The organism is Pseudomonas sp. V88_4 (assembly GCF_029967985.1).
Taxonomy (GTDB): Bacteria; Pseudomonadota; Gammaproteobacteria; order Pseudomonadales; family Pseudomonadaceae; genus Aquipseudomonas; species Aquipseudomonas glycinae.
The window spans coordinates 222,621-417,654 of the sequence record NZ_JASCAF010000034.1 but is presented as its reverse complement, the minus strand read 5'-3'; the positions used below and the strand labels follow the sequence as shown (position 1 = coordinate 417,654).

Genomic DNA, 195,034 nt, shown 5'->3' with positions numbered 1-195,034 from the left:
ACGGGATTGTGACTCCCGTTGTCGTGGGTTCGATCCCCATCGTCCACCCCATATTTCGAAAGGCGCCAGATGTAACAGTCTGGCGCCTTTGCTTTAAAAAGCTTCATCTGCGGATGTGGTGGAATTGGTAGACACACTGGATTTAGGTTCCAGCGCCGCGAGGCGTAAGAGTTCGAGTCTCTTCATCCGCACCAATCAAAGCTTCATTCATGCCGTTGGCCGGGTGAAGTTCTACAAAGAAGTTGTTTGGCTTCTTTGGCACGCAATATGGTGGGCGTAGCTCAGTTGGTAGAGCACGGGATTGTGACTCCCGTTGTCGTGGGTTCGATCCCCATCGTCCACCCCATATTCCGAAAGGCGCCAGATTTAACAGTCTGGCGCCTTTTTTGTTTTACGGTTTCGGATTTTTGGCGGCTGCAGGTTTCGGGTCGCAGGGCAGGGTGCTTCGTCGTATCAATGTTGCTCGATGATGCTGCGTTGCCCGCCAACCTTGCTTGCGAGGTCGGCTGTCAGGGAGATGATTCAACCGCCTCTATATATAGAAGAGGTTGGCGCAGAGCCCTGGCTTGAATTGGCTGTATTTGCTAACAGGGCGAGGCGCAACCGTTTGTCCCCGCCTTCAAATGGCCTGCTGTTTTTTACCCGTTTTCAGTAGGGTGACTTCTTGAGTTTGACCTACTAGAATGCTTGCCCTTGATTCTTGGGTCGGAAACGGCCGGCTAACGTCTGTGCAACGAGGAATATCCATGCAAGTTTCTGTTGAAAATACTACTGCTCTTGAGCGCCGCATGAGCATCACCGTGCCGGCTGAGCGCATCGAGACTCAGGTCAACAAGCGTCTGCAGCAGACTGCCCAAAAGGCCAAGATTGCTGGCTTCCGTCCAGGCAAAGTGCCAATGAGCGAAATCAAGCGCCGTTTCGGTGCTGATGCGCGCCAGGAAGCGATCGGCGACGTGATCCAGTCCTCCTTCTACGAAGCTGTGGTTGAGCAGAAGCTGAATCCGGCCGGTTCGCCATCGATCGAGCCTAAGTCGCTCGAAGCTGGCAAGGACCTGGAATACGTAGCCGTATTCGAAGTGTTCCCTGAGTTCACCGTTGCCGGCTTCGAAGGCATCACCGTCGAGCGTCTGAGCGCTGAAGTGGCTGACGCCGATCTGGACAAGATGCTGGACATCCTGCGCAAGCAGAACACCCGTTTCGAAGTGGCCGATCGCGCTGCCCAGAACGAAGATCAGCTGAACATCGATTTCGTTGGCAAGGTTGACGGCGAAGTATTCGCTGGCGGTTCCGCCAAGGGCACTCAGCTGGTGCTGGGTTCCGGCCGCATGATCCCAGGCTTCGAAGAAGGCCTGGTCGGCGCTAAAGCCGGCGAAGAGCGCGTTCTGAACCTGACCTTCCCAGAGGACTATCAGAACCTGGACCTGGCTGGCAAAACCGCCGAGTTCACCGTGACTGTAAACACCGTTTCCGAGCCAAAACTGCCTGAGCTGAACGAAGAGTTCTTCGCTCAATTCGGCATCAAGGAAAGCGGCATCGACGGTTTCCGCACCGAAGTTCGCAAGAACATGGAGCGTGAACTGCGTCAGGCGATCAAATCCAAGGTCAAGAATCAGGTAATGGACGGTCTGCTGGCCACCAACCCGATCGAAGTGCCAAAGGCTCTGCTGTCCAACGAAGTTGACCGTCTGCGCGTGCAGGCTGTTCAGCAGTTCGGTGGCAACATCAAGCCTGACCAACTGCCGGCCGAGCTGTTCGAAGAACAAGCCAAGCGTCGCGTTGTCCTGGGTCTGATCGTGGCTGAAGTGGTCAAGCAGTTCGACCTGAAGCCAGACGAAGCCCGCGTTCGCGAAATGATTCAGGAAATGGCTTCGGCTTACCAAGAGCCTGAGCAGGTCGTGTCCTGGTACTACAAGAACGAGCAGCAACTGAACGAAGTTCGTTCGGTTGTGCTGGAAGAACAAGTTGTGGATACTGTTCTGCAGAAAGCTAGCGTGACCGACAAATCGGTCTCTTACGAAGAAGCGGTCAAGCCGGTAGAAGCTCCAAAAGCCGACTGATTGTTTTTGCGTTAGAAGCACACACCATAAGCCAGCCTTCGAGCTGGCTTATGCGTATTCAAGACATGACTATTTGGGAGTGACTGCAGAGCATGTTCCGTAATTCCTATATTCAGCAGAACTCTGATATCCAGGCCGCCGGCGGCCTGGTCCCGATGGTTGTCGAGCAATCTGCTCGTGGCGAGCGCGCCTATGACATTTACTCGCGTCTTCTCAAGGAGCGAGTAATCTTTCTGGTTGGGCCGGTAGAGGACTACATGGCCAACCTGATTTGTGCGCAATTGCTGTTCCTTGAAGCGGAAAACCCGGACAAGGACATCCATCTTTATATCAACTCCCCGGGCGGTTCGGTGACAGCGGGAATGTCGATCTACGACACCATGCAGTTCATCAAGCCAAACGTATCGACGACCTGTATCGGTCAGGCGTGCAGCATGGGCGCATTCCTGCTGACGGCCGGTGCACCTGGCAAGCGTTTCTGCCTGCCGAACTCGCGCGTGATGATTCACCAGCCGCTGGGCGGTTTCCAGGGGCAGGCGTCGGACATCGAAATCCATGCCAAGGAAATCCTCTTCATCCGCGAGCGTCTCAACACGCTGATGGCCAAGCACAGCGGTCGTACGCTTGAAGAAATCGAGCGCGACACCAACCGCGACAACTTCATGAGTGCAGAAGCTGCGAAGGAATACGGTCTGATCGACGAAGTGATCAACCAGCGCCCAGCTTAAAAATAAGCAACTCAAAATAGGCTTGGTCGGCGCGTCTGATCAGCGGCGGGCTTGAAAAAGCCCGCAATAGCCTTCATCTTGTGTTGCAAGCCTATCGGATTTGGATCGAACGAATGACTGACACCCGCAACGGCGAGGACAACGGCAAGCTGCTCTATTGCTCCTTCTGTGGCAAAAGCCAGCATGAAGTGCGCAAATTGATTGCCGGCCCCTCGGTCTTTATCTGCGACGAGTGCGTCGACCTGTGCAATGACATCATCCGCGAGGAGGTGCAGGAAGCACAGGCCGAAAGCAGCGCGCATAAATTGCCTTCGCCTAAAGAAATCAGCGGCATCCTTGATCAATATGTCATTGGTCAGGAACGTGCCAAGAAGGTTCTGGCGGTAGCGGTATACAACCACTACAAGCGTCTGAACCAGCGTGACAAAAAGGCTGACGACGTCGAACTCGGCAAGAGCAACATCCTGCTGATCGGCCCGACCGGCTCCGGTAAAACCCTGCTGGCCGAAACTCTGGCCCGCTTGCTGAACGTTCCGTTCACTATCGCCGACGCAACCACCCTCACCGAGGCGGGTTACGTGGGTGAAGACGTCGAGAACATTATTCAGAAGCTGTTGCAGAAGTGCGATTACGACGTAGAGAAAGCCCAGATGGGTATTGTCTACATCGACGAAATCGACAAGATTTCGCGCAAGTCCGACAACCCGTCGATCACCCGGGACGTTTCCGGTGAGGGCGTACAGCAGGCCTTGCTCAAACTGATCGAAGGCACGGTCGCTTCCGTTCCGCCGCAAGGTGGCCGCAAGCATCCGCAACAGGAATTCCTTCAGGTTGATACCCGTAACATCCTGTTCATCTGCGGTGGCGCATTCTCCGGTCTGGAGAAGGTCATTCAGAACCGTTCCACCAAGGGTGGCATCGGTTTCAACGCAGAAGTGCGCAGCAAGGAAGAAGGCAAGAAAGTTGGTGAATCCCTGCGTGAAGTCGAGCCTGACGATCTGGTCAAGTTCGGTCTGATCCCGGAATTCGTCGGTCGTCTGCCGGTTCTCGCGACGCTGGACGAGCTGGATGAGGCTGCTTTGATGCAGATTCTCACCGAGCCGAAAAACGCCCTGACCAAACAGTATGCCAAGCTGTTCGAGATGGAAGGCGTGGATCTGGAATTCCGTTCCGACGCGCTGAAATCGGTCGCCAAGCGTGCCCTGGAGCGTAAAACCGGTGCCCGTGGCCTGCGTTCGATTCTCGAAGGTGTGCTGCTTGACACGATGTATGAAATCCCCTCGCAGTCCGAGGTGAGCAAAGTCGTGATCGATGAAAGCGTGATCGAAGGCAAGTCCAAGCCACTGTATATCTACGAAAACAGTGAGCCGGCTGCCAAGGCTGCGCCGGACGCGTAAGCGCCCGGTCTGCCGGAACAAGGAAGGGGCCTTCGGGCCTCTTTTTTTTTATGTCGTTTTTTACATCCGCTTTGCGCTTGTTTTTTTTCAAGTCAGCCCCCATCTTGGTTTCAAGCTTAATTCCATCTGATTACGGCCGTATGGCCGCCGTAGAGGCGAAATCATGAAGACCACCATCGAATTGCCTCTCCTGCCATTGCGTGATGTCGTTGTGTATCCGCACATGGTTATCCCGCTGTTCGTGGGGCGCGAGAAATCCATCGAAGCCCTTGAGGCCGCGATGACGGGCGACAAGCAGATCCTGCTGCTGGCCCAGAGAAACCCGGCTGACGACGATCCCGGTGAAGAAGCTCTCTATCGCGTAGGTACCATCGCCACTGTTCTGCAGCTGCTGAAGCTGCCTGACGGCACCGTCAAGGTTCTGGTCGAGGGCGAGCAGCGTGGTGCTGTGGAGCGCTTCAGCGAAGTTGATGGCCACTGCCGTGCCGAAGTCTCGCTGATCGACGAAGTCGACGCTGCCGAGCGCGAATCCGAAGTGTTCGTGCGCAGCCTGCTGTCGCAGTTCGAACAATATGTGCAGTTGGGCAAGAAAGTCCCGGCTGAAGTCCTGTCGTCGCTCAACAGCATCGACGAGCCTGGCCGACTGGTAGATACCATGGCCGCGCACATGGCGTTGAAGATCGAGCAGAAGCAGGAAATCCTCGAAATCATCGATTTGTCGGCCCGGGTCGAGCACGTTCTCGCCTTGCTGGACGCCGAGATCGACCTGCTGCAAGTTGAAAAACGCATTCGTGGCCGCGTCAAAAAGCAAATGGAGCGCAGTCAGCGCGAGTACTACCTGAATGAGCAGATGAAGGCCATTCAGAAAGAGCTCGGCGACAGCGACGAAGGTCACAACGAAATCGAAGACCTGAAAAAGCGTATCGACGCTGCCGGTCTGCCAAAAGATGCCCTGGCCAAGGCCACTGCCGAGTTGAACAAGCTCAAGCAAATGTCGCCGATGTCCGCTGAAGCCACCGTGGTGCGCTCGTACATCGACTGGCTGGTTCAGGTGCCGTGGAAGGCTCAGAGCAAGGTGCGCCTGGACCTGGCCCGGGCCGAAGACATTCTCGATGCCGATCACTACGGCCTGGAAGAGGTCAAGGAACGCATCCTTGAATACCTCGCCGTGCAGAAACGCGTGAAGAAAATTCGTGGCCCGGTGTTGTGCCTGGTCGGTCCTCCGGGCGTGGGTAAAACCTCGCTGGCCGAGTCGATCGCCCATGCCACCAACCGCAAATTCGTGCGCATGGCCCTCGGTGGCGTGCGTGATGAAGCGGAAATCCGTGGTCACCGTCGGACTTACATCGGTTCGATGCCAGGAAGATTGATTCAAAAGATGACAAAAGTGGGTGTGCGCAACCCGCTGTTCCTGCTCGATGAAATCGACAAGATGGGCAGCGACATGCGTGGCGACCCGGCGTCGGCGTTGCTGGAAGTGCTCGATCCTGAGCAGAACCACAACTTCAACGATCACTATCTGGAAGTCGATTACGACCTCTCGGATGTGATGTTCCTGTGCACCTCGAACTCGATGAACATTCCGCCGGCGCTGCTGGACCGGATGGAAGTCATCCGTCTGCCGGGCTACACCGAAGACGAGAAGATCAACATCGCGGTCAAGTACCTGTCGCCCAAGCAGATTGCAGCCAACGGCCTGAAGAAGGGCGAGCTGGAATTCGACGAAGAAGCGATCCGCGACATTATCCGTTACTACACCCGCGAAGCCGGTGTGCGTGGCCTCGAGCGGCAGATTGCCAAGGTCTGCCGCAAGGCGGTCAAAGAGCACGCGCTGGAAAAACGCTTCTCGGTAAAAGTGACAGCTGATCTGTTGGAGCATTTCCTCGGCGTTCGCAAGTTCCGCTACGGTCTGGCCGAGCAGCAGGATCAGATCGGTCAGGTGACCGGCCTGGCCTGGACTCAGGTGGGCGGCGAACTGCTGACCATCGAAGCCGCTGTGGTGCCGGGTAAAGGTCAACTGATCAAGACCGGTTCGCTGGGTGACGTAATGGTCGAATCGATCACTGCGGCTCTGACGGTGGTGCGCAGCCGTGCCAAGAGTCTGGGCATTCCCCTGGACTTTCACGAGAAGCGCGACACCCACATTCACATGCCGGAAGGCGCGACGCCAAAAGACGGCCCGAGCGCTGGTGTAGGCATGTGTACTGCGCTGGTGTCGGCGTTGACCGGTATTCCTGTGCGTGCCGATGTCGCCATGACCGGCGAGATCACCCTGCGTGGTCAAGTTCTCGCCATTGGTGGTCTGAAGGAAAAACTGCTGGCCGCTCACCGTGGCGGAATCAAGATCGTGATTATTCCGGAAGAGAACGTGCGTGATCTGAAGGAGATTCCTGACAATATCAAGCAGGATCTGCAGATCAAACCGGTTAAATGGATTGACGAGGTCCTGCAAATTGCGCTGCAATACGCGCCGGAGCCCTTGCCGGATGTGGCTCCGGAGATAGTTGCCAAGGACGAAAAACGTGAGTCTGACTCTAAGGAAAGAATTAGCACGCATTAATACGCTTTTGCCTGGGGGGCTTCCTTGACAGCTTTTTAGAGCCCTTGTTATAAAGCGGCTCTTAAGTGTCTGTAGGCCATTCAGCACTCGTTTTTGCTTTCACCAAAAAACTTAGAATCATACTCAAATAGATATAAGGGGACTTAGAGTGAACAAGTCGGAACTGATTGATGCTATCGCTGCATCCGCTGATATCCCGAAAGCTGCTGCTGGCCGTGCGCTGGACGCTGTAATCGAATCCGTCACTGGCGCTCTCAAGGCCGGCGACTCCGTTGTTCTGGTTGGTTTCGGTACTTTCTCCGTGACTGATCGTCCAGCTCGCATCGGTCGTAACCCACAGACCGGCAAGACTCTGGAAATCGCGGCAGCCAAAAAGCCAGGTTTCAAAGCCGGTAAAGCCCTGAAAGAAGCCGTCAACTAAGTTTGATTCAGGTTTTTACCCATCCGGGTCGGGGTCATGCCTGACTTGGCAGCGGAGCGGTAGAGCAGGTAGTTGAAACAGTTGCCTGTCACACCGGGATCGAGGGTTCGAGCCCTGTCCGCTCCGCCAGTTACGAGAAGGCGCATCCTCGGATGCGCCTTTCTTCTATCCGGATTCTACCCACACTCCACGGTTGCCAAATTTTGAAGTTCAACCGTTTCTGGGGGACGCATGCTGCAGAATATCAGGGACAATTCACAAGGCTGGATTGCCAAGACCATTATCGGAGTCATCGTTGCACTGATGGCCCTGACCGGTTTCGACGCCATTTTCCAGGCCACGACTCACAAGAATGAGGCGGCCAAGGTCAACGGTGAAGAAATCAGCCAGAACGAGCTGAGCCAGGCGGTGGATATGCAACGCCGTCAGCTGATGCAACAACTGGGCAAGGATTTCGACGCTTCCTTGCTGGACGAAAAAATGCTGCGCGAATCGGCCCTCAAGGGTCTGATCGATCGCAAACTGCTGCTGCAAGGCGCAGAACAATTGAAATTCGCTTTCTCCGAAGCGGCCCTGGACCAAGTGATCCTGCAGACGCCTGAATTCCAGGTCGACGGCAAGTTCAGCTCCGACCGTTTCGATCAGGTGATCCGTCAACTGGGTTACAGCCGCATGCAGTTCCGCCAGATGCTGGCTCAGGAAATGCTGATCGGCCAACTGCGCGCCGGTGTGGCGGGCAGCGGTTTCGTAACCGACGCTCAGGTGCTGGCTTTCGCCCGTCTGGAAAAACAGACCCGCGACTTCGCCACGCTGAACATCAAGGCTGACCCTTCGGCCGTGAAGCTGACCGATGACGAGGTCAAGGCTTACTACGACGAGCACGCCAAGGAGTTCATGACCCCGGATCAAGTGGTCATCGATTACCTGGAATTGAAGAAGTCTTCGTTCTTCGATCAGGTCGCCGTCAAGGACGAAGACCTGCAGGCGGCGTATCAGAAAGAGATCGCCAACCTGTCGGAACAGCGTCGTGCCGCGCACATTCTGATTGAAGTCAACGACAAGACCACCGAGGCCCAGGCCAAGGCGAAGATCGAAGAAGTCCAGGCGCGTCTGGCCAAGGGCGAGAAATTCGAAGCGCTGGCCAAGGAGTTCTCGCAGGATCCGGGTTCGGCCAACAACGGCGGTGACCTCGGTTATGCCGGTCCTGGCGTTTACGATCCAGCCTTCGAGAAAGCCCTGTATTCGCTGAACAAGGATCAGGTTTCCGAGCCGGTTCGCACCGACTTCGGTTTCCATCTGATCAAGTTGCTGGGCGTCGAGGCGCCTGAAGTGCCGACCCTGGCCAGCCTGAAAGACAAACTGACCCGTGAGCTGAAAACCCAGCAGGTCGAGCAGCGTTTCGTCGAGGCGACCAAGCAACTGGAAGACTCTTCGTTCGAAGCCTCCGACCTGGCCCAGCCGGCGCAGGACCTGAAACTGACCGTGCACACCTCCAAGCCGTTCGGCCGTGAAGGTGGCGAAGGCGTTGCAGCCAACCGTGCCGTGGTGACGGCGGCGTTCAGCACCGAAGTGCTGGAAGAGGGTGCCAACAGCACCGCCATCGAGCTGGATCCGGAAACCGTGATCGTGCTGCGCGCCAAGGAGCATCTGAAGCCTGCTCAATTGCCGCTGGAAAGCGTGGCCACCGCCATTCGCGCCCAGTTGACCAAAGAGCACGCCAGCGCGGCTGCCAAGACCAAGGCGGAGCAACTGATCGCCAGTCTGCGTGATGGCAAGACCCCGCTGGACAAGGCGGTGGATGGTCAGAGCTGGAAAGTCACTGAAGCGGCGAACCGCGCTCAGGAAGGCGTTGACCCGGCGGTGCTGCAAGCACTGTTCCGCATGCCTAAGCCGGCTGCCAAGGACAAGCCGACCTTCACCAGCGTGACGCTGGCGGATGGCAGCCTGACCATCGTGCGCCTGAACGGCGTGAACGAAGCGGCGGCTCCGACCGATGAAGAGAAAGCGCAATACCGTCGCTTCCTCGCGTCGCGTGTGGGTCAGCAAGACTTCGCGGCGTACCGCAAGCAGCTGGAAGCCGAAGCCGACATCAAGCGTTTCTGATGCCTGGCTGAGCCGCAAGACCCGAGCCCCGGATGAAAATCCGGGGCTTTTTTGTGCGCGCTATCCGGCGTTCGGGAAGCCATGGCTCGGGCGTTGACCGTCGCATCCAGGGTCAGCAGCAACAGACCCGCGACAATCCCCGCGCGTGTTGGATGAGCATCTGCAGCACGTCGGACAGTTCCGGATCCTGTGAACGTCGAGCCGCCATGCAATCGCCAAATTGCGCGTGTTCATCGATCATTTATCGGCGAGACTTTTTCCTGCTGCTGAAGGTCGATAGAGTTGTAACTGTTTTAAGACACTAATCCATACGCCGCGGGGCAGCGATCTGTTGCACAATACGCCCCGGACCGTTTTCCCTCAGGATGTTTAATGTTGAATTCTATTCCCGTGCGTTTCATCGGGTTGGCGTTGTTGCTGACCGCCGCTGCCGGCTGCTCCAAGGACAAGCCTATCTACGAGCATGAGAATTTCGACGACTCCGGCACCTTTTCGCGCAATTACCCGGTGACCGACACCGCCAGTTGCGAAGCGGCCCGCCGAGCGTTGCTCAGCCAGGGCTATATCATTACCAGCAATGACCCGAAACTGGTCAGCGGCCACAAGAGCTTCCAGCAGACCGGCGAAACTCATTTGGAGATCAGCTTCAACGTGGTGTGCGCCGATGATGGCAGCGCCGGCCATCACGCCACCGTGTTCGCCAACGCCTTGCAGGACCGCTACGCGCTGAAGAAGACCAACAACTCGGCCAGCCTCGGTGTCGGCGTATTGGGCTCGGTGTCGATGCCGATCGGCTCGTCTGACGATTCGATGGTCAAGGTGGCCAGCGAAACCGTGTCTTCGCAGAAGTTCTACGAACGTTTCTTCACCCTGGTCGAGCTGTTCCTGCCAGCCGACGCGAAGAAAGCTGCGCATATCACCGAAAAACCGAAGACCGATCTGGGTGTGCCGGAAGCCAAGGCAACGCCGGCTCCGCTGGCTCCAGCTCCAGCGGCTGAACCCACCCCGGCGTCCGCTGCGGCGCCAACGCCAGCGCCTGCAGAGGCAAACCCGGTGAGCTCCGAACCGGTAGCCCCGCCGGCCGAAGCTGCACCGATCACTCCGGCACCGGTTGCCGAGCCTGCGCCCTCGACGGAAACCATCACCCCTCCGGCCAACCCGACGGACATTCCGCCGCCGTCCGAGCCGATTCCGGCCATGCCTGCGTCCGGGCAGTAAACTTCACGCCACGCCTCCGGCTCCTGTCGGACGCGTGGCGTTTTGTTGTCTCCCTTGAGCTTCTTCCTGCCAGCCCCGTCGAAAAATATCCCGCGATAAATCCCTGACCGCCTGCTACGTTTATTTCATGAAGGCCGTGTTTCATTTTTCCTTCACACGGGCACTTTATGCTCGAGGCGCTGGTCATTTGTTCCAGGCCATTTCAAGCAAGCGTCAGGGGGATTACGCAATGGATGACTATCAAGAAGAACTGCTGGAATTCCAGGCCTTTGAGCTGGATTCACCAGAGCCTGCGGAAGACGCTACCGAGCTGTGAGGCGTCAGCCTGTCTTGCGGTGACTGCGGCGAAATTCGCCCGGTGTCTGGCCGTTCCAGCGCTTGAAGGCGCGCTGGAAAGCTTCGGCCGAGGCAAAGCCCAGCAGGTAGGCGATTTCACCGAATGCCAGTTCGGTGTCGCGTATGTAGGTCATCGCCAGATCACGGCGGGTGTCATTGAGGATCGCGCGAAACTGCGTGCCTTCTTCGGCCAGCTTTCGGCGTAACGTCCAGGTCGGCAGCTTCAAACGTGCCGCCACTTCTTCCAGGTCCGGTTCCCGGCCACCATTGAGCAACGGCCCGAGCAATTGCGTGATGCGTTCACGCAGGCTGCGGGTGCGGGTCAGTTGTTCCAGTTCCCGTTCACACAAGCCGAGCAAATGTTTCCAGGTGCTGGGGCAATGCTCCGGGTTGCGTTGGGCCAGGTCGGTGAGGCTCAGACGCAGTTGATTGTGTTCGGCGCCAAACTGGATCGGGCATTCACCGAGCACCGCATAAGCGTCGCGATAATCCGGGGTGTCAAATTCGATCTCGATCCGTTCAGCGCGCAACGGTTCGGGGCTGATGCTGGACAGCTGATGCAGCCAGCCAGCGATGATCGAATCCACCACAAAGCGGTTGTAGGCGTTGTACGGGCTGATGGAATAGAACCGCAGCCACGCACCGCTGGCATCCTCGTGGAAACTCGACTGGCCGCGATAATTGGAGCCGTACAAGGGTTCGAAGCGCGTCAGGCAGCGGGCGGCTTCGCGCACGGTCGGGGCCTGCGCGGCAGTCACACCGGCCAGCCCCGCCTGACTCAAGCGACTGAGTTGGCCCATGCGCAAACCCAATGCCGGATCGCCAGTCAGCTGGATCGCGCCATGTCCCAGGCGCATGTAGCGCGGGATCGACAGGCGCGCCCCGGCTTCGGCCAGCCGGGCGGCATCCAGGCCGTACTGTTCGAGCAAGGGAAGGGGATCGATCTCATGGCTGCGCACGGCATCGGCCAGGCTGTGGACGAAGCCCACCGACAGATCCCCGAGACGCATCGGCAGCGGCTTCACGGGTTACAACCAGAGGTTCAACAGGCGCGCGCCGCGGGCTTCGCTGTCGGCGAATTGCTGGCCGTTGCTACTGAGGAAACTTTGCCCGGCGCTCGGCTTGTCCCAGAACTGCCCGCGCAGAAACACACTCATACCGGCCTGCGCCTTGCTGGCCGGCGGTTGCGCGGTCAGGGTCAGTTGGTGCCAGGCTTGGCCTACACTGACTGCTCCTGGTTTCAGGCTGACCGAGTCCGGCACGCTCGAGCCTTTGTAACCCTTCCAGGGTTGATCCCACACGCCATGACCGACGACAAACGCGGGCACCGCGATCAGCTGCGCGCCTTGCTCGTCGAGTTTGCGGTAGTTGTCCGGGTACCAGCTGTCGTTGCCGATCAACACGCCGAGGCGTCCGGCCGGGGTGTCGATCACATTGATCCGCGAAGCTTCGCGGGTGCCGGAGTCATCCTGATCGAAGACCGGACGCATCTGCCGCTGCGGCTGGCCGAGCGGGGCACCGTCGCGACCGAACACCACCGTGCTGTTGTACAGCGCGCCACTGCCGGCCTTGAGCCGGCCGTCGGTGATGTTCGGTTCGGGTAACACGATCGTGCCGGCCACCAGAGTGACGTGGAACTCCTTGGCCAAACCACCGAACAGCGCCTGATAGTCCTTGGCCATGTCCCGGGACTTCATGCGCAGGTGCGCGTCATCCAGACGGCTGTTGCCCTTGGCGGTGAGCCAGGCGCGAGCAAACTGCACCGGGTTGCTCGCTGCCAGCCAGTTCATCGCTTCGGCGAGGGTGGCGGCCTGGTACAGCTCGTCTTTTTCGCCGCTGATCATCAGCCAGGTGCCGACATGCTCCGGCAGGATGACCACGGTTTTTTCATTCAACAGCCCCTGATCCTGCGCCTGCTGCAAATAGGCGGCGAGCTTGCGGTGCAGGCGTTCGGGGCTTTGGTAGTCGGTGGGGAACAGCTCGGGCTGGATGCCCAGCAGGTTGCCACGGTCGGCGGGCGTGCCCTGATCGACCGCGAGTTTGATCCGCAGGTCCGACAGGTAATGACCGGCCGGACGGTCAGCCGCCCACATGGCGTAGAAGGTGAGTGCGGCGATGAGCGCCATGGAAAAAGTCAGGTACAGAAGTTTGCGCATGAAATCCAACAACAACCGGGTGCAGGGTGTGCGGACAGGGTAGGGCGCCAGCCCCGGCTTGCCAAGGGGTGCTGCGCATTTGGATCAATAACTTGTCAGTTACGGTCATTGAGTGACAGCGAGGCGACTCCTAATCTGTCGAGCATGACTGACGGGGGACGCAGAGCTCCCGCATTTTCCGTGATCGCTCGCTGTGGAGTTAACGATGACCGCCACTCAATACCCGCACCTGTTGGCCCCGCTGGACCTGGGATTCACCACGTTGCGCAACCGCACCCTCATGGGCTCGATGCACACTGGCCTTGAAGAGAAACCGGGCGGTTTCGAACGCATGGCGGCGTATTTCGCCGAGCGTGCCCGTGGCGGCGTTGGCCTGATGGTCACCGGCGGTATCGGTCCGAATGACGAGGGCGGTGTGTATTCCGGCGCGGCCAAGCTGACCACCGAGGAAGAAGCGCTCAAACACCGCATCGTCACGCGCGCCGTGCACGAGGCGGGCGGCAAGATCTGCATGCAGATCCTCCACGCCGGCCGTTATGCCTACAGTCCGAAACAGGTCGCGCCGAGCGCCATTCAGGCGCCGATCAACCCGTTCAAGCCCAAAGAGCTGGACGAGGAAGGCATCGAGAAGCAGATCCGCGATTTCGTCACCTGCTCGGTACTGGCCCAGACCGCCGAGTACGACGGCGTGGAAATCATGGGCTCGGAAGGTTATTTCATTAACCAGTTCCTCGCGGCTCACACCAACCACCGCACCGACCGTTGGGGTGGCAGCTACGAAAACCGCATGCGCCTGCCGGTGGAAATCGTTCGCCGGGTGCGTGAAGCGGTGGGCCCGAACTTCATCATCATCTTCCGTCTGTCGATGCTCGATCTGGTGGAAGGTGGCAGCACCTGGGAAGAAATCGTCACCCTGGCCAAAGCCATCGAGCAGGCCGGCGCGACCCTCATCAACACCGGCATCGGCTGGCACGAAGCTCGGATCCCGACCATCGCCACCAAAGTGCCGCGTGCCGCGTTCAGCAAGGTCACGGCCAAGCTGCGCGGTTCGGTGAAGATTCCGCTGATCACCACCAACCGCATCAACACCCCGGAAGTCGCCGAGCAGATTCTCGCCGAAGGCGATGCCGACATGGTCTCGATGGCGCGACCGTTCCTCGCCGACCCGGACTTCGTCAACAAGGCCGCCGAAGGCCGCGCCGACGAAATCAACACCTGCATCGGCTGCAACCAGGCCTGCCTCGATCACACCTTTGGCGGCAAGCTCACCAGCTGCCTGGTCAACCCGCGTGCCTGCCACGAAACCGAGCTCAATTACCTGCCGGTCAAGCAGATCAAGAAAATCGCCGTGGTCGGTGCCGGTCCTGCCGGCCTGTCCGCCGCCACCGTGGCCGCCGAGCGCGGGCATCAGGTGACCTTGTTCGATTCGGCGAGCGAGATCGGTGGCCAGTTCAACGTCGCCAAGCGAGTGCCGGGCAAAGAAGAGTTCTACGAAACCCTGCGTTACTTCAAACGCAAGTTGCAGACCACCAACGTTGAGGTGTGTCTGAACACCCGCGTTGACGTGGCGAAACTGGTCGAGGGCGGTTACGACGAAGTCATCCTCGCGACCGGCATTGCGCCGCGTCTGCCGGCGATTCCGGGTGTCGACAACGCCAAAGTGCTGAGCTATCTGGATGTGCTGCTTGAGCGCAAACCGGTCGGCAAGCGTGTGGCGGTGATCGGCGCCGGCGGTATCGGTTTCGACGTGTCGGAATTCCTTGTCCATGAAGGCGTGGCCACCAGTCAGGATCGCGCCGCGTTCTGGAAAGAGTGGGGCATCGACACAAACCTTGAAGCCCGTGGTGGCGTTGCCGGGATCAAGGCTGAACCGCACGCACCGGCGCGCGACGTGTTCCTGCTGCAACGCAAGAAATCCAAGGTCGGCGATGGCCTGGGCAAGACCACCGGCTGGATTCACCGCACCGGTCTGAAGAACAAGCAGGTGCAGATGCTCAACAGCGTCGAGTACCTGAAGATCGATGACGAAGGCCTGCACATCCGCATCGGTGAAACCGGCGAGCCGCAAGTGCTGCCGGTGGACAACATCGTCATCTGCGCCGGCCAGGATCCGCTGCGTGAGTTGCACGACGGTCTGGTGGCAGCCGGGCAGAACGTGCACCTGATCGGCGGCGCCGATGTGGCGGCCGAACTGGATGCCAAACGTGCGATCAATCAGGGTTCGCGTCTGGCCGCCGAGCTCTGATCCACCCTAGAATGCCGGCTCTTTGCACAGAGCCGGCCTTCATGTTTCTGCCTCCCACCGACTGGCTACCTCAAGCCCCCCTCGAACCGCTTCATCTGGACTGGCTCACCGCCGCCGGCATTGAAGTCGCGATCCTGCGCCTGGACTTGATTGATCCGCTGATCAGCGGCAACAAGTGGTTCAAACTCGTCGAACACCTGAAAGCCGCCGACCGCGCGGGTGCCGAAGGCATCATCAGCCTGGGCGGTGCGCATTCCAATCATCTGCATGCATTGGCGGCTGCGGGCAAACGCCTGGGATTCACGACGGTCGGGCTGTTGCGCGGGCATCCGCAGGACACGCCGACGGTCAGGGATCTGCACGACTTCGGCATGCAACTGCACTGGCTCGGTTACGGCGGTTATCGGGCGCGGCACGAGCCGGGGTTCTGGCAGCCTTGGCGAGAGCAATATCCGACGCTGCATCCGGTGCCCGAAGGGGGCGGTGGTCTGCCGGGTGCGCAGGGTTGCGCGGCGCTGAGGGATCAAGTCAGTGAACAACTCGGCAAGTTCGGCTGGGACGACTATCACGGTTGGTGGCTGGCCTGCGGCACTGGCACCACGCTTGCGGGATTGGTGTTGGCCGAGGCCGGACAACATGCGGTGTACGGCGCAATGGCCGTGCCCGACGATCACGGCGTCGCGGCCAATGTCGAGGCGATTGTCGGCGAAACCGGAGGGTATGAGTTGATCGACGCCAGCCGCGGCGGCTTCGCCAAGGTCGATCCGGCGCTGCTTGAATTCATTTTGCAAACCGAACAGGCCAGCGGCATTCCCCTCGAGCCGCTGTACACCGGCAAGGCCTTGCTGGCGCTCAAGCAACAGATCGAGGCGAGCCGCTTTGCCCGGGGTTCACGCTTGATCTTCGTCCATACCGGCGGCTTGCAGGGCCGGCGCGGATTCGACGGCTAACCCTGGCTGCGCTTGGGCATCATCCGCAGCAACGTGTTATCGCGCACCACGTAATGGTGATAGATCCCCGCCAGTGCATGCAGACCGATCAGCCAGTAGCCAATCGTGCTGATCAGTACGTGCCAATGTTCAACCTGTTTGGCAAAGGCCTTGTCTTCACTCACCAGCAACGGCAGGTCGAAACCGTAGAACATCACCTGATGGCCCTCGGCGCTGGTGATCAGCCAGCCGAGGATCGGCATGCTGATCATGAACAGGTACAAGGCCCAGTGCATCAAGCGTGCGAGGATGGTTTGCCACGGTGGCGAGGCCGGGAAGATTTTCGGCGCCGGGCCCAGGCTGCGGGCGAACAGGCGAAACCAGACCAGCACGAATACCGTCAGCCCAAGCATGTAATGCACTTCGCGGATCAGCGTGCGGCCGCCGCTGCCCTTGGGAAACAGACCACGCAATTCCATGCTGGCGTACACCAGCACCAACAGCACCAGCATCAGCCAGTGCAACAGGATCGACACGGTGCTGTAACGGGATTCGGAATTTGTCCACGGCATACGGCGTTCCTCACGGTTCAGGGCTCAAGCGTGCCGTTCTGTGACGGCATGCCTTAACTGTAATCGTATTAAGGTCATTCTTCCTCCACGATCCGGTTTTTTATTGATGCACATCATTGGCATTGCAGTGACATGATCCCTGCGCTGACGGGGTGGCTGTAACAAGGCATTGTTTATATTTTGTATTTGCGAAAGTTTGAGTGCGTGAAGCCATGTGGTTATTGTTGGGCGCAGTCGATAATTAAAGTTCGGCTCGATAAATAAACCAATAGCGTCGTTCAAGGATGCTGTACTGGAAAAAGGATTCAGCAATGGCTTTTAATGTTCTTCTTAATAATAAACATGGCTGTATTGTCAAAAAAGCAATGGCTAAGGCGCCTGTATCCAGACCAAAACCGCGGCCTGCGGTTACGCAACCTCCCAAGCCGGCGAGCAAGCCATCCGTTCCGCCCGTCAAGCCACCTGTGCAGCCGGTAAAGCCTCCAGTGAAACCTGCCGTACCGCCAGTCAAACCAGCTGTGCCTCCGGTCAAACCACCGGTAAAACCTGCTTCTTCCACCAGGCCTGTTTCGCCAGCTAACAAGCCTCCTGTGGCGCCGACCAAGCCAGTCGCCGTCGCCAGGCCGCCAATGCCGTGGCCTACGCTCAATATCAATGTGGATCCTGTGGCGTTGATCAATTTGCTGAATGCGATTGGAAACAGCCGTCATCCGGATGGCTCCACGTCGTTGGCCGACGGAAGTCTGGTAAATGCGCAACAGACGGCAGTGACGCGTCCGGACGGGATCATTCAGCATATAGACGGCAGGGTTGAACACCCCGACGGACGTATTGTGTGGCCAGACAATACAATCGAGTATCCCGATGGACGCATCGTCTGGGCTGACGGAACCGAACAACTGGCAGATGGTTCGGTGAAGTATCCGGACGGGCTCGGTTTTGATGCGCAGGGTAACTTGGTTTCTGAGTAATCCGGTTGTAATGACTGTGGGTTGAAAGTTGTCTCTTAAAAAGTCTGTAATTTATAAATAAAAGGCCGCCAGCTTTTATCGGCTGGTGGCCTTTTTTGTCAGGTTAGTTGTTTTGCGGCATTTCCCCTTTGGTCAGGCGCCGGTTGATGTCAGCGATCACTTCCGGCAGATCGCTGATGGTGTCGATCATGTAGTGCGGGCGCGAGCCTTCGAACAGCGCGTGAATGCGCTCGCGTTCGCTGGCCAGCGCGTCGCTGCCCAATGCGCGGTAGCCCTCGTAATCCAGACCCAGCGCGTTGCCGGAACAGATCAGCGCCACGGTCCACATCCCGGCACGACGGCCTTCAAGAATGCCCGGCACGGTGTCGTCGATCTTCACGCAGGCGGCGACATCGTCGATGCCCAGCGCAATCACGTTGGCCAGCGCCTGCGCCGGCCATGGACGACCGTTCGGCACTTCGTCGGTGGCCACGACGTGGTCGGCGACGTAGCCATTGGTGGCGGCCAGTGCCACGACCTTGTCCATCACTTGCTTCGGATAACCGGAGCAGGAACCGATCTTGATCCCTTGCTGACGCAGGTTGGCGATGGTCTCCAATGCACCGGGAATCAGCGCCGAGTGCTCGGCGATTTTCTCGATCTGCAGCGGCATGAAGCGGTTGTAGATCGCGGTCACGTCATCGTCAGTCGGAGTGCGGCCGAATGCCTTGCGATAGCGCTCGGCAACCTGCGGCTGATTGCACAGGGTGCGGATGTGATCCCACTTGCCCATGCCCATCGGGCCACGGGCTTCTTCGATGGAGACCTGGACATCGAACTCGGCGAAGGCTTCGACGAAGATCTGGGTCGGTGCAAAGGAACCGAAGTCGACCACGGTGCCGGCCCAGTCGAGGATGGCGGCTTGCAGCTGAGTTGGGTTGTTGTAGTTCATGGCAAAAATTCCTGTGATAACACGCAATTCGGAGTTCGCTGTCCCTGTGGGAGCGGGCTTGCCCGCGATGGCGGTCTGACATTCACCATGGATGTCGCCTGCCAGGGCCTCATCGCGGGCAAGCCCGCTCCCACAGGGGATTTGAGGTGTGGTTTAAATCTCTAACACTTCCATCTCGCGCAGCACTTCACCCACCGCTGCGACGGCTTCGCGCATCTGCGCCGGGGTGACGTGGCCGATGCAACCGACGCGGAAGGTTTCAACCTGGGTCAGCTTGCCGGGGTAGAGGATGTAACCCTTGGCCTTGACCCGTTCGTAGAAGTCCTTGAACTGGTAGCGCGGATCTTTCGGTGCGTGGAAGGTCGCGATGATCGGCGCCTGAATCGCAGCAGGCAGGAAGCTGCGCAAGCCGAGCTTGCCCATCTCTTCCATCAGCGCCTGGCAGTTGGCGGTGTAGCGCGCATGTCGCGCCGGCAGGCCGCCTTCTTCGTTGTATTGCAGCAGCGCTTCATGCAGCGCGGCGACCACGTGGGTCGGCGGGGTGAAGCGCCATTGACCGGTCTTCTTCATGTAGCTGTGCTGGTCGAACAGGTCCATCGCCAGCGAATGCGAATTGCCGGCGCCTGCGGCCAGAGATTCCTTGCGGGCGAACACGAAGCCCATGCCCGGTACACCTTCCAGGCATTTGCCGGAGGCGGCAATCAGCGCGTCGAACGGGACTTTTTGCGCATCCACCGGCAACGCGCCGAACGAGCTCATGGCATCAATGATCAAGCGTTTGCCGTGTCGCTCGACGACCTGGGCGATCTCCGGCAGCGGATTGAGAATGCCGGTGCTGGTTTCGCAGTGGATCAGCGCGACGTGGGAAATGTCGCTGTCGGCGCGCAGCAGCCGGTCAACGTCGGCGGCGGTGGTCGGTTCGTCTTCAGCGGTTTCGAAGGTGCTGAACGAGCGGCCGAGCACTTCGCAGATTTTTGCCAGACGCTTGCCGTAGGCGCCGTTAATCAGCACCAGCACCTTGCCGTCACGGGGGACGAGGGTACCGATCGCGGCTTCGACGGCAAAGGTGCCGCTGCCCTGCAACGGTACGCAGTGATGGCTGTCGGCGCCGTTGAGGATGGCCAGCAGTTGCTCGCACAGGCTGGCGGTCAGTTGGTTGAAGCGGTCATCCCATGACCCCCAGTCGACCATCATCGCCTGGCGGGTGCGGGTTGAGGTGGTCAACGGGCCGGGAGTGAGCAGGATGGGCGCGGCAGTACTCATTCGTGTGTCCTCGCGATAGCGCTGTGGGATGAAGCTACGGGGCCTACGTTGCAATTCGGCGGATCATCAATCAAATTGTTTGTTGTTATGCCAGCCATCAGTGAGGGTTATTCATGAACCTGTTCCAGCTCCGCGCCTTCGACGCCGTAGCCCGGGAAGGCAGCTTTACCCGTGCCGCCGCACGCCTGTTCATCAGCCAGCCGGCGGTCACCGGGCACATCAAGGCGCTGGAGGAGCATTACCAGATCACGCTGTTACGACGCACGGCGCGCCGGGTCGAGCTGACCGAGGAGGGCACCAGACTGGCAGCGATCACCCGGGCGATGTTCGGCATGGCGGAAGAGGCGCAGGCGCTGCTCGAGGCCAATCGGCAATTGCTGACCGGACGCCTTGAGGTGGCGGCGGACGGTCCGCACATGGTCATGCCGATGCTCGCCAGCCTGCGGGCGCGCTATCCGGGGATCACCGTGAATCTGCGGTTGGGCAATGCCCAGGAAACCTTGGCGGCGTTGTTGTCCGAGCATGCTGACGTGGCGGTGCTGACCGAAGTCGAACCGCGCAAAGGGCTGCATCTGCAAGCGTTGAATGAATCGCGAATCTGCGCGCTGGTGCCGGCGGGGCATCCGTGGGCGGCTCGCAGCGGTGAGGTCAGGCTCAAGGAGCTGGATCAGGTGATCATGGTGTTGCGCGAGCCGAATTCGATTACCCGGCGCACCTTTGATCAGGCCTGTGCGCAGGCGTCGGTCAGCCCACGGGTGTTGCTGGAACTGGATAGCCGCGAGGCGGTGACGGAGGCGGTGGCGGCTGAGTTGGGGGTTGGCGTGGTGTCATCGGTGGAGGTCAGCCACGATCCTCGCGTCGTCGCGATTCCCATTGCGGGAGAAGGGCTGGTGAACCGGCACATGATCGGGTGCGTGGAGCGGCGGCGGGAGTTGCGGTTGATTCAGGCGTTTTTCGGGTTGGCCCCGGTCTGATAAACCGCGGCGCCTCAATCGCTGGCAAGCCGAATCGTCGCACCGCAGCTCCCACAGGTTTTGCGGTATGCACAGATTTTGTTAACGCCTCTGACACTGTGGGAGCTGGCTTGCCAGCGATTGAGGCCGGAACTGACTACACAAGACCCTCGCGCACCATCTCGAGAAACGTCGCCACCACCCGCCGCGAACTCTGCTCGCGCAGGCACACCAGCGTTTCGGTCAAGCGCCGGGTGCAATCAGTGATCGGCAGCGCGCAGACCCGTGAGTCCGCACCAAACTCCGCCGCCGACACCACGCCCACACCAATCCCCACTCCGCCGCTGCAAGGCGATGTGCGCACCGACGTGTGCATCGTCGGCGGCGGTTACACCGGGTTGTGGACGGCGATCATGCTCAAGCAGCAGAACCCGGAACTCGATGTATTGCTGATCGAAGCCGACCTCTGCGGTGCCGGCGCCAGTGGGCGCAATGGCGGTTGTGCGCTGTCGTGGTCGGCGAAGTATTTCACCCTGGAAGGGCTGGTTCTCGCCGACCGCCGCCAGTGTGCAGCCGGGCAAATTGGTGCGTGGCTTGCGCCGGGTGGCGTTGCAGTTGGGCGTGCGCATTCACGAAAGCACGGCGATGACCGGGCTGGAGGAGGGCCGTCCGGCGCGCCTTCACACGGCGAGCGGCCGGGTGACCGCCGACCGCGTGGTGCTGGCGATGAATGCGTGGATGGCCCGCGCTTTCCCGCAGTTCGAACGCAGCGTGGCGATTGTCTCCAGCGACATGCTGATCACCGAACCGCGTCCGGATCTGTTGCAGGAAATCGGTCTGACCAGCGGTGTGACCGTGCTTGATTCGCGGATTTTCGTGCACTACTACCACAACACCCCGGACGGCCGGATCATGCTCGGCAAGGGCGGCAACACCTTCGCTTACGGCGGGCGGATGCTGCCGGTGTTCGACCAGCCCTCGCCCTATACCGGATTGCTCAAGCGCAGTCTCAACGATTTCTTCCCGGCATTCGCGGATGTGAAAGTCGATGCAACGTGGAACGGCCCTTCGGATCGCTCGGTCACCGGCCTGCCGTTTTTCGGCCAGATGAGTGCCAGCGGCAACGTGTTCTACGGTTTCGGTTATTCCGGCAGCGGCGTCGGACCCTGCCACATGGGCGGGCAGATTCTCGCCTCGCTGGTGCAGGGCCTCGACAACCCGTGGACGCGATCGCCGCTGGTCAACGGGCCACTGGGATACTTTCCGCCGGAGCCGATCCGCTACCTCGGCTCGCTGATGGTGCGCAACGCCATTCGCCGCAAGGAGCGCGCCGAGGATCACGGTCGGCGGCCCCGGCACCTTGACGTGCGTCTGGCTAAATTCGCGGCGGCAGCGGGCAAGGCCGACAAGGCTTGAGCGTCAGCTTGGCGGGGCGGAACGGTTGAGCAACCAGTCGAGCAGGAGGTCGTCGTCGGGTTCGGTTTCTGTCGGCGGTACCGGGCGGAGCCGACAAGCGTCGAGGCAGAGGATCGGTCGGTCGGGATCGCTGTCGAGAAAACTCACCCAGACCTCGCTGCCGGCGCAGGGAAGATTTTCCCGAGGCAAGCGGCCGCCGGCATGGGGCATGACCACCGGCAACCACAGCCCTTCGCTGGTGTCGGCTTGAGGCTGGTCGGGCCATAACCGGACGGCAATCCGCCCCTGATCGTCCACTTGCGCCGCTTGTCCCGGGATGCCGAGCACTTGCGCCGGGTGATAGCCTGGAATGCTAGGGCGCGGTTGTTCCAGTGGTGGGCGAAACGGGGTCGACCAGGGCAGCGCGGTGAAATCGTTGTGGTAGCGACGGACCGTCGGCAATGGATCGAGAATCGACGGTTGCTGGCCCTGATGACGCAAACTTGTGATCAGCCACTGTTCGTTGAAGGTGCTTACCGGGTGATCCATGACGTGCAACAGACGCCCGCTGAGCAGTCGCAGACAATCGCTGCGGCCCTGAATCGAACGTGCGCGGCAACGTTGGCGCTCCAGCAGACGACGACTGCGCTGAACGGCGTGACGTTGTGCCGTCGGCAGAAATCCAGTTGTGGCGGCATTTTTCAGTGTGTGATTGGCGGCCTCCTGGCCTTCGATCAATTGCCCTCGCTCACGCGCGCCTGCGGGCATCTGCGGCAGCACCGCCTCATGGCGTTGAAACAGACTGCTGAGGCCGGTGCAGGGTCCATCGTTCTGCGTGTTGAAAGGAAGGGTCGTCGGTTGTTGCGGCAGGCTCAGGCTGTCATCGGCGAACACCACCACATGGCCGTCCGGCTGATGTTCGAAGTGGTAGTGGATGCCTTCCTCTTCGCAAAGCCGCTGCAAGAAGTTCAGATCGGTCTCATCGTACTGAATACAGAACGGGCGCGGCGGATAGTGGCCGACGGTCATCTCGATCCGGTAGCTGTCGCCAGGCAGGTGATGTTCGCACAGCAGTTGCTCAAGGATGGCCGGTACGCTCAATTGCGTGAAGACCCGGCGTACGGGACGCTGCTCCAGCGCTTGCAGACGCGGCATCAGTACCAGTTGGTAGGCGATCCGGTGTGTGGCGCGGTGTTCGCAACTGGCACTTTGAATGACACCATGAATTCCGTGATCGTTATCCAGGTGCAGAAACGCTGCCTGGTGCAGCAGAGCGCCGGGTGACCAGGCGGGCGCCAGGCCCATGACCTCGATGTCAAACCGGTAGGGCTGATTCAGCGCTTCATGACCGCTGAAGCGCAGGACCGGCAGGCTTATCCCGCCATCGGCCAGGGTCAGCGAAAACGGACTTTCCTTGTCATTGAGCATTCGGGCGGGCTCTGTCAGGCAATACGGGCGACAGAGGTTACGAAAACGCGACGTTGATTGGACGTGGCAAACCGGTTTTTCAGAATCGCCCTACAAGGCGTGTAGAAGATGTCGATGCGCATCGGAATTTTTGGTCGATTGCCGACTTTAGGCCGTATAAACTTGGCGCCATGCGTCGGCCAATAGATGTCTCGGCGCCACAGATCAAGAGAGTGAGTAATGGGCGCACAGTGGAAGGTTAAACACAAAGAAGCGGCAGCCAACGCCAAGGGCAAGATCTTCGGCAAACTGGTGAAGGAAATCACCATTGCTGCGCGTAACGGCGCCGATACCGCGACCAACGCACACCTGCGTCTGGTGGTCGAACAGGCCAAGAAAGCCTCGATGCCCAAGGAAACCCTGGACCGCGCCATCAAGAAAGGCGCAGGCCTGCTGGGCGAAACCGTTCAGTACCATCGCGTGACTTACGAAGGTTTCGCACCGCATCAGGTGCCGCTGATCGTCGAGTGCGTGACCGACAACATCAACCGCACCGTGGCGGAAATCCGCGTGGCGTTCCGCAAGGGCCAGTTGGGTGCTTCCGGTTCGGTTGCCTGGGACTTCAACCATGTCGGCATGATCGAAGCGTCGCCGGATACCCCGGACGCCGATCCTGAAATGGCCGCGATCGAAGCCGGCGCCCAGGATTTCGAGGCTGGCGAAGAGGGAGCGACCCTGTTCCTGACCGATCCGACCGACCTTGATGCCGTGCAGAAAGCCCTGCCGGAACAAGGCTTCACCGTGCTGTCGGCCAAACTGGGCTACCAGCCGAAGAACCCGGTCAGCGGTCTGAGCGACGAGCAGATGGCTGAAGTCGAGGCGTTCCTCGAAGGCCTGGACAACCATGACGACGTGCAGGACATGTTCGTCGGTCTGGCCGGCTGACACACCAGAAAATCGCAGCCCTCGGGCTGCGATTTTTTTTCAGGCGTGTTGCAACGCCTGGCTGATCTCGCCAAACCCTGGTCGCGCCAGCACATCCGGCTGACAGCAGCGCTGTTCCAGAGCCTCCAGCACCTGACGCTGTCCATCACTCAACCCCGAGTCGATGCGCGCCAGCAGTTCCCCCAGCAGAATCCCGAATGCCCGCACTTCAAGACGCTGTAGTGCGCGGGTTTCAGGTGTATCCGCCGTGGCATGGAATGACGCCGCACCAAAATCCCCCAGCAGACAGTCGCCCTGATCGTTCAACAGAATGTTGTGCCCGTAGAGATCGCCATGGGTGATGCCGTGACCGTGCAGATGCCCGGCGATCGAGGCGATGCCGCGAGCGATACGCAGGGCAACCTCGGCACTGAACCGGCAATCGTCGGCATACACATCCCGTGAGCAGGACGCCAGACTCGGCAGCCCGGCCAGGTTGCGGTAGCTCGGATCGATCAACTGCATCACCAGACCTTGCTGGCCATCGGGATGCTGGTCGATGCGGCCTTCGACGCGGATCAGGTTCGGGTGCAGCCCGGCGGTGATGCACGCGTTCATTTCATGCAGCGGCGAGCCGTCGCTGGTCATTTCGCCCTTGTACAACTTGACTGCCACGGACGTGGCCGGCTGATTCGCGGGCTGCCACTGTGCCCGGTAAATGACCCCGGAAGCGCCTTCGCCCAGCCGTTGCTCCAGTTGCAGCGCCGACCAGTCGATCAGTGGCGCTTTGTCGAGGGCGGCCGCATCGGCTTCGGTTTCCAGCGGATTGCCGGCGTAGGCCAGCCAGGTCAGGCTCGGCAGGGTCAGCAGCCATTGTGGCAATTCAGTGAGCTGGTTGGCGGCAATGCGGATCAGTTCCAGCCGATGGCACTGGCTCAGTGATTGCGGCAGGGCGCGCAGCCGATTGCCGGCGAGCATGAGTTTTTGCAGCAACGGGCGCTCACCCAGTTCTGTGGGCAGGTTTTCGATGGCGTTGTCGGTCAGGATCAGCCAGCGCAACTGCGGCGGCAGCGCCGCGCCGGGCACCTGGGTGATCCGGTTGGCCTTGAAACCGATCATCGTCAGCGCCTGACACTGGCCCAGGCACGCCGGCAATTGGGTGAACTGATTGTCCGAGCAGAACAGCACGCGCAGGTGTGTCAGACGGTGCAAGTCGTCCGGCAGGCTGCTCAGGGCATTGCCGCTGAGGTTGAGCACTTCCAGCGAATCGGCCAGGTTGAAAATCTCCGGCGGAAATTCAGTCAGGCCTTCAGCCAGATCGAGCCGGGTGATGCCCGACAGTTCGCCGGCGCGCAGTTGAGCAAGGGTGTGCATGAAAAGGGTCGCTATCTGGAAGGCGCCCGAGCGCCGGAAATGGGCGGCATGATAACGGCAAATCAGCCCGGCTCGTGCACTTCGCGCAATTGCCCGAGCCGGCTGCGGGTGCGGGCCAGATCGATCGCCTGGCCGCCGAGGCTTTCACGCAACGGGAGTTGGCCGAGCAGGGTCAGGTGTTTGTCCTGGTCGTAGAGCACGTCGATCAGGTTGATGAACCGTTGCTGGGCGGCGATCGAACATTCGCCCAGCTCCGGCAGGCCATCGATGATCCAGTGGTCGAAACGCCGGCACAGTTCCAGATAATCCATCACGGCGGTGGGCTGTTCGCAGAGGTCGTTGAAAGTGAAACCGACACGCCGGTCTTCGCACAGGCGCGCCTGCAAATGCCGGCTGCCAACCGCTAAAGGCAACGGTGTGGCGTCGAGTGGCGGCAGGTTCAAGGCCTGGCGCTGCGCCGGGGTGGCCGGCCAGACGTAATGGCCCTGGGTGAACACCTGATGCGCGTGACGGCGCGCCTGGCTGCGGTAATCGTGCGGCCCGCCGACTTCCATGACCTGCATGCGCGCATTGATCAGGTCGATCACCGGTTTGAACCGCGCGTGGTAGAGCGGGTTGGGCAACAAGCCTTCGGGCGGATAGTTGGAGGTCACCAGCAACAGGATTCCGCGTTTGAACAAGGCCTTGAACAAGCGGGTGATGAGCATCGCATCGCCGATGTCATGCACGTGGAATTCATCGAAACACAGCACTCGACAGTCCATCAGCAGCGCGTCAAGTGTGACAGCGAGCGCGTCGTCGCGGTCGCGGTGCTCGAACATGCCCTGATGCAACCGGGCGAAGAATCCATGGAAGTGCAGACGGCGCTTTTGCTCGATCGGCAACGCCTGGAAGAATCCGTCCAGCAGCCAGCTCTTGCCGCGCCCGACTGCCCCGTACAGATAGAGGCTGCGTGGGGTTTGCGCAGGCGTGCCGAACAACAGACCGGCCTGCTTTGCCATGCAGTCGATGACCCGTTGCTGGCTGTGGCTGAGGGTGTAGCCTTGGCCGTGGGCCTTTTGCCGGAAGTAGTCGCGGATCGTTTGCGCGCTGGCGGCGCACTGGCCCGCAGCCCTGTTGGAGCGTTTGCCGAAGAAGTGGCGCAAGGCTGACCAGCGCTGAGTCAGACGCGAACGTTCGGGCGGTCGGGCAGGCACTGCGGTCACTCCGTCATCATCGGGCCGGCTCCTCGCGAGCGCGGCGGCGTAGTGTAACCAGACGGGTAGTTTTGCTTCCACTGCGCTTTATCGTTTTTCCGCACAGTAATCTGCGGCGTGTACAGGTTTTTTCAACAATATGAATCGACGTGTTGCCAACCTTTCGAAACAAATCCCGGCCGGTGACTGGATCCAATCGACTGGCGCATTCGGTGTCCGTTGCTAACCTGAAACACTGTAACGGCAGCGAGGCTGCCGCCATCAAGGAACGGGCAGTGAATGCAGGGATGGTCTGGGCATTGCTGGGCGGGCTCGCGGCGCCGGTCCACGCCGCCGACCTTCAGGTCGAGGTGCGGGTCGATGTGCAGCGCGGTTGCCAGTTGATCGGCCAGCAACGCGAGGCTGGTATCGAGCAACTGGGTGTGCTCGATTTCGGCACCACGGCGCGGCTCGGCGACCCGGAAGGGCCTCTCGGTGCGGCGCTGACGAATTCGCGCCTGCCACGCCTGGAATGCAACCCGGACACCCCGTACCAGTTGCGTGTCGATGGCGGCCTGCACGGTGGCGTTGGCGAGGTGCGCTATATGGCGGGGGAGGCCGGCAGCAAGCCGATTCCTTATCGCCTGTATCAGGACCCTGCGCGGCGGGTGCCGCTGGTGGTGGATGTGCCCGTCAGCGGCCGGGTACCGGACAGCGGCACGGTGGACTTGCCGTTATACGGGCGGATCGAGCGTATGGCGGAGGTGCCGCGCGTCAGCCGGTATTCGGATCTGGTGAAGGTGACGGTCACTTGGTGATCGCAGAGTTTTTCCGCCATTCGGTGGAACCGGGTGGCGCAGGGAAGGGCGTTCAATGACGAGCGCAATGGTCGAGTGATCCTGAAGGAGTCGGGGCTCAATGATGGGCAGACACGGGCGAGTAATCGCCACAGTCACGTTGCTGTTGTTCACCGAGATCGCGTCGGCGGCGGTCAGTGGGCAGATCCTTGCGCGACTGACGCTGATCGCCGGCTGCGAGGTCACCAACGCCTCCAGCCCCGCCAGCCCGGTGGATGGGCTGGGCTCTCTCGATTTTGGCCAGCAGGGCCCGACCTGGAACGCACCGATCAAGGCCAGCCTCAGCGAAGCGGGCAGCGGCCAACTGAATGTCGCCTGCAACCCTTCGGTCACCGGGTTCACCGTGACCATCGACGGCGGCACCCACGGCGACGGCACCACACGCCGCCTGAGCAACGGGCGCCAGACGCTCCCCTATCAGCTGTTTCTCGATGCCTCCGGCAGCCAGAGCTACAGCATCGGTCAACAACACAATTTCGCTGTCACCAGCGGCGCACAGATACCCATCCCGGTATTTGGCTCGGTGGTGGCGAACACCCGTGCGGTACCGGCCGGTGTCTATACCGACACCCTGACGGTGACGCTCGACTGGTAACCCCGTAGAGGACGGACACCATGCGTACGATTGCATCAAGGATAGGTTTGTCGTTGCTCGGCCTGACGCTCGTTTCCAGCGTCAATGCCGCCACCACGGTCACCGGCCAGATCACCTCCAGCCTGATCCTGATCAGCAGTTGCCAGGTCAACGGTTCCGGCGGTTCGACCGGGCTGAACTTCGGTGCGTTGAATTTCGGCACCGCCAACAGCCTGTTCACCACGGCCACCGGCCAGGTGCTGGGCGGCGGGGGCGGGGCGCTGTCGATCCTGTGCTCGGCCGGTACCACCCCAACGGTCAAGGTTCGGGCCGGCGCCCATGACGGGCTCTCGCCGGGAGGTACTCGCGCACTTTATGACGGGGTCGCCAACTACGTGCCGTATGACCTGTACACCGACGCCGGACACTCGCAGTTGCTGGCCATCGACGGGGTGATCAACCTCGCCGCCAGCACCGGTGTGGCGCAGACCGTGAACATCTACGGTCAGGCGGTGGGCAAGGCCGGGCTGCCGGCGGGCACGTATACCGACACGATTTCCGTCGAACTGACGTTCTAGCGCCATGGCTCGGCATGGCGGTGCGGTGCTCTTTCTGTTGTGTGCGGGCAGCTTGCCGCTGCCGTTGGCGGCGGTGACCAGCCAGAGCTTTCAGGTCAGTGCCACAGTTACACCGGGCTGTCTGGTGGTGGGGGGCGTATCGAACTATGGCGGGCTGAATTTCGGTTCGCGTTCGGCGCTGGCCACCGGCACGGTTCAGGTCGCATTGACCGGTGGTGTCACGCTGCAATGCACGCCGGGGGTGGCGCTGAACATGACGGTCGATGGCGGCCAGTACAACAGCGGCGGGCGACGCATGCAGATCAGCGGAGGCAGCGCGAAGGTGGCGTATGCGCTGTTTCGCGATGCGGCATACAGCCAGAGCCTGGGCATCGGTCAGAGTGTGGCGGTGGCCTACAGCGATGCGAACAACATCAGTCTGCCGATCTACGGACAGGTGCAATTGCCGGGCAATCAGCCCGGGGGGACATACAGCGATGTGTTGCAGGTGCAGCTGTCGTGGTGATGTGAAATGACAAGGAGCAGGTTTATGGGGTTTTTCACGTCACGCTATTGGTCCGTGTGTTGCGCCGTGCTGGCGCTGGTCATGTTCGGGACGCTCAAGGCCCAGGCCGCCAGTTCGGTGCTGATCTGGCCAATCGATCCGGTGTTGGAGGCCGATCAACAGGCGAGTGCGCTGTGGCTGGAAAATCGCGGCACGGAAACCGCCAACCTGCAGATCCGCGTGTTCGGCTGGAGCCAGAGCGGTTTCGAAGAGCAATACCGCAATCAACGCGAGGTGATCGGCAGTCCGCCGGTGGCGAAGATCGAGCCGGGTCAGAAGCAACTGGTGCGCCTGACCCGCACCAAAGACGTGCCGCCAGGTCAGGAGTTGGCGTACCGGATCATCATCGATGAAATCCCCTCGGCCCAGCCGCCCGTTGCCCAAGACGGCAAGACCGCTGCGGCGATCCGCTTCCAGATGCGCTACTCGGTGCCGCTGTTCGCCTATGGCGCGGGCCTGTGGAGCAAGGAAGACAGCGCCCGTCAGCGTGACCCCAAAGGTATCGGCCTGCCGCAACTGAGCTGGCGGACGGTGGCGGTGGAGGGCCGTCCTTATGTGGAAGTGCGTAATCAGGGCGCGGTTCATGCGCGATTGACCGATGTGGCCATCAAGCAGGGCAGCCAAAGCAAACCCTTGGCCGAAGGCCTGCTCGGTTACGTGCTGCCCGGCGCAGTGATGCGCTGGCCGGCACCGGGGCCGGTGACGGGAGAGCTGGCGGGACGGATCAATGGCGCGGCGCAGGTGCAGAGCATTCCACCGGCGCGATAGACGTCGCGAGTGATCTCGACGCTTCCAGGCTTCGACGCCAGCGGTTTCAGGAGGAATCAGTCCATTGACGGACGTAACACGCTAATGAGTCCGGGATGGGCTCGCCGTATTCAGCGTCCGTTGTGGCTCATGACCGGCGCGTGGTGCCTGATGTTCGTTCATCCATCCGGGGCCGGCGAACTGCCGCCGCCCCCCAGCGGCATGGAGGCCGTCAGCGATGCACAGTTGTTTCTGGAACTGGTGGTCAACCAGATGAATACCGGTCGGGTGGTGGCGGTGGAGCAACGCGGTGGGCGGCTTTTCCTGCCGGCCAGCGTATTGCGCGACACCGGCATGAAGCTACCGGAAGAGGCCAGTGCCGAAGTCGATCTCGACGGCCTGCCGGGCCTGCACAGCGACTACGACAGCGGCAGCCAGCGCCTGCTGCTCGACGTGCCGCCGGACTGGCTGCCGGAGCAGTTCATCGGCAACCGCGAGGTTTATCCACGCACCCCGGCGCTGAGCAGTTTCGGCGCGTTGTTCAACTATGACCTGTATCTCAATGACACCGACGACGCCGGCACCTATCTGGCGGCGTGGAACGAGGTGCGGGTGTTCGACAGTTGGGGCACTTTGTCGAACACCGGGCAATATCGCCGCACGTTGTCGGGGGATGCGGTCAGCACGCTGGACAACGGTTATCTGCGTTACGACACCACCTGGCGTTACTCCGATGACGAACGGATGCTGACCTACGAGGCCGGGGACGTGGTCAGCGGCGCCTTGCCCTGGAGCAGTTCGGTGCGGCTGGGCGGTGTGCAGTTCTCACGGGATTTTGCGGTACGCCCGGATCTGGTGACCTATCCGCTGCCGCAATTCGCCGGGGAAGCGGCGGTGCCATCCTCGGTGGATCTGTTCATCAACGGCTACAAGTCCAGCAGCACCGACCTGCAACCGGGGCCGTACACCCTGACCAACATTCCGTTCATCAACGGCGCGGGCGAGGCGGTGGTAGTGACCACAGATGCGCTGGGCCGGCAAGTGTCGACCACGGTGCCGTTCTACGTCACCAGCAGCCTGTTGCAAAAGGGCCTGAGCGATTTTTCGGTGGCCGCCGGTACATTGCGTCGGGATTACGGTTTGAAGGATTTCAGCTACGGTCCGGGCGTGACGTCCGGCAGTCTGCGCTACGGCGTCAGTGACATGTTTACTCTGGAAAGTCACGCCGAAGCGGCGGATTCCCTGACCCTCGCAGGGCTGGGGGGCAACTTGCGTCTGGGTAATTTCGGGGTACTCAACAGTGCGCTCAGCCAGAGTCGTTTCGACGGCTACGGTGGTCAGCAATTGAGCCTCGGTTATCAATACAGCGGCCAGCGCTACAGCTTTTCCTATCAGCGCCTGCAACGCCGCGATCGCTATGCCGACCTGACCGTGGTCGACAGCCCTTACACCACACTCAGCAAGCGCAGCGAGCAGGCGACCCTGAGCCTCAACCTCGAGCGCTGGGGCAGTCTCGGCGTCGGTTATTTCGATATTCGCGCGGCAGACGAAACTCGCACGCGGTTGCTCAATCTGAGCTGGAGCAAACCGCTGTGGCGCAACAGCAGTTTCTACCTGTCGGCCAACCGCGAAATCGGTAACAGCAACTGGGCAGTGCAGGCGCAACTGGTGATTCCGTTCGACCTGCGCGGCAGCCTGGCCATCAGCAGCGAACGCAGCAAGACCGGACAGACGCAGCAACGGGTCAATTACAGCCGCGCCGTACCGTCCGAGGGCGGGGTGGGCTTCAATCTCGGCTATGCCAATGGCGACGGCGCCGATTACCGCCAGGCTGACGTCACCTGGCGCCTGCAATCGGTGCAATTGCAGGCGGGCGTCTACGGGACGTCTGACGCCGAAACCCGTTGGGCCGATGCCAGCGGTTCGCTGGTGTGGATGGATGATCAAGTGTTCGCCGCCAACCGCATCGATGATGCGTTCGTGGTGGTCAGCACCGACGGCTACGCGGATATTCCGGTGCGCTACGAGAACCAGCAGGTCGGCCAGACCGACCGCAATGGCCACTTGCTGGTGCCGTGGAGCAGTGCCTATTACCGGGGCAAGTACGAAATCGATTCGTTGAACCTGCCGGCCAACGTGCGCAGTCCCAACGTCGAACAGCGTGTTGCCGTGCGCCGGGGCAGTGGCTATCTGCTGGAGTTTGCGCTGAGCCGGGTGATCGCTGCGAGCATCGTGCTGGTGGATTCGCAGCAAAAGGAATTGCTGCTGGGCAGTGGTGTGCTGCACGAACAGAGCGGCACGCGGACGGTGGTTGGCTGGGACGGACTGGTCTATCTGGAAAACCTTCAGGCGCAGAATTCGCTGCGGGTGACTCTCGCGGACGGCAAGACTTGCCAGGCGCACTTCAGCGTCGACCTGCAGCAGGACGAAGTGCCGCTGATCGGCCCGTTGGTGTGCCAATGACTCGGGCGCGGCTTGTTCTGTGGCTGTTGTTGCTGCTGCCGGGGCTGGCGCAGGCGCTGTGTTCGGTGGTCACCACCACACCCGCCGGGTTCGGGAACATCAGTTCGATCGCCGTGCGCACTACCTCTCAACCCAGTTCCACTCTGAATGGAGGCTTGAGTTGCACCGGTTCGCTGTTGTCGCTGTTGACCAACAATGACCATTTCTGGGCCACCGTCACTTCGACCCAGAGCGGTTTGCTCGGGCCCAGCGGTGACGTGATCGGTTACACGATCTACGCCAACAACAGCACCAGTTACCCGCTGACGCGAGGCACCGCCTATGACTTCGCCCGCAATGGCATCATCGATGCCCTTGGCTTGCTGGGCGGTACGGTGCCGAAGACCGTTCCGCTCTATTTCGGTACCACCATCGGCAGCAATGTGGCGGCGGGGGTGTATACCGAGACCTTGAGCATTTTCTGGAACTGGAATTATTGTTCGGGTATCGGTGCGGGCGGGCTGTGCCTGGGTCGTGACATCAACAGCGGCACGACGACGCTGACGGTCAACCTGACGGTGGCCAACGATTGCACCATCACTGCGCCGAACATCGCTTTCGGCAGCGCGCCGGTGGTCAGTGCATTCACCCCGGTGACCGGGCAGACCATCAACCTCGCCTGCACCAAGGGCAGTGCCTACACGGTGGGTTTGAACGACGGGCAAAATGCACTAAGTGTCGGCGGACGACGGCGGATGATTTCCGGCAGCAACTATCTGGCCTACGACATTTTCAAAAGTGCCGGCACCACCCGTTGGGGCAGTGTCGGCACGGCTCGCCGCGCCAGCAGCGATGCCGAGGTCAACCCCGGCAACGGGCTGGGCACCGGCAGTCAGATCTTCAATTACAACGCGAAAATCTACACCGACCAGACCACACCGCCAGCCGGAACCTATCTGGACAATGTGGTGCTGGATGTGGGGTTTTGAACCAGCTAGAAGCTCAAGGATTGCTTGAGCATTTTCGCCGCCGGGGTATCGGCCGGGCTGACCATCGCGTAGTTGTAACCCTTGCCGGACCAGTATTCGGCCAGCAGATCCCCGTCCTGACGGCTGCCCCGGGGCAGGAAGGTATTTTTCGGTCCCGGTGGGCGTACATAGAAACTGACCTTGTGCCCGCTCCGGTCTTCATACATCACCATCGCCGCCGGGCCTTCATCAGTGCTCAGCAAACGGCCGCTGACCGGTGAAAATCCGGCCCGGCTCAGGTCCGGCAGGCGATTGGCCTGAGTGAAATAACGGTCGAGCCAGCGCTGGATATCGCCGTCGCCATCGACCTTGTAGTCCGCCGGCAGAAGCCCTTGCTGGGCGATCAAACGGTACGCCTGCAAGGCATCCGTCATCGGTGCCGGGGGATGAAACACGGTCATGTCCCGGGCCTTCCAGCCTCCGACACCGCCAAGGCTGACGGCAATCAGCAGCACCGCCGCGCTGGCCCATTGGCGGCGCGACTGGCGCTTGAGCCGCTGACGGATCAGCGACGGATCAAGATCCGGATTGTCAGGTTGTTGCAGGGCACCGCCGAGGGCGGCGCGCAGGTGCTGGGCGTCCTGTTGCCAGGCGCGAACCTGCGCCGCCTCGTCGGGATGGCTGGCGAGCCAGGTGTCCAGCACATGCCGGTCGGCCTCGCTGAGCTGGTGATCGACGTAGGCGTGCAGGTCACGTTCGTTGGGGGGCAGACTGATCATTTGAGTATCCGCAAGGAAGGGCTGCTGATTTCCCCGTCGCTGAGCTGGCGCAGGGCCTGGCGAGCACGGGACAGGCGCGACATCACGGTGCCGGTGGGGACGTCGAGAATCTCGGCGACCTCCTTATAAGTCAGGCCTTCCACCGACACCATCAGCAGCAGGGCGCGCTGTTCGGTGGGCAGTCGGTCGAAGGCCTGCAAGGTCGATTGGGCAATGACCGTGCGCTCTGCCGAAGGCTCGGCGTCATCGCGGCCGGTGAAGAATTCGAGCATCCGCGCATATCGCCGCGAACGCCGATGCGCATCGAGGAATTGCCGGTACAGGATCGAAAACAGCCAGGCCCGCAGATCGCCGTCGGCGCGTTTGTCGCCCCAACCCGACAGCGCCCGCTCGAGGCTGGCTTGCACCAGGTCGTCGGCGCTGCTGCTGTTGCGTGTCAACGACAGCGCGAAGCGGCGCAATCTGGGGATCAGATCGCGTAATTGCTCGTCGAGTGTATTCATGACAGGGACATGCTCTGGGCCACAAGCGCGGTAGTGGTAGGAAAGACGCCTCTCGACACAGCTTATTCCATTCCAGAAGCTGAAAGATTTCATTACTGGCGATGTAGGAAAGTTCGCCGCGTTCTGTAGTGCGTGTAATGGATTCAAATCCCCCGGCTCAACCCGTCCGACAAGCGCAAGCAGCCACCGATGTCGCCAGCAGGCAATCGGTGGCCGAAGCCGCTGAAACGATGACTTGAGCAAAAAAGGGATGTTTAAAATGCACGCAATCGTAATGAATCCCCCCGCACCAAGTGCCGGCCCTGACGCCTGGCGGACATTCGGCTGCGGCCCGGTGGCCGAGCCTGAGTTCTCGTTGATCCACCGTGCGATCGAGGCGCAGGCAGCGACTCACCCGCAGCAGGTGGCCGCACGTTTTGAGGGACAGCGCCTGACCTACGGCGAGCTGAATCGCCAGGCCAACCGGTTGGCCAGATTGTTGTCGAGCCATGGCGTAGCACCGGGTGATCACGTGGCGCTGTTTGTCGAACGCTCGATCCCTATGCTGGTGGGCATGCTTGCGACCTTGAAGCTGGGGGCCGCTTATATTCCGCAGCATGTCGGCATTACCCCGACCACGCAGTTGAGCCACATCATGTCGGTTGCTTCGACGCAGGTGGTGTTGACGCTTTCAACGCTGGCCCATGGGATTCCCCTGACGGCCGGGCAGCATTGCATTCATCTGGATACGTTCATCGACTCGCCGGGCTCGGCTGTCGATGACGTCAATGTGGGAGAGGATATTTCGTCACCGGATGCCTTGTGTTTTGTGTTGTTTACGTCCGGTACGACCGGACAGCCCAACGGTGTCAGGGTGACCCAACGCAATGTCTGCAACATTCTGCTGACCGGCCCCGGCAATCTCGGCATGGGGCCGGGCATGAACGTCGGGCAAATCCTCAATATCGCCTTTGACATGGCCGCCTGGGAAATCCTCGGCTGCCTGGCCCATGGTGCGACGCTGCTGATCCGGGGCAAGGACATTGCCGAGACCGCCGAGCAGTGTGACGTGCTGATCGCGACGCCATCGATTCTCGCCACGCTGGATCCGGCGCGCTGCAGCCAGGTGAAAGTGGTGGCGCTGGCCGGCGAACCGTGTCCGCAGCCCCTGGCCGATCGCTGGGCGACCTTTTGCGATTTCTACAATGCTTGCGGCCCTACAGAAACCACCATCGTCAATACCATGCAGCATTACCGAGGCGTGGGCCCGTTGACGATCGGCAAGCCAACGCCCAACAACACCGTGTACGTGCTGGATGAAGCGGGCCAACTGTGCGGGCCGGGTGAACAGGGCGAAATGTGGGCCGGTGGCGATTGTGTAACCGCCGGGTATCTGGGCAATCCTGCGCTGACTGCCGAACGTTATCGACTCGACCCGTTTCTGGGGCAGGGTCGCATGATGTTTCGCACCCGTGATCTGGGCCGCTGGACCGCCGACGGCGAACTGGAGCACCTGGGCCGGGTGGACGATCAGGTGAAAGTCCGGGGCTTTCGCGTTGAACTGGACTCGGTATCGGCGGCGCTGGAGTCTGCACCGGGCTGCGAGCGCGCGGTGACCTTGAAGTTCGATAACCGTCATCTGGTGGCGTTCGTCTATCCCGCTTCTACGGATACCGACGAGGCCCGACGCCGTTGCGAAGAGCGTCTGGCCTATTACTGCGTGCCTTCGATGATTCTGCCGGTGGACGACATCCCGCTGACCTCAAGGGGCAAGGTCGATAAACGCTTGCTGCTGGAGCGGGCTCAGGCGTATCAGGCACAGCTCGTTGCCACCACTCGGGAGGCGGGGCAATGAGTCAGGTCGATGACGCTTTTGTCCTGCCACCTCGAAGGCCGCTTTGGCGGCGTCTGGGAACGATGCCCTTGTTTTCGCACTACAACCGCCTGGTAGCGCTGGTGCTGCTGGCTAACGTCGGGGCGCTGGTGTACGGAGTGACCGTCGGTCAGTGGTGGTCGGCCTCGGGGATCGCGTTGGAGACGTTGTCGCAGCTGGTGTTGGTGAACCTGTCGATGGCGATCCTGATTCGTCAGCAATATGTGATCAATCTGTTGTTCTGGCTGGCGACCCGCGCCCCGACGAGCTGGCCGTTGGCGATTCGTCGCTCGCTGGCCAAGGTCTATCATTTCGGTGGGCTGCACAGTGGCGGGGCGATGGCCGCGATTGCCTGGTTCGTGGCACTGCTCGGCTCGATGATCTGGCAAAGGACCCAAGGGGTGGGTGGGGTTTCGCTGACGTTGCTGACCATCAGCGCCGGGCTGCTGGGATTGTTGCTGCTGATGGCTATCATGGCGTTGCCGGGAATTCGTTCACGGTTTCACAACGCTTTCGAGCGCACACACCGGTTTGCCGGTTGGGCGGCGCTGTTGCTGTTCTGGGGCATGACGCTGGTGTTTGCGCGGGACAGGAATCCTTCGGCAGACCTGACGCAGGTCCTGTTGACGTCCTTTTCGTTCTGGATGCTGCCGATCCTGACGTTCAGCATTGCCTTGCCTTGGTTACGCCTGCGCAGGGTGCCAGTGACGCTGGTCAAACCGTCATCGCATGCAGTGATTGCCCGGTTCAATCACCTTACGCCGTTCGCCGGATCTTCCACCGCCATCAGTCGCCATCCGCTGTGGGAGTGGCACTCGTTTGCCAACATTCCTGCACCTGACGAACAGGGTTTTCGCCTGATCATTTCCCGGGCCGGCGACTGGACCGGTGAGCTGATCGAACAACCGCCGAGCCATGTCTGGGTCAAGGGCATCACCACGGCAGGCGTCGCCCATATCGAAACCCTGTTCAAGTCAGTGGTGTACGTCGCCACCGGCAGTGGCATTGGGCCGGTGTTGCCGCATCTGCTGGCGGGACAAGTGCCGATCCACCTGATCTGGTCCACCCGCAGCCCGCGCGAGACCTATGGTGACGCGCTGGTGGAGGAAATCCTGCAGGCACAACCCGATGCCCATATCTGGGACACCGACCGGTTGGGCAAACCGGATCTGGTGGCGCTGGCGTATGCCGTCGTTCGAACCCACGGTGCGGAGGCGGTGATCTGTATTTCCAATCAAAAGTTGACCGAGCGGGTCGTCGAGGAAATGGAATCCCGGGGTATTCCGGCCTACGGCGCGATCTGGGATTCCTGACGGTGCGTCGGTGTTTTTCCACTCACTTCATTTTTCAAAGAGATTGCGAATGAACCTATTGATTGAACGACAGGGGCCCGTGGTACTGATCCGCCTCAACCGCCCGCAGGCACGGAATGCGCTCGACACATCACTGATGCACGAATTGCTGGGGACCTTGCAACCGCTGGACAATGACCCGGGTGTCGGATGTTTCCTGATTACCGGTACACAGGATTATTTTGCTGCCGGCGCCGACATCAAGGAGATGTACGAAAAGTCCTGCCGGGAAATGATCGAGGAAGATCATTTCGCCGGATGGGATGCGTTTGCCGCTCTGCGCACGCCAAAAGTCGCCGCAGTGGTGGGATTCGCGCTCGGTGGAGGATGCGAACTGGCAATGATGTGCGATGTGATCGTGGCGGCCGAATCTGCGAAATTCGCACTGCCGGAAATCACTTTGGGGGTGATGCCTGGCATGGGTGGCACGCAGCGCCTGACCCGGTTGATTGGCCGTGCCAAAGCCATGGACATGATATTGACCGGTCGCACGATGTCAGCCCGGGAAGCGGAGCAGGCGGGATTGGTGTCGCGGGTGACAGACGCCGATCAAGTGCTGACACAGGCCATGGACATTGCACAGCGCATCGGCGGCTTTCCGCGTACGGCGACACGGGCCGCCCGGGAAGCTGTAGACCGGGCATCCGAGTCGGGACTGCGCGAAGGCATTCTGTTTGAACGACGCTCGTTTCACGGCCTGTTCGCGACACCCGGGCAGAAAGAGGGCATGCAGGCGTTTCTGGAGAAGCGTGTGCCGCGTTTCGATCGGATTTAGCCCGCTTCGAGTGGACTCCGACGCCACTGCATGAAAGAAACTACAGTTCAGAGGGAATAATCCTACGAGGCGTGCGTCTCATAGCACCTTTCCCTATGGCCGATGGCCCTGGAGTCTTTCATGGTTGATCGCAGCTCACCACCCGGCGGGCCTCAACACCCGCCACTGAGTGCCCCGAGCCTGGTATTGCGACTTGGCGGAATTGCCGTGGTGGTCGCCGCCCTGGCCGGGGCATTTGCCTACGTTCATGGTTCATTTGACCCACAACGTCTGACGCCGAAAGCGTTGGTCGATGTGCTGGAGAAGAATAACGGCGTGCATCCCGGCTTTCGTCGCAATCACGCCAAAGGTGTGTGCGTGATCGGACATTTCGAGAGCAGCGGCGAGGCTCGTCCGTATTCTGTCGCGCAAGTGTTCAATGAATCGCGCACGCCGGTGGTCGGGCGTTTTGCGTTGCCGGCCGGCAATCCATATGCGCCGGATAGCGCCGTACCGATCCGCAGTCTGGCGCTGCGTTTCACTCAGGCCAACGGTCAGCAGTGGCGCACCGGGATGAACAGCATGCCGGTGTTCCCGGTGGGCACGCCCGAGGCGTTCTATCAGTTGCAGCAGGCGCAATCGCCGGATCCGGCCACAGGAAAGCCTGACCCGGCGAAGGTGCCGGCATTTTTTGCCGCACACCCGGAAGCCGTGCCGTTTCTGACCTGGATAAAAACCGCCAAGCCCTCGGCCAGTTACGCGACCGAAACCTACAACAGCGTCAACGCCTTCTATCTGGTGGATGCCAGCGGCAAGAAGCAAGCGGTGCGCTGGAGCATGACGCCTCTGGCCCAGGACGCTGCCGGTGCGACTGCGCCTGAAGGCAGTGATTTTCTCGAAAAAGACCTGGTGCAACGCCTGGCCGAAGGGCCGCTGCGCTTTCAGTTGAACATCACGTTGGCCAACGCCGACGATCCGGTGAACGATGCGAGCAAGACCTGGCCCCCCGGCCGCAAGGTGTTGAACGCCGGCACCCTGGTACTGGAAAAGACTCAGCCCCAGCTCAGTGGCGAATGCCGTGACATCAACTACGATCCGCTGGTGCTACCGGCCGGCATTCAGGGTTCCGACGATCCGCTGCTCGCCGCGCGCTCGGCCGGTTACGCCGATTCCTACCTGCGTCGCACCAGCGAAGTCAGCCAACTGCCAACCGGCAAAAAGGAGGCTCGCCCATGAGCACGCAACCGACTCATTTCAACCCGCTCGCGCGGTTGCTGCACTGGTTGATGGCGTTGATGATCATCGCGATGTTGTTTATCGGCGCAGGCATGGTGACCTCGGTGTCGGCTCGGCATGAATGGCTGATCAATCTGCACAAACCGCTGGGCATCGCGATACTCGCTTTGGTGATCGTGCGCATTCTGGTGCGGCTGGGCACCCGCCAACCGCCGCTGCCGGCGGATCTGCCGGGTTGGCAAGTGATGGCGGCCAAGGCCTCTCATCTGTTGCTGTACGCGCTGATGCTGGTGTTGCCGCTGCTGGGCTGGGCGATGATCAGCGCGGCGGGGGATCCGGTGATGCTCGGCACGTCCCTGCAATTGCCGTCGATCGTGCCGGCGGATGCGCAGGTGTTTGCGTTGCTGCGCAAGGCTCACGGGTATCTGGCGTATCTGTTGTTCCTGACCGTGCTGCTGCACCTGGCGGCGGCGCTGTTCCATGGCTGGGTGCGCCGTGACGAGGTGCTCGACAGCATGCTGCGGGGACGCAATCGCGGTTGATAGTGCGTCAGTCTGACGTGGCGAGGGCGCAAGCAGCCTCGCCATGTTTCCGGGTGGCCAGCGTTCGCCACCAGTACAGCAGCGCGACCACGTTGATTGCGGCACCCAGCCAGCAGACGCCCGGCCATCCTGCCCAGGCGTACATGGCGGTCGAGGCGATTGAGCCCAAGGCGCTGCCCATTGAATAAAACAGCATATAGCCGGCGGTCAGTCGGCTCTGCGCCTGCGGGCGGACGCTGTAGATCATGCTCTGGCTGGTGACGTGCACGGCCTGCAAGCCCAGATCCAGGGTGATGACGCCAAGCAGTAGCGCCCATAGCGATAAATGGGTGAGTGCGATTGGCAACCACGAACCGAGCATCAGCAGCAGCGACAGACCGCTGACCCATTGCCCCCATCCTCGATCCGACAGGTGTCCGGCTCTGGCGGCGGCGAGTGCACCCGCCGCGCCGGCGAGTCCGAACAATCCGATTTCACTGTGGGAAAGCGACAGCGGCGGGGCGGCCAGCGGCAACACCATCGGCGTCCACAACACCATGGCGCTGGCGAAAGTCAGCAGCGCGAGGATCGCACGTTGGCGCAGCACCGGTTCTTCACGAAACAGGCTGAATACTGAGGCGATCAATGCCACGTAATGCGTGGTCGGTCGTGCTTCTTCATCCTTGGGCAATACCCGAAACAGCAACACAGCCATCACCAGCGTCAATCCCGCTGACAGCAGATAGATCGAGCGCCAGCCGGCCAGATCAGCCATGCCGCCGGCCACGGTGCGCGCCAGCAGAATGCCGATGACGATGCCGCTGGTGATCACGCCGACTACCTGCCCGCGTTGCGCCGGGATGGCCAGAGTCGCGGCGTAGGCGACCAGCACCTGAGTAACCACGGCAAGCAAGCCGGTCAGGGTGACGCCGATCAGTAGCCAGACGCTGTTCGAGGCCAAGGCGATCATCAGCAAGGCAGCGGCGGACAACAGCGTTTGCGTGACGATCAGCCGCCGGCGGTTGAGCAGATCGCCAAGGGGGACGAGCAACAACAGCCCGAGGCCGTAACCGACCTGAGTCAACGTCATGACGATGCCGATGCTGCCCGGCGACAGACCGAAGGCGTCGGCCATCGCATCCAGCAGCGGCTGGGCGTAATACACGTTGCCCACCGCGAGGCCGCAAGCGATGGCGAACAGCAGCACGACACCTTTATCGAATGTTGCAGTTTTCATGTCCCGGATCCTTTCAGGTTTCAATATGAAACTTTGAAGACGGTAAGTAATCCGGTTTTGATTTGCAACCTGATTGAGTAAAAGTCGGCGCAAAAAAAGATCGCAGACAGGCTGCGATCTTTCGTGAAGCGAAACTCAGGGGCGATCAGCGCAGGGTGTCGACCATGTCCGCGATGGTGGTCAGCACGTCCTTGCCCAGTTGTTTCGAGCGCTTGCCCGACCAGCCGGTGAGCGGGTTCGGCGCGTCATCGTGATCCTTGAACGGCATCTCCAGGGTCAGCGACAGGCAGTCGAACTTCTGGCCAACGCTGTTGCAGGCCAGGGTCATGTTGGCCTGACCCGGTTCGTCGCGGGTGTAGCCGTACTTGGTCTGGAAGTCTTTGGTGGTGTGTTTCAGGTGGCTGCGGAAGTGCTCTTCGAGCTTCTCGATTCGCGGGGTGTAACCCGGATTGCCTTCGCAGCCGGCGGTGAACACGTGTGGAATTTCTTCGTCGCCGTGTACGTCGAGGAACAGATCGACGCCGTACTTTTCCATCTGCTGCTGTACGAAAAGCACTTCCGGGCTGACTTCCTGACTGGCGTTCTGCCAGGCGCGGTTCAGATCCTGACCCATGGCGTTGGTGCGCAGGTGACCGTGGAAGGCACCGTCCGGGTTCATGTTCGGCACCAGGTACAGATCAGCGCTGCCCAGCAGTTTGTTCAATACCGGATCGTCATGATGCTCCAGGCGTTCGATCACGCCTTCCATGAACCATTCGGCCATGTGCTCGCCGGGATGTTGCTGGGCGATGATCCAGATCTTGCGGCGACCTTCGGCGCCAGTGCCTTTGCGCAGCAGCTGAATGTCGCGACCTTCGACACTTTTGCCAGTGGCCAATAGTTCGGTGCCGGCCTTGGTCAGCGCTTGCTCGATCAGCCAGTCATGACGGCCGCGGCTGTAAGGCTCGAAGTAGGCGAACCAGGCGTGGGTCTGCTCGGCTTCGAGGCAGAAGCGCAGGCTGTCGCCTTCGAATTGGGTTGGAATGCGGAACCAGTTGACGTGGTCGTAGGAAGCGACCGCCTGATAGCCGGTCCAGGCCTTGTTGTACGAGGACTGACTGGCGTTGACCAGACGAAACCAGTGTTCCTGATGAACGTGCAGGCCGCTGGCCTTGAAGTGGAACCACTGGAAATGGCCGCTGCGAGTATCTGGCCGAATTGCCAGAACCGGGTTGAGCGGGTTGCTGATGTCGATGACTTGGATGTTGCCGCTGTCGAAGTTGGCGCTGATGTCGAACGAAGATTTGGCCACGGTCATAATCGGTTCCTGAATATGATTTTTATGGCGGCTACTTTACACGCAAGACAGGGGTGAAACCGAGGGAAATTGCCGGTTGCGGCGGGGGGCGTCTTCCATGACGCGCTGGCAGCTTAGTGGCTGTGCGATTGATTCTCAAGTGCTGATTGGCATTACTTTGTCCCAATGTGGTCGGGGTCGGCTTGCCAAGCAATGTTCTTTTGATATCATCCGCGCCGACGAATTTGCAGCACCCAAAGACTTCATTAGCCTGAAGCCACAAGCCAGAAAACTGGCAAAAAAAAGACCCGGCAAAAAAGCCGGGTCAAAAACCGTGATTAGCCTGATGAGGAGATAGTCCAGAAGACCGACCTAAGGTCTCTGGTCTATCGACTGATCTCGCGACCAGTTGCTTGCAATAATAATCATTATCATTTGCAAGTCAAACGTTTTTATCTGCGCGATTGGAAAATTCTTTCCCGTCCGTTCGAGCTCCCGTCTTCAGCGCACTGCGCCATCAAGCGAGTGATCAACCATCGCCCGCGCCATGTCCACCATGTGCACGACCGAAAACGCCAGATCCCGATTGACGCCCTGCAAGCTGTCCGCAGCCTTGAACGCCGTCGCTGCTGCGCAACGCAGCAGGTCGGAGGCGTGGACCAGGGATTCTTCGCCACTCAGGTTGCTGTTCACGCCGAAAAAGCGCTCATCCACTTCCGGTTCTGACACAGCTGGTTTCAAGTAATAGTCCAACGCCCGTTGCGCAGCGGCGCACCCTTGCGGAGACGTAAAGGTGGTGTCCATTTGCAGGTCGGGCAAGTCTTTGCTGGGGATATTCATGGTGAAAGGTCACTCCTTGGTCGATTCAAATCCGTGACCCAAGAATAGTACCAATAGTATTTGTGACCAGAATTTAAATACTACAATATGTGTTTTGTCGGCCGAAGGCGTCCACGTATGGTGCCGCACATGGATAAATGGATTGAGTTGGTCAAGGCCAAAATGAGTGAACTCAACGTCACTCAAGTCGAGCTCGGCGAGCGTGTCGGCATGTCTCAGGGTGGCATCGGCCATTGGCTGAACAAGCGTCGCGAGCCCGGAATCACGCAGATGAACCGCGTGCTGAAAGCGTTGGGTATGGAGTATCTCGAAGTCGCGGTGGTGATTCGTGAACCGCAGATCGATGCGGACGACGAAATGCCTCTGGCACAGAAGTACAACCCTTACTTTCGCTACCCGGTCAGCGAGTGGAATGCGCCGATCGAGGCCCGTGAAAGCCAGCCAGCGTATTCGAGTGCCAAGGACAAGCGACGTTTCGAGCTGACGGATTATCACGCCCGTGGCCCGGCGTTCTGGCTCACGGTGACGGGTAATGCGATGACCGCGCCGACCGGGCAGAGCATCGGCGAGGGGATGATGATTCTGGTGGATCCGGCGCTGGAAGCCGAGCCCGGAAAATTGGTGATCGCCCAGTGGCCGGACAGCGACGAGGCCATTTTCCGCAAACTGATCGAAGAGGGCGGCCAGCGTTACCTGGCGCCGCTCAATCCGACTTGGCCGAAAGCCTTGTTGACCGACGAGTGCCGAATTATCGGTGTCGTGGTTCAGGCAACGGCCAAATACTAGTCAGATCGATCCTCGCCAGGCGTAGGATCGATCCACCTTTCACGCTTCTTCCAGTTCGACCAGTGCGCTGCCTTCGCTGACCATTTCGCCTTCCTGGCAATACAGCGCCTTGATCACGCCAGCATGGGGCGCGCGGATGCTGTGTTCCATCTTCATGGCTTCCAGCACCACCAATTGCGCGCCGGCTTCAACCGATTGCCCGGCCTCCACCAGCACCCGCACGATGCTGCCGTTCATCGGCGCCGTCAGACCGCCTTGATGGCTGTGACTGGCTTCGATAGCGCTGATCGGGTCGTACGTTTCAACGCGCCGCAATTCACCGTCCCATTGCAGAAACAGAACCTCTCCACGACGAATCGCACGCAGTTGTCGGCGCAGCCCATCGTGCTCGACCACCAGTTGCTCGCCGATCAGTTTTGCGTAGCCGCCAGCGCCGAGCGTCAACGCCCGATCCTGCCCCTCGCAACTCAAGTGAAGTGCGATTTCACGTGGCAACCCCGCGCGCAAACCACTGTGTAGCGCCCAAGGCGAAGCGGGATCATCCGCCCGAGCTGTCTCCGGCAGGCTCTGCGCAAAGGCCTGCGCCGCCGCATTCCAAAATTCATCGCTCAGCGCAGCAGGTGTTGGCAGCAACTGATCCTGATAACGCGGAATGAACCCGGTATCCAGTTCCGCCGCCGCAAACGCCGGATGCCCGATGATCCGCCGCAGGAAGTTGATGTTGGTCTTCAACCCGCCAATCGCAAACTCATCGAGCATGCTCAGCAGCCGTAAACGCGCCTGCTCACGATCTTCGCCCCAGGCAATCAGCTTGCCGAGCATGGGGTCATAGAACGGTGAAATCTCGTCGCCTTCCTCAACACCGCTGTCCACACGGCGCCCCGGTCCTGCGGCGGATTCTCGATACAGATCCAGACGCCCGGTCGCCGGCAGAAAATCATTCGACGGATCTTCCGCATACAACCGCACTTCAATTGCATGCCCGTTCAGCGGCACTTGATCCTGAGTGATCGGCAACGCTTCGCCACGGGCGACGCGAATCTGCCAGGCCACCAGATCGAGCCCGGTGATGGCTTCGGTGACTGGGTGTTCGACCTGTAGCCGCGTGTTCATTTCCATGAAGAAGAACTCGCCGCGCGCATCCAGTAGAAACTCCACCGTGCCGGCGCCGACGTAACCGATAGCCTGCGCCGAACGCACAGCCGCTTCACCCATCGCTCGACGCAGTTCCGGACTGAGGCCAGGTGCCGGCGCCTCTTCGACGACCTTCTGGTGCCGACGCTGAATCGAGCAGTCGCGCTCGTTCAGGTACAGGCAATTGCCATGCTGATCGGCGAACACCTGGATTTCCACGTGACGCGGCTTGAGCAGGTATTTTTCCACCAGCATCCGCGAATCGCCGAACGAGGACTGCGCTTCACGCTGAGCCGAGGCCAGCGCTTCAGCCAATTGGCTGACGTCCTCGACAACTTTCATACCTTTACCACCACCGCCGGCTGTGGCTTTGAGCAGCACCGGATAACCGATGCGTTCGCAAGCATCGCGGAAGGTATCAAGATCCTGAGCCTCACCGTGATAACCCGGCACCAGCGGCACGCCGGCAGTTTCCATCAGGGCCTTGGCGGCGGATTTGCTGCCCATCGCATCAATGGCCGAGGCGGGCGGGCCGAGGAAAATCAGGCCGGCGGCTTCGATGGCGCGGGCAAACCCGGCGTTCTCCGACAGAAAGCCATACCCCGGATGAATCGCCTGAGCGCCGCTGGCCTTGGCCGCCGCGATCAGTTTGTCGATTTGCAGATAGCTGTCGGCCGCTTTGCTGCCGCCCAGATCGACGCGGATATCCGCTTCACGGCTGTGCCGCGCTTCGCGGTCGGTGGCGCTGTGCACGGCAACGGTGGTCAGGCCCAGCGCCTTGGCGGTACGCATGACCCGGCAAGCGATTTCGCCACGGTTGGCCACCAGCAGGGTGGTGAGAACAGGTGCGCTCATCAACGCGGCTCCTTGGTGGTGATTGCGGCTTGCCAGCTCGGTGGGCGTTTCTGCAGAAAGGCCCGCAGACCTTCCTGGCCTTCCGGGCTGACGCGGATGCGGGCGATGGCGTTTTCGGTGTAGCGACGCAGGGCCGGCGTCAGCGCGCCGTTGCCGACTTCACGCAGCAGATCCTTGCTGGCGCGCATCGCGGCGGGGCTATTGAGCAGCAGGTTGTCGATCCATTGCTCGACTTTCTGTTCAAGCTCGGTCGCTGGATAGCTTTCCGACAACAAACCGATTTCCCGCGCCCGCTGCCCGCCAAAACGTTCGGCCGTCAGCGCATAACGCCGCGCCGCCCGTTCGCCGATGGCTTGCACCACGAACGGGCTGATCACCGCCGGCGCCAGGCCAATGCGCACTTCCGACAGACAGAACTGTGCATCATCGGCGCCGATCGCCATGTCGCAGCAACTGATCAGACCCAGCGCGCCGCCGAACGCCGCGCCTTGCACCACGGCCACGGTCGGGATTTTCAGTTTGGCGAGGTTGTACATCAGCTCCGCCAGTTCCCGGGCGTCGTCGAGGTTGGTGTGGTAATCGAGTTCGGCCGATTGCTGCATCCAGGCCAGATCGGCGCCGGCGCTGAAGTGTTTGCCGCGTCCGCGCACCAGCAGGAAACGCAGGCTGGCGTCGCTGGCGACCTTGTCCAAGGCCAGGATCAGCTCGCGGATCATCTCGGCGTTGAACGCGTTGTTCTTTTCTTCGCGGCTCAGCCACAGGGTCGCGAAACCCCGTGGGTCGCTGTGCAATTCGAGGGTGTTGAAATGGCTCATGAGGTTCTCCCGATCACATCCGGAACACGCCGAAGCGGCTCGGTTCGATAGGCGCGTTCAACGACGCGGACAAGGCCAGGGCCAGTACATCGCGGGTTTGCGCCGGGTCGATGACGCCGTCGTCCCACAGCCGTGCGCTGGAGTAGTAGGGGTGACCCTGCTCTTCGTACTGGTCGAGAATCGGTTGCTTGATCTCGGCTTCCTGCTCGGCGCTGAAGGCCTGGCCGCTGCGTTCGGCCTGCTCGCGCTTGACCTGAACCAGCACGCCGGCCGCCTGTTCGGCACCCATCACGCCGATCCGCGCGTTCGGCCACATCCACAGGAAACGCGGATCGTAGGCCCGCCCGCACATGCCGTAGTTGCCGGCGCCGAAGCTGCCGCCGATGATCACGGTGAATTTCGGCACCTTGGCGCAGGCCACGGCGGTCACCAGTTTCGCGCCGTGCTTGGCGATGCCGCCGGCCTCGTATTTCTGGCCGACCATGAAGCCGGTGATGTTCTGCAGGAACAGCAGCGGAATGCCGCGCTGGCAGGCCAGTTCGATGAAGTGCGCGCCTTTTTGCGCGGCTTCGGCGAACAGGATGCCATTGTTGGCGAGGATCGCGATCGGGTAGCCGTGCAGATGGGCGAAACCGCACACCAGCGTTGTCCCGAACAGCGCTTTGAATTCATCGAACACCGAACCGTCGACCAGTCGCGCAATCACTTCGCGCACATCGAATGGCTGCTTGGCGTCCGCCGACACCACGCCGTACAACTCGTCGCTGGCGTACAACGGCGCAATCGGCGCGCGCTGCTGCACTTCGCCGAGCTTGCGCCAGTTGAGGTTGGCGACGCTGCGGCGGGCGAGGGCGAGGGCGTGCTCGTCGCTTTCGGCGTAATGGTCGGCGACCCCGGAAGTCTTGCAGTGCACATCGGCCCCGCCAAGGTCTTCGGCGCTGACCACTTCACCGGTCGCGGCTTTCACCAAGGGCGGGCCGGCGAGGAAGATCGTCGCCTGATTACGCACCATGATCGCCTCGTCAGCCATCGCCGGCACATAAGCGCCGCCAGCGGTGCAGGAGCCCATGACCACGGCTATCTGCGGAATGCCCATGGCGCTCATGTTGGCCTGATTGAAGAAGATCCGCCCGAAGTGCTCGCGGTCCGGGAACACTTCGTCCTGGCGCGGCAGGTTGGCGCCACCCGAGTCCACCAGATAAATGCACGGCAGACGGTTTTGCTGGGCGATGGTCTGGGCGCGCAGGTGTTTCTTCACGGTCAGCGGGTAGTACGAGCCGCCTTTCACGGTCGCGTCGTTGGCGACGATCATGCACTCGACGCCTTCCACGCGGCCGATCCCGACAATCACGCCAGCGGCCGGCACGTCTTCGCCATACACGGCGTGGGCGGCCAACTGGCTGATTTCCAGAAACGGCGAGCCCGGATCGAGCAAGCGGTTGATCCGCTCACGGGGCAGCAGTTTGCCGCGTGAGGTGTGCCGTTCCTGAGCTTTTGCGCCGCCACCCTGGGCCACTTGGGCGAGGAGGGTGTGCAGGGCGTCGACCTGTTTGAGCATCGCCGCGCTGTTGGCGGCGAACTCCGCTGAACGAGGGTTGAGCTGGGTATGCAGGATAGCCATGGACAGCTCCGTTTAGCGGGTTTCGTTGAACAGTTCGCGACCGATCAGCATGCGACGGATCTCACTGGTGCCAGCGCCGATTTCGTACAGCTTGGCGTCACGCAGCAGACGGCCGGCCGGGAATTCGTTGATGTAACCGTTACCGCCGAGAATCTGGATTGCATCCAGGGCCATTTGCGTAGCGCGTTCGGCGGTGTAGAGGATTACGCCGGCCGCGTCCTTGCGCGTGGTCTCGTTGCGTTCGCAGGCCTGGGCCACAGCGTAGAGGTAGGCGCGGCTGGCGTTGAGCTGGGTGTACATGTCAGCGACTTTGCCCTGGATCAGCTGGAATTCGCCGATGCTCTGGCCGAACTGTTTGCGGTCGTGGATGTACGGCACGATCAAGTCCATGCACGACTGCATGATCCCGGTCGGGCCACCGGACAGCACGACGCGTTCGTAATCGAGGCCGCTCATCAGCACTTTCACGCCGCCGTTGAGCACGCCGAGGATGTTTTCTTCCGGCACTTCGACGTCATCGAAGAACAGCTCGCAAGTGTTGGAGCCGCGCATGCCGAGCTTGTCGAACTTGTTGCTGCGGCTGAAGCCTTTCCAGTCGCGCTCGACGATGAATGCGGTGATGCCGTGCGGGCCCTTTTCCAGGTCGGTCTTGGCGTAGATCACGTAGGTGTTGGCGTCGGGGCCGTTAGTGATCCAGGTCTTGCTGCCGTTGAGCACGAAACGGTCGCCGCGTTTATCGGCACGCAGTTTCATCGAAACCACGTCGGAACCGGCGTTCGGCTCGCTCATTGCCAGAGCGCCGACGTGTTCGCCGCTGATCAGTTTTGGCAGGTATTTGGCTTTCTGTTCGTGGTTGCCATTGCGGTTGATCTGGTTCACGCAGAGGTTGGAGTGGGCGCCGTAGGACAACGCCACCGAGGCCGAGCCACGGCTGATTTCTTCCATCGCCACCACGTGCGCCAGGTAACCCAAGCCAGCACCGCCGTACTCTTCCGGTACGGTGATGCCGAGCAGGCCCATGTCACCGAACTTGCGCCACAGATCAGCGGGGAACAGGTTGTCGCTGTCGATCTGCGCGGCACGCGGGGCGATCTCCTTGGCAACGAAGGACTGAACCTGATCGCGCAGCATGTCGATGGTTTCGCCGAGGGCAAAGTTCAGGGATGGGTAGCTCATGGGTCACCTTTTGGCTTTTTTGTAGGGTGGGGAGAAGGGCGTTCAGTTCTCACCTTTACGTTAACGTAAGCCTGTGACGAATGACTGTCAATCACCCTTTACGTTAACGTCAACTTGAGCGAGAGTAGGGCCAGTTCTGAACGGTCGGAGCTGACATCGCTCCGGTCCAACACCCACTAATAAAGACAATAGGGGTCGTCATGGATCAACCCAGTGCAAGCCCGCAGCGCAGCTACACCCGTGGTTCCCAGGACAAAGCCTTGCTGGCGATGACCATCGGGCAGAAGTTCGACCAGACCGTCGCGCAGTACCCGGACGGCGAGGCGCTGGTGGTGCGCCATCAGCAGCTGCGTTACACCTGGCGGCAACTGGCCGACGCAGTGGACGTGCATGCCAGAGCCCTGCTGGCGTTGGGTTTGCAGGCCGGTGACCGGCTCGGCATCTGGGCACCGAATTGCGCGCAATGGTGCATCACTCAATTCGCCACCGCGAAGATCGGCGTGATCCTGGTCAACATCAACCCGGCCTACCGCAGCTCCGAACTGGAATACGTGCTCAAGCAATCCGGTTGCCAATGGCTGGTCTGCGCCGGTGCCTTCAAATCTTCGAACTATCACGGCATGTTGCGAGGCTTGCTGCCGGAACTGGCCGAGCAATCCATCGGCAAACTGCGCAGCGAGCGCCTGCCGGAATTGCGCGGGTTGATCAGCCTTGATCCCCAGCCGCCTTCGGGTTTTCTGCCGTGGTCGCAACTGGCCGATCTGGCAGCCAGTGTCTTTCCAGAACAATTGCGTGAACGCAGCGACAGCCTGCACTTCGATCAACCGGTCAACATCCAGTACACCTCCGGCACCACCGGTTTCCCCAAGGGCGCGACCCTCAGTCACTACAACATCCTCAACAACGGTTACATGGTCGGCGAAAGCCTCGGCCTGACCGTCGCCGATCGCCTGGTGATCCCGGTGCCGCTGTATCACTGCTTCGGCATGGTCATGGGCAACCTCGGCTGCATCACCCACGGCAGCACGATGATTTATCCCAACGATGCCTTCGATCCGCTGCTGACCCTGAGCACCGTCGCCGAAGAAAAAGCCACCGCGCTGTACGGCGTGCCGACCATGTTCATCGCCATGCTCGATCAGCCGCAACGTGCGGAATTCGACCTGTCGACTCTGCGCACCGGAATCATGGCCGGCGCCACTTGCCCGATCGAGGTGATGCGCCGGGTCATCAGCGAAATGCATATGAACGAAGTGCAGATCGCCTACGGCATGACCGAAACCAGCCCGGTGTCGCTGCAGACCGGCCCATCCGACGAACTGGAATTGCGCGTGACCACCGTCGGCCGCACCCAGCCGCAACTCGAAAGCAAGATCATCGATGAGGCCGGCAACCCGGTGCCGCGCGGCACCATCGGCGAGCTGTGCACCCGTGGCTACAGCGTGATGCTCGGCTACTGGAACAACCCGAATGCCACCGCCGAAGCCATCGACGCGGCAGGCTGGATGCACACCGGCGACCTGGCGAGCATGAACGACGAGGGTTACGTGTGCATTGCCGGGCGTAACAAGGACATGATCATCCGTGGCGGCGAAAACATTTACCCGCGTGAACTGGAGGAGTTCTTCTTCACCCACCCAGCGGTGGCGGACGTGCAGGTGATCGGCATTCCCTGCTCGCGTTACGGTGAGGAAATCGTCGCCTGGATCAAATTCCATCCCGGCCACAGCGCCACCGAACAAGAACTGCAAGCGTGGTGCAAGGAGCGCATCGCCCACTTCAAGACGCCGCGGTACTTCAAGTTTGTGGAAGAGTTTCCGATGACGGTGACGGGCAAGATCCAGAAATTCCGCATGCGCGAGATCAGTATCGAGGAGTTGCGTAGCGACGAGGGCTGAGGAGCGGATCTGTGGGGGCTTGGCTCCCACAGTTTTCTGCAGGATTTCAGAACGCCAGACAGCACAAAGGGGAGCCGAAGCTCCCCTTTAATTTTGTCGTCGCGTGCTCTTTTTTATTATTGAGGGTCGGTCTGTTGTTGTTTTTGGCAACCGTGGCCCTTTACCGCTGTTTTTGGCGACCCCCATCCGGGGTCAAGAGCAAACGTATTTTTTTGAGCGCTGATCTGCTTTCTCGTCTAGCGATCCAACCGATTCGGGAGCTACCTGAAGGTAGTTTTATTGTTCTCTGCCCGGTTGCGGGTCATTCCGAGGAATACCCTGAAAAGCACACCTTCTCCAAAAAAATCTGTTAGCTGCGTCTCTGCCGTGTTGTTTTTGTTATGTCAGAGTCGGTACGTCTTATTTTTATTGGTTTGCTGCTTTTTATTCTTGTTATGCCATAGAGATAGCAGAAGCCGTGCCAACTTTTAAAAACCCTTGTAAATCAAGGGTTTGAGATTTTTGAAAGATTTTTCCTTCGGGCGAAACCAGACAATTTGTTTCCGTGTTACTCGCTTGTGCCCACGTCTCGCGCTCGGCGGTAACACCATCCCCTCACTGTGCGCTGCGAGCCTTGGCCACGCGCGAACCGGTTGGGCGGCCCAGCACGGCGCTGATCTGCTGGCCGGCGGCAATCAAGGCGTCGAGGTCGATACCGGTCTCGATGCCCAGGCCGTTGAGCAGGTACACCACGTCTTCGGTGGCGACGTTACCGCTGGCGCCCTTGGCGTAAGGGCAGCCGCCGAGGCCGGCGATCGAGCTGTCGAACACCGCGATGCCTTCCAGCAGGCTGGCGTAGATGTTGGCCATGGCCTGGCCGTAGGTGTCGTGGAAGTGGCCGGCGAGTTTCTCGCGTGGCACCTGCTTCGAGACTACTTCGAACAGCCGGCGGGTGGCGCCCGCGGTGCCGGTACCGATGGTGTCACCCAGCGACACTTCGTAGCAGCCCATCGCAAACAGCTCGCGGGCCACCATTGCCACTTGCTCCGGGGCGACCTCGCCTTCATAAGGGCAACCCAGCACGCAGGACACGTAACCGCGCACGGTAACGCCGTGCTGTTTCGCCGATTCCATGATCGGCGCGAACCGCGCCAGGCTTTCGCTGATCGAGCAATTGATGTTGCGCTGCGAAAACGCTTCTGACGCAGCGGCAAACACCGCGACTTCCTTCACTCCCGCCGCAAGTGCATCTTCAAAACCGCGCAGGTTCGGCGCCAGTGCACCATAGGTTACGCCGGGCTTGCGCTGGATCTGCGCGAATACATCAGCGGAACCGGCCATCTGCGGCACCCACTTGGGCGAGACGAAACTGCCGACTTCTATATAGCCGAGACCGGCGGCGCTCAGCGCGTCGACCAGTTGCACCTTGTCGGCAACGCTGATGGGCTGGGCTTCGTTCTGCAGGCCGTCACGCGGGCCGACTTCGATCAGGCGTACTTGGGAGGGGAGGGACATGGCGTTGACCTGCTCTTTGAATTCTTGCGGAACCCCTTGTGGGAGCGGGCTTGCTCGCGAAAGCGGAGTGTCAGTCGGAAAATATGTTTCTGATACACCGCTTTCGCGAGCAAGCCCGCTCCCACATTGGGATTTGTTTGGATTACTGAACTGATTGCTGATTCTTGAGCGTCTGCTCCAGCGCCTGCACGCAGCGTTCTTCGGCGGTGTCGAGTTCCAGCTTCATCTGTTCGATGTCCAGCAATTGCTGCTCGAGCTGTTCCCGGCGCTCGCTGATTTTCGCCAGCATGCTGTTGAGTTGTTTGGTGTTACCGCTGGAGGGGTCGTAGAGCTCGATCAGCTCGCGGCACTCGGCCAGGGAGAAACCGATGCGCTTGCCCCGCAGGATCAGCTTCAGGCTGACCTTGTCGCGCGGCGAATAGATGCGTTCCTGGCCTCGTCGCTCGGGGCTGAGCAGGCCTTGTTCTTCATAGAAGCGGATCGCCCGGGTGGTGATGTCCAGCTCGCGGGCGAGGTCGGAAATGCTGTAGGTCTGGCTGCTCATGAAAGCGCTCGAAGAAGGGTCTTGGCGCTAAGCTAATGGCAGGTTGACGTTTACGTCAAGTAGCGGGCGCCTGCAGCTTGTCGAGCTTCTTCTCATGGGCTGTCACTTGCTGGCACAACTCGATCATCTGCTCGCGCATCCAGCGGTTGGCCGGGTCCTGATCGGTGCTTTCGTGCCAGTACAAATGGGTTTCCACCGGCGGCACATCGTTGACCGGCAGATTGAACGCATGCAGGTCATGGCGCCGGGCGAACCGCTCCGGCACGGTCATCACCATGTCGGTCTGCTGCAACACCTGGGACGCCATCAGATAGTGCTGCGAGCGCAGGGCGATCTTGCGCTGGATGCCCATTTTGCCCAGAGCCAGATCGACGTGGCCCAGGCCACTGCGGCGGCTGGAAATATGAATGTGGGTCAGCGACAGGTAATCGTCGAGGGTGAATTTTTCCTTGGTTGCCAGCGGATGACCCTTGCGCATGGCACAGACGTAACGGTCTTCCATCAGCTTGACGTGGCGCACCTGCGGGTCGGTGTTGAGCGGCGCATCCACGGCAAAGTCGAGACGCCCGGCAGCCAGTTCCTTGGTGGTTTCCCGGCGTTTGGATAGGAAGCTTTCGATGATCACCGTCGGTGCCAGACGACGCAGGCGCTGGAACAGCGGCGGCAGAATCACCGCTTCGGTCAGGTCAGTCATGCTGATGCGGTAAGTCTTGACCGCTTGCGAGGGGTTGAAAATGCGGCTTTCCTGAACCGATACCCGCAGCAGCGACAGGGCATTGCGCACCGGGCCGATGATGTTCTGCGCCATGGGCGTCGGCACCATGCCTTGGGCGGTGCGTACGAAGAGCGGGTCGTTGAAGGTTTCGCGCAACCGCGCCAAGGCATTGGACACCGCAGGCTGGGTAATGCCGACAATCTGCCCGGCGCGGGTCAGGTTGGCTTCGGTGTAGATCGCGTCGAAGACGATGAAAAGGTTGAGGTCGACCTTGCTCAGATTCATTACGCGGCTCTCTTGTTATAGGTGCTTGTTATAGATGGATGGCGCGGGTCAGGGCGGCCAGGAAAATCAACCAATCATATATCGGTGATGAATGTTTATACACGCCGAGAATAGGCTAGGTAAATTATCAACGCTGTTCTAGCATCGATTGCATGATTTAAACAACCTGCCGAAAAAAGGTAATTGCTCATGGATTTCGCTTATTCGCCCAAGGTGCAAGAACTGCGTGAGCGCGTGACCGCGTTCATGGACACTTACGTTTACCCGGCCGAAGCCGTGTTCGAACGCCAGGTCGCAGAAGGCGATCGCTGGCAGCCGACGGCGATCATGGAAGAACTCAAGGCCAAGGCCAAGGCCGAAGGGCTGTGGAATTTGTTTCTGCCTGAGTCGGAGCTGGGTGCTGGCCTGACCAACCTCGAATACGCGCCATTGGCGGAAATCATGGGCCGTTCGCTGCTCGGCCCCGAGCCGTTCAACTGCTCGGCACCCGACACCGGCAACATGGAAGTGCTGGTGCGCTACGCCAACGAAGAGCAGAAACAACGCTGGCTCGAACCGCTGCTGCGTGGCGAGATCCGTTCCGCGTTCGCCATGACCGAGCCGGACGTTGCGTCCTCCGACGCCACCAACATGGCCGCCCGTGCCGTGCGCGATGGCGACGAGTGGGTGATCAACGGCAAGAAATGGTGGACCTCCGGCGCCTGCGATCCGCGCTGCAAGATCCTGATCTTCATGGGCCTGAGCAACCCCGACGCCCCGCGTCATGCCCAGCACTCGATGATCCTCGTGCCGGTCGACACCCCCGGCGTGAAGATCATCCGCCCGCTGCCGGTGTTCGGTTACGACGACGCACCGCACGGTCACGCCGAAGTGCTATTCGACAACGTGCGAGTGCCGTACGAAAACGTCCTGCTCGGTGAAGGACGCGGCTTCGAAATCGCACAAGGTCGCCTGGGCCCGGGCCGGATTCACCACTGCATGCGTTCGATCGGCATGGCCGAGCGCGCACTGGAACTGATGTGCAAACGTTCGGTAAGCCGCACCGCGTTCGGCAAACCGCTGGCGCGTCTGGGCGGTAACGTCGACAAGATTGCCGACTCGCGGATGGAAATCGACATGGCGCGCCTGCTGACGCTGAAAGCGGCGTACATGATGGACACCGTGGGCAACAAGGTCGCCAAGAGCGAGATTGCGCAGATCAAAGTCGTGGCACCGAACGTCGCATTGCGGGTGATTGACCGGGCGATCCAGATTCATGGCGGGGCAGGGGTGTCGAACGATTTCCCGCTGGCCTACATGTACGCCATGCAACGTACCCTGCGCCTGGCCGACGGCCCGGACGAAGTGCACCGCGCCGCGATCGGCAAGTTCGAGATCGGCAAGTATGTGCCGAAGGAAATGCTGCGTAGCGAGCGCTGATCCAAAGCCGCGTTATCGTTCATCGCTGGCAAGCCAGCTCCCACAAGTCTGCTGGTGCTCACACCAATTGTGTTCACCGAAGATCCCTGTGGGAGCGGGCTTGCCCGCGAAGGCGTCAGTGGCTGCAACGCATCACCATCAGATTCAGTAAACCCAAACCTCAACCCGCCGATTCTTGATCCGGCCCTCATCCCCGCTGTTGGTCGCCACCGGCATCAGTGCGCCAAACCCGCGCACTTCGCGCAACACCACGCCGTTTTTCACCAACTCTCGGCGTACCGCCATCGCCCGCAGCTTCGACAGTAAATCCGCCCGTGCCGGGTCGTCCTTGGCGTCGCCGAAGCCCACCAGTGTTACCGCGCGGTCGGTCTTGTCGTGGTGCTTTATATAGTCGAACACCCGGGCCAGATCCTGACGGGCCTTGTTGTCGAGGCTGGCGCTACCTTCTTCGAAGCGGAAGTTCACCGTCAGGCGCTGGGCGTGGCGGCTGAGGGATTGATAACCCTCGGGCATCAACGCATTCGGCGTGACGGCGATGGCCTGCACGGTCTGGGCGATAAAACCATTGGCCGCGACAATCGCCTGGCCCTGACGGCTTTGCGCAAAGTCCACCAGCGCACTGGCCCAGGGATTGTTGCTGTCGGGCGGCAGATAGAAGAACAGCCGCCGCGACAGCGGATAGTCTTCGGTGGCGATCAGGCTGGCGAGCGGCAGCATCGCCTGGGATTGTCCGTCAACAATCGCCACGGCCTTGGCTTGACGCACATAGGGCAGGCCGATGAAACCGATGGCCTGCGGATCGGCACTGACCGCGTCGGACAACTGCTCGCTGGACTCAAACCGTTTCGCGACACTGCTCAGGGATTTCCCACGACGACTGAGGACAAGTTCCTTGAAGGTGTCGTAGGTGCCGGACTGATCATCCCGCGCATACAGATGAATCGTCCCACCCTTGCCGCCGAGTTCTTCCCACGTCTTCGCCTCGCCGCTGAAGATCCGCGCCAGTTGTTCGGTGTTCAGTTGCACCAGCGGATTGTCGGGATGAAGGATGATCGCCAGGCCATCGATGGCGATGACCTGCTCGGCGCCAGGGCTTTTCAGATCACCCCGGGCTTGCAGGGTCAGCAGTTCGCTGTCCTTGATCGGGCGCGAGGAGGCAGCCAGATCGGCGCTGGCGTTCTTGAGTGCAGTGAAACCGGTGCTCGAACCGTGGGCGGCGATCTCCACGACGACTCTTTGGCCTTGGGCCGTCAGGCCGACGACCCGTTGTTCGTTGGCGGTGTCCGGGGTTTCGCTGTGGACTTTCAACAGTCCCTGATCCTGCAACAGGCCTTCCACCAACGCCGGGCCGAGCGCCGCGCCAATGGTGTTGGAACCCTGGATGCGCAATACCGGGCCGTTCTCGGGAATGGGCAATGCCGCGGCCGAAACCTGCAGCCAGGCACTCAGGAGAAAGACGAACAGAACACGCAGGGTCATGCCGGCACCGATTGCAGCCAAGGGGATTGCCGGGGAGATTAAGTCAGTGAGGTTGCTGAAAGATGACAGGGCAGAAGATCACAACCGCCGGCTGTGATCTTCTGCTTTCAAGCGAATCAGCTCAATTCCAGCCAGATCGGCGCATGGTCCGAAGGCTTTTCCATCCCGCGCAGTTCATAGTCGACGCCGGCGGCTTTCACCCGTGGCAGCAAACCGTGGGACGCCAGAATCACATCGATGCGCAGACCACGTTTCGGCTCGTCTTCAAAGCCACGGCTGCGATAGTCGAACCAGCTGAACGTGTCGGTCACGTCCGGGTTCAGGTGACGGAAACTGTCGGTCAGGCCCCAGTTTTTCAGGCGAGCCATCCACTCGCGCTCTTCCGGCAGGAAGCTGCATTTGCCGGTTTTCAGCCAGCGCTTCATGTTGTCCGGGCCGATGCCGATGTCGCTGTCTTCCGGAGAGATGTTGACGTCGCCCATCACCACCAGCGGCTGTTCGTTGTGGAACTGGCTTTCCAGCAGCGCTTGCAGATCGCTGTAGAAACGCTGTTTGGCCGGGAATTTGGTCGGATGGTCGCGGCTTTCACCCTGTGGGAAATAGCCGTTCATGATCGTCACCGGAACGCCGTTGGCGTCGGCGAACGTGCCCCAGATGAAGCGTCGCTGCGCGTCTTCTTCATCGGTGGCGAAGCCCTTGTGCACGGCAATGGGTTCCTGGCGCGAGAGCAGGGCGACGCCGTAGTGGCCTTTCTGTCCGTGGAAATACACGTGATAACCCAAGGCCCGCACTTCTTCCAGCGGGAACTGGTCGTCGTGAACCTTGGTTTCCTGCAGGCCGATCACGTCCGGCTGATGCTTTTCGATCAGCGCCGCCAGCTGATGCGGACGGGCCCGCAGTCCGTTGATGTTGAAGGAAACGATCTTCATGGTCGGCAGTCCTGGCAAAAGGGCGATGCTAGCTGACATGTAGGATCTGGGCCAGCGTGGGGTAAGCAGATTCATTCAGGTCTGTCAGATATGCGCGGCCCCTAATGGCCCCATCGCTGGCAAGCCAGCTCCCACAGGTATTTTTTGCGTACACGAATTTTGTGGACGAACCGGAAACTGTGGGAGCTGGCTTGCCAGCGATAAGGCCCGACCAGTCGATGAAGATCTCTGGTTGGTCTATACCTGTGGGGAACTGTGCCATCACCAAAAGGTTCGTACCAACAAGAGCGCCGCCATCCGAGCGCGCCCCGGGGAGAATCACCGTCATGCCTGAAACCCAAACCGCCATTGCCGACATTCATATGCTCGACCGCGGCTATTCCCGTGAAGCGCGATCCCTTCTTTATCAGGCCTATCGTCATGAGCCGACCTTCGCCTACCTGTTCGAAGCCGAGCGTCCGGGTTACGAACAACGGGTGCGCGCCACGGTGCGGGAGCTGGTCAAACAGCATTTTTTGCAGGATCTGCCGGCCATCGGTCTGTTGGTCAATGATCGCCTGATCGGCATCGCCCTGATCGCGCCGCCGCAACGGCGTCTGGGCGTTACCGAGAGTTGGGCCTGGCGTTTGCGCATGGTGCTGAGCACCGGTTTCCGCTGCACTCGGCGTTATCTGGAGTATCACGCCGCCGTTGAGGCCTGCGTGCCGACCGACTCGGTGCACATGCTGCCGCTGCTTGGTGTGCATCCACAATTTCAGGGCAAGCATTTCGGCGAACAACTGCTGCAAGCGATACACAACTGGTGCGCGGTGGACGAGACCTCCCAAGGCGTGATCCTCGACACCGGCAACCCGCGTTATCTGGAGTTCTACAAGCGTCAGGGTTACGAGGAAATCGGCGAAGTGGCCGTCGGCCCGGTGCGCGAGCACGTATTTTTCCACGCCAACCCGCAGGTGTTACAAACAGCAACGGGATGACCATCGAACTTTTGGGGGAATTTCCTGTTCTATCACGCTCCCAAGCCCGTGATAGCATCCGCGCCTATGAAGTTTCCAGGAAGATTTACCAGTGGCGTGCTCATGCTGTTAACCAGCTGCGCGGCGCTGGCGCAAAGTGAATTGGATGTGCGGATCAAACCGTCCAACGATGAACTGAAAGCCAATATAGAAGGCTATATCGGCAGCCTCGGCGATCGTGACGAAGAAGCCTTGCAGCGCTTCAGTCGCGGCGCCGAAGAGCAGGCGCGCAAGGCTGCCCAGGCCTTGGGTTATTACCAGCCGCAGATCGAAAGTGACGTCAAGGGCGGTGAAAAACCGCGTCTGGTGCTGAACATCGATCCCGGCGAGTCGATTCGCCTGCGCAACGTGACCGTGCGTGTTGACGGCCCGGCGGCCTCCCTCAAATCCTTTCGAGTCCCCAAGAGTGACGTGCTCAAGCCTGGCGCGGTGCTCAATCATGGGCGTTACGAAGACGCCAAGCGGCTGATCCAGAATCAGGCGTCGCGCTATGGCTTTTTCAGTGGCCGCTTCACCCGCCAGAAATTGATGGTCGATCCCCGCGCCGGGGTAGCCGATGTCGAACTGATCTACGAAAGCGGCCCGCGTTATGCGCTGGGCAAAGTCAGTTTTGAAGGCGACACACCGTTCGACGAAGACCTGCTGCAACGCATGGTGCCGTTCAAGGCCGGCGAGCCGTATGACTCCGAGCTGATCGCCGAACTCAACCGCGACCTGCAATCGAGCGGCTACTTCGAAGGCGTGCGGGTCGACGCCGCGCCGACCGCCGCGAAAAACGACGTGATCCCGGTGGACGTCAAACTCGACACCCGCAAACCGCGCACCATGGGCCTGGGTCTCGGTTATTCCACCGACGTCGGCCCGCGGATCAAGGCCAACTGGACCCGCCACTGGGTCAATCCGCAGGGCGACAGTTATGGCTGGGAGGCCGAACTGTCGGCGCCACGGCAAAACGTCGGCCTGTTCTACGACATCCCGCTGGACCCGCCGCTGACCGACAAGCTGCGCTGGGCCGGCGGTTATCAATACGAGGACATTGACGGCTCCGACACCCTGAGCAAGCTGCTGACTTTCGGCCCGGAATGGCACAGCAAATTGCCGAGCGGATGGCAGCGGGTGATCTCGCTGAAATGGCAGCGCGAGGAATACCAACTGGGCGACGACTCCGGCCTGAGCACCTTGCTGATGCCCGGCGTGAGTTATTCCTACCTCAAGAGCGACAACCGCATCGACCCGCACAATGGCTATCGCCTGACTTTCGAAAGCAAAGTGGCGAAAGAAGGCCTCGGCTCGGACAACAACCTGGTTTACGGCACGGCGCTGGTCAAAGGCCTGACCACCGTGTTCGACAAGCACCGTTTGCTCGGCCGGGTGCAGGTCGGCGGCAGCGCCACCAACGGTTACAAATCGGTGCCGCCGTCGCTGCGCTTCTTCGCAGGTGGCGATCAGAGCGTGCGCGGTTACGACTATCAGAGCCTGTCCCCGGAGAACTCCGAGGGCGACCGCATCGGCGGGCGCTACATGGTGGCCGGCAGCGTCGAATATCAATATTCGATCGCCGAGAAGTGGCGCGTGGCGACCTTCGTCGATCAGGGCAACTCCTTCAACAAACTCGAACTGCCGAACCTCAAGACCGGGGTCGGTATTGGTGTGCGCTGGGTTTCGCCAGTGGGGCCGATCCGCCTCGACCTGGCCCACGCGCTGGACGACGATGGCGGCATCCGGCTGCACTTTTCCATGGGGCCTGAGCTGTGAAGCGTGGTTTGAAAATATCGGCGCTGGCGCTGTTGTCGCTGGTGCTGCTGATTGTATTGAGCATCACCGCTGTGCTCGGAACGCAGGCCGGCAGCCGTTGGTTGCTGGGTCTGGTACCGGGCCTGAGCGTGGACAATTTCCAGGGCCGCCTCGGCGGACAGTGGAGCGCCGATCATCTGCTGTGGCAGCAGGACAGCAGCCGCGTCGAGCTGAGCAAACCGATCTTCGAATGGTCGCCGCTGTGCCTGACGCGCATGACGTTGTGCATCGAGCAGCTCAAGGCCGATCAGGTCAGCCTGCAATTTCCGCCCGGCGAAGAAACCACCGACAGCGGCCCGATCAAGTTGCCGGATCTGCAATTGCCCGTGGCCATCGAGTTGGGCGACGTTCAGGTCGGCAGCCTGCTGTTCAACGGCAGTGAAGAGTTGAAAGGACTGCAACTGGCGGCGCACTGGACCGCCAAGGGCATGCAGATCGACAGCGTGAAACTGCAACGTGACGAGTTGAGCCTGAACCTGTCCGGCCTGTTGCAACCGACCGGCAACTGGCCGCTGAACATCGCCGGTGATCTGACCTTGCCGTCGCCCGCTCCCGAGCCGTGGACGCTGGCGCTGAAAATCGACGGCGACCTGCTGAAAACCCTCAACCTGCACGCCGACAGCCGTGGCTACCTCGACGGCCAGTTGAGCGGCGAGCTGCAACCGCTGGCGGAAAACCTGCCGGCCAAAGTGCGGATCACCTCAGAGGCGTTCAAGCCGAGCGTGGATCTGCCGGACACCCTGCAATTCAATCAACTGCTATTGACCGGCGAAGGCGACCTGAAAAACGGTTACCAATTGCTCGGTAATGCAACGCTGCCTGCCGATAATGGCCCGGTGGCGCTGTTGCTCAAGGGCAAGGTCGACGCCAAAGGCGCGCAGATTGCCGGCCTCGATCTGACGGCCAACGACAAGCAAAGCCTCAAGCTCACCGGCAACGTCGACTGGAGCAAAGGCCTCAGTGCCCAGGCCAATATCAACTGGCTGGATTTTCCGTGGCACCGGCTCTATCCGGAGATCGACGAGCCACAGGTCACGTTGCGTACCTTCACGGGCGAAGTCTCCTACACCGACGGTCAGTACATCGGTAACTTCGCCGCCGCTGCGGATGGGCCGGCGGGTGCGTTCAGCCTGAGCAGTCCGTTCAGCGGCAATCTCAAGCAGATTTTCCTGCCACAACTGAAACTCGAAGCCGGGCAGGGCAAGGCCGAAGGCCATGTGAACGTGCAGTTCGCCGATGGCATCGCCTGGGACACCGCGCTGGAATTGTCGGCGCTCAACCCGGCGTATTGGGTTGCGGAGTTGCCGGGCACGCTGGCCGGCCCGTTGAAGAGCAAAGGCGAAATGAAAAACGAGCGCCTGAGCCTGAATGCCGACCTCGATCTGAAAGGCAAACTGCGCGGGCAATCGGCGATCCTGCAAGCCAAGGCCGACGGTGCCGGCGAGCAGTGGAATCTCAATGCCCTGCAAATCCGCCTCGGCGACAACAGCATCAACGGCAAGGGCAGCCTGCAACAGAAACTCACCGGACAGATCGATATCAAACTGGCGCGACTGGCCCAGCTCTGGCCGCAACTGCGCGGGCAGATCAACGGTCGGGTTGATGTCGCCGGCACGCTCAAGGCGCCGCAGGGCAAGCTCGGCCTGCAAGGTTCGCAACTGGCGTTCCAGGACAATCGCCTGCAAAGCCTCAACCTCGACGCGACCCTCGACAGCGCGCAACGGGCGAGAATCGACCTCAAGGGCAGCGGCATTCAGGCCGGCGATACGTCGCTGGGCACCCTGACCGCCAGCGCCCAGGGCGATATCAAAAGCCAGAAGCTCAACCTCGACCTGCTCGGGCCGAAGCTGAAACTGGCGTTGGGCCTGGACGGCAATCTGGACAAAGGCAACTGGCGCGGGCGTCTGGCCAGCGGCGACATTCAGGCTGGCGGTCAGGACTGGAAGCTGCAAAACCCGGCCAGGCTCGAGCGTCTGGCCGACGGCAAGATCAACTTCGGCGCCCATTGCTGGATGTCCGGCAATGCCAGCCTGTGCGGTGAAGATCAGCGCTTGATGCCGGAGCCGAAGCTGCGTTATCACCTCAAGCAATTCCCGATCGAAAGCCTGGCGCAATGGCTGCCCAAGGACTTTGCCTGGCAGGGCAAGCTCAACGCCGACCTGCAACTGGACCTGCCGGCCAGCGGCCCGAACGGCCAGATCAGCGTCGATGCCAGCGGCGGCACCTTGCGCATGAAGGAAAAGGATCAGTGGCTGGACTTCCCGTACCAGACGCTCAAGCTCACCAGCAAACTCACGCCCAAGCGCATCGACACCGACCTCAATTTCGTCGGCGGCAAGCTTGGCGAGCTGATGGTGCAGGCGCAGCTCAACCCGCTGCCGAAGAACAAACCGCTCAGCGGTACATTCCGCCTCAGCGGACTGGACTTGTCGGTGGCACGCCCGTTTGTGCCGATGGTCGAGAAACTCACCGGACGCCTGAACGGCAGCGGCACGATTTCCGGTGGCCTGCTCGCGCCGCTGGTCAACGGCACGGTGCAACTCAGCGACGGCGAAGTGTCCGGGCCGGAGTTGCCGATCGAACTGCAAGCGTTGCAACTGCAAGCGGTGATCGCCGGTGAAGCCGTGCAATTGAACGGCGGCTGGAAAAGCGGCAAGAGCGGGCAGGGGAGTCTGAACGGCAACATCGCCTGGGGTCAGGCGCTGGTGGTGGATCTGGCGCTCAAGGGCACGCAATTGCCGGTGACGGTCGAGCCGTACGCCAAACTGGAAGTGGCGCCGGACCTGAAGATTTCCATGGCCGGCGATGAACTGGCGATTGCCGGCAAGGTGCTGGTGCCTAGAGGCGAAATCACCGTGCGCGAACTCCCGCCATCGACGGTGAAAGTCTCCGATGACACGATCATCGTCGGCGCCCAGACCGAAGAGGGCAAACCGCCGCTGGCGATGAAAATGGACATCGACGTGGTGGTCGGCCAGGACAAGCTGAGCTTCGCCGGGTTCGGCCTGACCGCCAACCTGCAAGGTCACGTGCACATCGGCGACAACATGGACACCCGTGGCGAGTTGTGGCTCAACGACGGTCGATACCGCGCCTACGGCCAGCGCCTGACGGTGCGACGGGCGCGTCTGCTGTTTGCCGGGCCGATCGATCAGCCGTATCTGGACATCGAAGCGATTCGCCAGACCGACGATGTGATCGCCGGTATCCGCCTGAGCGGCAGCGCCGAGCAGCCGACCACGCAGATTTTCTCGGAGCCGGCGATGAGCCAGGAACAGGCCTTGTCCTATCTGGTGCTGGGACGTCCGCTGAGCACCACCGGCGAGGACAACAACATGCTCGCGCAAGCGGCGCTCGGTCTGGGCCTGATGGGCAGTTCCGGGGTCACCAGCGGTCTGGCCAAGGATCTGGGGATTCAGGATTTCCAGCTCGACACTCAGGGCAGCGGCAACACCACCAGCGTGGTGGCCAGCGGCAACATCTCCGAAAAACTCAGCCTGCGTTACGGCGTCGGCGTATTCGAACCGGCCAACACCATCGCCTTGCGCTACAAGCTGAGCAAAAAGGTCTACCTCGAAGCCGCCAGCGGCGTGGCCAGTTCGCTGGATATTTTCTACAAGCGGGATTTCTAAGGGACTTGCGGGGTGCACACCAGCGACACCCGCTCATAGTTCACTGCCTTGTTGCGTTCCGGTAACGCGTAAGGCGCCTCGCAGCGCTGGCCCTGCCAGTGGATGATCAGGGTACCGGCGTCGGCTTCAACCAGCGCCAGTGCCTTGCCGCCAGGGTCAGAGATTGCCAGTTGCTTGCCGGCGCTGTCTTCAAGCGACGCGCCAAACGGGATCGGTTTGTGCTGTGCGTCGAACAAGGCAAACTGCACACGCCGTCCGGTCTTGCTGGTGTAACGGGCCAGCACCACAGCGCCACGTCGCGGTACCACTTGCCGGGTCGCATTGTCGATCTCGATATCACCGCCCAGGTCGCGGGTGTCGAGGTTGATCCAGTTCACGCGATAAGGCTGCGCGTTGGGCACCACCGCGAAACCGTTACTACCGGTCCTGGCCCCTGAGAAACTGCCGATTTTCACACCTTCCACCCCGTCGACCTGCGCCAGCGCGAATGTCTCACCCACGGTTTGCCCCAGATTGATCCCGCCGGCATGGCCGACGATCGAACCTGCCAGGTTCAGGTTTTGCGAGTTGTACCCGCGTCCCTGGCTGTAGCCGGCGCTGATGTCCATCACCGAGGTGCGGGTGCTGAGGTTGACCGAGCCGCTATTGCCACCGGTGCTGCTGTTACCGCCTTGCACCGAGTAATAGGTGTCGCTGTTTTCCGACAGATAGCCGTTGATGCCCATTTGGGTGGTGTCGTTGCCTTTCTGCGAACTGGCCGAGACAAAGGCCCGTGGCGCCCGGGGTTTTGAGCCCAGAGGGAACGATACGGACAGGTTGATCAGAGTGTCATTGTTCGCCGGGCCGTAGTTACCGACATCCTTGGAGTACGTGGCCCCGAGGTTGTAGCTGACATCGCCCCAGTAGTTGCTGTAACCCGCCGACAGGCTTTGCGAGCCGCCGCGTCCCCAGTAACGCTGGTCGCTGGCGTTGATGTAGACGCTGCCATATTCCTGGTTGCGCCCCAGGCTCTGGTTGACCGTCAGGTCGGTGCGGGTTTTCGAGTTGCCGGTGCGTGGTTTTCCCTCGCTGCTCAGTTCCTCGACGTGCTCGGTGAGGGTGCGATAGCCCTCGGTCGAGTAGCGGTACGCGGCGAGGGTGAAGTTGGTGTCGGTGCCGGTAAACGTCTTGGCATACAGGGCGCGCAAGCTGTTGCCTGTGACCGTCTGAGCGAAGGTACGACTGGCGGAGTGGGTCACGTCCAGCGATACCGCACCAATGGCCGTGTTACGACCCGCACCCACGGACAACGCCTGGAAATTTTCCGTCGCCTGTAGCCCGACGATCGCCGACAGGTTGCTGCTGAGGCCATAGGCCAGGGTGCTGCTGACAAACTGCGGCGATTTCTGCTCATCGCTGTTGCTGTTGTACTGGCCGGCCGAAACGCTGTACTTCAGTTGGCCCTGGCGCACCATGATCGGCAGGCTGGAAAAGGCTTGCACGCTCACCCGGCGCCGGCCATCGGCCTCGATGATCGTCACTTCCAGGTCTCCGTTGGAGCCGCTGGGGTAGATGTCGCTGATCTCGAACGGTCCCGGCGGCACATTGGCTGTGTAGAGGATGTAGTTGTTCTGGCGAATCTCCACGGTGGCGCTGGACTGCGCGATGCCGCGAATCACGGGTGCATAGCCACGTTCGCTGTCGGCACGCATGCCGTCGTCGGACGCCAGTTTCAGGCCGCGATAGCGCACGCTGTCGAACAGGTCGGCATCCGAAAAAATATCCCCGGCGCTGAACTGCCCCTTCAAGGCCGTAACGTCATGTTGCAGGTAGCTGCGATTACTTTTGAAGGTGCCGGGGCGGCCGGTGCTGCTGTTGAAGTTCGACTCGTTACGCAAGCGCCAGCCGCCCAGATTGATTCCGTTGCGCAAGCCGACGTTGTTGGACAGGGAGTTTTGCGCCTGGGTGCTGTTGCGGTTACTGCTCAACTGATAGTTGATGAACGCGGCGGGCACGCCTTCATCCCACAAGGCCGGGTCCACATAACCACGCCGGCCGCGTTCCATCGCGCTTTGCGGGACACTGACCATCAGCCGAAGGCGTGGTACGTCGTAACGCACGGTGGCGTGATCGATCAACGCGGGCAGGTCCAGGCAGGCGTTCGGATCATCGCCAACGAGTTTGCCTGCGGCCTGCAGTTTGCCGATGTCGACCCCCAATTGCTGCACCATTTCCAGGGTCAGGCAGGCCTCGACCTTGCCCGTGCCCGGATGGCGACGGAAGTCGATATCGCGGCGGCCGACCAGTATTTCGTTGCCGTAGAGGTCTACCCGGTAAATGCCGGGCAGCACGCGACTGGTGGCGAGCAGTGATTGCAGGTCGACAGAGGACGGTGCACCTTGCAGAAACGAGGTATTGAACTGTTCATCGCCATCGGCCAGGCAGGCGGAACTGAAAACCAGGACAACCGAAAATGGCGCCCATCCGTCGCGCTTGAGTAAAAACATGCAGGAACCCTATATCACCTCCGATACGAACTAACGGAGCGAAGAGAAATACAGTGAAAGTGCAGCCGTGACAGCGGCACTCAAGTTATGGGGATTCTTTATCCAAACTGGCTCGGGTTTCGGCGCTGCTGGACAGTTGCGCGGCATAACGGTCTTGTGCGCCATAGTCATTGATGCTGCTGAATGACAGGCGTGCGTTATTGGTGTGCTTAAGTTGTTTGAGATTGAACTCTTTTTGTTCGCCGGGAGCGATCATCATTGAATCAAAGGGATGTTCGCTGAGTGCACCCGATTGCAGCGTTATATCGGCAATCGATACGTGGTACTGGCCGGGGTTGTTCACCAACAGCAGGTTTTCGCCGGCGCGCTCTGTCAAGCGCCAGGTCAGTTCGCTCGGTGCCAGGTAGGCGTTGTTTTTCAGCCCCGCCGGACGAAAGAACACCTTGATACGCTGGCGCACAGCGAGCTGCAAAGTGTTCTTGGTTTTCGTAGCCTGGGGAATTTCCTGCACGTTGAGCCACACCACCGATTCGCGGTCGGTCGGCATGCCCGTGCCTTCGTAGATCACCCGCAATATCTGCTGTTCGTCCCCGCTGACGCGCACCAGTGGCGGCGTGACGGCGAACGGTACAGCGGCGGTTTCGCTGGCATCGGTATCGATCCAGGACTGGATCAATACATCTTCACCGCTGTTGCGCACGGTGATCCCGGCTTCTTTGTGCTGGCCGTCGAAGACCAGGCGGGTGCTGCTCAATGAAATGCCGGCCTGGACCTGATCAACCATGAGCAGGCCCAGAAGGCCTGCGCAAAAGGACAATGAGTGACGATAAGACATGAGGGTTACCGCGCTATTGAATGAGAGTGCAGGGCCGCTTGGCCCCGCACCAGGCTTGGATGTTCGCGCGGGTTATTCGTATTGCAGCGTGAACGGCAGGGTGGCGTCGCCGCGACCGGCAACGGCGGTTGCCACATCGGCGGTGGTCACGTAGGCGGCCGAGAATTTCAGCGTGGTGTTGCTGTCTTGCAGGGTGTTTTCGATTTTTGCCGTAGTTGGCGAACTCAGGTCGATCAACGCACCGTTGGCATCGAGCAAGGCGATACCGATGTTCTTGGCGGCGCCCAGGCCGTCGATCAGCTTCAGCACTTTGGTACCGGCAACGATGCCCGAACCTGCACCCTTGGTCGGTTCGAAGATCATCGCGACCTTGGTGCCGGCGTTGCAGTTGATCTTCATGTCGAAGTTCTCGACGCTCAGGGTGCCATTGCCTTTCGGCGCAGTGGCTGTGCCCATGTCCTTGATCGACACTTCGCCCATGTCGACGGAAATGGTTTTGTTCTTCCCGGCGCCTTCAACGGAGCAGGCATCGTTGTTGATGGTGCCGGTGAAGTTGATGGTGCCGCTGCCTGCCTTGGTGGGGGTGACCTCGGCTGCCAGGGCAATACCGGCAGTAGCGAACAGCGAAAGAGCCAGAAGTGTGTGAGGCAGTTTTTTCATGTTGTTTACCTTGGTTGGGTGAAAACAACACGATAAGTTGCGGGCCCTTGGTGGAACATCAGACGATTCCTAGAAGTGGCCAGGTCGAATATTGGTTGTATGTAAAGTTAGTTGAACAAGTTGCGCTTCAGGCAGTAAGTCAATAAGTCCTGGTCGCTGGTGACTTCAAGTTTGCGCATCGCTGATATTTTCTGAGTGCTGATGGTTTTTGCACTTCTATTCAAACCTCGCGCAATTTCGTTGACGCCTTGTCCCGAGACAAACAGACGCAGGATTTCGTGTTCCTTGGGGGACAGGCGGGTAAATTTCTCGTCCAGGTCCGCACCGTCGTCCATCACGGATGTGGGTGGAGGCCCGAAGCTGGGAACCGGATTGCCCCGGGCAATGGCCTTGAGCGCCGTTTCGATTTCGTTATGCAGCCGGTTTTTCTGAATGATCGCCAGCACCCCCAGCTCTTGCAGGCGCGTCAGGATCAACGGATTAGAAATCATGGTGAGCACCAGAATCCGTACGGTGGGGAAATGCCGGGTCAGGTACTCCACCAGTTTCAGGCCGTCACCGTAGGGCGAGTCCCCGGGCATGTTGAAGTCCGTAATGAGCAGGTCAACCGGCCTGGACTCCAGGAGTTTGATCAGTTCGTCCGGGCAAACGGCTTCGCCTACGACACGGAAACGCTTGTCCCGTTCGATCAGTTCCCGCACCCCCAGCAGGACGATAGGGTGGTCATCAGCAATGACAACGTTGAGGGTATCCATGGGTAATCATCCAGAGTGAAATTATTCAAGGGTTTCCAGTAAATCAGTCAGCCGGGCCAGGTTCTGGCGGACCTCCAGGTCCAGGGTGCGGGTCACGGCCATGCCGTTCAAACGACACTCAAGCTCGACAAACGTTGTAGCCAGGGCTTCGACCTGCACGGCACCCAGCGCACCTGCCATGCTGTGCAGTTGCTGGGCTACGCGATTGGCGTCGGCGCTGTCCAGTGCTGCCAGGGTGGTGTGTATGTCCTGGCGCAGGGTCGTGACAAACAGTTCGCGCATTTTCGGCGACAGCTGTATCGGCGCGGCGCTGGCTGCCGGTAGGGCGATCTTGCAATGTTTCTCCAGGTGCGCGCGCAAGGTGGCGAGGTTCAGTGGCTTGACCATCCAGGCGTTCATGCCTACGGCGGCGCAGTGTTCGCCTTCTTCGCGCAAGGCGTTGGCGGTGACGCCAATAATCGGCAACGTCTGATCCTGTTGCCGCAATGCCGTGGCCAATTGATAGCCATTCATGACCGGCATGTTCACGTCGGTCAGGACCAGATCGAAGCGACCGGGCGACCACTGCGCCAGCGCCTGTTCGCCGTTGGCTGTGACGACGACAGAACAGCCCAGCACCTCCAGTTGCTCCTTGATGATCGCCGAGTTGATCACGTTGTCCTCGGCCACCAGCACTTGCAGATTCAGGCGCCGGGTCTTTTCGGGTGGCAAAGGCTGATTGTCAGTATCGGCGCCGTGCAGGGTCTGGTAGATCGCCCGGGCAATCGCGCGAACATCGTGTGCATCGACCTCCCGGTCGACACCGCGCAACTGTGACGGATTGGGGCCATCGGGGGTGGCGATGATTCTTGGACCGGGCCAGGGCAGGGTGTCGGCGAGTGGTGCAAGCTCTATCAGCAGCGCCGAAGACGCGGGTGTATTGGCTGTCAGCGGTCGGCTGTCGAGGCCGAAACGGTTGAGCCAGGCAATCAGGTGGTGTGCCAGCTCAGTGACCTGGGCACGTACATAAACGACGGGAATGCCGGGGCTGAAGGCAGGGCAATCGGTCAATTCGCCGGGTGCGTGTTCCAGTGCGATTTGCAGGTTAAAGCTGCTGCCGAGTCCCGGTTCACTGACCACGTTCAACTGGCCCTCCATCAACTCGCACAGCCATTTGCAAATGGCCAGACCAAGACCGGCGCCGGCCTGTTCGGTGGCGTCGTTGACCTGATAGAAAGGGTCGAACAATTGCTGTTGTTGCGCTCTGGAAATGCCCACCCCCGAATCGCTGACCTGCCACTGCACGTTGACGCGGCTGTCGACACTTTCCAGCACCCGTACCCGCAACACTACGCGGCCGTTATCGGTGAACTTGATCGCGTTGCTCAGCAGGTTGTTGAGGATCTGGCGAATCCGCAACGGATCGCCGCGCAAACGATCCGGCAGCGTCGCGTCGATGCACGCATAGAGTTGCAGGCCTTTGGAGCGGGCGAAGGCGCTGTAGGTGCGCACAGTGTCCTCGGTCAGTTCCAGCGGGCAGAAATTCTGAGGTTCGAGGGTCATCTGCCCGGCTTCGATCTTCGACACATCCAGCACATTGCTGATCAGTTGGAACAAGGTCGTGGAGGATCGCTGGATGGTATCCAGGTAATCCTGCTGGCGCGGGGCAAGCGACGTCAGGCCGAGCAATTCCAGGGTGCCCAGCACGCCATACAGCGGGGTGCGAATCTCATGGCTCATGGTGGCGAGGAACCGACTTTTGGCCTGATTCGCCGAGTCGGCGGCCCGGCGCGCATCGTCCAGCGCTGCCGCGTCTTCGACATGTCGAGTCACGTCATGCAACGCACACAGCCAGGCATCCTGGCCCTGATAGCGGGTGGGCACGAAGGCGACATGCAGGTGACGCCCATTGATTTCAAGATCCGCATGCCCCGCCTCGGTATGCGACGTGAGCAGACTCATCAAACGGCTGCTGTCGTGCCATTGCCGGGCGCGCTGGTTTTCCAGCAGCACGCGATGATCACCGCGACGGATCACGCACAGACCGGTCGGCGCCGTGTCGATCACGGCACGGCTGAACGCCTCGCTCTCGGCGATGCTGGCGTGCGCGCTTTGCGCGGGCAGAATGACCCGGGTCCGGTACCAGCGATTGACCGCCCGACTGCAACCGAGCACCGCCAGCACCAGCGCGAGCAGGCACAGCAGTGGCCACAGCGCGTAATCGAGGAAACTTTGCACACTGATGACGTAGATCCCCGTCCAGTGTTGTTCGCCGGGGCTGCTCAGTTTGAAGACCATACCGTCGCGAGTGAAATTCACCCCTTCAGCCAGCACCTGGCCGGGCTTCAGGGCGCCGGTCAGTACCACACCGCCCGGGGTGATCAAGGTGAAGTCGTCGTAGATCGACCACTGCATCAAGCGTTCAATGTTGTTGACCTGGGACAGGTTCAGCAGCGAGCCCAGCACGACCCAGGTGTCGGCACCCGTGACGTTCAGCGCGGTGCTGGCCAGGTTGATGTTCACGTAGGCCAGCAAGGTCGGGGCGCTCTTGTCGTCCTCGGTGGAGACATAGGGTTCCCAGTGCACTTGAATATCGGGCAGGGGCGAGCCTTGCCCGTGCATGCGGTTGTTCAAGCGGGTCATCACTTCGACCAGATGGCCCAGTTGCGTCTTATGCGCTCCGCGCAATCTCCCGGTGGCTGGCACGGCCACATCAAAGTTGTCGGGGCCGTTGATCAGAATGACCTGCGGTGACTGATAGTGCGACGCTGACCAGAAAGCGCTGTAGTAGGCGGCCAGATGGGTGCCCAGTGCGAAGACTTTGGAGTATTGATCGGGGGTAATCCTGTCCGGATTGATCTGCAGGCTGTAGGGCAGCGAAAACGGCAGGCCGCGACCCTCGTAGATGTTCGGACCTTCCTCCGGCAGGGGCTTCTGTATGTAGGGTGGTAACGAAGACGTGGGTAGCCGCTCGTCCCTGGCACTTTCCCGGGCTATATCCTGCAGAAATACTTCCTGTTCACGGACGTTTTCCATCAGCCGGGCAAAGTGAAACTGCAAGGTATCGCGCTGTTCTTCGATGATGCGCATCGCCCCCAGGTAGCTGATGCCCAGCAACAGCAGAACCAGAGCGCCGAGCACCAGTAGCGACTTGTTCAAACGTGACGAGCTGCTGGCCAGTTTCTCCAGGAAGGTGTTGGGACGTGGCATTACAACGCCTGGCCAGCAATGAAGGAAGAAACTTTGGACACAGTGACCTCGATGGCAAATAACGATCGTCAACCGCTTCTTGCAGGTCAATAAGCATTCGCTGGCCCGTCCTGGGTCAGCAAGTGCTGGAACTGATCCGCAGACACGGCGTGGGAGATCAGGAAACCCTGGACCTGAGTGCAGTCGATTTTACGCAGCAGAGCAAGTTCCTGCGCGGTTTCCACGCCTTCGGCCACCACCGTCAGACCCAGTTGTCGCCCCAGGCGGACAATGCTGGTAAGGGCCTGGGCCAGTTCCTCGTTGGCGTTACAGCCTTGTACCAGTGTGCGGTCGATCTTCAGTTCGGTGAAGGGGGCTGACACCAGGTTCATGTAGGAGCTGTAACCTTTGCCGAAATCATCCTGAGACAGGTCAAACCCTTTGATCCGCAAGCGACAGGCACCGGCGTAGAAGTTACTGATGTCATCGGGCACCGAGCATTCCATCAATTCGAAGCAGATCCGTGCAGGCAGGCCTTGATGGGCCAGCACGAACGCGAGGATGCGGTCTGGCAGGTCGTGGCTGTTGAGCAGGTGCGTGGGCAGGTTGATCGAGACCGGAATGTCGTAGCCCTGCTGGCACCAGACGACTTGTGCGGCAATCGCCTGTTTCAGCACCTGCCACAGTAGTGGCTCTTCAAGGCCGTAGGCGACCAGCGCCGGCAGGAAAGCGCCGGGCAACAGCGTGCCATGCTCGGGATGTACCCAGCGCACCAGTGCTTCGGCGGCAACGATCCGGCCATTGTTCAGGGCTTTCTTGGGCTGGAACCAGGCTTGCAGTTCGCCGTTTTCGAGGGCGTTCAAGAGACTCTGGCGGTCGATGCCGGGGTGCGTCTCGGCCGGCACGGTCTGGCGCCAGACCTGCAACTGGTCGATCAGGCAGCGCAGGGCCGCAGAGTTTACCGGTTTGGAAATCAGCCCGATGACTTTCACCTGCAGATTGCTTGCCACCAGGCTGGCGCCCATCAGCATGCGCCGAGAGGCGGCACTCATGATTGCCAGTGCGGGGCGCGAGCGTTGAGCGGCAAGCCCCTGGATAAATTGCACGCCGTCCATGCCGGGCATCAGCAGGTCGGTGAGCACCAGGTCGAAGTCGCGTTGTTTGAGTAGGTTCAGTGCTTCTTCACCATCTCGGGCGTACGCCAGATCGAATTGACCCAACTCGTTGAACAGGTTCTGCAAATACAGATGCTGGAAGGGATGGTCTTCGACAATCAGAATGCTACAAGGCTTCATGAGTGACTCGTTCGTAGGGAGCCAGGACAGCGAACAAGGCTCGTAGCGTAAAAGGTTTGACCAGGCAGTGATTCATGCCTGCGGCCAGGCACAGGGCATCTTCACCGCGCAGGGCGTTGGCGGTGGCGCCGATGATCGGGGTGGTGCAACCCAGGCGCCGCAGCGCTTTTGTCAGTTCGTAGCCGTTGAGCCCGGGCATGTTGACGTCGGTCAGGACGACATCGAACGTGTCGTCGTGCCAGTGTGACAACGCTTCCTCGCCATTGCTGGCCAGTGTCACCGTGCAGCCAAGCTCTTCGAGCTGATCGCGCAGGATCAGTTGATTGATGACGTTGTCCTCTGCCACCAGGATGTGCAGGTGCAGCGATCGAAATGCATTGGGTTCTCGTTGTTCCGGGTAATGCGCGGTCTGGCCGCCCTGAGCCTGGCGTACCGCCCGTTGGATCGCGGTCAGGTCGTTCAGATTGACCCTCCAGCCGTCACCGCTGAACTGAGGTTCGTGGGCGCCGTCGCTGCAGGCCAGGACCCGCGGACCTCGCCATGACAGGCTCGGGCGTTGCCCGCAGGGTGCGGGATACAACTCAAGTAGCACCGTCGTCGCGCCAGGCTCCAGGCAGTCAGGGGCTCCGATATGCGGGCGGGCACCCCAGCGGCGCAACCAGCCGCTGATACTGTCGGCCAGTTCGCGCACAGGCGAGACCACATACACGATGTTCGCAGCCAATGCTGGCATGACGACCGGGGATGCGTTGCACGAAGGTTGCTCCAAGGGCACGCTCAGGGAAAAACTGCTGCCCAGTCCGGGCTCGCTGACCATGCGCAGGGTGCCATTCATCAAGTGCGTCAGACGCAGGCAGATCGGCAGGCCCAGACCGGTGCCGGCCACCACGTTGGTATTGCCTTCGGTCTGGTAGAACGGATCGAAAATGAATGCCTGATCGTCATGCGAGATGCCTTTGCCGGTGTCCGAGACTTGCCATTGCATGCATACACGCTCGCCTTCACGGCTGATCAGTTTGACCCGAAGCACCACGCGCCCGGAGTCGGTGAACTTGACGGCATTGCTCAGCAGATTGTTGAGGATCTGCCTCAAGCGGCTGGCATCGCCCTTCAAGGTGTCCGGCAGTTGCGGGTCGAGGCAGGCGTAGAGTTGCAAGCCTTTGCTCTGCGCCGCTGCCGCATAACCGTGCACGACTTCCTGCACCAGATCCGTTGGGCAAAACTCGCTCAGCTCAAGAGCGAGTTGCCCGGCCTCGATCTTTGATACATCCAGCACATCGCAAATCAGCTGGAGCAAGGTGGCCGACGAACCTTCGATGGCGCGCAGGTAGCTTTTCTGCTGGGTATCCAGTTGTGTTCGTGCGAGCAACTCCAGGGTGCCCAGTACACCGTAGAGCGGGGTGCGGATTTCGTGGCTCATGGTGGCGAGAAACAAGGTCTTGGCTTCGTTGGCGGCATCGGCCGATTGGCGGGCCTGCTCCAGCGCCGCTTCGATTTGCCGACGTGCACTGATGTCGCTGAACGCGCACAGCAACACATCTTCGCCCCTGTAGCGGGTAGGCGCGCAGCTCAGATAAAGGTGACGGCCATCGGCGGTCTCGAAATAGTCCGTCAGGCTGGGGCCGGTCGTGTCGAAGGCGTCACGGATCCAGCCGGCACCCAGTTGCTCGCCACATTCGCCCAGCCATTGTCGGGCGAGGGTGTTTTCCAGCACCACTTCGCCATCGGTGCGCCGCAGCACGCAAAGCGCCACGGGAGCGGTCTGAATGACGTCACGGCTGAACAGTTCGCTTTCCACCAAAGCCTGGATGCGGTGGATCGCCGGCGTAATGAAACGATGTTCCAGACGTCGGACCAACAGGCACACCAGGCTGATACTCAACAGGCAGAACAGCAGCGCGCCGAGCATCTGCGGCCACAGCGTCGACAGCACTGCACGCAAGTCGATGGAGTAGGTGAGTTGCCAGTCCGAGGATTTCAATTGCTTGCGCAACACCAGTTGCCCCGACAGCCAGCCGTCGCCGACAAAGCCGAAGAAATCCTGTTGCCGCAGCAGCGGCAGATGCTGTCCGGGGGGCGGTTTGCTGCTGTTGCTGAAGAGTGGCATGCCCTGGGAATTGAACATGGTGAACTCGCCGGCGCTGTGATCGCTCAAGGCACTGGACACTTCGCGGTCGTCCATTTCCAGGCCGAGCCAGCCGGAGTGGATGTCGCGTTCGTCCAGGCGAATGAAGATATACAACTGCGAATGCCCGTCTGCTGCGTGGGTCAGCCAAAGCTCCTGAAGGGCACTGGTGTTGTGGTGCTTGAGGGATTCCAGCTGCTTGAGCATGGCCCGGGGGAAGTCGCGGATCTGCGGGGTCGCGTTGTACAGCCGTGAAGCCTGGGCGTCGATGCCGCTGCTGACGTAGATCAGATTGAGCTGTTTGGCCTTCAGGTAATCGCGCATGCGCTGGGTCAGCCAGATGCTCCATTGCTGGCCGGGCGTTTGTCCCAGCAGCAGACGGATCTCTTCATCGGACACCGGCACATTGATTTCGGTTTTGCGTGTGGCCGACAGGCTCAGGCTTTCCAGCAGTGCTTCGCGGGTGGTGAAAAAGGTATGGGCTTCGGCGATCGCGCTGCTCATGTAGCTGCGACGCTGGGAGATTTCGTTGTTGAAGGTAAACAGCAGAAAGCTGTAAACGCCGCCCAGTATGCCCACCAGCAGCACCAGGGCGAACATGCGCAACAGGCGCCGAGCGGCATCGGGCGAGGACAGGATCGGGCTGATCTGATGGAGGTAGTTCTTTAATCTCATCCCGGCACTGTAGGGGTGGCCAGATGTCGGGAAAATCAGACGATCCTTAGATGATTACAGGTAGTTCACGATGAAGGTGACCTCGGTGTTGGCACTGCCGGCCTTGAGCTCATCCGTTCCCAGGCGGTAATACGAGGCCGACAAAGGAATCTTGAAGTCGGTGCCGGTGGTGGTGAAAGCGTCGAACGGGTAGGTGGTGTCGAGAGCCATGGGCTGCCCGGCGTCATTCATCAATTGCAGGCCGATGCCCTTGGCGGTGGAGCTTTCATTGAGCGCGACAATACCTTTTGTCGCGTCGATGACCGGGGTGTTCGCCTTGAGCGAGTAAGTCACCTTCTTGATGCCGGTCTGACACTGGTTCAAGCCAATGTTGAAACGCACCGTGCGGGGTTTCGCGCCAGCCTCGCGAAAATCCAGGAGTTGATAGTCGTCACCCATGGCAACCGGCACGGACGGCGTCTGACAGGAGGCTGCATTCAATACGATCGGGTTGGTCAGGTTGAATCGTTTCAGGATCAGATCATCGTCTTGCAGGGTGCCCAGGGTGCCCGCATCGATTCTGACCTGCGAAGCCAGTTCGCCGGACTTGACGATTTCCAGCCGCACGTTGCCGGCACCGATGCCGTAGGCATTGTTCGGCGGGATCGATTGCAAAGACGATTCGTAGCGAGTCAGCACATCCATCCAGATGCGAAATGACAGCCCGGTCTTGCCCAGCGGGAAGGTCGATACCGACGAGCCGATGATGCTGCCAAACCTTGGTTCGAGGAATACGCCATATTGCGACGCCAGAGTGCACTTCCAGCTATGGCCGGTCCCTGACACGGTGTCTTGATAGACCACGGTGCCATTGGGCGTGTCAGCAGGGATCGTCAGGCTGCCATTGGCCAGACTGGCGCCGAAGTTGAGGGTCTGGGGCTTGGAGTCGATGGCTGTGCAACTGCCGGCCATGGCGTGCGATGTGCAGACCAGCAAGCTCGCCGCGATAAAAGGGAGCAGGGGGCGCTGAAGGGGTGAACGCTTCATGAGGAGGACTATACGTGTCGGCCAGTGAGCGCCGTAAGTTAGACACGCCGCATGCCGATGCACATCAGGCGATTCCTAGAACACGCGTTTCTCCCTTTTTCCGGGTTGTTTTTATCGCTGGCAAGCCACCTCCCACACGTATCTCCAGCCTGCATGTCAGCGATGACGCCCGCTTGACTGACGAAAAACCCAGTCCACTGGTCAACTAATTACAAAGCAACCTAACTATTACGTTGACATTCGCTGCCTAGGCAGTAACATCTCGACATACATTCACTGCCTAGGCAGTTATTAGGTGAGCACATGAAGCATTTCACCCCAGACGAATTCCAGCATTGCCATCTCGGCCTGTTGCTCGGCCGTGCCGCTTTACTCAAGGACAAGATCATCGACACCCACATGGAACCCCACGGCATTACTGCCGCGCAGTTCAAGGTGTTGATCATCATGGCCCAGTTCGGCGTCGACACCCCGGCCGAGCTGTGCCGGCATCTGTCGCTGGACAGCGGTTCGATGACCCGCATGCTCGATCGTCTGGAGCAGAAAGGTTTTCTGGTTCGCCAACGCAGCGAAGGCGATCGCCGTCAGGTGCAACTGAAACTCACCGAGCAGGGCCAGCAACTGGCCGATCGCCTGCCGCACATCGGTGCCGACGCCATGAACGAACTGGCCGGCGCCGTGACCCCGGACGAGTTGAAAACCCTGGAATACATCCTCAAGAAAATTTTGCTGGCAGCCGGTGACCCGATCACCATCCAGCGGTTAGGTGAACACAATGAGCGGTAAAACCTTGCGCAGCAGCCTGACACTGGTGCTGTCGGCGATGATTCTCGCCGGTTGCGCCAACTACAGTGGCCTCGATACCCATGGCGCCAGCCTCGATGCGAAAACCCTGCAGACCGGGCAATCGCTCAACGGCGTCACCCTGTCCCAGGCCGCCTGGCCGAAGAGCGACTGGTGGACCAGCCTCGGCGATCCGCAGCTCGACGGTCTGATCCGCGAAGCCCTGAAAGACAGCCCGGACATGCAGATCGCCGACGCCCGCGCCCACCAGGCCAGCGCCGCCGCGTACGCCGCCGATGCCGAGCGCTATCCGACCCTCGACGCCAGCGCCGGCATCAGCCGTTCGCGTCTGGCCCGGGATCAGGATCCGTTGGGGCAGGGTGGGGCTTACTCCACCGTGCGCAATATCAGCGCCGGTTTCAATTACAACTTCGACCTGTGGGGCGGTCAGCGTGATGCCTGGGAAGCCGCACTCGGCCAGGCCCGCGCCGCCGAAGTCGACCGTCAGGCCGCGCAACTGACCTTGGCTGCCGACGTGGCCCGGGCCTACAGCGATCTGGGTCAGGCGCACATTGTTTATGACCTGGCCAACGAAGACCTCAAACGCACCAAACAGATGCTCGACTTGAGCCAGCGTCGCCTCAGCTCCGGGATCGACAGCCAGTACCAGTTCCAGCAGACCCAAAGTCTGGAAGCCAGCTCCGAAGCCAGCCTGATCGACGCCGAAAAACGCCTGAACAGCGCGAAAATCGCCCTGGCCGTATTGCTCGGCAAAGGCCCGGATCGCGGCAACGAAATCGCTCGGCCGAAAGTCCTGCAAGCCAGCGCTGTCGCACTGCCCTCGGTGCTGCCGGCCGAACTGCTGGGCCGTCGCCCGGATCTGGTCGCCGCGCGCTGGCGTGTCGAGGCGGCGAGCAAGGACATCGACTCGGCCAAGACCCGCTTCTATCCCAACTTGAACCTGTCGGCTTCGGCCGGTGCCGAATCCTTGTTGGGGGACGCGATGTTCGGCTCCGCCAGTCGCTTCTTCAACATTGCCCCGACGATTTCGGTGCCGATCTTCGATGGCGGACGCTTGCGCGCCAACCTCGATGCCCGCGACGCCGATTACGACCTCGCCGTGGCGCAGTACAACAAAAGCCTGGTGAAAGCCCTGGGCGATGTCAGCGACACCATTAACCAGCTGCGTGACATCGGCCGGCAGATCGGCGCCCAGCAGCACGCGACCGAGATTGCCCGGGATTCTTACAACACCGTCGTCCAGCGTTACGGTTCCGGTATCGGCAACTACCTGGACGTGCTCAGCATCGAGCAGCAATTGCTGCAGGCCCAGCGTCAGTTGGCCAACCTGAATGCCGAGCAGATCGACCTGTCGATTCAACTGATGCAAGCGCTGGGCGGCGGCTTCCAGGGGCAAACCCTGACCGCAGCCAACGCCACCCCAGCCACGCCGCACAACTAATTCAAGGTACTTGTCATGGCCACTGCCGAAAACACACAAGCTCAAGACAACGCCCAGGACACTGGCAATCCGCGCAAACGCAAGGTGATGCTGCTGGTGCTGGCCGTTGTGGTTGCCCTCGCCGGTGCAGGCGTCTGGGCGTATCACGAATTCATCGGGCGCTGGAGCGAAAGCACCGACGACGCCTACGTCAACGGCAACGTGGTGGAAATCACGCCGCTGGTGACCGGCACCGTGGTCAGCATCGGTGCTGACGATGGCGATCTGGTGCATGAAGGCCAGGTGCTGATCAACTTTGACCCGAACGACGCCGAAGTCGGCCTGCAAAGTGCCAAGGCCAACCTGGCCCGCACCGTGCGTCAGGTGCGCGGCCTGTACAGCAACGTCGACGGCATGAAAGCCCAGGTCAATGCGCAACAGGCCGAAGTGCAAAAAGCCCAGGACAACTTCAACCGGCGGAAAAATCTCGCGGCCGGCGGGGCGATTTCCCAGGAAGAACTGTCCCACGCCCGCGATGACCTGACCTCGGCGCAAAATGCCCTGGCCAACGCCAAACAGCAGCTGAAAACCACCAGCGCGCTGGTCGATGACACCGTGGTCTCCTCGCACCCGGACGTGATGGCCGCCGCCGCGCAACTGCGTCAGGCCTACCTGACCAACGCTCGCAGCACCTTGATCGCACCGGTCACCGGTTACGTCGCCAAACGCACCGTGCAACTCGGCCAGCGTGTGCAGCCGGGCACCGCGCTGATGGCGGTGATCCCGCTGGATCAGTTGTGGATCGACGCCAACTTCAAGGAAACCCAGCTGCGTGACATGCGCATCGGCCAACCGGTGGAGATCGAGTCGGACATCTACGGCAGCGACGTCAAGTTCAACGGCACCGTCGACAGCCTTGGTGCCGGCACCGGCAGCGCGTTCGCCCTGTTGCCGGCGCAGAACGCCACCGGTAACTGGATCAAGATCGTGCAGCGTGTGCCGGTGCGGATTCACGTCAACGCCGAAGAGCTGGCCAAACACCCGCTGCGCGTCGGCCTGTCGACCAATGTCGAGGTCAATCTGCATGACCAGAGTGGCCCGGTACTGGCCCAGCAGCCGCCGCAAAAGGCCTCGTTCAGCACCAACGTCTACGACCGTCAACTGGCCGAAGCCGACGCGATGATCACCCAGTTGATCCACGACAACAGCGCCGCGGCCAGCAAGACCGCGCAACGCTGATCTCTTTCCCCCTGTGGGAGCGGGCTTGCTCCCACAAAGGGCGGCTGCGTCTGTAACAGACACGGCGCCAACCCGGCTTCATAGGATTCGCGATGAGCAATAACGCCTCTTTTTCGCCGCCCAGCCTGTTGCTCAGCACCATCGGTCTGTCGCTGGCGACTTTCATGCAGGTGCTCGACACCACCATCGCCAACGTGGCGCTGCCGACCATTTCCGGCAACCTCGGCGTGAGTTCGGAGCAGGGCACCTGGGTCATCACCTCGTTCGCCGTGAGCAACGCCATCGCGCTGCCACTCACTGGGTGGCTGAGCCGTCGCTTCGGCGAGGTAAAGCTGTTTCTGTGGGCGACCATTCTGTTTGTGCTGGCTTCGTTTCTCTGCGGTATTTCCACGTCGATGCCGGAACTGATCGGTTTTCGCGTGCTGCAAGGCCTGGTGGCGGGGCCTTTGTACCCGATGACCCAGACGCTGCTGATCGCGGTCTATCCACCAGCGAGGCGGGGCATGGCCCTGGCGTTGCTGGCGATGGTCACGGTGGTGGCGCCGATTGCCGGGCCGATCCTCGGCGGCTGGATCACTGACAGTTACAGCTGGCCGTGGATCTTCTTCATCAACGTGCCGATCGGGATCTTCGCCGTGATGGTGGTGCGCCAGCAGCTGGCCAAGCGCCCGGTGGTCACCAGCCGTCAGCCGATGGATTACGTCGGACTGATCACGCTGATCATCGGCGTGGGCGCGTTGCAGGTGATCCTCGACAAGGGCAATGACCTGGACTGGTTCGAGTCGAACTTCATCATCATCGGCGCGGCGATTTCGGTGATCGCGCTGGCGGTGTTCGTGATCTGGGAAATGACCGACCAGCATCCGGTGGTCAACCTGCGGCTGTTTGCCTATCGCAACTTCCGCATCGGCACGCTGGTGCTGGTATTGGGTTACGCCGGGTTCTTCGGCATCAACCTGATCCTGCCGCAGTGGTTGCAGACCCAGATGGGCTACACCGCGACCTGGGCCGGACTGGCGGTGGCGCCGATCGGTATTCTGCCGGTGCTGCTGTCACCGTTTGTCGGCAAGTACGCGCACAAGTTCGACCTGCGTCTGCTGGCGGGGCTGGCGTTTTTGGCGATCGGCCTGAGCTGCTTCATGCGCGCCGAATTCACCAACGAAGTGGACTTCCAGCACATCGCTCTGGTGCAGTTGTTCATGGGGATTGGGGTGGCGCTGTTCTTCATGCCGACCCTGAGCATTCTGATGTCGGACTTGCCGCCGAGCCAGATTGCCGATGGTGCGGGTCTGGCGACGTTCCTGCGGACATTGGGTGGCAGTTTTGCGGCGTCGTTGACTACGTGGATCTGGATTCGCCGGGCGGATCAGCATCATGCCTACATGAGCGAGAGCATCAGCACCTTCGAGCCAGCGACTCGCGAGACCTTGCATTCGCTGGGTGGCGCGAGCCAATCGGCCTATGCACAGATGGATCAGATCCTCACCAGCCAGGCTTACATGCTCTCCACCGTGGATTACTTCACGCTGCTGGGCTGGGGGTTTATGGGGTTGATTCTGATTGTGTGGCTGGCCAAGCCGCCGTTTGCTGCGAAGGCAGGCCCGGCCGCCAGCGGCCACTAAGTCAGGCAGATCGTTCCCATGCAGAGCGTGGGAGCGATCAACTAAGTCCGGGAACGATCAGACGGTGGCAGGGGCGGGTAGTGCAGGCGGTGGCGCAAAATCAAACGGCGCCAACGCAAACCCGTTCTCATCCACCTGCAACGCCCAACCCTGACGATCCCAATCCCCCAGCACGATCCGCTTCGCCGCTTGGTCGCCGATCTGCAATTTATGGATGGCCGGGCGATGGGTGTGACCGTGAACCAGGGTTTTCACCCCGTATTCCTGCATGATCCGCGGAATTTCCTCCGGCGTGACATCGACGATGTCATTGGCCTTCATCCGCGTCTGCGCCCGGCTTTCGCTGCGCAGCTTGCGCGCAAGCTTGTGGCGGGTGCGCAAGGGCAGGTTGCGCAGGATGAACAGGCTGAGCGGGTTGCGCAGGTAGCGGCGCAGCTTCATATAGGCTTCGTCGCGGGTGCACAGGCTGTCGCCGTGCATCAGCAATACCGGTTCGCCGTAAAACTGCACGACACTCGGATCATTCAACAGCGTGCAGCCGGCCTCTTTGCAGAAGGCCTTGCCGAGCATGAAGTCGCGATTGCCGTGCATCAGAAAAATGGCCGTGCCGCTGTCGCTCAAGTCGCGCAGGGCCTGGCAGATGGAACGCTGGAAGGGGGTCATGGCGTCGTCGCCAATCCATGCCTCGAAAAAGTCGCCCAGAATGTACAACGCACTCGCCGAACGGGCGCGTCCGGCGAGCAAATCCAGAAACGCCCGGGTAATGTCCGGGCGCTCCTCTTCCAGATGCAAGTCTGAAATCAGCAATATCACGCTTCGATGATCTCGGCTTTCTCGATGATCACGTCGTCTGCGGGTACGTCCTGGTGACCTGCCTTGGACGTGGTGGAAACGCCTTCGATCTTGTCGACAACGTCGGTGCCCGCAACCACTTTACCGAATACGGCATAACCCCAGCCCTGAGCGGTCTTGGCGGTGTGGTTCAGGAAGCTGTTGTCGGAGGCGTTGATGAAGAACTGCGCCGAAGCCGAATGCGGATCCATGGTACGGGCCATGGCGATGGTGTACTTGTCGTTCTTCAGACCGTTGTCGGCTTCGTTCTGGATGCTCGGGCTCTTGTCTTTCTTTTCTTTCATGCCTGGCTCGAAACCGCCGCCCTGGATCATGAAGCCTTTGATGACGCGGTGGAACACGACGTTCTCGTAGTGACCCTTTTTAACGTACTCGATGAAGTTGGCCACGGTGATCGGGGCTTTCTCGGCGTTCAGTTCGATGACGATGTCACCGTGGTTGGTGGTCAGTTTGACTTGAGTCATGATCGCTACTCTTTATAAGGAATTCGTGGTTTTGGAGCCTCAGGCCCCGCAACCGGTTCAGCCTGCTTCGGCCAAGGTGCGCAGTTTAGCGTGACAGGCGCGAATTTCGAGGCTGTTTTTCAAATCCCTGCGATTAAATACGCTCCTTTATAAGGCCTGCTCTGTCAGCCCCTTGACAGCATCGGCTATGATAGCGGCTTTGTTTTGTCTGGCCCCCTCTGCGGCCGCGCACATGTAAGTCAAGGATCCTATGAGCAAGCCCACTGTCGACCCTACCTCGAATGCCAAGTCCGGCCCTGCCGTGCCGGTCAATTTCCTGCGGCCGATCATCCAGGCAGACCTGGACTCGGGCAAGCACACGCAGATCGTCACCCGTTTCCCGCCTGAGCCCAACGGCTACCTGCACATCGGCCACGCCAAGTCGATCTGTGTGAACTTCGGCCTGGCCCAGGAGTTCGGCGGCGTCACTCACCTGCGTTTCGACGACACCAACCCGGCCAAGGAAGACCAGGAATACATCGACGCGATCGAAAGCGACGTCAAATGGCTGGGCTTCGAATGGTCCGGCGAAGTGCGCTACGCCTCGCAATACTTCGACCAGTTGCACGACTGGGCCGTTGAACTGATCAAGGCCGGCAAGGCCTACGTCGACGACCTGACGCCCGAGCAAGCCAAGGAATACCGCGGCAGCCTGACCGAGCCGGGCAAGAACAGCCCGTTCCGCGACCGTTCCGTGGAGGAGAACCTGGACTGGTTCGCCCGCATGCGCGCCGGCGAATTCCCGGACGGTGCCCGCGTGCTGCGCGCCAAGATCGACATGGCTTCGCCGAACATGAACCTGCGCGACCCGATCATGTACCGCATCCGCCACGCCCATCACCATCAGACCGGTGACAAGTGGTGCATCTACCCGAACTACGACTTCACCCACGGTCAGTCGGACGCCATCGAAGGCATCACCCACTCGATCTGCACCCTGGAGTTCGAAAGCCATCGTCCACTGTACGAGTGGTTCCTCGACGCACTGCCAGTGCCGGCGCGTCCGCGTCAGTACGAGTTCAGCCGCCTGAACCTCAACTACACCATCACCAGCAAGCGCAAGCTCAAGCAACTGGTTGACGAGAAACACGTCAACGGCTGGGACGATCCGCGCATGTCGACGCTGTCGGGCTTCCGCCGCCGTGGTTACACCCCGGCGTCGATCCGCAACTTCTGCGAGATGGTCGGCACCAACCGTTCCGACGGCGTGGTCGACTTCGGCATGCTCGAGTTCAGCATCCGTCAGGACCTGGACGCCAACGCCCCGCGCGCCATGTGCGTGCTGCGTCCGTTGAAAGTCGTGATCACCAACTACCCGGAAGATCAGGTCGAGAACCTCGAACTGCCGCGTCATCCGCAGAAAGAAGAACTCGGCGTGCGCCAGCTGCCGTTCGCCCGTGAAATCTACATCGACCGCGATGACTTCATGGAAGAGCCGCCAAAAGGCTACAAGCGCCTGGAGCCGAACGGCGAAGTGCGTCTGCGCGGCAGCTACGTGATCCGCGCCGACGAAGCGATCAAGGACGCCGACGGCAACATCGTCGAGCTGCGTTGCTCGTACGATCCGGACACCTTGGGCAAGAACCCTGAAGGCCGCAAGGTCAAGGGCGTGATCCACTGGGTCCCGGCCGCTGCCAGCGTCGAGTGCGAAGTGCGTCTGTACGATCGCCTGTTCCGTTCTCCGAACCCGGAGAAGGCCGAAGACAGCGCGAGTTTCCTGGACAACATCAACCCTGACTCACTGCAAGTGCTGACCGGTTGTCGTGCCGAGCCTTCGCTGGGCAATGCACAGCCGGAAGACCGTTTCCAGTTCGAGCGCGAAGGTTATTTCGTCGCGGATATCAAGGACTCGAAACCAGGTCAGCCGGTATTCAACCGTACCGTGACCCTGCGCGATTCGTGGGGCCAGTGATCAAGTCTTAAGGAAACACCGTGCTTACGATCTACAACACGCTCACCAAGAGCAAAGAAGTCTTCAAGCCGCTGGATGGCAACAAGGTGCGCATGTACGTCTGCGGGATGACCGTATACGACTACTGCCACCTGGGCCATGGCCGCAGCATGGTCGCGTTCGACCTGGTGACCCGCTGGTTGCGGTTCAGCGGTTATGACCTGACGTACGTGCGCAACATCACCGACATCGACGACAAGATCATCAACCGGGCCAACGAGAACGGCGAGTCGTTCGAAGCGTTGACCGAGCGCATGATCGCGGCGATGCACGAAGACGAAGCGCGCCTGAACATCCAGAAGCCGGACATGGAGCCGCGCGCCACGGATCACATCCCTGGCATGCACGCGATGATCCAGACCCTGATCGACAAGGGTTACGCCTACGCCCCGGGCAATGGCGACGTGTACTACCGCGTCGGCAAGTTCATGGGCTACGGCAAGCTGTCGCGCAAGAAGATCGAAGACCTGCGCATCGGTGCGCGGATCGAGGTCGACGAAGCCAAGGAAGATCCGCTGGACTTCGTGCTCTGGAAAGGCGTCAAGCCGGGCGAGCCGAGCTGGGAGTCGCCGTGGGGCGCCGGACGTCCGGGCTGGCACATCGAGTGCTCGGTGATGTCCACCTGCTGCCTGGGTGAGACGTTCGACATTCATGGCGGCGGCAGTGACCTTGAGTTCCCGCACCACGAAAACGAAATCGCCCAGAGCGAAGCGGCCACCGGCAAGACCTACGCCAACGCGTGGATGCATTGCGGCATGATCCGTATCAATGGCGAGAAGATGTCCAAGTCCTTGAACAACTTCTTCACCATTCGCGACGTGCTCGACAAGTACCACCCGGAAGTCGTGCGTTACCTGCTGGTGTCGAGCCACTACCGCAGCGCGATCAACTACTCGGAAGACAACCTCAAGGACGCCAAGGGCGCACTGGAGCGTTTCTACCACGCGTTGAAAGGCCTGCCGAATGTGGCGCCGGCCGGCGGCGAAGCCTTCGTCGAGCGTTTCACTACGGTGATGAACGACGACTTCGGCACGCCGGAAGCCTGCGCGGTGCTGTTCGAGATGGTCCGTGAGATCAACCGTCTGCGCGAGAGCGATCTCGATGCAGCGGCCGGTCTGGCGGCGCGTCTGAAAGAACTGGCCAGCGTGCTCGGTGTGTTGCAGCTCGAAGCCGATGATTTCCTGCAGGCCGGCGCCGAAGGGCGTGTCGATGCTACCGAAGTCGAGGCGCTGATCGCTGCGCGTCTGGCGGCACGTGCCGGCAAGGACTGGGCCGAATCCGACCGCATCCGCGACCAGCTCACCGCCATGGGCGTGGTGCTGGAAGACGGCAAGGGCGGCACGACCTGGCGTCTGGCTGACTGATTGCTGCGCCTGTTACAAACAAAACCCGCCTTGTGCGGGTTTTTGTTTGGCTGCGAGAAGAGCCCCTCACCCTAACCTTCTCCCAGAGGGAGAGGGGACTGAATGGGGGATATTCAAGAAATACGCCGACCTGAAAGGTTTTCTCCGAATCCATAATCGACGCAATCTCTCAGGTCGATGTAGAACGCCAGACACCTCGGTCGGCTCCCTCTCCTGGGGGAGAGGGCTGGGCGGGCGGCGTTCCGATGAGGGGAAGGGGTTTACTCAACCTTCAATCTGTCGCAAACGCTTGTATAGGGTATTGCGGCTCACCCCCAACCGCCGCGCCAGATGGGAAATATTGCCCCCGGCCAGTTGCAACTCCCGATTCAACGCCTCGGCATCGTTCAGATCGATGCCCAATGGCTCGGCCACCTCTACTGGCTCCATCTCCAGATCGACAAAAAAATCGTCCGGCAAATGCTCGGGCCGAATCGGTTGTTCCTCGGCCATCGCCAGCGCTACCTGCATCACGCTGCTGACCTGACGCAGATTGCCCGGCCACGGGTGCCGTTCAAACAGTTCCAGCACCTCGCGACTCAATCCCGCCCACTGCGACGGCTCGCGATGTTGTTCCCACAACCGTTTGAACAGCGCCTGCTTGTCGCTGCGCTCGCGAAGCGGTGGCAATTCCAGAGTCAAGCCGCCAATGCGGTAGTACAAGTCTTCGCGAAAACGCCCCAGTTGCACCTGTTCCCGGAGCGAACGGTTGGTGGCTGAGATGATCCGCAGATCCACCGGAAACAGCTCGCTGCTGCCCACCGGTTGCACGCAGCGCTCCTGCAACACTCGCAACAGGCGGGCCTGGGTCGGCAGTGGCATGTCGCCGATTTCATCGAGGAACAGCGTGCCTTTGTCGGCCTTGCGGATCAGGCCGATGCTGCCTTTCTGGTTGGCGCCGGTGAATGCGCCTTTCTCGTAGCCGAACAGCTCCGACTCCACCAGTTCGGCGGGGATCGCCGCGCAGTTGACGGCGATGAACGCCTGTTTGCTGCGGGAGCTGGCCTGGTGCAAGGCCTTGACGAAGACTTCCTTGCCGACCCCGGTTTCCCCGTGAATCAGCAGCGGGATGTCTTTTTCCAGCAGGCGTTCGGCCTGGCGCACGGCTTTTTCCACGCGGCTGTCGCCGAAGTGCAGAGTACTCAGGCTGATGGCCGTCGGTACGGTGACTTTCGGTTCAGCGGCTCTGGTTTCAGTGAACACTCGCGCCTGAACCGGCGCCTGTTTAGGTCTTTTCAACAAACACTGGAAACGATTGCGCCCGGAAGTCTGCAAGGCAAACGGCAACCCATCCGGCTGATTGATCAACTCCAGCAACGACACCTTGAACAGGCTCTCAACGCTGACCCGCGACAAGCGCAGACCCAGCAAATTGTCGGCCCGACGGTTGGCCGACAACACCTGACCGCTCTCATCAAAGATCAGCAGCCCGGCCCACTGGCTGTCGAGGTTGTTCAACCCGGTGTTGAAGGTCAGTTGAAAGTGCTGGCCATGGAACAGGTTGAGGATCAGCCGGTTTTCCACGGTCTGGCTCATCATCTTGACCATGCCGAGGGTGTGCGAGGGCGGCAGATAACTGTCGCTGGACACATCGAGTACGGCGATGACCTTGCGTTCGGCATCGAAAATCGGCGCGGCGGAACCGGTCATGAATCGGTTGGCCTTGAGAAAGTGTTCATCGTGCTCGATGTGTACCGCCTGCTCGCAGGCCAGCGCCGTGCCGATGGCGTTGGTGCCGCTGGCGCGCTCGACCCAACTGGCGCCGGCCTGAAAACCGCGCGCCAGATTCGGCTCGATAAAGCGCTGTGTACCCCAGGACGTCAGCACCTGGCCCTGATTGTCGGCCAGCATGATCAGGCAGTTGGAGTTGCTCAGGATGTTTTCGTAATACGGCAGCACTTCCTGGTGAGTGGTCTGCACCAGCGAATGATGGCGGTCGAGCAACTGCGCGATGCCGGCAGCGGGCAACTGATCGAAAGCCGGGGCGCTTTGATGATTGAGACCGAAGGCGCGGCAACGGGACCAGGAGTCCTGGACGATCGCATCGTGGGAAAGCGGCGGGGCAGGTGCGGCCATGATTGGCAGTCTCTGAAGGGTGCTTTGTTGTTTTTGTTATGGCTCGTTCGACGAGCAAAAAGCATCCATAGAGTGTTGTTCACGATTGTTCATTGTCAATCGCCCGACTGTTCAATTGTTCATTCGTAACTGTTCATTTGTGTTCAGCTACGAACCACGGTTTGCGTGGCTTGCAGCGAATTCGACGGTAAATCAAAGACTTGCCGTTTCTGGCACGAATGTCGCTCTACAGCACAGGTCGCTTGACTCCAATAATAAAAAGGCCGAGCCATGTCACTCACCCTGGAGCACGTCAGCCGTACCGTCGAGGGCCAGACCTGGATCGACGATGCGAGCCTGAAATTCGAACCTGGATCCTTCAACGTTCTGCTCGGGCGCACGCTGTCCGGCAAGACCAGTCTGATGCGCCTGATGGCCGGTCTGGACAAGCCCGACAGCGGTCGCATTCTGATGAACGGCGTCGACGTCACCCAGCGCCCGGTGCGTTTGCGCAACGTGTCGATGGTCTATCAGCAATTCATCAATTACCCGACCATGACGGTGTTTGAGAACATCGCCTCGCCGCTGCGTCAGGCTGGGATCTCCAACGAGCAGATCCAGAGCAAGGTGCAGGAAACCGCGAAGATGCTGCGCATCGAGAAATTCCTGAAGCGCTATCCGCTGGAACTGTCCGGTGGCCAGCAGCAGCGCACCGCGATGGCGCGGGCGCTGGTCAAGGATGCCGAGTTGATCCTGTTCGACGAGCCGCTGGTCAACCTCGACTACAAACTGCGTGAAGAGCTGCGCCAGGAAATGCGCGAGCTGTTCAAGGCGCGCCACACCATCGCCATCTACGCCACCACCGAGCCCAATGAAGCGCTGGCGCTGGGCGGCACCACCACCATTCTTCATGAAGGCCGAGTGATCCAGAGCGGCCCTTCGACCGAGGTCTATCACCAGCCGCAAACGGTGCTGGCCGCCGAATTGTTCTCCGAGCCACCGATCAACCTGATGCCGGGGCGCATCGCCGGCAACGAAGTGAGCTTCGCCAACTTCGTGCACTTCCCGTTGAACGTCGATCTGCGGCCGGTGGGCGAGGGCGAGTTCCGTTTCGGCGTGCGTCCGAGCCACATCTCGCTGGTGCCGAGCAACGACGACGACCTGGAACTGGCGGTGACCGTCGAGGTGGCGGAGATCAGCGGTTCGGAAACCTTCCTCCACGTGCGCAACGAGCATTTCCTGCTGGTGCTGCACTTGCCCGGCGTTCATGAATACGACGTCGATGCGCCGATCCGTATCTATATCCCGACCCATAAACTGTTTGTGTTCGATGCGCAGGGCCGTCTGGTGCAGGCACCGGGCCGGCGTGTCGCGAGGGTTGCCTGATGGCTGAAATCCGTTTGCAGCACCTCGCCCACAGCTACAGCAAAACCCCGAGCGGGCCCGAGGATTACGCGATCCGCGAGATGGACCACATCTGGGAGCAGGGCGGCGCTTATGCCTTGCTCGGCCCTTCGGGCTGCGGCAAGTCGACCTTGCTCAACATCATTTCCGGCCTGCTCAGCCCATCTCAGGGGCATGTGTTGTTCGACGGCAAAGCGGTCAACGACCTCACCCCGGAGAAGCGCAACATCGCCCAGGTGTTCCAGTTCCCGGTGGTGTACGACACCATGACCGTGTTCGACAACCTGGCCTTTCCCCTGCGAAATCAGGGCCTGGCCGAGGCGAAAGTGCACAGCAAGGTGCAGGAAATCGCCGAAGTGCTCGACCTGCAAAACCTGCTGAGCAAAAAGGCGCGCAACCTCACCGCCGACGAAAAACAGAAAGTCTCCATGGGCCGTGGTCTGGTGCGCGATGACGTCTCGGCGATTCTGTTCGACGAGCCGCTGACGGTGATCGACCCGCACCTGAAATGGAAACTGCGGCGCAAGCTCAAGCAGATCCACGAGCAGTTCAACATCACCATGGTCTACGTCACCCACGATCAGCTGGAGGCCTCGACCTTCGCCGACAAGATCGCGGTGATGTACGGCGGCCAGATCGTCCAGTTCGGCACGCCACGGGAATTGTTCGAGCGTCCGAGCCACACCTTTGTCGGCTACTTCATCGGCAGCCCGGGGATGAACCTGATCGAAGTGCAGCCGCAACCGGGCGGGGTCGGTTTCAACTCGACCCATCTGCCGCTGTCCGACGGCTTGCAGCGCCATATCGAACACGGCCAGTGGAAAAATCTGAAGGTCGGCATCCGTCCCGAGTTCATCCATGTGTGGGACGAGCCGTTCGATGACGCGATGCAGGCGCGGGTCGTACACGTCGAAGACCTCGGCACCTACAAGATCATGACCCTGGATCTGGACGGCGCACAGCTGAAAGTGCGTCTTGCCGAGGACAAACCGGTGCCGCAGGGCACGGCCTACATCAGTTTTCCGGCGCAATGGCTGATGGTCTATGCCGACGAATTTCTGCTGGATACCACCGACAGCGAGGTACAGCCATGAACAAGGTGCAGAACAACAAGGCCTGGTGGCTGGTGTTGCCGGTATTCCTGCTGGTGGCCTTCAGTGCGGTGATTCCGATGATGACCGTGGTCAACTATTCGGTGCAGGACATCTTCGACCAGTCCAGCCGCTACTTCGTCGGCGCCGACTGGTACAAACAAGTGCTGCTTGACCCGCGCCTGCACGATTCGCTGCTGCGCCAGTTCATCTACTCGGCGTGTGTGCTGCTGATCGAAATCCCCCTCGGCATCGCCATTGCGCTGACCATGCCGACCAAGGGTCGCTGGTCGTCGGTGGTACTGATCGTGCTGGCGATCCCGCTGCTGATTCCATGGAACGTGGTCGGCACCATCTGGCAGATTTTCGGCCGCGCCGACATCGGCCTGCTCGGGTCGAGCCTCAACGCCATGGGCATCAGCTACAACTACGCGGCCAACACCATGGATGCCTGGGTCACGGTGCTGGTGATGGACGTCTGGCACTGGACTTCGCTGGTGGCGCTGCTGTGTTTCTCCGGCCTGCGGGCGATTCCCGATGTGTATTACCAGGCCGCGCGCATCGACCGGGCCTCAGCCTGGGCCGTGTTCCGGCACATCCAGTTGCCCAAGTTGAAAAGCGTGCTGCTGATCGCGGTGATGCTGCGCTTCATGGACAGCTTCATGATCTACACCGAGCCATTCGTGCTCACCGGTGGCGGGCCGGGTAACTCGACGACCTTCCTCAGTCAGACCCTGACCCAGATGGCCGTAGGCCAATTCGACCTGGGGCCGGCGGCGGCATTCTCGCTGGTGTACTTCCTGATCATCCTGCTGGTGTCCTGGCTGTTCTACACCGCCATGACCCACAACGATGCCAACCGCTGAGGCCCGGCCATGAGCAAAAGAAAGCTGATCCCACTGCTGCTCTACATCCTGTTCCTGCTGGTGCCGATCTACTGGCTGCTGAACATGTCTTTCAAGAGCAACACCGAAATCCTCGGCGGGCTGACCCTTTTCCCACAGGATTTCACGCTGGCGAACTACAAGGTGATCTTCACCGACCCGAGCTGGTATACCGGCTATATCAACTCGCTGTACTACGTCAGTTTGAACACGGTGATTTCCCTGAGCGTGGCGCTGCCGGCGGCGTATGCCTTTTCGCGCTACCGCTTTCTCGGTGACAAGCACCTGTTCTTCTGGCTGCTGACCAACCGCATGGCGCCGCCGGCGGTGTTCCTGCTGCCGTTCTTCCAGCTGTATTCGTCGATCGGCCTGTTCGACACCCACATCGCCGTGGCGCTGGCGCACTGCCTGTTCAACGTGCCGCTGGCGGTGTGGATCCTCGAAGGTTTCATGTCCGGGGTGCCGAAGGAAATCGACGAAACCGCCTACATCGACGGCTACAGCTTTCCCAAGTTCTTCGTGAAGATCTTCATTCCGCTGATCGGCTCCGGCATCGGCGTGACGGCGTTTTTCTGCTTCATGTTTTCCTGGGTCGAACTGCTGCTGGCACGCACCCTGACTTCGGTGAACGCCAAACCGATCGCGGCGGTGATGACGCGCACGGTGTCGGCATCCGGGATTGACTGGGGCGTACTGGCGGCGGCGGGGGTGTTGACTATTCTCCCCGGCATGCTGGTGATCTGGTTCGTTCGCAACCACGTGGCCAAGGGCTTTGCCCTGGGCCGGGTCTGAGGAACTGATGATGGAATGGATGAGCTGGACCGTCCCGACGGCGGCGTTTTTCATCGTGATCGGGTTGATCCTGGTGGGCATGACCACCTGGGAATTGCGCTCGCCGAGCATCTTGCGGCGAGGGTTTCTGCCGATTGCCACCACCCGTGGCGATCGCTTGTTCATCGGTCTTCTCGGCAGCGCCTACCTGCATCTGCTGGTAATCGGCGTGACCGACTGGAGCATCTGGGTAGCGTCCGCGTTGTCCCTGGTGTGGCTGTTGGCTGTGATGCGTTGGGGCTAGTCGAATCGCTCGGCAATCGTGCTCCGAAAACCTAACAGGAGGTCTCTATGTTCGATAAGAAAAATAAGCTGCGACATAGCATTTCATTGGCAGCCATGCTGGCACTCAGCGGTTTGAGCGCGTCCGCCTGGGCCGACGCCTACGAAGATGCCGCAAAAAAATGGATCGGCAGCGAGTTCAAACCGTCGACCCTGACGGCAGATCAGCAGCTCGAAGAACTGAAGTGGTTCATCAAGGCGGCCGAGCCGTTTCGCGGGATGGACATCAAGGTGGTTTCGGAAACCCTGACCACCCACGAATATGAATCCAAGGTGCTGGCCAAGGCCTTCAGCGAAATCACCGGCATCAAGCTGACCCACGACCTGCTGCAGGAAGGCGACGTCGTGGAAAAAATGCAGACGGTGATGCAGTCGGACAAGAACATCTACGACGGTTGGGTCAACGACTCGGACCTGATCGGTACGCACTTTCGCTACGGCAAGACCGAATCGATCACCGACCTGATGGCCAACGAAGGCAAGAACTTCACCTCGCCGACCCTCGACATCAAGGATTTCATCGGCATCTCCTTCACCACCGCGCCGGACGGCAAGATCTATCAATTGCCCGACCAGCAGTTCGCCAACCTGTACTGGTTCCGCGCCGACTGGTTCGAACGCGCCGACCTGAAAGCCAAGTTCAAGGAAAAGTACGGCTATGAACTGGGCGTACCGGTGAACTGGTCGGCCTATGAAGACATCGCCAAGTTCTTCAGCGAAGACGTCAAGGAGATCGACGGCAAACGCATCTACGGGCACATGGACTACGGCAAGAAAGACCCGTCCCTGGGCTGGCGCTTCACCGATGCCTGGTTCTCCATGGCCGGTGGCGGCGACAAGGGCATTCCCAACGGTTTGCCGGTGGACGAGTGGGGGATTCGCGTCGAGGATTGCCACCCGGTCGGCTCCAGCGTGACCCGCGGCGGCGACACCAACGGTCCGGCGGCGGTGTTCGCCACCACCAAATATGTCGACTGGCTGAAGAAGTACGCGCCACCGGAAGCGGCGGGCATGACCTTCTCCGAGTCCGGCCCGGTGCCGTCCCAGGGCAACATCGCCCAGCAGATCTTCTGGTACACCGCATTCACCGCCGACATGACCAAACCGGGCCTGCCGGTGGTCAACGCCGACGGCACGCCGAAATGGCGCATGGCGCCGTCGCCGCGCGGACCGTACTGGGAAGAGGGGATGAAACTCGGTTATCAGGACGTGGGCTCGTGGACCTTCATGAAATCCACGCCTGAGAAACAGAAACTCGCGGCCTGGCTGTACGCGCAGTTCGTGACCTCGAAAACCGTTTCGTTGAAGAAAACCATCGTCGGCCTGACGCCGATTCGTGAATCGGACATCAACTCGCAAGCCATGACCGATCTGGCGCCGAAACTCGGTGGTCTGGTCGAGTTCTACCGCAGCCCGGCCCGTGTGCAGTGGACCCCGACCGGCACCAACGTGCCGGATTATCCACGCCTGGCACAGCTGTGGTGGAGCCACATCGCCGAGGCCGCCAGCGGCGAGAAGACCCCGCAACAGGCCCTCGACGGTCTGGCCAAGGATCAGGACGCGATCATGACTCGCCTGGAGCGCTCCAAGGCGCAGGCCGTGTGCGCTCCGAAAATGAACCCCGAGCGCGACGCGCAATACTGGTTCGACCAGCCAGGCGCACCAAAACCGAAACTGGCTAACGAGAAGCCGAAAGGCGAAACCGTGAGCTACAACGAACTGCTCAAGTCGTGGGAGGCGGCACGCAAATAAGGTTTTTTGCGGGACGGAACGGCACCTTCGGGTGCCGTTTTTTTTAGCCTTCGATTTCACGTTTCACCGCCCGGCGTACCGCTTTGAGGAGGGCGTTTTCAAAGGCGTTGTGCCCGGCGTGCAGCAGCCGGCAGTGGATGTTCATGCGTTGCCTGAGCCAGCGCACGCTGGCCATGCCATGGGTGTCGCGGATGCCCTGGATCAGCAGGGTGTTGTCGTCGAGGGTCAGGTATTCGTCCTTTGGTGTGAAGAAATAGTTTTGCAGGTGGTAATGCAGTTCGAGGCGGATCGCGAGCACCGCTTCATGATCGACGAAACGCTCCAGGGTGTCGGGGCAAATGGTCTGTCCTGTGCGACGTAGAACAGCGTTCAACCATTCGATGGCGGCGCGGTGCTGCTGCGATGGACAGCCTTCGCCGAGGATCCGGTAGATGTCCCTGGCGCGTTGGCCGGGCGACATTTGAGCTGATTGCGCCAACCCGTCATTGAGCGCCTGATCGTAGGCCCGGACATTGCCGGCAAACGGCACGAACACCGAAACCAATGTGCTTTTCAGTAGGTGCTGCGGGTAACGCTGTTGGTACTGGATCGCCAGCCAACTACCCCATGACACGCCCAGCACGCTGATTTTTTCGAAGCCGAAATGCTGGCGCAGGGCATCGATGTCTTCGACACACAGCCCGGTAGTGTTGTCCCGCAGTTCGCCGTAAGGCGTCGAGCGCCCGCAACCCCGTTGATCGAACAGGATGATGTCGAACCGGCCCTGGTCGAAGAACTGCAAATGGTGGCGGCTGAAACGTCCGCCGGGGCCGCCATGGAGGAAAAACACCGGTTCGAGTCCCGGAACACCATGGCGTTCCCAATAGAGTTGATGGCCGTCGCCGGTCGGGTAATAACCTCGGCTGTGCAGGGAAAAACTCATGGCGCCGAAACCGTCAGACGATAGAACTGGAACAGCTCGACCTGCCCCGGCCGCGCCGCGACGCTGGATTCAAGTTTCAGGTGGTGTATGGAGGCAAGCCAGGTGACCGGAATCAGCACCGGGGTGTGACCGAAGACGAGGATCGTGCCGCCGGGCTTGATGCAGCGGATCAGTGACTCAAATGCGGTTTGGGCCTCACGGCGGGTCAAGACTTCGGCGTTGAGGAAACGCAGGATCAAGACATCGCAGCGAATCCCGGTATCGAAGGCTTCACTCGCCTCCAGCAGGTCGAACTCGACGGATGTTCCGCTGTGCCAGCGCCTGGCGTATTCGATCATCGAGGCCGAACGATCACTGCCCAGGCACAGACAGTCGGGCAGGGCGCGGGCGAGGTGGGCGATGAACGCGCCGGTCGAACAGGCCGGGTCGTAAATCAGTGCGCCTTTTTCGGTGATGGCCTGGAGCAGCGCGGCGCAGTATTCGCGCAAGTGCTGCTCGTCAGTGTTCAGCTGTTCGGCCAGTGATGCGTTGCATTGCCAGAAGTCTGCCGGGCAGACCGCTTCCCTCCCTGTCTCATCCAGCAGTGGAAAGGGAAACAGGATCTCGCTGTCAGCCTGATGCAAGGCGTGCTCGAAGAACTGCGCTTTCTCTGTGGGGGAAGCGGTCCGATAGCCGATCGACAACCCGTCATCACCCCACAATGAATGCAGATGCGGGCCAAACAACATACCGGGTTTGAGCGCGCTGCCGGCCTGCCAGCGGAAATGCCGGTCACGTTGCAGAAGCTTGCGTCCAACCCAGAGCTCATCGTTCACCCGCAGGAAAAAAACGTGATGCAGTCCGCTGCCTCGCGGTTCGAGGTAGTGACCAACAGCGCCGTTCTCGTTGAGGTAAAGGCGCATGGATCGGGCCAGTGTCCGCTCCCGATTGCGATCGGGTCGGTTCATGGGGCGGGCCTCTCCAGCGTACGGCCCCGGGCTTGCGGGACGACGACGTTACCACTGGAGACCACGAAGAAGCGTTCCAGTCCGGGGATCACCACGTTGAGCAGGGTGGTGCCGAGCTCGGTTCGCTGCAGGAGCGCTGCACCCAGCGTACGGCCATGAATCCGCAGGTCTTGGGTCAGCAAGTGCAGTTGATTGTCCACCGACAGGTCTTTAGCGGAATCCGGCAGATTGACTTCGTGTTGAACGCAGCGATGCAGCAGCGTCTGCGGATCGAACTGCGCACAGCGCAGCAGGCGCGGGAAGGGTTGCAGGTTGCGCAGCGCATTGGCCAGTGTCTGGCGGTATTCAGGTTCGGCGGCACTCAGTTGCAACTGCACCAGTTCAGTGAGCGCCCGCCACGCAGCATGGCGCGGGTCGAGAGAGCTGCCGCTGCCGAATACCTGTGGGTTAGAGCCCGGCTTCGTGGTGAAGGCCAGAAAGGTCCGCACCTTGAACTCTGTACTGATATCCACCAGCACGATTTCGCCGTCGATTTCCTGTTCGGCATCGGTCCATAGACGACCGAGTTCGTCCTTTTCCGTGAGACGCGCCACCCGTCGCAGTGGCGGATGGTTCTGATAGTAAAAATGGTTGAGCAGAAACAACGACACGGCATCGCGTTCGATACACTCGTTGGCGGCGTGCAGCAGCGCTTCGTTGTAAGTGGCGCCAATCGCGGTGCCGCTGTTGCTGGCGTAGCGCCGCACGGCGCGGTAGTCCGCCATGCCCGGTGACGGGGGCAAACGTGAACCGTTCGGCGAAGTCAGCGCCACCGGATAGGAAAACCGCTCTTGCCACGGCGGACAGACATAGGTCCGGCAACTGATGCGCACGTTCTGCTGGCAGGTGAGCCTTTGCAGAAGCGAGTCATCGGCAAACATCGGCGTGTCTTTGAAATAGCGTTCCGTCTCTTCGTGAACATCGCAGGTGCAGAGCTTATCCGTCCAATAGTGCTCGAGCGCTTCATAAAGCGCGCCCAAGTGCGCCTGATCTGCATAGCCCTTGCCAAAGCCGCGGGCATGGCGGTTGTCGCTGCCCTGAAGACTCGCCTGGACGGCAACGACTTTGCTGCCGAAGGTGCGGGTGTGTGGCGTGAGGCGCTGGCGTGAAAGTTCGGTATGAATACGCCGTTCTGCCTGATCGGCCGTGAGCTCTCGCTCGACCAACGTTGTCTTGTCCATGATTCCCTTCCCGCAAAGCCCGCGAGGGCGCAAGGCCCCCGCGGGGTCTGTCACTCGGCGTTGAGTTCCGCCCGTTCTTCTTCGGTCAGTTGCAGGGCTTCGATCTGCTCTGCCGAGGGCGCTTCCTGCTCTTCAAGTTCATCGATCTGGTTGGCGTTCCAGCTGCCCATGTAGCCCATGATGTTGCTCCTTGGTTGTCGTTTGGGAGTGCTGTGGCAAGCACGAGCCGAATCTAAAAGGGCGGTGGCGGCGGGGTCAAAAATGTCCAGACGTTTCCAGTCGTGGCTTTCAGCGGTATCGAAATACGTACTGATAAAGCGTGAATTGACGCCGCGAGGACGTATTTCTGAGGGGCAGCACTGCGTTAAAACCGGCGAGCCACGCGAAAGGAATCAGCGGCTTGAGGCGTTCCGTCTTTTGCCGCTGTCAGAGATTTCAGCGCAGGGGCGACGCAAATTCGTGCTGAAGGATTTACGGGGATGGATGCAGCACTTGTGCGGCGATTTTTCCCATGAGGTTTGAGAAAACACCGCACAAATCGGCTTGAAGGTTCAGTGCCGTTCCGGGTGCGTCACGGGAAACACCAGACTGAATATCGTCATCGCTCCCGGTCGGCTTTGAACCTGCGCGGACCCCTGATGCAGGGTCATGATCGAGTGCACGATGGCCAGTCCCAGACCGGTACTGCCCTGTGACCGGGTGCGGCTGCTGTCGACCCGGTAAAAACGGTCGAACAGATACGGCAGGTGCTGCGCTTCGATGCCTGTGCCGGGATTGCTCACCCGCAGCGCCACCTCGTTCGGCGCCTGTTCGATGAACAGCGAAACGGTCTTGCCGCACGGGCAGTGGCGCAGGGCATTGGACAGCAGATTGGAAATCGCTCGCTGAATCATCAGCCGGTCCCCCGACACCTGCGCGCTGCCGATGATCTTCAGATCGATCTGTTTGTCCTGTGCCGTCAGGGAAAACAGATCCGCCACCCTGGACGCCTCTTCCTCCAGCGCAATCGGTTCGAACGAGGCGTGCGCCGCAGGCTGGCTGGCCTGGGCCAGGAACAGCATGTCCGAGACAATCCGCGCTACCCGCTCCAGCTCTTCGGTGCAGGACACCAGAACGTTGGTGTATTCCTCGACCGAGCGCTCCCGCGACAGCGTCACCTGGGCCTTGCCCATCAGGTTGTTGATCGGCGTGCGCAGCTCGTGGGCCAGATCATCGGAGAACTGCGACAACTGCTGCACGCCGCTGTCCAGTCGATCGAGCATGACGTTGATGCCCTGCGCCAGTTCGCTGAGTTCCTGGGGCATGTTCAGCACCGACAGGCGATGGTCGAGATCCTGCGTCGTCACTCGCGCCGCCACTTTGCGAAATTCCCGCAACGGTGCCAACCCTCGCTGCACGGCGCCCCAAGCGGTCAGGCCGATGAACACCAGCAGCAACGGCAAAGCCATCAACGTCGAGCGCAAATAAGCACTGAGCAAGGCCTGATCGTGGGCGTTATCCATCGACAGCAGCACCGGTACGCTGCTGCCGTCCTTGAGGCGAATCAGCTTGGAGACGGTGAGAAACTTCGCACCTTCGGCATCGGCGCTGTCGGTGTGGGTCAACTGATCGGTCGTCGCCCGTACCGCCTTTAACTCAACCCGTGGATCGGTCAGGCCCGAACCGGACTTGAGCAGCGGGGTGCGCAGGTTGTTCAGGTCATAAATACTCAGGGTCAGGTTGTCATGCCCCATGACCTGATCGAGCAGAATGTGCGGTTTGGCGCTGATCTCACCGGTGTCGGCGTACAGCGTCAGGCTGTGCTCGACCTGTTCCAGCTTCTTTTCCAGGCTGTCGCGCGATAGCGCGTTCAGCTCATGGGTCAGGGCGAAATAGGCGAGGATCGCCAGAAACACCACCAGCAGGGCGCCGAGAATGCTGACCGTCAGACCCAGCCGCAGCGACAGGCTCGCCGGTTTCATTCCCGCGCCTCCAGCACATAGCCGACGCCGCGCAGGGTGTGGATCAGTTTGCTGTCGAACGGGTCGTCGATCTTCGCCCGCAAGCGGCGGATCGAGACCTCGACCACGTTGGTGTCGCAGTCGAAATTCATGTCCCACACCAGCGAGATGATCTGGGTACGGGTCAGCACTTCGCCGGACTGGCGCATCAGCAAGTGCAGCAGGGCGAACTCCTTGGTGGTCAGGTCGATGCGCTGGTTGCCACGAAACGCCCGGTGACGGCCCGGATCGAGTTCCAGATCGGCGACCTTGAGCACCTGTGGCACCGGGATATTTTCACTGCGCCGCATCAACGTGCGCACGCGCGCCAGCAATTCCGGGAACTCGAACGGCTTGACCAGATAATCATCGGCGCCCAGATCCAGACCCCGGATCTTGTCCGCCAGCCGCCCGCGTGCGGTGAGCATCATCACCCGGGTGGAGTGAGTGCGACGCAGTTGTTCCAGCACGCTCCAGCCGTCGAGTTCCGGCAGGTTTACATCAAGGATGATCAGGTCATAAACCTGTTGTTGCGCCAGGTGCAAACCATCCGCGCCATTGATCGCGTGATCAACGATATAACCACTTTCGGTCAGGCCCTGATGCAAGTATTCGGCAGCTTTAAGCTCGTCCTCGACGACAAGGATTCGCATGATGTTTCACCACTTTTAATGAATGGGTATTTAACTAAGAGAGTCTGGAAGTTGCAGTTTTTACAGGGACTTCCTGACGGACTTTGGAACTGAGTGGCGTGCACGGTAAAGGCTGTAGTGGCTACAGAGTCAACGCCTGAGCGCTTTAAATCGGCCATCCGCGACAGCCTGCCGCAGGGGAATGGCACATTTTTCACAACTTCCATTTCGGCAAGTGCTGTCCGGCAGATAACTAACGTGCATTTGTTTCTATGTATTGCAGCAACGCCATTCGAACTTCGAATCCTAGAGCAAAACAACTTCGATAAACCGTGGATAACGGATTTGTAATGTTCACGTCACCTTGTCGATAAGTTCAAAACCCTACCGTGGCGCCATCAACGATTCTTGATTGAAGGAAGCCTTCCATTGCCCGGTTTAATTGAACTGACGGCGCGATCACGCCTGAAAAAAACCGCCAGCGGCCTCTTGTTGCTGGCCTGCACAGGCTTTGCCAGTGCATCGACTTTGACGCTGGATCAGGCGCTGCAAACCGCTTTCGCCGGCAACCCGGAGCTGGCCGCCGCGCAGTGGGAAATCGGCATTGCCGAAGGCGACCGCAAACAGGCCGGGCTGATCCCCAACCCCGAGGTGTCGTGGGAGGCCGAAGACACCCGGCGTGAATCACGCACCACCACGGTGATGCTCAGCCAGCCGATCGAGCTGGGCGGCAAGCGTGGCGCGCGGATTGATGTGGCGAGTCGTGCGCAGGACGCCGCCGGCATCGAGCTGGAGCGCAAGCGCAACGCATTGCGCGCCGACGTGCTTCAAGCGTTCAACGGTGCGCAGACCGCGCAGCAACGGTTGCAACTGGCCCGGCAGTCGCTGCAACTCGCCGAGCACGGTTTGCGTGTGGCTCAGGGGCGGATCGAGGCGGGCAAGTCGTCGCCAGTGGAAGGCACGCGGGCGCAAGTGCAGCTCTCGGAGGTGCGCCTGGAATTGAGCCGCGCCGAGCGCGATCAGGCCAATGCGTACCAGCAGTTGGCCCAGGTCATGGGCGCACCGTTGTCGACGTCGACCACGGTGCAAGCCGCTGCTCAAACCCTGTCCAGCGTACCGCCGCCCACCCGTTTGCTTGAACGTCTGAACGAAACAGCGGAGCTGCGGCTGGCCAGGTTGCAGATCGACCAGCGCGAGGCGTCGCTGGGGCTGGAAAAGTCCCAGCGGATTCCCGATCTCACCGTCAGCATCGGCAGCCAGTACAGCGAAACCGAGCGCGAGCGGGTCAACGTGGTCGGGCTGTCGATGCCGATTCCGTTGTTCAACCGCAACCAGGGCAACGTGCTGGCGGCGGCGCGGCGTACCGATCAGGCGCGGGACCTGCGCAACGCCACCGAACTGCGCTTGCGCACGGAAATCCAGACCACGCTGGCGCAATGGCAGACCGCCAACGGCGAAATCCAGGCGTTCGACCGGACCATTCTGCCCGCCGCACAAAGTGCGGTGGACAGCGCCACTCGCGGTTTCGAAATGGGCAAGTTCGGCTTCCTCGACGTGCTCGATGCCCAGCGCACATTGATCGCCGCTCGCAGCCAATACATCCAGGCGGTGAGCGAGGCGACCGACGCCCGGGTCCGCATCGAACGCATCTTCGGCGACCTCAGCGCCAACCCTTGAATTTCAACGTTCTGATTACTGCGCGATGGTTTGGCGCAGAGGAGTTTCCATGGACAAAAAACTGATCGTGGTCGCTGCGGCGACCTTGGCGCTGGGCATTGGCCTCGGCGCGATGTGGAGCGGCAATGCGTCTGTCGATGCGCATGCCGATGAAGCGGCGGAGCACGCCGACCATGCCGAAGAAGGCGCCGCCGCTGACGGCGGGCACGACGAAGAAGGGCACATCGAACTGACGGCCGAGCAGATCGCGGCGGCGGGGATTCAACTGGCCGCCGCCCAGGCGCAGAGCTTCAGCCTCGGTCTGTCGTTCCCCGGCGAAGTGCGCTTCGATGAAGACCGCACCGCGCATGTGGTGCCGCGTGTGCCGGGCGTGGTCGAGTCAGTTTCGGTCAACCTCGGACAGTCGGTGAAGAAAGGCCAGTTGCTGGCCGTGATCGCCAGTCAGCAGATCTCCGATCAGCGCAGCGAGCAGGCAGCCGCGCAACGCCGTCTCGCCCTGGCCCGCACGACGTTCGAGCGCGAGAGGAAACTGTGGCAGGACAGGATCTCCGCCGAGCAGGATTTTCTCCAGGCGCGCCAGGCTCTGGAAGAAGCCGAGATTGCGGTGAGCAACGCCCGGCAAAAGATCAGCGTGCTCAGTGGCAGCGTGGTTGCCACTGGCGGTAATCGTTATGAACTGCGGGCACCGTTCGATGGCGTGGTGGTGGAAAAACACCTGACGCCTGGCGAAGTGGTCGACGAAACCACGGCAGCGTTCACGCTCTCGGATTTGTCGCGGGTGTGGGTCACGTTCGGTGTGTCACCGAAAGACTTGAACAAGGTGCAAGTGGGCAAACCCGTCACCGTCAGTGCGGCGGAGTTGAACGCCGAAGTCAGCGGCACCGTGGCTTACGTCGGCAGCCTGCTCGGCGAACAGACCCGCACCGCGACCGTGCGCGTCACCCTGGAAAACCCGCAAGGCTCATGGCGCCCGGGCCTGTTTGTCACCGCGCTGGTCGCCACCGACAGCCGCCAGGCCAAAGTCGCCGTACCGGAAACCGCAGTCCAGACCGTCGAGAACAAGCCCACGGTGTTTGTGCGCACCGACGACGGCTTCAAGGCGCAAGTCGTGGAGCTGGGCAGTCGCGCGGCAGGCCAGGTGGAAGTCATCGCCGGACTGGAACCGGGCGCGCAAGTCGCCAGTGCCGGCAGCTTCGTCCTCAAATCGGAGCTGGGCAAAGCCTCGGCCGAGCACAGTCATTAATCGCGGAAGACTCCCATGTTCGAACGCTTGATCCAGTTTGCCATCGAGCAGCGCATCATCGTGCTGCTCGCCGTTCTGCTCATGGCCGGCCTCGGCATCGCCAGTTATCAGAAACTGCCGATCGACGCCGTGCCCGATATCACCAACGTCCAGGTGCAGATCAACACCGGCGCGGCCGGGTTCTCGCCGCTGGAAACCGAGCAGCGCATTACGTTCCCGATTGAAACCGCGATGGCCGGCCTGCCCGCGCTGGAGCAAACCCGCTCGCTCTCGCGCTCGGGCTTGTCCCAGGTCACGGTAATCTTCAAGGACGGCACCGATCTGTTCTTTGCCCGGCAATTGGTCAACGAACGATTGCAGTCCGCCAAGGAGCAGTTGCCCGAAGGTGTGGAGGCGGTGATGGGGCCGATCTCCACCGGGCTCGGCGAGATCTTTTTGTGGACGGTCGAGACCAGGGAGGGCGCGCTGAAGGACGACGGTACGCCCTACACGCCGACCGACTTGCGGGTGATTCAGGACTGGATCATCAAGCCGCAACTGCGCAACGTTCCCGGCGTGGCCGAGATCAACACCATCGGCGGTTTTGCCAAGGAATATCAGATCGCGCCCGATCCGAAAAAACTCGCGGCCTACAAACTGACCCTCACCGATCTGGTGACGGCGCTGGAGCGCAACAACGCCAACGTCGGCGCAGGGTACATCGAGCGCAGCGGCGAGCAATTGTTGATTCGCGCACCGGGCCAGGTAGCGAGCACAGAGGACATCGCCAACATCGTCATGGCCAATGTCGACGGCACGCCGATCCGGATCAAGAATGTCGCCACCGTGGACATCGGCCGCGAACTGCGCAGCGGCGCCGCCACGGAAAACGGCCGTGAAGTGGTGCTGGGTACGGTATTCATGCTGATCGGTGAAAACAGTCGCACGGTTTCCCAGGCCGTCGCCGCCAAGCTCGAACAGATCAACAAGTCCTTGCCCAATGGCGTGATCGCGGTGCCGGTATACGACCGCACGCATCTGGTCGACAAAGCCATCGCCACGGTAAAGAAGAACCTCGTCGAAGGCGCGATTCTGGTGATCGCAATCCTGTTTCTGTTCCTCGGGAATATCCGCGCGGCGTTGATTACGGCGATGGTGATTCCGCTGTCGATGCTGTTCACCTTCACCGGGATGTTCAGCAACAAGGTCAGCGCCAACCTGATGAGCCTCGGCGCGCTGGACTTCGGCATCATCGTCGACGGCGCGGTGGTGATCGTCGAAAACACCCTGCGACGACTGGCCCATGCGCAGCAGCGTCACGGACGGCTGTTGACGCGATCCGAGCGTTTCCATGAAGTGTTTGCGGCGGCAAAAGAGGCGCGGCGACCGCTGATTTTCGGTCAGTTGATCATCATGGTCGTGTACCTGCCGATCTTCGCCCTGAGCGGCGTCGAGGGGAAAATGTTCCACCCGATGGCGTTCACCGTAGTCATCGCGTTGCTCGGCGCCATGCTGTTGTCCGTGACTTTTGTGCCGGCGGCGATTGCGCTGTTCGTGACCGGCAAGGTCAAGGAAGAAGAGGGCGCGGTGATGCGCGGCGCGCGTCGCGTTTATGCGCCGGCGCTGGACTGGGTGCTGTCCCATCGGACGATGGCGGTCGGCGCGGCGTTGGGGGTGATTGTGCTCAGTGGCGTGGTCACCAGTCGCATGGGCAGCGAGTTTGTGCCGAGTCTCAGCGAAGGCGATTTTGCCTTGCAGGCACTGCGCGTACCGGGCACCAGCCTGACGCAGTCGGTGGATATGCAGCAGCGGCTGGAAACGTTGATCCTGAATAAAGTGCCGGAAGTCGAGCGCGTGTTCGCCCGCACCGGTACTGCGGAAATCGCCTCTGACCCGATGCCGCCGAACATCTCCGACAGCTACGTGATGCTCAAACCCAAAGACCAGTGGCCGGACCCGGGCAAGTCCCGCGAAACCCTGATGGCAGAGCTACAACAAGCCGCCGCAACGCTGCCGGGCAGCAACTATGAACTGTCGCAGCCGATCCAGTTGCGCTTCAACGAGCTGATCTCCGGCGTGCGCAGCGACGTGGCGGTCAAGGTGTTCGGTGATGACATGGACGTGCTCAACGCCACGGCGGCGAAGATTGCCGTCGCGATGCAGAAGGTCAACGGCGCGTCCGAGGTCAAGGTCGAGCAAACCACCGGTCTGCCGGTGCTGACCATCAATATCGATCGCGACAAGGCCGCGCGTTACGGGCTCAACGTCGGCGATGTGCAGGACACCATTGCGGTGGCCGTCGGCGGACAGAAGGCCGGGACGCTGTACGAAGGTGATCGTCGATTCGACATGGTGGTGCGCTTGTCCGACGCCATGCGCAAGGACATCGACGGGTTGTCGGCACTGTTGATTCCGGTGCCGGCGGCGGGTGGTGATTCAGCCAGTCAGATCGGTTTCATTGCGCTGAAGGACGTCGCCAGCCTCGATCTGGTGCTGGGGCCGAATCAGGTCAGCCGCGAAAACGGCAAACGCCTGGTGATCGTCAGCGCCAACGTGCGCGGGCGCGACATCGGTTCTTTTGTAGCCGAGGCGGGCGCAGCGATCGAACGTGAGGTGCAGGTGCCGGCGGGTTACTGGACCACCTGGGGCGGGCAGTTCGAGCAGTTGCAATCGGCGGCCAGGCGCTTGCAGATCGTGGTGCCGGTGGCGTTGCTGCTGGTGTTCGGGTTGCTGTTCATGATGTTCAACAACCTCAAGGACGGCTTGCTGGTGTTCACCGGGATTCCGTTTGCGCTGACCGGCGGGGTCATGGCGTTGTGGCTGCGGGATATTCCGCTGTCGATCTCGGCGGGTGTCGGGTTTATCGCGTTGTCCGGTGTGGCGGTGCTCAACGGGTTGGTGATGATCGCGTTCATTCGCAACTTGCGGGAGGAGGGGCGTTCGCTTGCCGAGGCGATTCACGAAGGTGCGCTGACGCGATTGCGCCCGGTGCTGATGACGGCGTTGGTGGCGTCCCTGGGCTTCATTCCGATGGCCCTGGCGACCGGCACCGGTGCCGAGGTGCAGCGCCCGCTGGCGACGGTGGTGATTGGCGGGATCCTGTCCTCGACCATTCTTACGTTGCTGATTCTGCCGGCGTTGTATCAGCTGGCGCATCGTCGGGATGAGGAATTGCCCACGGCTGCCTAGTCATTTTTTGGTTTAACAAAAGGCCCGCCAATGCGGGCCTTTCTACATAACGGATATGTAATTTCGGCGCCACCGTCACGAAAGGTTCGGATTGTTACCTTGATCCCGTCAGTGACTTGAATGAGGAATCAACGATGAAACTTGCACAGATTGGCGCGTTTGCCGTGGCTCTGATGATGTCTTCCCTGGTGTTGGCCGAAGGTGGTGGTGACCGTACTTTCGACCGAATGATGACCGCCAGCGACCGCTCCATGGAGCTGTTTGTGGCCAAGGAGAAGGCCCGCGATCCTGTCGTCGTGAATGATAAAAAGGATGAGAAGACCCAAGACCTGTAAGCGTGCTGCCAGTGAATGAGCCCGTCATCGCGCATCGATGGTGGGCTTTTTTATGAGTTTGTTTTGAAGGAGATGGATATGAAGCTTCTCAAGTGGATGGCGTTCACCGGTGTCATGGCAATGTCCTTGAATGCGCTGGCCGAAGGCGGTGGCGACAGAACGTTCGATCGGGCGCTCAGCGCCAATGCAAAAGCCATGGAGCAATACGCGGCCAGGCAGGGCAAAGCGGCGCCGGTGGTCAAGGAATACGAGTACGGAATGAAGCTGGATGTGAAGAAGGTGGTCAGCGTTGTCCGGCCAAAGAGTGAGTGCGCTGTGGTGCCGGCTGCGATGACTTATGAGGACTCCAAAGGGCAGCTCAATACGGTCACTTACAACGTGATGGGGAATTGCCGTCAGCAGGGTGGCTGACGCTAATCCCGGCTGAAGCGCCCGGTTCATGTGCAGTGAGTCGGGCTTTTTTTCGGGCGTAAAAAAGGCGCCCCGAAGGACGCCAAAGGATTCACCTCTTACCAAAGGAGCAAGGAGCTTCTAAAGGTGAATGTGTATTGCTCGTTAAACTCAGAGAATCGCCAGCGGGTATTCGACGATCACCCGCACTTCATCCAGATCCGATTCGAACGCGGTGGCGCGGGTAGTGGCCTGGCGCAGACGTAGCGACAGGTCTTTCATCGAACCGCTTTGCACCACGTATTTGACTTCGATGTCACGCTCCCAGCGCTTCTGGTCGGTCAGCGGATTGCCTTCGGCATCGCGGCGCATGTACACGGCGTTGGCGTTGGAGTAATCGGCGTCGGTGCCACGTGCGTAACGGGTCATGAACGACAGGCCCGGCATGCCGTAAGTGGTCATGTCGAGGTCGTAGCGCACCATCCACGAACGCTCTTTCGGCGAGTTGAAGTCGCTGTACTGGATGGAGTTGTCGAGGAAGATCGAGTCGGACTGGCGCAGATAATCGAAGTCGTCGTTGCCGTTGTTGCGCTGGTGGGAGAGGGCGACGGAGTGGGCGCCGAGCTTCACGCCGACCCGGCCACTCCAGATGTTGTTGTCGAACTGGCCGAGCAATTGTTTGCCTTCGTCGACGGCCTTGTAATAGTTCAGGCCACCGAACAGTGACAGGTCATCCGACAGCGGATACGTCCAGGCAGTGCCGGCGTAGTACTGGTTCCAGGCATCTTTCAGGCGGCTGGAGTACAGGCTGAAACTCAGGTTTTTGTTCAGCGCATAATCGCCGCCGCCATAGGCAATCCAGGGCGAGTTGACCGGGCCGGCATAGAAGGTCGCGAAGTTCTCGCGCATGTCGCTGGATACCGGTTGGCTCATCGCATGCAAGCGGCCGCCCTGGATCGACAGACCTTCGATGCTGGTGTTGGTCGCCGTCACACCGCGAAAGCTTTCCGGCAGCAATCGCGAATCGCCTGCCGCGACCACCGGGTTGGCCGGGAACACATCACCGACTTTCACCACCGTACCGAAGGCCCGCACTTTGGCGGCGCCACCGACCTTGGTGTATTCGTCCCGTGCTTCACCGTCGCTGTTGACCGGCAACACATCGAAGGAACTGCGACCACCGTTGCGGCCGTCGCCGGTGTCGAGCTTCAGACCGATCATCGCAAACGCATCCACCCCGACCCCGACGGTGCCCTGGGTGAAACCGGATTCGAACTTGCTGATGACCGCATGGGCCCAGGCCTCGGAATAACCATTGCCGGTGGGACTGGACTTGCCGGTGGGACTGGACTGGCCGTTGCGGTGATCACGATTGAAATAGAAGTTGCGGTTGAGTACCGACAGGCTGCTGCCTTCGATAAACCCTTCGGGTTTTTCTTCTGCAAACACCGTGGACGGCCCGGCGCCGACAACCACTGCCAGAGCGGCCATCGACATTTTTGTGTTGTTAACCATCAATCACTCCTTGGGTTCGGCAGAGCGGGAACGAGCTTCGGCGTGGGTTTTATTGTTCGACGGGCAAGGGGCCGTCGGCAGGGTCGCCGGGTGACATCGTTGCAGGCTGCGGATAACGCGGAGGTGATTGGGGAATTACAATTTCGTTAGGTGGGTGGAGTCGCAACTCACACACAGGGTGGGTCTGATTGTTCCATGTATGCAGATGTCCGTTTCTACCGTTCGAAGCTATCCAGCACGTCTTCTGGCAGAGAGGTATCGATGTCTTTGGGAAGTGTGAGTTTGCCCTTCATGGTTCCGATCCGTTGGGCGCGCGTTTTTTTCAAGGTGACTTTGTCTTTGCGTTCATCGGCTAACGCCTCGAGGCCGTCCATCAACTCTGAAAAAATATCTCGCTTCATGGTTCATGTATCTCCACTTGATGGGTGACTTTCGAATTTAACGGCATAGGCCAACCGTGTGATGTCAGCCGTTGCTAATCGTTTTGAAGGCAAATTCCTTGAAAAGGAGAGGGCGTTGAAAATGAAAATCCCACGAAAACAAAAACGGCACCCGAAGGTGCCGTTTCTGTTTGTAGCCAACTATCGCTGAGCGATCAGCCCGCCAGGCCCGATTGCTGAACCAGGGTCAGCAGCGGTTGCGGGTAGACGCCGAGGAAGAACGCAACCACAGCGATTGCCAGCAGCATCACGCCGCCTGCTTTCTGTTCCCAGTGCAGTTGGGCGTCATGGCGGCGCAGGTTTGGTTCGATCAGGTACAGGGTGACCATCACGCGCAGGTAGTAGAACACGCCGATGGCGCTGCCCAGTACCAGGGAACCGACCAGCCACCATTGGTGCGACTCGACACCGGTAGCGATGATGTAGAACTTGCCGATGAAGCCTGCGGTCAGCGGGATACCGGCCAGGGACAGCATCATCACGGTCAGTACGGCGGTCAGGTACGGACGGCGCCAGAACAGGCCGCGGTACTCGTACAGCGCGTCTGCGTCACGGCCGTTGTACGGCGAGGACATCAGGGTGATCACGCCGAAGGCGCCGAGGCTGGTGATCACGTAGGTGACCAGGTACACGCCGATGGCTTCCACCGCCAGACCCTTGCTCGCCACCAGTGCGATCAGCAGGTAGCCGAAGTGCGCGATGGACGAGTAACCGAGCAGACGCTTGAGGTTGCTCTGGGTCAGGGCCAGCAGGTTACCGAACAGGATCGAGGCGATGGCGATGATGGTCAGCACGTTGCTCAGAACGCCACTGCTTGCAGCAGGGGAGATCTGGAACAGACGAACCATGACCGCGAACACAGCTACTTTCGAAGCGGTGGCGAGGAACGCGGCCACCGGTGCCGGAGCACCTTCGTACACGTCCGGCGTCCACAGGTGGAACGGTACCAGCGACAGCTTGAACGCCAGACCGATCAGCATCATGCCCAGGCCCAGTTGCGCCAGCGAGCTTGGCAGGCCGGTCGCGGCCAGGGCCTGACCGATACCGACGAAGCTCAGCGAACCCGAGTCGGCGTACAGCAGCGCCATACCGAACAGCAGGAACGCGGAACCGGCGGCCGACAGCACCATGTACTTGATGCCGGCTTCCAGCGAACGCTTGTTGAAGAAGGCGTAGGCCACCAGACCGTAGACCGGCACCGACAGCAGCTCCAGACCGATGAACAAGCCGGCCAGGTGCTGCGCGCTGACCAGAACCAGGCCACCGGCGGCGGCCATCAGGATCAGCAGGTACAGTTCTTCACGGTTGCCCGGGTAACCCGAACCGCCATCGCCGAGGTAGGCGTGGGCGAGGGTGACACAGGCGAGGGTGGCGACCAGGATCAGCGCCATGTACAGGCAGGCAAAGGTGTCGATCTGCAGCAATGGGGTCACGGCCAGAGGCGCGACTTTCAGGGCCGGCAGGATCGACAGCAAGGCCAGGTTCAGACCGGCCACCGAAATCAGGAAGGTCTGCGAGTGGTTGCGGCGCCAGGCGATTGCCAGCATCACCACGATAATGGTGAGGCTGGTGATCAACAGTGGCGCAAGCGCAATAAAGTGTTGAATCGTGAATTCCATAGCGCTCTTACCGGGCCGAAGCGAGTTGAGTGAAGGCGGTGCCGAGCCACTGCTGCACGCCATGCATCGTGGCGGCGGAAGTGTCGAGGAACGGTTGCGGGTAGACGCCGAGGTAAATCAGCAGTACCGCAAGGCCCAGCACCATGATCAGTTCGCGACCGTCCATGCCGTGCAGGATCGAATCCGATTTCGACGGACCGAAGTAAGCGCGGTGGATCATAATCAGCGAGTAGACCGAACCGAACACCAGACCGGAGGTGGCAATCGCGGTGATCCATGGTGCGCTGGCGAACGTACCGATCAGGATCAGGAACTCGCCGACGAAGTTACCGGTGCCCGGCAGACCCAGAGAAGCGGCTGCGAAGAACAGGCTGATCGCCGGCAGGTAAGCGATGCGCGACCACAGACCGCCCATCTCACGCATGTCACGAGTATGCAGACGCTCGTACAGCTGACCGCTGAGGATAAACAGTGCAGCGGCCGACAGACCGTGCGCCAGCATCTGGATCACTGCACCTTGCAGGGCCAGTTGGCTGCCGGAGTAGATGCCGATCAGTACGAAGCCCATGTGGGAAACGGACGAGAAGGCGATCAGACGCTTGATGTCGGTTTGAGCGAACGCCAGGAACGCACCGTAGAAGATCCCGATCAGACCGAGGGTCATGGCGATCGGCGCGAACTCGGCCGAGGCGTTCGGGAACAGCGGCAGGGCGAAACGCAGCAGACCGTAGGCCGCGGTTTTCAGCAAGATACCGGCGAGGTCGACGGAACCTGCAGTCGGCGCCTGGGCGTGAGCGTCAGGCAGCCAGGAGTGGAACGGAACCACTGGCAGCTTGACCGCGAAGGCGATGAAGAAGCCGAGCATCAGAATGTACTCGGTGGTCATCGACATCTTGGTCTTCAACAGGTCGGCGTAGTTGAAGGTGATCACGCCAGTGCTGTTGTAGTTGACCAGCACCAGACCGAGGATCGCCACCAGCATGATCAGGCCGGAAGCCTGAGTGAAGATGAAGAACTTGGTCGCCGCGTAGATCCGGGTTTTCTTGCCGTCCGAAGAACTGTGACCCCAGAGCGCGATGAGGAAGTACATCGGCACCAGCATCATTTCCCAGAAGAAGAAGAACATGAACAGGTCGAGGGCGAGGAACACGCCGACAACGCCGCCCAGGATCCACATCAGGTTCAGGTGGAAGAAGCCGACGTGACGCTGGATCTCTTTCCACGAGCAGAGTACCGACAGGATACCCAGCAGGCCGGTCAGCAGGATCATCAGCAGCGACAGGCCGTCGAGGGCCAGGTGCACGTTGATGCCGAAGCGCTGGATCCAGACGTGCTTGAACTCAAGCGCCCAGGTCGGATCGGCGCCAGGCGCCGGTGCAAATGAATAGTCACCGTGGGCCCACAGCCAGAGGCCGAGGGCGAGTTCCAGGGTCATGGTCAACAGCGCAATCCAGCGGGGGAGGGTGGCGCCGAAGCGCTCACCCAGCCAGCACAGCAGGCCGCCGATGAAGGGGATCAGGATTAGCCAAGGCAGAATCATGACGGGCTCGTTTCCTTTCGCAAATTCGCAAGGTTCATATCAGACCGCTACCAGCACGACAGCGCCGATGACCAACACGGCACCAGCAGCCATCGAAGCAGCGTACCAACGCAGTTGACCGGTTTCGGTACGGCTCAGGGCGGTGTGACCACCCTTGGCCATGCGCGGGATCAGACCGATGGTCTGGTCGAGCGGGTCTTTGCGCAGCATGTGGCTGATCGCAAGGTACGGCTTCACGAACAGTTTGTCGTAGATCCAGTCGAAGCCCCAGGCAGCGAACCACCAGGCCGAAAGGAGACGGCCGATGCCGCTGTTGGCGATCGCGGTCACGAAGCGACGCTTGCCGAGGAACAGCAGGGCCGCCAGCAGGATACCGGCCAGGGCGATGGCACCCGAGGCGATTTCCAGACTGTGCTTGGCTTCGCCACCGGCATGGCCAACGCTCTCGGGCAGTACGCCGTGCAGCGGTGGAACGATCATGGCGCCGACGAAGGTCGACAGCACGATCAGCACCGACAGCGGCAGCCAGTGAGCGATGCCGTGACCGGCGTGGGCTTCGGTCTTGGCTTCACCGTGGAACGCGATGAAGATCAGGCGGAAGGTGTACAGCGACGTCATGAATGCGCCGACCAGACCTGCGTAAAGCAGACCGTGGTTACCGCTGGCGAACGCTTCCCAGAGGATTTCGTCCTTGGAGTAGAAACCGGCGGTCACCAGCGGCAGGGCGGCCAGAGCGGCACCACCGACGATGAAGCTGGCGTAGGCCAGCGGCAGTTTCTTCCACAGGCCGCCCATCTTGAAGATGTTCTGCTCGTGGTGGCAGGCAACGATCACCGCACCGGAGGCAAGGAACAGCAGGGCCTTGAAGAAGGCGTGGGTCATCAGGTGGAAGATCGCGCCTTCCCAGGCGCCAACGCCCAGCGCCAGGAACATGTAGCCGATCTGGCTCATGGTCGAGTAGGCGAGGATACGTTTGATGTCGGTTTGCACCAGTGCGGCGAAACCGGCCAGCACAAGGGTCACACCACCGACGATTCCCACGAGATGCAGAATGTCCGGGGCCAGGGCGAACAGACCGTGGGTACGGGCGATCAGGTAAACGCCAGCGGTCACCATGGTTGCGGCGTGGATCAGTGCCGAAACCGGGGTAGGGCCGGCCATCGCGTCCGCAAGCCAGGTTTGCAGCGGCAGTTGAGCCGATTTGCCGACCGCACCACCCAACAGCATCAGGGTCGCCAGCACGATCCAGAAATCGCCGACCTTGAAGTGCTCAGGCGCCTTCACCAGCAGTTCCTGGACGTTCAGCGTGCCCAGTTGCTGGAACAGGATGAACAGGCCGATTGCCATGAACACGTCGCCGATACGGGTGACGATGAAGGCTTTCAGTGCGGCGTTACCGTTGTTGCGGTTGCTGTAGTAGAAACCGATCAACAGGTACGAGCACAGGCCCACGCCTTCCCAACCGAAGTAGATGAACAGCAGGTTATCGCCCAGGATCAGGAACAGCATGCTGGCGATAAACAGGTTGGTGTAGGCGAAGAAGCGCGAGTAACCGGCTTCACCGCGCATGTACCAGGAGGCGAACAGGTGGATCAGGAAACCCACGCCGACCACCACACCGAGCATGGTCACGGACAGACCATCCAGGTACAGGGCGAAGTTCGGCTGGAAGCCTTCCACCGAGATCCATTTCCACAGTACGTGGACGTATACGCCACCTTCCGGTGGAGCGACGTTGAACTGCCAGATCACGTAGGCCGCGACGATGGCAGACAGGCCGATGGAGCCGACACCGATCAGCGCCGACAGGTTTTCCGAGAAGCGGCCGCGGGAGAACGACAGCAACAGGAACCCGATCAGAGGGAATACGAAAGTCAGAAAGAGTAGGTTCATCCGCGCATCTCACTGGCAGCGTCGATATCGAGCGTGTGGAAGCGGCGATACAGTTGCAGCAGGATCGCCAGGCCAATACTGGCTTCGGCGGCTGCAAGGCTGATCACCAGGATGAACATGATCTGTCCATCCGGTTGCGCCCAGCGGGCGCCCGCGACGATGAAAGCCAGTGCAGAGGCGTTCATCATCACTTCCAGACTCATCAACACGAACAAAATGTTGCGGCGGACCATCAGGCCGACCAGACCAAGGCAGAACAGGATGCCGGCAACGGCCAATCCATGCTCGAGAGGGATAGCAGGCATGTCTTACTCCTTCGCCTCGTTACGGCCCAAATGGAACGCCGTGACGGCTGCCGCGAGCAGCAGCATCGAGGCGAGTTCGACCACCAGCAGATACGGACCGAACAGGCTGATGCCCACGGCTTTCGCGTCCACGGTGGTTTGACCGATGGCCTGACCGCTCTGGTGAGCGAACAGCACATACAGCAGTTCGGCCAGCAGCAGGGCGGCGAGAATCACCGGTCCTGCCCAAATGCCGGGCTTGAGCCAGGTGCGCTCCTGCTGAACCGAGGCCGGGCCCAGGTTCAGCATCATCACCACGAACACGAACAGCACCATGATGGCGCCGGCGTAGGCGATCACTTCCAGCACGCCGGCGAACGGCGCGCCGAGGGCGAAGAAGGTCATGGCCACGGAGATCAGCGAAATGATCAGGTAGAGCAGGGCGTGCACAGGATTGGTGTTGGTGACCACACGCAGTGTGGACACAACAGCGATACCCGATGCGAAATAGAAAGCGAATTCCATCGTTCTTCCTTAAGGCAGCAAGCTCTTCACGTTGATCGGCTCGGCTTCGTTTTGTGCGGCGCCTTTCGGCTTGCCCGCAACGGCCATACCTGCAACACGATAGAAGTTGTAATCAGGGTTTTTGCCGGGGCCGGAGATCAAAAGATCTTCTTTCTCGTACACCAGGTCCTGACGTTTGAACTCGGCCATCTCGAAATCCGGGGTCAGCTGGATCGCGGTGGTCGGGCAGGCTTCCTCGCAGAGACCGCAGAAAATGCAGCGCGAGAAGTTGATACGGAAGAAGTCCGGGTACCAGCGACCGTCTTCGGTTTCAGCTTTCTGCAGCGAGATGCAACCCACCGGGCACGCCACGGCGCACAGGTTGCAGGCTACGCAGCGTTCTTCGCCGTCGGGGTCGCGGGTCAGGACGATGCGGCCACGGTAGCGTGGCGGCAGGTAGACCTGCTCTTCCGGGTATTGCAGGGTGTCGCGCTTGCGAAAGCCATGGCCGAAGACCATGACCAGGCTGCGCAACTGGGTACCGGTACCCTTAACGATGTCGCCAATATATTTGAACATGGGTCAAATCCTCACTGAACCGCAACCGCAGGCGTGTTCCACAACACGATTGCAGCGGTCACCAGCAAATTGATCAGGGTCAGTGGCAGGCAGAATTTCCAGCTGAAATCCATCACCTGGTCATAACGCGGACGCGGGATGGAAGCGCGCAGCAGGATGAACAGCATGATGAAGAACGCGGTCTTCAGTGCGAACCAGACGAAGGACAGTTGCGGCAGGATGCCGAACGGACCGTGCCAGCCACCGAAGAACAGGGTGACCAGCAGCGCCGAGATCAGGATGATGCCGATGTATTCACCGACGAAGAACATGCCCCATTTCATACCGGCGTATTCAATGTGGTAACCGTCGGCCAGTTCCTGTTCCGCTTCCGGCTGGTCGAACGGGTGACGGTGAGTCACGGCCACGCCAGCGATGAAGAAGGTACAGAAGCCGAAGAACTGCGGAATGATGAACCACAGGTTCTGCGCCTGGTACTCGACGATGTCGCGCATGTTGAACGAGCCGACCTGCACCACGATGCCCATCAGGGCCAGGCCCATGAACACTTCGTAGGACACGGTCTGCGCCGAGGCACGCAAGCTGCCCAGCAGGGCGAACTTGTTGTTACTCGACCAGCCGGCGAACAGCACCGCGTAGACCGAAAGACCGGCCATGGCGAAGAAGAACAGCAGGCCGATGTTCAGATCCGCCACGCCCCAGGTCGGGGTGATCGGGATGATCGCGAACGCGATCAGCAGGGCGGACATGGCCACCACCGGCGCCAGGGTGAAAATCACCTTGTCGGCAAACGGCGGGGTCCAGTCTTCCTTGAAGAACATCTTCAGCATGTCGGCCGCGATCTGGAACATGCCGAACGGACCAACGCGGTTCGGACCGTAACGGTCCTGCCACCAGCCCAGCAGGCGACGCTCGACAAAGCTGAGCAACGCGCCTGCGACCACCACGGCCAGCAGGATCACGATGGCCTTGATGACCGTCAGGATCACATCGATCACTTCAGGGGTGAACCAGGTCATTGCGCTGCCTCCTGCAGACCATCAACGGATACGCCGGCGAATGCCGGTGGAATGCCGGCGATGCCCGCAGGCAATGCCACCAGACCTGCGCCCAGTTCTTCATCGATACGCAGCGGCAGGCGCAGGGTCTGACCGGCGACGTTGAGGCTCAGCAGTGCGCCGTCGTTGACGCCCAGGCGATCCGCTTCGGACTTGGCCAGTGCGACGTACGCAGCCGGAATGCGTTCCTGAACCGGAGCGGCTTTCGACGAGTTCTCGTCGCTGCCGAACAGGTGGTAGAACGGCACGGCTTGCCAGGTGCCCTGGGCCGGGTTGAACGCGCGCGGAACACTGGCGAACCAGTTCAGCGAATCACCGGTGCTTTCGATCAGGCGGGTGCCCGGATCGCCAGCGCGCAGGTGACCACCGACTTCGTCCTGGAACTTGTTCCAGGCTTGCGGCGAGTTCCAGCCCGGCGACCATGCAAAAGGAACCTGCTGACGCGGTTCGGCGGAGCCCGAGTAACCTTCCATCGAGAAGGCGAACGCGGTGTCCTTGTCTTGCGGGGTGCGTGGTTCGTGAACGCTGATGTCGGCGCGCATCGCGGTGCGACCGGAGTAGCGCAGCGGCTCACGGGCCAGTTTCAGACCCTTGATGCGGAACGAGGCGGACGGCGCGGCGTCGACGATACGGGCCAGTTGCAGCGTGCTCGAAGCAACGGCAGCGGTCACGTGGTCGAGTTGCGTCCAGTCGATCGGCTGGTTCAGCAGGGTGGCGCGCAGGGCGTGCAGCCAGCGCCAGCCTTCGTGGACCAGAATGCTCGCGTCCATGTATTGCGGGTCGAAAACCTGGAAGAAGCGCTGGGCGCGACCTTCCTGGCTGACCAGCGTACCGTCGCCTTCAGCGAAGCTGGCGGCCGGCAGAACCAGATGCGCGCGGTCGCTGGTGGCGGTCTTCTGATGGTCGGCAACGATCACCACTTTCGCAGCGTTCAGTGCCGCATCGACCTTGGCCTTGGCGGTACGGGTGTACAGATCGTTTTCCAGCACGACGATGGCGTCAGCCTTGCCGTCGATGACCGCTTGCAGTGCGGCATCAACCGACTCGCCACCGAGCATGGCCAGGCCGAGGCTGTTGGCTTCCGGCACGATCAGGCTGATCGAACCGTTCTTTTCGCGCAGCTTCAGGGCCTTGGCGATGTTCGCAGCCGCTTCGATCAAGGCTTTGGAGCCCAGCGAAGTACCGGCGATGATCAGCGGACGCTTGGCCGCGAGCAGGGCGTCGGCGATGCGCTTGGCCAGCTCCAGGGCTTCGGCGTCCAGACCTTCAACGGCAGGCGCGCTGGAGTCCAGGGCGTGAGCCACGGCGAAACCGATGCGGGCCAGATCGTCTGGAGCGGCGTGTACGCACTCTTCGGCGATGTCATCGAGCTTGGTTTCAGCCAGGCTGGCGATGAACAGCGGGTTCAGTTCGTGCTGACCGATGTTCTTCACCGCAGCGTCGAGCCAAGGCTGAACGCGCATGGCTTCGGCCATGTCTTCGGCCTTGCCTTTGACCGACTGACGCAGGGCCAGGGCCATGCGGGCGGCGGTCTGGGTCAGGTCTTCACCGAGGACGAACACGGCGTCGTGGTCTTCGATGTCGCGCATGTTCGGCACTGGCAGCGGGCTGTCTTTCAGCACTTGCAGGACCAGACGGATGCGTTCCAGCTCGGAGGCTTCGATACCGGAATAGAAGTGCTCGGCGCCGACCAGTTCACGCAACGCGTAGTTGCTTTCGAGGCTGGCACGCGGCGAACCGATACCGACGATGTTGCGACCGCGCAGCAGGTCGGCGGCTTTGTCCAGTGCAGCATCCAGGCCAAGTTTGGTGCCGTCGGCCAGCAGCGGCTGACGTGGGCGGTCGGTGCGGTTGACGTAGCCATAACCGAAACGGCCACGGTCGCACAGGAAGTACTGGTTCACCGAACCGTTGTAACGGTTTTCGATGCGACGCAGTTCGCCGTAACGCTCGCCCGGGGAGATGTTGCAACCGCTCGAGCAGCCATGGCAGATGCTCGGCGAGAACTGCATGTCCCACTTACGGTTGTAGCGCTCGGAGTGAGTCTTGTCGGTGAACACACCGGTCGGGCAGACCTCGGTGAGGTTGCCGGAGAACTCGCTTTCGAGGGTGCCGTCTTCAACGCGACCGAAGTACACGTTGTCGTGAGCGCCGAATACACCGAGGTCGGTGCCGCCAGCGTAATCCTTGTAGAAACGCACGCAGCGGTAGCAGGCGATGCAGCGGTTCATTTCGTGGGAAATGAACGGGCCCAGTTGCTGGTTCTGGTGGGTGCGTTTGGTGAAGCGATAACGGCGCTCGTTGTGGCCGGTCATCACGGTCATGTCTTGCAGGTGGCAGTGACCGCCTTCCTCGCACACAGGGCAGTCGTGCGGGTGGTTGGTCATCAGCCATTCAACAACACTGGCGCGAAACGCCTTGGATTCTTCATCGTCGATGGAGATCCAGGTGTTGTCGGTGGCAGGCGTCATGCAGGACATGACGATGCGACCACGGGTGTCGTTCTCGTCGGTGTACTGCTTGACCGCGCACTGGCGGCAGGCCCCGACGCTACCAAGCGCGGGGTGCCAGCAGAAATAAGGGATGTCGAGGCCCAGCGACAGACATGCCTGTAACAGGTTGTCTGCCCCGTCGACTTCGAGCGCTTTGCCGTCTACGTGGATAGTGGCCATGGTTCAAAGGTCTTCGTTGGCCCGGTGTCAGCGGGCGTGGCTAATGGAATCTTGTTATCCGTCCGAATCCAGTCAGCCCCTGAAGGCGTCATCGGACGAAAGGCGAAGGGCACGGACCCTTCGCCTTTTTAAGCGTTTACGCGCCGACTACGATCGGCTTCGCCAGAGGCGGGACGGCGGCGCTTGCAGGCGCGATACCGGCTTCGAACTCTGGACGGAAGTATTTGATGGCACTGCCCAACGGCTCCACGGCACCCGGTGCGTGAGCACAGAAGGTCTTGCCCGGGCCGAGGAAGTTGACCAGACCCAGCAGGGTCTCGATGTCACCCGGCTGGCCGCGGCCTTGTTCGATGGCCATCAGCAGCTTGACGCTCCATGGCAGGCCATCACGGCAAGGGGTGCAGAAACCGCAGGATTCGCGAGCGAAGAACTGCTCCATGTTGCGCAGCAGGGACACCATGTTGACGCTGTCGTCCACCGCCATGGCCAGGCCGGTACCCATACGGGTGCCCACTTTGGCGATGCCGCTGGCGTACATTTGTGCGTCGAGGTGTTCCGGCAACAGGAAACCGGTACCGGCGCCACCTGGCTGCCAAGCCTTGAGCTTGTAACCGTCGCGCATGCCGCCGGCGTAGTCTTCGAACAGCTCGCGACCGGTCACGCCGAATGGCAGTTCCCACAGGCCCGGGTTCTTGACCTTGCCGGAGAAGCCCATGAGCTTGGTGCCCATGTCTTCGCTGCCATCGCGGGCCAACGATTTGTACCAGTCCACGCCGTCGGCAATGATCGCCGGCACGTTGCACAGGGTTTCAACGTTGTTCACGCAGGTCGGCTTGCCCCACACGCCAACGGCGGCAGGGAAGGGCGGCTTGGAGCGCGGGTTGGCGCGGCGGCCTTCGAGGGAGTTGATCAGTGCGGTTTCTTCACCGCAGATGTAACGCCCGGCGCCGGTGTGGACGAACAGCTCGAAATCGAAGCCGCTGCCCAGGATGTTCTTGCCCAGCAGGCCCGCTGCCTTGGCTTCTTCCACGGCACGGTTCAGGTGCTTGGCGGCGGTGGTGTACTCGCCACGCAGGAAGATGTAGCCACGGTAGGTTTTCAGCGCGCGGGCGCTGATCAGCATGCCTTCGATCAGCAGATGGGGCAGTTGCTCCATCAGCATGCGGTCTTTCCAGGTGTTCGGCTCCATTTCATCCGCGTTGCACAGCAGGTAGCGGATGTTGATGGATTCGTCTTTTGGCATCAGGCCCCACTTCACGCCAGTGGGGAAGCCTGCACCGCCGCGACCCTTGAGGCCGGCGTCTTTCACGGTCTGGACGATGGCGTCCTGATCCATGTCGGCGAAAGCCTTGCGCGCAGCGGCGTAACCGTTCTTGGCCTGGTACTCGTCGAGCCAAACGGCTTCGCCGTCGTCACGCAGGCGCCAGGTCAGCGGGTGAGTCTCGGCCGAACGCTGGATGCGGTTGGCCGGACCGAAAGAAGTCAGGGTCATACGTAGCCCTCGAGCAGTTTGGCGACGCCGGCAGGCTGGACATCGCCAAAGGTGTCGTCATCGATCATCAGCGCCGGTGCCTTGTCGCAGTTGCCTAGGCAGCAGACCGGCAGCAGAGTGAAGCGACCGTCGGCGGTGGTCTGACCCAGGCCGATACCCAGGTTGTTCTGGATTTCGCTGACTACCGACTCGTGGCCACCGATGTAGCAGACCATGCTGTCGCAGACGCGAATGATGTGACGGCCGACCGGTTGACGGAAGATCTGGCTGTAGAACGTGGCCACGCCTTCAACGTCGCTGGCCGGGATGCCGAGGATCTCGCCGATGGCGTACAGAGCGCCGTCCGGCACCCAGCCGCGTTCCTTCTGGACGATCTTCAAGGCTTCGATCGACGCCGCGCGCGGATCTTCGTAGTGATGCAGCTCGTGCTCGATGGCCGAGCGCTCGGTTTCACTCAAGGTGAAACGGTCTGTCTGGATAAGCGTGCTGTTCATGCTTAGCGGTCCACGTCGGCCATAACGAAGTCGATACTACCCAGGTACGCAATCAGGTCCGCGACCATGCTGCCTTTGATCACCGAAGGGATCTGCTGCAGGTGGGCGAAGCTCGGAGTACGGATCCGGGTACGGTAGCTCATGGTGCCGCCGTCGCTCGTCAGGTAATAACTGTTGATGCCCTTGGTCGCTTCGATCATCTGGAAGGATTCGTTGGCCGGCATGACCGGGCCCCACGAAACTTGCAGGAAGTGCGTGATCAGGGTTTCGATGTGCTGCAGCGTGCGCTCTTTCGGCGGCGGCGTGGTCAGCGGGTGATCCGCCTTGTACGGGCCTTCCGGCATGTTGCGCAGGCACTGGTCGATGATCTTGACGCTCTGGCGCATCTCTTCGACGCGAACCATGCAGCGGTCGTAGGCATCGCCGTTGGCGGCCAGCGGTACTTCGAACTCGAAGTTCTCGTAACCGGAGTACGGACGCGCTTTGCGCAGGTCGAAGTCGCAACCGGTGGAACGCAGACCGGCACCGGTGACGCCCCATTCCAGGGCCTCTTTGGTGTTGTACTGGGCAACGCCGATGGTACGACCCTTGAGGATGCTGTTCTGCAGGGCGGCCTTGGTGTATTCGTCAAGGCGCTTCGGCAGCCATTCAACGAAGTCTTTCACCAGTTTTTCCCAGCCGCGTGGCAGGTCATGAGCGACGCCGCCGATGCGGTACCAGGCCGGGTGCAGACGGAACCCGGTGATGGCTTCGATCACCGTGTAGGCCTTCTGACGGTCGGTGAAGGTGAAGAACACCGGAGTCATGGCGCCGACGTCCTGGATGTAGGTACCCAGGAACAGCAGGTGGCTGGTGATCCGGAAGAACTCGGCCATCATGATGCGGATGACGTCGACCTTCTCGGGCACCTTGATGCCGGCCAGCTTCTCGACCGAGAGCACGTACGGCAGGTTGTTCATCACGCCGCCGAGGTAGTCGATACGGTCGGTGTACGGAATGAAACTGTGCCAGGACTGACGCTCAGCCATCTTCTCGGCGCCACGGTGGTGGTAACCGATGTCCGGAACGCAATCGACGATTTCTTCACCGTCCAGCTGCAGGATGATGCGGAACGCACCGTGCGCCGAAGGGTGGTTCGGGCCCAGGTTGAGGAACATGTAGTCCTCGTTCGGGCCGGAGCGCTTCATGCCCCAGTCTTCAGGACGGAAACGCGCGGCTTCTTCCTCGAGCTGTTGCTTGGCCAGGTTCAGGCTGAACGGATCGAATTCGGTGGCGCGCGCCGGGAAGTCCTTGCGCAGCGGGTGACCTTCCCAGGTCGGCGGCATCATGATGCGCGACAGGTGCGGGTGACCTTTGAAGTCGATGCCGTACATGTCCCAGACTTCACGCTCGTACCAGTTGGCGTTCGGCCAGATGCTGGTGACGGTCGGCAAGCTGAGGTCGCTCTCGGACAAGGCGACCTTGATCATCACGTCACTATTACGTTCCAGCGACATGAGGTGATAGAACACGGTGAAATCGGCACCGCTCGGCAGCCCTTGACGCTTGGTGCGCAGACGCTCGTCCACGCCGTGCAGATCATAGAGCATGACGTACGGCTTGGGCAGATTGCGCAGGAAGGTCAGGACTTCGACGAGCTTGGCGCGAGCCACCCACAGCACCGGCATGCCGGTGCGGGTCGGCTGAGCGGTGAACGCTTCGGCGCCAAAACGGTTGTTCAGTTCGACGACCACATCCTGGTCGTCTGCCTTATAAGGCGGGATGTACAGAGCACTGCCTGTAGTCATGGTTATTTTTTCGCTTTCGGTCAACGTAAAGAATGAAGCCAGCTTCTCGTTTCTTTGAAACAGACTGGATCAGACTTCGTCAGGGCTGCGCAGGTTAGTGACTGCGATTCGCTGTTCGCGGCGCTGTTCCTTCTGCGAAGGCATGTCGGCGCGATAGACGCCTTGATCGCCAACGACCCAGGACAGTGGGCGACGCTCCTGGCCAATGGATTCCTGCAGCAACATCAAGCCTTGCAGAAATGCTTCTGGACGGGGCGGGCAGCCAGGTACGTAGACGTCAACGGGCAGGAACTTGTCCACCCCCTGAACCACGGAGTAGATGTCGTACATGCCACCGGAGTTGGCGCACGAACCCATGGAGATAACCCATTTCGGCTCGAGCATCTGCTCGTACAGGCGCTGAATGATCGGCGCCATCTTGATGAAGCAGGTCCCGGCGATAACCATGAAGTCGGCCTGACGCGGTGATGCCCGGATAACTTCGGCGCCGAAGCGCGCGATGTCGTGGGGCGCCGTGAAGGCGGTGGTCATTTCCACGTAGCAGCACGACAGACCGAAGTTGTACGGCCACAGGGAGTTTTTACGCCCCCAGTTGACCGCGCCACTCAGCACGTCTTCCAGCTTGCCCATGAAAATGTTTTTGTGGACTTGATCCTCTAACGGATCGGAAACGGTTTCCCGCTGGCCGATCGGATACTGCTCGTTAGGAGCATCGGGGTCGATTCTGGTGAGATTGTATTGCATTGCCAAAGCCTCATTGTTTCAGCTTCGCCTGCCGCTTGCGACGAGCTTCCGGAGCCCAGTCAAGGGCGCCCACTCGGAACAGGTAGACAAGACCTGCCAACAGAATTGCTATGAAAACGAGAGCTTCGACGAATCCGGTCCAGCCGCTTTCGCGGACGGACACAGACCATGCAAAGAGAAAGAGGGCTTCGATATCGAAGATCACGAACAGCATCGCGACCAGATAGAATTTGGCTGAGAGCCGCAAGCGGGCGCCACCGGTAGGTAGCATGCCGGACTCGAACGGTTCGTTTTTGCTGCGGCCCCAGGCTTTTGACCCGAGGAGGCTGGAGACGCCGAGCATGAAGGCACACAGGCCGACTACACCCAGAAGGAAAATGGCAAAGCCCCAGTTGTGGGCCATGAGTCCTGTCGCTTCGGGCATGCTGGAAATCCTTAACAGAGAGCAAAGGTCTCTGAGCTTGATAAAGAAATAAGGCAGTGACGATATGTCGCAGCAATCAATCGCGCTGATTTTATGGCTAAACACCCGGCAAGTAAAATTCCTATAGCGAAATTATTTATTGGAATAAGGACATAGCGCACCTCGAAGGGCCCGCAGCCCATGCGCTGCGGGCATTAGCCGGGATTTCACGAATTATGTTTTGTAGGAAATGTAACGAACATAGTTGTCGCTAAATGATAATTGATATCGTTTGGAGTGATTGGGTAACTGTTTAACGGGTCAGTAGTCGGGAAGTTGTCTTATATCCGCGTTACTGCAAGTAGCGGCGGCGCCCGTTTTAACCGATTTTTGCGGTGCGGATACCGCTCTGGATCAATGTTTCGCCTGACAGGCTGTGCCATTTCCTGAGGTGCCCGGAAAAGCGCAGGCAAAAAAAACGCCCCGAACCAGTCGGGGCGTCAGTTTTTCGGCAGTGCGGTTAGCTTTCTATACGGTCCGCAAAGGCCGTTCGCTCAGACGAAGTCGATCAGTGGAACTGTTCTTCTTCGGTCGAACCGGTCAGTGCGGTCACCGAGGACGTGCCGCCCTGGATCACGGTGGTCATGTCGTCGAAGTAGCCAGTGCCCACTTCCTGCTGGTGAGCCACGAAGGTGTAACCCTTGGCGGCGTCAGCGAATTCCTGCTCTTGCAGCTTCACGTAGGCAGTCATGTCGTTGCGGGCGTAGTCGTGCGCCAGGTTGAACATGCTGTGCCACATGTTGTGAATACCGGCCAGGGTAATGAACTGGTGCTTGTAACCCATGGCGGACAGTTCGCGCTGGAACTTGGCGATGGTCGCGTCGTCCAGGTTTTTCTTCCAGTTGAAGGAAGGCGAGCAGTTGTACGACAGGATCTGGTCCGGGTATTCCTTCTTGATCGCTTCAGCGAAACGACGGGCTTCGTCCAGGTCTGGTTTGGCGGTTTCGCACCAGATCAGGTCGGCGTACGGCGCGTAGGCCAGGCCACGGGCGATTGCCTGGTCCAGACCTGCACGAACCTTGTAGAAACCTTCCTGGGTACGGGTGCCGGTCACGAACGGCTGGTCGTACGGGTCGCAGTCGGAAGTCAGCAGGTCGGCAGCGTTGGCGTCGGTACGAGCCAGGATGATGGTCGGTACGCCGGCAACGTCGGCAGCCAGACGGGCAGCGGTCAGCTTCTGCACGGCTTCCTGGGTTGGAACCAGCACCTTGCCGCCCATGTGGCCGCATTTCTTCACGGAAGCCAGCTGGTCTTCGAAGTGAACGCCGGCGGCGCCTGCTTCGATCATGCTCTTCATCAGCTCGTAGGCGTTCAGTACGCCGCCGAAACCGGCTTCAGCGTCAGCCACGATCGGCGCGAAGTAGTCGATGTAGCCTTCGTCGCCCGGGTTCTTGCCGGCTTTCCACTGGATCTGGTCGGCACGACGGAACGAGTTGTTGATGCGCTTGACCACGGTTGGAACCGAGTCCACCGGGTACAGCGACTGGTCCGGGTACATCGATTCGGCGGAGTTGTTGTCCGCAGCGACTTGCCAGCCCGACAGGTAGATCGCCTGGATACCGGCTTTAACCTGCTGCACAGCCTGGCCGCCGGTCAGGGCGCCCATGCAGTTGACGAAGTCTTTCTCTGGGCGGAAGGACGGCTTGGCACCCTGGGTGACCAGGTTCCACAGTTTTTCGGCGCCCATTTTTGCAAAGGTGTGCTCTGGTTGAACCGAGCCACGCAGACGGACGACGTCAGCAGCGGAGTAATTGCGAGTCACGCCTTTCCAGCGCGGGTTTTCAGCCCAGTCTTTTTCAAGGGCTGCAATTTGCTGTTCGCGTGTCAGTGCCATGGAGATAAACCTCGTCGCGTCTTTATGAAAAGTTGTTCTGCGGTGGAAAATTCCTTGCGCTCGCTGACCAGAAGCTTAGGTGGTCAGGTCGGGTTCGGCGGGGCAGGCGACGGGATGAACGATGGGCTCGAGGGGAAGTGAGCAGGTAAAGGCGAACTGGCGGGCGCATTCGGGCGTCGTGGGCCTTTATACGAACTACAGTGTAGAGCCGGGTTACCTAATTACGCTTCCGTCCCTCGGGACAACTTCGTTCCAGTCGGCAACCTCGTCAAACACACCTTGTGGGCGGTACAGACACGAAACGGCTCGCGGGGATGGTTGCGAGCAGCGCTTCGAAGGCCCTTGCCAGGGCCTCTGATTAGCGGGAGCGAGGCCATCATGCCTTCGCTTTTTTGGCTCGTCAAACGTTTTGTAGTGCTTTTTTTCAAGCACTACATCTTTCGTCTAATACGACTAATCAGTCAGTTTTCGGTGCTTTAGTCCAGCGTGTCGACTTTCACTCGCAACGTCATGTCATCCCGGCCTTGAGTCGAGTAGCTGCGGGCCAGGCCCTGTTTGTCGGCCTGGGTCTGGCGATTCACGCCGGCGAGGGTGATCCATTCGCCCAGGCGTCCGGTGACGGTTGTGTCGGTGCTTTGTACGTTCACTACATCGGGACGTTCCTGGCTCATGCGGTCACGGTTAGTACTGATGGCCAGGTGAACGGTTTCGCCGGTGACGCTGGCGGTGACGTAAAAGCCCTGGGTGACGTTGCGATATTGCGTCTGGCTGCTGTAATCGCCGTAGGAGTTGGTCTGGCTGCTGGTGATCGGCACGCTCTGGCCGACCTGGATCAGTGCCGGTGCACCTTCGCTGGCCTGAATTTGCTGAATGCCGCCGTCACGGCTGGCGGTGCTGCGGCTGATGATGCGGGTTTGCGCGCCATTGACCGAATAGCCTTCATCGCCACGACCGTTGTTTTCGTTGGTGTCGACCGTGATCAGCAGGCGCTTGGGCGCGGTGTCGAGCTGCGAGAGCAGGTCCTTGAGTTCTTGAATCTTGCCGGGCTCGGCCTTGACGATCAGTTGGTTGCCATAGGCGCTGACCTGGCCGTCCTTGCCGATGAAGTCCTGAGCCACTGGCAGCATGTCGGCACTGGTGTGGTACTTGAGGGGCACGATTTCTGTGGCTGCCATCACCGAAAAACTGCAGCCGAGCAGCAGGGTGGTGAGCAGGGTGCGTAGGGACATGTCCGTTATCTCCGCTTTCGAAAGGCTTGATATTGCCAGTTTGTCGGCCCGGGGTGGGGCAAGTTGAATCGTAGACAGCAAAACGCCCCGGCATCGTGAGATGGCGGGGCGTTTTGCGTGTTACGTGATCGTTCAGGCCGAATGACGAACCATGTCGACATGCGGAATCCCGGCCTCGAGGAATTCCTCGCTGACCAGGTTGAAACCCAGACGCTCATAGAACGCCGTGGCCTGAACCTGGGCACTGAGCATCTGCTGCTTCAGTCCGCGTGCTTCCGCTTCGGCAATCACCGCTTGCATCAGCGCATCGCCAACCTTCAAGCCACGCCAGTCCTTCAGCACCGAAACCCGGCCAACATGCCCGTCGGGCAAGAGGCGGGCGGTGCCGATCGGAAAGTCGCCTTCGAAAGCCAGGAAATGCACCGCCGTGGCATCATCGGCGTCCCACTCAAGCTCGGGTGGAACCGATTGTTCGGCAATGAACACCGTTTCGCGAATGCGGCGGATCTCGGCGTTGTCCTTTTGCCAGTCTGCAACACGTACGCGAATCTTATTCATCGTCGGCGAACCCCAGGCTTCCCTGTTTGACCAGTTCGCACAGCAGGCCGCGACCATCTTCGTCGCTCAGCCAGTCACCGAGGTTGTCGGTGTGCAGGGCGTCGGCGGAGCAGATCAGCTTCAGCAGTTCGCGCAGCTTGCCCGGCAGGTAGCGGCTCTGGCCGCTGGCGAACAGCAGCAGATCGTCATCGACGTCCGACCACGCCAGGCGCGCGCTCGGGTTGCGGATCAGGATGGCGCCGTCTTCGAGCGCGCCAAGAAGGTCTTCTTCCTCGACTTCTTCCGGACCGACCACCAGCTCTGGATAACGCGGCTCGGTCATGTACTGGCCGAACCAGGTCAGCAGCAGGCGTTCGTCGCTCATGTGCTCGGCGAGCAGCGCTTTCAGGCGGCCGAGGGCATCGTGCTGGATCTGATGCGGGTCATCGCTGACCGGTTTTGCATCGGCGTCGGTATAACGCTCTTCGTCAGTCAGGAACTGGCTGAGGAAGTCGGTGAAGTGGGTCAGCACTTCAGCGGCGCTCGGTGCGCGGAAGCCGACCGAGTAGGTCATGCAGTCATCAACGGCAACGCCGCAGTGAGCCAGGCGCGGCGGCAGGTAGAGCATGTCGCCGGGTTCCAGGACCCACTCTTCAGTCTCGTGGAATTCAGCGAGGATGCGCAGGTCTGCGTGTTGCAGCAGCGGGCTTTCGGAGTCGCACATCTGGCCGATTTTCCAGTTGCGCTTGCCGTGGCCTTGCAGCAGGAACACGTCGTAGTTGTCGAAGTGCGGGCCGACGCTGCCGCCCGGAGCGGCGAAGCTGATCATCACGTCGTCGACGCGCCAGCTCGGCAGAAAGCGGAAGTTTTCCAGCAACTCGCTGACTTCCGGCACGAACTGATCAACCGCCTGCACCAGCAGGGTCCACTCACGTTCCGGCAGTTTGCTGAATTCGTCTTCGGCGAACGGGCCGCGGCGCAGTTCCCAGGGACGCTCGCCGTGCTCGATCACCAGACGCGATTCAACTTCTTCTTCCAGGGCCAGGCCGGCGAGTTCGTCGGCGTCGATCGGGCTTTCAAAATCAGGAAACGCCTGGCGGATCAGCAGTGGTTTTTTCTGCCAGTAATCGCGCATGAACTCGCGCGCCGTAAGACCACCCAGAAGTTGAAGAGGAATATCGGGATTCATATGTAACCTATTGAAAAAAAGCATTTTTCAGACGGGAATAAAAACGCCCGGCGCGGCCGGGCGTCTCAAGCGGGTCAAGCAGTCGATCAGATGCGTTTGGCTTGCGCTACAGCGTTGCCGATGTAGTTGGCCGGGGTCAGTTGCTTGAGCTCGGCTTTCGCAGCGGCCGGCATGTCCAGGCCATCGATGAAAGTCTGCAGTGCTTCTGGGCTGATGCCCTTGCCGCGCGTCAGTTCTTTCAGCTTCTCGTAAGGGTTTTCGATGTTGTAGCGGCGCATCACGGTCTGGATCGGCTCGGCCAGGACTTCCCAGCAAGCGTCCAGATCGGCAGCGATCTTGTCAGCATTCAGTTCGAGCTTGCTGATGCCTTTGAGACTGGCTTCGTACGCGATCACGCTGTGGGCAAAACCCACACCGAGGTTACGCAGCACGGTGGAGTCGGTCAGGTCGCGCTGCCAGCGGGAAATCGGCAGTTTGCTCGCCAGGTGCTGGAACAGTGCGTTGGCGATGCCCAGGTTGCCTTCGGAGTTTTCGAAGTCGATCGGGTTGACCTTGTGCGGCATGGTCGACGAACCGATTTCGCCGGCGATGGTGCGCTGCTTGAAGTAGCCCAGGGAGATGTAGCCCCAGATGTCACGGTCGAAGTCGATCAGGATGGTGTTGAAGCGCGCAATGGCGTCAAACAGCTCGGCGATGTAGTCGTGCGGCTCGATCTGTGTGGTGTACGGGTTGAAGGCCAGGCCCAGCTCGTCTTCGATGAAGGCGCGGGCGTTGGCTTCCCAGTCGATCTGCGGGTAGGCCGACAGGTGAGCGTTGTAGTTGCCGACAGCACCGTTGATCTTGCCCAGTAGCGGAACGGCAGCGACCTGAGCGATCTGACGCTCGAGACGGTAAACCACGTTCGCCAGCTCTTTACCCAGAGTGGTCGGCGAAGCCGGCTGGCCGTGGGTGCGCGACAGCATTGGCACGTCGGCGAAGCGCAGGGCCAGTTCGCGGATGGCGTTGGCAGTCTGGCGCATCAGCGGCAGCATCACGTCGTCACGGCCTTCGCGCAGCATCAGGGCGTGGGACAGGTTGTTGATGTCCTCGCTGGTGCAGGCGAAGTGGATGAATTCGCTGACCTTGGCCAGCTCCGGCAGCTTGGCCGCCTGCTCCTTGAGCAGGTATTCGATCGCTTTGACGTCGTGGTTGGTGGTGCGCTCGATCTCTTTCACGCGCTCGGCGTGCTCCAGCGAGAAGTTTTCGGCCAGTTCGTTCAGAACGGCGTTGGCTTCGGCGGAGAAGGCTGGCACTTCCGGGATGCCGGCGTGAGCGGCCAGGCGCTGGAGCCAGCGCACTTCAACCAGAACGCGGGCACGGATCAGACCGTACTCGCTGAAAATTGGGCGCAGGGCCTGGGTTTTGCCGGCGTAGCGGCCGTCAACAGGGGAAACCGCAGTGAGCGAAGAGAGCTGCATGGGGTGTTCTCGGACAGTCGGGCAACGAAATGGGGCGCGTATCATACATGAAAAAATCCGCCGGTCCGTCGCCAACTGACCGGCGTATTACGCGTTACAGACTACAAAGCTTTTGTTGCGTGGTGATTTACTCGCTGCGCATCAACGGATACAGCTCTTTGAGCAATTTGCGCCGGCTGATGACCAACTGCCAGCGATGACCGCCGAGCTGACGCCACAGGCGGGCCGAACGAATGCCGGCGAGCAGCAGGGCGCGGATCTTCGAGGCATTGCTCGGCTGCTGCAGGTTGCGCATGTCGCCATGTACCTGAATGCGTTGGCGCAGTGTGCTCAGGGTGTCCTGATACAGCGCGCCGCAGGCCGCGATCACGTTTTCGTGGGCCGGGCCGAAATGCTCGACCTGCGACTGGATCTGCGGCAAGCGCTTGCCGATCACGTCGAGCATGTCGTCGCGCTTGGCCAGTTGTCGCTCTAGACCAAGCATCGACAACGCATAGCGCAGCGGCTCGCGCTGCAAGGTGCTCGGATCGCGCTCAAGGGCACCGATCAGCGCGCGGTAACCCTCGCGCAGGTTGATATCGTCGCCGCCGTAAACATCCAGCGTGTCTTTCGGGTCGCGAACCAGCAGGCTGCCGAGCATGCAGCTCAGGCCCGCTTCGTTGGTCTGGCCGGTCTTGGCGATCCGGTCGACCAGCACGGCGGCGAGAAACACGCCGCCCAGAGCCGTCAATTGCTCCTGAGTCGGGCTCATGCCTGTCCGCTCCACGGCTCGGCGACTTCGATCACGCCGCCACCGAGGCAGATTTCACCGTCATAGAACACCACCGACTGACCCGGCGTGACCGCGCGTTGCGGCTCGTCGAACACGGCGCGATAGCCGGTTTCGGTTTTCTCAAGGGTGCAGGCTTGATCGCTCTGGCGATAGCGAACCTTGGCGGTCAGTCGCAGCGGCTGGCTCAAATCGATCGGATTGACCCAATAGATTTCCGAAGCGAGCAGGGCGCTGGAAAACAGCCACGGATGGTTGTTGCCCTGACCGACGATCAACTCGTTGGTGTCCAGATCCTTGCGCAGCACGTACCACGGCTCGTCGCCGGCGTCTTTCAGGCCGCCGATCCCCAGGCCCTGGCGCTGACCGATGGTGTGGTACATCAAGCCGTGGTGACGGCCGATGACTTCGCCTTCGGTGGTCTTGATCTCGCCCGGTTGCGCCGGCAGGTATTGCTTGAGGAAATCGCTGAAGCGCCGCTCACCGATGAAGCAGATTCCGGTGGAATCCTTCTTCTTGGCGGTGGCCAGCTCGTATTTCTCGGCAATGGCTCGGACCTGCGGTTTTTCCAGCTCGCCGACCGGAAACAGGGTCTTGGCGATCTGTTCGCCGCCGACAGCGTGCAGGAAGTAGCTTTGATCCTTGTTCGGATCCAGGCCCTTGAGCAGCTCCGTGCGGCCGTCGATGTCGCGGCGGCGCACATAGTGACCGGTAGCGATCAGGTCGGCGCCGAGCATCATGGCGTAGTCGAGGAACGCCTTGAACTTGATCTCGCGGTTGCACAGGATGTCCGGGTTCGGCGTGCGGCCGGCCTTGTATTCGGCCAGGAAATGCTCGAACACGTTGTCCCAGTACTCGGCGGCGAAATTCGCGGTGTGCAGCTTGATACCGATCTTGTCGCACACGGCCTGGGCATCCGCCAGATCGTCCATGGCGGTGCAGTATTCCGTTCCGTCGTCTTCTTCCCAGTTCTTCATGAACAGGCCTTCCACTTCATAGCCCTGCTCGATCAGCAGGAGAGCGGAAACGGAAGAGTCCACGCCGCCGGACATGCCGACAATGACGCGCTTCTTGGATGTGTCAGAAGGGGCTGGATCACGCATAGGGATTCAATGAGTGTCTTGAAAAAGGACGCGATTCTATCAGGCTCACGGCCTCAAGGCTAAAGGGAAGGGCGGATCAGTTCGAGGCCGAAGCGATTGCCGGCCAGATAATCATCGATGCAGCGGATGATCAGCTCGCTGCGCCAGTTGTCGCGCTGGGCCAATAATTCGTCGCGGGTCAGCCACTTGGCGCCGACGATGCCGTCGTCCAGCTGATATTCCGGGTGATGTTTTACGGCTTTGGCACTGAAGCACACGCGCTGGTAAGTCACGCCGTTGCTTGGCGCGGTGTACAGATAAATGCCGACCACGGCGGTGGGCTCGACGTCCCAGCCAGTTTCTTCGAGAGTTTCGCGCACGGCGGCTTCGATCAGGGTTTCGTCCGGATCCAGATGGCCGGCCGGCTGATTGAGCACGTTACGCCCGGCCTTGTGTTCCTCGACCATCAGGAAACGACCGTTGTCCTCGACGATGGTGGCGACGGTGATGTGGGGGAGCCAGTCCATAAGTCGTCCTCAATTTTCCAAATCTTGAAACACTATCCCTGTGGGAGCTGGCTTGCCAGCGATAGCGGTGGATCAATCACCCTGATTGTTGGCTGATCGGCTGCCATCGCTGGCAAGCCAGCTCCCACAAGGGTTTGTGTTGTCTTCAGAAACACAAACCCCGGCACGGGGCCGGGGTTTGTGATGTTCCCTTTACAACCTTATACCAGCGCAGCAATCGCCGCGTTGAAGGTTGCGCTTGGGCGCATGGCCTTGCTGATCAGCTCGGCATTGGCGTGGTAGTAACCGCCGATATCCACTGGCTTGCCTTGAACGGCGTTGAGCTCGGCGACGATGGTCGCTTCGTTCTCGGTCAGGGTCTTGGCCAGAGTCGCGAACTGCGCTTGCAGTGCAGCGTCTTCGGTCTGGGCGGCCAGAGCCTGTGCCCAGTACATCGCCAGGTAGAAGTGGCTGCCGCGGTTGTCGATGTTGCCGACTTTGCGCGATGGCGACTTGTTGTTGTCGAGGAACTGGCCAGTGGCCTGGTCCAGAGTCTTGGACAGAACCAGCGCTTTCGGGTTGTTGTAGTTCACACCCAGGTGCTCGAGAGAGGCGGCCAGGGCCAGGAATTCACCCAGCGAATCCCAGCGCAGGAAGTTCTCTTCGACCAGTTGCTGCACGTGCTTCGGAGCCGAACCGCCAGCGCCGGTTTCGAACAGGCCACCACCTTTCATCAGCGGTACGATCGACAGCATCTTGGCGCTGGTGCCCAGTTCCATGATCGGGAACAGGTCGGTCAGGTAGTCGCGCAGTACGTTGCCGGTCACCGAAATGGTGTCCTTGCCTTCGCGGGTGCGTTGCAGGGTGTATTTCATGGCATCGACCGGCGCCATGATCTGGATGTCCAGGCCGGTGGTGTCGTGATCCTTCAGGTAAGCCTGAACCTTCTCGATCACTACGCCGTCGTGGGCGCGCATCGGGTCCAGCCAGAAAATGGCTGGAGTTGCGCTTGCACGAGCACGGTTGACGGCCAGTTTGACCCAGTCCTGGATCGGCGCGTCTTTGGTCTGGCACATGCGGAAGATGTCGCCGGCTTCAACAGCCTGTTCCATCAGCAGGGTGCCTTTGCTGTCGGTCACGCGAACCACGCCGTCGGCCTTGATCTGGAAGGTCTTGTCGTGGGAACCGTATTCTTCAGCTTTTTTAGCCATCAGGCCAACGTTTGGCACGCTGCCCATGGTGGTCGGATCGAAAGCGCCATTGGCTTTGCAATCTTCGATCACGGCCTGGTAGATGGTGGCGTAGCAACGATCCGGGATCACGGCCTTGGTGTCGTGCAGCTGGCCGTCGGTGCCCCACATCTTGCCGGAGTCACGGATCATGGCCGGCATCGAGGCGTCGACGATAACGTCGCTCGGCACGTGCAGGTTAGTGATGCCTTTGTCGGAGTTGACCATCGCCAGCGACGGACGAACGGCGTAGACCGCTTGAATGTCGGCTTCGATCTGGGCTTGCTGCTCGGCCGGCAGGGATTTGATGCGGGCGTACAGGTCGCCGATGCCGTTGTTCAGGTTGAAGCCGATTTCGGCCAGCACGTCGGCGTGCTTGGTCAGGGCGTCCTTGTAGAACTCGGCAACGATCTGGCCGAACATGATCGGGTCGGAGACCTTCATCATGGTGGCTTTCAGGTGAACCGACAGCAGCACGCCTTGTTGCTTGGCGCTGTCGATTTCAGCGGCGATGAACGCGCGCAGGGCCTTTTTGCTCATCACGGAGCAGTCGAGGATCTCGCCCGCCTGAACGGTGGTCTTTTCTTTCAGGACAGTCGCGGTGCCGTCTTTGGCGATCAGTTCGATCTTCACGGCGTCAGCGGCGTCGATCAGGACAGCTTTTTCGCTGCCATAGAAATCGCCGGTGCTCATGTGAGCGACATGAGACTTGGAGTCTTTGGCCCAGGCGCCCATTTTGTGCGGGTGCTTGCGAGCGTAGTTCTTGACCGACAGCGGCGCACGACGGTCGGAGTTGCCTTCACGCAGAACCGGGTTCACGGCGCTGCCCTTGACCTTGTCGTAACGCGCCTTGGCTTCTTTTTCGGCGTCGTTGGTCACGGTTTCCGGGTAGTCCGGCAGGTTGTAGCCCTGGGCTTGCAGTTCTTTGATCGCGGCTTGCAACTGCGGAACCGAAGCGCTGATGTTCGGCAGCTTGATGATGTTGGCTTCAGGCGTAACGGCCAGGTCGCCCAGTTCGGCGAGGTGGTCGGCTACGGCTTTGTCGCCCAGTTGCTCGGGGAAGCTGGCCAGAATGCGTGCTGCAAGAGAGATATCGCGGGTTTCCACGGCGATATCGGCCGAGGCGGTGTAAGCCTCGATGATCGGCAGCAGGGAATAGGTGGCGAGGGCTGGAGCTTCGTCGGTGAAGGTATAGATGATCTTCGAGCGGGTGGGCATATTCGGATTAACTCTCTCTTCTTTGCTAAAGCGTGCGCAGAAACTCGAGGGGCGCCGGGTAAGCGCGTTCGTTCAAAGTCATCCATGAACCGAATGTCGAGAATCTTCGCGGTGATGTTGGGTGCATCAGTAGAGCGTCAAGCAGTCGGACTGCGGTAACAACCCGACCAATCAGGCGGAAAGTCTCGTGCTAGAGAGGCCAGCCGTCGTGACCCTGTGGTCAGCGGGCGGCATTATACATAGGTAGCTGGCAATCTGCCGATGGTTCATATGCAACGATTCTCGTCCATTGGTCTAAAGGTCGCAGGCCGGGGTGGGGCGTAGAGTCGCCGTGAATGCTTGAGATTGGCGCTTTTCCCTTTGCTTTCAGGCTTGTACGAAACGAGATGTGGTCGCGCCCGGAACAGAGGGTTTGCGTGTTGATTCAACTGGGTTACGCTCGAACCAAGCCAGATGTTCAATCCAAACAATGGAGTTCAGCATGGGTTACAAGAAGATTCAGGTTCCAGCCGTCGGCGACAAAATCACCGTCAACGCAGACCATTCTCTCAATGTCCCTGATAACCCGATCATTCCCTTCATCGAAGGTGACGGCATTGGCGTCGACGTCAGCCCTGTGATGATCAAAGTGGTTGATGCTGCCGTAGAAAAAGCCTACGGGGGCAAGCGCAAGATTTCCTGGATGGAGGTTTATGCTGGCGAAAAAGCAACTCAGGTTTATGACCAGGACACCTGGCTGCCCCAGGAAACCCTGGACGCGGTCAAGGATTACGTGGTTTCCATCAAAGGCCCGCTGACCACCCCGGTCGGTGGCGGCATCCGTTCCCTCAACGTTGCCTTGCGTCAACAGCTCGATCTCTATGTTTGCCTGCGCCCTGTGGTGTGGTTCGAAGGTGTGCCGAGCCCGGTGAAAAAGCCTGGCGACGTCGACATGGTGATCTTCCGCGAGAACTCCGAAGACATTTATGCCGGTATCGAATGGAAGGCCGGCTCCCCGGAAGCCACCAAGGTCATCAAATTCCTGAAAGAAGAAATGGGCGTCACCAAGATCCGTTTCGATCAGGATTGCGGCATCGGCATCAAGCCGGTTTCCAAAGAAGGCACCAAGCGTCTGGTGCGCAAGGCCCTGCAATACGTGGTGGACAACGACCGCAAGTCGCTGACCATCGTGCACAAGGGCAATATCATGAAATTCACCGAAGGTGCCTTCAAGGACTGGGGTTACGAGGTGGCGAAGGAAGAATTCGGCGCCGAGCTGCTCGATGGCGGCCCATGGATGAAATTCAAGAACCCGAAAACCGGTCGTGAAGTCGTCGTCAAGGACGCCATCGCCGACGCCATGCTTCAGCAGATCCTGCTACGTCCGGCCGAGTACGATGTGATCGCCACCCTCAACCTCAACGGTGACTACCTGTCCGACGCCCTGGCAGCGGAAGTGGGCGGTATCGGTATCGCGCCGGGTGCCAACCTGTCCGACACCGTGGCCATGTTCGAGGCGACCCACGGTACCGCGCCGAAATATGCCGGCAAGGACCAGGTCAACCCGGGCTCGGTGATCCTGTCGGCGGAGATGATGCTGCGTCACCTGGGCTGGACCGAGGCGGCCGACCTGATCATCAAGGGCACCAATGGCGCCATCAAGGCCAAGACCGTGACCTACGACTTCGAACGTCTGATGGATGGCGCCACACTGGTGTCCTCTTCGGGCTTCGGTGAGGCGATCATCAAGCACATGTAAGAAAGGCACCTGCAACGAAACCGCCCGGCTCGAGTGATCGAGCCGGGCGATTTGTTTTCTGGCAGGTGTTCTGGTTGCTTCAGCTGGTCACTGATTGATGCTGAGCGGCGGCCGAGGCGGCATCTTTTGCGGCTTCGACATTCTGAATTTTTGTGGCATGCAGGCCTTTGGGTCCTTGCACGATCTCGAATTTGACGATCTGCCCGGCTTTGAGAGTTTTGTATCCGTCCATTTCAATGGCGGAATAGTGGGCAAAGAAGTCGATCTCCTTGCCGTCCTCGTCCTTCCCCTCGCGGGAGTCGGTGTTAATGAAACCGAATCCCTTGGCATTGTTGAACCATTTCACCTTGCCGACAGCCATGCTCAAATCCCTCTGCAACAGTCTCCATCGCTGGAGTATCATCCAATTCATCCGCAGTCGAATCCGTTAAAAAGATTGACTCCGCGGATCTTTTTTCCCCACTGTGGGTTCTATTGGTTGTAACACCGTTTTCCCGATAGTCAAGGTGACCGGGCAGTCGGAGTTGAAAACGTGTCAAGCCGCCCCCACCACTGTATTTGCACAACTGACGAACCTTTCTTTCCATGCATGCAATCAGCCAGATTCGACTAACATTCAATCAGGATCGCCCGCTTCTCCAAAAGGATCTTCCACAGGAGCACGACGACGATTCGGCAGGCGTTGCTGTTCAGGAAGCAAAGCCTGCGTTACAGGCGCCGCCGATGTACAAGGTGGTTTTGTTCAATGATGACTACACACCGATGGATTTCGTCGTCGAAGTGCTCGAGGTGTTTTTTAACCTGAATCGCGAGCTGGCGACCAAGGTCATGCTGGCCGTCCACACAGAAGGGCGGGCAGTATGTGGAGTGTTTACCCGCGACATCGCCGAGACAAAGGCCATGCAGGTCAACCAGTACGCCAGGGAAAGCCAGCATCCGCTACTCTGTGAAATCGAGAAGGACGGTTAATCGCCGACCACTTGGGTATGAGGTGAAGCTATGTTAAACCGCGAGCTCGAAGTCACCCTCAATCTTGCCTTCAAGGAGGCACGTTCGAAGCGTCATGAGTTCATGACCGTCGAACACCTGCTGCTGGCCCTATTGGACAATGAGGCTGCCGCCACCGTATTGCGTGCCTGCGGCGCAAACCTCGACAAACTCAAGCACGACCTGCAGGAGTTCATCGACTCCACCACGCCATTGATCCCCGTCCACGACGAGGATCGCGAAACCCAGCCAACCCTGGGCTTCCAGCGTGTGCTGCAACGTGCTGTCTTTCATGTGCAGAGCTCGGGCAAGCGCGAAGTGACCGGCGCCAACGTGCTGGTTGCAATCTTCAGTGAGCAAGAGAGTCAGGCGGTGTTTCTGCTGAAACAGCAGAGCGTTGCACGCATTGATGTCGTCAACTATATCGCCCACGGCATTTCCAAAGTGCCGGGGCATGGCGATCACTCTGAAGGTGAACAAGATATGCAGGACGACGAGGGCGGTGAGTCTTCTTCTTCAGGCAATCCGCTGGACGCTTATGCCAGCAATCTCAACGAACTCGCACGCCAGGGCCGGATCGATCCGCTGGTCGGGCGTGAAACGGAAGTCGAGCGTGTCGCGCAGATTCTCGCGCGTCGTCGCAAGAACAATCCGCTGCTGGTGGGCGAGGCGGGCGTGGGTAAAACCGCGATTGCCGAAGGCCTGGCCAAGCGCATTGTCGACAACCAGGTGCCGGACCTGCTGGCCAACAGCGTCGTTTATTCCCTCGATCTGGGCGCTCTGCTCGCAGGCACCAAGTATCGCGGTGATTTCGAGAAGCGCTTCAAGGCGCTGCTCAACGAGCTGAAAAAACGTCCGCAGGCGATCCTGTTCATCGACGAGATCCACACCATCATCGGTGCGGGTGCTGCGTCCGGTGGCGTCATGGATGCCTCGAACCTGCTCAAACCGCTGCTGTCGTCTGGCGACATTCGCTGCATCGGTTCGACCACGTTCCAGGAATTCCGTGGAATTTTCGAAAAAGACCGCGCCCTGGCGCGTCGCTTCCAGAAAGTCGATGTCGTTGAGCCGTCGGTGGAAGACACCATCGGTATCCTGCGCGGTCTGAAAGGGCGTTTTGAACAGCATCACAACATCGAATACAGCGATGAGTCGCTGCGCGCCGCTGCCGAACTTGCTTCGCGCTACATCAATGACCGGCACATGCCGGACAAGGCCATCGATGTGATCGACGAGGCCGGCGCCTATCAGCGTCTGCAACCGGTCGAGAAGCGTGTGAAACGCATCGAAGTCCCTGAAGTCGAGGACATCGTTGCGAAAATCGCGCGGATTCCGCCGAAGCACGTCACGAGTTCCGACAAGGAACTGCTGCGTAACCTCGAGCGTGATCTGAAGCTGACGGTGTTTGGTCAGGACGCGGCGATCGATTCGCTGTCGACTGCGATCAAGTTGTCCCGTGCCGGCCTCAAGTCGCCGGACAAGCCTGTCGGTTCGTTCCTGTTCGCAGGGCCGACCGGTGTTGGTAAAACCGAAGCCGCGCGTCAATTGGCCAAGGCGCTGGGGATCGACCTGGTGCGGTTCGACATGTCCGAGTACATGGAGCGTCACACCGTATCGCGTCTGATCGGTGCGCCTCCGGGTTATGTCGGTTTCGACCAGGGCGGTCTGTTGACCGAAGCGATCACCAAGCAACCGCATTGCGTATTGCTGCTCGATGAAATCGAGAAGGCGCATCCGGAAGTCTTCAACCTGCTGCTGCAGGTGATGGACCACGGTACGCTGACTGACAACAACGGGCGCAAGGCGGACTTCCGCAATGTGATCGTGATCATGACCACCAACGCCGGTGCTGAAACGGCGGCACGTGCTTCGATCGGTTTCACCCATCAGGACCACTCGTCCGATGCGATGGAAGTGATCAAAAAGAGCTTCACGCCGGAATTCCGCAACCGTCTGGATACCATCATTCAGTTTGGTCGCCTCAGTCATGAGGTCATCAAAAGCGTGGTGGACAAGTTCCTTACCGAGCTTCAGGCGCAGTTGGAAGACAAGCGGGTGCTTCTGGAAGTGACCGATGCGGCGCGCAGCTGGCTGGCGGCCGGTGGTTACGATTCGGCCATGGGCGCACGTCCGATGGCGCGTCTGATCCAGGACAAGATCAAGCGTCCGCTGGCGGAGGAGATTCTGTTTGGCGAGCTGGCCGAGCATGGCGGTGTGGTTCACATCGACATCAAGGATGGTGAGCTGACGTTTGACTTCGAGACCACTGCAGAAATGGCTTGATGGTTGTTGGTCTGTTGTAAAGCGAAAGGCGCCTTTGGGCGCCTTTTTGCTGTCTGCGGTTTTTGGTTTGGGGGGCATATCCGTTGCTGCGGTAACGGCTTCTTAGGGTTCCGCCCTTACGGCGGGTCACTTTTGGCAAACGCCCCAAAAGTAACCAAAAGGTCTCTAACCCTGACGTACGGCCCCTCGCTGAGGCTCGGGGTTCCTTCGCTCCGGGATTGATCCGGGGGCATCGCCTACGGTTTGCTTCGCTGCACCTCCTCTCGATGTGTTTGGCTTCGCCAAACGGTCGCTTCGCTCCCACCCCCGGATCAATCCCTCCACTCAGCCTGCCGACGGGCCCTGTGATCAAAAGCTTTACTCGAGCTAACGCTCATCGTTTTGAGTGGGGAGGAGCGGGGCTTGTTCGGCTTTGGTTTTGTGGTGGGTTTACTCCTCACCCCAGCCCTCTCCCCCGGGGGAGGGGGCCGATTTTTTGTGCTTTTCAAAGCCTGAGTTCAACGCGGTATCGCACGTCGGCGAAGCTCTCCCAAACCACTCGATCAGTTCCCTCTCCCTACGGGCGGTCCGACGTTTCGGGAGGGCTAGGGTGAGGGGGAACTCTTGATCTGGCTTTTGCTCTTGCTCTTGATCTGCTTTTGATCTCAAGCCCCTTCGGCAGGCCGAGCGGAGGTGTCCATCAGGGGGTAGGCGCGCAGCGCCGTGCGGCGAAGCCGCATACATCGAGAGGAGGTGCAGCGAAGCAAGCCGTAGGCGATGCCCCCTGATGGACACCGTAGCGAGGGAGCACTGAGCATAAGCGAAGTGCCGTACGCCGGGGCAAAAGCCTTTTGGTTCCTTTTTGGCGTTTGAAAAAGGGACTTGCTGTAAGAGCGGAACCCTAAGAAGCCGTTACCGCAGCAACGGATATACACCCAAAACTCAAGCACTAACCCAAAACGCCAAATCCCAGAAAGGCCCAGACAAACAAAAACGCCCGGCATGTGCCGGGCGTCTTGTATTGACTTGATTAGCGAGCGCGGTAAGTAATACGCCCTTTGCTCAAGTCATAGGGCGTCAGCTCGACGCGCACTTTGTCACCGGTAAGAATACGAATGTAGTTCTTGCGCATCTTGCCGGAAATATGCGCGGTTACGACGTGCCCATTTTCCAACTCCACACGAAACATGGTGTTGGGCAGGGTGTCGACGACAGTGCCTTCCATTTCGAAGCTGTCTTCTTTCGACATGCAGTAAAGCCCTCGGTATCCAATGAATGGCCCGGTGCAACTGCGCCAGGCAAAAGCGGCGTGCATTGTGCCCGAAAAATGGGGTTTACGCCAAGGGGTTTAGGGTTTGCATTCAGTTCAGGATGACCCAGCGCTGATTGATGAGCAGTTCAATGGGCCGATATTGGGTCTTGTAGTTCATCTTTTTGCAGTTTTTGATCCAGTAACCCAGGTACACCGCCTCAAGTCCCAGGCGCTGGGCTTCGGCGATTTGCCAGAGGATCGCATAGCGCCCCAGGCTGCGACGTTCTTCCTGCGGCTCGTAAAAGGTGTAGACCGCTGACAGGCCGTTGGGCAGCAGATCGGTGACGGCGACTGCCAGTAACCGTCCGTCGAGCCGGAACTCGTAGAAGCGTGAGAAGGGCAGGTCGCGTACCAGAAAGGTCGAGAATTGATCACGGCTCGGCGGGTACATGTCGCCATCCGCGTGGCGCTGTTCGATGTAGCGCTGATAGAGGTCGAAGTACTCTTCGCTGAACGCCGGCTTGACCGGGCGTACCTGCAAATCGCTGTTGCGTTTGAAAATGCGTTTCTGCTGGCGGTTGGGGTTGAACTGCGCCACCGGAATGCGCGCAGGCACGCAGGCATTGCAGTTCTGGCAATGCGGGCGGTACAGGTGGTCGCCGCTGCGACGAAAGCCCATTTCTGACAGGTCTGCGTAGACATGCACATCCATGGGCTGGCTCGGATCGAGAAACAGGGTCGTCGCCTGTTCCTCGGGCAGATAACTGCAAGAGTGAGGCTGAGTGGCATAAAACTTCAACCGCGCCAACTCGGTCATGATCAACCCTCAAGGGTAAGCTGGTGAATTAAGTGTAAGCCACGCGCGCAAAAGTCGCTCAGCAAACCCAGGTCGCGTGATTGGGTTGATCGAGGTGTCGGGCCAGATAGTCGGCGAATGTCTGCCGTGAAATAGCTCGGGCGCCGAGGCTGTGCAGGTGCTCAGTCGGCATCTGGCAGTCGATCAGCACGAAACCCGCTTCCTTCAGATGTTGCACCAGCGTCGCAAAGCCGTACTTGGACGCGTTGTCCGCGCGGCTGAACATCGACTCGCCGAAGAGCAGCTGCCCCATCGCCAGGCCGTACAGGCCGCCGACCAGTTCGCCCTGATCCCAGACCTCCACCGAATGGGCAAAGCCGCGTCGATGCAGTTCGATATACGCGTCCTGCATCGCCTCGGTGATCCAGGTGCCGTCGGCGTATTCCCTTGGCGCGGCGCAGGCGCGGATCACGGCGTCGAAATCCTGATCGAAGGTCACTTGATAACGCTGTTTGCGCATCAATTTGCCGAGGCTGCGCGAGACGTGCAGTTCGTCGGGAAAAAGCACGGTGCGCGGATCCGGCGACCACCAGAGAATCGGCTGGCCTTCGGAAAACCATGGAAAGCAGCCATGGCGATAGGCCTGGATCAGGCGATCGGCGGACAGGTCGCCACCAGCCGCCAGCAATCCGTTGGGATCGCGCATGGCCTTTTCCAGTGGCGGGAAAGTCAGTGAATTGCGTTGTAACCAAGTCAGCATGGCGTCCAGGCTTGCAGAAGGGGAGGGCGGTGGGCGCTGGGCCCGCGGTAAAGTGTGCCGGGAAATGAGGCGAATGTCCTCCATTGCGGTGCTGCGTGTGTGCCGCTGCAACTTGAGCATCCGGATGCGGTCGTAATCCGGCACAACACCGCTGCGGGCAAGGACACCGATGCCAATGTGCGGCGCTCAGGGGAGATGAGGTGCGAATGCTTCGCTACGTTCATCAAATACACCTCATAAGCCTTTGTCACAAAAGACAATGCATGCTCAAATTGAACGCCGGGTGTTGTGCGTTTGGCTATGCTTGAACCAGAGACCTGGAAGCATGGCATCGAACGCGCAAACCCGTACAATGCCGGGCTGTTACAGAATATTCGCCGCGTGCCGTGTTTATAAAAGGCGGGGCGCAGTGTTAAAAGTAGTCTCCGTTGTGCCCGTCAATTTTTTACCTGCCTGGATTGGGCAGTTTTTTATCGTCATTCAATAGATGGACGCGCCTCTGGCGCAGGAAAAGAAGCGTTTTGAAGAAATCCACGGAAGCACCAAAAACAGTCGTTCCGCTTTGGCGCCAGCAATTGCACTACCGGCTCAAGGAAGGTGCATTGATCGCCATCGGCGCCTTGTGCCTGTTCCTGATGATGGCTTTGTTGACCTACGGCAAGGACGATCCGGGCTGGAGCCACAACAGCAAGATCGATGACGTGCAGAATTTCGGTGGCCCGGCGGGCTCCTACAGCGCCGACATCCTGTTCATGGTGCTGGGTTACTTCGCGTACATCTTCCCGCTGCTGCTGGCGATCAAGGCGTATCAGATCTTCCGTCAGCGCCACGAGCCGTGGCAGTGGAGCGGCTGGCTGTTCTCCTGGCGCCTGATCGGCCTGGTGTTTCTGGTGTTGTCCGGCGCCGCGCTGGCGCACATTCATTTCCATGCCCCCACCGGATTGCCGGCCGGCGCGGGTGGTGCGCTGGGTGAAAGCCTTGGTGACCTGGCCCGCAATGCCCTGAACATTCAGGGTAGTACGTTGCTGTTTATCGCACTGTTCCTGTTCGGCCTGACGGTGTTCACCGACCTGTCGTGGTTCAAGGTGATGGACATCACCGGCAAGATCACCCTCGACCTGTTCGAACTGTTCCAGGGCGCGGTCAACCGTTGGTGGTCGGCGCGTACCGAGCGCAAGCAACTGGTCGCGCAACTGCGTGAAGTCGACGATCGCGTGCATGACGTGGTTGCACCGACGGTCACCGACAAACGTGAGCAGGCCAAGGTCAAGGAACGTCTGATCGAGCGCGAGCAGGCCCTGAGCAAGCACATGTCCGAGCGCGAGAAACAGGTGCCGCCGGTCATCGCCCCGGCTCCGGTCAAGGCGCCGGAGCCAAGCAAACGCGTGCAGAAAGAGAAGCAGGTGCCGTTGTTCGTCGACAGCGCCGTGGAAGGCACCTTGCCACCCATCTCGATTCTCGATCCCGCGGAAAAGAAACAACTCAATTATTCGCCCGAGTCCCTGGCCGCTGTCGGCCACCTGCTGGAGATCAAGCTCAAGGAATTCGGCGTCGAAGTCACCGTGGATTCGATCCATCCCGGCCCGGTCATTACCCGTTACGAAATCCAGCCAGCCGCTGGCGTCAAGGTCAGTCGTATCGCCAACCTGGCAAAAGACCTTGCGCGTTCGCTGGCCGTGACCAGCGTGCGGGTGGTGGAAGTGATTCCTGGCAAGACCACGGTCGGTATCGAGATCCCCAACGAAGACCGGCAGATCGTGCGCTTCTCCGAAGTGCTGTCGACGCCTGAGTACGACAACTTCAAATCGCCAGTCACTCTGGCCCTGGGCCACGACATCGGCGGCAAGCCGGTCATCACCGACCTGGCGAAAATGCCGCACCTGCTGGTGGCCGGTACCACCGGTTCCGGTAAGTCGGTGGGCGTGAACGCGATGATTCTGTCGATCCTGTTCAAGTCCGGCCCGGACGACGCCAAGCTGATCATGATCGACCCGAAAATGCTCGAGCTGTCGATCTACGAAGGCATTCCGCACCTGCTGTGCCCGGTCGTGACCGACATGAAGGACGCCGCCAACGCCCTGCGCTGGAGCGTTGCCGAGATGGAACGTCGCTACAAGCTGATGGCGAAGATGGGCGTGCGAAACCTGTCCGGCTTCAACGCCAAGGTCAAGGAAGCCCAGGATGCCGGCGAGCCGTTGAGCGATCCACTGTACAAACGCGAAAGCATCCACGACGAAGCGCCACTGTTGCAGAAGCTGCCGACCATCGTCGTGGTCGTGGACGAATTCGCCGACATGATGATGATCGTCGGCAAGAAGGTCGAAGAACTGATCGCCCGTATCGCCCAGAAGGCGCGTGCGGCCGGTATCCACCTGATCCTCGCGACCCAACGGCCGTCGGTGGACGTGATCACCGGTCTGATCAAGGCCAACATCCCTACCCGGATGGCGTTCCAGGTGTCCAGCAAGATCGACTCCCGGACCATCATCGACCAGGGCGGCGCCGAACAACTGCTCGGCCACGGTGACATGCTCTACATGCCGCCGGGCACCAGCCTGCCGATCCGGGTTCATGGCGCATTCGTGTCCGACGATGAAGTTCACCGGGTGGTCGAGGCCTGGAAGCTGCGTGGCGCGCCGGAATACAACGACGACATCCTGAACGGTGTCGAAGAGGCGGGCAGTGGTTTCGAAGGCAGCAGCGGCGGCGGTGATGGCGATGATCCGGAAGCCGACGCGCTGTACGACGAAGCCGTGCAGTTCGTACTGGAAAGCCGCCGCGCCTCCATCTCCGCTGTTCAGCGCAAGCTGAAGATCGGTTACAACCGTGCCGCGCGCATGATCGAAGCCATGGAAATGGCCGGGGTCGTGACGTCGATGAACACCAACGGTTCCCGCGAAGTCCTGGCCCCTGGCCCGGTACGCGACTGATTCGATACCCTGATCCAAATGCAATGGACGGTGCATGAAGCGCCGTCCACTTTCCCACGAGTATTCAAGAGGACTCCCATGCGTCTTATCCGCATGTTGCTGCCGGTACTGGCTCTGACCACCCTCACGGCTCACGCCGATGACAAGGATGTGGCTCGCCTGACCCAATTGCTCGAAACATCCAAGACCCTGACCGCCAATTTCTCCCAATTGACCCTCGACGGCAGCGGCACCCAGTTGCAGGAAACCACCGGCGACATGACCCTGCAGCGTCCAGGCCTGTTCTACTGGCACACCAATGCGCCCGCCGAGCAGACCATGGTCTCCGACGGCAAGAAAGTCACCCTGTGGGACCCGGACCTGGAACAGGCCACTATCAAGAAGCTCGATGAGCGTCTGACCCAGACCCCGGCTCTGTTGCTGTCCGGCGACGTATCGAAAATCAGCCAGAGCTTCGACATTACCGCCAAAGAGGCCGGCGGCGTGATCGACTTCACCCTGAAGCCGAAAACCAAGGACACCCTGTTCGACAGCCTGCGTCTGTCGTTCCGCAACGGTCTGGTCAATGACATGCAACTGATCGACAGCGTCGGCCAGCGCACCAACATCCTGTTTACCGGGGTCAAGGCCAACGAAGCGGTCCCGGCCTCGAAGTTCAAGTTCGACATCCCGAAGGGTGCCGATGTGATTCAGGAATAAACACAGAGGTTTCAACAGTACGTGATGGATCTGTTTCGCAGTGCACCGATTGCCCAGCCACTGGCCGCCCGTTTGCGGGCGACCAATCTGGATGAGTACGTCGGTCAGGAACACGTGCTCGCTCGCGGCAAGCCTCTGCGCGAGGCGCTGGAGCAGGGTGCCCTGCATTCGATGATCTTCTGGGGGCCGCCGGGCGTGGGCAAGACCACGCTGGCGCGGTTGCTGGCGGAAGTCTCGGATGCGCACTTCGAAACGGTTTCGGCGGTGCTGGCCGGGGTCAAGGAGATCCGTCAGGCGGTGGAAATCGCCAAGCAGCAGGCCGGCCAATACGGCAAGCGCACGATTCTGTTTGTCGATGAAGTACACCGCTTCAACAAGTCTCAACAGGACGCCTTCCTGCCGTACGTTGAAGACGGCACGCTGATCTTCATTGGCGCCACCACCGAAAACCCTTCGTTCGAACTGAACAACGCATTGCTGTCGCGGGCGCGGGTCTACGTACTCAAGAGCCTCGACGAAGCGGCGTTGCGCAAACTGGTGCACCGCGCACTCACCGAAGAGCGTGGTCTGGGCAAGCGTCATCTGACCCTCAGCGATGAAGGCTTCCAGATGCTGCTGTCCGCCGCCGATGGCGATGGCCGGCGCCTGCTGAACCTGCTGGAAAACGCCTCGGATCTGGCTGAAGACAACAGTGAGATGGGCACCGAGCTGCTGCAAAGCCTGCTCGGCGACACTCGCCGGCGCTTCGACAAGGGCGGCGAAGCGTTCTACGACCAGATTTCCGCGCTGCACAAGTCAGTGCGCGGCTCCAATCCGGATGGTGCGCTGTACTGGTTTGCGCGAATGATCGACGGCGGCTGCGATCCGCTGTACCTGGCCCGGCGCGTGGTGCGCATGGCCAGCGAAGACATCGGCAATGCCGATCCTCGTGCCTTGAGCCTGTGCCTCGCCGCGTGGGAAGTGCAGGAACGTCTCGGCAGCCCGGAAGGTGAGTTGGCAGTGGCTCAGGCCATCACTTATCTGGCCTGTGCGCCGAAAAGCAACGCGGTGTACATGGGCTTCAAGACCGCGCTGCGTGCCGCCGCCGAACATGGCTCGTTGGAAGTGCCGCTGCACCTGCGCAATGCGCCGACCAAATTGATGAAGCAATTGGGTTATGGCGACGAATACCGTTATGCCCACGACGAGCCAGACGCTTATGCTGCCGGCGAAGACTATTTCCCGGAAGAACTCGACCCGATTCCCTTCTACCAGCCGGTGCCCCGTGGCCTGGAGTTGAAAATCGGCGAAAAGCTCAACCACCTCGCCCAACTTGATCGTTTAAGCCCCCGGCAGCGGAGAAAATAGTGGTTCCACTGATCGTTGCAGTCTCCGTCGGCGGGATTGCCGGCACCTTGTTGCGCTTCGCCACCGGCAATTGGGTCAACGCCAATTGGCCGCGGCACTTCTATACCGCGACGCTGGCCGTTAATATCGTGGGCTGTCTGCTGATTGGCGTGTTGTACGGCCTGTTTTTGATACGCCCGGAAGTGCCTGTCGAGGTGCGTGCCGGGTTGATGGTCGGCTTCCTCGGGGGGCTGACGACTTTTTCATCCTTTTCACTGGATACGGTGCGCCTGCTGGAAAGCGGGCAAGTGCCGCTGGCCCTGGGCTATGCGGCCATCAGCGTATTCGGCGGGCTGCTCGCGACCTGGGCCGGCCTGTCCCTGACCAAACTTTGATAACGAGAAACCGACATGCTCGATTCCAAACTGTTACGTAGCAACCTTCAGGACGTAGCGGACCGCCTGGCTTCCCGTGGCTTTGCCCTGGATGTCGCGCGCATCGAAGCGCTGGAAGAACAGCGCAAGACCGTCCAGACCCGCACCGAAGCACTGCAGGCTGAGCGTAATGCGCGTTCCAAATCCATCGGACAGGCCAAGCAGCGCGGCGAAGACATCGCGCCGCTGATGGCGGACGTCGAGCGCATGGCGGGCGAACTGAGCGCCGGTAAAGTCGAGCTGGACGCGATCCAGACCGAACTGGATTCGATCCTGCTGGGTATCCCGAACCTGCCGCACGAATCGGTTCCGGTCGGTGAAGACGAAGATGGCAACGTCGAAGTCCGTCGCTGGGGCACGCCGACGGCTTTCGATTTCCCGGTTCAGGACCACGTGGCCCTAGGCGAGAAGTTCGGCTGGCTCGACTTCGAAACTGCCGCCAAGCTGTCCGGCGCACGTTTCGCCCTGCTGCGCGGCCCGATTGCCCGCCTGCACCGCGCACTGGCGCAGTTCATGATCAACCTGCACGTCACCGAGCACGGCTACGAAGAGGCCTACACGCCTTATCTGGTTCAGGCTCCGGCGCTGCAAGGCACCGGTCAATTGCCGAAGTTCGAAGAAGACCTGTTCAAGATCGCTCGCGAAGGCGAAGCCGATCTGTACCTGATCCCGACCGCCGAAGTGTCGCTGACCAACATCGTGGCCGGTGAAATCGTCGATTCGAAACAGCTGCCGATCAAGTTCGTCGCTCACACTCCGTGCTTCCGCAGTGAAGCCGGCGCGTCGGGTCGTGACACTCGCGGCATGATCCGTCAGCACCAGTTCGACAAGGTCGAGATGGTGCAGATCGTCGAGCCGTCGAAGTCGATGGAAGCGCTGGAAAGCCTGACCGCCAACGCCGAAAAAGTTCTGCAACTGCTGGGTCTGCCTTACCGCACCCTGGCGCTGTGCACCGGCGACATGGGCTTCAGCGCGGTCAAGACGTACGACCTGGAAGTGTGGATCCCGAGCCAGGACAAATACCGTGAAATCTCGTCGTGCTCCAACTGCGGCGACTTCCAGGCCCGCCGCATGCAGGCGCGTTTCCGCAACCCGGAAACCGGCAAGCCTGAGCTGGTGCACACCCTGAACGGTTCCGGTCTGGCGGTCGGTCGTACCTTGGTGGCCGTGCTGGAAAACTATCAGCAGGCCGACGGTTCGATCCGTGTGCCGGACGTGCTGAAGCCGTACATGGGTGGCCTTGAGGTCATCGGTTAAATGAAATATCTGCCGCTGTTTCACAACCTGCGCGGCAGTCGTGTGTTGGTTGTCGGTGGGGGGGAGATTGCCTTGCGCAAGTCCCGCCTGCTGGCCGATGCCGGTGCGCTGCTGCGGGTGGTCGCACCTGAAATCGAAGCGCAACTGCGCGAACTGGTTGCCGCCAGCGGTGGCGAATGCCTGCTGCGTGGCTACACCGAAACGGATCTGGACGGTTGCGGGCTGATCATTGCCGCCACCGATGACGAAGCGTTGAACGCGCAAGTCTCCGCCGATGCCCATCGGCGCTGCGTGCCGGTCAACGTGGTCGATGCACCGGCGCTGTGCAGCGTGATCTTCCCGGCGATTGTCGATCGTTCACCACTGATCATCGCGGTCTCCAGTGGCGGCGATGCGCCGGTGCTGGCCCGACTGATCCGCGCCAAGATCGAAACCTGGATTCCCTCGACTTACGGCCATCTGGCCGGTCTGGCCGCGCGTTTTCGTGATCAGGTCAAAGGCCTGTTCCCTGATGTGCAGCAGCGGCGGGGTTTTTGGGAAGACGTGTTCCAGGGGCCGATCGCCGATCGGCAACTGGCAGGACAGGGCGCCGAAGCCGAACGTTTGCTGCAAGCCAAGATTGACGGCGAAGCCATGGTCACGACCGGTGAGGTGTATCTGGTGGGTGCAGGGCCAGGCGATCCGGATCTGCTGACCTTCCGCGCCTTGCGCCTGATGCAGCAAGCCGATGTGGTGCTGTACGACCGCTTGGTGGCGCCTGCAATTCTTGAGCTGTGCCGTCGCGATGCCGAGCGGGTCTACGTCGGCAAACGTCGCGCCGATCACGCCGTGCCGCAGGATCAGATCAACCAGCAACTGGTGGATCTGGCCAAGGCCGGCAAGCGTGTAGTGCGCTTGAAGGGCGGGGATCCGTTCATCTTCGGCCGTGGCGGCGAAGAGATCGAAGAACTGGCGGCCCATGGCATCCCGTTCCAGGTGGTGCCGGGCATCACGGCGGCCAGCGGTTGCGCGGCGTATGCCGGGATTCCGCTGACTCATCGCGATTACGCGCAGTCGGTGCGCTTCGTCACTGGGCACTTGAAGGACGGTTCGTCCGATCTGCCGTGGGCCGACCTTGTCGCGCCGGCGCAAACGTTGGTGTTTTACATGGGGCTGGTGGGGTTGCCGATCATCTGCGAGCAGTTGATCAAGCATGGCCGCGCCGCCGATACCCCGGCAGCGCTGATCCAGCAAGGCACCACGGTCAATCAGCGGGTCTTCACCGGCACGCTGGCTGACCTGCCGAGTCTGGTGGCGGAGCATGAAGTGCATGCGCCGACGCTGGTAATCGTCGGCGAAGTGGTGCAATTGCGCGAGAAACTGGCGTGGTTCGAGGGCGCTCAGGGTCAAATCTGACGACTCTGAAGGGATTGTTCCCACGCGGTGGGAACAATCCTGCTTTCAACCTCTGCGCCAGACTCCTTTCCCGCCCAACCGGTTCCGGTCATGGGCAACAGTGAAATCCTGCTTCGGCCCCTTCGGCACAACCCCGGTCGGGTTGATGGTCTTGTGGCTGCCGTAGTAGTGATGCTTGATGTGCTGGAAATCCACGGTCTCGGCAACGCCCGGCCATTGGTACATCTCACGCAGCCAGTTCGACAGGTTCGGATAATCGCTGATCCGCCGCAGATTGCATTTGAAGTGCCCGTGGTACACCGCGTCGAAACGAATCAGCGTGGTGAACAGACGCACGTCCGCCTCGGTGAGGTATTCGCCCGTCAGATACCGGTTGGCGCCCAGCACCTGCTCCAGATGATCCAGTTCGGCAAATACGTCATCGAATGCTTCTTCATAGGCGTTCTGCGAGGTGGCAAACCCTGCGCGGTACACGCCGTTGTTCACGGCAGGGTAGATCCGCTCGTTCAGCGCATCGATTTCGCCGCGTAATGGTGCCGGATAGAAGTCCAGATCGTTACCGGTCAAGTCATCGAAGGCGCTGTTGAACATGCGGATGATCTCCGCCGATTCGTTGCTGACGATGCGTTTGAGCTTCTTGTCCCACAGCACGGGCACGGTGACGCGGCCGGTGTAGTCGGCGGTGTCAGCGGTGTAGCGCTGATGCATGTAGTCGAAGTGGTCGAGTTTGTCGCCGGTCGAACCGAGGTTCTGGTCGAAGGTCCAGCCGTTTTCGAGCATCAGCCAGCTGACGACGGAAACGTCGATCAGGTTTTCCAGGCCTTTGAGCTTGCGCAGGATCAGCGTGCGATGAGCCCACGGGCACGCCAGGGAGACGTAAAGGTGATAACGCCCGGCCTCGGCGGCGAAACCGCCTTCACCGCTCGGGCCCGGCTCGCCGTTGCGAGTGACCCAATTGCGACGCTGCGCCTGTTCGCGCTGGAACGCGCCGTCCTTGCTGCTTTCGTACCACTTGTCCTGCCAGCGGCCGTCGACGAGTAAACCCATTATCAAGACTCCAGAAACCAATAATTCGTTGGAGTGGAGTCTATTCCGATGAGTTCGAACAAAAAGCGCAAAGATCGGGCGTGAATGATCGGTTAAATCGATTTGTTCCGCGCAGCCCAGTATTGCTCGGCAGTTTCGAAGGCTTGTTCGCGGCTTTGGCCAAGCCCTCGCAGGGCCAGAGCCATAGTCGAAATCAGGGCCATTTGCGGATAGCTGTCGACCACGTCGCCGCGCCACACGGCCTTCAGGTGCTCGACATCCAGCGACGCCGGTTTGACGTGACGCTGTGCCGACAACTGGGGCCATTCCTCGTCCCAGCTCTCGCCGCCAGTGGTGCCGTAAAGGTGACTGTCGGCATCCGGGTTGATCTCGATTTCGCCGCCGTCGCCCTTGATCACGATCGCCGTGTCGCCAAGCAGGCCGCTGGCATCGCGGTGCACCGCTTGATAGCCGGGGTGGAAAATACTCTGCAGGCCGCAACGTGCGCCCAGCGGATTGAGAATCCGCGCCAGCGAATGAATCGGCGAGCGCAGGCCGAGGGTGTTGCGCAGGTCGATCATCCGTTGCAGCTGCGGCGCCCAGTCCACCAGCGGCATGAACGCCAGGCCACCGTCATCCAGCGCTACGCCGACCTGCTGCCAGTTGCGGCACAGCGGAATGTTCAGCTCCCCGAGCAATTGTTCGGAGTACAAGCGCCCGGCGGTGTGGGCGCCGCCGCCGTGCATGAAGATACGCACGCCGTTCTGTGCCAGGCACTTGGCGGCCAGCAGATACCAAGGCAGGTGACGCTTCTTGCCGGCATAGGTCGGCCAGTCCAGATCGACGTTCAGTGCTGGCGCCTGCAAGCGCTCGCGCAGGGCCTCGGTGAAACCGGCCATTTCCTCGGCGCTTTCTTCCTTGTGCCGCAGCAGCATCAGGAAAGCGCCGAGCTGGGTTTCTTCGACCGCTTCGTCGAGCACCATGCCCATGGCTTCCCGCGCTTCCTCGCGGGTCAGGTCGCGGGCGCCGCGCTTGCCCTTGCCGAGGATGCGCACGAACTGGGCGAACGGATGCTCGGCGGGCGTTTCGAGGGTCAGCGCTGGATAGTCGGTCATAGGCAATTCGTCGGTTTGGGCAGGCCCGCCAGTTTCGCGGCGAGTTTGGCAGGGGTGCCTTTGAACAGTCGGTTCAGGTGCAGGCTGTTGCCTTTCTCCGCGCCGAGCTTGAGCGCGGTGTACTTGATCAGTGGTCGGGTGGCCGGGGACAGCTGGAATTCGGCGTAGAAGCTGCGCAGCAATTCGAGGACTTCCCAGTGTTCGGCGCTCAGCTCGATGTCTTCGGCGGCGGCGAGGGCGCTGGCGACTTCTGCCGACCAGTCGTTGAGGTCGACCAGGAAGCCGTCCTTGTCCAGTTCGATGGCGCGGGCGCCGACGGTCAGCGCATTCATAGCCAGGTGTTGACCTTGTCGTGGTGGATCGACAGCTCGACGAAGGCCGGGTAATCGATGGCTTCGGCCCAGTCCGGAATCTTCACGCCACGGGCTTGCGCGTCTTCGGTCAGCACGAACAATTTCACCTGGCGGGATTCCAGCGCACTGAACGGCGCAGTGCCGGGTTGCAACGCATAAGCGGCATCGCCAGACAGCAACAGCGCATCGCTGGCACCCAACAGGCGCAGGCAACTGGTCAGGCGTTCGTCACCGAACGGGGAGTGGGACAACACATGCAAAGTCGACATCAGAGGGTGATCACCTGGTCGTAACGGTCAATGAGGGCGGTGATTTGCTCGGCGGCCAAAGGCAGCGCCTCGTCCAGTGAGCGATCGCCGAGGCCGCGCGCACTGGCGCTGGCGGTGCAGTAGAACAGCTCTTCGACGCCGAACATCGGCAACGCTTGCAGGTTGGCGCTCAGGTCTTTCTGCTGCAGTGCCTTGGCGTTTTGCCCGGCCGCCAGTTGCAACACACCGTCGTCGAGAAACAGCAAGCCGATCGGCAGATCGAAGGCGCCGCCGGCGAGCACGATGTCCAGCGCCTCGCGGGCGCCGGGGCCTGACCACGGCGATTGGCGGCTGATGATCAAAAGGGATTTGGCCATGTCACGCGCCTCCGAAACAGATCAGGCGGTCGGCATCCTGCACCGCGTCGTGCAACTGGCCGAGGCCGGACAATTCCCACGGCGCACTGACGGCCACGGCATCACGTTGATAACGCTCGGCTTCCTCAGTATTCAACACGCCGCGGCGCAGAGCGGCGGCGATGCACACCACGCCGTCGAGGTTTTGCTCGGTGATGAAGGTTCGCCACTGCTTGGGCAGGTCCAGTTCGTCCTGCGGCGTGACCACCGCGTCGGACGCGTTGTGGACGCCGTCCTGATAGAAAAACAGCCGGACAATCTCATGTCCGCCGGCCAGTGCGGCTTGGGCGAACAGCAGGGCGCGGCGCGAGGAGGGCGCATGGGCGGCGGAAAACAGCGCAATGGCGAACTTCATGACGGACTCGATCAGCAAAACTGCGGCCATGATAAAGCTTTCTCGGCGGGGCGGCGAAGTCGATGTTTCCCGTGTCCGTCCTGATGCGATCAGGTGTCTGTCAGCGCGGCATGTAGCCCAACTGCCAGCGCCGCGGAATTTTCAGGGTCAGCAGCCCCAGAACGCCAGCGAACAGACCGCTGACCAGCATCGCCCGTAATCCCATATGATGCTCCAGCACCGCACCCAGAATGGCCCCGATCAACATCCCGCTCCACGGCACCAGTTGCACCCGCCAACCACTTCGCCGTTCGCCGAGCACCCAGCGGCCCAATCCACGACCGAATCGGGACAAGGCGCCGGTGACATACGTCAGCCCGACCGGCAGACCGTTTACTTCTTCCACCGCCGCGTTGAGCATGCCCATCGCAATGATCGCCGCCAACAGGGCCGGCAGTTGAGTGTCAAAGGGCCAGGCTGCCAAACAGAGCAGAGCGGCGATGGACAACAACAGGGGCAGCGCCCGCCGTCCACCCAGTCGGCTGACTACAACCCCGAGGGCATTACCGACAATGAACGTCGCGACGAGCAGGATCAGCCTTATTGTCAGTCCGTTGTCGCCATCGCTGATCGCCACGGCCAGCCGCGTGGTGTTGCCGCTCATGAAGGAAACGAAATCGCCGCTGGCCATGAAGCCGATGGCGTCGGTCATGCCGGCCAGTACCGACAGGCTGGCAACCAGCGCCAGGCCCACACGGCCGCGCCATTTCTGTATGTGAAGATGTCCGGGGCTGGCGCGGTGGGTCGAGGTCGAAGGCAGCATCGATAAAGCGTCCTTGAGCAGGGGTTACGGTTCTATGCCATACAGATCGCAGTATTCCAGCCAATCCATGCCGGCCATTTCCGCGACTTCGCGATGCACATCCAGGCGTTGCGCCTGATACTCCTCGGGCGTCGCGGCAGTCAGTTGCAGCGTCAGCTCCCAGGCAAACAACCCCTGGCTTTCAGCCTCCGCCTCGAAGGCTTCGTGCAGGCGTTCTTCGCGGTACTGCGCCGGGGTTTCACCCTTGGCCTGGGCCAAGAGCGGGTTGAGGTGATCGAGGGCTTCGCGCAGTTCGGGGCGTGCATCGAGAAACAGTTTCAAGGCCTGTTCGTGTCGCTGGTCAGTAGGCGCCATGGGCTTTCCTTGTAAGGCTGATGACCGCTAATGTGCCGCAGCGACCGGCATGTGTCGCGTTTTAAATGCAGTAAAGCAGAACGATTTTTCCGCCTGCGATGATACAGTCCGCTTTTTTCCGAATGAGCGAATGCAATGCGAATGCTGATGGTGGCACTGGCGGCAACCCTGCTGGCCGGTTGCGCGGGTTCGGCGATGGAAGACGCCCGCACGCAAACCCCTTACAAGATCCTGAGCTCGGAGAAGCCCGAAAAAGACGTGGCCCGATGCGTTCAGTTCGCCTGGCAGGACGAAGCGGTGTTCGGTGTGGACGCGGCGGCGTATCTGCAACCGGGCAAGAAGGGCGGTTCGACGGTCTATACGCGCTCGGCGGAGTCGTTTGTCGACTTGAGCACGGATGCGTCCGGCACCGTGCTGAATTACTACGCGCAGAAGGATGATTTTGTGGCCAAGCGCCGCTTGGCAGCGCTGGCGACCTGTCTATAACGGGCGGCTAATGCGTTGAAATTTGCGACCCTCGCCAGCCTGCGGGCGAGGGTCGCTGTTCAATCAATCAGCCGCTTCTGGAAGAAATGCCGCTTGTGCCCCAGCGGATAATCCACAATCTCGCCACACTCGGTATACCCCAGTTTTTTGTAGAACCCGGGCGCCTGAAAATCAAAGGTATCGAGCCAGATCCCCACGCAGTCTTTTTCTCGGGCGAACTCCTCGACCATGTTCATCAGCTTCGAGCCGATGCCCTGTCCCCGGCCTTGTTCCGGCACCGCCAGTAACTCGATAAACAACCACCGATAGAATGTGTGCCCATAAAGGCCACCGAGGATTGCGTCGTTGTCGTCGCGCACCAGCAGCGCGACCGGTTCGTACAGCGAAGGCCCGGCTTTGGCGATGTTATGGGCACGCAGGGGCGCCAGGATGGCTGCGCGCTGTTCTTCGGTGGGGTCCTGCGACAGCTCGATCCGCAACGTCATGTTGTCTTCCTTGTAGTAATGAATCGGCAGCCTATCGCGCCGCAGCCGATTGAAGCAATCGCTTGGAACCGTCGCTCCTGCGCCGGGGTCTAGCCCTTCAGGGCGTTCATCCGGAACGCGTTTGCCTGGGAGATTCCATGAACATTTTCGAAGCCCTGCGTGAAAGTCACGACCGTCAACGCGCCTACGCGAAATCTTTGATCAAGACCAGTGGCGATACCCCGGAAAGGGTCGAGGCCTACAAGCAGTTGAAGGCTGAGCTGCAAGCCCATGAAACGGCTGAAGAGCGCCATTTCTATATTCCGCTGATGGAGTACGACAACGGTATCGACCTCAGCCGCCATGCCATCGCAGAACACCATGAAATGGACGAAATGATGGAAGAGCTCGACGAAACCGAGATGTCCAGTCCGGCCTGGCTGGCCACGGCGAAAAGGCTCTCGGAGAAAGTCCATCATCATTTGCAGGAAGAAGAGCAAAAGTTCTTCCAGATGGCCGGCAAGCTGCTCGACGACAAGCAAAAGGAACAGTTGGCCGGGCAGTATGAAAAGGAGTTCAAGGCTCAGCTTTCCTGAGCCGGTAAATGCAGGTTTTTGTAATGACGCGGTGTAGTCTTTTTGCCATGTGTTGGGTGAGCGTCGTCGTAGTGAGCTGTATTTATATACAGTGTTTTCGGCGTTTTTGGCGTTTCACCGAGCCCGACTGCGACAAAACCGCCGGTGGACAAAAAATCCCCCTCCGTTAGCTTGAAGGCCTCTCCTCGGACAGGAGAGTTCTTAAATCAACGGAGTGAAAAACATGAACCAACCACAAGCTCAAACCCAACTGCGACACGGTCGCGTCATCTCCCCTGCAAGCCGCGGTGCGGTGGCCATCGAGCAAGGATTGCTCGGTGGCTGGCAGGTCAACGAAATGGAAGGTGGCAAGAACTTTCCGGCGCTGGCAGCCGGCCCGTTCCCCGCGCCGTTCGAAAGCGACAATCCGAGCGTCGTACCGCCGGCTGACGGCTATATTCTCAGTGGCGGCAAGAACGATGCACGTGACTGCGTGAACTTCACTGCAGAAGAAATGAGCAAGAAACTCGGGCGTCCGTTCTCCTGGCCGCTGCTCAATGTCACTCCCGGCCAGACCCTTGAGGTCAAGTGGGAGTACACCGCCCCGCACACCACCCGCGGTTACCGCTGGCTGATCACCAAGGATGGCTGGGACCCGAAGCAACGCATCACCCGAGCGCAACTGGAGGCGCAACCGTTCGCCGAGGATTTCTATCCGCAAGTGCCGTACTACAGTCATGCGGCGGAATTGAAAGCCAAGGTCAATCACGCGGTGAAACTGCCGGACAACAAGCAAGGGCATCACGTCATCGTCCTGATGTGGATCGTCGCCAACACCGGCAACGCCTTCTATCAGGCCTTCGATGTGGACTTCAAATAAGCCCGCAACGTCAAACTCACACGTTCTGAAGGATTAGAACATGTCAAACATCGACTTTACCCTATTGAAAAGCCAGGCGAGCGACGCCGCGTCGCTGATGCCGAGCATCGCCGGCAAGAAGATCCTCATGGGCTTCTGGCACAACTGGCCGGCCGGCCCGAGCGATGGTTACCAGCGCGGCCAGTTCGCCAACATTGCCCTGGAAAACGTGCCGAAGGAATACAACGTGGTCGCGGTGGCCTTCATGAAGGGCAGCGGGATTCCGACCTTCAAGCCGTTCAACGTTTCCGATGCCGAGTTCCGCCGTCAGGTTGGCGTGCTCAACAGTCAGGGACGGGCCGTGCTGATCTCACTGGGCGGTGCCGATGCGCACATCGAATTGCGCGCCGGTCAGGAGCAACCGCTGGCCAACGAAATCATCCGTCTGGTGGAAACCTACGGCTTCGATGGCCTGGACATCGATCTTGAACAGAGTGCGATTGATTTCGCCGCCAACAAGACCGTCCTGCCCGCTGCGCTGAAACTGGTCAAGGATCACTACGCCGGCCAGGGCAAGCATTTCATCATCAGCATGGCACCGGAATTCCCGTACCTGACCACCTCCGGCAAATACATCGGTTATCTGCAGGCGCTGGAAGGCTATTACGACTTCATCGCGCCGCAGTTCTACAACCAGGGTGGCGACGGGGTCTGGGTGCCGGAGGCCAACAACGGCAACGGGGCGTGGATCGCCCAGAACAACGACGCGATGAAAGAAGACTTCCTCTATTACCTGACCGAGAGCCTGGTCACCGGCACTCGCGGTTTTACGAAGATCCCGGCGGACAAATTCGTCATCGGCCTGCCATCCAACGTCGATGCCGCCGCCACCGGTTACGTGATCGACAAGAGCGTGGTCGGCAACGCGATGAAACGCCTGGCCATCAAAGGGCATCCGATCAAGGGCCTGATGACGTGGTCGGTGAATTGGGACAACGGCACCAGCAAGGACCGCGTGCCGTACAACTGGGAGTTCAGTCGGCGTTATGGACCACTGATTCACGGGGTGCCTGCAGCGGTGCAGGGTGCTGATGCTGCGACGGTGAACGTGGCTCATCAGTAGTCAACGAAGGAAAAGCCCGGTAGCGCTGCCGGGTTTTTTTTCGTCGGCGGTTCGCAGCATTTCACCTACCATGGCCTTCTTCCGATGACAAAAAAGGATCAGGCGTCATGTCCAACACAGCCGAGCGGGTCAACATCGTCGATACCCAGGTGTTGTCCCACGACTGGTATCTGCTGAAAAAAATCACCTTCGACTATCGCCGTAACAACGGTGACTGGCAGCGCCAGACCCGCGAGGTCTACGACCGTGGCAATGGCGCGGCAATTCTGCTGTTCAACCGCGAGCAACGCACCGTGGTGCTGACCCGGCAGTTCCGCCTGCCGGTATTCGTCAACGGTCACGACGGTTTGCTGATTGAAGTGGCGGCCGGACTGCTCGAAGGCGCGGCGCCGGAGCAGCGCATCCGCGACGAGGCCGAGGAGGAAACCGGTTATCGCGTGCATGACGTGAAGAAGGTGTTCGAGGCTTACATGAGTCCGGGCTCGGTGACCGAGAAGTTGCACTTTTTCATTGCCGAGTACGATGCTTCGTCAAAGGTCAGTGAAGGGGGCGGTCTGGAAGAGGAAACAGAAGAACTTGAAGTGCTGGAGTGGCGTTTCGACGACGCGCTGGCGGCGTTCCAGCGGGGTGAAATCTGCGATGCCAAGACCATCATGCTGCTGCAGTATGCGGCGATGAATAACCTGTTTGGCGGTTAAAACAGATCGCCGGTTTTACCGATGTCCGACCACTGGCCACCCTCCAGAGTCAGCAAGCGCTCCTTGGCTTCCAGGCCTCCGGCAAACCCGGTCAGTTTTCCTGAGGCGCCGATGACTCGATGGCACGGCGCGATGATCGAAATCGGATTGCGCCCGTTCGCCGCGCCAACGGCACGCACCGCGCTCGGGTGGCCGATCTGTTCGGCGATCTGGCTGTAGGTCCGGGTTTCGCCAAACGGAATGGTCAGTAGCGCGGCCCAGACTTTTTTCTGGAACTCGGTGCCGGCAAAGTCCAGCTCCAGGTCGAACGCGTTTCGCGTTCCTGCAAAATATTCTTCCAGCTGTCGCGCGGTTTTCATCAATACCGGGTGGTCCGGTGCCTCGCTCATTGGCCCGAGGCGTACTCGGTTCGGTTTGTCGTTTTCCCAGAGGATGGCGGCCAGACGGGAGCCGTTCGCGACCAGCTTCAACTCGCCGACGGGCGAGGGCAGGGTGATGAACGTGTAGGTCATGGGCAGAACTCCGGGGCGGGGGTGAAAACTGCGCCCAGCATACTGCCGGATCGGGGAGGCGCAAACCGCAATCACGACCATACTGGCTGATGCTCTTGAAGCGCTTTCCTACCTTATAAAAAGAAGAGACCGACTCATGAAGTACGAACCTTTTGCCAAATCGCTGATGGCGACCTCATTGGCGCTCAGTTGCCTGATGGCGCACGCCGCCTCGGTTGCTCCGGTCGCCGCCGAAAACGGCATGGTGGTCACCGCCCAGCACCTGGCCACTCACGTGGGCGTCGACGTATTGAAAAGTGGTGGCAACGCGGTGGATGCGGCGGTCGCCGTGGGTTATGCACTGGCGGTGGTTTACCCGGCGGCGGGCAACCTCGGTGGTGGTGGTTTCATGACCATTCAACTGGCGGACGGACGCAAGACCTTCCTCGACTTCCGCGAAAAAGCCCCGCTGGCCGCAACGGCCAACATGTACCTCGACAAGGACGGCAACGTCATTCCGGACCTGAGTACCCGTGGCCACCTCGCGGTGGGCGTTCCGGGCACAGTGTCCGGCATGGAGCTGGCGCTGAGCAAGTACGGCACCAAACCACGCAAGGAGATGATTGCCCCGGCCATCAAGCTGGCCGAAGAAGGCTTTGCGCTGGAACAGGGCGATGTCGAATTGCTGGAATATGCCACCGATGTGTTCAAGAAGGACATCAAGGATTCCGGCGCCATCTTTTTGAGCAACGGCGAGCCGATGCAGGTCGGGCAGAAACTGGTGCAGAAGGATCTGGGCAAAACCCTGCGCACCATTTCCGAAAAAGGCGCCGACGGTTTCTACAAAGGCTGGGTGGCCGACGCCATCGTCACGTCCAGTCAGGCCAACAAGGGCATCATCACCCAGGCCGACCTCGACAAATACAAGACCCGCGAGCTGGCCCCGGTGGAGTGCGACTATCGCGGTTATCACGTGGTATCGGCACCGCCACCAAGCTCCGGCGGCGTCGTGATCTGCCAGATCATGAACATTCTCGAAGGCTATCCGATGAAGGATCTGGGCTTCCATTCGGCCCAGGGCATGCACTACCAGATCGAGGCGATGCGTCACGCATACGTGGATCGCAACAGTTATCTGGGCGACCCGGATTTCGTGAAAAACCCGATCGAACACCTGCTGGACAAGAACTACGCGACCAAGCTGCGTGACGCGATCCAGCCGCAGAAGGCCGGTGTGTCGGCTGAACTCAAACCCGGCGTCGCGCCCCATGAAGGCAGCAACACCACGCACTATTCGATCGTCGACAAATGGGGCAACGCGGTCTCGGTCACCTACACCCTCAACGACTGGTTCGGCGCGGGCGTGATGGCGAGCAAGACCGGGGTGATCCTCAACGATGAAATGGACGACTTCACCTCCAAGGTCGGCGTGCCGAACATGTACGGCCTGGTGCAGGGCGAGGCCAACGCCATTGCTCCGGGCAAGGCGCCGCTGTCCTCGATGAGCCCGACCATTGTCACCAAGGACGGCAAAGTGGTGATGGTGGTCGGCACGCCGGGCGGCAGTCGCATCATCACCGCGACCCTGCTGACCATGCTCAACGTCATCGACTACGGTATGGGCCTGCAGGAAGCGGTCGACGCGCCGCGTTTCCACCAGCAGTGGATGCCGGAGGAAACCAACCTCGAAGACTTCGCCGCCAGCCCCGACACGAAGAAAATTCTCGAGAGCTGGGGCCACAAGTTTGCGGGGCCGCAGGACCCGAACCACATCGCCGCGATCCTGGTCGGTGCACCGTCGCTGGGAGGCAAACCGGTCGGCAAGAACCGCTTCTACGGCGCCAACGATCCACGGCGCAACACTGGGTTGTCATTGGGTTACTGAGCGGAGTAAAAAGGGGGCGGGCACAGGTCCGCCCCTGTCTCAAGGACCGATCAAGGAAGGCTTACCATGACCACCGCATTGCTGATCATCGATGTCCAGCACGCCCTGTGCGCGGGCGAATACGAGTGCCACGACGCCAATCGGGTAATCGACACCATCAACGGCCTCAGCGCCCGCGCGCGTCAATCGGGTGTGCCAGTGGTGCTGATTCAGCACAACGAAAAGGACAGCCCGTTTGCTCATGGTGCCGAAGGCTGGCAATTGGCTGAAGGCTTGAACACCGCACCTGGCGATCTGCGCGTCGACAAGACCGCCAACGACTCGTTCTACCAGACCAACCTGCAGAAACTGATCCCCCGAGAAGACTTCGACCGCCTGGTGATCTGCGGCATGCAAACCGATTACTGCGTCAATGCCACCGTGCGTCAGGCCCATCAACTGGGCTACGACGTGGAACTGGCGGCCGACGCCCACACCACCGTCGACAACGGCAACATGAGCGCCGAAGACATCATCGCCGAACACAACAAGGACTGGGCGCACCTGACCGGTTCCGTGGCGCGGATCGATGTGAAGCCGGCGGCTGAAATCAGATTCTGAGTCGTTCTCGCACAAGCGCCCGGTTGTCCGCCAGCAACCGGTGAAAAATCAGAGCATCGATAGCCCGGGCCCGGCATACTGCCGCCGCCTCAGGAATGGAATCTGTCGATGCTCGCTTTCAATTTCCGTCACGCCTTGCTGCTGACGTCGCTCGTATTTGCTACTGCCTCCCACGCTGCCAGTTTCGACTGTGCTGGGGCTTCCAGCCCGGTTGAAAAAGCCGTTTGCGCGGATCCGAATATCTCAAGTCTTGATGAGAAGCTTGGGGTGCTTTGGCGGACAACGTTGGTGCAGGTGGCTGACCCGCAAGCGCTCAAGGCTGATCAAAGAGCATGGTTGAAGAACCGCAGCCTTTGTGGCGCTGAACCGGCGTGCTTGCATCGTGAATATCTGATGCGCCTGACTGAGCTGAAATATGCGACCAGAACGTTTTCATGGGATGCCACATGGCAGTTGATTCCTCACGGGGTGAACTCGGCATCCGAAGTGATCATCAAGCGTCAAGACGCCACACACATCCGCTTTGGGATTTCAGCACAGGAGGGCGCCAACTCTGGTGAATTGGAAGGTATTGCTGTGTTGAACGGTGGTGAAGCCCGTTTCGAAGAGGGTAGTTGCACGCTTGTTTTTCGAGCGATCAATGGTGTACTGGACGTCACGCAGAATGGCGATGACGTTGATTGCGGTGCCGGTATGGGGGTCTTTTATTCAGGTCGTTATGTGGCGTCTGAAAAACCACTATCGATGAATTACAACCTGTTGAGCCTTGGACTTGCTCGTACGCAGCAAGAGGATCAGGCGATGCATAAACTGCTCAAGGGTGATTATCAGAAACTGGTGGACCGTACGAGTACGATGACCGTCGGCGACCCGGCGGTTGATGTGCCTGATGCAGAGGTCATCGAGATGTGGGTACGTGGGCTGGGCAATATGAACGCGGCCATTCTGATGCGTGCGGCCAGTAACCGTTTCTGGGTGCTGATGTTGGTGCCTGAAAAAGAGGGCCATGCGCGAGCCCGTTACTACACCAATGTACCGGAATGGAAAAAGCGCCTGCCTGCTCAGTTCCAGGCATGGTACGAGCGGATGGAAGGCGACCGCACGCTTCCGCTGGATTTCATGCACTGACGCTTCAGGTCGCAAACAGCACGTCACGGATTTCCCCCTTCCGTGGAGCCACGACCCCCTCCAGCACCAGCCGTGTAATCGTCTGCGCCGCCACCGCATAATCCTCATCCTGCGGCACCTCCCGCCCGGTGATGCGCCCCATCTGCCAGCCGATGTTGGTGTAGGTGCGCGTCGCCGACCAGATAAACAGCATCAAATGCTCTGGGTCGACCGGCGCCAGCAGCCCCCGGTCGATCCAGCTGCGCAGGCATTCGACATTGCGCCGGGCTTCGCCATACAGCAGATCGCGGCATTCTTCGGGCAACTGTCGGCCGCCAAGCAGCAACTCGCCGCTGAATACTTTGGCGATCGCCGGGTGCTCGCGGGCGATGCGGATGCGGGCGGCGACGTAGGCGCGCAGGCCGATCAACGGGTCATCACTTTCGCGCAGCACCGCCGAAGCTTCCAGCAACGGTTCGACGAAGCCGAGCAGCACTTTGCCGTAGAGGTTTTCCTTGCTCTGGAAGTAGTAATACAGGTTGGCCTTGGGCACACCGGCGCGGGCGGCGATGTCGCGCGTCTGGGTTGCGTCGAAACCTTTGGCGGCGAATTCTTCACTGGCGGCGGTCAGGATCAGTTGCTGGTTGCGTTCGCGGATGCTGCTCATGGACGGCATTGAGGGTCTGGCCATTTCGGGTTCGCAATATACAAAACTATATAGCGAGTGGGCCAGCAAACTCGTTTGTCAGCGCTATGCTGGTTTCAATTTCAATAACGTCAGGAAAAGGCCAATGACTCTCCGGGCCCTGCGCGCCACGACGATTCACCTCGACGCGGTGGCGAAGCTGTTCGACGCCTATCGCGGCTTTTATGGCCAGCCGTCGAACCTTGAGCAATCGCGAGCCTTTATTGCCGAGCGCATGGCCGGCAATGAATCGGCAATTTTTCTGGTTGAGGATGAAAGCGGTGAGGCGCTCGGATTCGTCCAGCTGTATCCGACGTTTTCCTCGATTGATGCCCATCGCACGTGGTTGCTCAGCGATCTGTTCACCACGCCGGCCGCCCGTGGTCGTGGAGTCGCACGATTGCTGATGAATACCGCCCGCGACTACACCGTCGAAACCGGCGCCAAGGGACTGGTGCTGGAAACCGCCACCGACAATGTCACCGCCCAGGGTTTGTACGAATCACTCGGCTGGGTGCGCGATACGGGCTATTACACGTATACCCTCGATTTGCGCCAAAGCTGAATCGGCGCGAACTTTTTCACGGTTTTCCCGAATCAGGTCTTTTCCCGAACGTAGACGATCACTAGAATCCGCCCCGGCGCTCCGCAATGGAGGCTCTTTGATATCACTTTTAGGGAAGACGTCATGCAATTCGGGAAAATCCTGGCGCTGGGTCTGGTGCTCACGCTGGGCGGCTGTGCCAGCTTCACCAAAGACGAAGTGGCCCCGGTCACGCTGCCATCGATGGCCAGCTATGCCAACAAACCAAACGTCTATGTGGATTTCGACTTTTATCAGGGCGAGCCGAAAAGCGCTTCCGCCGTGGAAATGCCACAAGCTCGGGACATGCTCAAACCGCAATTGCAAACTGTCCTGAAGGATTCCGGTTTGTTTGGTCGTGTGACCTTCGACCAGTTCGAGAAGCAGCCAGGTGACTACAGCCTGCGCCTGAAAATGTACAACCATCCACCGAATGGCGGTCAACTGGTGCTGGCGTTCATCAGCGGTCTGAGCATGACGATCATCCCGGCCTACGCCACCGACCAGTACACCATGAGCCTGGAAACCCTCGACCAGCAAGGCCAGCCGTTGTCCACCGCCAGCAACCATGATGCGGTCGGCACCTGGATGGGTATCTGGTTCCTCCCGCTGGCGTTCAATACGCCAAAAGCAGCGGTGACCGATACGTTCACTCGGCAGGTCAACGCGTTGCTCAAGGAATGGGCCGACAGCAATCGCCCGAAGTATTCGGGCATCTGACTCACTCCAGCGAGTGGGCAAAAAAAGAGCCGCAATCGCGGCTCTCTTTTTTTGCCCTTACTTCAGGGCCTGAATGAACTGTGGATCGCTGTACAGATTCTTCAGCAAGTCCTGCAGCATCGGGTTGTAGGCGTTGGTCGCGTTGGGGATCGCGATAAAGCCGAAAAAGCTGCTGTTCCACTGATGGCTGACATCTTTGGTGGCGTCGTACACCACATCGTTGCCATTGCGCAGAGTGAAGCGCGCGGCGATGGTGCCATCACCGGTACCCATGCCGGCGTTCAACTGGTTTTTCACCACCAGCACTTGCAGATGACGCGACGCCTGCGGATCGAGCAGACCGGCCTTGCGCAACTCTTCGGTGATCGCGTCCTGGATATGCGCCGGGATGCTGCCGGTCGGCGACTTGATCGGGTTGGCGCGGACCATCAATGAGCCTTCGCCCGATTCAGCGGTGACCTGTGGATTGCTGATCGCGTGCAGCGGCGGGGTTTGCTTGAGCTTCTGAACGTTGTCGAAGCTTGGCTCGTAACGGGCCATGGTCATGCCACAGCCTTGCAGGAGCAGAGCAAACAGCGGGATCAACAACAGCGATTTTTTCACGGCAGTTCCTTGCGCGTAGAAGAGGGGGGGCGAATTATGGGCAGAGTGCCATCATTGGGCAACTCTGTTTGCCGTCCCTCATTCACGTTGCTGCAACAAGCCCTCGATCTGCGCCAGCTCCCAGGTACTCAACAGACTAATCGGGTCGGTGCCGAAGCGCTGCCGGGTGTCGAGCGTCCACTCGCGACCGTCCGGGCAAAGACATTGAGCGCAGTGATGCAGGCGCTGGCCGTCGAAGTCCAACCGCAAGTTCCAACCTTCGATATCGACTGAAACCTGACCGGTTCGCATGCCTGTCACTCGCAAGCCACACACGCCCAGCGCGGCATCACGCAAGCGCTGGCACACTTCGCGGCTGGTCAATTCGCTCGGCATTCGGGACTCCACTGGCAAAAACTGCGCGCCAGCATAGAGCGTGCGCTGGCTGTTGTCAGTGATGACTGGCCCACGCCGGGGCATTTGCGTAACATCCGCAACCCTCCTTTTTCTGTGTAAATCAGTGGCCGCGCCCGTCGGCCGCTCTGTCAGGTAAGCCATGAAACCGATTCGTCTGCGCGCCGATGTCCTGGCCGGACTCACCACCTCGTTTGCCCTGTTGCCCGAATGCATTGCGTTTGCGCTGGTGGCCCACCTCAATCCGCTGATGGGCCTGTACGGCGCTTTCATTATTTGCACGTTGACTGCGCTGTTCGGTGGCCGGCCGGGCATGGTCTCCGGGGCGGCCGGATCGATGGCGGTGGTAATCGTCGCGCTGGTGGTGCAGCACGGCGTGCAGTATCTGTTGGCGACGGTATTGCTCGGCGGCTTGATCATGATGGCGTTCGGGCTGTTGCGGCTGGGCAAACTGGTGCGCATGGTGCCGCACCCGGTGATGCTCGGGTTCGTCAACGGTCTGGCGATCATCATTGCGCTGGCGCAACTGGAGCATTTCAAGAGCGGCGAGCAGTGGCTCAGCGGCACGCCGTTGTACCTGATGACCGGGCTGGTGCTGCTGACCATGGCCATCGTCTACATCCTGCCGCGCCTGACCCGTTCGGTGCCGCCGGCGTTGGTGGCGATCCTCGGCGTCGGTTTGCTGGTTTACCTGCTCGGCCTGCCAACCCGCACCCTCGGCGACATGGCGCACATCGCCGGCGGTCTGCCGAAGTTTGCGCTACCGGACATCCCTTGGAATCTCGACACCCTGCGCATCGTCGCCCCCTACGCGATTCTGATGGCGCTGGTCGGCCTGCTGGAAACCCTGCTGACCCTCAACCTTACCGACGAAATCACCGAAACCCGTGGCTTTCCGGATCGCGAATGCGTGGCGCTGGGCGCGGCAAACGTGGTCTCCGGTGCATTCGGCGGCATGGGCGGTTGCGCGATGATCGGCCAGACCGTGATCAACCTCAGCTCCGGCGGGCGCGGACGGTTGTCCGGCGTGGTGGCGGGTGTGTTGATCCTGCTGTTCATTCTGTTTCTGTCGCCGCTGATCGAGCGGATTCCGCTGGCGGCGCTGGTGGGGGTGATGTTCGTGGTGTCGCAACAGACGTTTGCCTGGGCTTCGTTGCGGGTGCTGAACAAAGTGCCGCTCAACGATGTGCTGGTGATCATCGCGGTAACGACCATCACGGTGTTTACCGATCTGGCCACGGCCGTGCTGTGCGGGATCATCATTGCCGCGCTGAATTTTGCCTGGCAGCAGGCGCGCGAGCTCTACGCCGATGAACATCTGGAAGCGGACGGCAGCAAACTGTATCGCCTGCACGGCACGCTGTTTTTTGCCTCGACCACGCCGTTTCTCAATCAGTTCGACCCGGCCAGTGATCCGCAAAGGGTGACGCTGGATTGCCGGCACCTGAGCTTTGTCGATTACTCGGCCATCGCCGCGCTGAAAACCTTGCGTGAACGCTACGCCAAGGCGGGCAAGCAGTTGCAGGTGTTTCACCTGTCCGAGCGCTGCAAGAAGTTGTTGAAACGCGCCGGGGTCGATCACGACTGAGATCGACCCCGGTGACTGATCAGGCATCGATGGCAGGGAAATCGATGTCGGTCAGTGCCACGTTGTTCAGGTAGTTGGTGAGGGTTTGCGCGGCGACGATGGCGATCACTTCGATGATCTTCTTGTCGTCGATACCGGCAGCTCGGGCGGCGGCAATCTGTTCATCGCTCAGATGTCCGCGGGTTTCGGTCAGTTGATGGGCGAGGGTGGCGAAAGCATTCAGTCGACCGTGACGCGCTTCGACGATTTCTTCTGCTGCCAGCCCGGCCTTGCTGGCGAACAGGGTGTGCGCCGCCAGGCAATAGTCGCAACCGTTGACCTGTGAGGTGGCCAGGTACACCGCCTCTTTTTCCTTGGCGCTCAGGGATGTCTTGCCCAAGGTTGCCGAGATTTGCACGTAGGCATCCAGCGCGACAGGTGCGACGGCCAAGGTCTTGAACAGGTTGGGCAGGAAGCCGATTTTTTTCTGCACGCCTTCAAGCACTGGGCGAGTGGCGTCGGTGGCGGTTTCGAGGCTGAGAGGTGCGATGCGGCTCATGGTGATTCTCCGAAAGTCCGGTGCGAAGTGCGCCGGGGATGGAGTGAATACTACGGAGCGCGGCTGGTGCTTTGGGTGCAAATCGTCGAGGATATGCGACAGATCGTCCAAATCTGTCGATGCGAGTATGAGTTATGGATCGCCTTTCCACGTTGCTCAGCCATTTCGGCGTCAATGCCGGCACCTTTCACAGCGGCACGTTCTGCGGGGTGAGCGCCTACGGCGGCGATCAGGTGTGCGGGCATGTGCACCTGTTGCAGGCGGGGGAATTGTTGCTCAAGCCGGGCAATGATCCTGAACTCTCGCTCAATGAACCGACCCTGATCTTTTTCCCTCGCCCCATGGCCCATCGCTTGTTCGCCAACGAAGCCATGGGCACGCAACTGGTGTGCGCTTCGCTGACATTTGACGGCGGTGCGGGCAATGCCCTCGCGGCGGCACTGCCGGATTATCTGGTGCTGAAACTCGCCGATCTGCCGGAAATGGCCAACACCCTGGAGTGGCTGTTCAAGGAGGCTTTCGACGGCCACTGCGGGCGAGAAGCGGTGATGGACCGGTTGTTCGAATTGCTGGTGATTCTGCTACTGCGCCACCTCATCAGCAGTCGAAACCAGCAGCCGGGGATGATGGCGGGGCTGGCCGATCCGAAGATTTCCCGAGCCTTGAACCTGATGCACGAGCAGCCGGCCAAGGCCTGGAGCGTCGCCGAACTGGCAAGCGCGGCCAATCTGTCCCGCGCCGGTTTTGCCGAACATTTCCGGCGGGTGGTGGGGCAGACGCCGGTGGATTATCTGGTGAACTGGCGGATCAGCCTCGCGCAAAAACGCCTGCGCGAGGGACGGCCGATCGCCCTGATCGCCGAAGAGGTCGGCTATGAAAGTCCGTCGGCGCTGGCCCGGGCGTTCCGGCGCAAGACCGGGCTCAGCCCGCGAGAATGGAAATCCGGCGCGAGCTGAAAACTATTTGGCGAATTTCTTCGCCCCGGCCACGCACAGGATCACCCCCAGCGTGACCACCAGCATGCCCACGCTGACGTGCTCGTGGAGCAAGGTCGCGGCCAGTGCCAGGCCGAAAAACGGCTGCAGCAATTGCAACTGTCCGACCGCCGCAATCCCGCCCTGAGCCAGCCCGCGATACCAGAACACGAAACCGATCAGCATGCTGAACAGAGAAACGTACGCCAGACACAGCCATGCCGACACGCTGATACCGCTGAACGAAGCGGGCGCCAGCCACACACTCAGCACGGCCATCACCGGCAACGACAGCACCAGCGCCCAGCAAATCACCTGCCAGCCGCCGAGAGTGCGCGACAGTTTGGCGCCTTCGGCGTAACCGAGACCGCAGGCGAGAATTGCCGCCAACATCAGCAGATCCCCGGTAGGCGAAGCGGTCAGGCCTTGCGAGATCGCGAAGCCGACCACCAGCGAACTGCCCAGCACCGAAAAAATCCAGAACACCGGACGCGGCCGCTCACCGCCGCGCAGCACGCCGAAAATCGCCGTCGCCAGTGGCAGCAATCCTACGAACACAATCGAATGCGCCGACGTCACGTATTGCAGCGCCAAAGCCGTCAACAACGGGAAACCCACAACCACGCCCAACGCAACGATCAGCAATGACAACCACTGATCCTGCCCCGGACGTCGCTCGCGAAACAGCCACAACAGGCACAACGCCAGGGCGCCGGCGATGGTCGCGCGGATGACGGTGAGAAAAACCGGGTCGAACTCCAGCACCGCCAGCCGCGTGGCGGGCAACGAGCCGCTGAAGATCACGACGCCGATGAAGCCATTGATCCAGCCGCTGGTTTTTTCCAGGGCCGGGGTGCCGAGGTGGGAGGTTCGTTCCATGGATGTGGCGCTCAGAGATGGGTTGCGTCGAATCGATCCTAGGGCTGAGAATCAAGACAATCAAAAAATTGTCATGGATACAGCCCGATATGCCGCGCTCCCGCTACAAGACCCTGGTCGACACCTTTGCGGCTGACATCCGCGCCGGCCGCCTGTTGCCCGGCACGCGTTTGCCGACTCACCGGCAATTGGCAGCCAGCGAAGGGCTGGCGCTGGTCACGGCCTCGCGGGTGTACGCCGAGCTTGAAGGGATGGGGCTGGTCAGCGGCGAAGCCGGGCGCGGCACGTTCGTGCGGGAAACGTCGTTGTTGCCAGGGCAGGGCATCGACCAGAAAGACGTCGCGGTGGGCATGATCGACCTCAACTTCAACTACCCGTCATTGCCGGGGCAGGCCGAGTTGCTGCGCACCGCGTTGCGGCAGCTGGCGCTGTCCGGCGACCTCGAAGCGCTGCTGCGCTACCAGCCCCACGCCGGTCGCCACCATGAAAGGGCCTCGGTGGCGCGGCATCTGCAAACCCGCGGTTTGAGTGTCGAGGCCGAGCAGGTGCTGATCGTCAACGGCGCGCAGCAAGGGCTGGCGGTGACGCTGATGGCGCTGTTCAAGCCCGGTGATGTGATCGCCGCCGACGCCTTGACCTATTCGGGATTTAAAGTGCTGGCCGAAGCGCTGCACCTGGAAGTGGTGGCGATTCCCGTGACTGAAAGCGGGCCGGATCTGACAGCCCTCGACAAACTTTGCCGCCAACGACCGGTGCGTGCGGTGTACAGCATGCCGACCCTGCACAACCCACTGGGCTGGGTGATGCCTTTGGAACAACGTGAGGATTTGATCGCGATTGCCCGCCGACATGATCTGACGATCATCGAAGATGCGGCCTACGCCTTTCTGGTCGATAACCCGCCACCTCCGTTGGCGGTTCTGGCACCGGAGCGCACGGTCTATGTGTCGGGCCTGTCGAAAAACATCGCCACTGGCCTGCGTGTCGGCTTCATCGCCGCGCCGGTCGAGCGGGTGGCGGCGCTGGAGCGGATTATCCGCGCGACCACCTGGAACACCCCCGGCGTGATGACCGCCATCGCCTGCGGCTGGCTCGACGACGGCACTGTCACCTTGCTCGAAGCGCAAAAACGTAGCGATGCCCAGGCCCGGCAAGCTCTGGCCGCGCAGGTTCTCGAAGACCTCCCCACTGTGGGCCATCCTTCTTCGTATTTCCTTTGGTTGCCACTGCCCGAAGACGTTCGGGCCGACCATATCGTGGTCGAGTTGATGCACGAACAGGTTTCGGTCACCACCGCCGAGCCCTTCACCGTGTCCGCCCATGTCCCCCACGCGATTCGTCTGGCGTTGGGATCGGTGGACATGCTTGTCCTGCGTCAAGCCTTGCTCAAAGTCCGCCACGTCGTGGGCGCCTACCTGTAGCGCAACTGGCCGCGCGCGATTACCCTTGGCGCCGCCGACGATCTGGAAATTCCTGATGAAAAACCCCGCATTAACGTTTGCCCTGATCCTCAACGCAGGCCTGTTCAGCACGCCAACACTGGCTGCCGGTGACGCCGAGGCCGGCGCCAAAATCTTCCCGCGTCTGTGCGGCGGTTGTCATCAAGTCGGCGAATCTGCCCGGCCGGGCTTCGGTCCCGAACTCAACGGTATCATCGGTCGCCCGGCGGGGACGTCGGCGAATTACGTGTACTCCGACGCCATGAAGAACTCCGGCCTGACCTGGGATCGTGAAACGCTGACGAAGTATCTGAAAGATCCGAAAGGCGTGGTGCCGGGCACGCGGATGATCTTCTGGGGACTGAGTGACGAGGAGAAGATTGATAATTTGTTGGCGTATCTTCAGACCTTTTCTCAGCAATGAAGCGTCTGTGCGGGAGCTGCGCGATGCAGTTCCCGTTCACTGTGAAGAACTGCCGGCAGCGATTGCCCGGTTGAAGACCAACACCTGATTCAATTGCAGGTCAGCCGAGTCCGGCCACTTCGGTGAGTGACGTCTGGCAGGCTACGCGATTACGACCCGCGGCTTTCGCCTGATACAACTGTTGATCAGCACGTTTGAGCAGTGCTGTCGGAGCATTGTCGGCCGGGTCGGCCAGGCCGACACCGATGCTGACCGTCACCGGGCCGACCGCTGGAAAGTCCGCCTCGGCAATCGCTGATCGAATCTTCTCGGCGACGATATCGGGCGTATCGGGCTTGGCGATTTCCGGCAGCAGTACCGCAAATTCTTCGCCTCCGTAACGGGCGACGAAATCCGTGCTCCGGATGCTGATCTGGATCAGCTGCGCCAATTGCTGCAGTACGTCGTCGCCGGCCGCATGGCCGTGAGTGTCGTTGATGCGCTTGAAGTGATCGGCATCAATCAGAAGCAATGCAAACGGCCGCCCCGTACGACGGAACAGCAGGCTGTATTCGGTGAGTTTTTCGTCGAAGCGGCGGCGGTTGTAGACACCGGTCAAGCCATCGTGGGTGGCCAGGTTCAGCAGCTCGGCGTTGGCCAGGGTCAGGGCCGCCGTGCGTTGGGCGACGGTGGCTTCGAGCGATGCGTTGGTCTCCTGCAGCTCACGCTCCTTGGCGAGCAGCGACTGGGTCATGGCATCGATGGACTGGCCGAGCTGGGCAATTTCCCGCACGGGATGCCGGAGCGGAAAGTACGCACCAGGCTGGTTGTTCTGCACTTTTTGGGCTGAACGCGCGAGGTGCTCGATGGGTCGGCTCAGGTACAGCGCCAGGTAATACGCTACGAGTCCGAATGCCACGGCGGCGAAAACCCCCAGCAACAGCAATTTATAAAGCAGCAGTCGCGCCGGTTGCAGCGCAGTGTCCAGTGGTTGACGCACGGCAATCGACCACGACAGCGCGGTGCCCGTAGGCGTCGGCACAGTCACCTCGCTGGTCAGGTACCCGTTGCCGACGACCCAGCCCGGGGACTTCGGATCCTTGGCCGGCATTTGTTGACCAACCAGCGCTTCCGGGTACAGCACCTTGCCGTCGTGATCGATGATCAGCGCTTCGATATCCGGCTCGGCCCCCTTGTGCGACATCGCTGCCGATTCGACGATGTGCGTGACCCAGCTCCAGTGCGCATGGGCGCCGAGCACACCGATCACCTGGCCATCGGCGTTGCGGATGGGCGCGGCGAAGTCGATGAAGCGCAGTGGCTCGCCGTTGGGCAGACCCGGCAACAGTTTCGCCAACAAAACGGCTTCGTGCGGATCGCCGGTGTATTCCCCGCGCAGACCGGCCTGAAACCATGGGCGCTGTTGCACGACCTGACCGACCAGCAAACCGTTGACTGCCTGATGCACACGCCCCTGAGCGTCGGTCACCCCCATCCACGCATACTCGGAGCGGGCTTCGGTGCGCAGCTGCATCGATTTGAGAATTGCCGGATTGTCCAGATCGCCGCGTTCCAGATGCGGCGCCCGGCTGAGCAGATAGACCTCCAGTTGCCGTTCGCGCAACTGCTCGCCCAGCAGCGTCGCCGCCGACCGCGCGGTACTCAGCAGCGCATTGCCGCTGGCGCGTTTCATTTGTTCAGTGGCGATATCACCGACGTAAAAGCCCACGCTCAATAGCGTCAGCAGAGACAAACCGGCAAACCAAAGGGTCAGGTGGCTACGCAGGCTGGCTTTGAGCATGGGCGAGGTCTGTTTTTATTGAAGTGGCGCCATGGTATGCGACATCGCGGACGGGCCGCCAGCAAGGCGTTTAATGAAAATCTGCCGAGACTGATATCAATGAGCCACTTCGTTCGGTAAAGTGTGCGCCGCCCGAGAGACGGATCCCGGGCGTTTACCCATGGAGTCTCGCAGTGAAATACCTCAGCAAAGTAGTCGCCGCCGCACTGTTCGGTGTGGTTCTGGCAGGTTGCACCGGCACCCCGATGAATACCAGACATTACGACAGCAGCCAATACACTGTGATTGGCCACAGCGAAGCCACCGCCACCGGCCTGATGCTGTTCGGCGTGATCCCGATCCGCCAGAACAGCCGTTTCGTCCGTGCACAGGATGCCGCGATCAAAGCCAAGGGCGGCGATGCCATGATCAACACTCAGATTCAGGAAAACTGGTTCTGGGCATGGGTCCTGAGCGGCTACACCACCAAGGTCTCCGGTGACGTGGTCAAGCTGAAAACCGTGCAATAAGCACCGGTTGGACGTGAAAAAGCCCGGCTGATCAGGCCGGGCTTTTTGTTTGTTCAGCGGTAGAGCGTTTTATTCAGGCGACGCGGCGCTCTTGCAGGCGATCAGCACCACCTTCAGCCACACGGCGTTCTTGCAGACGATCCGCGCCACCTTCGGCAACGCGGCGTTCTTGCAGGCGATCAGCGCCACCTTCAGCAACGCGACGTTCTTGCAGGCGATCCGAGCCACCTTCGGCAACGCGGCGTTCCAGCAGACGATCCGAACCACCCTCAGCCAAGCGACTTTCAATCAACCGATCCGAACCGCCTTCGGCGATCATGGTGTGGGCGGGTTTGGCTGCAAAAGCGTTGACTGCAAGAACCGAGAAAGCGATGCCGAGAAGGATTTGGCGTTTCATGATCGTGTGCTCCAGGGGTGTTGTTTGTTGGGTATGGAGCCGATGTTACGCCGCGGATTTTTTATGAGAACTTCATTGAGCTGATGGTGACTATCGACGCCAGCAATGAATGCCGGAACCCTTGTTCTAGGGCACCAACGGCCGAATGCACAGCTCTCCGGTAGCGCGGGTCAGGGCCAGATCATGCAGCGCATCGCGGGTCAGACCGGCGCGAGCCTTGGCCAGCCACGCCGGGCAGTTCGGGTCGTGGCGGTAGGGCGCGAAGTCGGCGTATTGCTGCAACAGTCGGGTTTGCAATTCATCCAGGCGCGGGCGAATCTGCCTGCCCAGATCCGGGCGCGGCGTGTCCGGCGCGACACCGGCTGCCTGCCACTGTGCGAGCAAACCGTACTGCACCAGTTTGTTGGCCTCCATCTGTGCGGCGATCAACTGCGCGACGTCTTCCGGATCGAGCTTGCGTTCGGCGGCCAGCTTGCGGGCGTTGTCGATGACCTGTGCTTCACGAGGACTGTCCTGGATCGGTTTGCCGCTGTCCCATTTGGTCAGGGCGACGAGGTCGCCGATGTTAAGGCGTTCGTTCAATGTGTTCACCAATCCTTGCACCACCTCTGGCGAGGGGGCGGGAGCGGCGTGGGCAGTCGTCGCCAGAACAGTCAATAAGGTGCAGCTCAGAAGAAACGAGGAACGGCGCATGGGAGGGGTTCACTTCCTGTCGTGATGGGGAGGCTATGCACATTGGTTGAGGTGCAGATTACGAAGTTTTAATGCAAACCGGTACGACCTGAACGGCATTGCATACCTTAGACTCTGTCATCAGCTCCCATCCGAGACGGACCCTCAATGCAAACCCCCGCCCATTCGGCCCTCTGGAAAACCTACCTGCTGTTCCTGGCCCCGATGGTGCTGTCGAACTTCCTGCAATCGATGTCGGGCACGGTCAACAGCATCTACATCGGCCAGATGCTCGGCACGCAGGCGCTGGCGGCGGTGTCCGGCATGTTTCCGATCATCTTTTTCTTTATCGCGCTGGTCATCGGCCTGGGCGCCGGGGCAGGGGTGTTGATCGGTCAGGCGTGGGGTGCGCGTGAGTCGCACATGGTCAAGGCAATTGCCGGGGCGACTTTGCTGCTGGGGGTATTGATCGGGCTGGTGGCGGCGGTGCTGGGCAGCGTGTTTGCGCGTCAGGCCTTGCAGGGTTTGGGCACGCCGGCGGATGTGCTGGATGATGCGGTGGCCTATGCGCGGGTGATGATGTGGACCTTGCCGGTTGTGTTGGTGTACGTGCTGTTCACCCAGTTGTTGCGTGGGGTGAGCGATACGCTGTCGCCGATGCTGGCGCTGCTGCTGTCGACCGTTGTCGGGCTGGCGCTGACACCGGCGTTCATTCGCGGCTGGATCGGCTTGCCGCAACTGGGCATTCAGAGCGCGGCAATTGCGGGTCTGGTCGGTACGCTGACGTCGTTGGCGTGGCTGTCATGGCGCCTGATCCGCAAGGACCATCCGCTGGCGCCGGATCGCGAGTTTTTCGCGGCGCTGCGACTGGACGGCGCGATTCTCGGCAAGGTATTGCGCATCGGCCTGCCGACCGGGGTGCAGATGATTGTGCTGTCGCTGTCGGAGCTGGTGATTCTGGCGCTGGTCAACCAGCATGGCTCGCAGGCGACGGCGGCCTATGGCGCGGTGACGCAGATCGTCAACTACGTGCAGTTTCCGGCGCTGTCGATTGCGATCACCGCGTCGATCCTCGGCGCTCAGGCGATCGGTGCCGGACGGCTGGAGCGGATGGGTCCGATTCTGCGCACCGGCCTGTGGATCAACGTGTGCCTGACCGGTGGTTTGATCCTGGCGGGTTACCTGTTGTCGCACTGGTTGCTGGGTTTGTTCCTGACCGAAGACTCGACCCGGGCGATGGCCGAGCATCTGCTGCACATCATGTTGTGGAGCCTGTTGATCTTCGGTTTCCAGGCGATCATCGGCGGCATCATGCGCGCCAGCGGCACGGTGCTGGTGCCGGTGGGCGTGGCGATCATCTGCGTGCTCGGTGTGCAGTTGCCGGCGGCCTACTGGCTGGACGGGCAGTTCGGTCTGCAGGGGGTGTGGATGGCGTTTCCGATCGCGTATCTGGGGATGCTGGTTTTGCAGACGCTGTATTACACACGGGTCTGGAAGCATCAGAAGATTGAGCGATTGGTGTAGGAATCAGCGAAAAATAACTGTTTTCCTGTAGCAAAGCGTCGTAGCTTAGCCGCCCATAACGATAAGGACATTGGAGTGGGTTGGTGGGTGTTTATCGATTGTTGCTGGCAGTGCTGGTGGCTTTATCCCATATGGGGATCTATTTCGCGGGGCTGAATCCGGGTGTGGTCGCGGTGATCTCGTTTCTGATCATCAGCGGTTTCGTGATGACCTCGCTCATCGAACGCAACTACAACGCATTGAGTAAAGTCGACCTGTTCTACGTGGATCGGGCGTTGCGGCTCTACCCGCAGTTTCTTTTCTATCTGTGCTTGTCCTGTACCGTGATCTACTTTTTGCTGCCCGGTACGCCACAGGCCGCCGAGCTGACGCTCAGGCACATCGTCGCGAACCTGGCAATCGTGCCCCTCGATTTCTATATGTTCGGCCTGGCCGGAACCGAGCTCATGCCACCGGCGTGGTCGCTGGGGCTGGAGCTGTGTTTCTATCTGGCGATTCCGTTTCTGCTGATCTTCAAATTGCGTGGGGTGGCGTTCGTGCTGTCCGTCGCGGTGTTCATGGTCGCCTGCCTGGGCTACATCAACACTGATGTCTATGGTTACCGACTGCTGCCGGGCGTGTTGTTCATGTTCCTTTGCGGCAGCTATCTGTTTGACGAGCAAGCCAAAGGCCGGTTGATCGTGGCGGTCACCCTGGTGGGGGCGGCCTTGCTGTTTGTCGCGATCATGGCCGGCCCGGATCTTCGGACGCCGATGTTGCCACGGCAACGCCTCTTCAAGTTGCGCAGCCAGTCGCAGCAAGACATCGTCGGCGGCGAACTCCGCGTCACGGGATTGCTCGCCGAACGTGTAGCAGGCCAGCGTTGCCGGTTCGAGCATGCGGTGGCCATCGGCCAGGGTAACGGCGCTGATTGGCTACCTGAAGGTGCGCATGGCAGACGAAGTGGCATAACCGCCGGATGTTTGCTTAAGTCATTCGAGCCCCGTCGGGCACCGGAGCATTGCATGTCGATTCGATTGTTGTTGGCGGCCGCGTCTTGTCTGACCTTCATCCCTGCTGCGAGTGCGGTGGAGTACACCCGGGTCAACACCACCGCCAGCCAGATCAGTTTCACTTACAACCAGATGGGCTCGCGGATGTACGGCACGTTCGGCAAGTTTGACGCGACGCTGGATTTCGACAGCGACAACCTGGCCAATGCTCGCACCACGCTGCACATCGACCTGACCAGCATCGACGCCGGCAGTGAAGACGCCAACACCGAGTTGGTGAAACCGGCGTGGTTCGACACCGGGCAGTATCCGGTGGCGGTGTTCCAGTCGACACGCTTCAGCCCGGCCGGCGCCAACCGTTATCTGGTCGACGGTCACCTCACCCTCAAAGGCATCACCCGTGCGGTGCAGGTGCCGGTGCAACTCAAACCCGACAGCCGCATCGGCATCTTTGACGGCGAACTGGTGCTCAAGCGCGACGAGTTCGGCCTCGGCGCGGGGGAGTGGGCGGACACCGTGGTGTCGAAGGATATCGACATCAAGTTCAAGGTCGTTGCCCCCGCGCAGTGACCGGCCTCAATACGCCCGCCAATGTCCCGGCATCCAGCGCCATTGGTTGCCGGCCCAGCGGTAATGCCCGGCAACCCAGTGATAACCCGGCGCAGGCATGACCGGAACCACTTCGACGATCGGTGGTGGCCGATGCGGGCGAGCCGGTTCGACGACACAGCCCGACAGGGTGATCGCCACCAGCGCGGCAGCGAGCAAGCATTTCATGGTTTTCGCGCAACGCAGAACGTTCATGGCAACTCCTCAAGGCCTGCGTCGGAAAATGAACGCAGCTGAAAAATTGGACGCCAAATCGGCGAAAGATCCGTTCTCGGGCAGATGAAATTTTTGTCAGGCTTGCACAGGGTATGATGTCGCGGTTCGCCGGTCGCTCAACCCGCCCGGCAACTTGTGTTTTAGCGTTGGAGTCCGCCCGCCATGCCCCGCATCACCCATTACAAATCCCCTTGCCCCGAAGGCGTCAACAGTCAGATCCTGCAAATGGTGGTCGACTATCTCACCGACATCAGTGCCGTCGGGCTGGGCCCGAGCAATCTGCTGTACAACGTCTATCAGTACGCGGTGGGCTACGAGGTGCATCTGTATCTGGAGGCGTTGAACGGCGAGAAGGGCACCGAGGTGGAACTGCTGGTCGCCACCGACGACGATGATCCGGAGCAGGTGATCGGCTTCCTGTTGTACCTGCCGGTGCAGGGCGATTGGGAGGCGTGCAACGTGGCCTACCTGGCGGTGCGCGAGGGGCATCGGCGTCAGGGCGTGGCCCGTTCGTTGATCGCGGACATGGTGGCGCGTTACCCCCATGCCGAGCTGACCTGCAGCGTCGGCAAGGTGCCGTATTTCGAGGCGCTAGGCTTTGAAGTGCTGGGCCAATTGGAGACGCAGGTGCTGATGAGTACCCGGCATTACCGCAGCAACGGGCTGCGCGGTTTTATCGACACCACACCGATCTATCGTTCGCTGGAAGTGCAGCAGATCCACACCTACCTGCTGCAAAAGCACGGCAAGCGGGCGATGCTCGATGCCGAGAAACAGCGGGATCGGCATCTGGATCAGGTCACCCGCCGCACTGAAGAATTTGTCCGCCAGCGCCTGACCGTTCACTGATCCGGGCAGCGGCAAAAAGCCCTTGTTGCGCTTGGCGCAGCAAGGGCTTTTTTGTGCCGGTGATTTCAGGACAGTTTCACGTTCATGGTGATCCGCGCTGTAAACACTTTCTTGCCTTCGGCGTCGTGGACATCCACCGGCACGATCTTGTCACCTTCGGTCTGCCAGTCCAGCCCTTCACCATTGGCCACGGCGGTCACGTCGGTCTTGGCCTTGGCCAGGTATTCGACGGTCATGCCCCTGGGAATCCAACGCGCGCCGGCCGGAATCGACACGTCGGTCATCATCCCGGCTGCCAGTTCGGCGGCATTGCACAAGGCGATGGCATGCACGGTGCCGAGGTGGTTGGTGATCTCGCGGCGAAACGGCACCTGCACCTGCGCGGAACCTGCCCGCAACTCGGTGACTAGCGGATTGATGGTGCTGAAGTACGGCGCGACCTGGCAGGCCATCTGGCTGAACGCCTGGGAACCGACACTGTTGAACATGCTGAGAAACTGACTCATGGGTGAAGCCTCACGGTTAGGGGATTTACAGAATTTTGTTCCGTTACAGAATATTGTTCTGTAACGGAACGGTATTCTGTTCGCGGGAAATCTGTCAACCTGTGCGTGTTTCGATCACCGGCACGGACGTGCCCTTTACCCGGATTTTCAAGGCCCATGGACACCGCAGATCTCCTCGAACGCAGCTACCCCGGCCGCCGCGCCGAACTCAAGCGCGACATCTTTCGCAAGGCCCTGCGCCTGTTCAACGAGCAGGGCATCGAGGCCACCACCATCGAAATGATCCGTGCCGAGTGCGACACCAGTGTCGGGGCGATCTACCACCATTTCGGCAACAAGGAAGGGCTGGTCGCTGCACTATTTTTCACCGCGCTGGAGGATCAGGCGCGCCTGCGCGACGCCTATCTGGCCGACGCGACGACCACGGAAGAAGGCGTGCAGGCGCTGGTCTACAGCTACGTGGATTGGGTCGAGAACCAGCCGGAGTGGGCGCGGTTCCAGTATCACGCGCGCTATGCCGTGACCCGTGGCCCGCACAAGGATGAACTGGCGGAGCGCAACAAGACCCGCAATCTGGGCCTGCGTACCTGGCTGGCCGAGTCCGGGCGCATGGCTGAGCTCAATGAGTGCCCGGCCGAACTGTTGCCGTCGCTGATCGTCGGGCAGGCCGACAGCTATTGCCGCGCGTGGTTGTCCGGGCGAGTGCAGGGCAGTCCGAAGGCGTATCGCGAATTGCTGGCCCAGGCCACGTGGCGCTCGATCCGTCGCGAACCCGGACGCTGATTTTCAGAGACAAAAAAAGAGCCTCAAGACTCTTTGATGGGGAGGAAGTAGAGCCCGCGAGGCTCAAGATGCGCATGAAACCAGGTGCGGGCTTGATTGGGGTTCAGAGCACCCGCACCTACGCAACGGCTTGGCGGACCAAGCGACTGCGTAGTTCCATCGTAGGAAGGAGGGGGGATGCGCTCAAGTACCGTCAGTCACCTGCTATCGGGGCGCTGGCGGAGGGGCCTGTAAGGGAACCATGGTCTCAGCGGAGGCCAGGCCAGCCTGCCTTTTCGAGAGCTGCGAGCAGGGTCTCGGCATCCAGCCCCGACACCGAATGCCCGTTGCCTTCGGTGCTGTCGCTGGCCAGCAAGGCGTTGATGATCGCTTCTTCCACCGCCTCGGTCGCCGCCAGGAACAACTCGCTGATGTGATCGTTGTTGACCATCCGCAAACCGTCGCAGGTCGACGCGCCTTTGCCTTCATAGGCGGCGGGGGGGATATGGCCATTACCGGTAGCGAAGGCGATAAAGATGTCGCCGCTGTGATCCTCATTGCCGCCACCGGTGCGCGCCAGACCGAGGCTCGCCCGTTGTGCCAGTCGCGTGCATTGATGCGGCAACAGCGGTGCATCGGTGGCGAGGGCCACTACGATCGAACCCATGCCCGGATGCGGCAACGAAGCGCGCAGGAACGGTGAATCCACTTGTTCCATGTAGCGCCCGACCGGGTAGCCGTCGACCCGCAGTTCGCTGCGAATCCCGTGGTTGGCCTGGACGATGGCGCCCACTGTCCAGCCACCCTGAGCCTTGCTCAAGCGGCGTGATGCGGTGCCGATCCCACCTTTGAATTCATGGCAGATCATGCCGCTGCCACCACCCAACGCGCCTTCCTGCACCGGGCCGTCAACGGCATTGCTCATCGCTTCGGCCACATGCTCGGGCTTCACATGAAAGCCGTTGATGTCGTTGAGCAAGCCATCGAAGGTTTCCAGCACCACCGGCATGTTCCAGTAGAGTCGACCGGCGTCCGGTTGCTGCGCGCGATCCAGTTCGATCAGGGCATCGCGCACCACGCCGAGGCTATGAGTGTTGGTGAAGGCGATCGGACTGGTCAGCAGGCCGGCTTCGCGAATCCATTCCAGCCCGGTGGCATCGCCGTTGCCATTGAGCACATGGACGCCGGCGAAACACGGTTGTGCATTGGTCGAACCGGCGCGTGGTTCGATCAGGGTGACACCGCTGCAGATGTCACGACCGCTGGCGCTGCGGCCGCGCACGTTGCTGTGGCCGACCCTTACGCCGGGTACGTCGGTGATGGCGTTGAGCGGGCCAGGCTGCAATTGACCGATGCGGATATGGAGATCGCGGGCACGTGGTTTCATTGATGTTCTCTCTGTTGAAGGCATTGATTTGCAGGGTTGTTACTGGCCGTTCTTGACCTTGCTCCACACCCGCGTGCGCACCCGTTCGGTGGCTTTGGGCAGAGGCTCGAGGGTGTACAACGTGGCCATCGCCGTGGCGGGCGGGTACACCGCCGGGTTGTCGCGAGTGGTTTGGGCAACCAGCGCCGTGGCGCTGCGATTGCCGTTGGGGTAGGAGAGGTGATCGCTGACCGGTGCAATCACCTCAGGGCGCAGCAGGTAGTCGATGAACGCCAGGCCTTGGGCCGGATGCGGTGCGTCCTTGAGCAAAACCAGGGTGTCGAACCACACCGGCGCGCCTTCCTTGGGCAGGCTGTACTGGATTTTCACGCCGTTGCCGGCCTGCTCGGCGGTGGACTTGGCTTCGAGCATCGCGCCGGACCAGCCGACAGCCACGCAGATATTGCCGTTGGACAGATCGCTGATGAATTTCGAGGAATTGAAGTAGGCGATGTGCGGGCGCAGTTTCAGCAGCAGTGCTTCGGCTTTCTGATAGTCCTCGGCGTTGGTGCTGTTGGGCGGCAGGCCGAGATAATGCAGCGCGACCGGGAGCATTTCCGACGGCGAATCGAGCATCGCCACGCCGCATTCGCCGAGTTTGGCCAGGTTCTCTTCCTTGAACACCAGATCCCAGGAGTCCACCGGCGCCTTGTCGCCCAGCACCGCGCGCACCTTGTCGACGTTGTAGCCGATGCCATTAGTGCCCCACAGATAAGGCACGGCGTACCGGTTGCCGGGGTCGTTGTTGGCCAGTTTGCTCAGCAGATCGTTGTCGAGGTTCTTCCAGCCCGGCAGTTGATCGCGGGGCAGCGGGGCGAGGGCGCCGGCCTTGATCAGGGTCGGCAGGCTGAAGTTGCTCGCCACCACCACGTCGTAGCCGCTGCGGCTGGTCATCAGTTTGCCTTCCAGCACTTCGGCGCTGTCGAAGGTGTCGTAGACCGGTTCGATACCGCTGTCACGCTTGAAATCATGCAGGGTGTTTGGGCCGATGTAGTCGTACCAGTTGTAGACATGCACGCTCGGCGCATCGGCCGCCTGCGCGCTCAGTGCTGCGGACAAAACGCCCATCAGACCCAGGTTGATATACCCACGATGACCACGCATGATGCGGCACTCCTGGCCTGTTGGCAGGCCGGTGATGAACAGGAGTGGTCAGCCTATCGGGCGGGCCGTGCCGCACCCATTCCCATCATGGGTTACTCAAAAGGGGTAGAGCGTGGACGCGTTGCTGCAGGAATTGCCGGTGCATCAGAGCCTGTCACGGGTGTTCGCTACGGTCGGACAGGACGGTTTCTGGCGGGCGCTGGTCGATACGCTGCGGTTGCTGGTGCCGCTGGATAACGCGCTGGTGGCGGTGATGCAGACGGGGCGGCCGCCGCAACTGTTGATCGACTTCGACAGTCAGGGCCGCGGCGACGAGCAGGAAGAACTGGCCGGTTACTGTGCCGGCATGTACCTGCTCGATCCGTTCTACCAGACCGCTGTTGCGGGTATCGCCGACGGTTTGCACAGCCTTGCATCCGTGGCGCCGGACCAGTTTCTGCACAGCGAGTACTACCAGAGTTACTTCCGTTCGGTGGTCGGCGCGGATGAGCTGCAATTTCTGGTCAACACCGATGGCGGCGTGCTGGGCTTGTCGATGGGCCGCTCGACGGCGTTCAGTCTGCAAGAGCAGGGGCGTTTGCTCTGTGTGCGGGACTGGGTGTTGTCAGCGATGCGTCGGCATGTGCAGTTGATGCCGCCGCAAGGCGCGGCGGTCGAGGCGCCGGTCGGCGATATTGCGGCGCTGCTCGACCGCTTCGACGCCCGTCTGACCGCGCGCGAGATCGATACGGCGCGCCTGATACTCCAGGGCTTTTCCAGCAAGGCCATCGCCCAGCACATGAACATTTCGCCGGAGACCGTGAAGGTGCACCGGCGCAATCTCTATCACAAGCTCAACGTCACCGGGCATGGTGAGCTGTTTGCGTTGGTGCTGCGCCCGCGCTGACCGGAATCAGCCGATCTGCTTGAACAGCAACGCCTTCAGACCGCTTTCCGGGTCGATATCCGGAAACTCAGGCGGATTTTCCAGCCGCTGCTCGAAGCGCAGGCTCGGTGCTTCCCGGGTCACGCCGTCGATCAGGAAGTCCGAACCAAACGAAGGGTCGTTCATGCAGGCCAGCACGCTGCCTTGGGCAGTCAGCAGTTCCGGCAGACGACGCAGCACGCGCTGGTAATCCTTGGTCAGCAGAAAACTGCCTTTCTGGAACGACGGCGGGTCGATGATCACCAGATCGTACGGGCCGCTGTTGATCACTTTGCCCCAGGACTTGAACAGGTCATGGCCGAGAAAACTGACCTTGCTCAGGTCGTGCCCGTTCAGCCGGTGATTGTCGCGGCCCCGGCTCAGCGCAGCGCGGGACATGTCGAGGTTGACCACATGGCTGGCGCCGCCCTCGATGGCCGCCACCGAAAAGCCGCAGGTGTAGGCAAACAGGTTCAGTACCCGTTTGCCCGCCGCGTGTTCGCGCACCCAGTTGCGGCCGTAGCGCATGTCGAGGAACAGCCCGGCGTTCTGCTTGCGGCCCAGATCCACGCGGTATTTCAGCCCGCCCTCGACGATGGTCATCTCGTCGATTTCTTCGCCCAACAGCCATTCGGCGGTGCTTTGCGGCAGGTAACGGTGCTGGATCAACAAAGTGTGGGCGCCGGACTGCTGCCATGGCGCTGAACCGCTGATCTCCAGCAGCAGGCGCTTGAGTTCTTCCAGCTGTGAAGCCTCGGGCTCCTTGAACAGCGACACCAGCACCACACCTTGCAGCCAGTCCACGGTGACCTGCTCCAGTCCCGGCCAGCAACGCCCGCGCCCATGGAACAGGCGCCGGGTTTCGGCCGGTGCCGACGTCAGCGCGGTGAGCAGGTGGGCATGGAGAACGGCGAGGGCTTGAGGGTTCATCAATCGGGATCGGCCAGCAAAAGGGCGCGCATTTTAACCGCAATTTCGTACCGGCGACTGCCCATCAACCGAGTGTTATCGAAAAGACCTGTATCAAAAATGAATTTCTGTAGAAGGTGCTGCTCATACCTGATAAGCAGCGGATTCAAGCCGCTAAATCGTTCATGCAATTCAGGGAGTGCCAGTTCATGTGTCCAATTTCGACGTCGAGCGCGCACCTTCCTGGCGGATTGATTCTGGTAGTCGAGGACGATCCGTTGATTCTGGAGTTTCTGTGCGAAATTCTTCAGGAGGAAGGTTTCAAGGTTGAGCCGCAGACCAGCGCCGATGCGGCTTCGGTCTATCTGGAGGAGCATGCGCCGGAAGTGGCGCTACTGCTCACCGACATCACCATGCCCGGCACGCTTAACGGCGCGGACCTGGCCAATCTGGTCGGCGAGCGCTGGCCGGACAAACCGGTGATGGTCATGTCCGGTTATGAAACACCGGAAACCTCAGGCGTGAAGCATCCGGTGGCGTTCATCAAGAAGCCGTGGGCCATCGGCCAGTTGCTCGACTGTGTTGACGGTGCGTTCAAATCCAAGGCGCCGCGTCTGCACTGAAGCGCCTTGCAAGTGCTACATTGCCGGGCATCGTTGCCCGGCCCCTTGCGAGGAAGTGATCTTTTGTCAGCTCACGAGACTGTTTTCAACCGCGCGTTCGGCGCGTTCCTGTTCGACATGGACGGCACCGTCCTCAACTCCATCGCCGCCGCCGAGCGGATCTGGTCCGCCTGGGCCGTGCGCCACGGGGTGAACGTCGAAACGTTCCTGCCGACCATCCATGGCGTGCGCGCCATCGACACCATCACGCGGTTGAACCTGCCGGGCGTGGACGCCAAGGCGCAAGCGGCGTTCATCACCGAGGCGGAAATCGAAGACGTCGAAGGCATCGTCGAGATCCCCGGCGCGGCTGCGTTTCTCAAGTCGTTGCCGGCGGATCGCTGGGCCATGGTGACCTCGGCGCCACGGGATCTGGCGTTGCGGCGGATGGCAGCGGCGGGGATTCCGGAGCCGGCGGTGATGGTGACCGCTGAAGATGTGACCGCTGGCAAACCGGATCCGGCCGGTTATCGTCTGGCGGCCAGGCGTCTGGGCCTCGAGCCGGCGGACTGCCTGATTTTCGAAGACGCCAGCGTCGGCATCCAGGCCGCTGAAGCTGCGGGTGCGCCGTTGATGATCATCACCACGACTCACCAGCATCCGCTTGAAACCGCCCACGCGACCATCGCCAGTTACCGCGACATTGCGCTGAGCATCGACAGCGACGGCCAGTTGCGCCTGCAACCTCAATAAACCCCGGGCAGCAAGCGCCAGCTGCGGGCGCAATAAGCGTCGTATTCGGCGCCGAACTGCGTGCGCAGCAAGGCCTCTTCGGAGTGGATGCGGGCGATTAACGGGATCAGTGTCAGCGCCGCCAGCAACAGGCCGACCACAGAACGAAACGCCAGCGCCCAGCCGATCGCATTGATCACCAGCCCCAGATAACTGGGGTTGCGCAGATGCCGATAAATGCCCTCGGTCACCAGCCGGTGCCCCGGCTGAATCGCCACCAGCCCGCTGAACCGATGGCCCAGCACAAACACCGGCCACAAACGCAACCCGCCGCCGACGATAAACAGCAGCGCGCCCAGCCAACGGGTGCCTTCGCGGCCGATGGTCCAAAAGCCGATGCGGTCGCAGTAAGCCGGGAGAAAAGCGCTGACCAATCCAATCACGGCGAACGCCGGAATCACCCAGCGATTGGCCCGGTCCTCGCGTTCGCCGGCACTCAGATTCACTTCCGTGAACAACGACGCCACCACCATGGCCAGCGTGGCCAGTGCCACCACGACCAACGCCCCGTGAGAAAAGAACACCGCCACGCCACCGATGCCCCACATCGCCAGGCCCAGATAGGCGATGGTGGCGAGCACGGCGACCACGGTCATTTGCGCAGACATTTTCATAGGCACCTCACGGCTGTTTCGTTCAGTGTAGATCCCGGCACGATCCCCGGCGTTTAGCCGGTGGCAACGGCGTATGGAGGATCAACGGCGTGCGGATTTTCAGGCGCCGGAGATATCGGACCCGGTCAACACTTTACGAAACGTCTCCACCAACGGCCGTAAATTGACTCGGTGCCAGGCCGCCCACAGCGGCGTGGTGAACGCCAGCCACGGCACCTCCCGCAGCACCACGCCCGGCGGTGCGTTATGGCTCAGGCCTTTCTGGATCATCGCGATCCCCAGTCCCGAGGCGACCAGCCCCAGCGCGGTAAAGGGCTCGGTGGCCTGCATCCGCACATCCGGCGTGAAACCTGCGCGAATGCAGGCGCTGACGAACTCATCGTCGGCCCCTTGGCGCGGTTGCACGCCAATCCATTCCTGATTGGCCAGATGGTCCGGGGTCAGCGAAGCCTGCGTCGCCAACGGGTGATGTTCGGGCAGCGCCAACAGCATCGGGTCGTCCAGTACCTGAAAGCCCAGTAGATCCGGATCGTCGGTCGTCGGTGGTTCGCTGACCAGTGCGATATCGAGACTACGCTGACGCAGGCCTTCGAGTTGTTCGGCGGAGCTGAGGTTGTACAGCGCGACATGCACGTTCGGCCGATCCGCCCGCAGCACGCGCAAGGCATTGGGCAAGACCCCGGCGTGCATCGCGTTCTCGATGTAGCCGATGCACAAGCCGCCTTCTTCGCCACGACCCAGACGTTTGCCGAGGGATTCCAGGCGGTTGGCGTGGGTCAGCAGAGCACGGGTTTCGGCGAGAAAGGTCTGGCCGTCGCGGGTCAGGCGGATGCGCTGCTGGCTGCGTTCGAACAGAGTCAGGCCCAGGCGTTCTTCGAGCTGGGCGATCTGCCGGCTCAGGGGCGACTGGGAAATGTGCAGGCGCTCGGCGGCGCGGCCGACGTGTTCTTCCTCGGCGACGGCGACGAAGTAGCGCAATTGGCGGATGTCGATCATGTCAGACCTTAAGGGACTCAAGTGCTGCGGATTATGTCTTGGACGGTCTGAGTGGCGCAATCTAGGATCTGCTCAACGGTCAGCACCGACCACGACTTACGAGGACAGCATCATGAGCTTGAAAGACAAACTTCCCGGCCAACTCGGCTTCGGCACGGCGCCGCTGGGCAACATGTTCCGCGCCATTCCTGAAGAGGAAGCGCAAGCCACCGTACACGCGGCGTGGGAGGCCGGCGTGCGTTACTTCGACACCGCGCCGTTCTACGGCTCGGGCCTTTCGGAAATCCGCCTCGGCGAAGCACTGTCCCGTTACAAGCGCGACGACTACGTGCTCAGCACCAAGGTCGGCAGGGTGATTCTCGATGAAGTCGAAGACGCCGCCGCCCGGGATCTGGGCGAGAAAAGCGGGGTGTTCGAGCACGGTCGCCCGAACAAGATCGTCAACGACTACAGCGCCGACGCCACGCTGCGTTCGATCGAAGACAGCCTCAAGCGTCTGAAAACCGATCGCCTCGACATCGTCTGGGTCCATGACATCGCTCAGGATTTCTACGGCGACCAATGGCTCGAGTACTTCAATCAGGCCCGCACCGGCGCCTTCAAAGTCCTGGCCCGCCTGCGCGAAGAAGGCGTGATCAAGGGCTGGGGCCTGGGCGTGAACAAGGTCGAGCCGTGCGAGTTGACGCTGGACCTGAGCGAGGCGCAGCCTGACGGCTTCCTGCTGGCCGGCCGCTACACCTTGCTCGATCACGACCGCGCCTTGCAGCGCTTGATGGATTCGGCGCGGGCGCAGAACGTTGAGATCGTCGTCGGCGGTCCTTATAGCTCGGGGATCCTGGCCGGCGGCGCGCACTTCGAATACCAGAAGGCCAGCCCGGAAATCGTTGCCAGGGTCGAGCAGATCAAACGCATCGCCGCAGCCCACGGCGTCGATGTCAAAGCGGCTGCACTACAATTCTCGCTGGCCAATCCGGCCGTGGCGGCAGTGATTCCCGGCGCGAGCAAACCGGGGCGGATCGCTGAAGATGTGGCGGCGCTGTCGGCGGTCATTCCGGCCGGTTTCTGGCAGGCCATGCGTGAAGCGAAACTGGTGTCCGAACGTGCACCATTACCCATCGACGAGGTGAAAGCATGAAGATCGATCTGAGCGGAAAACTGGCGATTGTCAGCGGCAGCACGGCGGGCATCGGTTTGGGCATCAGCCAGTCGCTGGCCGAGGCGGGCGCCACGGTGGTGGTGATCGGTCGCGACGCGGCCAAGGTCGAACAGGCGCTGGCAAGTATTCGCGACAAGGTGCCGGGCGCGCAACTGCGCGGTCTGACGGCGGATCTGGGCACGGCCGAAGGCGCGCAGAAACTGTTCGCCGCCGAACCGAAAGCCGACATCCTGGTGAACAACCTCGGCATCTACAACGCCGTGGATTTCTTCGACGCGCCGGACGATGAGTGGACGCGCTTCTATGAAATCAACGTGATCTCCGGCGTGCGCCTGTCGCGGCATTACGTGCCGGCGATGGTCGAGCAGGGCTGGGGCCGGGTGATCTTCCTGTCTTCGGAATCCGGCGTGGCCACCCCGGCCGACATGATCAACTATGGCGTGACCAAAAGCGCCAACCTCGCGGTGTCCCATGGCCTGGCCAAACGCCTGGCGGGCACCGGGGTTACGGTCAACGCGATCCTGCCGGGGCCGACCTTCACCGACGGTGTCGAAGAGATGCTCAAGGATGCCGCCGCCGAGTCTGGCCGCAGCCTGCGGGACGAAGCCGATGCGTTTGTCCGCCGGGCCCGCCCGAGCTCGATCATCCAGCGCGTGGCGGATGTCGAAGAGGTCGCGCACCTGGTCACCTACATCGCTTCACCGCTGTCTTCAGCTACCACTGGCGCCGCGTTGCGGGTCGACGGTGGCGTGGTCGACAGCCTGACTATCTGAATTTATCGAGAGAGACTTTTTATTTATGGCAACTGCATCAGCAACCATCGACATCCCGGTTTCGGCCGATCAGGTCTGGCAATTGATTGGCGGCTTCAACAGCCTGCCGGACTGGCTGCCGTTCATTCCCAATAGCGAACTGAGTGAAGGCGGGCGTGTGCGCACCCTGCAAACTGCTGACGGCGGGGTGGTGGTTGAGCGTCTGGAGACGTTCGATAACGCGGGCAAGACGTACAGTTATTCGATCGAGCAGGCACCGTTTCCGGCCACCGATTATCTGGCGACGATTCGTGTGCAAGCCCAGGGGCAGGGCGCGAAGGTGACGTGGTCGGGACGCTTCACGGCCAAGGGCGTGAGCGAGGAGGAAGTGGTGGCGCTGTTCAGCGGCATCTATCAGGGCGGCCTCGAAGCGCTGCGCGCGAACTACCCAACCTGACAGACATACCACGACCCCTTGTGGGAGCGAGCTTGCTCGCGAAAGCAGTAGATCAGTTTACAGATGTGTTAACTGATACTCCGCCTTCGCGAGCAAGCTCGCTCCCACAAGTTCGGCAGGTGTGTTCAGGACTGTGAAATCAGACTCTGCCGACAATCCAGCACCAGCTTCGCCCCGCCCAGATCGCTGCGTCCTACCTCAAGGCTGAACCCGTGCAGGTTGACGATTGCCGCGACGATCGACAGTCCCAGGCCAAAGCCATTCTGCGGTTGCCCGCCCTCGGCGCGATAGAAGCGCTGAAACACCGCCTCCCGTTCGGATTCTGGAATGCCGGGCCCGGAGTCGTGCACTTCGATCCGCGTATGCCCCGCATTATTGACCCCGCGCAACACCACAGTGCCACCGGCCGGGGTGAACTTGATCGAGTTGCTCAACAGGTTCGCCAGCGCTTCAAACAGCAGCGCTCGATCACCGTTCAGCATCGGCAGGGTTTCCGGCATGTTCAGCTCGAAGCGCAGCTCGTCGTCCTCGGCCAGCGGCAGATAGAACTCGTGCAATTCCTGCAGCAGCAACACCGGATCGAGCTCGACAAACCCCGAGCGCCGCTGACGATCCTCCAGTTCGGAAATCCTCAGCAACCCGCGAAACCGCGCCATCAGCGTATCGGCCTCGGCCAGCACCAGATCCAGTTGCGCCGCTTCCGGCGAACCTTCGCCGGCCTGCTGCTGCATGCGATACAACTGCGCGCGCAAACGGGTCAGCGGGGTGCGCAAGTCATGGGCGATGTTGTCGCACACGCCTTTGACTTCGTTCATCAAGCGCTCGATGCGATCCAGCATGGCGTTGACGATGGCGGCGAGCATGTCCAGCTCATCGCGGCGATTGGACAGCGGCAAACGGTGGGTCAGGTCGCCGGCGACAATCGACTGGGCGCTGGCCTGGATCGCCCGGATCCGCCGCAGCGGCCGGCGACGCAGCAAATGCCAGCCGATGATGCCCGGCACAATCGTCAGCGACACGCCCCAGAACAACGCATGCAGAATGATCCTGGTCACCGCGAACAGCGAACCGTTGTCACGCAACAACACCAGCCAGCGGCCGTCTCGGGTCGGGGTGGCGACCGCGTCGCAGCTGTCGGCGGGCAGGGTCGGGTCGTCGGAGTCGGCGCATTCGCTGAGCATGTGGATCTTGCCGTCCAGCGGCAGGCCTTCAGGAATCTTCTGCAACGCGCCGCCGAGGTAGCGATGCTGAGCGTCAAACAACCCATAGGCGTCGATGCCGCGAATGTCGAAGGTCATGCTGGCGGCGAGCGCGTCTTCCAGCTGATCACCGCGAAAGTGCGAAAACAGGTGCTG

General features: G+C 60.6%; 176 protein-coding genes, 2 tRNA genes and 6 pseudogenes (1 of these 184 running past the window's edge). 89 read left to right on the top strand and 95 right to left on the bottom strand.

The genetic code is table 11. The features are described 5' to 3' along the window. Positions 1-109: 109 nt before the first annotated feature. From QLG12_RS13465 to QLG12_RS13415, 11 genes and pseudogenes are all read left to right on the top strand, one after another. Positions 110-194, top strand: a tRNA-Leu gene (locus tag QLG12_RS13465). A gap of 76 nt (positions 195-270) precedes the next feature. After that, positions 271-346, top strand: a tRNA-His gene (locus QLG12_RS13460). A 400-nt stretch (positions 347-746) separates the two neighbouring features. Next, complete coding sequence (gene tig, locus QLG12_RS13455; RefSeq protein WP_085712472.1) at positions 747-2,057, top strand: trigger factor; 1,311 nt, start codon at positions 747-749, stop codon at positions 2,055-2,057. A gap of 92 nt (positions 2,058-2,149) precedes the next feature. Next, positions 2,150-2,785 carry an ATP-dependent Clp endopeptidase proteolytic subunit ClpP gene (gene clpP / locus QLG12_RS13450; RefSeq protein ID WP_007951559.1) on the top strand — a complete coding sequence of 212 codons (636 nt, stop codon included), beginning with the start codon at positions 2,150-2,152 and terminating at the stop codon, positions 2,783-2,785. Positions 2,786-2,898: 113 nt separating this feature from the next. Beyond that, positions 2,899-4,182 (top strand): ATP-dependent Clp protease ATP-binding subunit ClpX, encoded by a 1,284-nt coding sequence (clpX, locus tag QLG12_RS13445; RefSeq protein WP_007951558.1) that lies wholly within the window; start codon positions 2,899-2,901, stop codon positions 4,180-4,182. 163 nt (positions 4,183-4,345) lie between these two features. After that, a complete protein-coding gene (gene lon / locus QLG12_RS13440) occupies positions 4,346-6,742 on the top strand; it encodes an endopeptidase La (protein ID WP_108562775.1) in 2,397 nt (798 codons plus the stop codon). A gap of 148 nt (positions 6,743-6,890) precedes the next feature. Next, positions 6,891-7,163: an HU family DNA-binding protein gene (locus QLG12_RS13435; protein WP_002552737.1), complete on the top strand. Its 273-nt coding sequence runs from the start codon at positions 6,891-6,893 to the stop codon at positions 7,161-7,163. 231 nt (positions 7,164-7,394) lie between these two features. Beyond that, the gene (locus tag QLG12_RS13430; protein ID WP_282474681.1) at positions 7,395-9,266 is read left to right on the top strand and encodes a SurA N-terminal domain-containing protein; all 1,872 of its coding nucleotides are present in this window, start codon (positions 7,395-7,397) and stop codon (positions 9,264-9,266) included. A 142-nt stretch (positions 9,267-9,408) separates the two neighbouring features. Beyond that, positions 9,409-9,546: pseudogene (locus tag QLG12_RS13425) on the top strand (LysR family transcriptional regulator); the annotation flags it as partial. A gap of 92 nt (positions 9,547-9,638) precedes the next feature. After that, positions 9,639-10,484 (top strand): DUF2242 domain-containing protein, encoded by an 846-nt coding sequence (locus QLG12_RS13420; protein ID WP_197867385.1) that lies wholly within the window; start codon positions 9,639-9,641, stop codon positions 10,482-10,484. Between the two features lie 127 nt (positions 10,485-10,611). Then, positions 10,612-10,800 carry a hypothetical protein gene (locus QLG12_RS13415; RefSeq protein ID WP_139831576.1) on the top strand — a complete coding sequence of 63 codons (189 nt, stop codon included), beginning with the start codon at positions 10,612-10,614 and terminating at the stop codon, positions 10,798-10,800. A gap of 4 nt (positions 10,801-10,804) precedes the next feature. Here QLG12_RS13415 and QLG12_RS13410 read toward each other — a convergent pair whose 3' ends face one another. Both QLG12_RS13410 and QLG12_RS13405 read right to left on the bottom strand, forming a co-directional pair. Next, complete coding sequence (locus QLG12_RS13410; RefSeq protein ID WP_197867386.1) at positions 10,805-11,845, bottom strand: AraC family transcriptional regulator; 1,041 nt, start codon at positions 11,843-11,845, stop codon at positions 10,805-10,807. Between the two features lie 3 nt (positions 11,846-11,848). Continuing rightward, positions 11,849-12,976 carry a nitrilase-related carbon-nitrogen hydrolase gene (locus QLG12_RS13405; RefSeq protein ID WP_282474680.1) on the bottom strand — a complete coding sequence of 376 codons (1,128 nt, stop codon included), beginning with the start codon at positions 12,974-12,976 and terminating at the stop codon, positions 11,849-11,851. A 205-nt stretch (positions 12,977-13,181) separates the two neighbouring features. Here QLG12_RS13405 and QLG12_RS13400 point away from each other — a divergent pair, with 205 nt between their 5' ends. Then, entirely contained in the window at positions 13,182-15,221 is a 2,040-nt protein-coding gene (locus QLG12_RS13400) for an NADPH-dependent 2,4-dienoyl-CoA reductase (protein WP_282474679.1), read from the top strand. Positions 15,222-15,262: 41 nt separating this feature from the next. Further along, positions 15,263-16,171, top strand: a complete 909-nt coding sequence (locus QLG12_RS13395) for a 1-aminocyclopropane-1-carboxylate deaminase (RefSeq protein ID WP_282474678.1) — start codon at positions 15,263-15,265, stop codon at positions 16,169-16,171. Here the strand turns inward: QLG12_RS13395 and QLG12_RS13390 are convergent. Then, the gene (locus QLG12_RS13390; RefSeq protein WP_197867390.1) at positions 16,168-16,722 is read right to left on the bottom strand and encodes a cytochrome b; all 555 of its coding nucleotides are present in this window, start codon (positions 16,720-16,722) and stop codon (positions 16,168-16,170) included. The genes QLG12_RS13395 and QLG12_RS13390 overlap by 4 nt on opposite strands. Before the next feature lie 241 nt (positions 16,723-16,963). Beyond that, a complete protein-coding gene (locus QLG12_RS13385) occupies positions 16,964-17,371 on the bottom strand; it encodes a hypothetical protein (RefSeq protein ID WP_282474677.1) in 408 nt (135 codons plus the stop codon). A gap of 16 nt (positions 17,372-17,387) precedes the next feature. Here QLG12_RS13385 and QLG12_RS13380 point away from each other — a divergent pair, with 16 nt between their 5' ends. Further along, complete coding sequence (locus tag QLG12_RS13380; protein WP_197867392.1) at positions 17,388-17,693, top strand: hypothetical protein; 306 nt, start codon at positions 17,388-17,390, stop codon at positions 17,691-17,693. A 103-nt stretch (positions 17,694-17,796) separates the two neighbouring features. Here QLG12_RS13380 and phnX read toward each other — a convergent pair whose 3' ends face one another. Together phnX and QLG12_RS13370 are read right to left on the bottom strand one after the other, a co-directional pair. Further along, positions 17,797-18,624, bottom strand: a complete 828-nt coding sequence (gene phnX, locus QLG12_RS13375; RefSeq protein ID WP_282474676.1) for a phosphonoacetaldehyde hydrolase — start codon at positions 18,622-18,624, stop codon at positions 17,797-17,799. 153 nt (positions 18,625-18,777) lie between these two features. Then, entirely contained in the window at positions 18,778-19,887 is a 1,110-nt protein-coding gene (locus tag QLG12_RS13370) for a 2-aminoethylphosphonate--pyruvate transaminase (RefSeq protein ID WP_282474675.1), read from the bottom strand. Positions 19,888-20,000: 113 nt separating this feature from the next. Between QLG12_RS13370 and QLG12_RS13365 the strand changes: the two genes are divergently transcribed. Further along, the gene (locus QLG12_RS13365; protein ID WP_282474674.1) at positions 20,001-20,861 is read left to right on the top strand and encodes a LysR substrate-binding domain-containing protein; all 861 of its coding nucleotides are present in this window, start codon (positions 20,001-20,003) and stop codon (positions 20,859-20,861) included. A 136-nt stretch (positions 20,862-20,997) separates the two neighbouring features. Here the strand turns inward: QLG12_RS13365 and QLG12_RS13360 are convergent. Beyond that, positions 20,998-21,174 (bottom strand): annotated as a pseudogene (locus QLG12_RS13360) (LysR family transcriptional regulator); the annotation flags it as partial. Between QLG12_RS13360 and QLG12_RS13355 the strand changes: the two are divergent. After that, a pseudogene (locus tag QLG12_RS13355) lies at positions 21,170-22,256 on the top strand (FAD-dependent oxidoreductase). The pseudogenes QLG12_RS13360 and QLG12_RS13355 overlap by 5 nt on opposite strands. 3 nt (positions 22,257-22,259) lie before the next feature. Here QLG12_RS13355 and tssI read toward each other — a convergent pair. Further along, on the bottom strand, positions 22,260-23,663 hold the full coding sequence (gene tssI, locus QLG12_RS13350) for a type VI secretion system tip protein TssI/VgrG (RefSeq protein WP_282474673.1): 1,404 nt from the start codon (positions 23,661-23,663) through the stop codon (positions 22,260-22,262). A gap of 219 nt (positions 23,664-23,882) precedes the next feature. Here tssI and QLG12_RS13345 point away from each other — a divergent pair, with 219 nt between their 5' ends. Continuing rightward, positions 23,883-24,587 carry a YebC/PmpR family DNA-binding transcriptional regulator gene (locus QLG12_RS13345; protein WP_011335021.1) on the top strand — a complete coding sequence of 235 codons (705 nt, stop codon included), beginning with the start codon at positions 23,883-23,885 and terminating at the stop codon, positions 24,585-24,587. A gap of 39 nt (positions 24,588-24,626) precedes the next feature. Here the strand turns inward: QLG12_RS13345 and QLG12_RS13340 are convergent, their stop codons facing one another. Then, complete coding sequence (locus QLG12_RS13340) at positions 24,627-25,940, bottom strand: leucine-rich repeat-containing protein kinase family protein (protein ID WP_282474672.1); 1,314 nt, start codon at positions 25,938-25,940, stop codon at positions 24,627-24,629. A gap of 62 nt (positions 25,941-26,002) precedes the next feature. After that, positions 26,003-27,136 carry a cell division protein ZapE gene (gene zapE / locus QLG12_RS13335; protein ID WP_197867398.1) on the bottom strand — a complete coding sequence of 378 codons (1,134 nt, stop codon included), beginning with the start codon at positions 27,134-27,136 and terminating at the stop codon, positions 26,003-26,005. 287 nt (positions 27,137-27,423) lie between these two features. Between zapE and QLG12_RS13330 the strand changes: the two genes are divergently transcribed. The 7 genes from QLG12_RS13330 to QLG12_RS13300 all read left to right on the top strand — a co-directional run bounded on the left by QLG12_RS13330 (position 27,424) and on the right by QLG12_RS13300 (position 33,846). Next, positions 27,424-27,933, top strand: coding sequence for a spore coat U domain-containing protein (locus QLG12_RS13330; RefSeq protein ID WP_197867758.1), 510 nt, complete (start codon positions 27,424-27,426; stop codon positions 27,931-27,933). A gap of 100 nt (positions 27,934-28,033) precedes the next feature. Further along, on the top strand, positions 28,034-28,567 hold the full coding sequence (locus QLG12_RS13325) for a spore coat U domain-containing protein (RefSeq protein ID WP_197867399.1): 534 nt from the start codon (positions 28,034-28,036) through the stop codon (positions 28,565-28,567). Positions 28,568-28,587: 20 nt separating this feature from the next. After that, positions 28,588-29,124: a spore coat protein U domain-containing protein gene (locus QLG12_RS13320; RefSeq protein WP_197867400.1), complete on the top strand. Its 537-nt coding sequence runs from the start codon at positions 28,588-28,590 to the stop codon at positions 29,122-29,124. 4 nt (positions 29,125-29,128) lie between these two features. Further along, positions 29,129-29,629, top strand: a complete 501-nt coding sequence (locus tag QLG12_RS13315) for a spore coat U domain-containing protein (RefSeq protein ID WP_011335016.1) — start codon at positions 29,129-29,131, stop codon at positions 29,627-29,629. 24 nt (positions 29,630-29,653) lie between these two features. Further along, positions 29,654-30,436: a molecular chaperone gene (locus QLG12_RS13310; protein WP_197867401.1), complete on the top strand. Its 783-nt coding sequence runs from the start codon at positions 29,654-29,656 to the stop codon at positions 30,434-30,436. Positions 30,437-30,520: 84 nt separating this feature from the next. Continuing rightward, the gene (locus QLG12_RS13305; protein WP_282474671.1) at positions 30,521-32,878 is read left to right on the top strand and encodes a fimbria/pilus outer membrane usher protein; all 2,358 of its coding nucleotides are present in this window, start codon (positions 30,521-30,523) and stop codon (positions 32,876-32,878) included. Continuing rightward, positions 32,875-33,846 (top strand): spore coat U domain-containing protein, encoded by a 972-nt coding sequence (locus tag QLG12_RS13300; RefSeq protein ID WP_282474670.1) that lies wholly within the window; start codon positions 32,875-32,877, stop codon positions 33,844-33,846. The genes QLG12_RS13305 and QLG12_RS13300 overlap by 4 nt, the downstream gene beginning before the upstream one ends. A gap of 5 nt (positions 33,847-33,851) precedes the next feature. Here the strand turns inward: QLG12_RS13300 and QLG12_RS13295 are convergent, their stop codons facing one another. Then, the gene (locus QLG12_RS13295; RefSeq protein WP_282474669.1) at positions 33,852-34,604 is read right to left on the bottom strand and encodes an anti-sigma factor; all 753 of its coding nucleotides are present in this window, start codon (positions 34,602-34,604) and stop codon (positions 33,852-33,854) included. Then, positions 34,601-35,107, bottom strand: a complete 507-nt coding sequence (locus tag QLG12_RS13290; RefSeq protein ID WP_236194335.1) for a sigma-70 family RNA polymerase sigma factor — start codon at positions 35,105-35,107, stop codon at positions 34,601-34,603. The genes QLG12_RS13295 and QLG12_RS13290 overlap by 4 nt, the downstream gene beginning before the upstream one ends. A gap of 259 nt (positions 35,108-35,366) precedes the next feature. Here QLG12_RS13290 and QLG12_RS13285 point away from each other — a divergent pair, with 259 nt between their 5' ends. From QLG12_RS13285 to QLG12_RS13265, 5 genes are all read left to right on the top strand, one after another. Then, positions 35,367-36,941 (top strand): amino acid adenylation domain-containing protein, encoded by a 1,575-nt coding sequence (locus QLG12_RS13285; protein WP_282474668.1) that lies wholly within the window; start codon positions 35,367-35,369, stop codon positions 36,939-36,941. Further along, positions 36,938-38,272, top strand: coding sequence for a hypothetical protein (locus QLG12_RS13280; RefSeq protein WP_282474667.1), 1,335 nt, complete (start codon positions 36,938-36,940; stop codon positions 38,270-38,272). The genes QLG12_RS13285 and QLG12_RS13280 overlap by 4 nt, the downstream gene beginning before the upstream one ends. A gap of 49 nt (positions 38,273-38,321) precedes the next feature. Next, positions 38,322-39,086 (top strand): enoyl-CoA hydratase-related protein, encoded by a 765-nt coding sequence (locus QLG12_RS13275; RefSeq protein WP_282474666.1) that lies wholly within the window; start codon positions 38,322-38,324, stop codon positions 39,084-39,086. Between the two features lie 120 nt (positions 39,087-39,206). Then, positions 39,207-40,301 carry a catalase family peroxidase gene (locus QLG12_RS13270; protein WP_197867407.1) on the top strand — a complete coding sequence of 365 codons (1,095 nt, stop codon included), beginning with the start codon at positions 39,207-39,209 and terminating at the stop codon, positions 40,299-40,301. Next, positions 40,298-40,843, top strand: a complete 546-nt coding sequence (locus QLG12_RS13265; RefSeq protein ID WP_011335009.1) for a cytochrome b — start codon at positions 40,298-40,300, stop codon at positions 40,841-40,843. Before QLG12_RS13270 ends, QLG12_RS13265 begins: the two co-directional genes overlap by 4 nt. A 7-nt stretch (positions 40,844-40,850) precedes the next feature. Here QLG12_RS13265 and QLG12_RS13260 read toward each other — a convergent pair whose 3' ends face one another. Both QLG12_RS13260 and QLG12_RS13255 read right to left on the bottom strand, forming a co-directional pair. Continuing rightward, positions 40,851-42,059, bottom strand: a complete 1,209-nt coding sequence (locus QLG12_RS13260; RefSeq protein ID WP_282474665.1) for an MFS transporter — start codon at positions 42,057-42,059, stop codon at positions 40,851-40,853. A 145-nt stretch (positions 42,060-42,204) separates the two neighbouring features. Next, positions 42,205-43,356, bottom strand: a complete 1,152-nt coding sequence (locus QLG12_RS13255) for a M14-type cytosolic carboxypeptidase (protein ID WP_282474664.1) — start codon at positions 43,354-43,356, stop codon at positions 42,205-42,207. A 97-nt stretch (positions 43,357-43,453) separates the two neighbouring features. Here QLG12_RS13255 and QLG12_RS13250 point away from each other — a divergent pair, with 97 nt between their 5' ends. After that, positions 43,454-43,693 carry a hypothetical protein gene (locus tag QLG12_RS13250; RefSeq protein WP_232253617.1) on the top strand — a complete coding sequence of 80 codons (240 nt, stop codon included), beginning with the start codon at positions 43,454-43,456 and terminating at the stop codon, positions 43,691-43,693. Between the two features lie 143 nt (positions 43,694-43,836). On the opposite strand, the gene QLG12_RS13245 is transcribed toward QLG12_RS13250, so the two are convergent. Then, positions 43,837-44,175, bottom strand: coding sequence for a DUF3077 domain-containing protein (locus QLG12_RS13245; RefSeq protein ID WP_011335006.1), 339 nt, complete (start codon positions 44,173-44,175; stop codon positions 43,837-43,839). 129 nt (positions 44,176-44,304) lie between these two features. Between QLG12_RS13245 and QLG12_RS13240 the strand changes: the two genes are divergently transcribed. Further along, the gene (locus tag QLG12_RS13240; RefSeq protein WP_064384077.1) at positions 44,305-44,961 is read left to right on the top strand and encodes a LexA family transcriptional regulator; all 657 of its coding nucleotides are present in this window, start codon (positions 44,305-44,307) and stop codon (positions 44,959-44,961) included. Positions 44,962-45,000: 39 nt separating this feature from the next. Here the strand turns inward: QLG12_RS13240 and QLG12_RS13235 are convergent, their stop codons facing one another. From QLG12_RS13235 to QLG12_RS13220, 4 genes are read right to left on the bottom strand one after another with little or no spacing between them, the layout of a single operon-like run. Continuing rightward, positions 45,001-46,950 carry an acetyl/propionyl/methylcrotonyl-CoA carboxylase subunit alpha gene (locus tag QLG12_RS13235; protein WP_282474663.1) on the bottom strand — a complete coding sequence of 650 codons (1,950 nt, stop codon included), beginning with the start codon at positions 46,948-46,950 and terminating at the stop codon, positions 45,001-45,003. After that, complete coding sequence (locus QLG12_RS13230) at positions 46,950-47,765, bottom strand: gamma-carboxygeranoyl-CoA hydratase (protein WP_197867412.1); 816 nt, start codon at positions 47,763-47,765, stop codon at positions 46,950-46,952. Before QLG12_RS13230 ends, QLG12_RS13235 begins: the two co-directional genes overlap by 1 nt. A 13-nt stretch (positions 47,766-47,778) precedes the next feature. Continuing rightward, entirely contained in the window at positions 47,779-49,386 is a 1,608-nt protein-coding gene (locus tag QLG12_RS13225) for a carboxyl transferase domain-containing protein (RefSeq protein ID WP_197867414.1), read from the bottom strand. A gap of 12 nt (positions 49,387-49,398) precedes the next feature. After that, positions 49,399-50,562 carry an isovaleryl-CoA dehydrogenase gene (locus QLG12_RS13220; RefSeq protein ID WP_039767508.1) on the bottom strand — a complete coding sequence of 388 codons (1,164 nt, stop codon included), beginning with the start codon at positions 50,560-50,562 and terminating at the stop codon, positions 49,399-49,401. Between the two features lie 200 nt (positions 50,563-50,762). Between QLG12_RS13220 and QLG12_RS13215 the strand changes: the two genes are divergently transcribed. Next, entirely contained in the window at positions 50,763-52,460 is a 1,698-nt protein-coding gene (locus tag QLG12_RS13215) for an AMP-binding protein (protein ID WP_197867416.1), read from the top strand. Between the two features lie 594 nt (positions 52,461-53,054). Here QLG12_RS13215 and QLG12_RS13210 read toward each other — a convergent pair. The 3 genes from QLG12_RS13210 to QLG12_RS13200 all read right to left on the bottom strand — a co-directional run bounded on the left by QLG12_RS13210 (position 53,055) and on the right by QLG12_RS13200 (position 55,498). Then, positions 53,055-53,954: a hydroxymethylglutaryl-CoA lyase gene (locus tag QLG12_RS13210; RefSeq protein WP_197867418.1), complete on the bottom strand. Its 900-nt coding sequence runs from the start codon at positions 53,952-53,954 to the stop codon at positions 53,055-53,057. A 142-nt stretch (positions 53,955-54,096) separates the two neighbouring features. Next, the gene (locus QLG12_RS13205; RefSeq protein WP_074688996.1) at positions 54,097-54,498 is read right to left on the bottom strand and encodes a MerR family DNA-binding transcriptional regulator; all 402 of its coding nucleotides are present in this window, start codon (positions 54,496-54,498) and stop codon (positions 54,097-54,099) included. A gap of 55 nt (positions 54,499-54,553) precedes the next feature. Next, complete coding sequence (locus QLG12_RS13200; protein WP_011334997.1) at positions 54,554-55,498, bottom strand: LysR family transcriptional regulator; 945 nt, start codon at positions 55,496-55,498, stop codon at positions 54,554-54,556. A gap of 189 nt (positions 55,499-55,687) precedes the next feature. On the opposite strand from QLG12_RS13200, the gene QLG12_RS13195 reads away from it, so the two are divergent. Beyond that, entirely contained in the window at positions 55,688-56,917 is a 1,230-nt protein-coding gene (locus tag QLG12_RS13195) for an acyl-CoA dehydrogenase (protein ID WP_011334996.1), read from the top strand. A 144-nt stretch (positions 56,918-57,061) separates the two neighbouring features. Here QLG12_RS13195 and QLG12_RS13190 read toward each other — a convergent pair whose 3' ends face one another. Both QLG12_RS13190 and xthA read right to left on the bottom strand, forming a co-directional pair. Beyond that, positions 57,062-58,396, bottom strand: coding sequence for a phosphate ABC transporter substrate-binding/OmpA family protein (locus tag QLG12_RS13190; protein ID WP_282474662.1), 1,335 nt, complete (start codon positions 58,394-58,396; stop codon positions 57,062-57,064). Between the two features lie 116 nt (positions 58,397-58,512). Next, complete coding sequence (gene xthA, locus QLG12_RS13185) at positions 58,513-59,325, bottom strand: exodeoxyribonuclease III (RefSeq protein WP_085667520.1); 813 nt, start codon at positions 59,323-59,325, stop codon at positions 58,513-58,515. A gap of 326 nt (positions 59,326-59,651) precedes the next feature. Here xthA and QLG12_RS13180 point away from each other — a divergent pair, with 326 nt between their 5' ends. The 3 genes from QLG12_RS13180 to QLG12_RS13170 all read left to right on the top strand — a co-directional run bounded on the left by QLG12_RS13180 (position 59,652) and on the right by QLG12_RS13170 (position 65,767). Then, on the top strand, positions 59,652-60,302 hold the full coding sequence (locus QLG12_RS13180) for a GNAT family N-acetyltransferase (RefSeq protein WP_282474661.1): 651 nt from the start codon (positions 59,652-59,654) through the stop codon (positions 60,300-60,302). A 66-nt stretch (positions 60,303-60,368) separates the two neighbouring features. Then, on the top strand, positions 60,369-62,096 hold the full coding sequence (locus QLG12_RS13175; protein WP_282474660.1) for an autotransporter assembly complex family protein: 1,728 nt from the start codon (positions 60,369-60,371) through the stop codon (positions 62,094-62,096). Beyond that, on the top strand, positions 62,093-65,767 hold the full coding sequence (locus QLG12_RS13170) for a translocation/assembly module TamB domain-containing protein (protein ID WP_282474659.1): 3,675 nt from the start codon (positions 62,093-62,095) through the stop codon (positions 65,765-65,767). The genes QLG12_RS13175 and QLG12_RS13170 overlap by 4 nt, the downstream gene beginning before the upstream one ends. Here QLG12_RS13170 and QLG12_RS13165 read toward each other — a convergent pair. From QLG12_RS13165 to QLG12_RS13130, 8 genes are all read right to left on the bottom strand, one after another. Next, positions 65,764-68,253: a fimbria/pilus outer membrane usher protein gene (locus tag QLG12_RS13165; RefSeq protein ID WP_282474658.1), complete on the bottom strand. Its 2,490-nt coding sequence runs from the start codon at positions 68,251-68,253 to the stop codon at positions 65,764-65,766. The genes QLG12_RS13170 and QLG12_RS13165 overlap by 4 nt on opposite strands. Positions 68,254-68,338: 85 nt before the next feature. Next, the gene (locus QLG12_RS13160; RefSeq protein ID WP_282474657.1) at positions 68,339-69,088 is read right to left on the bottom strand and encodes a molecular chaperone; all 750 of its coding nucleotides are present in this window, start codon (positions 69,086-69,088) and stop codon (positions 68,339-68,341) included. 72 nt (positions 69,089-69,160) lie between these two features. Further along, positions 69,161-69,748, bottom strand: a complete 588-nt coding sequence (locus QLG12_RS13155) for a fimbrial protein (RefSeq protein WP_282474656.1) — start codon at positions 69,746-69,748, stop codon at positions 69,161-69,163. Between the two features lie 107 nt (positions 69,749-69,855). Beyond that, entirely contained in the window at positions 69,856-70,503 is a 648-nt protein-coding gene (locus tag QLG12_RS13150) for a response regulator (protein ID WP_236189202.1), read from the bottom strand. A gap of 21 nt (positions 70,504-70,524) precedes the next feature. Continuing rightward, the gene (locus QLG12_RS13145; protein WP_282474655.1) at positions 70,525-73,692 is read right to left on the bottom strand and encodes a hybrid sensor histidine kinase/response regulator; all 3,168 of its coding nucleotides are present in this window, start codon (positions 73,690-73,692) and stop codon (positions 70,525-70,527) included. An 86-nt stretch (positions 73,693-73,778) separates the two neighbouring features. Beyond that, positions 73,779-74,966 carry an EAL domain-containing response regulator gene (locus tag QLG12_RS13140; RefSeq protein WP_282474654.1) on the bottom strand — a complete coding sequence of 396 codons (1,188 nt, stop codon included), beginning with the start codon at positions 74,964-74,966 and terminating at the stop codon, positions 73,779-73,781. Continuing rightward, the gene (locus tag QLG12_RS13135; RefSeq protein ID WP_282474653.1) at positions 74,953-77,766 is read right to left on the bottom strand and encodes an ATP-binding protein; all 2,814 of its coding nucleotides are present in this window, start codon (positions 77,764-77,766) and stop codon (positions 74,953-74,955) included. The genes QLG12_RS13140 and QLG12_RS13135 overlap by 14 nt, the downstream gene beginning before the upstream one ends. 54 nt (positions 77,767-77,820) lie before the next feature. Beyond that, complete coding sequence (locus tag QLG12_RS13130) at positions 77,821-78,792, bottom strand: fimbrial protein (protein ID WP_282474652.1); 972 nt, start codon at positions 78,790-78,792, stop codon at positions 77,821-77,823. Positions 78,793-79,095: 303 nt separating this feature from the next. On the opposite strand from QLG12_RS13130, the gene QLG12_RS13125 reads away from it, so the two are divergent. From QLG12_RS13125 to QLG12_RS13110, 4 genes are all read left to right on the top strand, one after another. Beyond that, positions 79,096-79,578 (top strand): MarR family transcriptional regulator, encoded by a 483-nt coding sequence (locus QLG12_RS13125; protein ID WP_011334990.1) that lies wholly within the window; start codon positions 79,096-79,098, stop codon positions 79,576-79,578. Beyond that, positions 79,568-81,037 (top strand): efflux transporter outer membrane subunit, encoded by a 1,470-nt coding sequence (locus QLG12_RS13120; RefSeq protein WP_282474651.1) that lies wholly within the window; start codon positions 79,568-79,570, stop codon positions 81,035-81,037. The genes QLG12_RS13125 and QLG12_RS13120 overlap by 11 nt, the downstream gene beginning before the upstream one ends. A gap of 15 nt (positions 81,038-81,052) precedes the next feature. Further along, on the top strand, positions 81,053-82,255 hold the full coding sequence (locus tag QLG12_RS13115) for an efflux RND transporter periplasmic adaptor subunit (protein WP_197867424.1): 1,203 nt from the start codon (positions 81,053-81,055) through the stop codon (positions 82,253-82,255). A gap of 92 nt (positions 82,256-82,347) precedes the next feature. Continuing rightward, positions 82,348-83,877 (top strand): DHA2 family efflux MFS transporter permease subunit, encoded by a 1,530-nt coding sequence (locus QLG12_RS13110; RefSeq protein ID WP_085703252.1) that lies wholly within the window; start codon positions 82,348-82,350, stop codon positions 83,875-83,877. Positions 83,878-83,934: 57 nt separating this feature from the next. Here the strand turns inward: QLG12_RS13110 and lpxH are convergent, their stop codons facing one another. Together lpxH and QLG12_RS13100 are read right to left on the bottom strand one after the other, a co-directional pair. After that, positions 83,935-84,690, bottom strand: a complete 756-nt coding sequence (gene lpxH, locus QLG12_RS13105) for a UDP-2,3-diacylglucosamine diphosphatase (protein ID WP_282474650.1) — start codon at positions 84,688-84,690, stop codon at positions 83,935-83,937. Next, a complete protein-coding gene (locus QLG12_RS13100) occupies positions 84,687-85,193 on the bottom strand; it encodes a peptidylprolyl isomerase (protein WP_197867426.1) in 507 nt (168 codons plus the stop codon). Before QLG12_RS13100 ends, lpxH begins: the two co-directional genes overlap by 4 nt. A gap of 250 nt (positions 85,194-85,443) precedes the next feature. Here QLG12_RS13100 and QLG12_RS13095 point away from each other — a divergent pair, with 250 nt between their 5' ends. Together QLG12_RS13095 and cysS are read left to right on the top strand one after the other, a co-directional pair. After that, positions 85,444-87,144 (top strand): glutamine--tRNA ligase/YqeY domain fusion protein, encoded by a 1,701-nt coding sequence (locus QLG12_RS13095; RefSeq protein ID WP_197867427.1) that lies wholly within the window; start codon positions 85,444-85,446, stop codon positions 87,142-87,144. A gap of 20 nt (positions 87,145-87,164) precedes the next feature. Beyond that, complete coding sequence (gene cysS / locus QLG12_RS13090; RefSeq protein WP_282474649.1) at positions 87,165-88,547, top strand: cysteine--tRNA ligase; 1,383 nt, start codon at positions 87,165-87,167, stop codon at positions 88,545-88,547. A gap of 264 nt (positions 88,548-88,811) precedes the next feature. Here cysS and QLG12_RS13085 read toward each other — a convergent pair whose 3' ends face one another. Next, positions 88,812-90,662 carry a sigma-54-dependent Fis family transcriptional regulator gene (locus QLG12_RS13085; RefSeq protein ID WP_197867428.1) on the bottom strand — a complete coding sequence of 617 codons (1,851 nt, stop codon included), beginning with the start codon at positions 90,660-90,662 and terminating at the stop codon, positions 88,812-88,814. A 270-nt stretch (positions 90,663-90,932) separates the two neighbouring features. Here QLG12_RS13085 and QLG12_RS13080 point away from each other — a divergent pair, with 270 nt between their 5' ends. From QLG12_RS13080 to QLG12_RS13055, 6 genes are read left to right on the top strand one after another with little or no spacing between them, the layout of a single operon-like run. Beyond that, positions 90,933-92,027, top strand: a complete 1,095-nt coding sequence (locus QLG12_RS13080; RefSeq protein WP_007951489.1) for an ABC transporter ATP-binding protein — start codon at positions 90,933-90,935, stop codon at positions 92,025-92,027. Further along, the gene (locus QLG12_RS13075) at positions 92,027-93,139 is read left to right on the top strand and encodes an ABC transporter ATP-binding protein (protein WP_197867430.1); all 1,113 of its coding nucleotides are present in this window, start codon (positions 92,027-92,029) and stop codon (positions 93,137-93,139) included. Before QLG12_RS13080 ends, QLG12_RS13075 begins: the two co-directional genes overlap by 1 nt. Continuing rightward, positions 93,136-94,002: a sugar ABC transporter permease gene (locus tag QLG12_RS13070; protein ID WP_007951487.1), complete on the top strand. Its 867-nt coding sequence runs from the start codon at positions 93,136-93,138 to the stop codon at positions 94,000-94,002. Before QLG12_RS13075 ends, QLG12_RS13070 begins: the two co-directional genes overlap by 4 nt. Positions 94,003-94,011: 9 nt before the next feature. Further along, the gene (locus tag QLG12_RS13065; protein ID WP_064380730.1) at positions 94,012-94,812 is read left to right on the top strand and encodes a carbohydrate ABC transporter permease; all 801 of its coding nucleotides are present in this window, start codon (positions 94,012-94,014) and stop codon (positions 94,810-94,812) included. A 10-nt stretch (positions 94,813-94,822) separates the two neighbouring features. After that, a complete protein-coding gene (locus tag QLG12_RS13060; RefSeq protein WP_039767461.1) occupies positions 94,823-95,095 on the top strand; it encodes a DUF2160 domain-containing protein in 273 nt (90 codons plus the stop codon). 47 nt (positions 95,096-95,142) lie between these two features. Continuing rightward, positions 95,143-96,885 (top strand): ABC transporter substrate-binding protein, encoded by a 1,743-nt coding sequence (locus tag QLG12_RS13055; RefSeq protein ID WP_064380728.1) that lies wholly within the window; start codon positions 95,143-95,145, stop codon positions 96,883-96,885. A 43-nt stretch (positions 96,886-96,928) separates the two neighbouring features. On the opposite strand, the gene QLG12_RS13050 is transcribed toward QLG12_RS13055, so the two are convergent. Genes QLG12_RS13050 through QLG12_RS13035 form a run of 4 tightly spaced genes read right to left on the bottom strand, consistent with a single transcriptional unit; the run spans position 96,929 to position 100,153 of the window. Continuing rightward, entirely contained in the window at positions 96,929-97,807 is an 879-nt protein-coding gene (locus QLG12_RS13050) for an alpha/beta fold hydrolase (protein WP_282474648.1), read from the bottom strand. Next, positions 97,804-98,754, bottom strand: coding sequence for a class I SAM-dependent methyltransferase (locus QLG12_RS13045; RefSeq protein ID WP_282474647.1), 951 nt, complete (start codon positions 98,752-98,754; stop codon positions 97,804-97,806). Before QLG12_RS13045 ends, QLG12_RS13050 begins: the two co-directional genes overlap by 4 nt. Next, entirely contained in the window at positions 98,751-99,974 is a 1,224-nt protein-coding gene (locus QLG12_RS13040) for a YcaO-like family protein (RefSeq protein ID WP_282474646.1), read from the bottom strand. Before QLG12_RS13040 ends, QLG12_RS13045 begins: the two co-directional genes overlap by 4 nt. 50 nt (positions 99,975-100,024) lie before the next feature. Continuing rightward, positions 100,025-100,153: a hypothetical protein gene (locus QLG12_RS13035; protein WP_256576142.1), complete on the bottom strand. Its 129-nt coding sequence runs from the start codon at positions 100,151-100,153 to the stop codon at positions 100,025-100,027. An 82-nt stretch (positions 100,154-100,235) separates the two neighbouring features. Here QLG12_RS13035 and QLG12_RS13030 point away from each other — a divergent pair, with 82 nt between their 5' ends. Beyond that, positions 100,236-100,496, top strand: a complete 261-nt coding sequence (locus QLG12_RS13030) for a hypothetical protein (protein WP_197867437.1) — start codon at positions 100,236-100,238, stop codon at positions 100,494-100,496. Between the two features lie 29 nt (positions 100,497-100,525). On the opposite strand, the gene QLG12_RS13025 is transcribed toward QLG12_RS13030, so the two are convergent. Both QLG12_RS13025 and QLG12_RS13020 read right to left on the bottom strand, forming a co-directional pair. After that, positions 100,526-101,935: a heavy metal sensor histidine kinase gene (locus QLG12_RS13025; RefSeq protein WP_282474645.1), complete on the bottom strand. Its 1,410-nt coding sequence runs from the start codon at positions 101,933-101,935 to the stop codon at positions 100,526-100,528. Then, entirely contained in the window at positions 101,932-102,606 is a 675-nt protein-coding gene (locus QLG12_RS13020; RefSeq protein ID WP_197867441.1) for a heavy metal response regulator transcription factor, read from the bottom strand. The genes QLG12_RS13025 and QLG12_RS13020 overlap by 4 nt, the downstream gene beginning before the upstream one ends. 408 nt (positions 102,607-103,014) lie before the next feature. Between QLG12_RS13020 and QLG12_RS13015 the strand changes: the two genes are divergently transcribed. The 5 genes from QLG12_RS13015 (at position 103,015) to QLG12_RS12995 (ending at position 109,419) form a co-directional block, all read left to right on the top strand. Continuing rightward, positions 103,015-104,262: a TolC family protein gene (locus QLG12_RS13015; protein WP_197867443.1), complete on the top strand. Its 1,248-nt coding sequence runs from the start codon at positions 103,015-103,017 to the stop codon at positions 104,260-104,262. 49 nt (positions 104,263-104,311) lie between these two features. Next, positions 104,312-105,505, top strand: coding sequence for an efflux RND transporter periplasmic adaptor subunit (locus tag QLG12_RS13010; protein ID WP_282474644.1), 1,194 nt, complete (start codon positions 104,312-104,314; stop codon positions 105,503-105,505). 15 nt (positions 105,506-105,520) lie between these two features. After that, positions 105,521-108,673 carry a CusA/CzcA family heavy metal efflux RND transporter gene (locus tag QLG12_RS13005; protein ID WP_282474643.1) on the top strand — a complete coding sequence of 1,051 codons (3,153 nt, stop codon included), beginning with the start codon at positions 105,521-105,523 and terminating at the stop codon, positions 108,671-108,673. A 134-nt stretch (positions 108,674-108,807) separates the two neighbouring features. Further along, complete coding sequence (locus QLG12_RS13000; protein WP_236194362.1) at positions 108,808-109,008, top strand: co-regulatory protein PtrA N-terminal domain-containing protein; 201 nt, start codon at positions 108,808-108,810, stop codon at positions 109,006-109,008. Positions 109,009-109,086: 78 nt separating this feature from the next. After that, the gene (locus QLG12_RS12995; RefSeq protein ID WP_282474642.1) at positions 109,087-109,419 is read left to right on the top strand and encodes a DUF2790 domain-containing protein; all 333 of its coding nucleotides are present in this window, start codon (positions 109,087-109,089) and stop codon (positions 109,417-109,419) included. A gap of 150 nt (positions 109,420-109,569) precedes the next feature. On the opposite strand, the gene QLG12_RS12990 is transcribed toward QLG12_RS12995, so the two are convergent. The 24 genes and pseudogenes from QLG12_RS12990 to QLG12_RS12875 all read right to left on the bottom strand — a co-directional run bounded on the left by QLG12_RS12990 (position 109,570) and on the right by QLG12_RS12875 (position 137,532). Continuing rightward, positions 109,570-110,913: an OprD family porin gene (locus tag QLG12_RS12990; protein WP_282474641.1), complete on the bottom strand. Its 1,344-nt coding sequence runs from the start codon at positions 110,911-110,913 to the stop codon at positions 109,570-109,572. Between the two features lie 320 nt (positions 110,914-111,233). Continuing rightward, positions 111,234-111,314 (bottom strand): annotated as a pseudogene (locus tag QLG12_RS28690) (transcriptional regulator); the annotation flags it as partial. Positions 111,315-111,508: 194 nt separating this feature from the next. Next, entirely contained in the window at positions 111,509-112,972 is a 1,464-nt protein-coding gene (nuoN, locus tag QLG12_RS12980) for an NADH-quinone oxidoreductase subunit NuoN (protein ID WP_011334964.1), read from the bottom strand. Between the two features lie 7 nt (positions 112,973-112,979). After that, positions 112,980-114,512, bottom strand: coding sequence for an NADH-quinone oxidoreductase subunit M (gene nuoM / locus QLG12_RS12975; RefSeq protein ID WP_011334963.1), 1,533 nt, complete (start codon positions 114,510-114,512; stop codon positions 112,980-112,982). A 39-nt stretch (positions 114,513-114,551) separates the two neighbouring features. Then, positions 114,552-116,405: an NADH-quinone oxidoreductase subunit L gene (gene nuoL / locus QLG12_RS12970; RefSeq protein WP_282474639.1), complete on the bottom strand. Its 1,854-nt coding sequence runs from the start codon at positions 116,403-116,405 to the stop codon at positions 114,552-114,554. After that, positions 116,402-116,710 carry an NADH-quinone oxidoreductase subunit NuoK gene (gene nuoK / locus QLG12_RS12965; RefSeq protein WP_003180046.1) on the bottom strand — a complete coding sequence of 103 codons (309 nt, stop codon included), beginning with the start codon at positions 116,708-116,710 and terminating at the stop codon, positions 116,402-116,404. The genes nuoL and nuoK overlap by 4 nt, the downstream gene beginning before the upstream one ends. Positions 116,711-116,713: 3 nt before the next feature. Then, positions 116,714-117,214 (bottom strand): NADH-quinone oxidoreductase subunit J, encoded by a 501-nt coding sequence (nuoJ, locus tag QLG12_RS12960; RefSeq protein ID WP_085690004.1) that lies wholly within the window; start codon positions 117,212-117,214, stop codon positions 116,714-116,716. A 9-nt stretch (positions 117,215-117,223) separates the two neighbouring features. Beyond that, positions 117,224-117,772 carry an NADH-quinone oxidoreductase subunit NuoI gene (gene nuoI, locus QLG12_RS12955; protein WP_011334960.1) on the bottom strand — a complete coding sequence of 183 codons (549 nt, stop codon included), beginning with the start codon at positions 117,770-117,772 and terminating at the stop codon, positions 117,224-117,226. 11 nt (positions 117,773-117,783) lie between these two features. Continuing rightward, the gene (gene nuoH, locus QLG12_RS12950; RefSeq protein WP_007951460.1) at positions 117,784-118,791 is read right to left on the bottom strand and encodes an NADH-quinone oxidoreductase subunit NuoH; all 1,008 of its coding nucleotides are present in this window, start codon (positions 118,789-118,791) and stop codon (positions 117,784-117,786) included. After that, complete coding sequence (nuoG, locus tag QLG12_RS12945; protein WP_282474638.1) at positions 118,788-121,502, bottom strand: NADH-quinone oxidoreductase subunit NuoG; 2,715 nt, start codon at positions 121,500-121,502, stop codon at positions 118,788-118,790. Before nuoG ends, nuoH begins: the two co-directional genes overlap by 4 nt. Positions 121,503-121,638: 136 nt before the next feature. After that, complete coding sequence (gene nuoF / locus QLG12_RS12940; protein WP_282474637.1) at positions 121,639-122,994, bottom strand: NADH-quinone oxidoreductase subunit NuoF; 1,356 nt, start codon at positions 122,992-122,994, stop codon at positions 121,639-121,641. Next, a complete protein-coding gene (nuoE, locus tag QLG12_RS12935) occupies positions 122,991-123,488 on the bottom strand; it encodes an NADH-quinone oxidoreductase subunit NuoE (RefSeq protein WP_003223804.1) in 498 nt (165 codons plus the stop codon). Before nuoE ends, nuoF begins: the two co-directional genes overlap by 4 nt. Before the next feature lie 2 nt (positions 123,489-123,490). Further along, complete coding sequence (gene nuoC, locus QLG12_RS12930; protein ID WP_115078470.1) at positions 123,491-125,275, bottom strand: NADH-quinone oxidoreductase subunit C/D; 1,785 nt, start codon at positions 125,273-125,275, stop codon at positions 123,491-123,493. A 69-nt stretch (positions 125,276-125,344) separates the two neighbouring features. Then, on the bottom strand, positions 125,345-126,019 hold the full coding sequence (locus QLG12_RS12925) for an NADH-quinone oxidoreductase subunit B (protein WP_007951456.1): 675 nt from the start codon (positions 126,017-126,019) through the stop codon (positions 125,345-125,347). Positions 126,020-126,029: 10 nt separating this feature from the next. After that, positions 126,030-126,443 (bottom strand): NADH-quinone oxidoreductase subunit A, encoded by a 414-nt coding sequence (locus QLG12_RS12920; RefSeq protein WP_003223812.1) that lies wholly within the window; start codon positions 126,441-126,443, stop codon positions 126,030-126,032. Between the two features lie 547 nt (positions 126,444-126,990). Beyond that, positions 126,991-128,316 carry an isocitrate lyase gene (gene aceA, locus QLG12_RS12915; RefSeq protein WP_011334956.1) on the bottom strand — a complete coding sequence of 442 codons (1,326 nt, stop codon included), beginning with the start codon at positions 128,314-128,316 and terminating at the stop codon, positions 126,991-126,993. Between the two features lie 476 nt (positions 128,317-128,792). Next, complete coding sequence (locus tag QLG12_RS12910; RefSeq protein ID WP_011334955.1) at positions 128,793-129,545, bottom strand: secretin N-terminal domain-containing protein; 753 nt, start codon at positions 129,543-129,545, stop codon at positions 128,793-128,795. 132 nt (positions 129,546-129,677) lie between these two features. Next, the gene (locus QLG12_RS12905; protein ID WP_007951452.1) at positions 129,678-130,103 is read right to left on the bottom strand and encodes a GNAT family N-acetyltransferase; all 426 of its coding nucleotides are present in this window, start codon (positions 130,101-130,103) and stop codon (positions 129,678-129,680) included. Then, the gene (locus QLG12_RS12900; RefSeq protein ID WP_064380698.1) at positions 130,096-131,271 is read right to left on the bottom strand and encodes a cupin domain-containing protein; all 1,176 of its coding nucleotides are present in this window, start codon (positions 131,269-131,271) and stop codon (positions 130,096-130,098) included. The genes QLG12_RS12905 and QLG12_RS12900 overlap by 8 nt, the downstream gene beginning before the upstream one ends. A gap of 86 nt (positions 131,272-131,357) precedes the next feature. Next, a complete protein-coding gene (gene purB, locus QLG12_RS12895; protein ID WP_085712387.1) occupies positions 131,358-132,728 on the bottom strand; it encodes an adenylosuccinate lyase in 1,371 nt (456 codons plus the stop codon). A gap of 127 nt (positions 132,729-132,855) precedes the next feature. Further along, complete coding sequence (hflD, locus tag QLG12_RS12890; protein ID WP_197867452.1) at positions 132,856-133,479, bottom strand: high frequency lysogenization protein HflD; 624 nt, start codon at positions 133,477-133,479, stop codon at positions 132,856-132,858. Continuing rightward, the gene (gene mnmA, locus QLG12_RS12885) at positions 133,476-134,600 is read right to left on the bottom strand and encodes a tRNA 2-thiouridine(34) synthase MnmA (protein WP_236194368.1); all 1,125 of its coding nucleotides are present in this window, start codon (positions 134,598-134,600) and stop codon (positions 133,476-133,478) included. Before mnmA ends, hflD begins: the two co-directional genes overlap by 4 nt. A 59-nt stretch (positions 134,601-134,659) precedes the next feature. Continuing rightward, a complete protein-coding gene (locus tag QLG12_RS12880) occupies positions 134,660-135,106 on the bottom strand; it encodes an NUDIX hydrolase (RefSeq protein WP_236194369.1) in 447 nt (148 codons plus the stop codon). Between the two features lie 200 nt (positions 135,107-135,306). Further along, positions 135,307-137,532, bottom strand: a complete 2,226-nt coding sequence (locus tag QLG12_RS12875) for an NADP-dependent isocitrate dehydrogenase (protein WP_282474636.1) — start codon at positions 137,530-137,532, stop codon at positions 135,307-135,309. Between the two features lie 481 nt (positions 137,533-138,013). On the opposite strand from QLG12_RS12875, the gene icd reads away from it, so the two are divergent. Next, a complete protein-coding gene (icd, locus tag QLG12_RS12870) occupies positions 138,014-139,270 on the top strand; it encodes an NADP-dependent isocitrate dehydrogenase (RefSeq protein ID WP_197867460.1) in 1,257 nt (418 codons plus the stop codon). Between the two features lie 79 nt (positions 139,271-139,349). On the opposite strand, the gene QLG12_RS12865 is transcribed toward icd, so the two are convergent. Then, the gene (locus tag QLG12_RS12865; protein ID WP_179694433.1) at positions 139,350-139,631 is read right to left on the bottom strand and encodes a cold shock domain-containing protein; all 282 of its coding nucleotides are present in this window, start codon (positions 139,629-139,631) and stop codon (positions 139,350-139,352) included. Positions 139,632-139,855: 224 nt separating this feature from the next. Between QLG12_RS12865 and clpS the strand changes: the two genes are divergently transcribed. Together clpS and clpA are read left to right on the top strand one after the other, a co-directional pair. Next, complete coding sequence (gene clpS, locus QLG12_RS12860) at positions 139,856-140,239, top strand: ATP-dependent Clp protease adapter ClpS (RefSeq protein WP_011334948.1); 384 nt, start codon at positions 139,856-139,858, stop codon at positions 140,237-140,239. A gap of 30 nt (positions 140,240-140,269) precedes the next feature. Beyond that, positions 140,270-142,540 carry an ATP-dependent Clp protease ATP-binding subunit ClpA gene (clpA, locus tag QLG12_RS12855; RefSeq protein WP_282474635.1) on the top strand — a complete coding sequence of 757 codons (2,271 nt, stop codon included), beginning with the start codon at positions 140,270-140,272 and terminating at the stop codon, positions 142,538-142,540. Positions 142,541-143,549: 1,009 nt separating this feature from the next. Here the strand turns inward: clpA and infA are convergent. From infA to aat, 3 genes are all read right to left on the bottom strand, one after another. After that, positions 143,550-143,768, bottom strand: a complete 219-nt coding sequence (gene infA, locus QLG12_RS12850) for a translation initiation factor IF-1 (protein WP_002553999.1) — start codon at positions 143,766-143,768, stop codon at positions 143,550-143,552. A gap of 112 nt (positions 143,769-143,880) precedes the next feature. Further along, on the bottom strand, positions 143,881-144,588 hold the full coding sequence (locus QLG12_RS12845; RefSeq protein ID WP_197867470.1) for an arginyltransferase: 708 nt from the start codon (positions 144,586-144,588) through the stop codon (positions 143,881-143,883). 58 nt (positions 144,589-144,646) lie between these two features. Then, complete coding sequence (gene aat, locus QLG12_RS12840; protein WP_282474634.1) at positions 144,647-145,327, bottom strand: leucyl/phenylalanyl-tRNA--protein transferase; 681 nt, start codon at positions 145,325-145,327, stop codon at positions 144,647-144,649. Positions 145,328-145,848: 521 nt separating this feature from the next. On the opposite strand from aat, the gene QLG12_RS12835 reads away from it, so the two are divergent. The 6 genes from QLG12_RS12835 (at position 145,849) to cysG (ending at position 153,368) form a co-directional block, all read left to right on the top strand. Continuing rightward, positions 145,849-148,257, top strand: a complete 2,409-nt coding sequence (locus QLG12_RS12835; RefSeq protein WP_084776936.1) for a DNA translocase FtsK — start codon at positions 145,849-145,851, stop codon at positions 148,255-148,257. Positions 148,258-148,335: 78 nt separating this feature from the next. Next, positions 148,336-148,956, top strand: a complete 621-nt coding sequence (gene lolA / locus QLG12_RS12830; protein WP_011334944.1) for an outer membrane lipoprotein chaperone LolA — start codon at positions 148,336-148,338, stop codon at positions 148,954-148,956. A gap of 24 nt (positions 148,957-148,980) precedes the next feature. Beyond that, positions 148,981-150,303, top strand: a complete 1,323-nt coding sequence (locus tag QLG12_RS12825; protein WP_007958186.1) for a replication-associated recombination protein A — start codon at positions 148,981-148,983, stop codon at positions 150,301-150,303. Then, positions 150,303-150,677, top strand: coding sequence for a fluoride efflux transporter CrcB (crcB, locus tag QLG12_RS12820; RefSeq protein WP_065259161.1), 375 nt, complete (start codon positions 150,303-150,305; stop codon positions 150,675-150,677). The genes QLG12_RS12825 and crcB overlap by 1 nt, the downstream gene beginning before the upstream one ends. Before the next feature lie 15 nt (positions 150,678-150,692). After that, positions 150,693-151,973 (top strand): serine--tRNA ligase, encoded by a 1,281-nt coding sequence (gene serS, locus QLG12_RS12815; RefSeq protein ID WP_064380676.1) that lies wholly within the window; start codon positions 150,693-150,695, stop codon positions 151,971-151,973. Further along, the gene (gene cysG, locus QLG12_RS12810) at positions 151,974-153,368 is read left to right on the top strand and encodes a siroheme synthase CysG (RefSeq protein WP_236194371.1); all 1,395 of its coding nucleotides are present in this window, start codon (positions 151,974-151,976) and stop codon (positions 153,366-153,368) included. It begins immediately after the preceding gene. A gap of 45 nt (positions 153,369-153,413) precedes the next feature. On the opposite strand, the gene QLG12_RS12805 is transcribed toward cysG, so the two are convergent. The 8 genes from QLG12_RS12805 to QLG12_RS12770 all read right to left on the bottom strand — a co-directional run bounded on the left by QLG12_RS12805 (position 153,414) and on the right by QLG12_RS12770 (position 158,037). Beyond that, positions 153,414-154,415 (bottom strand): glutathione S-transferase family protein, encoded by a 1,002-nt coding sequence (locus tag QLG12_RS12805; RefSeq protein ID WP_236194372.1) that lies wholly within the window; start codon positions 154,413-154,415, stop codon positions 153,414-153,416. Positions 154,416-154,507: 92 nt separating this feature from the next. After that, positions 154,508-155,509, bottom strand: coding sequence for a glycosyl transferase family protein (locus tag QLG12_RS12800; protein WP_236194373.1), 1,002 nt, complete (start codon positions 155,507-155,509; stop codon positions 154,508-154,510). Next, positions 155,506-155,841, bottom strand: coding sequence for a TusE/DsrC/DsvC family sulfur relay protein (locus tag QLG12_RS12795; protein ID WP_085732133.1), 336 nt, complete (start codon positions 155,839-155,841; stop codon positions 155,506-155,508). Before QLG12_RS12795 ends, QLG12_RS12800 begins: the two co-directional genes overlap by 4 nt. After that, positions 155,838-156,131 carry a sulfurtransferase complex subunit TusB gene (tusB, locus tag QLG12_RS12790; protein ID WP_282474633.1) on the bottom strand — a complete coding sequence of 98 codons (294 nt, stop codon included), beginning with the start codon at positions 156,129-156,131 and terminating at the stop codon, positions 155,838-155,840. The genes QLG12_RS12795 and tusB overlap by 4 nt, the downstream gene beginning before the upstream one ends. Further along, positions 156,131-156,487, bottom strand: coding sequence for a sulfurtransferase complex subunit TusC (gene tusC / locus QLG12_RS12785; RefSeq protein WP_236194375.1), 357 nt, complete (start codon positions 156,485-156,487; stop codon positions 156,131-156,133). Before tusC ends, tusB begins: the two co-directional genes overlap by 1 nt. Before the next feature lies 1 nt (position 156,488). Further along, positions 156,489-156,881 carry a sulfurtransferase complex subunit TusD gene (tusD, locus tag QLG12_RS12780; RefSeq protein ID WP_282474632.1) on the bottom strand — a complete coding sequence of 131 codons (393 nt, stop codon included), beginning with the start codon at positions 156,879-156,881 and terminating at the stop codon, positions 156,489-156,491. Positions 156,882-156,981: 100 nt separating this feature from the next. Beyond that, positions 156,982-157,683, bottom strand: coding sequence for a YoaK family protein (locus QLG12_RS12775; RefSeq protein ID WP_282474631.1), 702 nt, complete (start codon positions 157,681-157,683; stop codon positions 156,982-156,984). A gap of 24 nt (positions 157,684-157,707) precedes the next feature. After that, entirely contained in the window at positions 157,708-158,037 is a 330-nt protein-coding gene (locus QLG12_RS12770; protein ID WP_197867486.1) for a DUF6388 family protein, read from the bottom strand. Between the two features lie 135 nt (positions 158,038-158,172). Between QLG12_RS12770 and QLG12_RS12765 the strand changes: the two genes are divergently transcribed. After that, on the top strand, positions 158,173-158,523 hold the full coding sequence (locus QLG12_RS12765) for a hypothetical protein (RefSeq protein WP_197867487.1): 351 nt from the start codon (positions 158,173-158,175) through the stop codon (positions 158,521-158,523). A gap of 59 nt (positions 158,524-158,582) precedes the next feature. Here QLG12_RS12765 and QLG12_RS12760 read toward each other — a convergent pair whose 3' ends face one another. Beyond that, the gene (locus QLG12_RS12760) at positions 158,583-159,008 is read right to left on the bottom strand and encodes a GNAT family N-acetyltransferase (RefSeq protein WP_064380658.1); all 426 of its coding nucleotides are present in this window, start codon (positions 159,006-159,008) and stop codon (positions 158,583-158,585) included. Between the two features lie 137 nt (positions 159,009-159,145). On the opposite strand from QLG12_RS12760, the gene QLG12_RS12755 reads away from it, so the two are divergent. The 4 genes and pseudogenes from QLG12_RS12755 (at position 159,146) to QLG12_RS12740 (ending at position 162,242) form a co-directional block, all read left to right on the top strand. Next, positions 159,146-159,583 (top strand): hemerythrin domain-containing protein, encoded by a 438-nt coding sequence (locus QLG12_RS12755; RefSeq protein WP_197867491.1) that lies wholly within the window; start codon positions 159,146-159,148, stop codon positions 159,581-159,583. Positions 159,584-159,806: 223 nt separating this feature from the next. Beyond that, positions 159,807-160,442 (top strand): lytic polysaccharide monooxygenase auxiliary activity family 9 protein, encoded by a 636-nt coding sequence (locus tag QLG12_RS12750; protein ID WP_197867493.1) that lies wholly within the window; start codon positions 159,807-159,809, stop codon positions 160,440-160,442. 40 nt (positions 160,443-160,482) lie between these two features. Next, positions 160,483-161,484: pseudogene (locus QLG12_RS12745) on the top strand (chitinase); the annotation flags it as partial. Positions 161,485-161,651: 167 nt separating this feature from the next. Next, positions 161,652-162,242 carry an NUDIX domain-containing protein gene (locus tag QLG12_RS12740; RefSeq protein WP_085687408.1) on the top strand — a complete coding sequence of 197 codons (591 nt, stop codon included), beginning with the start codon at positions 161,652-161,654 and terminating at the stop codon, positions 162,240-162,242. Here the strand turns inward: QLG12_RS12740 and QLG12_RS12735 are convergent. Next, positions 162,239-162,754, bottom strand: a complete 516-nt coding sequence (locus tag QLG12_RS12735) for a methylated-DNA--[protein]-cysteine S-methyltransferase (protein ID WP_282474630.1) — start codon at positions 162,752-162,754, stop codon at positions 162,239-162,241. The two genes, QLG12_RS12740 and QLG12_RS12735, sit on opposite strands and share 4 nt — an antisense overlap. Positions 162,755-162,890: 136 nt before the next feature. On the opposite strand from QLG12_RS12735, the gene ggt reads away from it, so the two are divergent. The 3 genes from ggt (at position 162,891) to QLG12_RS12720 (ending at position 166,346) form a co-directional block, all read left to right on the top strand. Next, positions 162,891-164,618 carry a gamma-glutamyltransferase gene (ggt, locus tag QLG12_RS12730; protein ID WP_197867497.1) on the top strand — a complete coding sequence of 576 codons (1,728 nt, stop codon included), beginning with the start codon at positions 162,891-162,893 and terminating at the stop codon, positions 164,616-164,618. Positions 164,619-164,684: 66 nt separating this feature from the next. Then, positions 164,685-165,218 carry a cysteine hydrolase family protein gene (locus QLG12_RS12725; RefSeq protein ID WP_236194378.1) on the top strand — a complete coding sequence of 178 codons (534 nt, stop codon included), beginning with the start codon at positions 164,685-164,687 and terminating at the stop codon, positions 165,216-165,218. Between the two features lie 108 nt (positions 165,219-165,326). Next, positions 165,327-166,346 carry a hypothetical protein gene (locus tag QLG12_RS12720; protein ID WP_282474629.1) on the top strand — a complete coding sequence of 340 codons (1,020 nt, stop codon included), beginning with the start codon at positions 165,327-165,329 and terminating at the stop codon, positions 166,344-166,346. A gap of 4 nt (positions 166,347-166,350) precedes the next feature. Here the strand turns inward: QLG12_RS12720 and QLG12_RS12715 are convergent, their stop codons facing one another. Continuing rightward, positions 166,351-166,992 (bottom strand): TetR/AcrR family transcriptional regulator, encoded by a 642-nt coding sequence (locus tag QLG12_RS12715; RefSeq protein WP_282474683.1) that lies wholly within the window; start codon positions 166,990-166,992, stop codon positions 166,351-166,353. A gap of 124 nt (positions 166,993-167,116) precedes the next feature. Between QLG12_RS12715 and QLG12_RS12710 the strand changes: the two genes are divergently transcribed. Both QLG12_RS12710 and QLG12_RS12705 read left to right on the top strand, forming a co-directional pair. Beyond that, positions 167,117-167,575, top strand: coding sequence for a GNAT family N-acetyltransferase (locus tag QLG12_RS12710; RefSeq protein WP_197867504.1), 459 nt, complete (start codon positions 167,117-167,119; stop codon positions 167,573-167,575). A 123-nt stretch (positions 167,576-167,698) separates the two neighbouring features. Then, positions 167,699-168,313, top strand: a complete 615-nt coding sequence (locus QLG12_RS12705; RefSeq protein WP_282474628.1) for a hypothetical protein — start codon at positions 167,699-167,701, stop codon at positions 168,311-168,313. 57 nt (positions 168,314-168,370) lie between these two features. Here the strand turns inward: QLG12_RS12705 and QLG12_RS12700 are convergent, their stop codons facing one another. Together QLG12_RS12700 and QLG12_RS12695 are read right to left on the bottom strand one after the other, a co-directional pair. Further along, positions 168,371-168,916 carry a hypothetical protein gene (locus QLG12_RS12700; protein WP_064597679.1) on the bottom strand — a complete coding sequence of 182 codons (546 nt, stop codon included), beginning with the start codon at positions 168,914-168,916 and terminating at the stop codon, positions 168,371-168,373. Positions 168,917-168,994: 78 nt separating this feature from the next. Further along, positions 168,995-169,291, bottom strand: coding sequence for a hypothetical protein (locus QLG12_RS12695; RefSeq protein WP_197867513.1), 297 nt, complete (start codon positions 169,289-169,291; stop codon positions 168,995-168,997). A 160-nt stretch (positions 169,292-169,451) separates the two neighbouring features. On the opposite strand from QLG12_RS12695, the gene QLG12_RS12690 reads away from it, so the two are divergent. Further along, the gene (locus tag QLG12_RS12690; protein ID WP_236194382.1) at positions 169,452-170,897 is read left to right on the top strand and encodes a SulP family inorganic anion transporter; all 1,446 of its coding nucleotides are present in this window, start codon (positions 169,452-169,454) and stop codon (positions 170,895-170,897) included. A 19-nt stretch (positions 170,898-170,916) separates the two neighbouring features. Here QLG12_RS12690 and QLG12_RS12685 read toward each other — a convergent pair whose 3' ends face one another. Then, positions 170,917-171,435: a carboxymuconolactone decarboxylase family protein gene (locus tag QLG12_RS12685; RefSeq protein ID WP_236194383.1), complete on the bottom strand. Its 519-nt coding sequence runs from the start codon at positions 171,433-171,435 to the stop codon at positions 170,917-170,919. Between the two features lie 134 nt (positions 171,436-171,569). Here QLG12_RS12685 and QLG12_RS12680 point away from each other — a divergent pair, with 134 nt between their 5' ends. Beyond that, on the top strand, positions 171,570-172,391 hold the full coding sequence (locus QLG12_RS12680; protein ID WP_197867519.1) for an AraC family transcriptional regulator: 822 nt from the start codon (positions 171,570-171,572) through the stop codon (positions 172,389-172,391). Positions 172,392-172,394: 3 nt separating this feature from the next. Here QLG12_RS12680 and QLG12_RS12675 read toward each other — a convergent pair whose 3' ends face one another. Further along, entirely contained in the window at positions 172,395-173,288 is an 894-nt protein-coding gene (locus QLG12_RS12675; RefSeq protein ID WP_282474627.1) for a DMT family transporter, read from the bottom strand. A gap of 89 nt (positions 173,289-173,377) precedes the next feature. Between QLG12_RS12675 and QLG12_RS12670 the strand changes: the two genes are divergently transcribed. Together QLG12_RS12670 and QLG12_RS12665 are read left to right on the top strand one after the other, a co-directional pair. Next, a complete protein-coding gene (locus tag QLG12_RS12670; protein ID WP_282474626.1) occupies positions 173,378-174,709 on the top strand; it encodes a PLP-dependent aminotransferase family protein in 1,332 nt (443 codons plus the stop codon). A gap of 55 nt (positions 174,710-174,764) precedes the next feature. After that, positions 174,765-175,151 (top strand): cytochrome c family protein, encoded by a 387-nt coding sequence (locus QLG12_RS12665; protein WP_197867522.1) that lies wholly within the window; start codon positions 174,765-174,767, stop codon positions 175,149-175,151. Between the two features lie 100 nt (positions 175,152-175,251). Here the strand turns inward: QLG12_RS12665 and QLG12_RS12660 are convergent, their stop codons facing one another. After that, complete coding sequence (locus tag QLG12_RS12660; RefSeq protein ID WP_197867527.1) at positions 175,252-176,931, bottom strand: diguanylate cyclase; 1,680 nt, start codon at positions 176,929-176,931, stop codon at positions 175,252-175,254. 173 nt (positions 176,932-177,104) lie between these two features. Here QLG12_RS12660 and QLG12_RS12655 point away from each other — a divergent pair, with 173 nt between their 5' ends. After that, positions 177,105-177,440, top strand: coding sequence for a hypothetical protein (locus QLG12_RS12655; RefSeq protein WP_085667548.1), 336 nt, complete (start codon positions 177,105-177,107; stop codon positions 177,438-177,440). A 73-nt stretch (positions 177,441-177,513) separates the two neighbouring features. Here the strand turns inward: QLG12_RS12655 and QLG12_RS12650 are convergent, their stop codons facing one another. Next, a complete protein-coding gene (locus tag QLG12_RS12650) occupies positions 177,514-177,837 on the bottom strand; it encodes a hypothetical protein (RefSeq protein ID WP_282474625.1) in 324 nt (107 codons plus the stop codon). A 126-nt stretch (positions 177,838-177,963) separates the two neighbouring features. Next, positions 177,964-178,530, bottom strand: coding sequence for a chorismate mutase (locus QLG12_RS12645; RefSeq protein ID WP_282474624.1), 567 nt, complete (start codon positions 178,528-178,530; stop codon positions 177,964-177,966). A gap of 147 nt (positions 178,531-178,677) precedes the next feature. Between QLG12_RS12645 and QLG12_RS12640 the strand changes: the two genes are divergently transcribed. From QLG12_RS12640 to QLG12_RS12630, 3 genes and pseudogenes are all read left to right on the top strand, one after another. Further along, complete coding sequence (locus QLG12_RS12640; RefSeq protein WP_197867538.1) at positions 178,678-180,033, top strand: MATE family efflux transporter; 1,356 nt, start codon at positions 178,678-178,680, stop codon at positions 180,031-180,033. An 83-nt stretch (positions 180,034-180,116) separates the two neighbouring features. Continuing rightward, positions 180,117-180,767 (top strand): annotated as a pseudogene (locus tag QLG12_RS12635) (acyltransferase family protein); the annotation flags it as partial. 270 nt (positions 180,768-181,037) lie between these two features. Continuing rightward, the gene (locus tag QLG12_RS12630; protein WP_197867544.1) at positions 181,038-181,595 is read left to right on the top strand and encodes a YceI family protein; all 558 of its coding nucleotides are present in this window, start codon (positions 181,038-181,040) and stop codon (positions 181,593-181,595) included. A gap of 6 nt (positions 181,596-181,601) precedes the next feature. Here the strand turns inward: QLG12_RS12630 and QLG12_RS12625 are convergent, their stop codons facing one another. Continuing rightward, positions 181,602-181,829, bottom strand: coding sequence for a YXWGXW repeat-containing protein (locus QLG12_RS12625; RefSeq protein WP_108562643.1), 228 nt, complete (start codon positions 181,827-181,829; stop codon positions 181,602-181,604). 183 nt (positions 181,830-182,012) lie between these two features. Here QLG12_RS12625 and QLG12_RS12620 point away from each other — a divergent pair, with 183 nt between their 5' ends. Further along, positions 182,013-182,699: a GNAT family N-acetyltransferase gene (locus tag QLG12_RS12620; protein ID WP_085613234.1), complete on the top strand. Its 687-nt coding sequence runs from the start codon at positions 182,013-182,015 to the stop codon at positions 182,697-182,699. 65 nt (positions 182,700-182,764) lie between these two features. Here QLG12_RS12620 and QLG12_RS12615 read toward each other — a convergent pair whose 3' ends face one another. Beyond that, positions 182,765-183,205, bottom strand: coding sequence for a hotdog fold domain-containing protein (locus tag QLG12_RS12615; RefSeq protein WP_282474623.1), 441 nt, complete (start codon positions 183,203-183,205; stop codon positions 182,765-182,767). A 156-nt stretch (positions 183,206-183,361) separates the two neighbouring features. On the opposite strand from QLG12_RS12615, the gene QLG12_RS12610 reads away from it, so the two are divergent. Beyond that, positions 183,362-183,988: a TetR/AcrR family transcriptional regulator gene (locus QLG12_RS12610; protein ID WP_282474622.1), complete on the top strand. Its 627-nt coding sequence runs from the start codon at positions 183,362-183,364 to the stop codon at positions 183,986-183,988. A 247-nt stretch (positions 183,989-184,235) separates the two neighbouring features. On the opposite strand, the gene QLG12_RS12605 is transcribed toward QLG12_RS12610, so the two are convergent. Together QLG12_RS12605 and QLG12_RS12600 are read right to left on the bottom strand one after the other, a co-directional pair. Further along, a complete protein-coding gene (locus QLG12_RS12605) occupies positions 184,236-185,354 on the bottom strand; it encodes a P1 family peptidase (RefSeq protein WP_197867549.1) in 1,119 nt (372 codons plus the stop codon). A 39-nt stretch (positions 185,355-185,393) separates the two neighbouring features. Continuing rightward, positions 185,394-186,497 carry a polyamine ABC transporter substrate-binding protein gene (locus tag QLG12_RS12600; protein WP_197867551.1) on the bottom strand — a complete coding sequence of 368 codons (1,104 nt, stop codon included), beginning with the start codon at positions 186,495-186,497 and terminating at the stop codon, positions 185,394-185,396. Between the two features lie 112 nt (positions 186,498-186,609). On the opposite strand from QLG12_RS12600, the gene QLG12_RS12595 reads away from it, so the two are divergent. After that, the gene (locus tag QLG12_RS12595; protein WP_236194394.1) at positions 186,610-187,383 is read left to right on the top strand and encodes a helix-turn-helix transcriptional regulator; all 774 of its coding nucleotides are present in this window, start codon (positions 186,610-186,612) and stop codon (positions 187,381-187,383) included. Positions 187,384-187,389: 6 nt separating this feature from the next. On the opposite strand, the gene QLG12_RS12590 is transcribed toward QLG12_RS12595, so the two are convergent. Beyond that, on the bottom strand, positions 187,390-188,331 hold the full coding sequence (locus QLG12_RS12590; protein WP_282474621.1) for a class I SAM-dependent methyltransferase: 942 nt from the start codon (positions 188,329-188,331) through the stop codon (positions 187,390-187,392). 188 nt (positions 188,332-188,519) lie between these two features. Between QLG12_RS12590 and QLG12_RS12585 the strand changes: the two genes are divergently transcribed. Both QLG12_RS12585 and QLG12_RS12580 read left to right on the top strand, forming a co-directional pair. After that, complete coding sequence (locus tag QLG12_RS12585; protein ID WP_011334891.1) at positions 188,520-188,933, top strand: response regulator; 414 nt, start codon at positions 188,520-188,522, stop codon at positions 188,931-188,933. 63 nt (positions 188,934-188,996) lie between these two features. Next, positions 188,997-189,665, top strand: a complete 669-nt coding sequence (locus QLG12_RS12580) for an HAD family hydrolase (protein WP_282474620.1) — start codon at positions 188,997-188,999, stop codon at positions 189,663-189,665. Here QLG12_RS12580 and QLG12_RS12575 read toward each other — a convergent pair. After that, a complete protein-coding gene (locus QLG12_RS12575) occupies positions 189,659-190,318 on the bottom strand; it encodes an isoprenylcysteine carboxylmethyltransferase family protein (protein ID WP_282474619.1) in 660 nt (219 codons plus the stop codon). The genes QLG12_RS12580 and QLG12_RS12575 overlap by 7 nt on opposite strands. Positions 190,319-190,417: 99 nt before the next feature. Then, complete coding sequence (locus QLG12_RS12570) at positions 190,418-191,314, bottom strand: LysR substrate-binding domain-containing protein (protein WP_197867558.1); 897 nt, start codon at positions 191,312-191,314, stop codon at positions 190,418-190,420. A 112-nt stretch (positions 191,315-191,426) separates the two neighbouring features. On the opposite strand from QLG12_RS12570, the gene QLG12_RS12565 reads away from it, so the two are divergent. From QLG12_RS12565 to QLG12_RS12555, 3 genes are read left to right on the top strand one after another with little or no spacing between them, the layout of a single operon-like run. Further along, complete coding sequence (locus tag QLG12_RS12565) at positions 191,427-192,449, top strand: aldo/keto reductase (protein WP_282474618.1); 1,023 nt, start codon at positions 191,427-191,429, stop codon at positions 192,447-192,449. Continuing rightward, positions 192,446-193,243, top strand: a complete 798-nt coding sequence (locus QLG12_RS12560) for an SDR family oxidoreductase (RefSeq protein WP_007952959.1) — start codon at positions 192,446-192,448, stop codon at positions 193,241-193,243. The genes QLG12_RS12565 and QLG12_RS12560 overlap by 4 nt, the downstream gene beginning before the upstream one ends. A gap of 25 nt (positions 193,244-193,268) precedes the next feature. Further along, positions 193,269-193,679: an SRPBCC family protein gene (locus QLG12_RS12555; RefSeq protein ID WP_282474617.1), complete on the top strand. Its 411-nt coding sequence runs from the start codon at positions 193,269-193,271 to the stop codon at positions 193,677-193,679. A gap of 125 nt (positions 193,680-193,804) precedes the next feature. Here QLG12_RS12555 and QLG12_RS12550 read toward each other — a convergent pair whose 3' ends face one another. After that, positions 193,805-195,034, bottom strand: partial view of a HAMP domain-containing sensor histidine kinase gene (locus tag QLG12_RS12550; RefSeq protein WP_236194400.1) — the 3' portion only. The gene runs 165 nt beyond the window's last position; only the last 1,230 of its 1,395 coding nucleotides appear in the window; its start codon lies off the right edge, out of view — the gene reads right to left on this strand; the stop codon is at positions 193,805-193,807.

Coding starts and splice junctions, on each gene's coding strand:
- nuoJ (WP_085690004.1), bottom strand. CDS start 117,214: ATGGAATTCGCTTTCTATTTCGCATCGGGTATCGCTGTTGTGTCCACA.
- QLG12_RS13035 (WP_256576142.1), bottom strand. CDS start 100,153: ATGGGCTACATGGGCAGCTGGAACGCCAACCAGATCGATGAACTTGAA.
- QLG12_RS13055 (WP_064380728.1), top strand. CDS start 95,143: ATGTTCGATAAGAAAAATAAGCTGCGACATAGCATTTCATTGGCAGCC.
- QLG12_RS12715 (WP_282474683.1), bottom strand. CDS start 166,992: ATGAGCAGCATCCGCGAACGCAACCAGCAACTGATCCTGACCGCCGCC.
- QLG12_RS13145 (WP_282474655.1), bottom strand. CDS start 73,692: ATGCCACGTCCCAACACCTTCCTGGAGAAACTGGCCAGCAGCTCGTCA.
- QLG12_RS13010 (WP_282474644.1), top strand. CDS start 104,312: ATGGACAAAAAACTGATCGTGGTCGCTGCGGCGACCTTGGCGCTGGGC.
- QLG12_RS12560 (WP_007952959.1), top strand. CDS start 192,446: ATGAAGATCGATCTGAGCGGAAAACTGGCGATTGTCAGCGGCAGCACG.
- QLG12_RS13295 (WP_282474669.1), bottom strand. CDS start 34,604: ATGATCAGTCTGCCCCCCAACGAACGTGACCTGCACGCCTACGTCGAT.
- QLG12_RS13040 (WP_282474646.1), bottom strand. CDS start 99,974: ATGGACAAGACAACGTTGGTCGAGCGAGAGCTCACGGCCGATCAGGCA.
- QLG12_RS12740 (WP_085687408.1), top strand. CDS start 161,652: ATGTCCAACACAGCCGAGCGGGTCAACATCGTCGATACCCAGGTGTTG.
- QLG12_RS13395 (WP_282474678.1), top strand. CDS start 15,263: ATGTTTCTGCCTCCCACCGACTGGCTACCTCAAGCCCCCCTCGAACCG.
- QLG12_RS13270 (WP_197867407.1), top strand. CDS start 39,207: ATGGTTGATCGCAGCTCACCACCCGGCGGGCCTCAACACCCGCCACTG.
- QLG12_RS13420 (WP_197867385.1), top strand. CDS start 9,639: ATGTTGAATTCTATTCCCGTGCGTTTCATCGGGTTGGCGTTGTTGCTG.
- serS (WP_064380676.1), top strand. CDS start 150,693: ATGCTCGATTCCAAACTGTTACGTAGCAACCTTCAGGACGTAGCGGAC.
- QLG12_RS13050 (WP_282474648.1), bottom strand. CDS start 97,807: ATGAGTTTTTCCCTGCACAGCCGAGGTTATTACCCGACCGGCGACGGC.
- QLG12_RS12710 (WP_197867504.1), top strand. CDS start 167,117: ATGACTCTCCGGGCCCTGCGCGCCACGACGATTCACCTCGACGCGGTG.
- QLG12_RS12680 (WP_197867519.1), top strand. CDS start 171,570: ATGGATCGCCTTTCCACGTTGCTCAGCCATTTCGGCGTCAATGCCGGC.
- QLG12_RS13130 (WP_282474652.1), bottom strand. CDS start 78,792: ATGAAGCGTTCACCCCTTCAGCGCCCCCTGCTCCCTTTTATCGCGGCG.
- QLG12_RS13275 (WP_282474666.1), top strand. CDS start 38,322: ATGAACCTATTGATTGAACGACAGGGGCCCGTGGTACTGATCCGCCTC.
- QLG12_RS13430 (WP_282474681.1), top strand. CDS start 7,395: ATGCTGCAGAATATCAGGGACAATTCACAAGGCTGGATTGCCAAGACC.
- QLG12_RS13325 (WP_197867399.1), top strand. CDS start 28,034: ATGATGGGCAGACACGGGCGAGTAATCGCCACAGTCACGTTGCTGTTG.
- QLG12_RS12570 (WP_197867558.1), bottom strand. CDS start 191,314: ATGATCGACATCCGCCAATTGCGCTACTTCGTCGCCGTCGCCGAGGAA.
- QLG12_RS12795 (WP_085732133.1), bottom strand. CDS start 155,841: ATGAATGCGCTGACCGTCGGCGCCCGCGCCATCGAACTGGACAAGGAC.
- QLG12_RS13260 (WP_282474665.1), bottom strand. CDS start 42,059: ATGAAAACTGCAACATTCGATAAAGGTGTCGTGCTGCTGTTCGCCATC.
- QLG12_RS12770 (WP_197867486.1), bottom strand. CDS start 158,037: ATGGCGCCTACTGACCAGCGACACGAACAGGCCTTGAAACTGTTTCTC.
- QLG12_RS12695 (WP_197867513.1), bottom strand. CDS start 169,291: ATGCCGAGCGAATTGACCAGCCGCGAAGTGTGCCAGCGCTTGCGTGAT.
- QLG12_RS13195 (WP_011334996.1), top strand. CDS start 55,688: ATGGATTTCGCTTATTCGCCCAAGGTGCAAGAACTGCGTGAGCGCGTG.
- nuoI (WP_011334960.1), bottom strand. CDS start 117,772: ATGTTCAAATATATTGGCGACATCGTTAAGGGTACCGGTACCCAGTTG.
- QLG12_RS12675 (WP_282474627.1), bottom strand. CDS start 173,288: ATGGAACGAACCTCCCACCTCGGCACCCCGGCCCTGGAAAAAACCAGC.
- QLG12_RS13330 (WP_197867758.1), top strand. CDS start 27,424: ATGGTCTGGGCATTGCTGGGCGGGCTCGCGGCGCCGGTCCACGCCGCC.
- QLG12_RS12765 (WP_197867487.1), top strand. CDS start 158,173: ATGCGAATGCTGATGGTGGCACTGGCGGCAACCCTGCTGGCCGGTTGC.
- tusB (WP_282474633.1), bottom strand. CDS start 156,131: ATGTCGACTTTGCATGTGTTGTCCCACTCCCCGTTCGGTGACGAACGC.
- QLG12_RS13165 (WP_282474658.1), bottom strand. CDS start 68,253: ATGTTTTTACTCAAGCGCGACGGATGGGCGCCATTTTCGGTTGTCCTG.
- QLG12_RS12800 (WP_236194373.1), bottom strand. CDS start 155,509: ATGACCGACTATCCAGCGCTGACCCTCGAAACGCCCGCCGAGCATCCG.
- nuoL (WP_282474639.1), bottom strand. CDS start 116,405: ATGAACCTACTCTTTCTGACTTTCGTATTCCCTCTGATCGGGTTCCTG.
- QLG12_RS13230 (WP_197867412.1), bottom strand. CDS start 47,765: ATGAGCCATTTCAACACCCTCGAATTGCACAGCGACCCACGGGGTTTC.
- QLG12_RS13025 (WP_282474645.1), bottom strand. CDS start 101,935: ATGAAACCGGCGAGCCTGTCGCTGCGGCTGGGTCTGACGGTCAGCATT.
- QLG12_RS13285 (WP_282474668.1), top strand. CDS start 35,367: ATGCACGCAATCGTAATGAATCCCCCCGCACCAAGTGCCGGCCCTGAC.
- nuoN (WP_011334964.1), bottom strand. CDS start 112,972: ATGGAATTCACGATTCAACACTTTATTGCGCTTGCGCCACTGTTGATC.
- QLG12_RS13065 (WP_064380730.1), top strand. CDS start 94,012: ATGAGCAAAAGAAAGCTGATCCCACTGCTGCTCTACATCCTGTTCCTG.
- QLG12_RS12605 (WP_197867549.1), bottom strand. CDS start 185,354: ATGAAACCACGTGCCCGCGATCTCCATATCCGCATCGGTCAATTGCAG.
- QLG12_RS13160 (WP_282474657.1), bottom strand. CDS start 69,088: ATGTCTTATCGTCACTCATTGTCCTTTTGCGCAGGCCTTCTGGGCCTG.
- QLG12_RS12640 (WP_197867538.1), top strand. CDS start 178,678: ATGCAAACCCCCGCCCATTCGGCCCTCTGGAAAACCTACCTGCTGTTC.
- lon (WP_108562775.1), top strand. CDS start 4,346: ATGAAGACCACCATCGAATTGCCTCTCCTGCCATTGCGTGATGTCGTT.
- QLG12_RS12805 (WP_236194372.1), bottom strand. CDS start 154,415: ATGGGTTTACTCGTCGACGGCCGCTGGCAGGACAAGTGGTACGAAAGC.
- lolA (WP_011334944.1), top strand. CDS start 148,336: ATGCGTCTTATCCGCATGTTGCTGCCGGTACTGGCTCTGACCACCCTC.
- nuoC (WP_115078470.1), bottom strand. CDS start 125,275: ATGACTACAGGCAGTGCTCTGTACATCCCGCCTTATAAGGCAGACGAC.
- QLG12_RS13210 (WP_197867418.1), bottom strand. CDS start 53,954: ATGTCCCTCCCCTCCCAAGTACGCCTGATCGAAGTCGGCCCGCGTGAC.
- QLG12_RS13180 (WP_282474661.1), top strand. CDS start 59,652: ATGCCTGAAACCCAAACCGCCATTGCCGACATTCATATGCTCGACCGC.
- QLG12_RS13155 (WP_282474656.1), bottom strand. CDS start 69,748: ATGAAAAAACTGCCTCACACACTTCTGGCTCTTTCGCTGTTCGCTACT.
- QLG12_RS13400 (WP_282474679.1), top strand. CDS start 13,182: ATGACCGCCACTCAATACCCGCACCTGTTGGCCCCGCTGGACCTGGGA.
- QLG12_RS13415 (WP_139831576.1), top strand. CDS start 10,612: ATGAAGGCCGTGTTTCATTTTTCCTTCACACGGGCACTTTATGCTCGA.
- QLG12_RS13235 (WP_282474663.1), bottom strand. CDS start 46,950: ATGAGCGCACCTGTTCTCACCACCCTGCTGGTGGCCAACCGTGGCGAA.
- QLG12_RS13215 (WP_197867416.1), top strand. CDS start 50,763: ATGGATCAACCCAGTGCAAGCCCGCAGCGCAGCTACACCCGTGGTTCC.
- infA (WP_002553999.1), bottom strand. CDS start 143,768: ATGTCGAAAGAAGACAGCTTCGAAATGGAAGGCACTGTCGTCGACACC.
- QLG12_RS12990 (WP_282474641.1), bottom strand. CDS start 110,913: ATGGTTAACAACACAAAAATGTCGATGGCCGCTCTGGCAGTGGTTGTC.
- QLG12_RS12585 (WP_011334891.1), top strand. CDS start 188,520: ATGTGTCCAATTTCGACGTCGAGCGCGCACCTTCCTGGCGGATTGATT.
- QLG12_RS13150 (WP_236189202.1), bottom strand. CDS start 70,503: ATGGATACCCTCAACGTTGTCATTGCTGATGACCACCCTATCGTCCTG.
- QLG12_RS12610 (WP_282474622.1), top strand. CDS start 183,362: ATGGACACCGCAGATCTCCTCGAACGCAGCTACCCCGGCCGCCGCGCC.
- cysG (WP_236194371.1), top strand. CDS start 151,974: ATGAAATATCTGCCGCTGTTTCACAACCTGCGCGGCAGTCGTGTGTTG.
- QLG12_RS13365 (WP_282474674.1), top strand. CDS start 20,001: ATGAACCTGTTCCAGCTCCGCGCCTTCGACGCCGTAGCCCGGGAAGGC.
- clpP (WP_007951559.1), top strand. CDS start 2,150: ATGTTCCGTAATTCCTATATTCAGCAGAACTCTGATATCCAGGCCGCC.
- QLG12_RS12825 (WP_007958186.1), top strand. CDS start 148,981: ATGGATCTGTTTCGCAGTGCACCGATTGCCCAGCCACTGGCCGCCCGT.
- QLG12_RS12735 (WP_282474630.1), bottom strand. CDS start 162,754: ATGACCTACACGTTCATCACCCTGCCCTCGCCCGTCGGCGAGTTGAAG.
- aat (WP_282474634.1), bottom strand. CDS start 145,327: ATGCTGACTTGGTTACAACGCAATTCACTGACTTTCCCGCCACTGGAA.
- QLG12_RS12905 (WP_007951452.1), bottom strand. CDS start 130,103: ATGAATAAGATTCGCGTACGTGTTGCAGACTGGCAAAAGGACAACGCC.
- QLG12_RS12900 (WP_064380698.1), bottom strand. CDS start 131,271: ATGAATCCCGATATTCCTCTTCAACTTCTGGGTGGTCTTACGGCGCGC.
- QLG12_RS12725 (WP_236194378.1), top strand. CDS start 164,685: ATGACCACCGCATTGCTGATCATCGATGTCCAGCACGCCCTGTGCGCG.
- QLG12_RS12620 (WP_085613234.1), top strand. CDS start 182,013: ATGCCCCGCATCACCCATTACAAATCCCCTTGCCCCGAAGGCGTCAAC.
- QLG12_RS13370 (WP_282474675.1), bottom strand. CDS start 19,887: ATGAGTACTGCCGCGCCCATCCTGCTCACTCCCGGCCCGTTGACCACC.
- QLG12_RS13340 (WP_282474672.1), bottom strand. CDS start 25,940: ATGCACACCCTTGCTCAACTGCGCGCCGGCGAACTGTCGGGCATCACC.
- tig (WP_085712472.1), top strand. CDS start 747: ATGCAAGTTTCTGTTGAAAATACTACTGCTCTTGAGCGCCGCATGAGC.
- QLG12_RS12660 (WP_197867527.1), bottom strand. CDS start 176,931: ATGCTCAAAGCCAGCCTGCGTAGCCACCTGACCCTTTGGTTTGCCGGT.
- clpS (WP_011334948.1), top strand. CDS start 139,856: ATGCATGCAATCAGCCAGATTCGACTAACATTCAATCAGGATCGCCCG.
- QLG12_RS13240 (WP_064384077.1), top strand. CDS start 44,305: ATGGATAAATGGATTGAGTTGGTCAAGGCCAAAATGAGTGAACTCAAC.
- purB (WP_085712387.1), bottom strand. CDS start 132,728: ATGCAGCTCTCTTCGCTCACTGCGGTTTCCCCTGTTGACGGCCGCTAC.
- nuoG (WP_282474638.1), bottom strand. CDS start 121,502: ATGGCCACTATCCACGTAGACGGCAAAGCGCTCGAAGTCGACGGGGCA.
- QLG12_RS13020 (WP_197867441.1), bottom strand. CDS start 102,606: ATGCGAATCCTTGTCGTCGAGGACGAGCTTAAAGCTGCCGAATACTTG.
- QLG12_RS13245 (WP_011335006.1), bottom strand. CDS start 44,175: ATGAATATCCCCAGCAAAGACTTGCCCGACCTGCAAATGGACACCACC.
- QLG12_RS13290 (WP_236194335.1), bottom strand. CDS start 35,107: ATGAATACACTCGACGAGCAATTACGCGATCTGATCCCCAGATTGCGC.
- QLG12_RS13140 (WP_282474654.1), bottom strand. CDS start 74,966: ATGAAGCCTTGTAGCATTCTGATTGTCGAAGACCATCCCTTCCAGCAT.
- QLG12_RS13175 (WP_282474660.1), top strand. CDS start 60,369: ATGAAGTTTCCAGGAAGATTTACCAGTGGCGTGCTCATGCTGTTAACC.
- QLG12_RS13310 (WP_197867401.1), top strand. CDS start 29,654: ATGGGGTTTTTCACGTCACGCTATTGGTCCGTGTGTTGCGCCGTGCTG.
- QLG12_RS13115 (WP_197867424.1), top strand. CDS start 81,053: ATGGCCACTGCCGAAAACACACAAGCTCAAGACAACGCCCAGGACACT.
- aceA (WP_011334956.1), bottom strand. CDS start 128,316: ATGGCACTGACACGCGAACAGCAAATTGCAGCCCTTGAAAAAGACTGG.
- tssI (WP_282474673.1), bottom strand. CDS start 23,663: ATGCTCAATGACAAGGAAAGTCCGTTTTCGCTGACCCTGGCCGATGGC.
- QLG12_RS13280 (WP_282474667.1), top strand. CDS start 36,938: ATGAGTCAGGTCGATGACGCTTTTGTCCTGCCACCTCGAAGGCCGCTT.
- hflD (WP_197867452.1), bottom strand. CDS start 133,479: ATGAGCCCGACTCAGGAGCAATTGACGGCTCTGGGCGGCGTGTTTCTC.
- QLG12_RS12920 (WP_003223812.1), bottom strand. CDS start 126,443: ATGCCCGAAGCGACAGGACTCATGGCCCACAACTGGGGCTTTGCCATT.
- QLG12_RS13300 (WP_282474670.1), top strand. CDS start 32,875: ATGACTCGGGCGCGGCTTGTTCTGTGGCTGTTGTTGCTGCTGCCGGGG.
- phnX (WP_282474676.1), bottom strand. CDS start 18,624: ATGAACTACAACAACCCAACTCAGCTGCAAGCCGCCATCCTCGACTGG.
- QLG12_RS12720 (WP_282474629.1), top strand. CDS start 165,327: ATGCTCGCTTTCAATTTCCGTCACGCCTTGCTGCTGACGTCGCTCGTA.
- QLG12_RS13205 (WP_074688996.1), bottom strand. CDS start 54,498: ATGAGCAGCCAGACCTACAGCATTTCCGACCTCGCCCGCGAGCTGGAC.
- QLG12_RS13005 (WP_282474643.1), top strand. CDS start 105,521: ATGTTCGAACGCTTGATCCAGTTTGCCATCGAGCAGCGCATCATCGTG.
- mnmA (WP_236194368.1), bottom strand. CDS start 134,600: ATGCGTGATCCAGCCCCTTCTGACACATCCAAGAAGCGCGTCATTGTC.
- QLG12_RS12650 (WP_282474625.1), bottom strand. CDS start 177,837: ATGAAACGCCAAATCCTTCTCGGCATCGCTTTCTCGGTTCTTGCAGTC.
- QLG12_RS12690 (WP_236194382.1), top strand. CDS start 169,452: ATGAAACCGATTCGTCTGCGCGCCGATGTCCTGGCCGGACTCACCACC.
- QLG12_RS13120 (WP_282474651.1), top strand. CDS start 79,568: ATGAGCGGTAAAACCTTGCGCAGCAGCCTGACACTGGTGCTGTCGGCG.
- QLG12_RS12670 (WP_282474626.1), top strand. CDS start 173,378: ATGCCGCGCTCCCGCTACAAGACCCTGGTCGACACCTTTGCGGCTGAC.
- QLG12_RS13100 (WP_197867426.1), bottom strand. CDS start 85,193: ATGACTCAAGTCAAACTGACCACCAACCACGGTGACATCGTCATCGAA.
- QLG12_RS13265 (WP_011335009.1), top strand. CDS start 40,298: ATGAGCACGCAACCGACTCATTTCAACCCGCTCGCGCGGTTGCTGCAC.
- QLG12_RS13125 (WP_011334990.1), top strand. CDS start 79,096: ATGAAGCATTTCACCCCAGACGAATTCCAGCATTGCCATCTCGGCCTG.
- clpX (WP_007951558.1), top strand. CDS start 2,899: ATGACTGACACCCGCAACGGCGAGGACAACGGCAAGCTGCTCTATTGC.
- QLG12_RS13075 (WP_197867430.1), top strand. CDS start 92,027: ATGGCTGAAATCCGTTTGCAGCACCTCGCCCACAGCTACAGCAAAACC.
- QLG12_RS12555 (WP_282474617.1), top strand. CDS start 193,269: ATGGCAACTGCATCAGCAACCATCGACATCCCGGTTTCGGCCGATCAG.
- tusD (WP_282474632.1), bottom strand. CDS start 156,881: ATGAAGTTCGCCATTGCGCTGTTTTCCGCCGCCCATGCGCCCTCCTCG.
- QLG12_RS12665 (WP_197867522.1), top strand. CDS start 174,765: ATGAAAAACCCCGCATTAACGTTTGCCCTGATCCTCAACGCAGGCCTG.
- nuoK (WP_003180046.1), bottom strand. CDS start 116,710: ATGCCTGCTATCCCTCTCGAGCATGGATTGGCCGTTGCCGGCATCCTG.
- QLG12_RS13315 (WP_011335016.1), top strand. CDS start 29,129: ATGGCTCGGCATGGCGGTGCGGTGCTCTTTCTGTTGTGTGCGGGCAGC.
- QLG12_RS13085 (WP_197867428.1), bottom strand. CDS start 90,662: ATGGCCGCACCTGCCCCGCCGCTTTCCCACGATGCGATCGTCCAGGAC.
- QLG12_RS13345 (WP_011335021.1), top strand. CDS start 23,883: ATGGGCGCACAGTGGAAGGTTAAACACAAAGAAGCGGCAGCCAACGCC.
- QLG12_RS13030 (WP_197867437.1), top strand. CDS start 100,236: ATGTCCAGACGTTTCCAGTCGTGGCTTTCAGCGGTATCGAAATACGTA.
- clpA (WP_282474635.1), top strand. CDS start 140,270: ATGTTAAACCGCGAGCTCGAAGTCACCCTCAATCTTGCCTTCAAGGAG.
- QLG12_RS13095 (WP_197867427.1), top strand. CDS start 85,444: ATGAGCAAGCCCACTGTCGACCCTACCTCGAATGCCAAGTCCGGCCCT.
- QLG12_RS12590 (WP_282474621.1), bottom strand. CDS start 188,331: ATGAACCCTCAAGCCCTCGCCGTTCTCCATGCCCACCTGCTCACCGCG.
- QLG12_RS12845 (WP_197867470.1), bottom strand. CDS start 144,588: ATGACCGAGTTGGCGCGGTTGAAGTTTTATGCCACTCAGCCTCACTCT.
- QLG12_RS12995 (WP_282474642.1), top strand. CDS start 109,087: ATGAAGCTTCTCAAGTGGATGGCGTTCACCGGTGTCATGGCAATGTCC.
- QLG12_RS13305 (WP_282474671.1), top strand. CDS start 30,521: ATGAGTCCGGGATGGGCTCGCCGTATTCAGCGTCCGTTGTGGCTCATG.
- QLG12_RS12575 (WP_282474619.1), bottom strand. CDS start 190,318: ATGAAAATGTCTGCGCAAATGACCGTGGTCGCCGTGCTCGCCACCATC.
- QLG12_RS13135 (WP_282474653.1), bottom strand. CDS start 77,766: ATGAGATTAAAGAACTACCTCCATCAGATCAGCCCGATCCTGTCCTCG.
- QLG12_RS13000 (WP_236194362.1), top strand. CDS start 108,808: ATGAAACTTGCACAGATTGGCGCGTTTGCCGTGGCTCTGATGATGTCT.
- QLG12_RS12760 (WP_064380658.1), bottom strand. CDS start 159,008: ATGACGTTGCGGATCGAGCTGTCGCAGGACCCCACCGAAGAACAGCGC.
- QLG12_RS12685 (WP_236194383.1), bottom strand. CDS start 171,435: ATGAGCCGCATCGCACCTCTCAGCCTCGAAACCGCCACCGACGCCACT.
- icd (WP_197867460.1), top strand. CDS start 138,014: ATGGGTTACAAGAAGATTCAGGTTCCAGCCGTCGGCGACAAAATCACC.
- QLG12_RS13060 (WP_039767461.1), top strand. CDS start 94,823: ATGGAATGGATGAGCTGGACCGTCCCGACGGCGGCGTTTTTCATCGTG.
- QLG12_RS13225 (WP_197867414.1), bottom strand. CDS start 49,386: ATGGCTATCCTGCATACCCAGCTCAACCCTCGTTCAGCGGAGTTCGCC.
- nuoM (WP_011334963.1), bottom strand. CDS start 114,512: ATGATTCTGCCTTGGCTAATCCTGATCCCCTTCATCGGCGGCCTGCTG.
- nuoE (WP_003223804.1), bottom strand. CDS start 123,488: ATGAACAGCACGCTTATCCAGACAGACCGTTTCACCTTGAGTGAAACC.
- QLG12_RS13045 (WP_282474647.1), bottom strand. CDS start 98,754: ATGAACCGACCCGATCGCAATCGGGAGCGGACACTGGCCCGATCCATG.
- QLG12_RS13080 (WP_007951489.1), top strand. CDS start 90,933: ATGTCACTCACCCTGGAGCACGTCAGCCGTACCGTCGAGGGCCAGACC.
- nuoF (WP_282474637.1), bottom strand. CDS start 122,994: ATGACCCTGACTTCTTTCGGTCCGGCCAACCGCATCCAGCGTTCGGCC.
- QLG12_RS12600 (WP_197867551.1), bottom strand. CDS start 186,497: ATGCGTGGTCATCGTGGGTATATCAACCTGGGTCTGATGGGCGTTTTG.
- QLG12_RS12775 (WP_282474631.1), bottom strand. CDS start 157,683: ATGCTGCCTTCGACCTCGACCCACCGCGCCAGCCCCGGACATCTTCAC.
- QLG12_RS12910 (WP_011334955.1), bottom strand. CDS start 129,545: ATGTCCCTACGCACCCTGCTCACCACCCTGCTGCTCGGCTGCAGTTTT.
- QLG12_RS13070 (WP_007951487.1), top strand. CDS start 93,136: ATGAACAAGGTGCAGAACAACAAGGCCTGGTGGCTGGTGTTGCCGGTA.
- QLG12_RS13250 (WP_232253617.1), top strand. CDS start 43,454: ATGACGCGCTGGCAGCTTAGTGGCTGTGCGATTGATTCTCAAGTGCTG.
- QLG12_RS12705 (WP_282474628.1), top strand. CDS start 167,699: ATGCAATTCGGGAAAATCCTGGCGCTGGGTCTGGTGCTCACGCTGGGC.
- QLG12_RS13320 (WP_197867400.1), top strand. CDS start 28,588: ATGCGTACGATTGCATCAAGGATAGGTTTGTCGTTGCTCGGCCTGACG.
- QLG12_RS12645 (WP_282474624.1), bottom strand. CDS start 178,530: ATGCGCCGTTCCTCGTTTCTTCTGAGCTGCACCTTATTGACTGTTCTG.
- QLG12_RS13255 (WP_282474664.1), bottom strand. CDS start 43,356: ATGACCGTGGCCAAATCTTCGTTCGACATCAGCGCCAACTTCGACAGC.
- QLG12_RS12750 (WP_197867493.1), top strand. CDS start 159,807: ATGAACCAACCACAAGCTCAAACCCAACTGCGACACGGTCGCGTCATC.
- QLG12_RS12565 (WP_282474618.1), top strand. CDS start 191,427: ATGAGCTTGAAAGACAAACTTCCCGGCCAACTCGGCTTCGGCACGGCG.
- QLG12_RS13405 (WP_282474680.1), bottom strand. CDS start 12,976: ATGCGCAAACTTCTGTACCTGACTTTTTCCATGGCGCTCATCGCCGCA.
- tusC (WP_236194375.1), bottom strand. CDS start 156,487: ATGGCCAAATCCCTTTTGATCATCAGCCGCCAATCGCCGTGGTCAGGC.
- nuoH (WP_007951460.1), bottom strand. CDS start 118,791: ATGACCTGGTTCACCCCTGAAGTGATCGATGTGATCCTGACGGTCATC.
- QLG12_RS12865 (WP_179694433.1), bottom strand. CDS start 139,631: ATGGCTGTCGGCAAGGTGAAATGGTTCAACAATGCCAAGGGATTCGGT.
- QLG12_RS12880 (WP_236194369.1), bottom strand. CDS start 135,106: ATGGACTGGCTCCCCCACATCACCGTCGCCACCATCGTCGAGGACAAC.
- QLG12_RS12755 (WP_197867491.1), top strand. CDS start 159,146: ATGAACATTTTCGAAGCCCTGCGTGAAAGTCACGACCGTCAACGCGCC.
- QLG12_RS12625 (WP_108562643.1), bottom strand. CDS start 181,829: ATGAACGTTCTGCGTTGCGCGAAAACCATGAAATGCTTGCTCGCTGCC.
- xthA (WP_085667520.1), bottom strand. CDS start 59,325: ATGAAGATCGTTTCCTTCAACATCAACGGACTGCGGGCCCGTCCGCAT.
- QLG12_RS12615 (WP_282474623.1), bottom strand. CDS start 183,205: ATGAGTCAGTTTCTCAGCATGTTCAACAGTGTCGGTTCCCAGGCGTTC.
- QLG12_RS13190 (WP_282474662.1), bottom strand. CDS start 58,396: ATGACCCTGCGTGTTCTGTTCGTCTTTCTCCTGAGTGCCTGGCTGCAG.
- QLG12_RS13390 (WP_197867390.1), bottom strand. CDS start 16,722: ATGCCGTGGACAAATTCCGAATCCCGTTACAGCACCGTGTCGATCCTG.
- QLG12_RS12630 (WP_197867544.1), top strand. CDS start 181,038: ATGTCGATTCGATTGTTGTTGGCGGCCGCGTCTTGTCTGACCTTCATC.
- QLG12_RS12925 (WP_007951456.1), bottom strand. CDS start 126,019: ATGCAATACAATCTCACCAGAATCGACCCCGATGCTCCTAACGAGCAG.
- ggt (WP_197867497.1), top strand. CDS start 162,891: ATGAAGTACGAACCTTTTGCCAAATCGCTGATGGCGACCTCATTGGCG.
- QLG12_RS12875 (WP_282474636.1), bottom strand. CDS start 137,532: ATGCCCACCCGCTCGAAGATCATCTATACCTTCACCGACGAAGCTCCA.
- QLG12_RS13220 (WP_039767508.1), bottom strand. CDS start 50,562: ATGAGCTACCCATCCCTGAACTTTGCCCTCGGCGAAACCATCGACATG.
- QLG12_RS13110 (WP_085703252.1), top strand. CDS start 82,348: ATGAGCAATAACGCCTCTTTTTCGCCGCCCAGCCTGTTGCTCAGCACC.
- QLG12_RS13200 (WP_011334997.1), bottom strand. CDS start 55,498: ATGAATCTGAGCAAGGTCGACCTCAACCTTTTCATCGTCTTCGACGCG.